Source organism: Candidatus Avelusimicrobium sp. (assembly GCF_050873505.1).
GTDB lineage: Bacteria > Elusimicrobiota > Elusimicrobia > Elusimicrobiales > Elusimicrobiaceae > Avelusimicrobium.
Genome location: NZ_JBNMIY010000002.1, coordinates 1 through 217,423, shown reverse-complemented (window position 1 = coordinate 217,423; position 217,423 = coordinate 1). Strand labels below are relative to the sequence as shown.

Here is a 217,423-nt window from a genome sequence, read left to right as displayed (position 1 = left end):
GTATAAAGGGGTTGTTTCGTTTTTTTTTTTTTTTAAAATTTTGATAAATCGCGATTGGTGTACCCGGATGTATCTACTGTATAAAAACGCGTATAAAAGGCTATTTTGCTCAAATATAAAGGCCTTAACAAGGAGAAAAAATGAAAGGATTTACCTCTATTTTGTCATTGTTGTTGCCGTCATCCCCGAGGAATTTAGTCGGGGATCTGTCGTTTTGTAAGAGGGCGACAACAACTAACAGCAGATTCCCGACTACGACCTTCGGGAATGACAACACACACAACAGCAAATGTAACTACAACAACAGCACCCATAACCCAGCGGGCCGCACCCTAGCGGGCCGCCAAACACTACGGGATGACGACTTAACAACAAGTGTCCGCACATCCAATATTTCTTGCACGGCTACCGCGGGTTTTACCCTTATAGAATTATTGGTAGTCGTCCTCATTATCGGCATTTTGGCGGCGTATGCCGTGCTGGAGTACCGGGTGGCGGTGGGTGTAAGCCGTATGGCCGCAATGTATGGCATTGTGCGCGGGGTGGACGAGGCGCAAAAGGTCAAACAAATGCAAACTGGGCATTTTGGCAATTTCAAAAATTTATCCGTTTCTTTGCCGCCGGATTTTAGGGTTTCGGCCAACGGGGCTGAAAACGGCAAAATTTCGTGCGGGATTATTAATTATAAAGGCTCTATTGCTATTCGGTGTAATGACCTTATCCGCAATTTAAGTTTGGAGAAATACCACAATTCCGCCTGTTACCGCTGTTGGACTAATACAGATGATAAACTGGGGCACCGCATTTGCGAAAGTTTTTCGGGGTTGGAAACATATAATACTTATAATGCTGGGCATACTCAGGAAGGGTACGATTTTAACTGCGCCCAGTAATTAAATTACCCCATAAAAAAACCCGGCTTTCGGCCGGGTTTTTTGCGTAAAACAAGTTTATTTGCCCGTAGCGGCTAATAACTTTTCCACCGCTTCGGACAAGTTCCAGCGGACGGCTTCTTTATCGGTGCGTTTTTTATATTCGCATTGACCGTCCTTCACTGTGCGGCTGCTGACCACCAAGCGGTGCGGCAGGCCGATGAGGTCCATATCTTTAAACTTAATGCCCGCGCGTTCATCGCGGTCGTCCAACAGGACGTCTAACCCTTTGGCTTCCAAGGCGGCGCAAATTTCGTCTGCGTGCTTTTTAACTTCGGGGTTGGAGTGGTAATCAATGGCTACCAAGGCAACGTCAAACGGAGCCAAGGGCGCGGGCCAAATAATGCCGTTGTCGTCGTGAGACTGCTCAATGGCGGCGGCCACCACGCGGCCTACGCCAATGCCGTAGCAACCCATAATCATCGGCTGGGCCTTTTGGGTTTCGTCCAAGAAAGTGGCGTTCATCGCCTTGGAGTATTTGGTCCCCAGTTTGAAAACGTGGCCTACTTCAATGCCGCGCGTAAACGTAAAGGGTTTGCCGCAATGGGGGCAAATATCGCCCGCAGAGGCAATCTTTAAATCGCAATACGCATCCACCTTGATATCGCGCAAGGGGGTTACGTTCTTCATATGCACATCCTTTTCGTTCCCGCCGGACACGCCGTTAATCACACCCTTTACATAGTTATCGGCGTAAATGGGCAGTTCGGGGTGTTTTTCCTTTAAGCCCTGCGCGCCCGCAAAGCCCACAAAGGAACCCGTAACCTTGGTATAGGTTTCCTCGTCGGCCTTTACGAGTTCCGTGCATTTTAAGAACGCGCGGAATTTGGGCTCGTTGAGCTCGTGGTCGCCGCGCATTAAGGCTACCACGGGTTTGCCGTCGGCCATAAACAAAAGGAGTTTAATCAGTTTGGAGGTCGGCACATTGAGCATAGTGGCCACGTCCTCAATCGTGTAAGCCTTGGGGGTGGCGACCTTTTCCATAGGCAGGAGTTCGGCCTCGTTTACGGGCGGAAATTCCGGGCATTTGACGGCGGCTTTTTCCGTATTGGCGGCGTAACCGCAGTCGGAATCCGCGATAGCGTCCTCGCCGTTTTCGGCCAGCACCATAAACTCGTGGGAGAAGTTCCCGCCGATAGCCCCGGTGTCGGCTTCTACGGCTTTAAATTTAAAGCCACAGCGCGTAAAAATGCGCTGGTAGGCGTTGTACATCCGCTGATACCAATCGTCGGCCTGCGCGTCGGTGGCGGCGAAGGAATAGGCGTCCTTCATATAAAACTCGCGGGAGCGCATTACGCCAAAGCGGGGGCGGATTTCGTCGCGGAATTTCGTCCCAAATTGGTACAGACAGACCGGGAGTTGCTTGTAAGAAGACAAATCCTTGCGCACGAGGTCGGTTACTTCTTCCTCGGCGGTGGGGGAAACGCAGAAGCCCGCGCCCTTGCGGTCTTCCAGTTTTAAGAGTTGGTCGCCAAAGTGCGCCCAGCGGCCGCTTTCTTCCCAGAGTTCCTTGGGCTGGATAATGGGCATCCAAATTTCGTTGGCGCCCGCGCGGTTCATTTCCTCGCGGATGATTTGCTCTACTTTTTTAAGCACTTTAAAGCCGAGCGGCAACCACTCGTAGAGGCCACTGCCCAACTTGCGCACGAGCCCGGCGCGAATCATTAATTTGGCGGAAAGGTTATCCGCATCCTTGGGGGCTTCCTTTAACGTAGGAATATAATAGTTTGATAATTTCATTTTGTGTCCTTTGTGTTTAATTAAATTGTAGGTACAGGCAATCCTATTTTTTCTAATGGTAGATACTCAAAATAGTAAAAGCAATGTACTGAGTGTATATAATCTAAAACATCTCTGTATTCAGGTTTACGAAACCAATCACTCAAAATATAAATATATTCCACATCAATATTAAGTTGAGCTAATAATTTCTGGTACTGTTTACGTTTAAAATCACAAGTTTGCAACTTTTCATCCACAGAACCTGCGACTTGCTGAAATTTTACCTCAATGATATAGAGAGTATTTTTGATAATTACAAAAATAGAATCATCAGGTAAAAGACGTTTAGATATAATTTTCTTCCAATCAATATTGTTTTCTTCCAAGAATTTATAAAAAGCAAATTTTTTATAAGTTCTTGCAACTTCTTGTCCCTTAAATTTAATGAGATTTCCATCCACGGAATAATCTTTTTGTTTGGACAAAAAGGTTAAAATATCTGTCTTTCCTTCAAAAGCTAATCCTGTTTTAGTATTAGCGCCACCAATTCCACCTGTTTTCATATTTTATTTCCTGTTTTTTAATTCTTGGAATCGTTTTATGGATAGGTCAAGGTATTTTTCCTCTATGTCAATTCCAATAAATTTTCGTTTATAAAAGAAAGCCGCCAACCCAGTAGTAGAACTCCCTGTGAAGGGATCTAAAATAGTGTCGCCTAGATTTGTGCTTGCCAGAACAATACGTCTAAGTAAATCAAAGGGCTTTTGTGTCGGGTGCTTTCCAAAAGTTTTTTCGGTTGCTTTTGGCGTGTTAATTGCCCATACAGAACGCATCTGCAAATTAGGCTTTTTTAGAAAATCTTCGGACCATTGCCCATTTTTCATAGACTCATAATTAAATGTGTGTTTTGCTTTTTTATCTTTTCTAGCCCATATTAAAGTTTCGTGGCTTGCTGTAAAAAAACGACAACTTAAATTAGGGGCAGCATTAGGTTTGAACCACGCAATATCATTTAAAATATGGTATCCGTTGAGTTGCAAAGCAAAACCACATTGATATATAGAGTGATAAGTCCCACTTATCCAAATAGTACCGCTTGGTTTTAAAATGCGCTTACAAGCCGCAATCCAATCATTTTGAAATTTGAAATCCTCATTGAATCCGTTACTCTTATCCCACTCCCCTTTGTTTACACACACTCTTTTGCCAGATTGTATTGAAAATCCTCCATTAGAAAGCATATAGGGTGGATCGGCAAAAATCATATCAATGGAGTTGTCTGGAATTTGCATTAATATATCCAAACAGTTTCCGTGATATAAAATAAAATTTGGATCATTAAAAAACGGATTCATTTATTTCTTCCAGGTGTTGATTTTGTCAATGAGGAAATCAACCCATTTTTCTTGCGGGAGTTTGAACATCGTCTGCCCGTGTTCAAAATATAACCCTTCGCCTTTTCCGCCCGCAATGCCGAAATCCGCATCGCGCGCTTCGCCCGGGCCGTTTACAATACAGCCCATTACGGCAATTTTAAGCCCGGTAGCCTTTTTGAGCAAGTCCTTATTGGAATAGATTTTCTCTTCCAAGGCGTGTACCGTGCCCGTTACGTCCACTTGCGTGCGTCCGCAGGTAGGGCAGGAAATCAGGTTCGGACCGTATTCGCGCAGACCGAGCGCCTTTAAAATTTCGTACGCGGTGCGTACCTGCATACGCGGGTCCTCGGTTAAGGAAACGCGAATCGTCGCGCCGATTCCCTTTTGTAAAAGCGTTCCCAAAGCCACCGCGCTTTTGACGGTGCCACTTAAAAAACTGCCCGCTTCGGTAAGCCCGATGTGCAGGGGGATATCGCTTTGCTTGGCAAAAAGTTCGTTGGCAAGTACCGTGCGTTTGAAACTGTCGGACTTTAACGAAACGACTACATTTTTAAAGTTTAACTGTTCCAAAATGTTGGCCTGTTCCAGGGCTTCGTTTACCATTACTTCGGCCCACTTTTCGTCGGTCAGGTCCATTTTGCCCTGAACGGTTTTTAAATATTTTACGCTTCCCGCGTTTACCCCGATGCGCATTGCCACGCCGTGGTCCAGGGCGGCTTTTACCACCTCTTTGGTGTTTTCCACCGCGCCGATGTTGCCGGGGTTAATGCGCACTTTATCTACGCCTTGTTTAATGGCTTCCAAGGCCAGTTTATAATCAAAGTGAATATCCGCCACGAGGGGGGAGTGAATACGCTTTTTGATTTCGCCAATCGCCTGCGCCGCCTGCATATCGGGCACGGCCACGCGGTTGATTTCGCATCCGGCATCCTCCAACGCGCAGATTTGCGCCGCTGTTTTGACGGCGTCGCGCGTGTCTGTATTGCACATACTTTGTACGCGCACGGGGTGGCCGGTTCCCAAAATATACGGGCCGACTTTTACTTCTCTACTCTTGTACATTTTCCGCCTCCGCGGGTGCTTTTTCGGGCGCGGCCTGCGCCGCCACGGCGGCTTTGGGCTTAAAGAAGATACGTTTCGCGTCCGAATAGGTGGCATAAACCACGAGCAAAATTAACAAATACATACCGATATTTACCGCAATATTAAGCGTTTTTTCGGTCGGTAGTTTTTTGGTGAGCCCTTCCCACAAATAGACAAGGGCATATCCGCCGTCCAATATCGGGATAGGGAATAAGTTAAACATCCCAACCGCTACGGACAGCATAGCAATTAAAAATACAAAATCCAGTAAACTGCGGTGTACCGCTTGGTGGATAATATTTACAATGCCCACCGGGCCCGCCAGTTCCGGCGCTTTCTTTTTAAGGAAACTCTGCGTTAAAGAGGAAAGCGAAAATTTGGTCCAGTAGTAGCATTGGTAAAAGCCAAGCCCCGCGGCCTTCCACCACGGCACAGGGTTGTACAGCGCTTCCACGGTTACGCCCAGCACGGTGGGAGCATCCTTTTTAAAGGTGTCTGCCTTGGCGGTGGCGGTTAAGGTGTTTTCGCCGCGCGCATAAGTAAGCGTTAAGTCGCCGGTGCGCTTGCCGATTTCCTCCACCACTTGGAGCCAGTTGTCCGTTTGTACGCCGTTTACAGTCAAAATTTTGTCTCCGGCTTTCAGGTCTAGTTGCGCCGCCGGATAACCCTCGGCCACGGCCCCGATAACGGCGGGCATTTTGGTTGCGTCGGTTTCCGGCATCCCTTTAATGTAGATAAGCACCCCAAAGATAAGCGCGGCCAGCAAATAGTTAAACAGCGCGCCATTTACCACCATAAAGAACTTGGCATACCATTTTTTAGCCGCAAACTCGTACGGTTGGGGCGGTTCGGGGGCGTCCTCGGGGTGGAACATCGGCCCGGCGGGCTCTACAAAGCCGCCAAAGGGGATAGCGCGGACCTGATAGTCCGTATCGCCCACTTTTTTGTGCCACAAGATTTTGCCAAACCCAAAGGCAAATTCCTTTACGCGGATGCCGGTTAAACGGCAGGCCAAATAGTGCCCGAACTCGTGCACGATGACAATCGGGCTTAACGCAACAATAACGGCAATAATGGATAGCAGCATTTATTCTCCTAAATAGCGGCCTTTTTATAGGTTTTGTCCGTCAAGCAAGCCTGCGCGGTTTCGCGCGCCCAAGCGTCAGCGTCCAAGGCCTGGTTGAGGGTTGCGTCGCCGGAGGTTTGCGGGGCGCCTTTAAGCACGGTGTAAATCAGTTTGGCAATATCGGTAAACTTGATTTGCTCCTTTAAAAACGCCTCTACGGCCACTTCGTCCGCCGCGCTTAATACGGCGGGCATAATGCCGCCTTGGCGGTAGGCGGATAAGGCCAACGCCAAGCACGGGAAACGCTCAAAATCCGGCTCAAAAAATTCCAGTTTGGCGGCTTCAAATAAATTTAATTTTTTGACCGGGCCCGGGGCGCGGTGCGGGTAGGTAATGGCATACTGAATCGGTACGCGCATATCCGGCTCACCCATTTGCGCCAAAATGGCCCCGTCGTTAAATTCCACCGCCGAGTGGACGATAGATTGCGGGTGAATAACAATTTGCACCTTTTCCTCGGGCAAATTAAAAAGGTTCATAATCTCAATAGATTCAAAGCCCTTGTTCATAAGAGTAGCCGAATCTATGGTGATTTTTTTGCCCATATGCCAGCGCGGGTGGTTTAAGGCCTCGGCGGGCGTAACGGTGGAAAGGGCGGCCTTGCGCTTAGCGAAGGGGCCGCCGGACGCCGTTAAAAAGATACGGGAAATATCCTTTTCGTGCCGGTGGTAGGAGTGCTCATCGGCCAGTCCTGCCAAACATTGGAAAATGGCCGAGGGCTCGCTGTCCACGGGCAAAATAGCCGCTTCCCAGCGTTCGCACTCCTTCATTAAGGTCTTGCCCGCCATTACCATAGGTTCCTTGTTGGCCAGGGCTACCGTTTTTCCGGCTTTGATAGCGCTTACCAAGGGTTGAAAGCCTACGGCTCCGACTACGCCATTAATCACTAAATCGGCGGAAGGCAACGAAGCCATAAACATTAAACTTTCAATTTCGGGCGGCAAGAGGCGCGTTTCGGCGGGGACCTGGTCTTTGATTTTTTCGTAACTGGCCGGGTTCAGCACCGCCGCAAAGCGCGGCTTAAAGGTGTGCAACTGTTTTAGAAATAAATCGGTATTGTTATTGGCCGACAACGCTATTACACGGTATTCTCCACCCAGGCGTGCAATTACGTCCAAGGAAGAGGTGCCGATAGAGCCGGTGGAGCCTAAAATTACGATATTCTTCATAATTTAATGGTGTAAAGAACCACGTAATAAAAAAGCGGCGCCAAGAGCAAATAAGAGTCAAAGCGGTCCAAAAAGCCGCCGTGGCCGGGGAGTAAATTGGAGGAATCCTTCACGCCCGTGGAGCGTTTTATCACGGATTCGGCCAAATCGGATACTTGGCCCACTACGGCAATTAACAGGCCCAAAATAATGGCGGTTTTAACCGTGAGTACATTGGATAAGAATAAGTGCGCCATAAGCACCGCCGCGCCGACGGCAAGCAGGGTGCCGCCGATAGAGCCTTCCCAGGTTTTCTTGGGGCTGACTTCCACATTTAATTTGTGGCGGCCCAACAGGCGGCCGCAGAAATACGCGCCGGTATCGCTCACCCACACGGTAATAATCATAAAAAGGGTTAAATATTCGCCGTATTGCGGGATATCGCGCAGGTTAATCAAGTGCGCCAACGCCCACGGCATAAAGAAGACGCCCGTAAAGGTGTTGCAAACGCGGTCCCACGAGCGTTTGGGGGTTAATACTTCAAACAACAGTACGCCGAAGGTTACTACGCTGATAGCAAAGGGGTACAAATTGTCCGGCAGTTCGGATACGCACGGCATCCGCCCGACGATTGCCACTGCGGCCATTAACAGGCCGAAGAGGACCAAAGCCGTCATATGGACGGGCTTTTTCCCGGCGGTAAGCACGAGGCCGTATTCATACAAACAGAACAGAATTACACAGCCGACAAAGGCCATATAAATCGCGCCGCCAAAGTGGATAGCGGCCAAAACAACAGGAATCCCAATCAGGGCAGTAATGATTCTCGGTAATAGCATACCTTTATTTTACCATATTGGGGCGTACTAGCAGAGAGAAAAACAGATTTTATTTTCGTTTGGCTACCATTGCCTTGGTTTTGGGTAAGTTTAACTCCCACAGCGCGTTAGTGGCTACCCAGCGGGCAGAACGGTTATCGGGGTACAAATCCAAAATTTCGTTGGCGCACGCCACCGCGCGCGGCGTTAGGCGCGGGTTTTTCTTGCCGATATTGCGCAGGGCCCAGTTGACGGCTTTATGCACCATAGGGCGCGGGTCGCACGAGTGGTTTTTGATAAGAGGCAAGAGTTTAATGAGGGCTTCGTCCGTGGTTTTGGCGCGCGGCGCGGAGAGGGAGCAGATAATTGCAAAGCCCGCGCGGCGGACAAATTCGTCCTCTTTTTTTATCCAGCGCTCGGCCAGTTTTAAGGGGTCCTTGACCTTGGAAAACAGGTTTCCGCAACAAGCGTCGCAAATATCCCAGGAATTAAGTTCACTTGCCCAGCCGTCCAGTTTGTCGCGCGACATTTGCGCCGGGTCCGCCAGCATAGAGGCCATAATGCGCGCTTCGTGGATGCCGCTATCCCATAACGCTTCGGCAAGGTCCTGGTCCGGACGCGGCAGGCCTTTTACCAAGGCGCGCAGGGTGGTAACGGTCGTACCGACGGCCTTATCCGTGCAAATGCCAAATTTTTCGTGCATTTGCTTTTTGGTAGCGGCGGAAGAAAAGCGTTTAATGCGTGCGAGCATCTCCTCGGCGCGGGAACGGGTAATAGGGGAAATCATACTCCTCCAAAACGGCGCGTGCGGTGGGAATATTCGGCGAGGGCTTTGTTAAATTCTGCCTCGTCAAAATCCGGCCACAGGGTCGGCGTAAAATAAAACTCGCTATATGCGGCTTGCCATAATAAAAAGTTGGACAGCCGTTCTTCGCCCGACGTGCGGATAATTAACTCCGGGTCCGGCAGGGCGGGCTGGTAGAGTGCGGCGGAAATATCAGCCATTGTAATGGTGGTTTTGCCTTGCTTTAAAAGGGTGTTTACGGCGTGCGTGATTTCCTGCCGGGCGCCGTAATTAAGCGCCAGGTTAAGGGTTAAAGCGGTGTTATTGGCGGTGGAGAAAATGGCGCTGTCAATTTTCTCTAAAATAGCGGGGGGGAGTTTTTCCCGGCTGCCGCTAATTAGCAGTTTTACGCCGTGCTTGGCCGCATCCTTGGCGTAGCGGTCCAAGGTTTGTTCCAAGAGTTTAAAAAGGCCGTCTATTTCGTCCTGCGGGCGCGACCAGTTTTCCGTGGAAAAGGCGTATAAGGTCAAAAATTCCACTCCGGCCTTTTTGGCGGCCTGTATGGTGCGCTCCACGGCGTTAGCCCCGGCGCGGTGCCCGGCCAAGCGCGGAAAGTGGCGCTCTTTGGCCCAGCGGCCGTTGCCGTCCATAATAATAGCGACGTGGCGCGGCGTAGCGTTTTTGGTTTCTTGGGACATATTTATATTTTACTTTATTTGGGTGCTCAGCGGGGCAAAGGGCCGCCAATTCCTCGGGAATGACGACAACGGCCACAACAGATCCTGGACTACGACTTTCCAGGATGACGACAACCAACTACCCAATCGGTAGATTCTGAAACGAGTTCAGAATGACCCCTATTTTTATAACGGCCTTGTTTTATTATTGTCATTTCGTTTGTTTGCGACATTGCAAACATAGAGTGGCCCCCTAATCAAATGAGCGCGGACAATCTGCCGCCTGCAAGGTGTCGTCATCCCATAGAGTCTTTATACGGGATCTGTCGTTTTGTAAGAGAACAGCAACAGCAAAGACAGATTCCCGACTACAACCTTCGGGAATGACAAGGGAAAAAGACCACTTATTACACAAGAGGTCACCCTGAATTTATTTCAGGGGCCAGCCGAAGATTGACTCTCTTACGCTGGATATTGAAACAAGTTCAGTATGACGACTAAAAAATGTTGTTTTTGTCGTTGCTTTTCCGTCGTTCTCTGTAAAGGGGTTGTTTCGTTTTTTTTTTTTGTTAAAATTTTGATAAATCGTGCTTTCCATACCCGGATGTATCCGCTGTATAAAAACGCGTATAAAAGGCTGTTTTGCTCAAATATAAAGGCCTTAACAAGGAGAAAAAATGAAAGGATTTATTTCTATTTTGTCATTCCCGAGTGCCGTAGTCGGGAATCTGTCGTTATTTAAAAAAGACAACGGCAACAACGGATCCCCGACTAAATTCCTCGGGGATGACGGCAATAACATCGCTATGGGTATCCGCACGATAAATACCGCTTTGTTGTTGTCGTCATCCTGGAAAGTCGTAGTCCAGGATCTGTTGTTATTAAAAAAGTGGAAAACGACAGATACTGGAACGCTCCGCGCCGGCAAACCTTCCAGTATGACGCTTAATTTTATAAACAACAGATCCCGTATAAGGACACTACGGGATGACGGCTTTATGAAAAAAGAAGGTCATCCTGAATTTATTTCAGGATCTACCGCTTGGGTTGTTAGCCGTGGCTTTACCTTGATAGAACTTCTCGTTGTCGTCCTCATCATTGGCATTTTGGCCGCCTATGCGGTGCCATCTTACCGGGTGGCTGTGGGCACGAGCCGCGCGGCTACAATGTATGCGTTAATGCATACGATAGACGAAGCACAACAACTTTATTTAATGAGAACTAACCACTATTCCGCCAATTTAAATTCTTTGGTTGTTGCTATGCCTGCCGGATTTAGAAAGGTAAATGCCAGTGAAATTTCTACCGATAATATGCGGTGTACCATTGTCAGTTATAATGAAAATACACACTCCTCTATCAGGTGTTGGGACTTGCAAACAGGCGTATCGTTGGAAAAATACCACGACTCCACTGGGTGGCTATGTTGGGCGCTCCAAACCAACGCATTGGGAAACCGTATTTGCCAAAATGTTTCAGGTAGGGATGAACCTAATTCCTCGGGCGGAAATAATGAATACCGTTACAATTATCAATAACAATCTGCGACCACAAAAAACCCCGGGCTAACAAGTCCGGGGTTTTTACGTATATCAAATCAGCCAAAAAACTAAATCTTCATAATTTCGGCTTCTTTATTTTTGATGATTTGCTCAATTTTGGCAATGTGCGCATCCGTCGCTTTTTGCACGTCGGTTTCGTAGCGTTTCAAATCATCTTCCGTAATTTCAGCCGCTTTTTGGGCTTTCTTCAATTTTTCCAGTACGTCGCGGCGTTCGTTGCGCACGGCTACTTTAAAATCTTCGCTCATTTTGGAAATATTTTTAGCCAACTGTTTGCGGCGGTCTTCCGTCATAGAAGGCAAGGTGATGCGGATGACTTTGCCGTCGTTTACCGGGCTGGCGCCGAGGTCGGCCTTTTGCAAGGCGCGGTCAATATCGTTTAAGGAAGAAATATCCCACGGTTGGATTTCCAAGGTTTTGGCATCCAAAATATTGATAACGGCCATTTGTTTAATCGGGGTCGGCGTACCATAGTAGTCCACGCGGATGTTTTCCAACAGCCCCGCGCTGGCGCGGCCCGTGCGGATAGTGGCCAAGTCGCGCTCCAAGCGCACGACGTGTTCGCCCATATTGTTTTTGGTTTTGTTTAACAGATTGGTAATCCCTTCCATATAAAAATCCTCTTAATAGTGAAATGTTACTTTATTATAGCAATTCCGTACCGATATGTCAGTCGGCATTAGTAAATAATGGTGCCTACATCCTCGCCGCACAAGGCTCTTTTGATGTTGCCCTTTTTGTGCAAGTTAAATACCTGTACGGGCACTTTGTTTTCCAGGCACAGCGCAAGGGCCGCCGTATCCATAAACTGCAACTGGCGGGCGATGGCGTCCTTGTACGTGATTTTGTGGATGAGTTTGGCGTCGGGATTTTTGCGCGGGTCGCTGTCGTACACGCCGTCCACCTGCGTGGCCTTTAACAAGACGTCTGCATTAATTTCACTCGCGCGCAGGGCGGCCGCACTATCGGTAGTGAAGAACGGGTTGCCCGTGCCACCCGCAAAAATAACGATGCGGCCCTTTTCCAAGTGGCGCAAGGCCTTACGGCGAACAAAAGGTTCAGCCAACTGATAAATGTTAATAGACGTAAGCACGCGGGTGGGAACCCCGGCTTCTTCCAACGCGGACTGCAACGCCAAGGCGTTAATTACGGTGGCGAGCATACCCATATTATCGGAGTTTACGCGGTCAATTACGCCGCCTCCGTCGCGCACGCCGCGCCAAATATTGCCGCCGCCCAGCACAATGGTCAGTTCGCAATTACCGCAGCGGTACGCATCGGCAATCTCTTCGGCAATTTCCTTTAAGGCTTGCGGGTTAATCCCGCGGTGGCCTTCGTTAATCAAGGCTTCGCCGGATAATTTTAATAACACTCTTTTTTTGTGTTGGGGTTTGCAGCAGCACGTTTCCATACAAATTCTCCTCGCTTATTAGCGGACATTTTTATTATTCTACCACAAAACGGCGCCTAAATACTGCGGGCGGGTGGGCTTTTCTTTGTGCCGCGGGGGAAAACGCACGCCACGACATAAAAAAAAGCCCCTCGCAAGAGGGGCTTAAAAACTAGAAGCGTACAAAGCGTACAACTTTCAGTTCGCAACCAAGAGCCTTGGATTCTTCGTCCAAATAGGTGGCAACAGTTTTCTTGTTGTCTTTAATGGTCGGCTGTTCCAAGAGGCAGTTTTCTTTGGCAAACTTTTTAACTTTGCCGGGCAACATTTTTTCAATGGTGGCGGCAGGTTTGCCTTCGTTAATGGCTTGTGTTTTGTAGATGTCTAATTCGCGGTCAATTACTTCCTGCGGAATATCTTTGGCATCTACCCAACCCGTCTGCATACCTACGGTGTGCATCGCCAAGCCGCGGGCAATTTCTTGCACTTTGGCCAAGTCGCTGCAAGCGCCGGTAACGGACATTTCCAGCAAGGAGGCTTTTTTGTTGTCGGAGTGGACGTAGTAAGCCATCACATTGCCTTCGGCCGGGGCCCAGTTGTAACCGCCCTTAAAGGTGGTGTTTTCGCCAAATTTGGGGGCTTGTTCCAAAATCATATTTTTGATGTTTTCGTCTTTGGAATAGTCCAAACCGGGGTGTTCCAATACATATTGGGCGAGGTCATCGGCCAATTTGATGAAGGCATCGGTCTTGGCTACGAAGTCGGTCTCGCAACCCAAGTAAATCATCGCAAAGTTTTTGCCGTTGGTTTTAACGGACACTCTGCCTTCTTTGGTCTCGCGGTCAGAGCGTTTGGCCATATCCGCCAAACCTTTTTTGCGCAAGAAGACAATGGCTTGTTCCATATCGTCTTTGCATTCAATTAACGCTTTTTTGCAGTCCATCAAACCGGCGCCGGTTTTTTCTCTTAAAATCTTAATATCTGCGGCTAAAGACATTTTGTTCTCCTGTATATAAGATAAATCGGATAGAAAGTTCCCGGACGGGCCGGGAACTTTCAAGATTATTTGGCTTCTTCCGCGGGAGCCGCTTCCGTTTCGGCTTTGGCCTTTACGGTTTTTTTGGCTTTCGGGGCGGATTTTTTAGCAGCCGTTTTCTTTTTGGCAGCGGGTTTCTTTTCCGCTTTTTCTTCGGCGGCTTCTTCGGCCACTACTTCTTCGGCTTTTTTGTCAAGCGCTTCGTCGGCTTTGACAACTTCCTTCACCGCTTCTTTTTCCACGGCGGCGGGTTCGGCGTTTTCGGCGGCTAACATAGCAGATTCAAACGCTTGGGCCATTACCGGGTTTTCGGCGGGTTTGTTTTCAGCGGCTTTGACGGCTTCCAGTTCGGCTTTGCCTTCCAAGATAGCGTCGGCAATCGCGCCGCAGAACAATTTGATAGAGCGGGCCGCGTCGTCGTTACCGGGCACGGGTACGCTGATCATATCGGGGTCGGCGTTGGTGTCGCAAACGGCTACCACCGGGATACCCAAAGCGTGGGATTCGCGCACGGCACCGGCGGTGTCCACCGGGTCAATGACGAAGACCACATCCGGCAATACTTTCATATCGCGGATGCCGCCCAAAAGTTTTTGCAAGCGCAGCATTTCTTTGGTCAAGCGGCTGGCTTCTTTTTTGGAAATGGCTTTAAACACGCCGGAAGCTTCCCATTTTTCCAATTCGTTCAAGCGTTCAACAGATTTCTTGACGGTTTGGAAGTTGGTGAGCGTACCGCCGAGCCATTTTTCGTGGATGCAGTAAGCACCGCAGCGAGCGGCTTCGGCTTGGATGGCTTCTTGGGCTTGTTTTTTGGTACCGACGAACAAAAATTTAGCACCTTTTTTGCTTTCTTCTTTGATGAAAGCGCAGGCTTTTTTAAGTTCTTTGGCGGTTTTTTGCAAGTCTAAAATGTGTACGCCGTTTCTTTCACCGAAGATAAAGCGTCCCATTTTGGGGTTCCAGCGGGAAGTTTGGTGGCCAAAGTGGACGCCGGCTTCCAGCATAGCCTTCATAGATACATTGCTCATTATTATTCTCCTGTGGCCGCTGCCTAAATTAGGGAAGGGCTCCCCGGTGGCATTGGCCTGGGTGTCGTCGGGACAGGCTTTGATTTACGAACTTTTTTCGCTCTCCCGCTCAAATTACACCTATGGCTATTATAGCATATAATAGGAACCCGCGCCTAGCGGGCCTTGGCTTTGGCGGCCACAAAACTGACCGACAGCCCCGCACACCCCATAATAAAAAACGCCACGCGCATATTGGTAGCCTGCGAGATAAAGCCAATTAAAGGCGGGGTAAACAAAAAGCCAAAGAAACCGATGGTGGAAACTGTCGCCACGGCCATACTGGGCGGCATACGGGTTGTCTTTCCGGCCAAACTGTAACACAGCGGCACAATGGACGAAAACCCAAGCCCCACCAAAAAGAACCCGATACACGCCGTATAAAAGGAGGGGAAAAGCACCGCCAGCACAAAGCCTGTAAACAGGATAACGCCGCTACCCTTAATAACTTGCGTAGAGCCAAAGCGGGTGGCAAAGAAATCGGCCGAAAAGCGGCCTATCGTCATAGCCGTCATACAGGCAATATATCCGGCGCGAATTAAATTATCCGCCGGGTGGACTACCTGCATAAAATATACGCTACTCCAATCGTACATAGTGCCTTCGCAGGACATAGAGCAGAAGGCCATCGCGCCCAACAGCGCAATATATAAGGAGGGCATTACAAAGGCCTTTTGGCGTACTTCACCCACCTTTATTTTGCGGTCGCGCGGAAGCATAGAAGAATACATTGAAAGTAAAATGGCCATACACACAAAGAACGTCATCACAAAGTGTTCCTGCGTAGAAATATTATGCGCGGCCATCCACGCCCCCAAAATGCCGCCCACGACCCCGGCCAGGCTCCACATCCCGTGGAACGAGGCCATAATACTGCGGTTGTAGAGTTTTTCCACGCCTACGCCTTGCGTATTAACGGAAATGTTGGACAGGTTGGACGTTATCCCAAAGATAAACAGCGCGGCCATTAACTGCAATTTGGTGGTTACAAACCCCAGTAATACCAAGGCCAAGGGGTAAATGACGGAAGCAATCGTCAGCATTTTGCGGCTGCCAAAACGGTTGACGAGCCAGCCGGAGAGCATCATTGCGGATAGTTGCCCGGCAGGGATTAAAAACAGTACGCCGCCCAACTGCGCATCGGACAAGGATAAGGCGGATTTAACATCGGGGATGCGGCTTGCCCAACTGGAAAAGACAATCCCGTGGATAAAGAAAAAAGACGAGGCCGCCAAGCGGTAAAAACGCTGGGTGCGGCGCGGAAGAGATACGGATGACATATATAAAATTATATTTTTTTTAAAGCGTTTTAAAAAGAAAAACCGCGGACAATATTTGCCCGCGGTTTACTAAAAACAACAATTAGAAGCGGCCGTTTACAATAACCATTACCGGTAAATAACCGTTGCCCGCAATGTTTACCAAACCAACCTGCAACCCTTTAATGGTGTTGACCTTGTTGACGAAGCCCAACTGTACGCCGTGCAATTCTTCGGCACTGTTGAAGAAACCGAACTGCGCACCGGTTACATAACCGTCGGAAAGGTTGATGGCGTTGAATTGTACGCCGGTTACGTGGTTGGCTTTACCCAACAACGCACTTTGCACACCTTTGAGTTCATTGGCTTTGGAGAAGACCAAATCCAACTGAACGCCCTTGACGGAGCGGGCGGCGGAACCGATACCGAAATCAATACCCGTAATTACCTGCGTATTGTGCGGTACGGCGATAGCCTTGGTGCCCCAAAGGGACAGTTTTAAGACGCCGGATTCACCCGCAAATACCGGGGCGGCGCACAACAAGGCGGCCAACAATACTGCTAACTTTTTCATTTATTTTTCTCCTTTAACAGGCTTTTCCTGCCGGAAAAAGCCAAATTAAAATCTACCGTTTACTAACACCATAGCCGGAAACCAGCCGTTTTCGGCTATGTTAATAATCCCGAGTTGTAAACCTTTTAAAATGGTTGCTTTATTAACAACCCCTATCTGTAACCCAGTTATTTCATTGGCTCTATTGATAAAGCCAACTTGCATACCTGCTGCATACCGATGTGATACATTAACAAAGTTTGCTTGGATACCTGCTAATTGGTTCGCTTTTCCCAAAAAGGCTGCTTGAACACCTCTCACTTGTTCTGCTTTGGAAAAGAGAATATCAGCCTGCAAACCATTTAGGGTGGTTGTATTAGACCCCATACCCAAAGATAAACCAGATACTTTATTTGTATTGTAAGGGAAAGAAACTGATATTTTGCCCCACCAAGATAATTTAAGAACATTTTGTTCTGCATAACTGGGTAAGGAAAACATCAAAATTCCCCATAACAGAAAAAGATATTTCATATGTTTAAAATCTACCGTTTACTAACACCATAGCCGGGAACCAGCCGTTTTCGGCTATATTCAAAATACCTACCTGTAAACCTTCAATCGTGCGCGCGTAGTTTACAAAACCCACCTGCGCGCCGTGGACGTATTCGGCCTGGTTAAAGAGGCCAAACTGCACGCCGGAAATCGCCCGGTTGGAAATATTTACAAAGCCCAACTGCGCACCCGTGGAATTTTCGGCCTTGGACAGAAGCCCAAACTGCGCGCCATATACTTCGTTTGCCAGGTTGATAATCCAAGCGAAACTGGCGCCTTTGAGTTCATATTCCGTCTGCGCAAAAATCAGGTCCATTTGCACCCCGGTTACGGTTTCGGTTTTGGAACCGATACCAAAATCAATCCCTGTAATGTCGTGCGTGTTGCGCGGGGTGGCGATAGCCGTTTTGTCCCAAAGGGACAATTTAAAAATGCCCGGCTCGGCGGCCGCGGGCAGGGTGGACAGTAAAGCCACCGCTAAAATTAAAAGTTTCTTCATTTATTACTCCTTATTAAAAGTGTCCGTCAATTTAATTATTGTAGCAATTTCTAGCCTTGTTTTTAAGTTTAAATTTTAGGCAAAAATTGTACAATATTTTAAGAGGTGCTTTTATTATGCAGATAAATTTGGCTTCCTTTAACCCGTTAGCGGCGGACCTTGCCGCCAATGCCCAAGCAATTATAGATTTGCTCCGCGCTCCCGCCCCCAAGGCGGATTTGCTCGTCCTGCCGGAAGCCGCCCTGTGCGGCTGTCCGCTCTTTGATTTGTTTGACGATAAGCGTTTGCTGGCGCAAACGGCCCCGGCGCTTAAAAATATCGCCAAAGAAACCAAAGATACCGCTGTTGTGCTGGGCATAGCGGACCGCGTGAATAAAGAAGCCGCCACCGCGCTGGCTTTTATATATAAAGGTAAAATTACCAAAATTTACGATTGCGAAACGGTAGCATTTAAAGGCCTTAACCTGCAATTTGTGTTAGGCGCACCTACGGACGATACCTTTTCGCCGGACCCGGATGCGGATATCGTACTGTTTTTAATGGCCCGACCTTATTTAAAGGGGAACCTTGTCCCGCGTTTGGACGCGCTTAAAAAATATTCCAAAAAGCACGCCCAGCCGTGCCTGATGTGCAATTTGTTAGGCGGTGGGGACGGGATGATTTTTGACGGCGTAACCGCCGCTACCGATAAAAAAGGCAACCTCGTTTTGCTGGGTGAACCCTTTAAAGAGCAGGTGCTTACCTACGATACCGAGGCCGCTTATAAGCCCGTATCTTATGAAACCGCTTGGCAGGCCGAACTCATTAACGCGCTTGTATTTGGCTTGCGTGATTATGTGCATAAAAGCGGTATGGATAAGGTGGTTTTTGGCCTTAGCGGCGGGATTGATTCCGCCTTTACGGCCGCGCTGGCGGCCAAGGCTTTGGGCGGGGAAAGTGTATATTGCGTTTCTCTGCCGTCCTACTGCACGAGTGATTTAAGCAAAAGTTTGGCGGGCCAGTTGGCGCGTTCACTCGGCGTAAATTTGGAAGAAATCGGCGTAATGCCCGGCTTAAATGCGCTGAAAGAATCGTTTGCGCATATCGTTTCTCACCCCAAGGATGCGACGGAACAGGAACTCCAATCCCGTTTGCGCACGACCATTTTGTGCGCGCTGGCCACCGAATATAATGCAATGCTCCTATCCACGGACGATAAAAGCGAATCCGCGGTAGGCTCGTTTGTGCTGTACGGCGATGCGGGCGGTGCACTCCGGCCGATTGGGGATTTGTACAAGAGCGAAATTTACGAACTGGCCGCCTATTTGAACCAAACCCAACCGCTGATTCCGCAGGGAATTATAGAGCGTGCGCCGACATCCGAATTGCGCCCCAACCAAAAGGATGAGGACCAACTCCCGCCCTATGCGGCGTTGGATAAAATTCTGCGCCTGTATTTTGAGGACCAACTGACGGCGGCGGAAATTGCCAAAAAGTGCCATATTAAATTGGAAACCGCCGAGGATGTTTTAACGCGTATTAATGCGGCGGATTTAAAACGCAGTCAAACGGCGCCCGCCTTGGAAGTGAGCGCACACCCCATTAGCGGCGTGCGTTGGCCCGTGATTAAGAAAATTAACCTATAATATGAAACGCTTTTTTTTACTTTTGGCTTTATTAGTTTTATCCGTATCCGCAACGGCGGACCCGATGCTGTTGGGCCCGACCAACTTGCGCATTAGCGACGACGGGGAATTTTCCGCCGCGCCCAAAGAGCAAAAGCCCGAAGACCCCTTTGATAATTTTTGGGCGTACCGCTTGTATCCGCCCCATAAAATTTTGACGGGTAAGGGCGTAAAAGTAGCGGTGGCGGACAGCGGGATAGTTTCGCACCCGGAATTTAACGGCAAGCATATTATGGGCCAGGATTTTACAATGTCCGGCTCGTTTACCGATATCAAGAACCACGGCACGGGCGTAGCCGGCATTATCGGCGCGCGCGGCGTGGAGTTTACGGGCATTGCCCCGCAGGCTTCGCTGGTGGTGTATAAGATTGACGACGGCAGCCGCTTAATCGGTCCGCAGGCGGTAACCTCTGCCGTAAATACCTTGCTTTCTTATAATAAGGAAAATCCTGAGGATAAAATTACCGTTTTAAATTTAAGTTACGGCGTTTCCGCGGGCGGTTCTATCCCGCTGACTAACGCCATTAACCAAGCGCACGATTCCGGCGTAACCATTGTGTGCCCGGCGGGGAATTATCCGTTCCCCGGCGTGTTTTATCCGGGGAAATTATCTACGGTCATTGCGGTAAGTGCGCTGTCTTCGGACGGCAAAACCATTTATCACCAATCGTCCTACGGCCCCGAGGTGGATTTTATCGCGCCCGGCGACAAGGTGTTTACGGCGGCGGCTGACGGCGATTATACGCTGATGAGCGGCACCTCCGCCGCGGCCGGATTTGTCAGCGGGGCGGCCGCCTTGGCAGTAGAAGGCCTTAAAAAGAAACTGGGCCGCTATCCAACCGCCGACGAGGTAAAGGACTCCTTAAAAAAGGCCGCCGTCAAAATCCCCGGCCTGCCCGATGTCGCCCAAGGCAACGGGATGATTGATATCAGTAAGTTGGAAAAACAATTTAGTGTAACCAAATGACGCAAACCAAAACCAAAAGACCCCGCAAAATAGTCCGCAAGCAACTGTTTAATTTGGCCAGTCCTATTTTTATTGAAACGCTCCTGATTATGTTCACGGGCGCAACGGACGTTTTTATGCTCAGCCGCTACTCGGACGAAACCGTGGCCGCCGGGGGCGTGGTCAACCAACTCTTAAACCTCGTGTTTATTTTGTACGGCATTACCACCTTGGGAACCTCCGTGCTGTGCTCGCAATATTTGGGGGCCAAACAAAAGAAAAACGTCGCACAAGTGATTGGCGTTTCCCTGCTGGTGAACCTGATTATGGGGGGACTCGTCAGCGCGGGGCTGTGGGTGTTCGCCGCGCCGTCCTTAAAGTTAATGGGGCTGGATGATAATTTGGTGGGGTATGGCGTATCTTATATGACGCTTGTCGGCGGGTTTTCGTTTTTGCAGTCGCTGGCGATGACGCTCTCCGCCATTTTGCGCAGCCACAACAAAGCCTATTACCCGATGTTTGTTACGTTCCTTATCAATATTATTAACGTGGTGGGTAACTACTTTTTGATTTTCGGTAATTGCGGCGCGCCGCGCTTGGGGATTACCGGGGCGGGGATTTCCACCGTTATCAGCCGCTCGGTAGCCGTTATTTTGCTGACGTATTTGCTCTTCCGCAAGGTGGCTCCTGTACCGCCCTTGAAATATTTTAAACCGTTCCCGTGGGATAAAATTAAAAACCTGCTTTTGGTGGGGTTGCCTGCGGCGGGGGAACAGGTGTCCTACAATTTATCCCAAGTGGTGATTACGTATTTATCCGTAATGATGGGTAACGCCGCCCTGACGGCCAGAACGTATGCAATGAGTATAGTGATGTTTTCGTATGTGTTTTCCATTGCTATCGGCAACGGTGCGGCGATTGCTATCGGGCACTTGGTGGGGGCGGATAAAGGCAATGCGGCCTTCTCTCTTGAAAAATATTCTATTCGCCTAGCCCTGTGGGTTACGGTGTGCGTGTCCATTTTAACGGCCTTGGTGGGCACGGATATCTTTAAATTGCTTTCCAACAACCCGGAGGTTATTCATTTGGGCGCAATGGTTTTGTATATTGATGTGGTGCTGGAAATCGGCCGTGCGGTCAATATTACCTCGGTAGATTCCCTGATAGCCGCGGGCGACGTGATGTACCCGTTCATTACGGGCATTATTGTAATGTGGCTGGTAGCGACTTTACTATCCTATGTGCTTGGCATTTGGTGGGGCTGGGGGCTCAACGGGATATGGCTTGCGATGGCGCTTGATGAAAATATCCGCGCCGTGGTATTTGAGCGCCGCTGGAAGAGCCGCAAGTGGATGAGCAAAGGCTTTACGCGGTAGGCGCGCTTTTTGCTAAAATATATATATGAGCGAAAATTCCTTTTATCAAGAATATGATGTTCCGCAGGACTTGCAGTTTAAAACTGCCGATATTTTGCGTATGGGCGGGTTAGACTGCACCGCACAGTTAAGCACAAAATATTTTGAAGATGTATTTTCCGCTCCCAATAAAATTACCAAAGTAGCGGTGGCGCTTTCGTTCTCGGTGGCCTCCAAGGAAATCTTGGTACGGGGCACCGTGAAGGGGGAAAGACTTATCCAATGCGCACGCTGTTTGAAAATGAGCACGCAGCCGTTTGCCGAAGAATTTATAGAAACATATAGCACCAAGCAAGAAATAATTGATATAATATCAGTTGTACGGCAAACGCTGGCGTTGACGGAAGATATCCGTTTCCTGTGCAAGCCCGATTGTAAAGGCCTGTGCCCGACGTGCGGACACGATTTGAACGACGGTCCGTGCGGCTGTAAACCAGCAAATTTGTCTCCTTTCGCAGCATTGAAAGGAAAATTTAAGTAACAATTCTTTTTGAATTTTACTATTAAGTAACAGGAGTATTACCAATGCCCAATCCAAAGAAAAAACACACTCGTTCCCGCCGGGATATGAGAAGATCCCACAATTCCGGAGTAGAATTGCCGCAGTTAGTGGCCTGCCCGAATTGCAAATCTCCCCGGCTGCCGCACAATGTCTGCCCGACTTGCGGGTTCTATAAGGACAGAGTGGTAGTGGCCCAAAAAACCAAAGCCGAAGAGCCCGAAGCCAAATAACGGTCCGTTATGAAAATAGCCCTGGACGCATTAGGCGGAGATTACGGCGCAAAGCCCAACGTGTTGGGCGCTTTGAAAGCCGCCAAGAAACTGGATGTTGAGGTTATCTTGGTGGGAGACGAAGCCGTCTTGCGCCGTGAACTCAAAGCGTTAGGTTATTCGGACGTTCCGAACAACATCTCTATCGTCCACGCGCCTAACACTATTGATATGGGCGCGGAACCGGCCAAAGAGTGCCGCCAGAAGAAAGACGCCAGCATTGTCGTTTGTGCCAACTTGGTTCACAAGGGGGCTGCTGACGCTTTTGTTTCTGCCGGGCACTCCGGCGCGGCGATGGTTGCGGCCCTGTTCGGTATGGGGCGCATTAAGGGTGTGCAGCGCCCGGCGATTGCTACCCCGATGCCTACCTACAAGGGCGTAAGCCTGCTCTTGGACGGCGGCGCCAATGCCGACTGCAAGCCGATTCATTTACTGCAATTTGCGGTAATGGGTTCGGCCTATATGCAAAAAGTGTTTGATATTCCGGCTCCGTCCGTGGGCGTGTTGTCCATCGGCGAAGAGGAAACCAAAGGCAACTTTTTGGTTAAACACACGATTCCGCATATGCGCGAAATCGGCGTGAACTTTAAAGGAACCGTGGAAGGCCGCGACGTAAACACCGGCGATACGGACGTTATCGTCTGCGACGGCTTTGTGGGAAACATTGTTTTAAAAATGGCCGAAGGCTTGGCTAAAACAATGATTAATATGATTAAACGCGAAGTCAAAAAGCGTCCGCTTGCTTTGTTGGGCGCGCTTTTGTCAAAGGGTGCGTTTAAGGCAGTGAAGGACCACACCAACCCCGATTGCTACGGCGGTGCGCCGCTGGTGGGGGTAAACGGCGTGGCGATTATTTCCCACGGAAAATCCAACGATTTTGCTATTTTTAACGCCATTAAAACGGCAAAACGCTTGGTGGAAAAAGATTTTATCGGCGACATCGCAGCCAAAATGAGCGCGCTGAAACCGACTTTTGATGAAATTGAAAAAGAAATTCATCAGGAGGAAAAATAATGGCGGATTTTAAAGGTAAAAACGTAATGATTACCGGCGCCACGCGCGGCATCGGATTCGCCTTGGCGGAGGAATTTGCCAAAGCGGGGGCCAATTTAGCCGTGTGCGGCACGCGCGAAGAAGCCTTGGCCGAGGCCGCCCAAAAATTGGGGGCTTACGGCGTAAAAGTCTATACGCAAAAGGTAAATGTGGCGGATGCAAAGAATTGTGAGTCCTTTGTGGAAAACGCCGTAAAAACCTTGGTCGGTTTAGACGTGCTGGTAAACAATGCGGGCATTACCAAAGATAACCTGACCGTACGTATGAGCGAGCAGGATTGGGACGACGTAATCGCCGTCAATTTGAAAGGGACGTTTTTAATGTCCAAGGCCGCTTTGAAGGTAATGTTCAAAAAAAGAAGCGGCAACATTGTAAACATTTCTTCCGTAGTGGGGGAAATGGGCAATCCCGGCCAGGCCAACTATGTGGCCAGCAAGGCGGGCATTATCGGTTTGACGAAGACGTTGGCAAAGGAATTCGGTTCCCGCCACGTCCGTGTAAATGCGGTAGCCCCCGGGTTTGTTCAAACGGCTATGACGGACGCTTTGCCCGAAGAGGTAAAAAATAAAGCGTTGGAAGCCGTACCGCTCAAAAGATTTGCTACGACGCAAGATATCGCCAAAGCAGTAATGTTTTTGGCCAGCGAAGACGCCTCGTATATTACGGGGCACGTTCTCGCCGTCAATGGCGGGCTTTATATTTAATTAATTAGTACAAGGGGAAGCCCCTTTTTTAAAAAACCGGAGGACTAAAATGTCTGTAGAAAATGTGCAAGAAAGAGTAAAAAATATCATCGTGGAACAGTTGGGCGTAGAAGCCGACCAGGTGAAACCGGAAGCGCAGTTTGTAAACGACTTGGGCGCCGATTCCTTGGATACTGTTGAACTTATTATGGCTTTGGAAGAAGAATTTGATATTGAAATTCCCGATGAAAAAGCCGAAAAAATCAAAACGGTTGGCGAAGCGATTGACTATATTCAGCAGAACGCCAATAAATAATCGTGTACACGGACATAGAGCATATCATTGGATATTGCTTTAAAGATAAGGCCGTTTTAAAGGAAGCACTCACTCATAAGTCTTACGCCGGGGAGCACCGTAGCGTTAAACACAACGAACGCTTGGAGTTCCTGGGGGACAGTATCTTGGGCGCCATTGTTGCAGATTACATCTACAACCAATGTCCGCACGTAGAAGAGGGGGTGCTTTCTAAAATTAAGTCTAACTTAGTTTCCAGACGCAACCTTTATCTTTGGGGCAAACAACTGGACCTGGGCCGCTATATGAGCCTGGGCCGCGGTGAATTGGCTACCGGCGGCAGAGAGCGCGACAGCATCATCTCCAACGCGGTGGAAGCCGTTTTAGGCGCTGTTTATATTGATGGCGGCTATCCGGCCGCGGAGTCGGTTATCTTGCCGTGGGTAAAAACGCAGGAACTCACGCAGGACGAAAAAGATTTCAAAAGTTTGTTGCAAGAATACTTGCAAAAATCCGGGCCTCATACGCCCGAGTACGAAGTTATCCAAACTGTCGGCCCCGAGCATAACAAGGTGTTTACCGTGCGCGTGAGCCTGGACGGAAAAGCCCTGGGGGTGGGCAAAGGCCATAACAAAAAACTGGCCGAACAAGCCGCCGCGCAGGATGCTTTTTCTCATCTGAAAAAATAAACGGAGAAGAGGATGTTCCCGGGTAAAAAGAAGAACACGACCATCGTTTCCGCCCCGACGGAGCGGAAGGTGCCGCAGGCGTTGTCTCGCGCAGCCGGTAAGCCTTGGCTTGTTTTGGCAATCATAGCGGGATTGCCCCTCGTGCTTCTTTTAGCCTTTACCTTTAAAAGCGGTTATACACCCTCTTCCAAAAATGGAAAGTTTGATAAAATCGTTTCCGTTCAGACCGATACCGAAGTGGCAGACGATGCCACCGAGGCGCTGCAAAAAAACGATTATCAAACTTTTTCCGATCTGCTACAAAATAAAATCAAAAACGATGTAAATATCGTCAACAGCAAGGGCGATCCGCTTATCGTAATGGCGGCCACCTTTGGCAATTTGCAGGCGGTGCAGGATTTGGTGCTGGCTGGCGCGGATGTGAATAAGGCCAATTCCTTTTCCAAGGATACGGCACTTTTGCGCAGTTTGTATGGCAACTTCCCGGAGATTACACGCTTTTTGGTCTATTCCGGCGCGGATATCAACGCGAAAAATAACTATAACCACTCTCCTATGTATTTGGCGTTGGAAAAACGCCAAGGCGAGTTTATTGACTTGTTCCTTTCCAGCGGTGTAAGTGAGGGGCTAAATAGTGATTATTTGTTCCGCGCTTGTGCCACTAAAAACGCAATGGGCGTGCTGGCAATGCTAAAAGGTGGGGTGGACCCGAACGTAAAAAATGACAAAGGCAATACGCCGCTAATCATTTCAGCCTCGCTGGGTGATTTGCCGAGTGTTCGTTCGTTAATGGCTTATCGCGCTGACGTAAATGCCGCTAATAACGACGGCAACACCGCGCTTATTTACGCAGCCCGCTACAACCACCCGGACACTATCCGCGAACTCTTAAAACCGCAGACAATGCAAACGCCTATTGACGTAAATATGCAGAACAATTTGGGGCAAACCGCGCTTTATTGGGGGGCTTCTAAGGGCTTTGAAGATGTCGTCCGCCGCTTATTAGCCGCCGATGCGGACCCGACCTTGGCCGATAACAATGGGGTGGTTCCTTATATTGCCGCACAGAAGAACGGCCGCGGGCAGATTTTGAAATGGTTCAATAAAGATTTGCGCGAAGTAAAAAACAGCGTGATTGAAGAGGACAACAAGGCCTTAATCGCACAGGCCAAGGCCGAAGGGCGCGAACTGCCGGACCCGAACGCCACCCCGGCGGAAAAACCGCTGACGGATGATGATATTTTTACGGCGGCCGCGCAGGGCGATATGGACTTAGCCAAACGCGTGCTAGATATGAATAAGGCCGTGGTGTTTAACAAGAACAAGGCCGGCTTTACGCCCCTGCATTTGGCGGTGGAAAACGGTCAAATTGAAATGGTGGATTTTTTGATTACCAAGGGTGGCCTGTTGTTTGAAGCCTCGCCCAAAGGGAATATTTTGCACTTGGCGGTTTTGTCTCAAAATGTGGATATGTTAAAGCACCTTGTTGTGCTGGCCCGCCGCGAAGGGCGCTTAGCGATGATGCTTGAATATAAGGCTGTGCCCGCTGGCTATAAGCAGGCGATGACGCCGCTGGCCTTTGCCGCGATTGCCTGCAACCAAGAGATTTACAATTATTTGGTGTCCGTAGGGGCCAAGCCGGGCAATTTGACGACGACGCCCAATATGCTTGGTTATGTAACTCCGGCGGACCTAATGGCGCAGTGCAAGGCCAAAGTTACGCAGGCCAAGCAACTTACGCCCACTCCGCAGGCGAAACAGTCTATCCAAAGAGCGGCACAAACCCAACCCCGCCGCCGCAGATAATTTTTTAGTGGCTGATTTTTATAACTCCCAGGGAACTCTCCCCGGGAGTTTTTTTATGCGCTAGTAGGCGCGGCGTACGGCCCGCAGAGAGTGGGGAGGCGTCATTATAAATTAGGGGTCATTCTGAACTTGTTTCAGAATCTACCTTATGGGATGTTATCTAAAAGGTCATACTGGAAGGTTTCTGTCCAGTATCTGTTGTTTTCCGCTTTTTATAACAACAGATCCTGGAACGCTCCGTGCCGGCTAACTTCCCAGGATGACGACAACAACAATGAAAACGACCAACAACCCAAAAGGTAGATCCTGAACTAAATTCAGGATGACCTCAAATTTTTATAACGGCAAAAGATGTATTTTTTATTATTGCTGTTTTATTTGTCCGATACATTGCCAAAACAGTGTGGCTCCATTAATCAAAAGAGTGCGGAAAATCTGCGGCCTGCAAGGTGCGGCCCACAGGGAGTGGGGAGGCGTCATCCCGTAGTGTCTTTATACGGGATCTCATTGTTGTCATTCCCGAGTGTTGTAGTCGGGAATCTGTTTTTGCCGTGGTTGGTCTCTTTTGAAACGACAGATCCCCGACAGAAACCCTCGGGGATGACGACTAAACAATGTAGTTTTTACTATTGCTTTTTGGCAGTTGTTCATAAAGGGCTTGTATCGTTTTTTTTTTGCTAAAATTTTGATATTGCTCGTCGGATATACCCGGATGTATCCGCTGTATAAAAATGCGTATAAAAGGCCGTTTTGCCCAAATATAAAGGCCTTAAAAGGAGAAAAAATGAAAGGATTTATTTTGTCATTCCCGAGTGCCGTAGTCGGGAATCTGTCGTTATTTAAAAAAGACAACGACAACAACGGATCCCCGACTAAATTCCTCGGGGATGACGGCAATAACATTGCTATGGGTGGCCGCACATTTAATACTTCTATTTTGTCATTTCCGAACCCTGCGGGCCGCCAAACACTACGGGATGACGACAAAAAATGTATTGTTTCTTGTTGCCGTTTCGGTGAATTGCGACATTACAAAAACAGTGTGGCTCCATTAATCAAAAGAGCGCGGACAATCTGCCGCCTGCAAGGCCGTGGTTTTACTTTAATTGAACTGTTGGTTGTTGTTCTCATTATCGGTATTTTGGCTGGGGTGGCCGTTCCTCAATACACTAAGGCTGTCCTTAAAGCCCGTTATACAGAATTGCAAACTACTATTTTTGCCTTTAAAAATGCTTCTGAGGTTTATTATATGGCTAATGGCGATTATCCTCATAGTTGGGAGGATACGGACTTAGATTTACCCGCAGGGTGTAGTCTTAATACTGGAACGGATAGAGGTTGGATGTATTGTAAAAAAAATCAGTTAAGTTTTGATTTTTTTGATGCCAATAATCAAAATTTAGTGGGGTTTTATTCCGTAAATGGTATTTTAAAAGTAGGGTACATACAATGGTTGGATAATTCGCCTTATCCTGCTCAACGCGAGTGTTGGGCCCGCACGCAAGATGAAGAGGGGGCTAGTTTTTGTAAGAGTTTAGGGGGAGTTGTCGGCCCAACTGTTTCACATTTTTCTTGTACTACTAATGGTGGTTGTACTCGCTATATTTTACCTTAATTCAGTAAGATAAAAAGCACCCCGCAGAAAATAAATTCCGCGGGGTGCGCTTATATCTAGTAACGGTTAAGGATGAATTTTATCCATCATACGCGGGAACGGAATCGTTTCGCGCACGTGCTGTAATCCGCATACCCAGCGGACCATACGTTCAATACCCATACCAAAGCCGGAGTGCGGCACGCTGCCATATTTGCGCAGGTCCAAATACCACTCGTAGCCTTTGGGGTCCAAACCTTGTTCTTTAATGCGTTGCAACAAGGCATCATAATCGGCTTCTCTTTCGCTGCCGCCGATGATTTCGCCCGCGCCTTCGGGGCCGATGACGTCCACCGCCAAAACCGTTTTGGGGTTCTTGGGGTCGCGCTTCATATAGAAGGCCTTAATTTCGGTGGGATAGTGGTGAATCATAATCGGGGTGTCGTAATCCTCGCCGAGCAAGGTTTCCTCATCGCCGCCGATGTCTCCGCCCCAAGGCGTGTTGTTGCCCTTTTTGTGCAGAACTTCAATCGCGTCTGTGTAGTCAATACGCGGGAATTTCTTTTCCACGGTGGCTTGCAGTTTGGACGTATCGCGGCCGAGCGTTTTCAAATCGTCGGCGCGGTTCTTTAACACTTGGGCCACAATGTATTTGATAAAGTCTTCGGCCAAGTCCATATTGTCGTCCAAATCGTTGTAGGCCACTTCGGGTTCCACCATCCAAAATTCGGTCAAATGGCGGCGGGTTTTGCTTTTTTCGGCGCGGAAGGTCGGGCCGAAGCAGTAGGTGCGGCCCAAGGCCATCGCCGAGGCTTCGCCGTACAACTGCCCGCTCTGGGATAAGAACGCCTTTTCGCCAAAGTAGTCGGTTTCAAAAAGCGTACTGGTGCCCTCGCAGGCGGCGGGGGTCAAAATCGGGGAGTCGGACAAGATAAAACCATTTTTGTGGAAATATTCGCGGATAGAAAAAATGATTTCGTCTCGGATGCGTAAAATAGCCGTTTGGCGCGCGGAACGCAGCCACAAGTGGCGGTAGTGCATCAAAAATTCCGGGCCGTGCTCTTTGGGGGAAATGGGGTAATCCTTTGCCATTTGCACAACTTCCAAATTCTTTACGCCCAGTTCGTAGCCCAGCGGAGAGCGTTTGTCCTCGCGCACGGTGCCGGTAACGATAATGGAAGATTCCTGGGTAACTTTGTCGCCCAGTTCAAAAAGTTCGGGGGACACTTCGCCCTTGAACATTACGCATTGGATAATGCCGCTGCCGTCGCGCAGTTGCAAAAAGTGCAGTTTGCCGCTGGAACGCTTGTTATACAGCCAGCCTTTTAAAGTGATTTCTTGGCCGAGATATTGGCCGACATCTTTAACACGAATTTTACTAGACATATATTCCTCTGTAATAAAGAAATAGGGTACTTACATATTTTATCTTTTTTAGCGGGGAAAAGCGACGGGAAAAGAAATAGGTGTTTGCCTCTTTTTTAGTAACAACAGATCCTGTACCCCTGCGGGCCGCACACTAGCGGGCCACCAAACACTCGGGGCTGACGGCAAAAAGCCCACAACTCAAATGGTAGATCCTGAAACCCTGGCGGGCCGCCCGTTCAGGATGATCTCCTATGATTTCGCGGGTCTTGGCCCGATTATAAAAGGCGTATAAGGCGGAGAAGTATTTTTACTTGTTTGAGCCTGTTAAGGCGAGTTGTAAAAATACCCGCCGTTACTGCCTTTTATGGGCACCGACCCGCTGGTCTTTTTGGTTCTTTTTCTCCCACGAGAAAAAGAAAGGAAAAGTTTTTGTCGGTACAAAAAGTATGAATAATATAAATTATTGTATATTTAAAAACCTCACTTTCGTGAGGTTTTTAAATGGTGGACGTGCGGGGATAAAACTCGGCAGGACCTTCTCGGCTCACTTCGGAAGCGAACCGCGCCTCTTTGTATAGTGTGGGGGGCACATCCCCAAATAAAAAACCACGCTTGCGCGTGGTTTTAAATGGTGGACGTGGGGGGGGGATGAAACTCGGCAGGACCTTCTCGGCTCACCTCGGAAGCGAACCGCGCCTCTTTGTATAAAGAGTAGGGCTCTTTCCCCCAATAAAAAACCTCACTTTCGTGAGGTTTTTAAATGGTGGACGTGATCGGGATCGAACCGACGACCTCCTCGTTGCGAACGAGGCGCTCTCCCAGCTGAGCTACACGCCCGAAAATCGGCAACTGCTTTACTTTCAACATATTTATTATAGCATATACGGAAACAAAAATAAAAATATTTTTATTTTTTCCCGTCGGGGCCGTAGCCGTTAGCAGCGACACTTGAAAATATTATTTTTTACTACTATACTATATTTATAGCAAATTTGAGCGAAAACGGTCCCCGTGTTTGGCTCAAATCTCTTTTTATTGGAGAGCAAAATGAAGAAATTTTTATTTTTACTTAGTGCCTGTTTGTTTTCCGCCAGCACCGCCGGAGCGTGGGGGCTGATTCCGGAATTTGTTAAAATACAACCCGAGCAATATAAACAAAATAACGGCTACCGCAAATTTTTATTGCACGATATTTACGAGGGCCGCCCGGAATTGCGCGTATGCATAAATCCTTATGACAAGGCAACCGAAGACGAAATGTTTGAAAATATACAGACGGCTTTTTCGTCTATATTTGCCTTTGTCCGGCAAGAAATTGAACAAAGCGGACGTTCTGCGGAATTTGCGGACTTCTTGGCGGTCTGGCCGAAAAACTTTAAATTGCACCGTATGACTTACCCTGCGGGTAAAAACTGCAAGGCCATATCCGGGCAGTTTGACCTTGAAATAAAAGGGCAGAAAACGCGTATCCCCATTGATACGGGTTTTAGCGTTACCTACGGGAAACAAGGCCACGCGTTGCCCGTGCAAGACCCTAAAACTTTTTCGTGGTCCATAATGCTATCCACGGACCACCCACTTAAAGAAGCGCGTGTAGAAATTGCTATGCACGAGGTTTCCCATTTGTTTGGATTGGCTGACCAATATTCCAATTTTTCAGCCGACAAGACCTATTCTTTGCGGGCTTTTGAAGAATTAACAAAAATAGAGTCCATTATGCAGGGCTCTTCTATGGACAAAAGAAGAAATTTGACTTGCGACGATGCGGAAGGGTTTATCAACGCAATGGACTTTATTATGCGTCAGGACGGCAAAACCTCTAACCGCTTACAGCACGGTTGGGCGGACCTCTGCGGGCGCAATTATATTTATATGGACGGCGTTCCCCAGCGCAACGCGGACCCCGCGCAGGCCAAGCAGGAGCACGACTCTTTTGTAAAATGGGCCGCTAACGGCTATAAAGCCGCGGATAAGCCTGCGTTTGCTTCCAAAGCGCTTGAAGTCCAGCGCGATTTGGCAGCCCGCCTTGCAGGTGCTACCAAGAACTTGTCCGCCTTGAAGGATAGAAAAACGGAATTGGATGGGCTGATTACTTCTAAAAAGTATGAAATTCAAAATGCCAAATTTTATAAATGGACGCCCCGCCAAGTAAAGGCTGAACAGGCCAAATTGAAAAAGTTGGAAGCGGAGCGCGATAAAGTAGCGCAGGATATTGCACAACTGGAAAACAATATAGCGACCGGGAAATTCCCGGAACTTGCCAAAAAGGATACTCCGGCGGTGGCCGTTGCAGGCTCGGAGAATAAGGGCAGAACGCAAACGCCGTCCAAATCCACGCCCGTGATTAGCGGTAACTACGTGGGCCCGAAAGGGGCGCAAGTGGTGGCGGCTACGTCTAAACCGCAAACTTCTGCCCCGGCGGCAGTGCCCACGGCGGCGAAACCTGCCCCGGTGGCGACTCCTAAACCGAGTAGTTCCGCACCTGTTGCGGCACCTGTTAGCCAGCCTGTAAAGGTGGATAACAGCCCCAAGGCGGCCTTGGACCGCTATATTGCCGCGCACCCCGGTTTGCGGGATTCTTTATTAGCCGTCCGTACGGGTACTGCTTTGCCCACGCAAGCGCGCGAGGTGCAGGAATATCAAGCCTTGTTTGATGCATACAAAAATGGGGATGCTCCCAAAACGGTAGTGGCTTCCGCTGCCGTAAATACGCCAGCCCCAGCCAAGGCGGAAACGAAAGCCGCCCCCAAGACCGGTAAAAAAGCCGATAATGCGGCTAAACGCAAGGAATTGGAAGATAAATATAAGGCACAATGTACCTTGTCCAGTTTTGAGCAAAAGTACGAAAAGGAACTTACTCCGATCCGCAAACGCCTGAATAAAGGGCAGAAATTGAACCAGCGGCAGGCCTCGTTGTGGAACGCATACAGCCAGCGTTTAAAACAGGTGCAAAGCACTCCTTGGTGCCAAAACTTGTCTGCCCAACTAAAAGCGCTTTAATAAAAAGCCCCGGGAACCCGGGGTTTTTTGGTGGAAACTAAAACGTCCTTGAAAACTCCACCCATAAGGGCTATACTATAAATATAGTTATCCGCAATAAAAGTGCTTTTTAAAGCAGGTTTTAGAGCGGAAATTCTTATATTTGGATAATAATATATGAAAAAACTTCTTTTATTTTTTGCTTGTTTGGTATTTGCTTCCTCTGCAAGCGCGTGGGGGATATTACAGTCTTTGGTTTCCCATAACGGGAACCCCTATATCTACAAAAACAGTTTTTTGTATTATGTGCTGACTACGCAAAACCCCAAGGTTCGCGTATGCGTCAGTACCGAGGGCACCAGTACCGACCCGGTCCGCCAAAAAATCACGCGGGATTATTTTGTTCGCTCCACACAAGAAGCGCTTGATACTTGGTTAGCCTTTATCCGCACACAACTGGGTGAAGCACAACCGGTCCAAACGGCTCCTACCAAGGGTAAAAAGAAAGCCAAAAAACAGCAGCCTGTCGCACCTGCGTCAGAATTTGCGCGCAAGGCGGAGTTTGCCGATATTTTGGCCGCTCTGCCGCGCCGTATTGAATTGCAAGTAATTAATCCCAATGGCGAGGATTGCGACAAAGCGATGAAAGGCAAGTATGATTTGCGTATTAAATCGTTGGGAAATTTTCAATATGGTTCCATCAAACAGCAATATTTCAAACATCGCGGAACGGCGGGCGGAATAAAAGGCGTGTACGATAAAGACAAAACGATTTGGAAACTTTCTTTGCCGGGCAACGACGATTATTCCGCGAACGAAGTGGCGTCTCGGGAAGCCGAGAAAAATAACCGGATTTTTGCGGGTGGTTATGTTATGGACTATTCTATGAAAGGGGTTACTCTGCACGAATTAGGGCATTTCTTTGGATTAGCGGACCTGTACGCGGATAAACAAAATATGGATAAGGTTCACTCCTTGCTCCGGGTGGAACCGCACGAAATGGTTTTTAAGGGCGTGTCCTCTATTATGGGTAATGATAAAGACATCCTTACTTGCGACGACTTGGAAGGTTTTATCAACGCGGTGGACTTTATTTGGGGTATGGAGGGGAAAAACTCTCCTCGCGTGCAAAACGGCTGGAAGAGCCTTTGTGGTAAACCTTATACCTATTTGCAAGGAATTCCCGCCAAAGATTCCGCCGACTTGGCCAAAGTTCAGGCCTATTTGAAAAGTTGGAAACAAAATGCCGGGGCGGCCGGGCAACTCGTGCAAATTGCCCAAGATTGGAACGCCTATTTGGGCAAAGTAGAACAAGCGCGTGATGCTCGTTGTGAATCCTTGCAATCCAAGCGCGGAGTGGGCGTGAGTTTGGATAACCAAGGGCTGGCCCTGTCTGCCGAGTGCCAATATTTAACGCAAAAGGCGGATAAAATCAGCGAGATTATAAAACAGCAAATAGAGCCTGTTCAAGTAGCCAACAGTAAAGGAAATGCCTCTTCCCAGCAGATAGCCAAACTTGTGCAAGATTTAAACCAGTACAAAGGGCAATATGCCCCCGGTTCTGAAATATTGGATGCCAAAGGCATTTTGACGGCCAAACCTATGGATAGTGATTTTTCGTCTGTTACTTATCCGTGCTTGGTATGTGGAAAACCCGTGGGAAAGGAAAACGGGTATTTGTGCCAAGATGTAAAGGTAAATGGACGTATCCGCCCGTATCATATCCATATGGCTTGTGAAGAGCAAGCACAGGCAAACTGGTCCAAATTGGGCAAGACTTACCAACATAATGCCACCAAACGCGCAGTACCGACATGGGCCCAACTGACGCAACCGCAGGGAAATCATAATCCCTTGTTGGCGCAGTTAGGCACGGAATTTACACCCGCCAGAAAGACGGCACCCGTAGCGCTTGCAAGCCCGGTTGCCACAAAGGGCAGTACGGCTACTCCGCGCAAAACTACTCCTGCGGCTACGCCTGTTAAGCCTGCCGGGGCAACGGCTAAAAAGACTACGCCAGCGGCGGTTTCCCAAAAGCCTGTTTCGGATGGACAAAAAACGGCACCCGTCAAACAGGTTCTCACTGCGGCGAACGTGCCAGCAAAACCTGTTCAAACGGTTGCTACTACGGCACCTAAGGCAAAATGCGTGGTGTGCAAGCAGGAAATGGCGGACGGCTCTTTTTACACCGATTCCGTAGGCCGTACGGTGCATAAGCACTCGTTGTGTGCGTACCGCTTCTTTAAGCGTTTCCACAAAACGGATGAGGACAGTTTAACCCGCTACTCGGACTATTACTTTTTCAGTATGCCCAACGATGTGGTGCAGGCCAAAGCCGATATGCGCAAACTGGATTTGACGTTTGCCGATATCCGCCGCTACCGCGCGCAGGAAGAGGCTTCTGCTGACGAATTTAAAAAATCCTTGGAAGCAGAAAAAGCAGCCAAAGCGCAAGCACAAGCCAAGGCCGAAAAATGCCGCTTGGTAGTGCAGGTAACGCCTGCGGACGTGCAAACATACGAAAAGGAAAATAAAGCCGTGCTCGCCCGTATTGCGCAAAAGGAAGCAGGCGGACGTCCGCTTTCCAAGAAAGAAGCCGCCGTTAAGCGCTATTACAAGCAATTAAAAGACAATTTGGCGTTGACGGAAGCGTGCAAAGGCTAAAACAATCTGTCAAAAGCCCCGGGAAACCGGGGCTTTTTTGGCATATGGCTATTCTTATTTCCCTCTAAAATGCTAAAATTACTTATATGGCTAAACTTGTACGCGGGTTTAGAGATATCTTTGAACCCCAATCTAAAAATTTTACTGAACTGGAAAACTGCGCCCGCGGCGTATTTTCCCTTTATGGGTTTGGCGAATTGCGCCTGCCCACCGTGGAATTAAAGGAACTTTTTATTAAATCCACCGGCGAAACGACCGACATTGTCCAAAAGGAAATGTACGCGTTTGAAGATGCCGGGCACCGCCAGTTGGCTATCCGCCCCGAAGGCACCCCCGGCGTGGTGCGTGCGTATTTGGAAAATAATTTTACGCAAAACGCACCCGTGCAAAAATTTTATTACATTGGCAATATGTTCCGCGCGGAACGCCCGCAGGCGGGCCGCTACCGCGAGTTTGAACAAATCGGCGCGGAATACATCGGCAACGCCGCTCCGGCTGCCGATGCGGAAGTGATTTTGATGTTAAAGGACATCGTGGCTAAATTTGGCGCCAAAAACTATAAAGTAAAAATTAATAGTTTAGGGTGCGACAAATGCCGCCCGCTCTACCGCCAGGAACTCATTGATTTCTTGTCTAAGGAAAAAGACACGCTGTGCGAAAACTGCCAAACGCGTTTGGAAAAGAACCCCTTGCGCGTATTGGACTGCAAAATTGACGGCGCCCGTTTTGCGGGCCGCGTGCCGACTATGCACCTGTGCCCCGAGTGCCAAGCCCACTTTGACGAAGTGCAACGCTTATTAAAGGGTAAAATTGATTTTGAAGTGGACCCGATGCTCGTGCGCGGGCTGGATTACTATTCCCGCACGGTGTTTGAATTTCAGGCGGGCGACGCTTCCCAAAACGCTATTGCCGCAGGCGGACGCTACGATACGCTCATCAAAAATATGGGTGGCCCGGCGACTCCGGCTATCGGCTGGGCAATGGGCGCCGAACGCGTGATTTTATCGCGCGGCGAGGTGGAAAGAGCCAAGGAAAAGAGCGTTTGCGTGGTGTCGCTTGAAAAAGATTGCAACGAAACGGCCTTTAATTTAATGCAGGCCCTGCGCGAAGCGGGCGTGCGCACCGAAGGCGGCCTTTTTGAAAAAAATGTAAAGGGCCAAATGAAGCAGGCCGACCGCTGCGGGGCGTCCTACGCGCTTATTTTAGGCGGGGATGAACTGGCTAAAAAAGTAGCCACTTTGAAAGATTTGCAAACGGGTGAACAAACCCAAATTGCTTTTGACGTTTTAACTGACGAGGTAAAAAAACGGATATGAAAAGAACCAATTACTGCGGGGATGTAACCGCGTCCCTGTTAGGCACCAAACAAACCCTGTGCGGCTGGGTAAACAGTTACCGCAACCACGGGGGGGTGCTGTTTATTGACTTGCGCGACCGCACCGGCGTTTGCCAAGTGGTGGTGGAACCCTCTAAACCCTTTTTCAACGAGGCTTCCGCTGTGCGCAACGAATATGTTTTGCAGGTAACCGGCACCGTACAGCGCCGTATTGAAGGGGCTGTAAACAAAAATATGAAGACCGGGGAAATTGAAGTGTTGGCGGAAGATTTTAAGGTGTTAAACACCTCTATCCCGCTTCCGTTTGATGTGGATAAATCCCGCTCGGTAGCCGAAGAAATCCGCTTGAAATACCGCTATTTGGACTTGCGCAACCCCAAAATGTTTGCCAATTTGCTCCTGCGCCACCGCATTGCGCAGGCTGCCCGCCGCTATTTGGACGCCAACGGATTTTTGGAAGTGGAAACCCCTATTTTAACGCGTTCCACGCCCGAAGGCGCGCGCGATTATTTGGTTCCGTCCCGCGTACACCACGGCGAATTTTACGCTTTGCCGCAGAGCCCCCAGATGTTCAAACAAACCTTAATGGCCAGCGGTATTGACCGCTACTTCCAGTTGGCCCGCTGCTTCCGCGACGAAGATCTCCGCGCCGACCGCCAGCCCGAACATACGCAGATTGATATGGAAATGTCCTTCGTAACGATTGACGATATCCACGAAATTGTAGAAGGGCTGATGAAGGAAATCTTTAAAACGGCGGGCAAAGAATTAAAGACCCCGTTCCCCAAACTTTCCTACCACGACGCTATGGAAAAATACGGCTCCGATAAGCCGGATTTGCGCTATACGTTGGAAATGAAGAACGTAAACGAAATCTTCAAAAATACAGGCTTTAAAGTATTTAAAGATATCTTGGCCGCTAACGGTGCCATCCGCGCCATCCGTGGCGAAAAAGGCGCCGCCTATTCCCGCGGACACTTGGATAAACTGACCGAACTCGTCAAAAAGAACGGTGCCAAGGGCCTCGTGTGGATTAAAGTAAAAGACGGCAAGTTTGAGGGTCCGTCCGCCAAGTTCTTTACCGAAGACGAATTAAAAGCCGTGCAGGCCTCCGTGGCCGCGCAGGAAGGCGACATTATCTTTATCGGTAGCGACGCCAAACTCCACACCTGCCAAACCTTTATGGGCGCTTTACGCAAAGAACTCGTCAAAGAGTTGCCGCAATTAAGCGACTGGGCTTTTGTGTGGATTACCAACTTCCCGCTCTTGGAATACATCCCCGAGGAAAACCGCTGGGATGCGGCGCATAACCCCTTTACCGCCCCGGTGGAAGAGGACTTGCCCAATTTGGAAAAGGACCCCGGTTCTATCCGCTCCTACCAGTTTGACCTCGTGTTAAACGGCAACGAATTGGCTTCCGGCTCCGTGCGCAACTGCCGCCGCGAGGTGCAGGAACGTATTTTGGCCTTGATGAAACACTCCAAGGAAGAAGCCGCCCGCCGCTTCGGTATGCTGTTAAACGCGCTGGAAGCGGGTGCGCCTCCACACGGAGGTATCGGCCTGGGCTTGGACCGCATTACCGCGCTCCTCGCCGGGGAAGAGTCCATCCGCGAGGTAATCGCTTTCCCGAAAACGGCGCAGGCTGTCTGCCCGTTGACGGATTCGCCCAATACGGTGGATGATATCCAACTCAAAGAATTGGGCATCAGCATTACCAAAGAGTAATTTAAAGAGCCCCGCCGCAAAGCGGGGCTTCTTTTTTTGCCGTTTTTGCATTATAATAAGAGTATCACATATCGGCGGGTAATTATGGAAAAAAATAAAAAACTACTCCAACTGGGATTTATTATCATTGTACTCTTGGCGTTAGGCCTGGCGTTTATGAAGACGACGGGGGCGGGTTCCGCTTCCCGCCGGACAGCGGGTACGCGCCAAGCGGCGGTTCCCCGTCAGCCTACCTTGGAGGAACTGAAAAACGAAGAATTTTTGGGCGTGGCCCCGTCCGGGCAAGTCGCCGGGCGGTATCAAAACGCTCCGCAACAAAAAACGCACCGCCAAGGAAATACATATTATCCCGCCTCAAATGCCCCGCAAACGGGTTTAAACCAAGGGGACTATACTTTGCGCGCCCCTACCGTAAATAAGCCTTATTCAGGCTCTTACAGCGGTTCCGGGGCTCCTTATATGGGGCAGACAATGCCCGCCAATTACGGCTCATACCGTGCGGGCGTGCCCGGCAATACCGTTTCCGGGGGGACTAATAATTCCGCTGCGCCGGGTGTTTACCAGCCCACTCGGGAGGAAGCCCTCCGCCGCGAACGCGCCAACGCCTTTGCTCCCTATTTGGCCGGAGCCAATAAGGACAAACAAAAACAGTTAAGCAAACAGTTGGAAACGCTTTCCTCCGGATTGGATAGAGCGATTGCTAAGGCCCTTTTGCCCAAAAGCAAAAAAGACGCCAATATTGAAAAATACCTCCAACGCAATTCTTCTCGCGGCGTTTCCGCCGGGCCCTTTGCCCCGGTGTTGGACCAAGTGGCCGCGCAAAAGGACAGCGTGGTGCAGAGTATGACGCAGGCTTATGGCAAGCAGGCCGGAGCCCAAGCGGGCCGGATGATGGATTCCTTCCAAAAGGAAATGGCTTCCGCCGTCAACGCACCCGGACAAACGCAACAGCAAATTGCTAACAAAGTGCGCGAAGTGGCTAATAAATACCAACAAAAGTTGGAAAAAATGAGCCAAGACAACGGTTTTAGACAATTTGAACAAGAGCGTTTAACCAAGGATAACCAGTTAAAGGAAGCCCTTGCCAAACAGTACGGCTCCCAAATTGCGGGCGAAGCCGCACAAGCCATTGATGCGGCCCGTGCCAAAGATATGCAACTGGCGCGCCAAGGGTTGCCCGCCGAGGAATATTATAAACAGCAACTGGAAAACCAGCGCGTGCGCCGCGGTGAAATTGAAAAGGTCATCCACCAGCACCAAATGCCCTTGGACGGTTTGCGCAAGATTGAAGACGGTATGCAAATGGAAGAAGTTCAAAGACAACTGGCCGACGAAGAGGGGGGAAAAGTCCTTCCGCGCAAGCACAAAATGACGGACGCGCAATTAAACGCCGTCCGCGGAGATTTACAGCAACAGCGCAGCAGTTTGGTAGGCAACGCCCAACAGATTTACGGCGAGGCCGGGGCTAGGGAAATTGACGCCCTCTTGCAAAAATACCAGCAGGATTATATGGAACTGGCGAACAATCAGGAAATTTCCGCCGCGGAATTTGATAAAAAAGCAATGGAACTGCGCTTGAAGGTAAACCAAGACATCCAAGCGCGCCAAGATTCCCCGCAAATGAAGGAAGCCCGCGTAAATAAGCAGGTGGACGCCATTATGCGCGACCCGTCGGTAGCGCAGTTGCCCGCCGAACAAAAACAGGCGTTGCGCTCCCACGCGCACGATGTGCTGGCCGCGACGTTTGAAAAGATTGATAAGATTAACGCTTCCAATCTTTCCAACGCCGAAAAGCAAAAGCAAATCCAGCAGGCGCAGGCCGAGGCACAGCGCCAACTTTCCGGCCAATAAGTTTTTAGAAGTGATGAAAAACAGCCCCCGGGAGATTTTCCTGGGGGTTTTTCATATATATCAGATTATTTATCCGGGGTGTCCGCGTGTGCGGAAATGAAATCCGCCAGCGGAAAATAGTGGTTTAAAATCGTTTTGTAATCCTGCCCCGCATCGGCGCGCCCGGCGGCGCCCGTTTGGCAAAATCCCACGCCGTGCCCCCAACCGCCGCCGTAAAATACAAAGAATTTCAGTTCGCGGTTTTCGTAATTGGGCTCCACAATAAAGTAACTGCTCCTAAGCATCCCCAAACTTAAATTATTGCGGATGACGTTTTCTTTATTTAACGTAACAGTGCCCTTGGTTCCCCGTACAAGCAAGCGGCTTACGTAGCCCGAGCGTCCGCGCCGCAAGGGGATTAAGGCCGTAATGCGGCCGATATCCTTCTTCTGGCGTTTAATCACTTGGCGCAGGTCTTTTTCGTCCACTACGCGCGTCCAGCGGTAGGCCGCCAAACTGACGTTTTTGTCGTAGCGGCTGTACGCATCGTGCGGGTATTGCAACAGTTCCTTAAACTGGTAAGGTTGTAACGTATCAAAATTAAAATCCTTGTAGTCGGACACCGGGTTTAAATAGGGCGTTTCGCTCCACCCTGCTTCCTTGGCGCTTTGCGTAATGCCGCCGCAGTTGGCCGAAAACACACTCTCAATCGGTTTGTTTTTGTATTCCAACACTTCGCCTACGGTGGATTCCACGGCGGCGTTTCCGCGTTCGCTTTCGGCACTTACCCCGCCATAAACCTGGCAGTTTTGCGTGTCGCACAAATCATACCCGTAGGACTTATGTTTGCCCAAGTGTTTTAGGGCGTAAGTACGGGCCAAAACGGCCTGCGCACGCAAGGCGTTCATCGGAAATTTAGTCGGCATTTCGGACGAAATAACGCCCTGCAAATATTCCTCTATGGTTACAATGTTTATCGGCACCAGCGTATTGTTTTTGGTATTGTGCGTAATTTGCAACTTGCCGCGGTATTCTTTATCGTCCACGCTGGCCCAAGTCATCCCAGCGCCGCTCATTACGTTTTTTACGATAATGGTGGCCCCTTCGCCTTGCGTTTTGGAGGTGGGGGTAATCATTACAGAGCCGGAAAACGATATTTTTTTGCCCGCGGGGGAAGATAAATGCGCTTTGCCGTTTTGCAAAAGGGCCACCCAACTTTCCCGCGCGTTGCCTTTACCCAACAGTTTGCCTGTTTTAGCATCGGTAACCGTAAAGGCGTGGGACGGAATAAAATGCAAGGCGTGGCGTTCGGGCGGGCGGCCGTTTTGGCGCATCCCGATACCTATTTTTATTTCGCGCGTTTTTACGCCGTCCGGCAAGGCAAAGGGCTTTACAAAGGTGTGCTTTAAAATTTCCTTTCCGCCCGTAAGTTGTTTTTCTGTGCGGGTAATGCGCGGGCGGAGCCTTTCTAGTGCCTGGTTGACCTCGCTATTGCTTTTGTCGGACGAGTAAATCATACGGTACTGGCGGTAGGCTTCGTTGTAATTGCCCAGTTTTTCAAGCACGGCGGCGTAGTGCTTTTTGGCTTCAATAAATTGGTGGTCATAGGTAGAAGCCTTTTCAAACACTTCGGCGGCTTTTTTATATTCTTTATCTTGTTCGTACAAAGTTCCCAGCAGGTAGTTGGCAAGGGCCGGATGAGTGCCGGCGCGGGCGGCCAGTTGCAGGTTATACTTGGCCAGTTTTTTATCCCCAAGGCCGATTTGCGCGCGGGCTAAATTGATGTATAAAAAGCCGGAGCGGTCCTTGTCCTCAGGCAGTTGGGCGAGCAGTTTTTCGGCAGAGGCGTATTGTCCGTCCGCCAAAAAGGCTTCGGCGGCCATTTCTATTACTTCGCGGTCTTTGGGATAAATTTTATAGGCGGCTTGGGCAATGTCCACGGCTTTTTTGGGCTCGTTCTTTTCCATAGCGATAAAAGCCGCATTTAAAAAGGCTTGGCGGTTTTTGGTATCTTTTGAAAGTTGTATGTATTCGTCAAAGGCGTCATCGGGCTTGTAGGCAAAGTACAACTCGCCCGCCTCTTTTAAGCGTTCGGCCTCGGTTTTGGGGGCTTCGTCCGCCCACGCGGCCGTAAACAGAAAGAGAAAACTAATCAGAAAAATAAAATATTTCACAAAATACCCCAAGGTTACTATTTCTTATATTATATCGTTTTCGGCGGGAAACGCGCCTGTTTTTGTATAATAATTTTTATGACGATTCCGATACCCCAATGGCTCAAAGATTTGGCCGGGCGCAACAAAGCCGCCCTGCGTACTTCGGCCGCGCTCTCGGCGCAGGCTTCTATTGATAAACACGTTTTGCACACCGTTTGCCACGCGGCGCATTGCCCCAATAGGGGGGAGTGCTTTAACTGTGGCGATGCTACCTTTATGGTGCTGGGCGATTTATGCACGCGCGGCTGCCGCTTTTGTGCGGTAACCAAGGCGCGCCCCTTGCCGCCGGACGAAAACGAGCCCCGGCGGGTGGCCGAAGCCGTAAAGGAGTGGGGCATCCGCTATGCGGTGCTGACAATGCCCACACGCGACGATTTACCAGACGGCGGAGCCGCGCATTTTGCGCGCGTGATAAACGCTATCCACCAACTGATGCCCGGGGTGCTGGTGGAACCCTTAATTTCCGATTTAAAGGGGGATAAACAGGCGCTTAAAACCGTTTTGGACGCACGCCCGGCGGTACTGGCGCACAATGTGGAAACAGTGCAAGAATTGTATAGCGCGGTGCGTATCGGTGCTGATTATAAAAGGACGCTTACGCTCTTGGAAAATTCCAAAAAACTGGCGCCTGAAATTTTTACCAAAACGGGCTTTATGGTGGGCCTTGGCGAGACGGAAGAACAGTTAAAAACCTTAATGAAGGATTTGCGCTCCGTGGGAGTTGATTTGCTGACGATTGGGCAGTATTTGGCCCCTTCCGTCGCGCATTACCCGGTGGCGCGCTACCCCGACCCGCAGGAATATAAGGCTTGGGAAGAATACGCGCTATCCTTGGGTTTTAAGGGCGTTGCCAGCGGGCCCTTGGTGCGCAGCAGTTACCGGGCCGGGGCGTTATACCGCCGCGCCTTGGCGGGGCAAAGCGTAAAATAGTATAATAAGATTATGAAGAAGATTGTATTCTCTTTTTTTATTTCTTTCTTTATGGCCGCCTGCGCGGGTAATCCGCCTGCCTGGTGGAACCCGTCCAACGCGTATAATGGGGAGCCCCAAGTGCGTAAAACTGCGCCTAAGACGGTTAAAGTAGTACCCCAAAACGAGGAGCAAACGCTTCCGCCTGCCGAGGAAAATTTAACGCCGCTTCCGGATGAAAGTTACGAGGAAATGATTTTAACGCCCTTACAGGACGAGGAAACCGAGGACCCGGCCAACAAAACGCCCGAGGAACCCCAAAATACAATGGATATTACCCCGTCCGGGAGTGCGGGCAGCGCGCTTCCGCCACCCAGCGTGTTAGAATAATTTAACCACAAAAAAGAGCCCCCCGGTTTACCTAAAACCGAGGGGTTTAATTACTGCTGTTCATTTCAACTCCTTTACTACACTGCTTTCCGCGTTTTACACGCCAACTGCCGGGTCTTACGCCGCTCCGCTTTTCCCGCGGGCCGAAGCAAGTACATCAACCAACGGAAACACTACTCTACTGCTACCGCGCCGCTTCATCCACCGCAACAGCCCCGTCCCATAACACCCCAATCAAACCGCCCTTAACGGACTGCCCAACTGGTCGCCAGATACGTCCTGCTCTGTGCCTACCAGGCACCCGGACAGTTATGTAACCCAACCGTCCTAGCCTTTCCAAGCGCACAGGCCCAACTCCTTCCGGCCTACGGCACCATTGCTTCTGTACCTTTACTACACCGGCGCCTCATCCGCTTTTTGCGGCTCCCGGCTTGGTGGGAATTGCTTCCCGTATGGATAGTATAAGCGGATTGGGCGTTTTGTCAAGGGGTGATTTTTTTCTTATTTTTCCCGTCGGAAATCCACTCAAAAAGACAAAAAAATCCGCACCGGATTTTGCTCCGGCGCGGACTTTTTAGAAAACTAATTTACAGGCTCGTAATGTCGGCTACCGTCTGCGTGAGGTAGCGGCGCACGCGGGCCAAAAGCGCCAAGCGGTTTTGCCGCACGGCGGGGTTTTCGGCGTTTACCATTACATCCTTAAAGAAATTTTCCAACGGTTCTTTAAACGCGCCATAGGTTTTCAGCACGTTTAAATATCCGTCCTTGGTTTTGGCGGTATTTACCGCACAGCCCAAGGTGGAATCCACTTCGTGGATTTTGTCGTATAACGCTTTTTCGGCGGGGAGTTCAAACAGTTTTTCGTCCACCGCTTCGGTTACGTTTCCGGCTTTTTTAAGGATGTTGCACACACGCTTGGCCGATTCCAGCACGGCGGCAAATTCTTCGCCCGTTTTGACGGTTTCCAATGCGCTGACGAGGGCTTCCACCTGCGTGAGGGGGAGTTCGTACCAGTTGGAAACGGCGTTTAACGTAGCGGCATTATGCCCGCGCTGTTCAAGCACCAAGGCTAAACGCTGGAACAAGAAATTCGGCAATTCCTTTAAGCCCTTGTCCGGGGTTCCGGCGGGGTATAAGGAAGCGGATTTTTCCACCAATTCTTTGAGCGAAATTTGCATATCCTTTTCCAAAAGCATACGCACCGCGCCAAAGGCCTGGCGGCGCAAGGCGAAGGGGTCTTCGCTCCCGGTGGGGATTTGGCCGATTAAAAAGTTTCCGACCAAGGTGTCCATTTTCCCGGCGAGGGAAACGATGTTGCCTTCTTCGGTGGACGGCAAGGCGGAAGAGGACGTAAGCGGGAAGTAAAACTCTTCCATCGCTTTGGCGGCGTCCTTGCGGCCTTCCAAGGCGGCGTATTGCCCGCCCATATAGCCCTGCAATTCCGGAAATTCATACACCACGTGGCTGGCTAAATCCGCATACGCGTGAGAAGCCGCATAATCCACGGTGTTTTTTAACTGGGTTTGGCCTAATTTGTCGCACAGCCAATCCGCCAGTTGCTGGGTTCTTGCGGACTTTTCGTACATAGAGCCCAAGCCTTCCAGGAACAGGACATTTTTGAGTTTTTCTTTAAAGGTATTTAAGCCGGCCTTTTTGTCGTTTTCAAAGAAGAATACGGCATCGGACAAGCGCGCGGACATTACTTTTTTAAACCCGTCGCGCACTTCGTTTTGGTTGACGGAAATACCGTCGCGCACGGCGATAAAATACGGTTGCAATTCGCCCTTGTCGTTGGTTACGGGGAACATTTTAATCTGCTTTTTAAGAACGGTAGTAATCAGTTCTTTGGGCAAGGTTAAAAATTTAAGTTCAAAGTCTCCGCCCACGGCCACCGGATGTTCGGTGCACCAGACGGTTTCTTCAATGAGTTCCGGGTCCAAATCCGCGTGATAACCGCGTACGGTGGCTTCGTTGGTAACGGTTTTGATAAGGGCTTCCTTGCGCTCTTCCGGCAATACCAAAATAGGTTGCGGCTGGGCGCGCAGGAGATCAGCATAGTAGGCTTTATCCGCTTGTTCCACTTTAATCGGTTTGCGGCCGAAAGAGGACAGCGGATAGGTGTTGCGGTCCGCCGTAACGCCCGCCACGGTAAATTTGATTACCTTATGCCCATACAGGCCGATAAGGGAGCGGATCGGGCGGCCGTAGCGCAGGCCGGATTCTTCCCAAATCATATTTTTGGCAAATTCAAGTCCGGTTACAATGCGGGTGAAAATTTCGGGCAACAGTTTGACCGTTTTTTCGCCTTTGATTTTAACGATGGCATAAATAAACGGTCCCTTTTCGGTTTCTTTTACGGTTAATTTTTCAGGCAGCAGGCCGTTTTTCTGCGCAAAGCCCGCGCTTTGGGGGGTAAAGTTGCCGTTTGCGTCCTTTAACAGTTTGGCAGGCGGCCCCTTTACTTCTTTTTGTACGTCTAACGATTTTTCGGCCAAATCTTCAATGACCACCACCAAACGGCGGTAAGTGCCGAAGGAGTCAACGGATTTATAGGTCAGTCTTTTTTCGTCCAAAACCTGGGCGGTTAAGGTTTTTAATTGCTTTAAAGCCGGGGCCATAAAGCGGGCAGGCAAATGCTCTACGCCGATTTCCAAAAGCGCGTTCATTTAGCGGCCTCCTCTTCTTGTTTTTCTACACTTTCCACATAGGCTTTGGCGCAGGCCTTGGCTAAATTGCGGATTTTGGTAATGTTGTTGGTGCGGTCGGACACGGAAATCGCCCCGCGCGCTTCCAACATATTAAAGTAATGCGAAAGTTTCATCGCGTCGTCATACGCCGGCAGATAGAGCCCTTTTTTGCACAAGGCAAAGCACTCTTCTTCGCACTCTTGGATATAGCGGCGCAGGTGTTCCACATTGGATTCTTCAAAATAATAATGGGAGAATTGGCGTTCGCCCTCGTGGTGCACGTCGCGGTAGGTAATTTCATCGTTCCAGCGGATATCAAATACATTATCCACCTTTTGGCAGTACATCGCAATACGTTCAAGCCCGTAGGTAATTTCTACCGTAATGGGGTTTAACGCATAGCCGGCCATATTTTGAAAGTAGGTAAACTGCGTAATTTCCATTCCGTCCAGCCAAATTTCCCAGCCGACGCCGGAAGCGCCCAAGGTGGGGGATTGCCAATCGTCCTCAATCCAGCGCACGTCGTGCTGTTTGGGGTCCAAACCAATGGCTTTTAAGGAATTTAAATACATTTCCTGCACATTGGCCGGGGCGGGCTTCATAATTACCTGGTATTGGTAATATTTGCCCAAGCGGTTGGGGTTTTCGCCATAGCGGCCGTCGGCAGGGCGGCGGCAGGGTTCCACATAGGCGCGTTTGACGGGCTTTTTGGTAAGCGAGCCGAAAAAGGTTTCCGGGTTGTACGTTCCGGCGCCTTTTTCCACGTCGTAGGGCTGAACAAGAACGCAGCCTTGTTTAGTCCAGTAATGGTTCAAAGCGGATATCATATCCTGAAAATTCATACCGTATTTCATATGTAAATACATTATATAAAATATAGCCGTGCGGGGGAAAAGGCAAAAACTGGTATAATAAAAATATGATTACCACCGTTATTTTTGATATGGACGGGTTGTTGTTTGACACCGAACTTATCTATTTTGAGTGTTATAAAAAGGCCGCCCAAGAGGACGGAAAGACCTTTCCGTTTGAACTGTTTGAATCGTGCGTAGGCATCAGCCGCGAGGAAGCCGCCCGCTTTATGCGCCAGCATTTCGGCCCGCAGGCGGATATTGCGCGGATTAATTCCCGCACGATGGAAATTGTAGAGGAATATTTGGCGGAGGACGGGGAAATTAACTTCCGCCCCGGCGCCAAGGAAGCGGTGGAATATTTTTACAACCGGGGGCTTAAAATAGGGCTTGCCTCCTCCAACATTAGCAAATGGGCGCGCCACTTTTTGACCCAAAAGGGCATTATTAAATACTTTTCCGCCATTACTACTACCGACGACGTAACCAAGCCCAAGCCGGACCCGGAAGTGTATTTAAAAACGGCCCACAAATTGCACGCGGACGTATCGCAATGTTTGGTGTTTGAGGATTCCGTGGCCGGGGCGACGGCGGCTATTTCGGCGGGGATGCGTACCTGCGTGGTGCCGCAAATCAAACACCCCAATACCTTTGTACGCGAAAACGCCTTTAAGATTTACAAATCCCTGGCGGACATTTACCCGGATATGGACGAGTTGCTGGGATAATAAAAAATCCTTAAAAAATACCCCTTCGGTTTGTCCGAGGGGGTATTTTTTTATCAAATAGTTCTCTTATCGTAAGGGTAAGTTGCGCGAAGGTCCAGCCAATTCTGGTAAAAAGTAAAAATCAGCCGGATCATTAAAAGTGTAACTGATTAATTTTTTGTTAGGCAGAATCACAAACCACAAATTCGCCCCGGGAACATCCAGCCTCAGCAAGATTGCATTTTGGTATTGGGTAGCGGACGAGACGGTAATTTTATTTTGAAACATTTTGATAATCTGATTACGGTCTTGTGCGGAAAGAGTACAAAAATCTCTTAATGGACGGGCCGTCAGTAGATACTCACCTAATACCGGGTTCTGCGCAACGGCTCTTTTAAGCAGCGTGTACTGCATTTTGCAGGCAGAAGCCTTTTTAACGGGTAACGACGCAAAAAAACGGTCCAATTCCTTTTGTTCTTGGTGATGTATTCTAATACGGTCTATGGCTTTGCCAACCTTTACGCCCAATACGGAATAACCGTCTTGCATATTTATTCGGCGGAGCGTGTTTTGCCAAGTAACAGGTTTATTAATCAAAAATGTCTGAGCCTTAGACTCCATCGTTACAGAAAAGAGCGTAATACACAATACAGCAGCAGTAAAAAAAGTCTTAAAATTCATTTTTTCTCCTTAATCATTTAAATCATCCTTCATATTATTTTCCAAAATTACGCCCCCTCCGAACAAGGGTCTTTGGACCTATAAACGCTATGGGCCTTATATACCAAAACCCCTCCCGGGCCGTATAGCCTAGGAGGGGGTATTGTGAGGAGTATTTATTATAAATTACCAAATGATTGGTTATTTGGTTTCGGCGGGTTTGTCGGCCGGGGTTTCAAACAGCGGGCCGCAGTTGCAAGAATCACAGCATCCGCCGCAGGATTCCTTTTTCTCTTCGGTGGCAGGCTTTTCCGCTTGATCAGCCGGAGCCGCTTCGGGCTTATTTTCTTCCGCCGGGGCTTGTGCTTGGGCGGGCTCTTCGGCCTTGGCAGAAGATTCACACGCGCAAGAATCGTGTTCGCCTTCACAGCAGGAGCAGGTTTCGTGCGCTTCTTCCTCGTGGTGGCAGCAGGGGCATTCTTCCACTGCTTCTACCGCGCAGGTTTCCTTTTCGGCACCGTTTTCCACGGTTACAACTACTTCTTCCTGCACCGTTTCAGTTTTGGCTTCTTCGGGGATGTCCTCGCCGATTACGCCGGGCACAAAGTCCGCAGGCGCGGTGTTGGCGCGGGCGGCTTCCAACGCTTTCTCGGTCGGGCGCAGGGTTACTTTGCGCCATTTACCTTCGCCTTCGCTGGCGGTGGTTACAAATTCGTTTCCTTCTACCGCGCGGTGGATGTAGCGGCGCAGTTGCGCGCTCATCGGGCGGAAGCGGAACACACTGTTGCCGCGTTTAATCATATCAATACCTTTTTCAATTTCGGCATTGATTTTGTCTTCGGCCTTTCTCCAATAGTTTTGCGTATCGGTAATGACGGAAATCGGCTTGTCAAAGTGGCGGCTCAACGCCAAGGTGCACAGGTATTGGATGGCTTCCAAGGTTTTGCCCTCTTTGCCAATAACAATAGCCGGGTGATCGCAGTCAAACGTCAGCAAAATACGCTGTTGTTTGTCGTCCCACCAGACGTTCAAATTTTCCACCTTAATACCCATATGGGTAAGCACTTTCTCCAAGTATTCCTTGGCTTCGGCCATAGGGGCTTTCAAATTTTCCGGGATGACGGCGTTGCGGATAGCCTCGCAGGGGAGCATTTGGGGCTCGTTAGCCTTAGGAGCCTTTTCGCGCGGTTCGCGCACGTCTAACACGCGTTCGCTTCTGCGGTTATTGCGGCGGTTGCCGTGGGCTTCCTTGCGGTTGTTGCGCCCGTTGCGGGATTTGGAGGGGCGTTTTTTCGGAACGTCCATATAAATTTGCGCATCCAAATTGGCGGTGGACCAGCGTTTCTGGCGAAGTTCCACTACCGCCGGGCGGGAACCGATGCCCAAGAAACCTTTTTTAGGCGTTTCCAACACGGTTACTTCCACTTGGTCGCGTCTTAATCCTAATTCTTTTAAACCCTTGGCGATAGCCTCGGATACGTCTTTTGCTTGTACTTTAATTTTATTCGGCATAAAAATGACTCCTTAATTTGCTTTCGCAATTTTGCGGTTAATAAGCGTTTGAATCCCGTAAGTGAGCAGGCTGTTGGTCAACCAATAGAGCACCAATCCGGACGGGAAATTCATAAACAGCAAGGTAAAAATAAGCGGCATATACTTGAACATAGCCGCCTGGGACGGGTCCGTCCCAGCGGGGATATTGCCCTTTTGCTGGAAGAACATCACGGCACCCATCAAAATAGGCAACAGGTAGTATGGGTCTTTGGACGACAAGTCCGTAATCCAAAACACGAATTTTGCCCCGTGCAAAGACCACGAGGTGCGAAGCGCGTTAAACAGCGCCAAGAAAATCGGCAACTGGATAAGAAGCGGCAAGCAGCCTGCGAGCGGATTGACATTGTACTTTTTATACAAGTTCAAGGTTTCGCGGTTTAAGGCTTCGGGGTTGCCCTTGTATTTTTCCTGGATGCGTTTCATTTCGGGCTGGACCTTCTTCATTTGGGCGGCCGATTTTAACTGCATAATTGTAAACTTGAACAAAATGGCCTGCAACAATACGGTAAGCATAATAATAGCCACACCGTAGTTGCCCGTCCACCCGTAGAAGGTTTCCAGCACGTTGCGCGCGATTTTGCCCAAGGCGCCAAAGAAACCGAACGCAATGGAGCGGTCCAAATGGTAGGGCAAGGTCAAAAACGCCTTGTAATCCTTGGGGCCAAAGTAAAAATCGGAATTATATTCTACTTTGGATTTGGCTTCTACCGTGGTTCCCGCTACGGCAATAGAAAATTGCGGGCCCTTCAAATCGCCTTCTCCGGCTAAGCCCCACATCCGTTTTTGGGTGCCGATTTTCTCGGAAGAGGCGGTAAAATCGCCGCCTTTCCAGTTCTGCGGAATTAAGACGGAAAGGAAATAGCGGTTTTGGATACCGGCCCACGTCCAAGCCAAGGTGGGCTGTTTGTCCCCTTTGGCGAAGGTTTCCAAGGTCGGCTTTTTCTTACCTTCTTCTTGCACCAAATAAACGGCTTTGGATTCGCGTTCGTTGTCGTTCATCTCGCTTTTTACCGTAGCCAAACCGGGGCCAAAGTTCCAACTCCACGGGGCGACGGCTAAATTTTGCGAGGTTTTGTTTTCAAACGTAACATTAACGTTATTAATTCCGTTTTCGTTAAAGCGGAACGTTTTATAGACGCTAAACCCGGGGACAATGTCGCCCACAAAGGTAATGGAATCCTGCGTGCGGGCAAATTCGGCAAAGTCCACCTGCGGCATCGTGGAGAAATACCCTTCTCCTTTATATGGAGTCAGGTCCACGTCGCCGATGACGTCTTTAAACAAATAGGTTTTGATACCCGCCCCTTTGGACGAAAACGTAACGTCCGCCTGCGGCAAATTAAGCGTGATTAATTCCTCGGGCTTGGGAGCGGATTTTTTTTCTTTGGATACGGAAATAGGAGCCGCCAGCACGGTTTGGGCACCGTTTGCTTGCTGGGCCTCCTGTACGGATTTTTTCAGTTGCGCCTCGGCGGCTTCCTTAGCCGCGCGGGCTTTGGGGAGGGCGACAAACTGGTTGTAGCCGGTAATTACCAGTAAAAACAGCATTACGGTAATTAAGAACTGTCTGTTATTCATAAAACTCCTCTTGTGGCAAAACCGCCCGGCGCGCCGGACGGCCGGATAAGAGGAAGCGTGATAGGTAGAAAACCGCGTTTAAGGAATCGGGTCGTAGCCGCCCGGATGCAAGGGATGGCATTTGAGCACCCGTTTGAGTGCTAAATAGCCACCTTTAAACGCGCCATATTTCACAATCGCCTGCTTTGCGTATTGGCTGCAAGTGGGTGTGAAACGGCACACCCCGCGCGGACCCAAAAAAGGCCGCACCAGCAACATAAACAAATTGAGCAGTAAAAGTAAAAATTTTTTACACACGAGCGAAAACTGATTCATATGTCCCTCAATAGGATTACGGCAAATTATCTGAAGAGGACAAAAGTAAAGCGGCCTTGCCGCATAGTAACGTGAGCGCGTCTTGCGCTGCTTGTACAGTTGGTAATTTTTCGCTGTTGCGGGGGCTGACGACAATATCCGTCCCCGGCTTGATGTCTTTTCTACTCAGTCTGAACGCTTCTCTTAACAGTCTTTTGGTACGGTTGCGCACAACCGCAGGCCCCAATTTACGGGATACCACTACCGCAAAACGGGCCGGCCGGGTATTCTCCGGGCCGGACCGCCACCACAGTACCAATCCTGGGTACTGCAATTTTGCGCCGCCTTGGATAACAGCCTTAAAATCTCTTTTAAGGTGCAGGCGGCTACTTCGCGGCAGACCGTAAGGCGTCATAGCGCTTAGGCGGCTCTGATTAATTCGTGGCGGCCTTTGGCTCTGCGGGCGCTTAATACTTTTCTACCACCGGCGGTAGCCATTCTGGCGCGGAATCCGATGTGTTTGGCACGTCTTCTTTTATTAGGTCTGTATGTCGGTAACATTTTTATCTTATACGTTAATTCTGGCCCGGAAACCGAACTGGAAAAAACGTATCTCCTGTTATTAATTTAAAATCGTTTCTGTATGAAACTTACAGATATTATATCTTTTATTGCAAAATTTTTCCAACCGTTTATAAAATTTTCCGGCCGGACCTTTTATATTATCCCATATCCTAGGGCTGTATGCAACCCCTAAAAAAATGCTATGCTGTACATAATGATATTTACCGACTCGGGCATTATTCTCTTCCGCCAGGAATTTAGGGAAGCGGACCGCATTGTTTCGCTCTATACCCGCGAACACGGGCGTCTAAACGCGCGCCTGCCCGGGGTTTTGCGTGCAACGGGCAAATTAAAGGCCATTAGCGAACCCTTTGCCTGTGCCGACTACCGCTTTTATGTACGCCGTGGCGGGACGATTGGCACGGTTACGGGCGGTAAAATCAACTCTATTTTCCCGCATATCCGCCAAGATTTAAAGCGCACTACGCTTGCAATGCACTTTTGCGAACTGATGCAGCGTTTAACCCCCTTGCACCAGCCGAGTGAAGATAAGTATGAACTCTTACTTTCCGCCCTGACCGAGTTGGAATATGGCGAGGTCAATTCCGCCTTTGCGGCGGCGTTTACCTTGCGCTTAATGACCTTGGCGGGCTTTGGGTTGGAAAGACCTGTGCTTAAAATTTCGGCCGAATTTTGGCGGCGTATGCACGAGGACGAACTTTCCTCGCTCGTGTTTTCGGAGCCGGAAGATTTGCTTTCTCTATCCAAGTGCAACAGTGTTTGCCGCCGATTCTTAAACCAATATCTAACCTATCCGCTAAATATGCTAAAAAACTTCGGGCTAAACGAGCCCGCCCCGCTGGCGGACGAGGACCAAGCCGAACTGGAAGAACTCGTTTTGCACCCGGTCCATTAAAACACCTTGCCGTAAAGCATTTCAATTAGTACAATGGATTTTAAGGAGAAAAAAATGAATTATAAGAAAATATCTGCTGTATGCCTGCTGGTTTTATCGCTTTGTATGGCCGGAGTAGCCAATGCCAGCCACGCACCTAAGCGCGTGGCTAAACAACATCTTCATTATATTTCTTGGCAAAATGCCATTTTAAAGGCTCACCAAAATATGAATAGAGCCAACGGCCCGCTGGGGGCTTCCGTTTCTCGCGCTATCGTAAAGGCACGCGCCAACTCTTACGAGGAAAACCGTTTATCGGATTTCTTTTCCAAATTGGCCGCTACGCGCCCCTCTGTCTTTACGCAGGCTTGCCGTACCTCTTATACGGTGCTTACCCGCGCGGCCAGAGAAAATAAAATCTTTCATCACTATAAATTAACCGCGATTGACGTGCGCGATTTTTGCTATATGCCCAAAGACGCCGTGGCGTATTTTATTGAGTTTTTTAAAGGCAAGGCCTATCCATATCAGGCGGCCCAATACAAAAGAGCCATTTTGCTTACCTTAAAAAACCCCAAGGACGAACGCAACCGCACCTTGTCTATTGTGGTAGATACGGAAAGCCAGGTCTTGTTCCTCAATTACAACAAACCTGCTAATTTGCAATACAGCCCGCTGTTGCAAGGGTCTTATGTACCCTTGGCGGTACGGTAAAATTAAATTGGTATTTATGAAACTCCCCGTTAGTGTGAAAATGCTAACGGGGAGTTTTGCAAATAAGACATTTAAGCCCCGATTTTCTCCGTTTTTTCTCTTTAAACAACCAATTTGCCAAAGTTATCCCTCTACACAAAAGACCTATACAAATCCTAGGCCTTGACAATTTCTAGTTTAATTATTACATTATTTAATAATGGATAACGAAAATAAAATTTACCTTTCTAAACTGGCTGATATTTATAGCGGCTATTCTTTGCGGGATGTCTCAAAAGTGGGCACCGCCGGGAAGATTTATTGGGTTCAGCCGCAAAATGTGTGGGTGCAGGACTTTACCGCTTTGCAACGCCTTAACATAAAATTATCCAAAAGTATCACCCTTTTACGGGAACAAGATATTTTGCTGACAAACCGCGTCCATTTTAAGGCCGCCACTTGCGCTGGCCTGCCAACCACACCCTGTTTGGCATCCTCGGCTATATGGATAATCCGTGTAAAATCCAGCCAATTATATGCTCCGTTTTTGACCTTTTGGCTAAACTCATCAGCCGGGCAGCGGGCCTTGCAAGAGCGAACGAACGCCTTTTCCACGCTCAAATCCCTTAAAAAAGAGGATTTAGCCACTCTTGCTATTCCGTTGCCGCCGATTGAGCAACAAAAGCAGTTAGCAAATTTGTACACTTGTTGTATAACGCAGCATAACTTGCAGACAAAAAAATTTAATTTGCAGTTAAAATTATTAGAGGCCTTATCTACCCATTTATAGGAGTTTTTAATGAAATACACGCAACAGGAAATAAACGATAAACTTTGGGCGGCGGCAAATTCGTCGCGCGGTACGGTGGACAGTAGTGTTTTTAAGGATTATATTTTGGCCTTCTTGTTCTATAAATACATCAGCGACTTGCACAAACAAGAGCGCGAAAAACTGATTGCCCGCTATGGCAATGACAAAGAACGCATTGCCCTGAAAATGAAGAACTCCCGCTTTTGTATCCCGGACGGAGCCAGTTTTTACGATATTTACGAGCAACAAAATAAAGATAACATTGGCGAGATTATTAACCAAGCCTTGCACGCCATTGAAACCGCCAACCAAGGCCGTTTGGATAACCTCTTCTTAGCGGATTTCAATTCCCAATCACTGGGCGATTTGACCCAAAAGAATAAAATGCTCCGCCTGCTAATCCAAGATTTTTACACCTTGGATTTAACAGATGTGCAGGATGATATTTTGGGCAACTCTTATATGTTTTTGATTGAGCGCTTTGGCAGTGATGCAGGCAAAAAGGCGGGGGAATTTTTTACCGTGCGCCAAGTGGCTAAATTACTGGCCAAACTGGCCCAGCCCAAGCCCGGCGACCGCATTTGCGACCCGGCAATGGGTTCCGGCTCGCTCTTGCTGCTGGCAGGGGAAGAGGTGGAAGCCCAAGGTTCCAAAGATTACGCCCTTTACGGGCAAGAAAAAACAGGTTCTACCTACAACTTGGCCCGCATCAATATGTATTTGCACGGAAAGGACTCGGCACGCTTGGAGTGGGGCGACACGCTAAATAACCCGCTACTCCTGGAAAATGACCAATTAATGAAGTTTGATGTAGTGGTAGCCAATCCGCCTTTCAGTTTGGATAAATGGGGGGAAAAACACCTGGAAAACGATAAATACAACCGTTTTTTCCGTGGAATGCCGCCCGCCAGCAAGGGCGATTATGCCTTTATCAGCCATATGGTGGAAACCGCTAAGCCCAAATCCGGCCGCGTGGCGGTGATTGTGCCCCACGGAGTTTTGTTCCGAGGCGGGAAAGAGGGCATCATCCGCACCGCACTTATTAAAGAAAACCTGTTAGACGCCGTAATCGGCCTGCCAGCCAATTTGTTTACAACTACCAGTATTCCCGTAGCCATTTTGATTTTTGACCGTAGTCGCGAGCCGGGGGGAAAAAACGAAGCCCGCCGGGATGTGCTGTTTATTGATGCGAGCCGGGAGTTTAAGCCTGCTAAGGCGCAAAACGAACTGACGGATGAAAACATCAGCAAGATTTTTAATACCTATGTAAAACGCCAAGAGATAGAAAAATATTCCCACTTGGCTACCTTAAAAGAGATAGAAGAGAACGACTTTAACCTCAATATTCCGCGCTATGTGGATACCTTTGAAGAAGAGCCACCCGTGGATATTGCCGCAGTGCAAAAGGAAATTGCCCGCATAGACGGCGAACTAAAAACGGTGGAAGCCCAAATGCAAAAGTATTTGAAGGAAATTTTGAAATAATAGGAAAAGAAGAATGTTACAACTCATTTCATATATTGGAACATTGATTATTGGATGTATTATAACCACTATACAAAATAAGTATCGGGGAGAAATTCTCTATCTTTGCCGAACGGAAACTTTAGTCCTGCCTGTTAAAATAGGAATCCAAGATATACAAATTTTGTACAAGAAACAACCGATAAGTACTTTATCTGTTTCTAAATTATTACTAGTAAATAACAGTCAACATATAGTAAAAAAATCTGATATTGCTAAAAATGAATTTTATATATCTATTAGTAAAGGAAATAAAATTTTACGTATAGACTGCATTAATAATACTGATACCAAAAATATATATAATTTATCTATTTCTGAAAATCAAGAAAAGGTCTTTATTAAATTTCATTATTTAAATCCTGGAGACTCTTGGCTTTTTCAAATATTCCATACATCTCAGTATTCACAAGATATTCAGTGTAGTTGTTGTGGTGCCGGAATTACTAATACTAAAAGAATTTCTATTTTGTGCCATCCTTGGTGGGAAATTGCTTTTTTGCTATTTGTACATTTTATGGTTTGTGCTATTCTTATTGTAATTGGATTAGAACTCTGTGAGAAAGCGGGCTTTTTGCAATATTTATGCGTTTTCCCTTGGTTTATGGCTATACTTTTTGTTATAAGTTTTGTAAAGTTGTGTGAATTAGACTATCGCTTTACTGGTTGGTATAAATTTGCTCAAAAAAATGGCTTTTAATATGAATACCAAAACAAATAATATATCTAATGGTTGGCGTTTGTATCCATTAAAGGAGTTTTATTCTGTAGTGGGTAATTTAAGTTTACCACGGGAGTTTTTGACAAAAAAAGAGCAGAATTATGGATATATCCACTATGGGGATATTCATACCCAGATGTTGCCAGAAATAATTAATTCAGATACACCAATATCTTACTTATTAAATACAAAAAAAATTTCTAATATTGAAAATTATTTTTTACAACAGGGCGATATTATTGTAGTGGATGCATCGGAGGACTATGACGGAGTAGCAAAGGCTATTGAAATAAATAGCATTAAAAATAAAAAAATAGTAGCAGGACTGCATACCATAGCCTTACGTCCACTTAATAAAAATAGTATTGTGTCTAAATTTGGCCCTTATCTGTTTAAACACCCAGTAGTTATTAAAAGGTTACGGGCAATATCTCAGGGAACAAAAGTTTTTTCTATTAATTTCCCACTTATCGAAAAAGTAAAGTTCTTTCTTCCGCCGATGGAGGAACAACGGCGGATTGTGGAGGTGTTGGAGTGCTGGGATAAGGGCATAGAGTTGGTAAAAAAATTAATTGAACAAAAAGAACTGCAAAAGAAGTATCTTATGCAGCAACTTTTGTCCGGCAACCGCCGTCTTAAAGGTTTTACTGATAAGTGGATAATAAAAAAATTAGAAAATTTGTTAATACAAATAAATGAGCGCAACCGAGGAGAAAACTGTTACCCAATTTTAAGTGTAACAAATACTCGTGGCATTGTACGAGCCGATGAACATTTTTCAAAACGAGTAGCAGGAAAAGACCTTTCTAATTATAAAATTGTACATAAAGGGAATTTTGCCTACAATCCTTCAAGAATAAATGTAGGGTCAATTGCCTTATTAGATGCTTATATCGCAGGACTTTTGAGTCCGATGTATGTTGTTTTTAAATGTAGTCAAGAAATAGATTTACTTTATTTTAAATTTCTCATCCAAGATACAACATTTCTTACAAAAGTTGCTAACTCTGCCCAAGGCAGTGTTCGTTCTACTGTTGATTTTGAAATTTTATCGAGTATAAAAATAAAATTTCCATCAAGTAAAAGAGAACAACAAGCCATAGCAGCAGTTTTGTCTTCGGCGGATAAGGAAATAGATTTACTCAAACAAAAACAAGCCAAGTTGGAAGCGCAGAAAAAAGGCCTTATGCAGGTGCTTCTAACCGGAAAAATAAGATTAAAATAAGGGGGGAAAAAATAACTATGAACTTTTATCACTTGCCGGACTTGGACGAGGCTAATTCCAGCCAAATACCTGCCCTTATTCAACTGGTGAATATGGGTTATACTTATCTTTCCTGCAATGATGTGCGGGCCCTGCGCCAGCATAATTTGAACCAGTACATCCTTACGGATATTGCCTTTAAGGCTTTGCGTCGCTTGAATAATAACACCATTTCTGACCAGAGCATCTATAAAGCACTAGCGGATTTGGAAAAACCCCGCTTGGATGACGGTGTAATTAAAGCCTCGGAATATATTTACACTACTTTGGTGGCCGGGTGTGGCGTGCAGGAGTTCATCAACGGCAAGACCCAATCCCCGCAACTTAAATTTATTGATTTTGAACACCCGCAAAATAACGCTTTCCACGTGGCGGCCGAGTTTGAAATTACCGAAGGAAGCAACCGCCGCCCGGACATCGTGCTGTTTGTAAACGGAATTCCACTGGCGGTAATAGAAAACAAAAAGCCGTCCGTCCCCGTAAAAGAAGCCGTTGTGCAAATGCTGCGCAACCAACAAGGCAGCCAAGTGCCTAAGTTCTTCCTTTACCCGCAAATCCTCATTGCCACCAACCGGGAGGATTTTAAATATGGCACAATGCTTACCCCGGCGTCGTTTTATTCCGAGTGGAAATTGCGCGGTACGGACGAGCAGGTGCAGGAAGTCCGCAATAATGCCTTTGCCAGCCAAAACCACGCGGTAGATACCGCTACATTGGCTACTATCGGACAAGATTTGCTGCGGAGCCATTTTAAGCAAACGGAAATTCCGCTAAATGCCCAAAACACAGGCCTTTATGCGTTGCTGGAACCAGTTCACCTGTTGGATATTGTCAAAAATTTTATTGTATATGACAACAACATTAAAAAAATCGCACGCTACCAGCAATATTACGCCATAAAAAGTACATTATCGCGCATTAAAACCATACAAGACGGTAAACGCAAGGGCGGGCTGATTTGGCACACACAGGGCTCCGGCAAAAGTTTAACAATGGTAATGCTGGTTAAAAACCTGATTGAAATTATCCAGCACCCGCGCATTATCGTAGTAACGGACCGCACGCAATTAGACGAGCAAATCCGTGATACCTTTGCCGCTTGCAACATCAAAAAAGATGTCGTGCAGGCTTCTTCCGCCGACCATTTAAAGCGGCTAATTAAAGAAAAAAGCCCGCACGTAATTACCACGCTTATCCATAAATTTGCCGAAATGAAAAAGCCCTTGTATGTGGATAATGACCCGGACATTTTTGTTTTGGTGGACGAGGCCCACCGAACCCAAGGCGGTATTGGACGCGAAAAAATGATACAAATGCTACCTAATGCGTGTGTTTTGGGCTTTACGGGTACACCTTTGCTTAAAAAGGACAAACCCACCTCTATCGCCCAATTTGGCGGATTAATTGATGCTTACACTATTTCCGAAGCACAGGCGGACGGCGCCGTTCTGCCGCTTATTTACCAGGGGCTTTTTGTAGAGCAACAGGCCAGTGAAGCAATGGATGCTTTTTTCAACCAAATTGTTGAGCCGCTAACCAAAGAACAAAAGGCCCAACTGGCGCGCAAGTTTGTTAATTCCAAAATCATTGAGGAGACCTCCCAGCGTATTGAAATGATTGCTCTGGATGTGCGTAAGCATTTTATAAAAAATTTCCAAGGAACCGGCCTAAAAGCACAGGCTGTTTTGCCCTCCAAATATGCGGCTATCTGCTTTAAGGAAGCGTTGGATTTGCTCGGCGGCATAAAAAGTGCGGTAATTATTTCCGATACGCCCAACGCCGAGGACGACGACAGTTTGCCCGAACACAAACGGGCAATAGCGCAGTTTTTGGATAAACAAAAACATATGTTTGGCTCTTTGGAGCGCTACGAGCAGACGCAAATTAATTCCTTTAAAAAGGATCCGGACGGGTGTGAACTGTTGATTGTGGTAGATAAACTGCTGACTGGGTTTGATGCCCCGGTAAATACGGCGCTTTATTTGGCTAAACAGTTAAAAGACCATAATTTACTGCAAGCCATTGCGCGCGTAAACCGTATTTACGAAGGCCGCCCGGGTAAGCAAATAAAGGTAAACGGTTTTATTTTTGATTATTCAAAAAATGCAAAAAACCTAAAAAACGCGCTTGAATTGTTTTCCAATTTTGACGAGAAAGATGTGGCCAAAGCACTGCTAAATACCGAGGAAAAAATAGCATATTTGGAACAGGTTTATCAAGCCCTGTTGGATACTTTTAAAACGGTAAAAGATAAGGATAATTACGAGGAGTACATTGCCTTATTAAAAGAAAATGAAGAACGCCGCAAAAAATTTTATGAACAGGTAAATACCTTAATTAACGAATTAAATGTGTGCCGGATGCTACCGGATTTTTATGAAAAATGCCCGAAGCGTCTGGACACAATTACCCAAGACTTAAAGCGGTTTATAGAAATTAAAAAAATAGCCCAAACGGTAATGGCAGAAAAGGTAGATTTTTCTAAATACCAAGACCAAATCCGCAAAATCTTGGATAAGTATGTAGCGGCACAAGAGGTGGAACTCCTTTCAAAGCCCATTAATTTGAGCGACGCAATGGAATTCAACCGCTTTATTGAGGATGATAAGAACGGCCTTTCGGACCGCTCCAAGGCTGAGGCCATTGCCGCACAAACGCAAAAAACAATTTCTGAACGCTGGGACCAGGACCCTATTTTCTACGACAGGTTTAGCCGCCAAGTGCAGGTTTTATTGGCAGATTTACGCACTGCAAAGCAAGAAGACCTGCAAGCCTTGCTGGATAGAACCAAAAACTTACAGGGCGAAGTGGAAAATTATGAGGATAAAGACATTCCGTTATCTATCCAAGAAAGGAAAGAGGTCCATCCTTATTACCGTCTGTTAAAAAAAGAATTAAAGGCGCATTTGGGAGAAGCGGAATTGATACAAATTGCCACGCATTTGGTGGATATTATCAATAAAGAACGCAAAGTGGATTGGAAGGACAGTATTGAGGTAAAACGCACCGTGCGCGACCAAATGGAAGACTATTTCTTTGATGAAATCAAAGGCAAAATGAATGTCCCGCTAACGGTAGAATTTATTGAAAGTTTTATAGAGAATACTTGGAACCTGGCCATTAAAAATGACTAAAACAATTATATCAGGCACCACACAATTTAAGTACGAGGAGTTGGAGGAAGAGCGTAAAAGTTTCGGGCTTACGGTCTTTCCGTCCGGGCAGGTGGTTTTTAAAACCCCTAAAAAGGCTCCAACGGCAGAACGCCAAGCCTTTTTGCTTAAAAAATACCCTTGGGTGCAACGACAACAGCAGTTTTTTAAGCAGTTTAGGCCGAAAAGCCAGTGCTTCACCAGTGGCAGCGATGTGCTTTATTTAGGAAGGAGATACCAACTAATTGTAAACACTGGCAAAGAAGAAAAAATTTCCTTTGCCGGAAGTACGTTAATTATTGGCGGAGAAAAAAATGTTCAAGCCCTTTTAATTGCGTTTATGAAAGCCCGGGCCGAACGGGTTTTTGCGGAACGGTTGCAAGTGTGTTTAAAACTGTTCCCCGATTATGTGGGTGAAAAATTTTCTTTAAAAATACGCCAAATGAAGAAGCGGTGGGGGAGTTATCTAAAAGGGGGAACTATCGCACTAAACATAGACCTAATTAAAGCCCCTAAACGGTGTATTGATTATGTTATTTTGCACGAATTGTGCCACCACCGCCATAAAGCGCATAACAAGGATTTTTTTGCCCTGTTGGAACAGAAATGCCCACATTATAAGGCTCTTAAAATAGAATTGGAACGCAAGGTGTTGGGATGAAAACTTATTAGTTTGATGTTTTGTACGGTTTAGAAAAAGCAAAATAGGTGTTTATGATTTTCTTTTCTAGGGGGGAGTTTACGAAATAAATGTAATCTCTGTCGGCACTATATAAGATTACATAATTTTTATGATAGCGTATGGCTTTTACTTTTTCCCAAGGAGTAAAGGCGATATATTCGTCCTGCGGGGTAAACTCATCGCTCAATTCTTCCTCGCTTTTATCAAGCAAAGTCCACCCAATACCGTGCTCGTCAATAGTTGTTTGCACATCTGCCAGTTGGGTGTACAAACGGCTATATTGGAGCAAAACGGTAACTTTTACGCCCAAGCGAAGTACAAGAAAAAAAGTAATAAAAAGAAGTTTGGCCCGCAACGAACCCGCCGCAGGAAGCAAGCATAATAAACCTACCGTCATTACTAGCGCCCAAAGGGTGTAAGCCGTGGAAATGTTCATATCCAGCGGGTTTAAGCAGGCCGCCCATAAAAAACGTCCGCGGGAAACACCCAAAAGGCGGGTGGAACTGTGCAAAATAGCAAGCGGTGTTACCAGTAATTTTTTATTGGGGGAAAGAGTTTTTAAATCGGTGATGGCCCGGTATATCCCAAAAACTCCCAGCAGAAAAAGGTTGCTCCAAAATAAAATGCCCGCAAATACCGAACGCAAATTCCCAAACTCAATATCTGCTAGCATCGGCATAAGCAGGCAAATTAAGACCATTAGTCCAGAAAAGAAAATTTGCAGGCAGGCTTTTACAAGAATCGCGGGTTTTAGCATCGTTATATTACCAAAAGTGCCCGGCTATTACCGGGCACTAAAAGGACAAAGTTTACCTTTAATTATTTATCCAAGTTACGGGTAAAGTTGCTGTACGTTACAAATTTTTCTTCGTACGCAATAAAGGCTTCCTTCAAAATTTTGATAGCCGTTTGCTTATCAAAAATCTTTTCCACCACTACCGTTTTGTTTTCCAACTTTTTATAATCTTCAAAGAAACTCATCGTTTCCGAAATTAAGTGTTCCGGCAGTTGGGAAATATCGGTATAATGGCTAACGTTCGGATCGCCCTGTGCTACGCCGATGATTTTATCATCCGCCTCGCCGTTATCAAGCATCCGCATTACGCCGATAATGCGCGCCGGTACAATGCACAGCGGAACTACTTCGGCCTGGGATAAAATTAAAATATCCAACGGGTCCTTATCCGCCCCGTACGTGCGCGGGATAAAGCCGTAGTTGGCCGGATAATACACGGACGAATAGAGTACGCGGTCCAAGCGCAAAAGGCCGCTGGCCTTGTCCAGTTCGTATTTGGCGCGGGTGCCTTTCGGAATTTCAATAATTCCGTTTACAACATAAGGTAAAGAATCTTTATCGCCGGGCGAAACGTGGTGCCACGGATTGAAATTTGCAAACATTTTTTCCTCTTTAATCAGTAATTTACTTATCTATTGTAGCAATTTTCACGGACGGATTAAACACGGTATAACGCCTACTTGGTATAATAGAAGAAGGAATTTTTTAAGGAGTTGTACAATATGCCAGAAATCAAGTGCCCGCATTGCGGACAAGTTTTTCAAGTGGACCAGTCCGGCTATGCCGATTTGTTAAGCCAAGTACGCACGGCTGAATTTCATAAAGAGTTGGAAGCGCGCTCCGCGCAACTGGCCAAGGAACAAGCCAGCGAAATTGCCGTTTTAAAGACCCAGGCGCAGGCCGATAAGCAGGAGGCCGCCTCGGCCTACGAGCAGAAAATAACCGCCTTAAAGGCGCAAATTTCCGCCGCGCAAACCGCACAGGAGTTGGCCGTCAACCGTGCGGTGGCGGGGGAAAAGGACCGCTTGAACGATAAGGAAAAAGAACTCTTATCGCTCCGCGCGCAACTGAACGACGCCCAAAACCAAATCCAGTTGCAAACCCAATCCTTAAAGGACAATTACGAAGTGCAACTGAAAGCCAAGGACCAGGAAATTGCGTTCTACAAGGATTTAAAGGCCAAAATGTCAACCAAAATGCTGGGCGAAACGCTGGAAAAACATTGCGAGATTGAGTTCAACCGCCTGCGCGCGACGGGCTTTCAAAATGCGTATTTTGAAAAGGACAACGACGCCCGCACCGGCAGCAAGGGCGACTATATCTTCCGCGAGCAAACCGCCGATGGGGTGGAATTTATCTCCATTATGTTTGAAATGAAGAACGAAATGGACACCACCGCCACTAAGCATAAAAACGAGGATTTTTTCAAGGAATTGGACAAGGACCGCAACGAAAAGGGGTGCGAATATGCGGTGCTGGTTTCGCTGTTGGAGGCCGACAACGAACTGTACAACACGGGCATTGTGGATGTGTCTTACAAATATCCCAAAATGTACGTCATCCGCCCGCAATTTTTTATCCCGATGATTACGCTGCTGCGCAACGCGGCGCTGAACTCGGCGGATTACCGCCGCCAACTGGCCGAAGTAAAGAACCAAAATTTGGATATTTCGCACTTTGAGGACGATATCAACGAGTTCAAGGCCAAATTCGGGCGCAATTACCAGTTAGCCAGCGACAAGTTCAAAAAAGCCATTGAGGAAATTGATAAAACCATTGACCACCTGCAAAAGACCAAAGATGCGCTGTTATCTTCGGAAAATAACCTGCGCTTGGCCAATGACAAGGCGCAAGATTTAACCGTTAAAAAACTGGTAAAAAAGAACCCGACAATGGCGCAAAAGTTCGCGGATTTAGCCGCCGATAAACCCGCTGATACGGGTAACGGCCCGGCCTTAAACTAGCCGCCTTTATGACACCGCCCCGCGCCTTTCCCGCGCGGGGTATTCTATTTACATTGACAAGCAACTCCCGTTTACTTACAATGTTTTATACGGCGCTCCGTGTAAGAAGCGCCGCGTAAAACGATGACAGCCACCATTATTTTTATTTTATTTATCGTTGTTTCCCTGCTTCTTTTGCCTTGGGGGCGGAAGTTTGGGGGGAAACGCTACCGCAACTGGTACTATCCCGTTTGGACGTTTTTATATGCGGGAAGTGTAGTCTATTTAGCCTTTTTGTGCCGCACCCCCAAGCCGGGCTTGGTACTTCGTATGGAAGTGCTGAAAATTTACCGCTTGGCGGCGCATTGCTTGCTAAAAGACGGAACTGTTTCCGCCAATGTGTGCAACAATGTCTTGCAAACGCGGAACAATGTATTTAAAATCTCCCAAAACGCCCCGTTGCAAGATATGGTTTTAAACATCGTTTTCTTCTTGCCTCTTGGGTTTTTACTGCCGTTTTTGTGGAAAAAATGCACTTGGTGGAAAACGCTTATCCTCGGCACGCTGGTTTCCTGCTTAATTGAAGGTTTACAGGCTTATACGCGTTTGGGCGTGTGCGATATAGACGATGTGCTAAATAACGCGCTGGGGGCCCTTTTAGGCTACTTTTTGGCCAAATGGGCCGCGCGGCTTTATAAGGGGGAAACCACCCAATGAAAACTTTTATAGCCGCCGCTTTTAAAGAAATTGTCCGGCTGACGGCGCGAATTTTGCACCTGCCGGAGCAGTTCGTCTGCTTTTTATATGTGGGCACCTTAAATACGGCATTTGCGTACAGCCTGTATGTGCTTTTTGTGTGGATTGGGTTTAACTATATTTTCGCGCCGCTTTGCTCCACCGTTTTGGGGGTGCTGTTCAATTTTAAAACCATTGGCGGAATTGTATTCCAAAGCCACAATAACGCACTGTTAGGTAAGTTTTTTGGCGTGTATGGGGTGGTTTATTTGTGCAATGTGGCGGGGCTTAAAATACTGTCCGCCCTGGGGCTTAACTTATATGTGGCGGGGGCAATTTTGATATTGCCGCTTGCAATGCTTGGCTTTATACTTAATAAAAAGTTGGTGTTTCATAAATGAAGAAGAAAATTTCTATTATTTCCAGCGCGTTTAACGAGCAGGAAAACGTGTGGGAACTCTACAAGCAGGTAAAGGCCGAAATGGCCAAATACGCGGATAAATACGACTACGAGCAGTTGGTGCTGGATAACGCCTCTACCGACGGCACATTGGACGAACTGCGCAAAATTGCCGCGCAGGACCCGCATTTTAAGGTCATTGCCAACGCCCGCAACTTTGGGCACATCCGTTCGCCCTATTACGGCATTTTGCAATGCCACGGGGACGCGGTTATTTATATGGCGTCCGACTTGCAGGACCCGCCCGCGCTCATCGGGCAATTTTTAGCCAAATGGGAAGAGGGGTTTAAAGTAGTGCTGGCGCAGAAAACGCAGAGCAAGGAATCCGTTTTGTTTTTTACGGTGCGGCGTTTTTATTATTGGCTGCTTAATCTGCTTAACGATTCCGGCGCGCAACTGCCCGCCAACTGCACGGGCTTCGGTCTGTACGACAAATGCGTGGTAGAGGAACTGCGCCGCTTAAATGACCCGTACCCGTATTTGCGCGGGCTCGTGTGCGAACTGGGCTATAAGCGCGCATTAGTGCCGTTTGTACAGCCTACCCGCACGCGCGGATTTACCAAAAATAATTTTTACACACTCTATGACAACGCGATGATTGGATTTACCAATCACTCTAAGGTGCCCCTGCGCCTGGCCGCAATGGGCGGTTTTTTATTAGGGGGGATTAGTTTAGCCTTGGCGTTTGTCTATTTGGTGTTAAAACTTTTGTATTGGGACAAATTCCCTATGGGCACGGCTCCTATCTTACTGGGGGTGCTGTTCTTTTCTTCCGTGCAACTCTTTTTTATTGGTATCATCGGCGAGTACATCGGGGCTATTTTAACCCAAGTGTTGAAGCGTCCGCTGGTGATAGAAAAGGAGCGTATTAATTTCAAGTAACCCATTAATAAACGGCTACTAAACTATCACAAAAACGCCCCGGGGTAACTAAATATCCCAGGGTGTTTTATATTGTACAGACTTGTTATTGCGCGGTCGCCGGCTTGTCCAAGTGGAAGTTTTTCAGCGGATTATCCGTGCTATCAACCTGTATGGTTTGCTGGGAAGAGCCCGAAGCAAACGGCTCCGCCTTTTCCGTTTTTACCTGTTGGTTGTGCTTGTTCTTTGCGGGTTCAATATATTTAGTTTCCCACTCGGTATATTTGTTCGTCAATTCTTGATTCAACTTTTCAGCGGCCGCCATTTTTGCATTATTATCCTTGATATCACTCACACTCAAAAAGCGGGGAATAAAGGACTCAAAGAACGCCCGCGCTTCGCCGGATTTGTCCGACAAGCCATATTGAGCAAACTTTATAATCCAATAGGTTTTTTCAGCAGACAAGAGAATTTCATTTCTGGCTTTTTCTTGCCAGGAAAATGCCTCACCTAAGAGTTCCTGTTGACGTTGGACCCGCTCTTCCACTGGGTGAAGGCGTGAGGTAAGCAATTTTGCCGCATCTTCCTGCTGTTTCTGCTTGGTGGCAGACGAAGCATTGCTGCGCAAGGAAGCAATCACCATGTTTAAATACTCGTCATACCAAGCGCCCATTTGTTTCAGTTCGGCCGCGGAAACATACGGTTTATAACTTTCCAAGGTAACGCGTTTTTGCACCGCAACATTCTCGGTTTGCGCCTTAATAATGTTATCAAGGGCCTTTTGGTTCTTTACCTTGTTACCCTCGCCGGATGCACGGTTAAAGTTCACGCTGGCCGCTTGATATTGCAAGCGATTCTGTAAAGAGGCGGGAACATACATACTCTCAGTTACGCCCAAGTTGCCCAATGTTTCGCGCCCGAAGAGATACGCAGACCCCAAAAGCATTCCTTCAGGGGATTCCTTTTCCGCCCCGGTTACCGTTTCGTAGGTGTCCATAGGCTTGGTGTTATAGTCCTGGCCTTCGGCTTTGAGTTTGGCCAAAACTTCTTCTTGGTTTTTCTCGTCCTCTTTGACTTTGGCCGGGTCGTAGGCACCCTCGTATTTGGGTTTAGCCAATTCTGTTTTTACTTCTTGTTCGCCTTTACCCGTAACGTGGCCCATTACGAACGGATAGACTGCATAGTCCGCCAGAGCCCACCAGCCGAAGAATTTAAGATTCTGAGCGAAGGCACTGTTTTTCAGCCAAGCCTTGCCCATAGTCCAAGCAAAGCGCGGGTTGGTAACAAATTCCTGCGCAAAGGCTTTTGTCGGAATAAGGTGAGGCATAAACAAATTTCCTAATTTATTATTATAGGTGGCAACGCTAAAATATTGCTCCCCTACTTGGCGCACCCATTGGCCGTCTTTTAACATTTGCGCCGGGAATTTGACAGCCCCCGGGATAGAAAGCGGGTCAAAGGTAGTCAAGGCGGAAGCACGGCCCATTGCCGGGGCAATTACCACATCGGTACTCGCCAGTTCATTGGCAGGTTTGCCCAATTTGGTAACGTTAAACCACGAAGTTTCCATCGTTACACCCGTGGCACCCGGTTGGCTGGCCAATACCGGCATTTTGTCCGAACCGTACACCGGTATTTTAACATTTACCCAGCCGTCAAACCCGCCTGATTGGGCTACATTTTGGCTTATAGCATACATACGGGAATAGGCCTGTGCTTCGCGCAGTTCTGCAAAGGTCAAAAGCCGCCAAGGATAAATCCCAACAGATTTTTGTGCACCTTGGATACTGTGGTTTATTAAGCGCAACATCTCGTAATTCTTCACGCCGTCCTGCAAGGAGGCCAATCTACCCGTAAAATCCAAAGACCAATTATTTACAACCCCACCAGGTAACACTTGGGAAGCATCTAACCCGATAATTTGGCGGTTGCGGGGCAGCCCCAACCAGCGGTTCGGGTTCCAGAGGGGGTATTTGTTCTGTAAAACACGCATAGACGGCTGTTCCACTTTCTTGACCACCGGGGCAACGCCTTCGCCCATCTTAGCCGGAAGGGTAGTGGTGGGGGCTTTGCCTGTTTCAATATAACGCACGGTTAGCGTAACATTATTACCAGCGGCCTTTGCGGTATAAGAAGCCAAACGCCCGGCTTTGGTCAGTTCCACGCGGAACGCTAAGAGTTTGCGCCCTTTATTGGATTTGGCGGCCACATTAAGGGCTTTCGGCAAGGCCAGCATTGCGCCGCGGGCAAAACTAAATGCTTGGCACGCCGTTTGCAAAATGGCACCGGCATATACCCACAAAAACACATCGCCCACGAATTTAAAGAACGCCGTGGCGTTTTCCTTATCCACTTTGGCCCTATTTAAATTGTTATGTTGGGCAATTTCCACCCAGCGGCCCTTGGAGGTATATACATACCCGTAAATCGTACGGACGGAGCCATCCGGGTTTTGCACCATATTGCCGCTGTTGGCAGGCGCAATGGCGGGAATAGAGGTCTTGGGGTCGTTAGCAATAACGATACCTTTTTCTCCGGGCTCAATAAGCCCTTTCACGCCCGGAATAGCCGTAGTCCCATTATTGGTAATTTCCACCAGTTTTAAGGGTTCCGTAGCAAATTGGTTGTAAATGTTGGACAGTTTGTCGGACAGTGCTTGCATTTGTTTGGAATCCAAGCCATAATCTTTATAGTAGGAACCTTGCAACGGTTCATACAAATCAGCCGCTCTGCGGGCAAAGGTTTGGCGCAAAGCAAATTCGCCTTGGCCCATTTTATCGCCAGCCTGGTTACCCATTAACACGGAAGCCGCTTCCAGAGCAATTACGCGTGTGGACAGGGAGTAAGACTTTGGATCGGAGAAATTTGCGAAAAACTGCATCGCGTTATTCCATTTTTGGGACCCGCGGGCTTCCTGGCGGGCCTCATCTACTACGCCCGCAATAATCTGGTTTACTACTGGGGCATTATCCGCTTTAAAATCGGTATCTTTGGCACTGCTGTCAAATTTTTTGACTAATACAGCCACGGAAAGTGGGTCATTAAGCAAGGTATATTTGGTGGCATAGTCCGCCAATGCCAAAACATCTTGGAATTTTTCGTCGGAGGTTTTCACGCCCAACTTGGCTGCGGCGGTCATTTCGTTAATATATTTGTTTTGAAGAGCCTCAAAATAGTTAGGTGGCAGTACAGACTGGGCATTGGGAGTAGGATAAAAGATGCGCTTTCCGTCCAATTCTGTATATGGCTTGGTAGAGCCTTTGCCGGTGGTGGCCACAGGTTGGTTTTGCTTGGTAAGGAGCGGGTCCTTTATGCCCATAGCCGTAAAATAGTTATGCGTTTTAAGCATAGCAATACGCAAAGACCCCACCGCCATAGTACGCACCATACTATCGTGCGGTTTGGCGGAGAGAGATATTTCGCGGTAGGCCATACGAAGATAAACATCCTTTAAATCTTGGTTGAACTGCGCCAAGGCAGCCCCGTCCATACTGCCGTTTTTTGCCATTTCCTGCATATAATCTAGCGTGTTGCCCAAGGCTTCGGAAGCATAGACGGTATTCATTAAATAGTTATCGTTGGGGTTGCCCATCGGGTCAATAAACTCACCCATATTTTGGAGCGTCAGTTCATCGTTGGCCAACAGTTCCAGAACATCATTTTTGGGGGCTTTTATGGGCAGGGTAACGGGTCTGGGGGCCACATAAGTAGCATCCCGCGCGACCACTCTGCCGGAGCGCAGATCTTGCTGGTAAGCCTCTGCCGCTTGTCTGGCCGCCTCTTGCGCCGCTTTTTTCGCTCTGGCCTCTTCTTGCGTGGCCTGTTGGTCTTTTAAACGGTGTAATTCCACCAACGCGTTTTTGCGTTGCACCCACGTCAACTTTCTGTTTTCGTAACGTTTGGTGGCGTTGTTAATCTTGGTTTGAAGTTGCTTGTCCGCCGCTTGGGAGACCGCCGCCCCTACATTAGTGCGGGAGGATGTACCCGTTTTAGCCTTTTGGGCAGGCGCACGGCGAACCTGCGCCCACGCCGAGGGGGTGGGGAGGATACAATTTAAAGCAAATACTACGGCAAGTACACGGCAGAGAAAAGATTGCATAGGACGCTCCTTATATAATAGACCTAGTTATATTGTACCGCTTTTTGACGTTTTTGCCAGGGAGCAAAAGGCCTATTTTTAAGAGGGCAAAGGGCCTATATTATTATAGGTCCTTTGGGGAACAATCTTGCGCAACCCGCAAAAAAAACACCCCGGGATATTTGGTTACCCCGGGGTGTTTTATCTTATACAGACTTGTTATTGCGCAGTTGCCGGCTTTTCTACTTGGAAGTTTTGGAGTTGGTCGTCATCCGTTGAAAAATCCGGTTCGCCCTTCTCGGTTCTTACCATCTCTTGGCGTTTAGTGGCCTCAGGTTGGAGAAGGCTATTCCACTCCGTGCACTTGTTTTCATATTCGCTAACCAATTTATCAAGAGCCGCGTTTCTGGCGGTTGCATCCTTGATATCATACGCCTTCAAAAAGCGCGGGATAAAGGAATCAAAGAACACTGTTACTTCGGCAGATTTATCTGCCAAGCCATACTGCTCAAAGGCGGTAATCCAGCCCGATTTTTCCGAAGCCAACATCATTTCATCTTGGGCCTTTGCTTGGTCGGTGGCTTCTTCGCCCAAGAGTTCCATTTTCCGCTCTACTTTGTCTTTTACTTCAAACAAACGGGAATTCAGCAAGTTTGCCGCATCTTCCTGCTGTTTCTGCTTGACAGCAGACGGAGCATTGCTGCGCAAGGAAGCAATCACCGTGTTTAAATACTCATCGTACCAAGCGCCCATTTGTTTCAGTTCGGCGGCGGAAACATACGGTTTGTAACTTTCCAAGGTAACGCGTTTTTGCACCGCTATCATCTCAGTTTGCGCCTTAATAATGTTATCAAGGGCTTTTTGGTTCTTTACTTTGTTGCCCTCGCCGGACGCGCGGTTAAAGTTCACGCTGGCCGCCTGATACTGCAAGCGTTTCTTTAAGGGCGTGGTAACATACATATTTTCCATTACGCCCAAGTTGCCTAAGGCTTCGCGCCCGAAGATAATCGGAGACCCCATAAACATACCTTCACGGGACTCCTTTTCCGCTCCGGTTACCGTTTCATAGGTGTCCATTTGCTTGGTGTTATAGTCCTGGCCTTCGGCTTTGAGTTGTGCCAAAACTTCTTCTTGGTTTTTCTCGTCCTCTTTGAGTTTAGCCGGGTCGTAGGCGCCCCCGTATTTGGGTTTAGCCATTTCTGCTTTTACCTCTTGCTCGCCTTTACCCGTAATGTGGCCCATTACTAACGGATAGGTCCCATAGTCCGCTCCGGCTAAGGCGCCGAAGAAGATCAGGTTTCCGGCTACGCCTTGCGTAAAGGAACTGGTTTTCAGCCAAGCCTTGCCCATACTCCACGCAAAGCGCGGGTTGGTCAAAAATTCCGTGGCAAAGGCTTTCGTCGGCACCAGGCGCGGCATAAACGAATCCAAGAATTTATTATTATAGTTGGCAATTCTAAAATATTGCTGGCTGACTTGTTCCGCCCATTGCCCGTTGGCAAGCATTTGCGCCGGGAATTTGACAGCCCCCGGAATAGAAAGCGGGTCAAAGGTGGTCAAGGCAGAAGCACGGCCCATTGCCGGGGCTATTACCACATCTGTTCCGGCCAGTTCGTTGCCCGGCTTGCCCAACTTGGTTAAGTTCCACCACGAATTTTCCATCGTTACGCCCGTGGCACCCGGTTGGCTGGCCAGTACCGGCATTTTGTCCGAACCGTACACCGGCATTTTAACCTCTACCCAGCCGTCAAACGCGCCGGATTTTGCCGCATCTTCGGACATACCCATCATACGGGAATAAGCCCGCGCTTCGCGCAGTTGCGGCACCGACAATTTAAGCCAAGGATACATCCACTCGGATTTTTGCATCCCTTGCACGCCGTGGTTCATTAAGCGCAGCATATCGTAATCCTTCACACCGCCTTGGAGCGAGGCCAATCTGCCCGTAAAGTTTACCGAGCCCGCATTTTGTACGCCACCGGGCAATACCTGGTAAAAATCTACGCCGACAATTTCACGGTTGGGCGTCATACCCACCCAGCGTTTCGGATTCAGGCGGGAGTATTCGTTCTGCAAAAAGCGCATAGAGGAGCGGCCCGGCTGGGCAATTACCTTTGTTTTGACGACAGGGGCAAGCCCTTCGCCCATTTTGGACGGGAGCGTAGTAGCCGGAGCCTTGCCTTTGTCAATATAGCGCACAGCCATAATGACGTTATTATCAACGGCTTTTGCAGTATAAGAGGATAACCGCCCCGCTTTGGTCAGTTCCACGCGGAAGGTCAAAAGAGCACGGCCTTTATTGGATTTGGCGGCCGCGTTAAGGGCTTTCGGCATCGCCAGCATTGCCCCGCGCGCAAAGCGGAAGGCTTGGCAGGCCGTTTCCAAAATAGCGCCGCCATATACCCACAGGACGGCTTCGCCCACAAACCAGAAGAACGCCGTGGCGTTTTCTTTATCCACCTTAGCACGGTTTAAACCGTTGTGTTGGGCAATTTCCACCCAGCGACCTTTGGACGTATATACATACCCGTAAATCGTACGGAGAGAGCCGTCCGGGTTTTCCACCATATAGCCGCTGTTAGCAGGCGCAATAGCCGGAATAGAGGTATTGGGGTCGTTGGCGACAATTAAACCTTTTTCGCCGGGGGAAATGAGTCCTTTAATTCCGGCAACGGGTTCGGACCCGGTATTGATGTATTCCACCAGTTTTAAAGGTTCCGTAGCAAATTGGTTGTAAATACCCGCCAACTTGTCGGACAACGCCTGCATCTGTTTGGAATCCAAGCCGTAATCCTTATAATAGGAACCTTGTAACGGTTCATACAAATCAGCCGCGCGGCGGGCAAGAGTTTTGCGCAAAGCAAATTCGCCCTTGCTCATTTCGTTTCCGGCTTGATTGCCCATTAACACGGACGCCGCTTCCAGCGCGATTACACGCGTGGAAAGAGAGTAAACCTTCGGGTCGGAAAAGTTTTTGAAGAACTGCATCGCATTGTTCCACTTTTGGGACCCGCGGGCTTCCTGGCGGGCATCATCCACTATACCCGCAAGAATTTGGTTTACCACAGGGGCGTTGTCCGCTTTAAAATCGCTGTCTTTGGCGCCGCTGTCAAAAGTTTTTACCAAGACGCCCACCAAAGAGGGATCATTAAGCAAGGTATATTTGGTGGCATAATCCGCCAAGGCCAAAACATCTTGGAATTTTTCATCGTCGGATTTAAGGCCTTTTTTGGCGGCAGCCGCCATTTCGGCAATATATTTGTTTTGCGCCGAAGTAAAATGGTCAGCCGGAAGCACCGAGCCCGATTGTTTTACATATTGGGTAACTTTTTTGGGAACTCTTTTGGTCTTAAAGGACATTTTTCCGTCCGTACCCGGCAGTTTGACCATAACCGTATCATAGGTGGTAATGGTCATTTTTTTACCAGGACCGGGAATTTGCTGTTGCGTTAAAAGCGGGTCCTGTTTTTTTACGGCAACCAAGTAGTTGTGCGCTTTGAGCATAGCAATACGCAACGAACCTACCGCCATTGTGCGAATCATAGAATCGTGCGCCATAGAGGAAAGCATCCCCTCACGGTACGCCATACGCATATAAACGCTTTCCAAGTCGCTGTTAAATTCTTCCAAGGCGGTCGGGTCCGCGTTGCCGCTTTGCACCATTTGCAACATATAATCTACCGTGTTGCCCAAGGCCTCGGAAGCATAGACGGTATTCATCAAATAGTTATCGTTGGGGTTGCCCATCGGGTCAATAAAATCACCCATATTTTGGAGTGTCAGTTCATCTTTGGACAGAAGCACCAAGACATCGTTTTTAGGGGCTTTTATCGGAGTAGCCTGTATTTGCGGAGCCACATAAGTAGCATCCCGCGCTACCACTCTGCCGGAGCGCAGATCTTGCTGGTAGGTCTCTGCCGCTTGTCTGGCCGCCTCTTGCGCCGCTTTTTTCTCTCTGGCCTCTTCTTGCGTGGCCTCTTTCTTTTTTAATTGGTGCAATTTATCCAAATCTTGGTAGCGCTGATAATATGTGCGATTTCTGTCGTCAAAACGTTTTTCCGCCTGATTAATCTGCGTAGGCAGTTGCTTATCAGCCGCTTGGGAGACCGCCGCCCCTACGTTAGGGCGGGAGGACGTACCCGTTTTAGCCTTTTGGGCAGAAGTACGGCGAGCCTGCGCCCACGCCGAGGGGGTGGGGAGGATACAATTTAAAGCAAATACTACGGCAAGTACACGGCAGAGAAAAGATTGCATAGGACGCTCCTTATATAATAGGCCTAGTTATATTGTACCGCTTTTTTGTGTTTTTTCCAGGGGGCAAAGGGCCCACCCGGACGGGGACCAAAGGACCTATATCTTTTATAGGCCCGGTACTCTTTATCTTTTATATTATAATACAAATATAAGGTTTATGGAGGGGCTTTTTGCACAATGCAAAGTCCCGCTGTTATGTGTTATAATAAAAGGGTACTATAAACTCTTGGCGGAGAATAGTCCTATTGAGGGGAACAACCCTCATTTTCTCGTTTATCCAATCTCTCTACCAACTGTTTCATAACGTAGCCCTTTTGAGGGGCTTGTTATAAATTCTTAATTTCGTACAATACACTTACGGGCGTGCCCGTTTAACATTTTTATATAGGAGTTTGCTATGAAAGTTCTTTTGTTGGCAGGTGGCCTTGGTACCAGACTGGGTGAAGAAACCTCTATCCGCCCCAAACCAATGGTAGAAATCGGCGGTTATCCCATTATTTGGCATATTATGAAATTATACACGCACTACGGCCTGACGGATTTTGTCATTTTGTGCGGGTACAAGAGCGAAGTCATCAAAGAATACTTTGTAAATTACTATACTAACAACTCCGATGTTACGATAGACTTTCAAACCAATAAAATTGACGTGCATATGAACCGCTGTGAACCGTGGAAGGTTACCTTGTTATATACGGGGCGCAACGCGCTGACGGGCTCCCGTATTAAGCAGGCGCGCAAGTTTGTGGGCGACGAACCCTTTATGCTGACGTACGGGGACGGAGTGTCCGATGTGGATATTAATAAGTTGTTAGACTGCCATAAAAAATCGGGCAAATTGGTAACCTTAACGGCCGTCCAGCCCACAGGCCGCTTTGGCGCACTTAATATTGAGCCCAGCGGTACCATTTCCCGCTTTCAGGAAAAGCCGGTAGGGGATGGTGCTTGGGTAAACGGCGGCTTCTTTGTCTGTGAGCCCCAGGCGTTTGACTACATCCCGGAAGGGGACAATATTATGTGGGAGCGCGAACCGCTCACGCAACTGGCCAAAGAAAGCCAATTAAACGCCTATAAGCACTACGGCTTTTGGCACCCGATGGACACCCTGCGCGATAAAATTGAACTTAACGAACAATGGACCAACGGAAAGGCTCCGTGGAAGGTGTGGGAGGATTAACTATGTGGAGCGATACCTATAAGGGCAAACGCGTTTTACTCACCGGGCACACGGGCTTTAAGGGTTCGTGGCTTGCCTTGTGGCTTACCCAACTGGGGGCCCAAGTGTGCGGGTATGCCTTAAAACCCAACACCACGCCCTCTATGTTTACGGCGCTGGATATTGAGCATAAAATTGCCAAAAATGTCTTTGGCGATATTTTGGATAGAACCCTTTTGAATAAAACCTTTGAGGAATTTCAGCCGGAAATCGTTTTCCACTTGGCAGCCCAGCCCTTGGTGCGTCTGTCGTACGCGGAGCCGGTGCTTACCTACGAAACAAACGTAATGGGCTCCTTAAACGTATTGGAAGCGGCGCGCAAAACCGCCTCGGTAAAAGCCTTTGTAAACATTACTACCGATAAATGCTACGAGAATAAAGAAGTTGCCCGCGGCTACAAAGAAGACGAACCGATGGGGGGATATGATATGTATTCTTCCTCTAAGGGATGCGTGGAAATTTTATCCTCGTCTTACCGCCGCAGTTTCTTGCAGGACGGCTACGCCTTGGCTACCGCCCGCGCGGGAAACGTAATCGGCGGGGGCGATTGGGCGGCAGACCGTTTACTGCCCGATTGTGTGCGCTCCATAGAAGCGGGAAAGACCATAGAAATACGCAACCCGCACGCCACGCGCCCGTGGCAGCACGTTTTGGAACCGCTTTCCGGTTATTTATTACTGGGGCATTTGCTCTATACCAAGGGGCGTGAATATGCCGAAGGCTTTAACTTTGGCCCGAAGGCGGACAGCGTTTTGACCGTGGCCGAAGTAGCCAAGTTGGCGGTAAAGTATTACGGCAAAGGCGAAGTGGTGGTGCATAAAAAGGATAACTTGCACGAAGCCAACCTGCTGATGCTGGACATTACCAAGGCCAAGGAACGCCTGGGCTGGACGCCCACCTATACGGCGGAAGAAGCCGTGGAAAAGAGCGTGATTTGGTACAAACAATTTTACGAAGGTAAACCGATGTACGATTTTACCTTACACCAGATTAACGAATATATGGAGAAGATGCAATGGAAAAAGAATTAAGAGCAGCCGTCCAAGCGGCGGCGGCCAAGTATTTTGACGAAATTTACGGCGCTAAAAAGGATTTATCTTATATCCCGGCTTCGGGCAAATTGTTGGACAAACAGGACCTGGCCAATATGATTGACGCCACGCTTGATATGTGGCTGACGGCGGGACGCTTTAATGACCAGTTTGAAAAGGATTTTGCCGCCTTTTTAGGCGTAAAATTTGCCTTATCCACCAACTCTGGCTCCTCGGCCAATTTGCTGGCCTTATCCGCCCTTACCTCTTATAAACTGGGTGAAAGACGGCTTAAAAAGGGCGACGAAGTGATTTCCGTGGCCGCAGGCTTTCCGACTACGGTCAACCCGATTATCCAGCAGGGGTTAATCCCCGTGTTTGTGGACTGCGAAATCGGCACCTATAACATTGACGTCAAACAAATTGAAGCGGCCCTTTCGCCCAAAACCAAGGCTATTTTTCTGGCGCACACGTTAGGGAATATGTTTGATATGGACGCCATTATGGATATCTGCAAAAAGCACAATCTGTGGCTGATTGAAGACTCCTGCGATGCCTTGGGCGCCGAGTGGAACGGCAAAAAGGCGGGTACGATTGGGCACATTGGCACATATAGTTTTTACCCGGCCCACCATATGACGATGGGCGAAGGCGGCGCTGTGGTTACCAACGACCCACAACTCTACCGCATTATTTTATCGTTCCGCGACTGGGGCCGCGACTGCTGGTGCAAACCGGGCGTGGATAACACCTGCAAAAACCGCTTTAATATGCAACTGGGGCACTTGCCCTTTGGTTACGACCACAAATATACCTATTCCCATATCGGATTTAACTTAAAAATTACCGACTGGCAGGCCGCTTTGGGTGTAAGCCAACTGAAAAAATTGCCCGGCTACCTGCAAAAACGCACCGAAAACGCCGCCTATTTAATGAACAAACTGGCGGACATTTCCGATGTACTTATTTTGCCCAAGGTGGACGACAAGGTAAAACCCTCTTGGTTCGGTTTCCTGATTTCCGTCAAACCCGAAGCCAAATTCACCAAGCAACAGTTGGTGGAATATTTGGAAAAGAACGGCGTGGGAACCCGCCAATTATTTGCGGGCAATCTCTTGCGCCAGCCCTTAATGGTGGAAAACGATGTAGCCTTGCGTATCGGTGCGGGCGCACTGCAAAACTCGCGCGATTTGACCGAAGCCGACTATAAAAAACTGCCCAATACGGACTTTATTATGAACAATACCTTTTGGGTGGGCGTTTTCCCGCGGTTAGGGAAAAAGGAATTGGATAAGACCTCGCGCTTAATCCACGAATTTGCCGCGCAACATAAATAACGTATGAAGAAACAACTTTTGCTGACCGGCGGAAACGGTTTTATCGGTAAGAACATACGGGAGAGTTTTCTGGCCCAAAAGTATGATATTATCGCCCCGCGCAGCAGCGAACTTAACTTGGCTGATACAGCGGCCGTGGATAATTATTTTAAAACGCACCAATTTGATGCGGTTATCCACGCAGCAGTAAAGCCCGGACACCGCAACGCCAAAGACCCGACGAACCTGCTCTACACCAACTTGCGGATGTTTGAAAATTTGGCCCGCCATACGGACCGGTTTGGCCGCCTGATTAATTTGGGCAGTGGTGCAGTGTATGATGCCGCCGACAACCGCCTAGTAACCGAGGACCAAATCGGCCTGCGGATGGGGAAAGATGACCACAGTTTTTGCAAATATGTGGTGCATAAACAGATTGAAAATATAAAAAACGCAGTGGACTTAAATATTTTCGGCATTTTCGGCAAGTACGAAGACTGGGAAATCCGCTTTATTTCCAATGCTTGTTGCAAAGCCCTTTTTGATTTGCCTATTACGTTGCGCCAAAACAGGCGTTTTAGTTATTTGTACGCGCCGGATTTAATGCCCGTGCTGGATTACTTTATAGAGCACGAACCGAAGTTCAAATGTTATAACGTCGTACCTGATGAAGAAACCGAACTTTTGCAAGCCGCGCAAACGGTTTTGGATGTCAGCGGAAAAAAATTGCCCATACAAGTTGCGCACGAAGGTTACGGCCTTAATTATTCCGGCTCCAATGCCAGATTAAAGGTCCAAATCCCGGGGCTTACGTTTACCCCGATAAAAGAAGCAGTATCAGCCCTGTACGGATATTACCAAACCCAAAAGGCTGAACTCAATCTGGATTTATTACAAACAGATAAATAGGAGTACCCAATGAACAATTTAGAAAAAAAGATGTTGGAAACCTTGCAAGATTTAAAAGCCAATCACCACGTGATCGGCGTTAAGGCTGAGTTTGAGGCCGAGGGTACACGTATGGAAGAAGCCTTACGGTTAAAAGAAGTGGTAACCAAGGCCGGGCTGGATTTAACTATTAAAATAGGCGGTTGTGAAGCCCTAAAAGATATGTACGATGCCCGCACTATTGGCGTAAACGCCATCGTTGCGCCGATGATCGAATCCCCTTACGCAGTAAAAAAATACCTGCAAGCCACGCGGATGGCTTTCCCAGAAGAGGAACGTCAAAACATAAAATTTTTAATTAATATCGAAACGCAGTATGGGTTCCGATATTTAGAGGAAATTTTGAGCGGCGAATCGGCAAAAGATTTGACAGGTATCGTTATGGGCAGAACTGACATGACAGGCTCTTTGGGCATGAGCAAAGATGACATTAACCATGAAGACATTTTAAAACTAGCCCAAGAAATCGCCCGGCTGACGCTTAAATATAAGAAAGAGTTGGTCATCGGCGGTGGGGTGTCTGCCCTATCTTTGCCGTTTTTCAAACGTTTGCCCGAGGGCGCTCTAAACCGTTTTGAAACAAGAAAGGTTATCTTCGACGCGCAAGCCGCGCTACGCGATCCCCACTCCGACAAAGGCATTTTAAAAGCCGTGGGTTTTGAAATTATGTGGATCAAAAACAAACAAAATTTTTACGGAAATATCGCGCTTGAAGACAACCAAAGAATCTTAGTGTTGGAATCTCGGTATAAAAAATCCATTCAAGAGGTGGGCGGATTTGTTGAAGTATAATTGCTTTATTTTTGATTTAGACGGAACCATCTATTTTGGCGATACACTAGCACCGCGAGCTAATGAGGTCATCCGAGGTGTGCGAAAAACAGGCGCGAACCTGTTTTTCGTGACCAACAATTCTGCGAAAACGCGCCACCAACTGTATGAAAAGCTGCTTCATATGGGAGTCGATATCCAGGAAGATGAATTGATAAATTCCGGGTACGCAATCGGCAAATACTTGCAAAAACGCGGTTTTAAGCGGGTGCTTTGTGTCGGAACAGAAGATTTGAAACAGGAAATCGCTAAATTGGGAATAGTCCAATCTTCCGACCACGCGGAGGCAGTTGTGGTGGGATACAATAAGGATTTTAGACTGGACGACTTGACTCCGCTCATCCCTTTAAAAGATGAAAATTGTGAGTTGATTATCGCCAATCTTGAGCATTCTTATCCGATCTCGAACGGCAAGATGGTTCCTGGGGCCGGGCCAATTGTTGCCGCCGTGGAGATGATATTAAATAAAAAGTTTGACCAATGTATTGGAAAGCCCAACCCCTTGATGTTGGAACTTGTTCTGGATGGATTGGGCATATCGCCCGAAATGGTATGTGTGGTGGGGGATAGTTACTCAAGCGACGTGCGACTGGCTAAAAACTACGGGGCGGACGCCGTGCTGATTTCCGACTACTCCCAGCCAGAGCCAGGCGTTTGGGTAATAAAAAAATTGGAAGATTTATTGGAAGGATTTTATGATTAAATTATCGGATTTTATCGCTAAAAGACTAAAAGAAGTTTACCACATCCGGCATTTGTTTATGGTGTCGGGCGGTGGGGCTATGCATTTAAATGACAGTTTTGGGAAATATATCCCGTATATTTGTAATCATCACGAACAAGCCTGTGCAATTGGCGCCGAGGGATACGCCCGGCTACACCAGGAGTTAGCAGTCGTCAATGTAACAACGGGTCCGGGAGGACTTAACTGTTTAAACGGAGTGTTCGGCCAATGGACAGACAGCGTACCCGTATTATATATCTCGGGGCAGGTTAAGCAAACCACCACGCTGGCCAGTTGTCCCAATCTGCCACTTCGACAACTGGGGGACCAGGAAGTGGATATCATTTCGTGCGTCAAACCATTGACGAAATATGCGGTCACTTTGGCTGATGCGCACGATGTGGAATATGTACTAGACAAAGCCGTCTATTTGGCGACGCATGGACGACCCGGCCCTGTGTGGATAGACGTGCCGCTTAATTTACAGGCCGCCCTTATCGATGAAACAGCTCTTCGAAAATATAATTTCAAAGAAGACGAACTCGTACTACCGTCCGATGAGAAAGAATGGTTTGCGTTGACCAACGAGTGGCACCGCGCTCGCCGGCCAGTTATCATTGCTGGACACGGCATTACTTTGGCAAAAGCTAAACGGGAATTTTTAGAATTGGTCAAAAAATTAAATGTTCCCATTGTTACCACTATGAATGGTTTCGATACGGTAGCGCAGGATAATGAAAATTTCGTTGCCCGAATTGGAACAGTAGCGAATCGAGCCGGAAATTTTGCGTTGCAAAACGCGGATTTCGTTTTATCCATTGGGTCGCGCAATAATATCCGACAGGTCAGTTATAATTGGGAAAATTTCGCGAAGAACGCGGTCTTGGCGTCCATTGATATTGATAAGGCCGAATTGGACAAACCTACGGTAAAACCAACAATTAAAATTCACTCAGATGTCAAAACTTTCCTACAAAAGGCACTGACTATTTTGTCTCCCTCTGATTGTCCCAAATGGCGAGCGTTTTGCCGACAGTTGAAAGAAAAATATCCTCCCCTGACGGAAGCTCCTAGGGTTGGGCATCATCCGATAGAACCGTATTATTTTATTAAAAAACTTACCGAACAATTTTCCGAAAATGAAGTGGTCGTCGGTTCCAATGGTACAGCTTTTTTACTTCCGTTCCAGGTGGGAAAGGTAAAAAAGAACCAACGCTATATTTGGAATAGTGGGGATGCTTCTATGGGTTACGGCCTGCCCGCAGCGATAGGAGCTTGTTTTGCCAATGATAAACGACGCACAGTCTGTTTGGAAGGGGACGGCTCAATTATGATGAATGTGCAGGAACTGCAAACGCTTAAACACTACGATTTACCTGTTAAATTGTTCGTGCTGAACAACAACGGCTATATTTCCATCCAGCAAACTCAAAAGAATTTCTTTGACGGCAGAATGACCGCTTGTACCGTGGAAACGGGCGTTTCGTGCCCTGATTACATTAAATTGGGCAATGCGTTCGGGCTTAAAACCGTCAAAATAGACAATCTGAAAAATTTAGAAGAACAAATCCGGAAAGTGCTAGAAACGCCCGGCCCCGTGTTGTGCGAGGTAATGTTAACCCCTGGATATACCTTTGCGCCGAAACTTTCCGCGCGCAAACTGCCTGACGGCACAATGATTAGCCCGTCCCTGGAAGATATGTATCCGTTCCTGGACCGCAAAGAAATGGAAGAAAATACTATTAAATGAAAACCATTATCCTTACCGGTGGAACCGGCTATCTTGGCAGACATTTATCGTCCGCTTTGGAGACGAAGGGATACCACGTTTTATGCTTGCGCCGCGCCTTTTCAGACGAACAAGCCGAAGCGTTATTTACCCAGCAACCCGTATTTGCCGTTATCCATTTGGACACCTGTTATGGAAGAAATGGGGAGAGTATGGCTGAACTAACGGAGGGGAACTTGCTCTTTCCGTTAAAGGTTCTCCACCTTGCCATAAAACATAAAGTAAAAGCCTTCCTAAATACGGATACGATTTTAACGCGTTTTCTTAATCCGTACGCGCTGTCTAAGGCGCAATTTGCGGAGTGGCTAAAACTATCAGCCGATAACATTACGGCGGTAAATATCCGGCTGGACCATTTTTATGGGCCGTTTGATACTCCTAATAAGTTTATTGCGTTTCTATTTAAAAGTTTTCGCGAAAATGTGCCCGAATTAAACCTAACGGAAGGCGCACAAACGCGTGATTTTACCTATATTGACGATGTGGTAAACGCATATTTGTGTATTTTAAAACACACGGACGAATTTCCGCGCGGAAAGGTAACCGCCTTTGAGGTGGGCACCAACCGCAAAACAAGCATAAAAGATTTAGTCTTACTGGTTCAGCAAGCCTGCGGCAACACCACTACGCGCCTAAACTTTGGCGCTGTGCCTTACCGCAAGAACGAGCAACTGGACTACGAAGTGGATACAGCCGCGTTGAAAGCCTTGGGCTGGCAAGCGCGCGTATCCCTGCAAGACGGTTTAAACAAAATAGCACAAGAGGAGAAAAAATGAAATATTTAATTACAGGCGGTTGCGGTTTTTTGGGTTCTAATATTGCTTCGGCGTTACTGGCCGAAAAGCAGGACGTATATATTATTGATAATTTATCCCGTGTGGGTTCGGATAAAAATTTAGCGTGGCTCCAAGAGCAGGGCTCTTTCCGCTTTGCCAAGTTAAACACTTGGGATTTTCAGGCCGTAAGCAATTTTATTAAAGAGGTCCAGCCGGACATTATTTTCCACCTGGCCGGGCAAGTGGCTATGACTACGTCTATCGCTAATCCGCGCCTGGACTTTGAAACCAACACCTTGGGCACCTTTAACGTATTGGAAAGCGTCCGCCAGTTTGCGCCGCATTGCGGAGTTATTTATTCCTCCACTAATAAAGTGTACGGAGATTTGGAGCAATATACTTATATTGAAAAGGAAACCCGCTATATTTGCGAGCAATACCCGAACGGTTTTGACGAAAAAATCACCTTGGATTTTCACTCCCCGTATGGTTGCTCTAAGGGGGCGGCCGACCAGTATATGCTGGACTATTCCCGCATTTTCGGCTTAAAAACCGCGGTCTTCCGCCACTCGTCTATGTACGGCAGCCGCCAGTTTGGCACCTTTGACCAAGGGTGGATTAGTTGGTTCTGCCAACAGGCCGTTAATACGGTAAAAGACCCCGCCACGCGCTTCACTATCTCCGGCAACGGCAAGCAGGTGCGCGATGTGTTGCACGCCGACGATATGGTCGCGCTGTATCTTTCCGCGGCAAAACATATTAACGAAATTAAAGGCCAGGCCTTTAACATTGGCGGCGGGATGCAAAACAGTTTATCTCTGCTGGAACTTTTTGCCTTTTTGGAAAAAGAACTTAACATCAAATTACACTATACGCAACTGCCCCCGCGCGAAAGCGACCAAAAGATTTTTGTGGCCGATATTGCCAAAGCCTCGCGCCTGTTAAACTGGACCCCGAAAGTAGATAAAGAGTCCGGCATCCGCCGTATGTTAGAGTGGGTAAAAAACTCCTAAAAGGGTTTTAATATGGAATTAGAAAAACAGTTACAAATCGTACTGATTACCTTTAACCGCAAGGCGGAGTTGGAACGCACCTTAAAAACCCTGCTGGCGGACAACAGTCCCGTTAAAGAGTGTGATATCACGGTGCTGGATAACCGCTCCACAGACGGTTCGGATAAGGTAATTGAGGCCTTTGCCGCGCTTCACTCCAACCTGCACAACCGTTGCAACAAATACAATATTGGCCTAGGCGGGAACCTGATAAAGGCAATGGAACTGGCGGATAAAAAGTATCTGTGGATTTTGTGCGACGATGATTTTTTTGACTGGACCCACTGGTCCGAAATTGAACAGGCCATTAACAATGAATATGACCTGATTATGACCAGTTGGGCGGAAAAGGTGCAAAATCCGTCTATCCCGTATATTCTAAATAACTTAGGGTTTGTGCCCTCCGGCATTTACCACACCAAGCATATCACGGACCTGACAATGCAAAACGCCTACGCAATGGCTTATAATTTATTCCCTTTCCACGCTATGGGGATTAAAATTATCAACGAAAAAGGCCGTATTTTTATACCGCACGGGAAAATAGTCATCCAGTCCGAAGCGCCCAAAAGCCATAAGGTTAAAAAATTGCGCCCGGGATTGTTCTACCAATGGAACAAATTTAATTTGTTGTGGGGATATGTGGATTCCTATAATTTAATTGAGGATAAACAACTCCGCCACGCCTGCTGTAATGCACTGGTATTGGATAAATCTTTCCTCTATTCTATGCGTAATTTCTTGTCCACAAAGCCCTTTTGCTGGCACCACTTTTGGGATATTTTTTGCACGGTTTCTTTAAAGCAAAAATTTATTTTGTTATGGGCGTTATTGTGGCCCGTTTATTTTTACAGAACAGAGCGCGGAATTAATATTAAGTTTTTCTTTCTAAAAACGAAGGTATTTCCGTTGCCGGAGCAAAAACAATGAACCTAGCCGAACGGTTGGAAATCATTATTCCGACGTATAACCGCAAAGAATATTTGCGCAGTACGCTTGCGGCCTTGACAGCCGAGGCCAGTCCTGTCAAAAATTGTTCCATTACCGTACTAGACAACGCTTCTACGGACGGCACGAGCGAACTGCTGGCGAAGTTTGCCCGCCAATTTCCCAATATTAAACCCTTGCGCAACACCCGCAATATCGGCGGAAATGCAAACATTGCACGCTGTTTTGAACTGGCTGCAAAAGAATACTTTTGGGTTCTCGCGGATGATGACGAGTACGACTGGAACGGTTGGGCCGAAGTGGAACAGGCTATGCAAGATAAGCAGGCGCTTATTATTGTAAACCACGAGATTTTGCCGCAAAACGCACAGCCTATACCCGCTAATTTAATGCGCCTTTTAACCTTTGTGCCGTCCGCCATCCACCGTGCCGATACGATTACGCCCGAAGCCCTGATTAACATTTATTACAATATTCCTACTTGGTTCCCGCAACTGGCCGCAGTAGCCGAAGTGTTTAACAAAAATTTGCCCTACCGTATGGTATCCCAAAATATCGTTTTGTGCGGAAAAAACACGAACCACCAAGGGCTTGAATACCACCGCCGGACCGAAGAATTAGACGACCCGTTCCGCTTGGCATATTTTGAGGTAAACTACCTAAAAGCCTTGGGCGTGTTAAAGGATAAAAAAATGCGCGCGGCGGCCTGTGAGCAATTTTTAGGCCGCAAAAAATCCTTCTTTTTAGCCGTGCAGGAAGCGTTTAAGCAAAATATGATTGAGTACGACCATTATTTGGGCAATTATACGGCCCCGCTTGCCGTGCTTTCCAACTGGCAGCGCGTGCGTTTTGTATTGGCGATTTTGTGCAATTATCTACTGTTCTTTTTGCTCTATCCCAAATACGCCCGCAAGCGCAAACGCTTTTTAAAACGTCTGCAAGATTTCCAAAACGGTGAAAAAGTATGAACGAAGAAGAAGCCCGTCTGCTTGCCTTGGAAACGCAAAACGCTAAAAAGCCTGCGGAAAAGGTGCGCCTTTTCCGGGCGGTTCGTAAGGCGGTAAAATACGCTTTTGCTCAGCCTAAAAGCGCCTTAAAAACGTGCCTAAATAAACCGGGGGAAAATACCGCGGCCTTATGTGCAAACGGCGGGTTGGGCGATTTACTGCGTGCAAATGCAATGCTGGCCCAATTTTATAAGGAGTTTCCGCAGTATTCTTTTGATGTATATGTGCATAACCCGGCGTTGGGCCGCTTTCTGTTCGGGACGCTACCCAATGTCCGTACGGTGCATTACGAGCAATTCTTCTACCTCTTTTACCGCCGCTATGCGTTTGCCCTCCACACAATGCAACTAACCCGCATATGGGGGGATAAACTACCCCGGGAATTGGCTGAAAACCGCTTGAAAGTAAAACCGTTTATTGACGATTACGAAGCACACGGAGAACACGTTTGGCACCGCATTTCCCGCTTATCAGCCGCCCAAAATTTAGACTTTATGGACCTTTTGTGCGCCACGGCCGGACTAAAAAAAGCGGGCGATAAAACCGCGCTGTTAAAATTTAGCCAACAAAACCCGCTGAAAGGGAAAAATTACTTTACTTTTTCCACCTCGTCCAATATCCGAGACGGCGTACATACCGCGGCCACCAAATGTTGGCCGCAAGAGCATTGGCGGGAATTAATTGCGCTTATGGCCCAAGCCTATCCCGGTATGCAGGCCGTACAACTGGGCGAACGCAACGCCACGCCTATTCCGGGGGCGGACAGCAACTATTTGGGGCATACCGATTTACAAACAGCCTGCGTTATTTTGCAAGGAGCCAAACTGCATATAGATTGCGACTGCGGACTAATCCACTTTGCGCGGGCCGTACATACCCCGTGTGTGGCGTTATTCGGCCCCACTCCTGCGGACTTTGTGGGCTACCAAACAAACTGCAATTTATCGGCCCCCTATTGCGGCAACTGCTGGCACGTTACGGATGATTGGCACAAAAAGTGCCCACTTGGGTTTGCCTGCGCCAAATGTATGTATTCACTTACCCCAAAACAAGTATTTGAGGCAGTGGAAGCATTACTTAAAAGGGAGCCGTAAACTAGGTATGTGGGCGCAGATTAGGGAGTTTTGGCTAAAAGAAATTACGCCGGGAACACGGGTGAAACGCTTTTGCGGGGTGTTGCTCGCCGGGATGGGGCTTGCCCTCGCGGTCAGCGCGGTAAACCTGCTTTTGCACCGCGCGTATTACCCGTATGTTACTTTCCTGTTTGACCCGCGCTACCGCTTTAATGATTTTTACGACACCTTGCAAATCGCCCTCGGCGAGCAGAACGGCAATTATTTTCCGTTCTTTGTATGGGCCTTACAGGGGCTCAAATTTCTGCCGGAAAAAGTATCGCTCTATACAATGTTAGCGGGGGGAACCGTCCTGTATTTTTCCCTTGCCTGCCGGGCGTTTTCGTTCCTCAAACAAAAATGGTCCGCCGCCGCTATTTTTACCCTGTGCTCCTTTCCGCTCCTCTTTGCGCTGGACCGCGCCAATACGGAAATTATTTTGTTTGCCGTCTGCGCCGCTTTTCTGCTGTGCTACCGGGCCAAACGCTTTTGGTGGGCGGCCCTGCTGTTAGCCCTAGCCATCAATATGAAACTTTATCCCGCCGTCTTCCTCGTGCTTTTTATGGCAGATAAACGCTCCAAGGCACTGGCCGGGACGGTGCTGTTTAGCGGAGTTTTGCTGGCGGTGGGGAAATTAAGCGGATTTGGGTTTGACTCCTCCGGGTTTGCCGGGTTCAACCTCTGGCACCAATTAATGCCTTTGGGGTTGCAGTTTTCCCACTCGTTTTTTAATCTAATCTGCCTTCCCGTTTTTCTGCTGACACAAGTCCAAGGTTCGCCCGAAAGTTGGGAAGCCTTGCTGTGGTTTTCCCGCCAAACGATGCCCTATTATGCGGTGTTTGCCCTGGGCTTTTTTGCGTTTGCCAGCGCCTATACGCTGTTTATAAACCACCGTTTGGCGCGCGCCGCCCTGCTGCTAACGCTTGGCGAAGTGTTTTTGCCGTTTGTATCGTATGATTATACCCTTATCCAACTGGCTCTGCCCGCACTGCTCCTTTTAAAAGACCCGCAGGAAAAAGCCGATAATTTAACGGTTTTCTTGCTTGCTCTTTTGTTCGTGCCGATGAACCTGATTAGCCATTGTTTCTTATATTCGTACTTTGATTTTGTGATGAATTTGGGCTCCTTTTTGCGGCCTGTAATCAGCCTGGTGCTACTGGTGCATTTAATGCGGGATTTTTCCTTTGCTAGCCTAATACAAGGCATAAAAAAGTATTATGGGCCCAAGGCGAAATAGGCCCTTTGGCCCTTGTTAGCGCCGGACACAAGTGTTAGAATATAAGTATGAAAAAATATACCTTTTTAACTTTTGCTTTTTTACTGACTGTGTTAGTGCCCGCTTCGGCGGAGGCACAGGTACCGGCGGTTAGCCGCGGGGCCCGCGCCGCAACCCAAGTGTCTAAGGCCTCGGCAAAAGCCGTCAGCCGCTTGCCTTCCGCCGCCTTGCCGACTAATGTAAAAATTCCCTCGGCGGTTACTTTCCCTACGGTCCCGGTTGTACCGTCCACCCCGGCTTTGCCCCGCGTCGCGCCGACGGTCCCGGCTAATGTTTCCGGGGTTTCCAGCAAGTCCCAATTACAAGAAGCCCTTTCCAAACTCCAACAGTTACAGCAGGAAAACCTGCGCCTTAAAAATATTCTGGCTACCGAAGTTATCCCGAAAGACGCCTATATCTTTCAGGCGGTAGAATCGGAAAAGGCGGCTACCAGTTTGAACGGTACGAACATTTTTTCCGGCACCGTGGTTTCTATCCCCTATAACGGCAAGAACGAAGTTTATGGCGTCATTGCCACGCACGCGATTGCCACCTCGTCCGGCGAAAAAGATGCCTTGCATAAAACCTTTACCGCCATTGTTTATAAAAACGGCTTGCCGCACGAGGCTACCGTAGAAGTGGTGGCCTATTCGCCCAAAAGTATGCTGGATATGGCGTTAGTCAAATTCCCGGCGGATATTGAGCCCCTTTTGGCTCCTTATTCCATTAGTGCGGGAGCGCCCTATTTGCAGGATAATCTGCTATCCAAAGGCTTTACGCACTCTTCCGCGGCCGCTATCCCGGAACGCCAAGTGGTGGGGGTAACGCCGATTTCTATCCGCACGACGATTTCTATGCCGGCTGAAAAACGCCCCGGCCTGTGCGGCAGTGCGGTGTTAAACGATAAGGGGGAACTGGTAGGCATCCACACGGGAAGCGTCCATAATGCCGAAGACCCCGGCAAGGATGTTGCCTACGCCACGCACGCGCATTATCTTTATAAATTGGTGGAAGCCTATCACAACAACGGCGTAGCCAAAATTCCCTTTTATTTTGACGATAAGCCCATTTTTGATATGGATATTGACGAATATCTGACGGCTGGCTCCTTGCTGGACGAAAACAAAAAAGCCATTAAAAACCTGACGTTTGAAAGCAAATTTTCATACAGCAAAATCAAAAAAGCGATTGCGGATAAGCCCGAAGGCCGCTATTTGCAATTAACCACGCGCCGCGCGCTGTGGGACAAAGATGGGCAGGCTCTTATTGAAGGGCGCACCAGTTCCGACCACAGCATTAAAACGACGTATGTTTACGATTTGCAGGAACATAAATTAATTAAAAAACGGCAAGCGGTATATAATCCCGCTACCAGAAGAGTTGATAAAATTGATGTGCCGCTTGACTAACCCTATTTAACAGGGTACACGAACGGCTCAAAAAATAGTAAAATATTTACAGAAGTAAAAAATCTATGGAGGGTGTAAACAGTATGATTAAAGTTGGTATTAACGGTTTTGGCCGCATCGGTCGCTTCGTATTCCGCGCGGCGCAAGAACGCAAAGATATTGAAATCGTAGGCATCAACGACTTGTGCCCGGTTGACTATTTGGCTTATATGCTCAAATACGATACGATGCACGGCAAATTTAACGGTACCGTGGAAGCGGACGTTGAAAAATCCGAACTCATCGTCAACGGCAAAAGAATTCGCGTAACCGCTTGCAAAAACCCCGAAGAATTGGCTTGGGATAAAGTGGGCGCCGAATATGTAGTAGAATCCACCGGTTTGTTCCTTACCCAGGAAAAAGCGCAGGCCCACATTAAAGCCGGCGCCAAATATGTGGTAATGTCTGCTCCGTCCAAAGACGCTACCCCGATGTTCGTAGTCGGCGTAAACGAAAAAACCTACAAAAAAGGCACCCAATTCGTTTCCAACGCTTCCTGCACCACGAACTGCTTGGCCCCTATCGCCAAAGTTTTGAACGACAAGTTCGGTATTAAAGAAGGTTTGATGACCACCGTACACTCCACCACCGCCACCCAGAAAACGGTTGACGGTCCTTCTATGAAGGATTGGAGAGGCGGTCGTGCCGCTTCCGGCAACATCATCCCGTCTTCCACCGGCGCTGCCAAAGCCGTAGGTAAAGTAATTCCTGAACTGAACGGCAAATTGACCGGTATGTCTATGCGCGTGCCGACCTTGGACGTGTCCGTGGTTGACCTCACCGTAAACTTGGCTAAACCGGCCACCTACGAAGAAATCTGCAAAGCGATGAAGGAAGCCTCCGAAGGCGAACTCAAAGGTATTTTGGGTTACACCGACGAATCCGTCGTGTCTTCCGACTTCTTGGGCTGCCCGCTTACGTCTATCTTTGACGCCAAAGCCGGTATCGCTTTGACCGACACATTTGTGAAAGTCGTATCTTGGTACGATAACGAAATCGGCTACTCCAACAAAGTGCTTGATTTGATCGCCCATATGGCTTCCGTGAACAAATAATCTTATTTGTTACAAGAGAGGGTTCCCGTAAGGGGGCCCTCTTTTTTATGTAAAACACCGCTTGTACGGTTAGGTAATAATTTATGCTAAAAAAAATGTTGATGTGTGCTGTACTCGCTTTAACGGCTTTTGCCTGCACCCAAGCGCCCGCCATTGAGGGAACTTGGGTCCAGCCTATTCCCGGCTTATCCTCGGGCGAAATGCAAGGCATAACGCTTGAAAAAGGGGGGAAAGCCTCGTCCGTAAATATGGCTACCCTAACGTACGAAACGTGGAGCCAAAACGGGAATACGCTCGTTCTTACGGGCAAAAGTTTAGGCAACGGCCAAACGATTGAGGTAAATTTGCAGTATAATATTAAAGAGTTGACGGATGATACCTTGGTACTGTCTGCCGACGGAGAAGAGACGCAAATTTTCACGCGGCAAAAATAAAGTTGCGAGAAAAAATAAAAAATTGTTGCAATTTTTTTAAAAATAATATACACTATCTGTATCTATGAAAAGCAAAAACCTTTGGACTATGATTTCTATTTCCAATCCCGCTTCTGAAAAGAAGACGGCCGTTTTTGCTTCCGGTCTATTTAATCTATTTTCTATGATGTCTCTATGCTCCATTATTAAAAATAGATATTTGAGTCCGGAACCAGTAGTATTGTAATTATATTTTTATTTTTTCAAACCCCGGACTATTTAAAAAGTCCGGGGTTTTATTTTTTAGAAAATTTACTCAACATAAAAGGATAAAACAAAATGAAATACATAAACATACTTCTCGCTACGCTCCTCTGTGCGGCTACCGCGCCTTATGTACAGGCGCAGAGGCTTCCTGTAAAGCCTACGAAAATAAAGGTCTTAAAATTGCCTGTGGGTACCATCCCCAAAGGGGCTGTACCGGGCATTAAAGTAAAAGTGCCTTATACCAATCCGCAATTTAAGGCCAAGGTAATCCAACTGCCCGTTGCGCAGTTAAGAGTTGCCGTGGATAAAAAAGCGCGCGATATCCAGCACCAATTAGCCTTGCAACGCGCCGCCGGGATTACCCCGCAACAGGTTTGGATTAATGACGTTGAAACGCACCGCGCCGCCATTTTGGCTTCTTACCATTTGCCGCAGAACTATATTGAAGGCTTTTATATGCGCCGCATTGACCCGTACAGAAGCAGACCGGAGCAAATTTATCATCCGGATAAAAATTCCGACAAAGTGCTTTACCGTGGGATGATTATCACGCCGGAAGAATTGACGGCTATTTTAAAGAAAGGTTTTTCGCCCAAGGATTCCACTTGGAATACGGGAACCGATGAAAGGGGGGCGGCGGTTAGTTTGTCCTCTTCGTACAACGAAGCCAGCCACTATATCTTTCAAAGCGGATATAAAAAAGATGGAATTGGTGTGGTGTTTGTTGTCAAACGCAAACCGACAATGGAACTTGGCAAAGATCCCGAGTTGAACTCCACCAAGACCATTTATTATTCGTACGAAGATATCCCGGCATCGGACATTTTGGATGTCTATATCCACGGGGAATACGGCCCGGAATCGCTGAGCCAAATCGTGGAGAAAATAAACGCCGGAACCACCCGTCCGCATACCAGTTGGACCAACCAATTTGACAGAGGCGGCTTTCTCCGCTAATGACAAGAGATATATAAAAAGCCCCGGCTAATAACCGGGGTTTTTTATGGGTAAACTTACCATTTACTTGGCTTCTTTAAAAATGTGGCTAAATGATAACGACACACCTACATAAATATTTTCGCCACGGGTGCCAAAGTATTTGGCCTGCGCCGTGTAGTAACTGATAAACGGCGCCAAATATAAGTTTTTGTAGAGTTCCACTTCCAAGCGCGCATCAGCCGTAAATTCGTAATCTAAGTCTGTCGGGCGCTTTTCCGATTCGCTTAAATAATCGCGGAACAGGGCGGAATATTTGGCCGTTACGCCCTCGCGCACGGGCTGCTCAATTTTAAAACCCGCTTCCCAAGCCAATTTGGTGGAATTGGGGCTGTAAGTAAAATCGCGCTCGCCCACCACCGCGGCAAACAAACTCTTTAAGTATCTGCCTTCAAACATTTTTACGCCGGCCGTGCCGCGCAAAATGCGGGTGCGGGGGGCATTGTCGGGCTTGGTAAATTCGGTTTCGTAGCCCAAGTTAGCAAACGGGCCCGCTTCAAAACCGCCCAAAAAGTTTTCCACCTTCCACAAGCGTTGGGTGTAGCCCGTGGTGAACAAAATTTTGTCGGCGTTTTCGTTGGTTAAGGTTTCGCCTTCCACGGGGCGGATTTTCGTGCGGCCGTAGTCCATTAACAGTTCGTTGGTCCACAAGTAATGCTCGGCGTGGTAGTCGGAAATAGCGTCCAAATTGCCGCGCACGGCGGTTTGGGAGTCGCCGTTTAAGCGCGCGTCGGAAAAGTCTTTATATTCTTGGGCGTGTTTTACTTCGGTGGAAGTTACGTCAAGGGCGATTTTTTTTAGTTCAATCTGCCAGCCCCGTTTGCCGTCCTGCGCGTGCAAAACGCCGCAAAAGGACACCAAGGCAACCAGCAGTAATGCTTTTTGCAAAAGTTTCATAATTCTCCTGGGGATTAATCTTCTAGTTTGTAGCGGATACGCAATTTGCCGTCTTGGTACGACCAACTGACTATTTTAAAATGCCCAATCTCGCGGGTGTTGGTAACGTGCTTGCCAATGCAGGGGCACACGTCATACCCGCCCACGCGCACCAACCGCACGGTGTTCCCGGCTTCGGGCGGCAAGCGGGATAAATCCACGCTTTTTTCCGCCACCTCGCGGGGGAGTTCCTCGGCGGTTACGGGCAGTTGCCCGGCAATCACGTCGTTTACCATATCTTCCACCTCGCGCAACTGTTCCTCCGTCGGGGCCGACGGCAAGAAATAATCACACTTGGATTTATTCTTTTCAATATGGTTGGTTAAACTCCGCTCGCAGCCGAACAGGCGGACCATCGTCTGGTTCAAGATATGTTCGGCGGTGTGCATAGGGGGAAAATAATCTTTTTTAGGCTGCAAAGACGTATCCATACGGTATATTTTAGCGAATTTAAAGGGCGTTTTCAATTTTCTAGTACAATAAACCTATGACAACACGCTCCAAAAATAATAAAATAATAACAGAAGGGGATTTGCCCCTCTCATATAGTTAGATAGAGGAAATAAAATTAAGATTATGCCGAAAAATACTGACTTTTGCAAAATCGTCGCGACCATCGGTCCCGACACCAGCGATGAAAAATCCATTGAAGCCTTGGTAAAAGCCGGCGTTTCCGTGTTCCGCTGCAATTGCAGCCACGGTTCGTTGCCTGAATACCAGGAAAGAGTAACCAACATCCGCAAGATGGAAAAGAAATACAACTGCACTTTGGGTATCTTGTTTGACTTGCAAGGCCCGAAACTCCGCGTTGGCACGTTTAAAGATTACCGCATCCACTTGAAGGAAGGCGACAAATTCCGCTTGGATATGAACCCGGAACCCGGAGACCAGACCCGTGTTTGCCTGCCCCACAAAGAAATTTTTGCCGCTATGAAAGACGGCCTGGAACTTTTGCTTAACGACGGCGTAGTCCGCTTGCGTGTGGATGCCCACACCGCTGATACCGCCGACTGCACCGTTATTGCGGGTGGCGAACTTTCCAACAAAAAAGGCGTAAACGTACCCGGCGTAAAATTGCCGCTTTCCGCGTTGACCGCCAAAGATAAAGAAGATTTGAAAATCGCCGAAATGTTGGGCGCCGATTTCATCGGTTTGTCCTTCGTGCAGGAACCGGAAGACTTGATTGAACTGCGCAGTTTAATGAAATCCAAAGCGCACATCATTTCCAAAATTGAAAAGCCCTCCGCCATTGAACACTTGCGCGAAATCATTGACTTGACCGACGTTGTAATGGTTGCCCGCGGCGACCTGGGTGTTGAAACCAGCCCCGAACTCGTCCCGGTCTTGCAGAAGAAGATTGTTTCCGGCTGCCGCAAAGCGGGCAAACCGGTCATCATTGCTACGCAGATGTTAGAATCTATGATTCACAACGTAATGCCCACCCGCGCCGAAGCCTCCGACGTGGCTACCGCCGTTTACGACGGTGTGGACGCTGTAATGCTTTCTGCCGAAACCGCCCAAGGCGATCACCCAGTGGAAGCCGTTACCACGATGCGCCGCATTATTGAAACCGTAGAAAAAGACCACCGCTACCGCAAAGGCCTTTCCTTGTTGGAACGCAAAAACGATTCCACCAAAGAAGGCGCCATCACCACGGGTGCCGGCATTGTGGCCACCAACTTGGATACGGCCAACGTAATCGTTACGTTCACCGATTCAGGTTCCACCACCTTGCGTGCTTCCCAACAACGTGCCGGCGGCTTGCCGATTTTGGCCCTTACGCCGAACGTAACCACCGCCCGCCAGTTGGCTGTGGTATGGGGTGTAACGCCGATTGTCATTGACAATTTGAAGAACTTTGACGATATGACGCGCGAAGCCAAAAAAGCCGTCATCGCCCAAGGTTTAGCCAAAGAAGGCGACAACGTAGTAGTAACTGCCGGTATTCCGTTTGGTAAAGCCGGTACGACCAATATGCTCTACGTTATGAACATCTAATTAACCATTAGTTGCTTGATACGCCGTCCGCTACCGGGCGGCGTATTTTTTTGCCTAAAAATCTCGTCTGAATAGTAATATCGTTAGGGAAATTAAATGTTATAAGCCCGTCCGCCGCCAAATAGCCGTAAGTGGTATCTTTTATAGATAGCGACTTAAATACCACGCTAATGGGCATTTTTACGCAAAGGAAGGCTATCCTTTATAAAGTAGGCTCTTGTTTTAAGCGGAGCGCCTTTTTTAGTGGCCAAGAAACCCTTTTAGATAAGCAATAGAAAGCACGCTTAAACGCAAAAACCCCCGGGGTTAGTCCCGGGGGTTTTACTAGAAATAACAGTAAATGTTATTTATTGTGTTCAGCGGCCATAGAGGCGGCTTCCTTCTTCCACGTGGTAGAAATGAAGCCCATTGCGATGATACACGCAATAATGCAGGAGAAGTACACGCCTTTCCAGCCGAAACTCTTGCTGATGTATGCGGCCCCGGTGCTGGACAACATAGCACCGAAGTAGCCGAACATACCCGTAAAGCCGCACGCGGCGGAAACGGATTCCTGTACGGTTACGCGGGACGCCTGTACACCACCAGCGAGGTTCTGCGGACCGTCCACAAAGAAGCCGATGAACGAAGCGAGCAAGGACGTCCAGAAGAAATGGTCCGTACCGGCCACGCAATAAAAGCCCCAGCAGCTGGCGGCCAAAATGACCAAGTAAATAATGTTCATTTGGGTGCAGCGGCCCTGGAAGAATTTATCAGCCAAGTACCCGGCTACGATACCGCCCGGCATACCCAAGAAGGGCATCCATTTCATAGCGGACACAGCGCCGTCGGGCGTAAAGCCGCGTTCCTGGGTCAAGAACATCGTACCCCAGTCCAACGTAGCGAAGCGCACATAGTAAATGAAGATGTACGAAATAGCCAACGCCCAGAGGAACGGGTTTTTAAGCACGTGTTTTTTGAGGATTTCCCAGTGGGAAAGAGAACTCTTTTCCTTCACGGGCATCACGTCGTTTCTATATACTTCAATAGGAGGCAAGCCCACGGTGGTGGGTTTATCGGTCAAGAAGAACATCAGGAAAATGCTGTAACAAATACCCATAAAAGCAGGCACGATGAAAGCCATTTTCCACATATCCAATTTGAGCAGGTAAGAAATCAACACGCCTACAAAGAACGCGCCGAACGTGTGGGAAGAAGACCACAGCGTCCATTTGGTCGCTCTTTCAGAGGGGGAGAACCAGTACACCAAGCCTTTGGCTACCGGAGGGAACCCCATAGACTGAGCCACACCGTTCAAGCCCCAAGCAAACGAGGCCAACGCCACGAGCGGCAAGGTGATGCCCATATTGCCCAAGAAGGCTTGGAATTGCGGCAAGAAGGGGAACGCCAAGTTAATAAGGGAAGATACAAACAGCCCTAAGGCCATTACGCCGCGGATATTGCAGCGGTCTGCCAGCACACCACTTAAAAATTTACCGATACCATAGGTAAGATAAATCGTCGTGCCGATATACCCCAACTGAATTACGTCCAAGCCAAAGTTTTGGCTCAGCGCAGGTTTTACATAATCCAAATTTTTGCGGGTGAAATAAAACAAGGCATAACCAAAGTACATGCCGAAGAACATCTTAATACGCCAGTTACGGTACAAACGCTTAATCTGTGCCTCGTCGGAAATAGGTGTTCCGTCCGGCAAAGGTTTAAGCCAACCAACTAATTTTGCGAACATTCTTGTCTCCTATTTATAATTTAACGTGCAAAAGCCGCACGTCAACACTCTCCGGCGCTGGCTTCCCGCCGGGGCGCTCCCTCGATTAGAAAGTGGACGAGCAGTAATGCAGAAGTTTAAGCAAATCATTTGCTTACATATCAATTATAACATATATAGGGTGTATAAAATCAAGTGTTTTTTCGTCGGGGAAAAAGATTTTTTCCGCGCGTTTTTTTTAGTTTTTTCGGACGCCCTTTTTTGAGCCTTTCCCCCGCGTCTTTTTTGCAAAAAAACCCCGGGCTTTTGGGGCCCGGGGTTTTTTACTTAAAACTTACTTAATGATCCGCAACCGGCATATCCGGATAGCCTTTTAAGACGTCGCGCAACTGTAAAATATCAGCCGCGGTGGTCGGTCCGGCGTTTTCCTGCAACAGGTTGTGGTGTTTATCCAACGTTTTGAGCGCACTGCAAATGCGGTTCAAGCGTTGGGTTTGTTCCAATACGCGGGGGGAATCGGCCGGGTTGAGTTCGGCGTACTGCTGCAACGCGCGTTTGGCTTCGTTCTGGTACTGGATGAACAGTCTGTATGTGCCAGCGGTGGTCGTGCCGTTTTTAATATTGGAGGCCAACTGGTCAATTTCATTGATCAGAACGAACACATCTTCAAAGCGGGCCTTGTCCATCGCTTTAACTTTCTTTTTGGGCATCAATCTGGCATACCACGGTTTGGCGGCTTCGGACACCGCAGGCCCATTATACACGCCTTCCGGCACGTAGGCCAGTTTGGCATCTTTGGCCTTCGTATCAATACCCATTAAGGATTCGGAAAGTTGGGTATATTCGCGGTTAAGCATTACGGACAGGTGGTTTTTCTCCAAAATCACCCCGTAAGACTTTACGATACCCTGCAATTTCTCCAACGAACCCATTACAGTAGAGGCACCTTCCACTTCGCCGATGGCCACCAAGCGGTTGTAAGACTGGGTCATTTGTTTGAGCATATCCGTCATTTTGTGCTCGGAACTCACGCCGTAGTCCACCATTTGTTTTTCCAGTTTGGAAAGCGTACCGTTCACTTCGGACAGGCGTCTGTAAGCGTTCTTTTTGCTGATACCGAACGATTCGGCACTCACTTTGCCCGCTTCAATCGTGTCCGTCGTAATCTTCGGCTTGCGGAACAGGCCCAAGAAGTCCTTGGTCAATCCCCAGTTGCGCGCGGCCAAAATGCTCGCCACTACCGCAGAGTAACCCAAGATAATGCGGTTCATACCCAAGGTAAACGATTCACCCGCGTTACCCGTCAAGGCAGAGATTTGGTTCACCAAATCAAGCGCCCATTGCGGGCCCATATCGGCAAAGCCGAAGGCAATCGCGGAGGCGGTCAAAATACCAATCAAACCGTGGGAGTTAAAGACGGAGTAATCTTTACCCGCCAAACTACCCCAAGTTTTTTCGCGGCGTTCAATGCGTTTTAACTGGGCTTCTTTTTCCGCTTCCGTCAAGGACGCGTTTTCGCGGATAGCCACTTTTTCCTTCTGCATAGCCGCAGAAACCATATTCTGCAAGCGGACGGAGTCCAACTGGCCGGGCACAGCCGTAGCCATATAGTGCAACACGCCAAACCCGGCGGTAGCCAACGCCAACGGGCCCGAGTACGGCATAAGGGCAATCGCACCCGCCGTAGCGGCCAACAGCGGCAGAGAAGCACCCGTCAACTGGTCGTCCGTCATCTTCTTGCTGGAAACCTGTTTAGAGGCAAACTTACGGGTCATAGCCGTGGCGAACATAAAACCGGCCACCAACCATTGACCAACGTCGTTACCCAACACGGCGTTTGCGTCCTGGGAAAGCATCATCAAACTGGCTGCATAACTGGCGTACACCAATTTCACACGGCTGGCGATATCTTTCACGTCGCGCGTATTTCTAAAATTCTGTTTATACAAGGCTTTATCTTCGGCTTCTTCCTTAGCCAGTTGTTCTTTGGAAACTTCCGGCACCTTGGCGGCGGCCTTTTCAGCCGCTTTGCCCGTCGCCTTTACGCCTTTACCCATTTTGTAAATAGGCGTATTGAGGAAGAGCATTTCAGACGCGGCCAACAGCGTAAGGCCGATAGGAACCACAATCGTAAAGTTCAAACCGACCGAGGCCAACAAGCCCGTAGCCGCCGTTAAAGCCAAGCGGGACCATTGTTTATTTTCAGAGAAGTCCAAGTGCGCCGCCGTGCGGGCAACCGGGTTCTTATAGTAGTTAAGTAAGGTCTGAATAGACGTATTAGCCAGACTCGCGCCTAACACCAAGGCCACCGTCGGCAAAGCCAAAGCAGGCAAGGACAGCGTCTTTACATCAATCGTACCATACATTCCAAGGTACACTAAGGCGAAGGTCAAAGCCGCGGCGGCACCGCCGTAAATGGCCTGAATCGTGTTTTTATGGCCGATTTTCGTCATAAGCGGCATCAGTTTAGCAGCCACTAACGGGGTCAAATACCCGATACCGCTGACCAAGTTGGACATCAAGCCAGAGAGTCCAGGCAAGGATTTCAAGGCCGATTTAAACGGACCCGTCAAAGAGGCACCCGCATCGTTACCCACAAACAAAGCGTGCAGGGTCAAGAACTGCTTTAAGGAGTGCGGTTCGTTGAGTTTCAGTTCCAAGTTAAGGCCCGGGTTCTTTTCCAACATATTGGCCATAGCCAACATATCGGTAGAGTTATACGGCGTATCAAGCGGCACCTGTACAGAACCGTTGGCCTGGATTTCTTCCAAAAGTTTGGCAGAGCGTTTGTTCGCGCGTACCGCGGCCAAGTTGCCGGACGGCATTACATATTTCCATTGGCCGGATTCGTCCAAGGCGAGCACGAAACCTTTGGGAATTACCAAGCCCGCTTTTTCGGACAAGCCGAATTTGGACAAAAAGCGACTGTACCAAGAAGCGTGCGGCTGGGACAAAATACCCACCGGGGCACTGCTGAGTTTGCCGGACGCGGAGCGGTAGTAGAACGGAATATTGTTAGAGTAGAAGACGCCTTTTTTGGTTTCCTTACCCGTAGTTCTGTTCTTCGCCACAAAGCCCGTGGGGCGGCAAGAGGAAACGATTAACTTTTCGTTGATATCGGGCATAGAGGGCACGATACCCGCAAAACTTTCGGTTTCCAAGGGCAAAACCGTTACATTATCCCACGCACTGCGAACCTTCTTTTCCCAGTTCGGGTCAGAAGTAATCGTTTCCAATTCTCTTTCAAAGGAGGATTGGGCCGTAGCGTCGGACACCGCGGCAATCGCCGTGTTTAACGATTGGGAAGCGTACAAGTGATACAACGCTTTACCCAATTCTTCGGGGTTTTCTTTCTTAGATTCAATCCAGCGTTGCGTTTCCGCAGGCATTTTGCTGATGGCTTCGTTAAATTTACCTTGGTTGTACAAGGAAACCAACGCCTGTTCTTTATATTTTTGAGAGGCTGCGCTTTCCAAAATGGTGCGCAACTGGGTAGCCAAGGGGTATTCCTTGGATAAAATGTTTAAAGCCGTACTGTTGGCCACGCTTTCGGCGTCGTGCGTAAACCACCCGCGCACGCGGCTGGCGGTTTTGCTCAACCATTTGGGGCTGACGGGGACAACACTGCTATATACCGTGCCGGAATTGGCGGAAGCGGCGGGCGTTTCGGCCACGGCGGCTTCACCTTCCGCGGCGGCAGGCGTGTAAGCCACGTGCAAACCGTCCGGCAAGGTAATGTCGCCCAGTTTTACATCTACTTTCGGAGTAGCGGCACCCGCAGGTTTAGCGGTCGTTTCGGCTACCGGGTCCGCCACAATTTGGCCTTTTTTACCGTTTAAGGCTACCCAATCCGCCGTACCTTTGGCGGAAGCATCCAAGTGGCGCGCGTTTAATTTGCTCCAATAAGTAAGCGCCTTATCCACATTGGGCACCACCTTGGCCGCGTTCATTTCCGCCGCCGTTACGGGCGGGAGCGTTACGGGCAGATTGTTAGCCGTAACATATTGGCTGACGCCGGCCCAGAAATTGCCGTACAGTTTACCGTTAATAGTGGAAAGTTGGGCCAATTTTTCAAGCCCCTCATACGCCTGCAACGTAAGGAGCGAGCGGCCGATGACCACCTCGCTGAATGTTTTTAAGGCTTGGGGGGTTTTGTTATAAGCATCTAATAAAAGGGAGGCGTCCTTGGCGGAACCGTAAAAGCCCAAATCCGCCGCGGCGGCCATTGCCTGGCCCCAATCGGACAAGTCTTTAAGCCCATCGGATTTAGCGGGCAGACGGCCGATATCCGCCATTGTTACGTCTCTGTTTAAAGCGGAAGAAGAACGGTAGTCGCGCAGTACGCGCACATATGTTTCTTTGGCAAGAGTGGCCTGTTTTTGCGTAGTGGCAAAGCCCTTTTCCACCGTTACGCGCGTATAAGCGTTTAACATCAGTTGGTCGTGGGCGGAAGCGGTGCGCTGTACATTAAAAATTTGTTTAAATACGTCGCCCGCATCCTTGGAGGAAAATTCCTTTCCGTCCAACAGGGTGTTGACTTCTTTTAAAGTTTTAGAGGGAACGTCCGCCGCGGCGGCTTTGGCGGCTTCAATGGTTCTGTCCAAGGATACAGATACCTGCGGATTTACGCCGACAGTAGGCACGGCAATTCCGCTGGGAGTAACGGAACCCGGCACCGTAGGCACGGTAACAGTAGGAACAGCAGTTCTAACGGTGGAAGCAGGGGCCTTGACCTTTACCCGGGCACCGGCTCCGGCGCGGGCAGCAGCCGCTTTGCCGGCTTGTTTTCCGGCGGCTTCGGCGGCCTTTTCGGCAGATTTCACCGCTTTGCCGCCATTTTTAGGCACTTTATACAACTGGGCAAAGGAGGGGGTAAAACTCCCGAAGATTAGCGTAAAACTTAAAACTAACGAGATTAATTTATTCATATACTTGTCTCCCAAGAAGTACACTTCTGCTTATATCTTCATACTATCACAAAACCCGACGGATAACAAGGGCCAAAGGTCCCATTTTATATATGGGTCCTTGGGCCTATCTCCGTCGGTAGTGGTGTTCAATTATTATTGTAACACAAATTTTCTGCCGTGTCAGCCCCCGAGAAAGCAAAAACCCCGCCTTTGGGGCGGGGTTTTTCAGTTGCTGAAATAAAAACACTAGGCCAAGGCCGTTTGTTTGTTCTCTACCAATCAGCGTCCTTGCCCATTGCCGAAACAGGGAGTTCACTCCCAAAGGTAAAGGTACGCGGCAGTTCGTGTACGGTCAGCCGCTGGACCAAATAGTTGCGGATGATCCCCAAATGTTCGGGCGTGTAGCCGTCGTTCAGCACGATAAACGCCTTTAACCGCTCTCCCTCTTCGGGGCGCATTAAACGCACGCGGCAAGCCTTTACCGCCGGATGCGCGGCAAGGACCTCTTCCACCCGCTTGGGAAAAACATTTATCCCGGCCACCTGCACGCACGCGTCGCTGCGTTTTAAGGGAATTAAAAAGCGCCCCTGGGTAGTCTCTACTTCGTCTGGCAAGGTAAGCCACATATTTTGACTTTTGCGCTTAATTTGCGGCTGTTCATCCGTAAAAGACATCTCCCAAAACGGGAATAATTCAAAGGCATCCATACTGTGGTGGCGGCGGGCAATGGCGCCCGTTTCGCTTGCGCCGTAAATTTCGGTAAATTGTGAAGCCCCCAGGCTATATAAAGCGTCTATAATTTCCTTTTTGCAAGGCGCGGTGGAGGACATTGCGTGTACGCCCCGGGGGAACGGATTTTCCAAGCGGACCCAATAGTTCCAAAACAGGGGGAACCCGGCTATCAAATCACCCTCTTGCAAAAGTTCGCTCCACGGCTGGGTAGGCAAGGCGGGTAACACCAAAACGGGCACATTTAAGGCGTGCGGGAGCGTAACGGTAAAGGTAAACCCGTACATATGGTTAGACGGCACCAGCGACACCACGCGCTTCACGCCCTTAAAGTCCGGCGCAACGCCGTAGGCTTCTTCTTCAATCATCGCAAGTGTGTGAATACAGCGTTTGGGCGTACCCGTACTGCCCGAGGTCAAAAAGGTGAGTTGCCGCCCGTGTAAAAAAGCGGCGTAGGCGTAGTCCGTCATCAAATCCAAGGATGAAAACACGCGCGGTTCGTAGCCGAAAAAGATAGCAGCCTTATCGGACACGGTTTTTAAAATATCCTGCGGCAACCGTTCAAAAAAATCTGCGCTCTTGTTCTCGTCAAACACGGCCAAGGCATCCGCCTTTTTGCGGGCCAATTCCGTGCGAAACATATCCGTCAGTATGCGTTTTACGTCATTTAACAGTAACATAAGGCTCCGCCTCCAAAATCATTTCCGCCCCGGCAAAGTTATCCCGCAGAGAAAAGGCTTTTCCCTGGGATAATAAGCGCGCCGTTTCCACCGCATTATACGCGGCGGACGAATACGCGGTTTGCGCGGGGGCTATTTTATTATCCGTGCGGGTAAATTCAAATTTGGTAACAGTAAATAATGTTTGCGCCGTTGGTTTTAAAGACACCGCAAACGCGGCCGCGGCGCGTGTAAAAGCGCCGGGACGCACCACTGGCGCAAAAAGCGCGGGATATTTAGGCGTAATTTCGGCGGCTACGGGGTTAATGTCCTCTGCCACCGCCACCAACACGTCCGGGCACAATCCGCGCTCCATAAATTGCTGGGCCGTCAGTAAGGCCCCGGCAAAGGAAAAATCAAACTGCCCCGTGGTAACGCTGGGGCCCGACAAATGCAAGAAAACGGACAAGGTATGCGCCGTAGAATTATGCACGGAACCCGCAAAGGCGGTGGGGGAAGAAAGTTCATCCCCGTCTGCAATAATGGTGTCCATAAATTTGCAGGTGCTTTCCAAAGAGCCCGCCCCGACAGCCACGCTAAGCCCGGTTTCCTTGGGATTAGCCGGGTCTATCCCCGCCTGTTCAAATGCGCGGAACGAACACAACAGCGCATTTTTAGCAATGGCTTCCATACGGCGCAGTTGGCGCGGTTGGGCAAAGGGCGCAAAATCTTCCGCCGTCGCGTCGCCCAGTAAATAAGAAAAACCGTTAATAAAAACTTTACCCATTGTAATCCTCCGCGCCCAAGACAAGGGCCGCATTACACCCGCCAAAGGCCAAAGAATCGCTAAGAGCCGCTTTTTTGGAAAGGGGTTCTTTGGAAACGGTTGGAATAAGTCGCAGGGCTTCGTCCGGCGTTGTAAAACCTGCCGTAGGGGGAAGCAAACGGCGGTTTAAGGCAGTTAAAGTTAGTACGGCTTCCAACGCTCCCGCCGCGCCCAAGGTGTGGCCTGTAACGCCCTTGGAACCCCATACGGGCACGCCCGGCAATACCGCGCGGAAGGCGGTGGCTTCGGCGGAGTCATTGGCTTGGCTTGCCGTACCGTGCGCGTTTACAAAGGCCAACTCGGCGGCGGAAAGTTCCGCTTCCTTTAAAGCAAAGTTTATCGCCTTTTTAAGGCCTTTTCCTTCGGGGTCCGGCGCGGTGGGGTGGAACGCGTCGCACGCATTGCCGTAGCCTAATATAAAACCTTTTGGCGTAAGGGAAAATTGTTCTTTTAGTTGCGGGCTGACAAGCAGCAGAGCCGCCGCCCCTTCGCCAATGTTAATGCCGTTACGGTTCTTATCAAAGGGTTTGCACTTATCCTTGGAAGCCACCAATAAGCGGATAAAACCGTCATAGGGAATTAAATTTATTTCGTCCGTTCCGCCGCAAAGCACCGCATCGCACAGGCCGCTTTCCAGCCAACCTTTTCCAAGGCCTACGGCGTCGGTGCCGCTTGCGCAGGCGGTTACCACCGTTTGAAAGGGCCCGGTAAAGCCAAAATAGCGGCTGACGGCTTGCGCGGTAGAGGAAGCAAAATAATGGGCCAATTTGGCGAGGTCTTGTTCGTCCACCTTTCCGGCGCGCCAATGTTCATATACATTAAAACAATGGAAGGACGCATCCACCGAAGTGCCGATAATCACACCCACGCGGTACGGGCGCAACTCCTTAGGCGTTAGACCCGCCTGCAAAAAGGCCTCGCGCGCGGCCTTTAAAAAGAAGAATAAACTAATGCTTTGGTCTTGCGGCTTATCCGCCAACGCTTCATCCGGCGCCATAAAAACAGGGTACGAAGACGCATAAGCGCTCTGTACGCGGGCCGTTGGCAACGCAAAGTGCGCACGCCCCAAAAGAGCCTGCCCAAACGCTTCATCCGCCGACTGTCCGCAGGCGCAAACGCACCCGGTTCCGGCTACCGCAACACCCTTATAAGTCATTATTTCTTCCGGTTCTTTTCCACATATTCGGCCAAGGTGCCCAAATCTTTAAAAATGGCACGGCCTTGCTGCATATTTTCAATCGTAATGCCGTATTTCTTTTGCAAGAGCATAATCAGTTCCACGGCGTCCAAACTGTCCAGTCCCAGGCCTTGTTCGCCGAAAATCGGGTCGCTTGCGCCGAATTTGGACAAATCCGCTCCGCCCAAATCAATGCCTGTGGCAATCATCTCTTTAATTTCATCAATCGTTTTCTGCATAGTTACTCCACAAGTTAAAATAATTGAAAAACTGATATGGATATTTTATACAAAATTTTTCCAACTCGTCCACGAATTGTTGCGCATACGGAACGTAATTTTCCTTTTTAGGCCCCAATTCGGGGATGCGTAACACTTTTACTGTCTGCGTGGCAAACCGCCCGCGCTTTTCCCACGGGAAGAACTGCACCACCACCGGGGCCCCCGTGGCCGCCGCCAAGCGGTAAAAACTATACGGCACTTGTATTTTTCCGCCTAAAAAGTTCACACTTACCGCGTTCTTTTCCGCCCCGAACACGCGGTCCGCCATTGCGCATAATACTTCGCCCTTTTGCAGGGCGACCATCATTTCCGGCACTCCGCCAAGCGGCCCCGCCGGATTAATCTGGTTCAAACTTGCAAAACGGTGCCCGTGCTGGGCGACGGTTTTGTCGTTATCCTTGGGGTTGCGGTAATACACCACATTTAAGGGGGCGTTAATAAAAGTGGCCAAATTGACGGCCATTTGCCAGCACCCGGCGTGCGCGGTCAGCAAAATTAGGCCCTTGCCCCCGGCTAATAACCGGCGGCACAGGTTGCGCTCCTCGTCGGTAGAGGACACGCCCGTTTGCCCCAAAATGCCCAAGGCGGCCCTATCAATAAGCGTGCGCCCAAAGGTTAAATTTAACAGGTAAGTATGCTTAAAAAATTGCCACTTGGAGCGGGGGGAAAAGCGGCGCACTATATACGCCCGTGAACGCGCCGACACCGACGGCATAAGCGAATACACAAAAACCACCATATACAAAAACGCATACGCCAACGCACGCCCGCCCACAAAAATAAGCGCGTACATAAATTGGTGCTTTAATTTAGAGGCCAAACTGCGCCCGGTTTCATTTTTCCCTTGCACACAGCCCCCTGTTTACCAAATATCCAATGCTCCACACCACTAAAAAAGCGCACAGCGCAAGCAGGGGCGCCACAATACACGACCCCAGCACCCACTCCCACACGCGCTGCCAAAATTGGCGGCCCAAGGTGGTTAGGTTAAATTCCGTTAAAAACCGCCCGTAACGCAAGAAAAAGCCCACCTCTATACACAGCGCAGGCACAATGGGCCCAATGCAGAACTTTTCAAACGAAATCGTCAAAATACGGTTTAAATTCCACCACCCGGCCCCGCCAAACAGCATTAGTTGGCGAATCCCCGGCAAGGCAATCGCCCCGCAAAAAATACCCCACGCGGCAGAGAGGGCATTTTTGGTAATGTTGCCCGGGGTTTTTAAATTTAAAACGAGGGCTTCCCAATACCCGCGCTTCTCCACCTGTCCCGCAGGGTCCACATAATACTGGCGGTGGGGAATAGGCAGCATAGAGCGGACGGTCAAATGCGTATTGAGTACCGTTAGGCGCAGGTTGTCTTTTAGTTTGCTAAAATGCGACACACGCGTTTCGGGGTACGCTACCGACACGGGCACCTCCGCCAGCGGAAACCCGGCCCACAGCGCGCGCACGGCAATTTCCACCTCAAAGGCGTAGCGTTTGGAAAAACATTTAATATGGTTTAAAATTTCTACGGGATAGCAACGGTATCCGCTTTGGATGTCGTTTACGGTTTTGCCCGTTTGCAAATGAACCCAAAAACCGCCGAATTTGCGGCCAAACTGTGAGAATTTGGGAACGTCCGGGCCAAACTTTCTCACCCCGATAATAAGCGCGTGCGGGTTTTCCTCGGCGGCCTTGGCAAACTGCGGGTATTCCGCCGGGTCTAATTGTCCGTCTGCATCTATGCTGACGATATGGCTAAACCCGCGCTCCGCAGCCCATTTGGCGGCCTCTTGCAAAATAGCGCCCTTGCCCCGGTTTTTTTCAAAGTGGACCAAGGTAACGGGGAGCCCCTTCAAAACGGCTTCGGGCGAGACATCGCTTCCGTCGTCAAACACCGCCACATTTGGATTTTGGGCCAAGCACCGCCGGACCACACTTTTTAAGGTGGTTAAGTGGTTGTAGTGCGGGATGACGATAAGCAGTTTCATTTAGTTTCTTTCCAGCGGGCCAAGAAATCGCGCGTAAAGGCGGGCCACTCAAAAAACAAATTAAAGTCTTTATCCACCATTAATTGCACCGTGCATCCGCGGGCCATTATCTTTTGGTTCTTATCCAATACTGTAAAATCGTAATTTAGGCGCGCGGCCTCGGTGTAAAAAAGCCGGGCCTTAATTTCGTACGTTTCGCCGTATTGCAGGGGGGCCAAGTAGTCGGTTTCCAAGCGGCGCACGGGAATCATTACCCCGTGGTTATAAAAATCTTGGTAGCCAATGCCCAAACTGTCGCCCAGTGCCACGCGGGCATCTTCAAAAAATCCCGCGTAATGCCCGTGCCACATAATGCCCATCGGGTCAATTTCGTTAAAGCGCACCTTGCGGAAGACGGACTTTTCAAGCGGTTTTGGGGAGCCGGGCTCGGTGGTAAAATAGGATATTTTTTTCATAAAACCTCTTTAAAGGAGCAAATTAATTGGCTGAATTTCTTGCCCGTTTCGTCCGTGAGTTCGGCCAAATATTGGCCGTCCGGGCGGGGGATAAACTCTAAATTTACCCGGCAATTTGGCAAAATGGGACGCATAAATTTAGCGCGCGAAACGCCGGAAATTTCCTGCTTTTTACCGCTTTGGCGGCTAAACGCATCGGCGCACAAGCCCATTTGACACACCGCAGGCAACAGCGGGTTGCCCGGGAAATGGCCTTCAAACGCCGGGAAATCCGCCGGAATCTGATACAAAAAACGGCCGTCCTTTTGCGCTACAAAGCAAGCGGACAAGGCTTCATTTAATAGCATAATAAATCTCCTTGGGTTTTAATGTGCAGGGCCCCGCGGCTGGGAGCGTCCTTATACACAAACTCCTTTTGCGGGCAAGGGGTTATTAACTGTGCCCGCGCCATACGCCCAAACCCGCCCACCAACCGCGCCGGGAGTTGCGGCATTTTGGAATAAACAACTATTTCCGTTGGCGTAACGAACAAATCGGCCAGTTTACCGCCCATTACGGACAATACCACCAGGCGTACGCCGCCCTCTTTGGGTTCGGCTAGTGCGGTAAAATCAAGCCCATACGGCTGATACACGCCCGACAAACGCACCGCTTGGCGGGTGTTCACCTGCTCCGCCGGAGCGGGCTTATACACTAGGCCCGAAGAGCACGCACTTAAAAAAAGGCTCATTATTAAAAGCGGTAAAAATTTCATTTTTGCTCCAAAAACGCAGGCAGAATAAACAGCGCCGCCAACATCGCGCCGCCAACACCCAAAAAGGACGACAGCCCCATTATAAACAATACCCCGTGCTTAGCGCCAATCAGCACGCCAAAACCCGCCAAGGTGGATAACCCGGCCGCCAGCAGGGCAGACGGAGAATACGCGGAGGCCTTGCCCGTTTGGGTTTTCATCACTTGAAAGATACCGTAATCTATCCCGAGGCCCATTAAAAGCGGCAAAAATACCAGAATAAACAAATTTACCCGCACCTGCAACAGCCAAAAACACCCAAAGGTAAAGCCCGCCGACAACACCACCGGGATAAAGGTTAAAAGGGCGGTTTTTAACTTTTTAAACGTCAGCCAAACGGCAACCAAGTTAAAAAGAAACGCCAAAAGCACTATTTTGAGGGCTTCTCGCCCGACGGCCCCGATTAAATCGCTTTTCAGTTCGTCCGCCGCAACAAATACCGCGCCTGCCTGTCGGGCCGCTTCCCGGTAGCGCGGTTCATTGGGCACAATATTTACCACGGCAAAACGCCCGTCCGGCAGGGAAACTAGCGGATTATAAAGAGCCGTAAAATCAAACGCGTCCAAAGCGGGGGCGTTTAAAATACTTTCAAAAAAGGGGGAAAATCCGGCTGGTTTTAAGCCAAGTTTTTGCGCTTCTTCCGACACTAAAAGCCGCGCATAATTCGCGCGCGAAGCGCTCCAAAAACTGCGCCAACGCGCCGCATTTTCAGCACGCAATTTCTCCGACGGCAACACCCCGGTTACAGCCAGCGGCAAGGGGAAGGATTCGTTCTTTTCAAGCGCGCTTTCTTTACTATCCCCAAACACAAATAAAAGCGCGTTATTTTGCGCGGTTTTAGCAAATACAGAATCAAAAACCGCCTTATCTTTTTTAAAAGCGGGCGTGGAAGCGTTTAAATCCTCCACATTTCCGCTAAATTGCACGCGCCACACGCCAAGTGCGCCAAATACGATAAGCCCCACACTTACCCACACCGCCGCCCGGCGGGACAAGGGGGGCACACTAAACGCATAAGCAGGCTTTTTCATTTCGCCCAACCGGGCCCAATAATGGGGGAAAACATACAGCGCAAGCGCCAAGGAAAGCGTCAGCCCCGCCACCGAGAACACGGCAATTTGCCTAAATAACTCCACGGATGAGCAAAAAAGCGCTAAAAAGCACAGCGAGGACGTCATAAAATTGCACAAAAGGTGCTTCTTCATATGGGCGACTGTTTCATAAACCGGGGTATTTTCCGCGCCGCGCAAGGCAAAAAACACATATACGGAGTAATCCACCGACAGCCCCGCCACCACGCTCCCAAAGCCTAGCGTAATGCCCGACAAATGCCCAAACACCGCGTATGTTATCAGCGCGGCGGGCGGCAAAATAAACACCGGGAGCAGGTAAATTAAAAGTGCGCTTTTGTGGCGGAAGAAGAAGATAAAAACAGCCGCCAAGGCGAGCAGGGCCAACACGGAAATTTTAATGAGGTCCGTTTGAATCATACGGACATTTTCCACCGTGTAGCGCAGGGCCCCCAAATAAAACGCGTGGACGGACGGCCCCAATTTTTGGGCCGCCTGTTGAAAAACGTCCGAAAAGCGTTGGGCTGCCTTAAAATCTGCGGTTTGGCCTGGGAAATCATACGGGCCGATAAGCGTTTTGCCGTCCTTGGAGGATAAAAAGCCGTCTTGGTATTCTAGCGCCGTACCTGCGCCGAAAGCGGCCAGTTTTTGCGCCATTAATTCCGTAAAATTTAAGGGGTCTAATGAAATAAAATCTTTTAGTAAAAAGCCCTGAAAGGACAGTAAATTTTCGTAATTGGTTACCATACGCTTTTTTACAAATTCCGGCGTAAGGCGTAATAACAGCGTTTGCGCGTCATCCGCCGAAAAGCGGTACGGGAGCGCACGGTAGAGCGTTTGGGCGTAATCCGCGCCGGGAGTGGGAGGCAAGGATAATAAACCCGCCTGCGCCAGTTCGGCGCGTAAAGTATCAGCCGCCAAAGAAGCCTCTTCGGCAGACGGGGCGGAAACCCCGATAAAAACTTTTTTGTTAAGCGGGGAATATTCAAACAGTTCCACCCGCTCCCGCACGGAAGTGGGAATCATTGCGTGGATATTTTCGTCCGGTTTTAGGCGCGTTAAACCCCACGCGCACACAAGCACTGCAAGGCCCAACAGGGCGGCAACGGGCTTTTTGTACCGGGCAAAAAAGTTCCACACGCTCATTTAAACGTGCCCTCCGCAAGCGGCTTATTAATTTGCGTTTCGGTAAACGACAAAACGGTATAATCGCCGCCGGGCTCCGTCATTTGGATTTTAGATAAGGCCTGTGGGTTATCCGCGGCGAACCAAACGGAAATTTCTTCCAGCATTTTGTTTTTGCCCGAAAGAGGCTTTAAGCGTACGCCGCCCTCAAATACCGTAATTGCGTACGTCTTGGAAAGCGTTTGCAAATCAAACGACAGCCACACCAGCATTTGCGCGGCAATATTGCGCGCCATAACGCCCTTTACGGGTGTTTTTTTACCCTCTTCCAAGCGGTAGGCGGAAGAGCCGTCTAAGATAAACCCGTTTTTAAATGGCTTTTGATATTCCCAGCGGATACGCGCCGGGGATTTTTCAAACGAAAAGACACCCTCGCTGACGACGGGCTCGGTTAAAAGGGCCATATGCTTTTCCTGCGTAAAGCGGCTGTGAATTGTTTGGACGGCGGAAAAGCGCGCGGCAATTTGCGCTAGGTCATCAGCCTTTTGCGCGACATTTTGCACGGGGGGAACTTCGCCCGCGCACTCGGCCTTTTGGGCAGGCTCCGCCCACGCAAGCGGGGTTAAAAACATCGCTAAAACAAGCAATAAAATTTTCATTTCATCTCCGGCGGGATATTGCCTTCCCACATAAAAATATATACGGTACCTTCGGCCAGTTTGTCATTTCCGCGAAACACCGCCCCCGATACGATACGCGTCCCCATAAAGTCGTCCTGTTGGGTTACTTCGGTGGTTAATTCTTCTCCCGCGCGCGCGTAAGAAAAAACGCGGAAATTGCGCACGCTGACCAAATACCCGCCACCCTCGGTGGACAGCCCGGCAAACTTGCGGCGTTGGGCCTCGCCGGCGGCGAAACTTTGCGCCATAATTTCGCAGAACGCTTCGGGCGCAAGCGTACTGTCCGCGCGCAGGAAAAGATGATTTCTATGAATCACGCTCTTCACGCGGCAGACGGCGTTATCTACGCTTAAAATTTCGTCCACCAGCCGCATCGGCGGCTTATGGGGCACCAAGGTTTCAACAGGGGAAAAGGTGGTCATTATTTACCCGTTATGGCCGCGCGGTAAATGGCCAAATCCAAGTTGCGCACCCACTTGTTGTATTGGGGATGGATTTTATTCTTTTTGGCGTTATAGCGCATATTGTCGCTTCCGGCGTACTCAATAGAATAGGTGTTTTGCGTATAGGGGATATATACTTCCACCGTATGCCCGCGCGCCACTAAAACACCCTTCATCAGGTCCGGGCGGACAACACTCATTGTCCAGCGTTTAGCCGAGCCACCCTTCAAAATAGCCTGCTGCATAGTGGTCCCAGCGGACAAAACAACGGTTTTGTTCTCCACATTATACACCGGGGCCAACGAACGGCACCCCGCCGCCATAAGCCCGGCCATTAAAACCAGCAGTAAAGTTTTCTTCATAGGGTCTCCTTTTCAAGTTCCTGCATAATTTGCTTTTTGACCGTTTGCGCCATTTCCAAATGCGCAAGCGGCCCCGTAAACGCCCCCGGCATTAACGCCGGAAGGGATTTCAAAACGATTTTGGCGGGGTGTAATTTAATTGTCCCCGCGGGCAACATTTTGCCCGTACCGCCAATCGCCACGGGCACTACGGGCAGTTTTAAAAGTTCCGCCAAATAAAAGGCTCCGCTTTTAAAACGCGCCTGCGGATTTTTGCGCGACCCTTGCGGAAACAGCACAATGTCGCACCCGTTTTCCACCGCGGTTTTACAGCGCGCGAGCATTTCTTTCGGCGAGGTCTTTTCCGCGTCCATATACCCGGCGGCCTGCATTACCGGGCGGAAAAACGGCAGTTTAAATACCCACCCTTTGGTAATATAGACTACATTAGTAAACCCCAGCGCGGCCACCGTGTATAAGTCTAACGCCGAGGCGTGGTTGGCCGCCACGATGCACGGGCCTTGCGGGCGCGGGGCACACTCCTCTTTCCAGCCGCTGGAACATAAACGCATACAAAACAAAATGCCCTTAGACTGGATAAACACAAATTTCCGCACATTTTTGCCCGATTTTCCGGGAAATAGCCACAAAAACGGCCCCGCCACTAAGCCGGAAAGAAAAAGCCATAATATAGCCGAAGTGCCTATTATGGCTGTGTTAAAAAGGGTGCGCAGGGCGTACATACTATTTGGCTTCGTGTTCGCGGGCCAATTTTTCAATAAAATCGTACAAATCGCCCAACGTAACGATAGAGCGGATATCGTAGCCTTGGCGCAAGGTCATACCGAACTTTTGCTCCAATACTACCACCATATCCACCGCATCCAAACTGTCCAAGCCCAAATCGGTCTGCATATGGGAGGCAGGCTTTAACTGTTCGTCGGTCAGTTCAAATTCTTTTTTAAGCGCTTCGTTGGTTTTGTTGATAATTTCTTCTCTCGTAATCACAGGGGTCTCCTTAATACGGCGGTGCAGTTGTTCCCGCCGATAGCAAAACTGTTTTTAACAATAATATTTACCGGGCGTTGTTCTTGGGTACGCACATAGGAAAGGGGCGCGCAACGCTCGTCTAATTTTTCCAAATTTTGGGTGGGAAGCAAAACGCCTTCTTCCAGCATTTTAAGGCAGGCTATCGTTTCCAGCCCGCCGCTGGCCCCCATACTGTGCCCCAAGTGGCCCTTTAAACTGTTTATTTTTACGCCTGAGCCAAACACCGCCTGCGCGGCTTGGCTTTCGGCAATATCGCCGATAATGGTGCCCGTGGCGTGCGCGTTTAATAAGTCCACGGATTGCGGCTCTATGTGTGCGTCCGCCAGCGCGTTTTGCATACACTCGCGCAAGGTTTGGGCGGACGGATAGGCCATATTTTCCGTCTCTGTATTGGAGGAAAAGCCGATAATTTCAGCCAAAATTTTGGCTCCGCGCGCCTTGGCGCTTTCCTCACTTTCCACAAATAAAAGCCCGCACCCTTCCGAGGCTACCAGCCCCGTGCGGTTTGCGTCAAACGGGCGGCAGGCTTCGTTGGGTTTATCGTTAAAATTGTAACTGGTGGCCTGCATAATATCAAAACAGGCGCTAAACATCGGGTGATATTCCTCGGTTCCGCCGCAAAGGGCTTGTTTTACAAAGCCCGCCTTTACCGCCAAATACGCAAGGCCGATATTCATTAGCCCCGTGGCGCAAGCATCGCTTGCCCCTACGCACGGACCGTTTATTTTTAACGCCTGCGAGACCGTGGCCAGCGGCGAGTGGTTCATAATTTGCAAAAAATCGGAAGTTTTAACCAGTTCCAAATGGTTCCCGTGGCAGTAGCCCGTGATTTCCATCCATTTGGAAATGCTGTTAAGTGTGGAGCCCATAAAAAAGCCCAAGCCTTGCGGGGCTTTTTCATAGCCGGCCTGCAAAAGGGCTTCCTTGGCCGCCGCATAGGCGTACAAGGCCATACGGCTCATAGAACGGCGGTCCCGGCGGGGAATATAGGAATAATCCATATCCGGCACGGTGGCGGCTACCTTGGTTTTAACCATTGGCAAAGATTGCAAGGCCTCTACCGGGTGCATACAGCCGCGGCCCGCTTTAAGCCCTTCCCATAGCGCCGTTACGCCCGCCCCGTAAGGGGACGTTGCGCCTGCGCCGGTAATGACAACTTTGGTAGGAATATTCATAAGGATATTATACTATTTATCCGCGCGCGGTTAGGCTTACATACACACGCCGCCGTTTACCTGAAAAGCCTGCCCTGTAATATAGGAGGCTTTGTCCGAACACAAGAAGGAAACCATATCGGCCACTTCCTGCGGGCGGCCCAAGCGGCGCAGGGGGATTAAGGGCAAAATCTTATCCATCGGCAGGCCCGTGAGCATTTCCGTTTCAATAAAGCCCGGGGAAACCGCGTTTACCAAAATATTGCGCTTGGCCACCTCTAACGCCAAACTGCGCGTAGCCCCCACAATGCCCGCCTTGGCGGCGGAATAGTTGGTTTGGCCGGGCACGGGTGCGTGCGCGGCGGCGGAAGCGATATTGACAATGCGCCCCTGTTTGGCGTGAATCATCGCGGCCAGCACAGTTTTGGTTACATTGTGGAACCCGCCCAAAACGGTGTTAATTACTTGGCGCCACTCGTCATCCTGCATCCAAATAAGCAAATTATCCTTGCGGATACCCGCGTTGTTTACCAGCGCATAGGGCGTTTGCTTTTCTAAAAGCGGGTTTAAGGCGGAGCGCACGGCGGTAGCGTCGGCTACGTCAAAAGGGAGTAAGGTGCAAGACGCGCCCTGTGCTTCCACTTGTTCCTTGGCCTTTTGGGCGGCCGCGTGGTTAGAGTGGTAATTCAGCCAAATATCAAAGCCGTCCTTGGCTAACTGTACGGCTATGGCCAGGCCAATACCGCGGCTGGCGCCTGTAACTAATGCAATTTTGCGGGGGGTGTGGTTCATTGTAAACTCGTTCCAAATTAATTAAAATAGAAATATAGATATGATAACTAATAATAACACAAAAAACAATCAGCCCTACCGCCGGGCCCGCAAAAACACCCGCACAATGGCGGATATTGCGTTTGACGCGCAGAAAATCGCTTTTGCGCCTATCAGTTTTCAGGCCGCGCTCGCCCTGCGCGATTTGGGCATTTTGGAATTTTTAAATAATACGCCCGCGGACGATAAAACCATCGCCAAAAAATTAAAATTATCCCTTTACGCCGTGCAAACCCTGCTGGAAGTGGGGCTTGGGTTGGATTTAGTTACCTTGCAAAACGGCGTGTACAACATCAGCAAAACGGGCTGGTTTATTTTGTGCGACCCGATGACCCGCGTGAATATGGACTTTGTAAACGATGTTTGCTACCAAGGGATGTACACCTTAAAGGACTCTTTAATAAAGGGCAAACCTACGGGTTTAAAGGTTTTCGGCAAGTGGAAGACGGTTTATGAGGGTCTTTCCAAACTGCCCAAAAAGAACCGCACCAGTTGGTTTGCGTTTGACCATTTTTATTCCGACATTGCCTTCCCGGCTATTTTGCCCTTGGTATTTGAACTCAACCCGCACACCATTTTTGATATCGGCGGCAACACCGGCAAATGGGCAAAAAAATGCCTGGACCACAACCCGCAGGTACAGGTGGGCATTGTGGACCTGCCCGGCCAACTGGCCGTAGCCAAAAAGAATTTAAAGAAATACAAAAACCGCGTTTCCTTCCACGCCGTCAACCTCTTGGACGGCAAATCGGTTATCCCCGGAGGAGCGGATGCTTATCTGATGAGCCAATTTTTGGATTGCTTTTCCAAGGACGAGATTGTCTCTATCCTTAAAAAAGTAAAAAAAGCGGCTGATAAGAACGCCCGCATCTACATTTTGGAACCCTTATGGGACCGCCAAGAATACGCCGCCAGTACATTTTGTTTAAACCACACCTCGCTTTATTTTACGAATATCGCCAACGGCAACAGCAAAATGTATTCGCTGGGGGAAATGGAGGAGTGCATCAAAAAGGCAGGGCTGAAAACCGAAAAAGTGTTTGACGGGGTGGGCCGCTTTGCCTATACGTTAATCCGCTGCACAAAATAACGCTTATGAAACTGAAAACGCCGCACATTGCCTACAAATGGCTGATTTTTTCCGTAACGGCCATTGGGGTTTTTATGTCCACGCTGGACGGGGGAATTATCAACGTGGCCCTGCCTGTAATGGCAAAGGATTTAAACGCCAGTTTGGAAAGAATCCAATGGGTAGTCAGCATTTACCTGCTTACGACTACCTGTTTTTTGCCCGTATTCGGCAAACTATCCGATATGTACAGCCGCAAATACCTGTATTTGGCGGGCTTTTTGCTCTTTGGTATCGGTTCCTTTTCGGCGACGTTTTCGCAAAGTTTAAGTTGGATGATTTTCTCGCGCGCCCTGCAAGGTTTGGGCGCCAGCGCGATGATTTCCAACTGTCAGGCCATTATTGCCAAGGCCTTTAAAGGCAAGGACCGCGGCCGCGCGTTGGGCGGCATTGGGGCAATGGTGGCGGCGGGCTTTTTGGCAGGTCCTGCGGTAGGCGGATTTTTAATCCAGCATTGGGGTTGGCAATCGGTATTTTGGATAAACGTACCCATCAGTATGCTGGGCATTTGGCGCGGAATACAAATTATTCCGCACTTTAAGCCCGTAGAGCAAGTGAAACTGGACTGGAAGGGAGCGGTTTGTTTTATTTTATTCTGCTTTTGCTTCCTCTATGCCCTGGACGAAGGGGAAAACCAAAAATGGACGTCTTTCCTTATTATCGGCTCGTTTGCGGCCGCGCTTATCTTTTTTGCGGGGTTCTATTGGCGCGAAAGAACCAGCAAAACACCCTTTATCGGGCTGTCTCTCTTTAAAATACAGGCGATTTCATACGGCTGTATCGTCTCTTTGCTGGGGTTTATTGCGTTAAACTGCAACGGTATTTTGTTTCCGTTCTATATGGCTAACGTAATGCACTTAAACCCGGTACATATGAGTTTGCTGTTAATGCCGTTCCCGGTGGCCCTCGCTATTTCGTCGCCGTTTTCGGGCTGGCTTTCCGAGCGGTACTCGGCGCGCTTGATTACCACCGTAGGCTTTGGGTTTATTATCATCGGGGCCGCTATGTTTGTGGGCATTGGCAAAAATCCCTCTTATACCTATATTGTAATTGCGCAACTGATTATGGGTTGTGGGTCGGGCACGTTTCAGGCCCCCAACAATAACACCATTGTCAGCGCCGCACCCGCCGACCGCTTGGGTATGGTGGTAAGTTTAAGCGCGCTCGCGCGCAATATGGGGGCGGTAATGGGGATTGCGCTATCGGTACTTATTTTTTCCACCATACGCCGCCATTATGTAAATATCGGGGCGGACTACGAGACCTCTTTTATGAACGCTTACCAATATTCAATGATTTTCTGCATTTTGGTTTCGCTGGCGGCAGCGTATTTCTCGGCCGCGCGTGAAAAACGCAAGAAACGCAAGGCACAGCCGCGGGGGTTCTATGAAACGACGACCGCTTAACCTCTCGCGCAAGTGGCTTATTTTTACCGTTACCGCCACCGGGACCTTTATGGGTACGCTGGACGGCGGAATTGTAAACATTGCGCTTCCCTCTATGGCGGGAGAATTTAACGCCGATATTGAAAGCATCCAATCCGTCGTAAGCGTGTATTTGCTGGCGGTAACTTGCTTTTTGCCCGTATTTGGCAAACTTTCCGATATGTTTAGCCGCAAAAAGATGTATTTAAGCGGTTTTTTACTATTTGGTATCGGTTCGCTGTTGTGCTCCCTGGCGGGCAATTTGCCACTGATGATTTTATCCCGTGCCGTACAAGGGTTGGGAGCAAGCGCGATGATGGCCAACGCGCAGGCAATTATTGCCAAAGCCTTTGTGGGCAAGGACCGCGGTCGCGCGCTGGGCGGCGTGGGGGCGGTAGTGGCATTGGGCTCCTTGGCAGGCCCGGCTGTCGGGGGCTTTTTAATTCAGCATTGGGGCTGGCAATCGGTCTTTTGGGTGAATATTCCCATCAGTTTAATTGGCATTTGGCGCGGCATACAACTTATTCCGCGCTTTAACCCAAAAACCAAAATCCGTATGGACATCAGCGGAGCGGTCTTTTTTATCCTATCCAGTTTAAGTTTCCTCTACGCGATGAACGAGGGCCCCAACAAAGCCTGGACCTCGCCCGTTATCTTGGGCGCGTTTGCGGCGGCGGTGGTGTTTTTCCTACTGTTTTACTACCGCGAACGTACCAGCCAAACGCCCTTTATTGGCCTGGACATCTTTAAAATTCCGGCCATTTCCTACGGCTATGTGGTAGCGGTGCTGGGCTTTATGTCTATTTTTACCAATGCGGTGTTATTTCCGTTTTATGCGGCGGATATTTTGCACATTGACCCGGTACAAACGGGCCTTTTGGTCTTGCCGTTCCCGGTGGCGCTCGCCATTTCGTCCACGATTAGCGGCGTCCTGTCGGAGCGGTACTCGGCCCGGATTATTACCACCGTGGGGCTTGGCTTTGCCTTTACGGGGGCTATGCTTTTTGCCTTTGTCGGCGATAAGCCATCCTTTGCCTATATTGTGCTGGCACAGGTGATTTTTGGCTGTGGGTCGGGCACGTTTCAAATTCCTAACAATAATACGGTTATCAGCGCGGCCCCCAAAAATAAACTGGGCATTGTATCCAGCGTAAACGCCCTGGCCCGCAACGCCGGGATGATTATGGGTATTGCCTGCTCCGTGGCCATTTATGCGGCGGTACAAGGCCATTTTGAGCACGCGGGCTCAGATAGTGAAACCGCCTTTCTGCGTGGCTATCAGGCGGCAATGTTTTTAGGCGCGGCTTTAGCGGCGGTGGGGGGAGTCATATCGGCCAAGCGCGACTAATAACCACTTTTCCTACACGAAAAAACCCGCTCCAAGGAGCGGGTTTTTTATCAGTTTCAAACGGAAATTAGAAGTTTTCCGGGTGAATCATAAAGTAAGACTGCGGGTGAGCGCACACGGGGCACACTTCGGGGGCTTTTTCGCCGATGTGGACGTGGCCGCAGTTGGCGCATTCCCACATTACGATACCGGCTTTTTTGAAGACTTCGTTGGTTTCCACATTGTGCAGAAGTTTGCGGTAGCGTTCTTCGTGCATTTTTTCAATCTTGCCGACGGCTTCAAACAAGAAGGCGAGTTTGGTAAAGCCTTCTTCTTTGGCTTCTTTGGCAAAGGTGGCATACATATCGGTCCACTCGTAATGTTCGCCGTTGGCGGCATCTACCAAGTTTTCAGCCGTGGTGGGAATATTGTTATCGTGCAAGGCTTTAAACCAAAGTTTAGCGTGTTCTTTTTCGTTATTGGCGGTTTCTTCAAAAATTTTAGAAATCTGCACAAAGCCTTCTTTTTTAGCCTTGGAGGCGTAATACGTATATTTGTTTCTGGCTTGCGATTCGCCCGCAAAAGCCGTCATTAAGTTCTTTTCCGTCTTGCTTCCTTTCAATTCCATATGGTCTCCTATATATCCTATTTGTTGCCGCGGCACTTGTTGCATAGCCCGCGCACTTGCAAATTAATCTGTTTTATTTCGCCCCACTCGTGTACGCCCGACGGCAGGGATAAGTTTTCGCCGTCCTTTAAAAATACGTCATACACTTCCCCGCAGTTTAAGCATACAAAGTGGCAATGGGGACGCAAATCCCCGTCAAAGCGGGCCTTGGACGAAAGCCCAACCCGCATAAGCAAATCCATTTCTTCCAGCGACGATAACGTGCGGTACACGGTATCCAACGATACATTAGGCATCGTCTTGCGCACCGCCAAAAACACTTTTTCCGCGCTCGGGTGTTCGCACGAGGCCGCCACCGCGCGGAAGATTTCCCGCCGCTGGTTGGTTACTCTTAACCCTCTTGCGCGGCATTGGTCCTCAAAAAAGGCCAAGCGTTTTTGCAATTCGTCGTTTTGTGTGTTGGTTTGCATAGTTTTTAAACTATTAATAATAATTCCTATTAAGAGTATAGCATATTTGAAAATAAAATCAAATTTTTTCTTTTTGTATAATATAGAAAACCTATATATATGAACTACAACGAACTTAAAAATACCGTTTTTCACACCGCTATTATTGGCGCAGGCGCCGGCGGACTTTTTTGCGCGGGCAGTTTTTCAAGAAGCCCCAAAGTATTAATAGAACACAACACCCACCCGGGCCGCAAAATAAGCGTTTCGGGCGGAGGAAAATGCAACTTTTCCAACCGTTTTGCGCGCGCTACGGACTACGCCTGTGCAAATAAGCACTTTGTCAAAAATGCCTTAGCCGCATTAAAACCACAAGATTTTGTTTCCCTGCTGGACGAAGCGGGCCTAAAATGGGAAGAGCGGAAAGACGGGCAACTCTTTGCTATGGACGCGCGGGACATTGTGCGCTTTCTCATCCGCCGCGCCCGCGAGGCAAATACCCAAATTTTAACGGACACGCAGGCCCTGGATATAAAGCAGGAAAACGGCCTGTTTGTGGTCAATACCTCGGCCGGGCCTATCCGCGCCCAGCGCGTGGTGCTGGCTACTGGGGGATTATCCTTCCCGGCCTTAGGCGCAAGCAATTTTGGTATCAAAATAGCGCGCCAATTTGGCCTGAACATTATTCCGCAGCGCCCGGCGCTTGTAGGGCTTACCTTTGAAAAAAACTTGCGGGAGCAACTTTTTAAACTGGCTGGAAATACATTGAGTGCCCGTGTATCGTGCGGGGAACACGATTTTGAGGGTTCCTTACTCTTTACGCACGAGGGCATTAGCGGGCCTGTGGTACTGTCCGCCTCGCTATTTTGGAAGGAAGGGGAAAAAGTAACCGTAGATTTCCTGCCGGGAGAGGACGCGCACGCGCTGTTCACCGCGCAAAAAAATACCGTGCACACTTTTTCCGCCGCCTTGCACGGCAAAATAAGCGCGAAAATTGTAAAAGCCCTGCTTGGGGAACTGGACGATAAACTGCCCAACGCTTCCCGCGCGGAAATAGAAAAGGCTGCCCAACTGGTCAACCGTTTTACCTTTGTACCCACGGGGACGGGCGGATTTTCCAAGGCCGAGGTAACGGCAGGCGGCATTGACGTACGCGAAATCAATCCGTCCACCTTTGAGGCACGGCGCATCCCCGGCTTATACGCTATCGGCGAATTATTGGACGTAACGGGCCGCCTGGGTGGGTTCAACCTACAATGGGCTTGGAGCAGTGGATTTTCCGCCGCGAAGGCCTTAGAAAAGTTATTTTGATTTTCTACGCAACGCGCGCGCGTTTTGCTATAATGTTTGTGTACTCTAATAAGGAGCGGTGAAATGGACCTCCGCGAACAACAAAATATCTTTACTCTCTTTTTTAACAGTTTCCGCTTAACTAACCGGGCCGGGGGAGCCATCTTTTCCCTCATTTTTTTGGGAATTTTGCTATATGGCCTATTATTTGGCTTAGTTTGGCTAGGGCTGCCCGTTTGGATGATTAAAATCCTTATTTTTCCCTTTACGCTTTTTTGCGTTGCGGTGTTTTTGCGCCAATTAGGCATCAAAGCACAAAATGACGGGGAATCCTTTTCCAACTCCTGCGCCAACGCCGCCCTGCCGACTATCTATTTAGTTATTTACGCCTTATTAACAATCGCAGTAGCAGTTATTTTGGGTATCCTGATGGCGGCCTCCCGCTCTATCCCTGTAATTATCATCGGTTATTTGTTGCTTCTTTTCTTGCAATTCCGCACGCTTTTTGTGCCCGCTGCGGTGGTATTGCGGGAGCAGGGACCGATTTCTTCCATTATTTACAGTTGGCAATTAACCGGCCACCGCTGGGGGATGACACTAGCGATGTGCCTGATTTCCTTTTTAGCCCCGATGTTGGTGTCTTCGGCTATCAGTTACGCCCTGTATGTAGGGATTCCGCTCTTCTTTGCGGACAGTTTTCATTTAGCCAATCTCACAACCCCGTGGCTAATTGCCGGCGGAGTATTATTGGTTTTCTGGTTTATCTTTTGGGTGTCGCTTGTAGGCTTTTACATTTTGGTATTTTTAAACCTGGACTACGGCGAAAATCGCGGTTCTTATACACCTACACCCGAAGTAAAACTGACGGACGAGCCCACCCAAGTTTTTGGGGCGGGTAATAACGTCCTTCCGCCTGGCCTTGGCAAACCGGTTACCGAGCAAGACCTGCACAATCAGGTAGGCCTCCAAGTAACGCGCGCCTCTTTGCAATCTGCCGAGCCGGAAGCGATTAACCAACACTTAGATAAAGTTTACCAACCGCCCAAGAGCGAAGATATCGTTCAGTACGCGGATGAAGACCGTATGCCCACTATTTTGTTTGACGACGAAATGGCCAAACAAATTGAAGCCAACCAGCAAATGTGGGCCAAACAAACCAAGCACGAAAAAACGGATAAACCGGATGACAATCAACCTTCCATTAAAATGTCCAAGTAACGCTTGCGTTTCTTTATCTATCCCCGCCGTACTTGCGGCGGGCCTGTGTATTTTTGTTACGGAAGGAGCCGACTAAACGGCTCTTTCTTTTTATATGAATTAAGGAGAACTCCCACAAATGTCAACCTTGCTTGAAATTTTAAACTTACTCGGCGGCCTGGCCGTGTTCTTATTCGGTATGAAGATAATGAGCGACGGCCTGCAAAAGGCCTCCGGCGAAAGGATGCGCCAACTGCTGGGCATCGCCACCACCAACCGCTTTGCGGCTACCGCCTGCGGCGCGCTGGTAACCAGCATTATCCAGTCGTCCAGCGCCACGACGGTAATGGTCGTCGGCTTTGCGAGCGCGGGCCTTCTGAACCTGTACCAATCCTTGGGCGTTATCTTCGGGGCCAACATCGGTACGACGATGACGGCGTGGATTGTCAGTTTGTTCGGCTTTAAAATGCAAATTTCGCTCTTTGCTTTGCCTGTCATCGCCATTGGCTTCTTTGCGCAGTTTATCCCCAGATTTGCCATTATCCGCCGCATTGGGGAAACCTTGGTCGGCTTCGGGCTCCTCTTTTTGGGCTTGGACATAATGAAAAACGCCATCCCGGCCGATTTTGCACAAAACCCGCAAGTAGTGGCCTGGATTTCCCGCTTCCGCCCGGACAATTTATTTAATTTGCTTACCCTTATTTTCAGCGGTACTATTTTAACCGTTATTCTCCAATCTTCCAGCGCCGTTATGGCGATGACGCTCACCTGCGCCGCCGCCGGGATTATTGACTTCCCGACCTCGTGCGCGCTTGTATTGGGGGAAAACATCGGCACCACCATTACCGCCAACTTGGCCGCTATCGGCGCGAGCAAAACCGCCAAGCGCGCCGCCCTCGGGCACTTTTTGTTTAACATTATCGGCGTCTTTTGGGTGGTGTGCATTTTCAAACACTTTGTACACTTTGTGGACTGGATTGTGCCCGGCTCGCCCTACACGCAGGATCCGGAGCAACTAACGGCTGTCCTTCCGTACCATATTTCCGCGTTCCACACCGTGTTTAACGTGATTAACACGATGTTAATGCTGCCGCTTTTAAAACAACTGGCGCACTTGACCTATTTTATTATTCCCAAATCCAAACGCGAGGACAAAAAGGAACACGAACTTATCTTTTTATCCACCCGCTTTACGAGTACGCCGGAACTGGCGTTAATTGCGGTACGCAAAGAGGTGGAACGTATGATGAGTTTTGTAACCAAAATGACGGATAAACTCATCCACGCCGTAAAAGTTGACGACGACAAAATGTTCACCCGCCTGATTGAGGACGTAAAAGCCGCCGAAAAAACCACCGACGTTTTGGAACATAAAATTAATATTTACTTAACCGCCCTTACGCACGGGAACCTTTCCCGCCAGGCGGTGGCGCAGGCGTTCTCGCTCTTTGACGTATTAAACAGCATTGAGCATATGGGCGACTGCGGCGAAAAAATCGCCCGCATTTTGGAAAAATTCCACGATAAACAACCGTTTACCGCGGCCGATATTGAGGACTTGGAAGAAATCGCCAAACTGACCAAAAACATTACCAAGCGCACCCGCCGCATTTTGGTAGATATCCAACAGCCCACCCGCCAATGGCACTTGCAAGCGGAAAAAACCTTTGACGAAGCGCTCAAAGACGAGGAACAATTAAACACCCTGCGCAAACGCTTTCTGCACGATTTGCGCGAACGCATTAACGCGGGGCAAAGTTCCACGCCGGATTCCATTACCGCCTACGCCGATATTTTAAATAACTTTGAAAGAATCGGCGACTATGCCCTGCGCGTAAACGAAAACATCTTGGGTATGCGCGCTGAGGAACGGGCGATGCACGACGCGCCTGCCGCGCAAAAATAACAGGGGGAAAAATGAAATTTAACCCCTTGGCGGTATTTAAAGATTTTGCCAGTTTCTTCCCAATGGTGTGGGCCATTTTGCGCGGCAAATACAAAATGCCGTGGGCCACACTCTTTTGGGCGGTGCTGTGCCTGGTGTATGTTATTTCGCCCATTGACCTGTTGCCCGATGTACTGCCCGTTTTGGGCATTACGGACGACGGGGCCTTTGCCCTATTAGTATTAGCAATGCTTCATAAGGATTTGGAAGCCTTCCGCCGCTCCCGCACCAAGCCGGAAGACGTGATAGAGGCTGAAATCGTCTCCGACGATGCACACCCGCAAAAATAACCCTTTTGCGCGCTTGCCGGGCGAAAAATAAAAGAAATACAATATAGATATGAAAAAATTATTCAAACTACTTGTAAAAATTGCGGTCGTATGCGTAATTTTGCTGGCGGCGGGGTTAATTGCCCTGCGGATTATGTTCCCGCCAGAAAAATTAAAGGCTATGGCCGTAGATTATGCAAAAACCAATTTGCAACGGGAAATTTCTTTTGACAAAATTTCCTTTAACGTTATTGGGGTAACGCTGGATAACTTTGCTTTGTCCGAAAATACCACCTTTAAAAATGGTACCTTTGTTAAGGCCGATAAATTGGTGGTGAAACTGGCCCTAATGCCGCTACTTAAAAAACGGGTGGAAATTTCTACCGTATCGGTGGATGGGCTGGACGTAAACGTCATTAAAAACAAAGACGGCTCCTTTAATTTTGACACGCTTATTCCATCTTCTGACGAGGACAACACTCCTGCCGAAACCACCCAAGAGGACAATTCCGGCGTTGCTTTTGTTCTGCTGGCTGATAGAATTGTGCTTAACAACTGCAACTTTACCTATAAAGATTTGCAAACAGGTATGGACGCTTCCGTCAACAAATTGCATGTGGAAATCCGTGAGTTTGATTTGGATAATCCGTTTGACGTAAAAATCAAATTCACCACCGAATATTCCGCCGCTGGGCTCAACATGACGGTTCCCGTCAGCATTTCCCTGCGTACGTTTTTGGCTAATTTAAATATGCCCGAAGCATATGTAACGGTTAATGATATTTCCGCCTCTTACAAGACGGTAAAACTCCAATTAAAGGGCGGCGTAAAGAACTTTGAAGCCCCGCAAGCCGAACTGACGGGCACGTTAAGCGGCATTAGCAACACGACGGTAGCCGAAATTCTGCCGGACTTGCCGCAATTCTCGCTCCCGGTTATCAATATGGCGGTAAAGGCTTCGGCGGATTTGGAAAAATCCACCGCGGTTATTTCGCTTGCCAAACTCTCGGTAATGGACAGCGCCTTATCCGCTTCCGGCGTAGCGGGCTGGGCAAGTGCCACTCCTACTTATTCCGTCAAGGCGGACTTATCCACCGACTTGGGCCAAATCGTCCAAATGACCGACACCGTGGCCGATTTCCAACCCGGCGGCCTGATTACGGGCTCGTTTAAAGCCACGGATAAGAACGACGGACAAGATGTAAGCGGTCAAGTAACCTTAAAAAACGTAAGCGCGATGTATGCGCCGTTTACGGTTAAGGATTTAAACGGCACGGTCAAAATTGCTTCTATTAACGATATTTCCTGCCCGGCTCTTACTGGCCTTTTAAACGGTGAAAAATTTGCGTCCTCTTTCTCGTACAAAAACATTAAGGATGTAATGAATATCGTCTTTAACGCGGAACTGGACAAATTTACCTTAAAGGAATTTCCGTCTTATGCCTCGGCCGAAACGGAAGAGGGAGAAACTGCTTCCGCTGCGCAAAAAACCGCAGGCCCGGAACTTTTAATGAACATTAAAAGCAATATTAAAGTAGGCCCTATCAGCGTGCCGTATTTCCGCGCGGACGGGTTTACCTTAAACGCCAACTTAACCGGCGTAAGCGAAACGATGAAGAAGGCCAACGGCCAGGTTTCCTTTGTCTTGCAGCCCGGCGCCATTACGGATATTGATTCCTTTGTTAAGGGGAATAAATACGTCAAAATTCTGCTCTTGCCTATTACGCTTGTGCGCAAGGTGGCGGGCAAGTTAAATGTAGATATCTTTCCAGCCGAAGCCAACGCGCAAAAGGGCGAAATCGCTTTTACCAACGGCGAGGGCGTATATACCTTTACCAGCGGCGTAATGAAGGTGGATAAGACGACCTTTGCTTCCAAACTGACCAACATTAACGGAAGCGGGAACATCAATTTCCACACGCAAGCCTTGGATATGAAGGTATCCGCCACGGTGCTTACGTCGCAAACGCCTGTCATTATCAAAATTGGTGGTACGATGGATAACCCGTCGGGCAAGTTGGACGTGCTAAATACGGTAGGCTCGGTACTGGGCGGTATTTTAAATTATAAAACGCCTGGTAAGGTTGCCACCAGCACAGCCAATACCGCCGGGAACGTCGCCACCGGGGCCGTCAAAACCACGGGCCAAGTGGCGCAAACCGGGGTTGATACCGCCAAAAATGTGATAAAGGGTATCGGCGGGCTCTTTAAAAAGAAAAGCGCAGACGATACCGCCACCACCGAAACAGAAACCAACTAATGCTTTCCAAAGCCCCGGCTCACCCCGGGGCTTTTTTATTTCCCCAGTAGCCGACGGACGGACAAATATCATATAATAAGATATATATGGGAAGAGTCCTTTTATTTTTGACTAACCTCATTTTTCCTTTGGCCGCTTTGGGCGTGCTGCTGGGCTTTTTGTGCTCGCCGCGGCGCGGCCTTTTAAAGCACCTGTACCAAGAGTTAAAGGAACGCTTCGGGCTTGAAAAAGAGGGGGAAATCCCCCAAGGGGCCTTGTGGCTCCATTGTGCAAGCGTGGGGGAAGTGATGTCTATGAAAGAGGTCATTTCCCGCCTAAAAGCGTTTTACAAAAAAGACGTTATCGTAACCACCACTACCGAGGCCGGCAAGGAAACCGCCCTCAAAAACCCCAACATTACCAAAGCCTTTTTGGCTCCGTTAGATTTTTACCCGTCTTGCAAACGCTTTATCCGTTTGGCTAAACCGTACCGCCTGTTTGTGGTGGAGCGGGAAATTTGGCCCAATATGCTGGCCGCCGCGCACCAAGCGGGCGTTCCGGCGGCGGTTATCAACGGGCGCATTTCTGCCAAATCGGCCCGCGCCTATGGGCTTATCAAACCGCTTTTTAAAGAAACCTTTAACACGCTGTCCTTTGCCGCCCTGCAAACGCAAGAGGCCGCCCAACATTACGAAAAATTGGGTATGGATAAAAATAAAATCTTTGTTTGCGGCAACGTAAAGTACGACACCTTAAACGATAATCCCGCCAAGGTAGGCGAAGTGGAAAAAATGCTGACCGCCCTCGGCTGGAACGGGCGCAAAATTTTGGTACTGGGCAGCACGCACCCGGCGGAAGAAACAATGCTTTTGCGGGCGGCGGCAGACATTATCAAAACAGGCGCCAAGATTATTTTTGCCCCGCGCCATTTGGAGCGCAAGCCGGAAATTGAAACCGCCCTGCGCCAAAGCGGGCTACATTATGCGTTTGTCAGCCAAGGCCAATTTGATAAAAATACCGATATTCTCTGCGCTGATGTAATGGGGCTTTTGCAATCGCTCTATGCCTGCGCTTTCCTTACATTTGTGGGGGGCTCGGTCGTACCACGTGGCGCACACAATTTGTTGGAACCGGCTATTTTATCCAAAACCGTTTTGTTCGGCCGCTATTTTTATAACGCGCCCTTAACCGCCCAAGCCTTGTTGGAAAATGGCGGGGGAGTTTTGGTAAACGAAACCAATTTTAAAGAAACGGTGCTGCGGTTGCTGGCTGACCCGGCACAACTGGAAAATATGTCCGAAAAAGCGCGCAAAACAGCGCTAAGTTTTAAAGGAGCAACCAACCGTATAATGGAAGTGGTAAACAACTATGAACGAAAATAACCCTAATATTTTGGTCGTGCGTCTTTCTTCGCTGGGGGATATTGTTTTGTCCTCCCCGGTATATAAGAATATCAAGGCCCAATGGCCCAACGCGCGCATTACGCTTATGGTAAAGCCGCAGTTTGCCCAAGTGCTCGCCGGGCACCCGGATATTGACGAAATTATGGTCGCCAAAAAGGGCCTGTGGGCCAACATCCGCCAAATCCGTGCGGGACACTTTACGCACTATTTGGACTTGCACGCCACCTTAAAAAGTATCTTAATGGGCTTTTTCAGCCATATTCCGCACCGCGTCCGCTACGACAAAAACTCCGTAGCGCGCCGGATGTTTGTAAAATTTCACAAAACTTCCCCGGTGCTTGAAAAACACACCTTGGAAAAATATTTGGAAGCCCTTAAACCGTGGGGCATTGAAATTAAGTACAAAGAGCCGAAATTGGGCGACTGGGCCTATGAAGATGCCAATTTGGCCGGTAAAAAGGTAAACAAAATCGGTATCTTCCAAACCTCGTTCATTGGCGACAGCGTATTAACTACGCCGCTCATCCAAAAGACGGCTAAACTCTTCCCCGAGGCCAAAATCGTCGTTATTACCCGCCCGCAGACGGAAGATATTTTTAAACCGATGAAGGAAGTTTCTGAAATTATCCTAAACGACAAACGCGGCTGGAATAAAATCGTCGGCGTGTGGAAAACGGCTAAGGCTATTAAAGAGTCCCACATTGACATTTTGCTCGTGCCGCACCGCAGTTTTAGAAGCGCGCTTATCGCTTGGCTTTCCCGCGTGCCCGTGCGCATTGGGTTTACTTCCAGCGAGGGCTGGTTCTTATACACCAAAACGGTGCCGTTCTCTTGGATGATTCACGATGCCGAGCGCAACCTTTCGCTTTTGCAGGGTATTGTAAAGGAAAAATTCAAGGCCGAAAAACTCAATATGCGCTATGCGCCGTCCGCCGAGGAAAACGTCGCACGCTTAATGAAGGATTTTAACTTGGAAGGCAAAACGCTCGTCGGTATTCACGCCGGAAGCGCGTGGCCGACCAAATGCTGGCCGATGGAGTATTTCGTCCAACTTATCAGCCGCCTGCAAACCGAACTGGGCGTACAAGCCGTACTCGTGGGTGGGGGGCATAAAGACGCCGACTTGGGCGAAAAAATCTGCCAACTTTCCCAAGGCCACGCCGCCAACTTATGCGGCAAAACCAGCCTGGCCGATTTAATGGCGTTAATGAAGCACTTTAAACTCTTTATCACCAACGACTCCGGGCCTATGCACATTGCTACCGCCTTTGACGTGCCGACCTTGGCTATCTTTGGGCCGACGACGCGCGAACTGGGTTTCTTCCCGTATGGGGAAGGGCACAGAGTGGTTGAAGTAAAGGACTTGCCGTGCCGCCCGTGTGCGTTGCACGGGGGGAAGAAATGCCCCTTGGGCCATTTTAAATGTATGCGGGATATTTTGCCCGACCGCGTTTTTGAAAACGCCAAGGAAATGCTGGCAGAACACCATAACTTGCCCACCCCGCACGAAGAATTGCACAAATAAGGATGTAAAAAGCCCCGCTCAAACGAGCGGGGCTTTTTTATGTAGCAGAGAAACGGCTTAAAAATCATCCTCGGGCTTTTCGTCAAGCGCCTGGCGGGTGGCCGCAAACAGTTTTTTTATTTCCGGCAATTTTTCCAAGGGCAGCCAAATGCCTTTTTTGGTAAAGCCGACATCTTCCTGCCATTGGCGCAAATCCAAGTCGCGGCGGCCTTTAAAGGTGCCCACAGAAGCCACAATGCAAATACCCGGGCGCTTGGCGAACTTGCCAATCGTGCCGTCCTTTACGGCCTTAATATCATCCGGCAAGGCAGACAACAGCGGCTCCAAGGCGCGCAGGATTTCCGGCGTCATCGTTACGCCGTCGCGCGTGGCCCCGCTGAAAGAGTCCGTCAATAAATACCGCCGCACCGACACATAGCGGAACCCGCGGTACGCATCAATACTAAAACGGACCTCTTCGTTATTTTCAAGCGGCAATGCGCCAATATCCCTAAGTAACGTGAAACTGCTTTCGCTCATATAAAACACCCCCGTAAAAAGACTATAACTATTCCCGTAAAATATGATAAGATTAACTATAACTATATTCTATTGCTTGGTTATCATAAAATCAAGCAATTTTTGCATCATCATTTAAAGATTTTTATATTTGGGTTGTAAAGGAACATATGAACAATACTCCCTCGTTGGTTGGAAAAGAAATTTCCGGTTGCGAAATTTTAAACAAAGTCGCCGAAGGCGGTATGGGCGCGGTATATAAAGCGCGCCACAAAGCCTTAAACCGTATCGTCTGCGTAAAGATTTTAAGCCCCGCCTTGGCTAACGATAAAAAAGCGGTGGAACTCTTTTTAACCGAAGCCCGCGCTATTGCGGAATTGGACCACCCCAACATTGTAAACGTGTATAACGTCGGCAAGGAAAAGGGCTATTATTTTATCGTAATGTCCTACATTGAGGGGCAAACCCTTTCAATGATGTTAAAGCGCAACAAAGTCCTGCCGATTGGGCTGATTTTGGACTTGTTTGAAGGCGTTTTGCAGGGTTTGTCCGCCGCACACGAAAAGGGAATTATCCACCGGGATATTAAACCTTCCAACATTTTGATTAACCCGCAAATGCAACCCAAAGTGGTGGACTTCGGTATCGCCAAAAAGGTGGATAAAAGCAAAGGCTCCACCAAAACCACCGAACTGGCCGGGACCGCATATTTTATCGCGCCGGAACAGGCCTTGGGCAAGGATTTGGATACCCGCGCGGATTTGTATTCCGTCGGGGCCAGTATGTACTATGTGCTGACGGGGCAATTCCCGTACAACGGTAAAAACACCATTGATATCATCCAAAAGCACATCAACGACCCGGTGCCCAATCCGGCCAAAATCCGCAAGGATATGCCGGGCTGGCTTGCGCTTGCGGTACAAAAACTGATGAGCAAAAACCCGGATGACCGCTTCCAAACCGCCAAAGAAACGTATCAGTATTTCCAAAAAATGCGCGCGGAAGACCAACTGCGCGTAAAAATGGGCAATTCCGGCCGTGCGATTGATTTGGGCGAGGAAGGCCCGTTAAAAATTGCCAAAGAGGAATTACCCACCACGCAAAGCATTACAAAGGCACGCGCACAGGAAGCGGCGGCCCGTCCGAAAACCACGTCTTCGGCCCGTTTGCCCTCGCTTATGCCCAGCATAAATGCGGCGGCGGATATTCCCGATACGCCCAAGGCTCCTAAAAAAGAGCCGGAACCGCAAATGTTGGCGGCGCAAGATGTAAAGCCCGTCAATGTGTTTGTGCCCTCCAAACAGGTGCGCAAACCGCGCGGGAACAGTAGCGCGCCCGTTATTAAAGCGGCCGCCACGGATATAGTTAAATTTATCCTTTTTGTACCGCTCTTTATGGCGTTTGCCGCCGGGATTATTTATGTTTTCTACACGTTCGGCAAAATCTGCTCCGTTCATACGGACCTGACGGCGGGCTTTTTCTCCAACCTGATTAGCCCGTTCTTTGCGGCCCAATACGAGCCCAACCAGGCACTTATGACGGGTGCGGCAGTCATTACCCTAATGCTTATTTTTGCCTCTTCCACCATAAGGGCCTTTTCGCGCACCACCACGCTTCTTTTGGCGTTGGCGGCAGTGTCGTATATGACGGGGTTATTCACGCCCGAAGCGGCCTTTATGGAATTATCCCAAGTGGGGCAATACCTCTTTACGCCGGAATATTACCTGTGCTATTTGGTACTGGCCGCCGCGTGGGGGCTTTCGCTGTGCTGGCGCGTCAACCGCTCTATTGCGCAAGGCGTGTTAGGCACCGCACTCCTTATCTTTTCTATGGTAACCGCGTTTTTGGCGGCGCACTTGTCTATTCCGCCGGCCAGCCAAGACGTTACCGTACAAGTAATCTTTTACGCGGCTCTCTTCTGTGGGTTCTTATCGGCCTATTACCTGCTCGTCAAGCGGGAAAACAGTATTCTCTTCCCGTTCGTGCTGATGGTACTCGGCATTGGCGGGATGTGGGTATATGCCGTGTCCGGCCTGACGGACACCACCAATAAGACCTTAACGGCTTTAACCGACCACATTAAAGTAGCCGCTACCCACGACGTAGAATCTAACGCCCGTATGGAAAAACTCGTAGGCATTAAAAGCCAGCGCCAGACCTTTGCGGAAATTGATAAAACCAACGAACTGACCGGGAAGAACGAAGAAGAAACCTACGCGTTCTTGGAAACCCGCATTAACCGCGTGGCCCCGGGCGTGTTTGACGAGCAGACAATGCCGCTGTTCATCCATTTCTTACAACAATATTACCACGGCGGGGAAAACAAAATGCACCTCTCCGTGTGGGATTATGCGGTCAGTTTGCCGCTTTATAACTTCAACCGCTACGCGCAGGATAACAACGCCTACGGCTTCTTAATCGTAATGCTCTACCTGTTTGGCGTTTGCTCGTGCGCAGGCACTATTTTGTTTAAAGAGGAGGAGTTATGAGCAGTTTTGACATTGAATTTGCAGCCGTAACCGACATTGGCAAAATCCGTGAAAAAAACGAAGATAACGTGCTCATCTCTTCCGACTTGGGCCTTGGCGTAGTGGCCGACGGTATGGGGGGGCACAGCGCGGGCGAAATTGCCAGCAACATTGCCGTGTCCGTCCTGGCGGAAACCATACGCAAGGTAAATACCCACCAACTCAAAATCCCGGAGAATTTCTTGCCCAAACTGGACCCGGCCGAACGCAAACTGTTAATGGCTGCCAATTTGGCCAACGCCGCTATTTATTCCACGGCGCAATCCTCCGACATTTACCGTATGATGGGCACCACCTTAACGGGCGTACTCTTTGACGGGGATTTTGCCACCGCCGTACACGTGGGAGACTCCCGCCTGTACTTATTTAGGGATAAAAAGATTGTCCAAATCACTACGGACCACTCGTTGGCTATGGAACACGTCCGCCGCGGCCTTTTAACCCGTGCCGAGGCCGACCACTCCAAAATCCAAAACGTTCTCACCCGCGCAATGGGTATCAAAAAGAATATTGAATTTGACCTGTTAAAATTCCCGGTCAAAATCGGCGATACCCTGCTCTTGTGCTCGGACGGCCTTTATAAGGGTCTATCCGAAAACGATATGGGCGATATTCTGCGCGAGGGAAGCCAGTTGCCCATTGTTAAACTGTGCAAACAACTGGTACGCGTGTCTAACGATAAAGACGGACAAGATAATATTTCCGCCGTCCTTATCAAAATTCTTCCGGCCAAAAAACTTACCTTTAAGCAACGCTTAAAAACGTTCTTTTCCAGAAGGTAATTTCCGTCTGAAAAAACCGTATTTTAACAACCCCTTTATTAGCACTCTAATAAGGGGGTTGACAATTTTAAACAGAAATGCTAAATTAGCATTAAGCCAAAGTGAGTGCTAACAACCTCACAGGCGTTATATTTACAATATCTTCATAAGGAGTGAGTGAAAATGGCAGAAGTAAAAATTAAACCGTTGGGCGACCGTGTAATCGTAAAGCCCATTGAAAGAGAAACGATGAAAGGGGGAATCATCATTCCTGACACCGCCAAAGAAAAACCGATGGAAGGCGAAGTGTTGGCCGTCGGTGCCGGCAAATTGAACGAAAAAGGCGAACGCGCGCCGATGGACGTTAAAAAAGGCGACCGCGTGTTGTACGGCAAATACTCCGGAACCGAAGTAAAACTGGACGACGAAACGTATTTAATCATCCACCAAGACGAAATCTTAGGTATTTTAGGGTAATAGGGGGAAATAATCAGTATGGCTAAACAAATTATGTACGGCGACGATGCCCGCGCCAAAATGAAATCGGGTATTGAAAAAGTTGCAAACGCTGTAAAAGTTACGCTCGGGCCCAAGGGCAGAAGCGTAGTGTTGGAAAAGAAATTTGGCTCTCCTCTTATTATTGATGACGGCGTAACCATCGCCAAAGATATTGAACTGGAAGACAAGTTTGAAAATATGGGCGCGCAGTTAATCCGCGAAGTCGCCTCCAAAACCAACGACGTCGCCGGCGACGGTACCACCACCGCCACGGTGCTCGCCAACGCAATGCTGACCGAAGGGATTAAAAACATTACCGCCGGTGCCAACCCGACCCTCGTCAAAAAGGGTATTGAAATGGCCGTAGAAGCCACCAAGGCTGAACTGGCCAAAATGCACAAACCCGTAAAGACCAAAGAAGAAAAAGCCCAAATTGCTACTATTTCTTCCAACGACCGCGAAATCGGTAATATGATTGCCGAAGCGATTGAAAAGGTCGGCGCGGAAGGCGTCATCACCGTAGAAGAAGGCAAAACCGCTACCACCCAACTTGATATTGTGGAAGGTATGCAGTTTGACCGCGGTTACATTTCTCCTTACTTTGTAACCGATTCCGAACGTATGGAGTGCGTGTTGGAAAACCCGTACATCATCATTACGGATAAGAAGATTTCCTCTATGAACGACCTCTTGCCGGTTTTGGAAAAAATCGTACAAAGCGGCAAACAGTTCCTCATCATTGCCGAAGACGTGGACGGCGAAGCCTTGGCTACCTTGGTAGTGAACAAACTCCGCGGTACCTTGAAGGGCTGTGCGGTAAAGGCCCCGGGCTTTGGCGACAGACGCAAAGAAATGTTGGAAGATATCGCCATTTTGACGGGCGGCGAAGTGCTTAGCGAAGAACGCGGCATCAAGTTGGACAAAGCCGAACTTGCTATGCTCGGCCAATGCGCCCGCGTAGTGGTAGATAAAGAAAATACCACTATCGTCAGCGGTAAAGGCAGCAAGGAAGCCATCGCGGCCCGCGCCGAACAAATCCGCAAACAGATTGAAAACTCCAAGAGCGAATACGATAAAGAAAAACTCCAAGAACGCTTGGCTAAACTTTCCGGCGGTGTGGCCGTTATCAGCGTAGGTGCTGCTACGGAAACCGAACTGAAAGCCAAAAAAGCCAAAGTGGAAGACGCCAAAAACGCTACCAAAGCCGGTGTGGAAGAAGGCCTCGTGCCCGGCGGTGGTGTGGCGTTAGCCCGCAGCCAAAAGGCCTTGGAAGCCTTGAAAGCCGACAACGACGATATCCGCACGGGTATCAACATCGTTAAGAAAGCCTTGACGGCCCCCTTGAAACAAATCGCCGCCAACGCGGGCTTAGACGGTGCGGTAGTGGTGGATAAGGTGCTTAGTATGAAAGGCGCCGCCGACGGCTACGATGCCGAAAACAACACTTACTGCGACCTCTTGAAGGCAGGCGTAGTGGACCCGGCCAAAGTGGTCCGCACCGCGCTTGAAAATGCGGCCTCTATCACCGGCACGGTACTCCTTACCGAAGCCTTGGTAGCCGACGCCCCCGAAAAAGAAGGCGCTCACGCCCCCGCAATGCCCGGTATGGGCGGAATGGGCGGTATGATGTAATTTAACAGCCTGTACAAAAACCGGGGCACTGTAAAAGTGTCCCGGTTTTTTGTGGTGGGAAAAGCAAACTTATCGTTCAGCGTAGCACTTTTATAGGTCCTTTGGCCCCGGTGGGAGTAGGCCTTTTGGGAACTAGAAAAAAGTTAAATAGTTGTATAAAATATATAGAGAAAACAAAACAGGAGGATGTATGAAGAAACTTTTAGCCGTTGCCTTAACACTCGGCGTATTAACCGCCACAGCCAATATCCAACCAATTTTTGCTGAAAGCACCATTGCTACCAAACTTATTCAGCAAGATAAAAAAGCCCGCCCTGTCCATAGAGAAGCCAATAAAGGGGCCAGCGACGAAAATCTCCGTGTAGATTTTAATATTAGCGAAAACTTTTATGACCATAATATGGAACAAGAAAACGGACCCTTTAAGGCGGATATCGCCTGCAAAGCCTATGCCTTGGATTCCCATTGGTTGCTTTTAGCCGGAACTTGTATGGACTATTCTACCGAAGATATCCGCACCCCTGGGGACCACGTCTATATGGAACGCCACGACCGTAAAATTCTAAAAGCCTCTGCTGGCAAGATTGCCCTTAACGCAAAACACTACACCCTCAACGAACGGATTATGCTTATTTGGAGCAATAACGCCAGTTTTACCGGGCCGTATGTAAATGTCTTAGGTACCACTTCACCTTCCAAATTGTTTGAATTAAGCGCTAACCATACGGTTAAGATTCACACCGCCCGGCTGGGAATAGACTCCTTGCGGGAAAGAGACTTTAAGTCCAATTCCATTAAAGGAAATACCTTTAAACTTAAAGAAAAATTTACGGATTTATCAGGCACGGCCACGGACCCCTTGTTCTTGTTTTCCAAACAAGGAAACGAATTTTTAGCGGCCTATAATAAAGGCGAAATATCTTATGCGTTGCAAATGACGGTTGATGATTTCACCCACACCTATGACGGGAAAACATCGGCTACCTGGTATTCGCTTACCAAGGAAGATTTGTTTTTCATCAAAGATACAGTAAATAAGATTCGTCCACAAGATTGGAACCGCATAAAAGGGCGTTTATTCTTTAACGGCACATCCGTTCCTTTCTTCAAATAGTTTTTACCACCCGCCCCGTAAGGCGGGTGTTTTTTTTGGTCCCACACGGGGCCTAGGCCCTTTGGCCCTGGAAATTCCAGGTAAAAAATCATATGATTATAGAGAAGGATATTTTCTAATACGAGGAAACCTATGAAAAAATTGTTAGTTTTGATGTTAGCCTTGTGCAGTTGCGCCGTAGCCGTGAACGCACAAACGCCGACTGCGTCCCAAAGACTTAACACTGCACTTAAAAAGAAATTGGCGGCGTCCTCTTCCACCAATGCGCACGAAAAGGGCGTTATTAAAATTAAAATGACGGTGCAAGCCCGCTTTACCGATGTGCACGCCAACAACGACCCCATTGTAAAGGAATGCCCCGCCGTGCGCATTGCTCCCAATACGCTTTTAGCCTCCCGCGTGTGTATGGATTTAAGCGGTAAGGGCGAGCATATTAAATATATGGGCGCAGGAGACCCGCCGGAAGTTACCACCCAAAATGTACAACGTTGGATTTCCGACATCAGCGTAGCCGGGGTAACCATTAGCCCGAACGATTTCCGCCAACAGGATAAATTGGTGCTTATCGCCATTGACGGAACCAACGCCAAATTGAAGAAAGCGATTGAAAAATTGCCGATTACGGATTTGTTCGTAGCCAAAAATGCGACAAAACTGCAAACGGCCTTCCCGGAAATGATTCTCAACCGCGACGATATGATTAGCGGCCGTGTGTGCGCAGATGTGGACATTGTAAATGTCTGCACGGGTACGCAATGCTTCCAAGTCTGCTGGAAATTTATTGACGGCGACACCGGGGACCCGGTCTTTGGCAGAAACCCCGACAAAAGCAATTTAGACTTTTTGTTGGGCTTTAACAACACCAACCCCAAAAAAGCCAAACGCCAATCCGGCCGTGTGTATCATTTTTTGACCCAGAAGTCCTTGAACTTTATGCAAGAGAACTTGGTCCCGGCGGAGTGGAATTATATCCGCACGCACGTCAGAAACGAAAACATCTACAAATAATTGCTGTTCATCCGATTTACACCCGCCCCAAAGGCGGGTGTTTTTTTACTATTTTGGACCGAATTTTTATAAAATAAAAGTATCTTACCAAAAGGGGGAAAATTATGGCAAATAATCCTATGTTTAACGAAGCCGCGTTTGAACGCGCGCAAGAATCCGCCCGTGCCGTACAGCCGATGACGCTGCAAGGCACCATTAACAAAACCTTCTGCCTGCTGTTTTTATGTGTGGTAGGGGCAATGTTCACTTGGACGAACCCGCAACTATCCGGGATTGCAATGGGCCTATCCGCCATCGGCGCATTTGCACTGGCGATGGTTACGGCCTTTAAACCGTCCGTGTCTGCATTTACCGCGCCCATTTACGCGCTGTTGGAAGGGGCTTTATTAGGCGCCATTTCGGCCCAATACAACGCCCAATTTAAAGGCATTGTGTTTAACGCGGTGGCGATTACGTTCCTCGTGTTTTTTGCGATGCTTTTTATCTACCGCACGAAAATTATCAAGGTTTCGCGCGGGCTCGTGATTGGGATTTTCTCGGCCACGCTTGCTATTTGTGTGTTATATTTCGGGTCGTTTATTTTATCGCTCTTTGGCCTAAGCACGGCCTATTTAACGTCCAACTCGCCGCTGTCTATCGGCATTAGCGTAGTGGTGTGCATTGTGGCGGCGTTAAACTTTTTGTTGGACTTTAACTTTATTGACGAAATGACCTCCCGCTTTGCCGCGCCCAAGTATATGGAGTGGTACGCCGCGTTTAGTTTAATGGTTACGCTTATTTGGCTGTATATTGAAATTTTGCAACTGTTAGCCAAATCGCAGAAACGCTAATCGTGCCGGAGACGTCCAAATTTTGTAAAATTAAAGAGTAAAGAAACCCCGCTTTCAGGGCGGGGGGAATTATAAAAGGAGCCAAAAGAAACTATGAATTTTGATAGCATCAAAAAAATTCAGGATATGGACCTGAAAAACAAAAAAGTATTGGTGCGCGTAGATTACAACGTACCTTTGAAAGACGGTAAAGTAGATAACAACAAACGTATCGTCGCTACCGAAAAAACCATTAAATACCTGCTTGAAAACAACTGCCGCATCGTGTTAATCGCCCACTTGGGCCGCCCGAAAGGCAAAGTAGTGCCGGAATTTAGTTTGGCTCCCGTGGCCGCCGAAGTGGAAAAATTGTTCGGCGTACCGGTGCATTTCGCCAAAGATTGCGTAGGCGCTGAGGCCGATAAAGTAGTAGCCGAAACCAAAAACGGCGAAATTGCCCTCTTGGAAAACCTCCGCTACCACCCCGAAGAAGAAAAGAACGATGCCGAATTTGCCAAACAGTTGGCTAAACACGGCGAAATCTTTGTGCAGGAAGCCTTTGGTACGGTTCACCGCGCCCACGCTTCCACCAGCGCCATTGCGGACTTTTTGCCCGGCTGCGCGGGTTTCCTCGTGCAAAAGGAAGTGGAATTTTTGGGTAAAGCCCTTGAAAACCCGGCCCGCCCGTTTGCGGCTGTGGTCGGCGGCGCCAAAGTGTCCGACAAAATTATGTTGCTCAACAATTTGATGGACAAGGTAAACGTCCTCGTCATCGGCGGCGGTATGGCTTATACGTTCCTCAAAGTACAGGGCCACGAAATCGGCAAGTCCTTGTTTGATGCCGAAAAAGAAAACGAAGCCAAAGCCGTTTTGGCCAAAGCCCAGGAAAAAGGCGTTAAAATCTTGTTGCCCGTGGACCACGTTTGCGGTAAAGAATTTGCCGAAACCACCGAACCCGTGGCCGTGGAAGACATCAACATCCCGGCAGATTTAATGGGCTTGGATATTGGTCCTAAAACGGTTGCCGCGTTCCGCGAAGAACTGCTCAAATGCAAAACGATTTTCTGGAACGGCCCGATGGGCGTATTTGAGTTCCCGAACTTTGCCAAAGGCAGTTTTGCCATTGCCCAAGCGATGATTGATGCCACCAAAGCCGGCGCGACCACCATTATCGGCGGCGGCGACAGCGTCAACGTGCTCAAAAAAGGCAAATTCAACCAAAAGGAACTTTCCCACGTTTCTACCGGCGGTGGTGCCAGTATGGAATTTGTGGAAGGGAAGGAACTTCCTGGACTTGTTGCTTTGGCTAAATAGCCTGCTGACACAAACAAAATCCTCCGCTCTGCGGGGGATTTTGTTATTTAGTCCAGAAGGAATTGCCGGGCTTGGTCGCGTTAGCGAAATAAGCCGGGTAAGACTTTTTACCAACAGATAAGAATCTGACGCAAACCGGGCCTGCTGTTTAGGCCCGGTTTATTGATATAACTTAAAAAAACCGGACGTTCGCCCGTTTTTCAGCAAAAATATAAGGGCCTCAGCCACAAGTCGCCTCGTTGACCCTCGGCGCTCGCGGCCCCGCCCGTCCTGCTCGCCTTTCGGCTTTCAGTCTCAAACTCGTATAAGGCTCTGGCTTTCTCGTCCCTACGCTTTTGGCGGCCCCGCAGGGGCAGTTGGTGCGCTCTCTTGCTCAATATTTAAATAAAAAACCCAGACATTAAGTCTGGGTTTTTTATTTAAATATGCGCAGAGAGGGACTCGAACCCTCAAGCCTTGCGGCATGCGCCCCTCAAACGCACGCGTATACCAATTCCGCCACCTGCGCGAAAATCTTAACTACTGAGGGTTTTAAAGAACATCTTTGCGACTACATATATATTTTACTAAAAAACAATGCGCCGCGCAACTAAATCACCGCTTTTTTAGGCGGAAACTTAATTATTTGCTGGGTACAGCCGGGGCCGTAGCGGCCGGAACTTTTACCGAGTCCAACACCGAGACGGACGATTTTTTGTTGGAAGCAATCGTCAGCACGACAGAGGTGCACATCAAAATAAGTGCCAAAATAGCGGTAAATTTGTTAATAGCATTAAAGGCGGTAGGGCTGGCAAACAAGTTATCCGCGCCCGACGCACCGAAAATTCCGGCGGCAGAGCCTTTGCCGCTCTGTAAAAGCACGAGCAAAATCAACAAAATACAAACAATAAAGTGCAAAACCAAGGTTAAGGTGTACATTTGCAAATCTCCTATAAAAATAACACTCTTATTATACAAATTTTTTTTACTTTTGGCAGAACTTCTTGCCCTTGTCAAAAAGGGATATTTCTATTACAATATTCATAGCAGGATTAGAGGAGGACCTTATGAAAAAGGGTTTACATTAATTGAGTTGTTGGTCGTCGTATTAATTATCGGTATTTTGGCTTCGGTAGCGTTGCCTCAATACCAAAAGGCGGTAATGAAAGCACGCCTGATGAAATGGATTCCTGTGGTGCGCAACATTGCCGATAATGTGGCCGTGTGCAAACTGGCTACGGGAAACTCCTTGTGTACCTTGGACGAAATGGGTATTGAAATAAAAGATAAAAACGGTAATATCATTACCACTGGTGGCAATGATACAATGTTGGATGATTTCTTTTATTTCAAGCGCGAAGGTGATGCTTGGTATGCAGTAGGCACTTATCCCTATGCGGGGGAATATATGATTCAACTACTGGCAAGAGCAAACGGGGATTTTAGGGTTCGCGCAAATTCCAGCCATCCTAAGGGATATAAGTTAGTTAGAAGTATGTGGAGTGATTGCGAAAGCGCAGACGGCTGGGTCTATTGCCGCTAATGCCTAATATGTTTTAGAAAACCCCCGGGGTATTTTTTATAGCCCGGGGGTTTTTACATATTCTTACGGCAATTCGTACATACGGTAACCCCAATTTGTTGCCACATAACGCCCCTGCATTACGCGCTCGCAAAAATCACCGGGCTTGCCTGTATAACTCGTGCCTGTCCACTCCCAGCAATACATTTTGTCCTCACTTATCCCGGTGGCTACCGTATTCGGGTGAACATACGTAAACCCGCCGCATTTGTAAGGGCCCTTTAAAAACATAGAAGAGGACAAAAAATGCTTAGCGCCCCAGTTATTATTTACAATCAGTTCATAATTATCACTTCCGCGGCTGTCCTGCGTGGTTAAACCGCATAAGGAATTTCTCCCGTGATTGGGTAAGTTAATATCCAAATCCAATTCGTCAAACCGATGCGGATAATCATTATTCGCCAAATAAAAGGCTTCCTGCGCCGTAGCCAACGTGCGCGTATTCGTCCGTAGTTCGGCCGCCCTACTCTTCCAAACGGCCTTTTCGTATTGCGGCACAGCCACCGCCGCCAATATGCCAATAATCAGAACCACCACCAATAACTCAATGAGCGTAAAGCCGTCTAATCGGCCCGTAAACAAGTTTTTCACACGACACCTCATTTTTGATAAATTTTACTACATCTTAAAATTTATCAAAAAAAAAACGATACAACCCCCTTTAAAAAACGGCAGCCAACAAAGCCATACTCCGCCCGTCAAAATGGTATAATATAGCATCTTAATTACCGTCGGAGTTTTACAAAAATGAAACCTTTACTAGCCGCCTGGGTCTGCTGGGCCATTGTGGGCCTGTCGCCCGTAGCGGGCAAATATGCCGTTGGCGTGATTAGCCCCGCCTTACTCGTGTTTTTGGGCACGCTTATCGGCGTACTGTATTTTACGCCGTGGATTACCAAAAACCACAAGTGGGGGGAACTCTTAGCCAAGGAAACCCTATGGAAGTTCCTCTTTATCGGCACCTTTGGCACCGCTTTGCCGTTTACTATTTCGCTTATCGCGCTCCACTACACCACGCCGGGCAACGCGGCCATTTTACAGCAGAGCGAACTTTTTTATTCCCTGTTATTTGCGTGTATTTTCCTGCGCGAATTTCCAAGCCGCCAGCAACTGGCCGGAAGCGCGCTAATCGTGCTGGGCGTGCTCATCATCCTTGTCAAAGAGCAATACACCCCGCGCTGGACGGGCGATTTGCTCATCGTCGGCAGTACCTGGATGTTGCAGGCGGGCTCCACCTTAGCCAAAAAACTCCCCAAAAACTTGGACCACCGCGTAATCGGTATGGCGCGCAACTTGTTTGCCCTGCCTGCACTCGTGGTGATTTTAGCCGTAATGTGGGCAATGAAGGAAACCTTTGTTTTAAAGCCCAATGTGCAAATGTTCTCTGTTTTGGCCTATACGGGTATTTTGAAATACGGTCTTGCAATGGTGGTGTGGTACAAGGCTATCCGCGCGCTGGATTTAAGCAAGGTAACCGCCATTTACCTTTCTTACCCGGTTCTCGCGCTCCTGATTTCCGCCTTGGTCGGGTTTGAAAGCATTACCTTACACCAAGTAATCGGCCTTGCCGTAACGTGCGCGGGGGCGTATTGGGTCAGCGTTACTGTTAAAAAAGAGGGCCATTAACCCTACAAATTAGGTAAAATATAATATATGTTTAAGGTATCCCCGGTAGCCGCCATTTGGCTGGCTTGGTTTTTTGTAGCGTCCAACGTCGTGGTAACTAAATTTGCCACGCCCTATGCGGCTTCCGCGCTGTATATGCTTGTCAGTTGTGTGGTTGCCACGGTGCTTTTTACGCCGTACCTGCTTAAAACGGGCGGACATAAGGTGCTATTTAAAAAGGGCGTCTGGCTGCAATGCTTGCTGATGGCCACCTTTGGCACCGCCTTGCCGATGACAATTTTTATGTTGGCCCTTAATTACACCACGCCGACAAACGCCGCCGTTTTGAACCAGTTTGAAATGGTCTATTCCCTCATTATGGCTTATTTTTTACTGGGGGAAAAACCGACTGGGAAACAACTCTTCGGCTCGGCTCTCATTATTTTGGGTGTAGGCGTTTTGCTGTGGCAGACGGGGATGTCTGTACAGTTAAAGGGCGATTTGATGATTTTGGGCAGTCTGTGGATGTTCCAATTAAGCCACATTTTTGCTAAAAAACTGCCCGCCGATATGCCGCCTGCATTAATTGCGGCGGCGCGCGCTATTTTTGCTATCCCGGTACTGGCTGTTTTGACGGGTGCGCTGTGGGCTATTCAAGGCCCGCAGTTGTTTGTTACGTCCTCGGGTATTTTGTGGGGGACCTTGGCTTTTAGCGCGGTGTGCAATTATTTTATCGGCAACACGTTTTGGTACACGGCTATCCGTAATATGCACTTGGGCAAGGCAACGGCTATTATTTTGTCTTACCCGGTGTTGACGTTTGTTTTGTCCGTTCTGCTTAAACAGGACACAGTTACGATTCACAAAGTGCTGGGTATGGCGCTTGCTATGGCGGGCGCGTATATCGTTACCGGCATTATCAAAGGAGAAAAGAAATGAAAAAACTCGTTTTATTTGACTTGGACGGCACGCTCGTAAACGCGGGCGGCGCGGGACGCACGTCTTTGCGCAAAGCCATTAAGGAACTCTACGGCGTGGAGCCGGAGTTTGACCACAGTTTAATTTCGGGCCGGACGGATTTAGATAATTTCTCCATTGTCTATTCCCTTATCAAAAAAGGCAAAAAACCCACCGCCGCCGAAATGAAGAAAATGAAAGCCAAATATTTGGAAATTTTGCCTACCGAAGTGCACGCCGTCGTCCGCTGCAAAAAGTACGATTTGGTGCCCGGCGTGGAAAAATTCTTAAAAATGCTATCCAAGGATAAAGACGTTATCTTGGGTTTAGGAACCGGCAACTTGGAAGAGGGCGCCAAAATTAAATTGGAACCCAGCAAACTGGGCTCTTACTTTACCGTCGGCGGTTACGGCGAAGACGGACACACCCGCGAGGAAATGCTCCAAGCGGCCGTAAAACGCGCAGAAAAGAAATTTAAAACTAAATTGGAGCCCGACCAAGTCTATGTCATCGGCGACACCCACCGCGATATTTGCGCCGCCAAGAACTGCGGCTTCCACAGCGCGGTACTGACTAACGGCTTTGGCGATGCGCAAAAAATCCAGCGCGCCGCCGCCGAACTGGAAACCAAGGATTTCAACGATATTACCACCTTCTGCGTGTGGCTCGGTTTAAAAACGGACCCCAAGGGCGTAAAACGCGGCAGTTACATTATGCCCGCAAGCGCGATTGAGCACGTTTTTTTCAGCCGCACCGGCATTGACGAGGACCGCCTCAAAATGCTGCGCATTAAAAAATATTCCGACCTTGAATCCGGAACCATTATGTAAGGCGGACAGTATGGAATGGTACACCGCCGCGGATAGATTTGCAGAAGCGTTAGCCTCCTCGGACCCGACACCGGGCGGGGGGGCTGCCGCCGCTATGGCGGGGGCAATGGGCTGTGCGCTGGCGATGATGGCCGTAGGCACTACGCTTAAACGCAAGGCCACGCCCGAGGATATCCGCCCCAAACTGACCCAAAGTTTAAAGCGTTTGGCCGCCTTTAAAACGGAACTCAAATCCTATATTCAAAAAGACGGCGACGCTTACGCAGCTTATTTAACCGCCAAAAAATTGCCCAAAGAGGCCCCGGAAAGAGAGCAAGCCGTGCAAGATGCGCTCTTGTTTGCGGCCCGCGTGCCGGCCGATGCGGCCAGCGCGGCGCTACATTGTTTAAAGGAAGTGGAAGCCATTAAGGGCGATATCGCCGAAATTATTATGTCGGACGTTGCCTGCGCGCGCCACCTGTTGCAAGCCTGCATTAAATGCTCGGTGGAAAGCATACGCGCCAACCTGGCGTTTATCAAAAACGAAGACCGGGTAAACGAATTAAATAAGCAGATTTCCACCTTTTTAAAAGCCTGCTGAAAGGATACGTTATGAGCGAAAAAGCCAACAAAAGAAGCGGTATGCTGGGCACCATTTATAATATGCTCCCCGGCATTGACGACGACTACGCCGCAAAACTCGTCTATACGCTGGAAAACAAAAAATCTCTGCCGCGCTTGCAGCAGGACATTGCCGACATCGCCGCCCAGTTAAGTTCCGACTCGCCGATGACGGACACGATTATTGCCAAAATTTTGTTGGACGAAATCACTATCCCGGCGGCCTTGCGCCAACTGCGCATTTACAACAACGCTACCTCTATGACCGAACTTTGCGCCGCGCTGGAAACACCCGCCAAGGATACGGCCAAACTGTTAGAGGTATATTCCTCTTTTTCCTCGCGCAAATATTTTGACGAGGAATTTGCCGCGGCTTTAAAGGACGTGCAAGACTCCGACTTAAAGGATGAAGAAAAGGCCCAGCACGCCGTAAATAAACTGTTGGAGCAGGCCAACACGATTTTGCAAAACTCGCCCAAAACCATCCGCCAAAACAGAAAAGATATTTTTAAAATAGCGGACAAATACCATTTAACCGTTAAATTAACCGCCGAGTTGCAACTCTTATACACTCAGCCCGCCAGCATTTTGTTTAAGCCGGAATTTGACCGTCTGCACAAAGAACTCTTATCGCTCAATCCGGACGAACACCTCTGCGCTTCCTTAGCCGCGCACGCAATGCTCTGCAAAATTACACCCAAGGACGCGCAGGACGTCGCCACGTTATCTAAACTGTTAAACGGGCAGTTATTGGAAGAGGATTTGCTGATTATCGCCTGCCGCTATTTAAAGGTAAAATCCCCGCGCGATATTGCGGCCACCTTTGAGGCCGTGCTTAAAAAGTTGCCGCACGTTTCCGGCCCCGAAGAAAACCTCGGCCTTGCCGTGCGCGTACTATTAGACGGCACCGCCGACAGTTTTGACAACGCCTGCCGCCAAGCCTCGCTCGTGCGGGAAAGAGAGATTTTGCGCCAAAACCTGTCCAAAAAGGACTTATACAGCGGTTACGAATACGACCTAGCGGACCGCTTTGGCGGCAAAAAAACCTTTGTACAGTTGGAGCACGAAATGGCGGACCTGTTAAAGGCCTTGCCGCATTGCTCCGACGAAAAAGACAATAAAGAACTCGCCTGCAAGGTGCTTTTGGGCACGATGAGCCAAGAGGAAGCCGCCAAGCAGGCCCAGTACCTGCGCGACATTAAGGCCAAAACCATTACGCAAGGCCTCGCGCCCGAACTGATGAAGAGTTACCTGGGAACAAAACCCGCGGAAGAATTGCTCCAATTCTTTGACCGCTCGCTCGCGCCGTTTACGTTTTGGAAGTCTGACCGGGAAAAACATATGTTCGCCCTGCGTACCTTGGTGGGGGAACTAAACGGCACTTACAACCGCCGCATTTCGCAGTTTGTGTTGGAAATGTTGGAAAACGGCTCGTCGGTGGAACTCTTAACCGATATGTTAAGCAACATCCAACAGCGCAAAACCAGCCGGGCAGAATTAGAGGAACTGTTGGAAAGTTACAAACAGGCCCGGGCCGCTTCAAAATAAAAAGGTAAAAAAATACTGTTAAATTACGCGATAATTTGCTATATTTTTATCGTACCGTGTTATATTTATTTTATATAGGGTGAATACACAATGAGATATTGGGTCTATATCAATGATAAAGTAGAAGGTCCTTACGAAGAGAACAAACTGGTAACGCTTAACGGCTTTACCCCGGATACGCTGATTTGCTCGGAAAATTCCGCTTCCGGCGGAAACCAAGAGTGGGTAAAGGCATCCAGCGTGTTTGAATTTGACGCCGTCCCCGAGCAACAACCGGCCGCCGAACCTGCACAAACGCAAACGGCTGCCCCTGTTGCGGACGCCACGGATAATGCGGCGGCTACGGCTTCGGCCACGCCTGCCGACGGTAAACTCTCGCTTTTGTTAGAAAAGTTGGAACAATTAACCAGCCAAATTACGGGCTTGCAGTCCAAACTGGACAATATGCAATCCAAGTTGGACGAGGCTATCGCCACGCAAAACGCCCATAATATGGAAACCAGCGACCACCCGGCCTATATTCCGCCGCAAGACGACGGTCGCGCCAACACCATCACCCTTACGCGCAAACCGCTTGAAGAAGAACCGTTGGAATCGGACACCATTGAAAACACGGAAAATTTGGTTTCCCAGGCGGAAGATATTGTCGCCGCGGCCAATAAAGAGGAAAAACCGCTTGATATGTTGGGCCCCGTGGACTTGGGCGACAACAAACACGACACGCCGACCGAAGTAACCTTGGGCTCCAAGGCCGAAGAAGCCGTGGTGCTCCGCTCCGCGCTTGATTCCTTATACGGCCAAAAACCGATTCAGACCCAGGAAGAAAAAGAAAGCACCTTCCAAGATTTGCTTACGCCCCAACAGGCCAAAGTGTTAGCCGCCCAGGCCGACGCAAACAAAAAAGCCCAAGAGGAAAAAGCAAAAGAAGTTTCCGGTCTTACCGCCGAAACCGTGGAAGCGGCCCCCAAAGCCGACGAAGCCGCCAAGGAGGCGTTCCTGTCCGAAATCGGCGCCGCCCCCAAAGAAGATGTTTTAGACCAAGTAATTAAAGAAAAAGAAGAAGAAAAGAAGGAAGCCACCTTTAAAATGGCCGCCGCGGCCGCAGTTGGCGCAGTAGCCGGTTTGGCCGCCGCCGAAGGGCTCAAACAAAAGGAAGAACAGCCCGCGCAAGGCTTTGAAACGGTAGAACAAGCCGCCGCCGAGCCTTTGCCCGAAAATAAAACCTTAGATTTTACCAACGAAGCGCCTGCGCTCTCCATTGCGGCGGATAAAGAAGAACCCGCCAAGGAAGAGCCCGTGCTCCCGGCCAACCAGTTGCCTGCGGATATGCCCGCGGACGCGTCGGCCCAGCAACCGAAGGAACAACCGGCCCCTGCCGCGGCTCCGGCCTTTAACGGCGATTTGCCGTCCTTGGATGAAGCAGGCGCAAAGCCTGCCGCACAGGCCACCGAAACCGACGAGAAGGAAGAAACAATGCAAGAACTCGTCCCCGGCGCCAAGGCCGAAAAACCCGAGGGCGTGCTGATTACCGACGAGGATTTGAACGAAGCGTTCACCGAGCGCGACAACCAGCCGGAAGAATCCGTGGAACAAATGTTTGGCATTGGCAACCAAGCCCAAGCCGAAACGCCCGCGGCGCAAGAAACCCCGGCCCCTGAAACCGCGCAAGAGGTCCCGCAATTTAGCGACCAGACGGCGGATAAGCCGCTCCCGGTGGGCAACCCCAACGATTTGACCGAAATTGAACTCAAAGAGGGTTCCACCTATTTAATTTCGGACTTTGTTCCTCCGGCTCAGGCTTCTAACGAACTGCCCAAGGAACTGACGAACTTAAACGCCAAACAGCAAAGCGTTGAACCGAACGAGGGCAAAACCGAATTGCAGGAAATGGTAGCCCCGCTCAAACAAACCGAAAAAGAGGCCGAACCTGCCGCAGACGCGCCAAAAGACGTTACGGTTTCCCAAGTGATTTTGGAAAACACCATTAAAACCAAACGCGGTGCGAAACTGGACATCAAAACGGTGCCTATGGTACCGGAACCGGCCCAAACGGAACGCTTGCATTTTGAAGGTTTGGACGACGACATCAACACCCAGCACGATGTAAAGAGTGCCGATATAAAACCTTCCGGCAGTATGACAAAGGCCATTGTGGGCGCAGTGGTTGCCGTAGTATTGGCCGCGCTTATCTATGTAATGCTGGCGTTTATGAACTTAATCCCGGCGCAGTTTAACCTGCTGGCAGATAAGCAGCCTGCCCAAACGGTAACGCAGAGCGCCGAAATGGACGAAATGTTGGGGAACCAGCCCCAGCAGGCCGCCCCAGTTAATGTGGCGCAACCCGCCGCCAATCCGCTTGATACGGTGTTAAGCGACGTGAAGAACTATCCGCTTATGAACGGTTACACGTTACAGCAGTTTATTGAAGCCAAGCACCCGGCCGCCAAAAATTTAATTACCTGGGATATTTCCACCGCCGTGGACCCGGACAATTATTCCATTTTGGTAAAGGTTCCGCCGGAGAATCCGCAGAGTTTCAAAATTTCTTACCGTTTTAACTACAACGCGGTAAGCAAAGTGTTGGACCCGACCATTTCCGACGCTAAAAACCTGTTAGATTCCGCCAACCAAGGTGCGATGCCCGCCCAACAAGCGGCCCAGCCGTACCAAGGCCAATAAGCCTTTTGAAAATAAAAAGTACCCCTGCTAAGGCGGGGGTATTTTTTTATGTACTTTTTATGGTTTTCGGCAGATTAAAAGGGGGGATTTTCTCCATCAAAAAGCCCCAAGGAAAATCCCCGGGGCTAAAACAATCAAAAGGACTACCACTTATTTGGCGGCATCCTTAATCACGCTTTCCAACACGTGGAAGGCCTTTTCCGCCCAATTCATACTCACCCACTCATATGGGCCGTGCGGATTTTCGTACCCCGCAAAAATGTTGGGCGTAGGCAACCCGCGCAAGGAAAGTTGGGAGCCGTCCGTACCGCCGCGCGCCTGCGTCAAGCGGTAGGGGACCTCATTTTCCTTTAAGGCTTTTTCCAACAAATCCATAGATTGCGGATTTTTCTTTAAAATCTCGCGCATATTGCGGTATTGTTCCTTGAACTCCACCTCAATTTTGGCCGCCGGATATTTCTTTCTCTTTTCTTCTACGAGGGCAGTCAAATCCTTTTTAAACTGCTCAAATTTCGCCAAATCGTGCTCGCGGACGATACCTTGCACGCAAGCGGTATCCAAGGCCCCGGTAATGTCTTTAAACAGCACAAAGCCGTCCTCGCCGTCCGTAGTTTCCGGCAGTTTGTCCTCCGGCCAAGAGGAAATAATATCAGCCGCAATACGCACCGGGTTCGCCATAAAGCCCTTGGCAGAACCGGGGTGGCAGGATTTGCCCGTAATGTTAATGGTTACGGTGTCGGCGTTAAAATTGCCGCAGTCAATATCGCCCAACGTCGCACCGTCAATGGTGTAGGCGAAATCGGCCGCAAATTTCTTTACATCAAAATAGGCAATGCCCGTACCCGTTTCCTCGTCAATGGTAAACGCGGCCTTTACCGGGCCGTGTTTAATTTCGGGGTGCTTCAATAAATACTCGCCCAAAGACATAATAACGGCAATGCCCATTTTATCGTCGCCGCCAAGCAAAGAATTACCGTCCGCGGTAATGATAGTGTCGCCCTTGCAAAGTTTCAAATTAGGGGCGGTTTCGGGCGATAAAAACATCTTTTTATCCGCGTTGATGGTCAGCGTACCGCCGTCATAATTTTCGTGGATTTGCGGGCGGATATTGGCACCGTTGTAATCGCAAACGGTGTCCATATGGGCAAAAAGGCCGATAGTGGGGGCCTTTTTATCGGTATTAGCCGGGATAAGCCCGGTTACAAAGCCGTATTCGTCCACCTCTACTTCGGCAAAGCCGATTTTGCGCATTTCGTCAGCCAATTTATGTGCAAAGGAAATCTGGCTGGAAGTAGTGGGGGTTACGCTGCTGGCGGGGTCGCTGGTGGTTTCCACCGCCACATAGCGGGCAAAGCGGTTATAGATAGTTTGTTGCAAAGAATTCATAAATTTCTCCATAAAAGGGTTAATTTATTATACAATTTATTATCTTGTAATTTGGGAGGATTTAGGTGAAGAAACTCTTTTTATTCATTTTTTGTGCGGTAATGCTTACCGCGTGCGCGTCCGTGAAAGAAGCGCAAAACGTAGCCAACTGCCAGTTTGCCTTAAAGAGTGTGGAACTGACGGATTACAATTTAACCTCGTTTGGCTTTGATGTGGTGGTGGCCATTACCAACCCCAATAAAACCGAAGCCGCCACGGTGAAACGCTTTGAAGGCGTGTTAACCGCTAACGACGACAAAATGGCCGATGTTACCTTAAAGGATGTGCGCATTGAACCGCGCGCGACCAAAAACGCCAAGGCCAAAATTACGGTGCCGATGTCCGCCTTTAACAGCAAATTATTGGGGCTTATCAGTATGGGCAGCGGCACGCTGGATTACCATTTGACGGGTACGATGTATTTTGACGGCCCGCTGGGAACGGAAATCCCCGTGCCGGTGGATATCGGCCGTTACGGCAGTTATAATATTACGGATTAAGAGGATTTTGTAAGAAGGACCCGGGGAGGAATATCCCCGGTAAAAATTTATCTGTTTTTGGAACCGTATGCAGAATACGGAGAGCCGTTTGTACAAGCGGCATTCTTGCAGTCCAAAAACAGTCGTTTTAGGCACAAAATAAACGGACTAATTACCCGGTTGTTTTGTGCCGAGTGTTTGCCGCCCGAAAGGGTGGCAAACCACGGCTGTTATGTTTTGGGTTACTGCAAGAAGCTCAAATATAGCAGCCGTTTTTTTGCATATATTTTCCAAAACAGCCAATCAAGGAGAACTTATGCAAACAAACAAGAGGGGGTTTACCCTGATAGAATTATTAGTCGTGGTGCTGATTATCGGCATTTTGTCCGCCGTCGCTCTGCCCCAGTACGAAAAAGCCGTAGAAAAGTCCCGCGCCACGCAGGCCTTTGTTTTGGGGAAACACTTGGCACAAGCAGAAGAACTGTTCTATTTGGCTAATGGACGTTACACAAGGGATTGGGAAGAACTGGGGGAAGAAGAACCCAACCTAAAAGATTGGGATATCAGGCTTGATCCTTCTACCTATAATATTCTCATCATATCCAAACGCAATCCAATTCTTAATTTTCGTTTTTTTATGATTAATATTCCCGCACATATGGATTATTCCGGCAAATACCTGTGTATTGCCTACACTAATGACACAGTTGGACAACAGGTTTGCCAGTCTATTAGCGGAAGAACTGGAACTACTTATCCTTTTGTGCCCAATCAAATGCAATTTGAACTCAACTGATTAACTACCCCCCGGCTATGCCGGTGGTTTTTTGTACCAACGTAAAACACCCCCGGTAAAAAATATTTACCGGGGGTGTCTTTTAATCCGCGTAAGCGTTTTTACATCAAAATCAAGCGCAATACCCACGAGGATAAAAACGCCAGGGAAAGCGTCAGCGCAATTACCCTAAACGTATCCTTCCACCCGCTTTCGCGCAACATTACAAAGAACGTCGCCACGCACGGCAGGTACATCGCCATAAACACACACGCCACCACCAACTCGGCAGGCGGCAGATTAAACGGCTGTAACAGCGCGATAGATACGTCCTTGCGCAAGCAGCCCAAAATCAGCAAAGGCGTTGTGTCCGCGGGCAAACCTAAAATGTGTTCCACCGGGTAGCGCGCAATTTTGGCAATCCAGTTGGTCAGACCGGAAAGTTGCATCAAATCCACAAACAGCACGCCCACCAAAATAAGCGGCAGAGCATCGCCCAAGTATTCCTTCATACGGATCCACAACTTGCGCAGCAAAGGCCGCCATTGCGGAATTTGCCACGAGGGGATTTCCATAAACAGTTCAGGCGTTTCGCCCTTCATCAGTTTATTTAAAATCGTCCCCGCCAAAATACCGTTTACAAACAGGGCGAAAAATACAATCAGCATATATTTTAAGCCGTAGGGGGACAAAATGGAAATAATCATTGCGGTTTGGGAAATACACGGCGCCAGCACCAAAATAAGCGCCAGGGCAATAATGCGCTCGCGGCGGGTTTCCAATACGCGGATACCCATTACCGCCGGCACCTTGCACCCAAAGCCCAACATAATGGGCAGAGAGCCGTACCCGTGCAAGCCGACCTTGTGGAGCAAACTATCCAAAAGTACGGCTAGGCGCGGCAAGTAGCCCAAATCGCCCAAGAAGCCCAAGAGCGCATAGAACGCCAACACATAGGACATTACGTCAATAAGCGCAATATGCAAGCCGTCGGTCAACACGCCGAAATAGTTTTCGCCGCCGTCGCCCAGCAGGAGCATCCCAAACGCGTTGTCTTTAATCGCGCTGAAAATATGCTCCAAGAACGGGACGTAATAATTTTCATACAGCGGGTCCAACAAGTCAATAATATTTTCGCCCACAAAGCGGACCAAAAAAAACGACAGCACGAGCACACACAGCGCAATCGGCAGGCCCGTTGCTGGCGTCGTCGCCCAGCCTTGCAAATGTTCCAAAAAGGAAGCGTGTTTGTGCTTAATGGTTTGCACCTTTTGGATAATGCGGCCAATCACGTGCCATTTTTCTTCCGGGTCGGACGGGATAACCAAACTGCTCAAAACTGCTTGGTGCGAGGCAATCCGCGCCGCTTGGTAGGAAAGTTCCTTTAAGCCCTCGCCCGTCGTAGCGACCGTGGGGATGACCGGGATGCCCAGTTGCTTTTCCAGTTCCTTTACATTAATTTGAATCCCTTTGCGCACGGCTTCGTCGTACTTGTTTAACAGGAGGATGACGGGCTTTTTAAGTTGCATAATTTCCAACAGGAAATATAAGTTGCGCTCCAAGTGCGAAGCATCCGCCACACATACGATAAAATCGTACTCCAATTCTTTAAACAGGTTATGTTTTTTGCCTTCCAATACCCACTCTTCTTCCAAGCGGTAAAGACCAGGAATATCAATGATATCGTAGGACTCGCCGTCAAACACGGTTTGCCCATAGTTTAGGCCAACCGTCGTACCCGGGAAGTTGGAGGATATAATGCCGATACCCGTCAAGCGCGAGAAGATAAGGCTCTTGCCCACGTTGGGGTTTCCGGCCAACAGAAAGGTATTCTTTTTAGCGGTTACGATAATTTTTTTGGCGGTTTCGCGCCCGATAGCAACCTCGGTGCCCGAAACGCTGACAACCACCGGGCTGGACCCGGGTTTGCGGGTAATAAATTGTCCGCGGACAAGCCCCATAGCCGCTAGTTTTTCGGTCATTTTGGCGTCCGTTTGTATGTCTTTAATCTGGGCGGTATTGCCCGGTTTTAAAGAGTGTAAAGTGCGGGAAGTTTCTTTTTCCATAAAAGTTAGTTTTTCCTTACTTTTATATTTTACCAAAACCGCCCTATGAATACAAGGCCGCGGCCCCGACGGGCGGGGGAACCCCATACCCGCCGCCAAACAATTTTGGTATAATTTATATACAAACTTAACCTAATAGGAGACTTATTTTATGGCTTATAAAGTAAATCCGGATGTTTGCATTAACTGCGGTGCTTGCGAATCTTCTTGCCCCGTAGCCGCCATCAGCGAAGTGGACGGCAAAAGAAACATTGATGCTTCCAAATGCATTGAATGCGGTTCTTGCGCCGGCACCTGCCCGGTGAGCGCCATCGCTCTGTAAGAGCAGCGCGAACAGGGCAGATTTGCTCCCGCCGTCCGCAGGACCCCGGTGAGTGCGATTGCTCTGTAAGAGCGCGCGTCATCCGCAAATTGTTTTAAAAACCCGTACTTTTATGAGTACGGGTTTTTATATTAAGGAATTTCCTTTTAAGAGTTGTTTTGCGGGTCTTGGCCCGCTTATAAAAGGCGTATAAGGCGGAGGAGTATTTTTACTTGTTTGAGCCTGATAAGGCGAGTTGTAAAAATACCCGCCGTTACTGCCTTTTATGGGCACCGACCCGCCACTCTTTTTCGTTCTTTTTCTTGTGCAAGAAAAAGAACAAGAACTTTTTACTTGGTTTTTCTGTTCAGAAAACCAAAAATAAAGAGCCGGGGGATGTGCCCGGCCCTTTTGTTCAGAACCGTTCGGGGGGTAAATCGAAAGGTTCTGGGGGATAAATCCGTCGGCCTTTACTGGCCTTTATACTAACTATAATACAACCTAGTACAAAAAAAAGCAAGTCCTATGTTAAAAATTTAGCATTATTTAGGTATAATTCTTTCAGATTACCAAAAACAGCATTTTTACAAAAAAATTTAAAACTTTTCCCTCTGCATTGGTTATAATATAATAGTTGGAGGGAGATTATATATATGAAAAAACTAGGACTCATTTTTGTCTTCACACTAGCCGTCAGTCCGCTTGTGGCACAAAACGCCGACAGCCAAGACGACTATTACACAGGGTATGAAGGCGTGGTCTTGGGCGAACGCACCCCGCGTTCCGCCACCGACGCTATCGCCCAGCAAGCCACGCAAGTCCCCGGCGATATTTACCGCGGAACCTTGTTTGGCGCCGAACAAAAGAAATACGAAGGCGACACCTTGGGCAACCGCCCGCGCGCCAAGACTAAATACGTCTATGATACGTCCTTGGTCCGCGCCGTCAAAATCAGCGATGTGGACCGCGTGCGCACGCTGATGTACGCTAACGTAAACGTGAACGAAAAGAACTACGCGGGGATTACGCCGCTTACCATTGCCGCCGAAAAGGGCAATATGGAAATTATCAAAATGCTCGTGGAAGACGGCAAAGCCGTTGTAAACGATGCTTCCAGTTATGGCGTAACGCCGATTATTTCCGCCGCGGCCGCGGGCAATACCGAAGTGGTGGCCTACCTCGTCAAGCACGGTGCTGATGTAACCGCCAAGGACGACTTGGGCAAAACCGCTCTTATTTATGCTGCCGGCACGGACAATGCCAAATTAATTTCTAACTTAATTGCGCTTGATAACACGGCTGTAAATCTGCCCGACAACGCAGGTAACACGCCCCTTATTTATGCGGCGCAAAAAGGATTAAATAATAATATAAAGGTCCTTTTGGCTCACGGGGCTATGGTAAACTACCGCAACCCGGCCACGGGGCTTTCCGCCCTTTCCGCCGCGGCGGCCGAAGGCCATAGCGACACCGTCCGCCTGCTCGTTCGCACCGGTAAGGCCGATGTAAATATTGCGGACCTTTCCGGTCGCACGCCGATTTTCTACGCCGTAGAACAAGGGCAAACCGATACGCTTCGTAATTTACTTTCCTTGGGTGCTGACGTAAACGCCAAGGACAACAACGGCGTAACCGCGTTAATGCGTGCCTCTTCTAAAAACCAGCAAGAGTGCTTAAACATTTTGCTCAAACAAAAAGGCATTAACCCCAACGAAAAGGATTTTCAAGACCGCACCGCTATCGTTTATAGTGCTTACGCTACGGACGTGGCCCCCGCGCAGGCGCTGTTAAAGGCGGGTGCGGATATCAACTCGCGCGACCGCGAAAACAACACGCCGCTTTTGTCGGCTATCAAGGCTAAAAACGACAAGGTAGCCCTCTTCTTCATCCAGCAAGGGGCCGAAGTCAGCGCCGCCAACAATAATGGCGAAAACGCTTTTACGCTTACGGACCAATATTTGCCGAACTCTTTAACGGCTAATGTATTGGGCGTTAAAAAGGCCGAGGTTGTTCAGCAAGCCTTGCAAATCCAGGCGCAAAAGCAAGCCGAAGTGCAAGAATTGGAAAACCAACTTGCGCAAGACGAAGCCCGCGTACAGCAGATAAAAGAGGAAGAATTGGCTCAAGCCAAGGCCGCGGCCGAAGCCAAAGCCGCCGAAGTCCGCGCGCAAGTGGAACAGGAATACCAAAACGACCCGGAATTGGAACGCTTGCAAAAACAGTTGGAAGAAGCCAGAGCGCAAAAGGAAGCGGCTATGGAAGAAGAAATTAACCGTCGCTTAACGGCTACCGATACGCAAGTAACCGAAGCCGCCGCCGAAGTGAAAGCGCAGAGCGAAGAAGCCGCGCAAAAAGTTCAGGCTACCACAACTGCCGCCCAAACCAAGGCCAAAGCGCAGGCTGTAAAAGCCAAGGCTACGGCAAACAAGGCTAAAACCAATGCCACCGCCAAAAGAAACACGGCAAAACGCCGCGCTACGCAGGCCCGCAGAAAAGCGACCGCCCGCAAAACGGCTGTAAAAACTTCCGCCGCCAAGACTCAGGCAGCCGCCAAAGCCACAGTAAAGGCCGCCACAGTAAAACCGCAGGAAGTAAATATGGCGGACGTACTGTAAATAAGTTTTAGACGCACAAAAAAGCCCCGCTTCTGCGGGGCTTTTTTATCTATGGCTAATTAACTATATACACTTGGCTGGAATACTTGGTGCCGCCCAACGATTTGCAAAGCGTTTCGCCCTCAGGCCCGTAAAACTTACAGTAAAAATTATCCCTATTTGGCAAAGCAAAAATAATATATTTGGTTGCCAAAGGAAAACGATTTCCCAAGGCTACTACACTTCCAACCCCGACAACATTGGCAGAAGCCGCAAATGAAAAAAGGCTGCTTTCTTTGCGGGGAACGCTGTTGTAATTCCCGTCCTTTCCGGGGATTTGAATATCCAAATCGTTTAAGTCGTTGGAGTAAGAACCGTTTGCCATAAAATAGGCCTCGTTGGCTACCTTTATAGCCCGGACTACATTTATGGCTTCCGCCGCACGGCTTTTTTCAACCGCCTTGTTGTATTCCGGCAAGGCTACCGAGGCCAAAATGCCAATGATAAGGACAACGACTAATAGTTCTATAAGCGTAAAGCCACTACTAACAACCCACGCGGTAGATCCTGAAACCCTGCGGGCCGCCCGTTCAGGACGACCTTCTTTTTTCATAAAGTCGTTATCCCCGAGTGTTTGGTGGCCCGCTAGGGTGCGACCCGCCAGGGTGCGGCCCGCAGGGGTACGAAATCTGTTGTTATAATTGCTGTTGTTTTTGTTGTCATTCCCGAGTGTCGTAGTCGGGAATATGTCGTTTTCCTTTTTTGATAACAACGGATCCCCGAACGCTCCGCGCCGGCAGACAATCGGGGATGACGGCAACGACAATGACAAAACAGAAGTAAATTCTTTCATTTTTTCTCCTTTTTAAGGCCTTTATATTTGAGCAAAACGGCCTTCTATACGCATTTTTATACACCAGGCACATCCGGGTACGATCACTACGATTTATCAAAATTTTAACAAAAAAAAAAAACGAAACAACCCCTTTATAAACACACAGCCAACAAAGAATATAAAAACAAAAACCCCGCCTAAAAAAGCGGGGGAAAATTAGTAAACAGCCAACCGCAAAATTAACGGGGTTGCGCTTTGCACCAAGTTAAAAAGGCTTGCCATTTTTGGTGCAAGGCACGGGCCTCCGCGGGCGTCATTTTTGGCGAAAAAGTGCGCGGAATATCCGCCGGGGGCTCTTGCAACGGCTCGCCCATATAATCAGCCGCCAAGCGCGCCGCGCCCAAGGCCGTGCTTTCGGGCTCGTCGCTTAACGTCAGCGGAACTTGCAACAAATCCGCCTGAAATTGCATTAAATAGGTGAGGCGCGTAAGCCCGCCCGATACCGCCACCGGACCGCTAACAGCCACCTGATTGGCCCGCAAATAGGCCGCAATGTCGGCCAGCAAAAACGCAATGCCGCGCACCGCTCCGGCCACCCAATCGGCCTTTTGGGTAAGGGGGGACAAGCCCGCCGCCACGGGAGACAAGGAAAAATCCCAATATGGCGCGCCCAAGCCGCCCAAGGCCGGCAAAAGCCACACCGGGGCCGCGGACGAGGTGCACAAAGCGTCTATCTTTTTATCATCCAGGGAAAGCCCCTGCGCCTTTAACCATTGGAGCGCGCTCCCCGCCGCATTAACGGGGGCTTCCAATAAATAATCACTTTGGCAAGCCGCACAAGAAGCGGCCAAGGAGGTCAGCACGCCCGGCAAAACGGCCCGTTCTTCGTGTCCCACATTATGGAGCAAAAACGCGCCCGTACCGTAATTGATAAGCGTTTGCCCGGCCTTTAAACGGCCCCACGCGGCGGCCTGCTGGTCGCCCGCACACACGCAAAGGGGAATTTTTACCTGCTCAAATTCGTACGCGCCGTAATCTGCCGCACTCGGGCGGAGTTGGGGCAAGGCTTCAAGCGGCACGCCAAAGGCCTTGCACAGGTCCGCGCTCCAAGTTTTCGTGCGGATATCCAAAAGCAGCATCCGCTGGGCAAGCGTAGCATCCGTGGCAAAGGTTTTGCCACCCGTTAAATGATAAATGAAATACGAGGGAACCGGGCCAATCAGCAAATTGTTTTCAGATAGTGCCTGCTTAACCGCCGGGCAATTTTTAAGGCACCAGGCAATTTTGGGCGCGGAAAAATACGGCGTTTTATACAGGCCTGTTACCGCGTGGATTTCCGGCTGGCTGACGGGAGCGTTTTCCGCTTCTGCCGCCGCCCGCCCGTCCTCCCACGTGAGCACCGGGGCCAAGGCTTCGCCCGTTTGCTTGTGCCACAAAACCACCGTGGAACGCTGTCCGGCCACCGAAATACTGCGGACGTTTTGCGGCCCGACTTGCATTAAAAGAGAATTTAAAACATTTTTTTGCGCGCGCAGGAGTTCGGCCCCGTCATAATAAGAAAGGCCGTTTTGGGGGCGTTTTGGCGCAAGAGCAAGGCTTTTGTGCGCCACGGTCTGCCCCGCTTGGTTAAAGGCCAAGGCACGGCAAGAGGACGTGCCCAAATCCAATGCAACAAAGAGTTTCCCGCTCATTGGTTGGCCTCATCCGTTTGCGGCTTATACCAGCGGTTTTCTTTGAGTAATGTATAGGCGGCCTTGTCCAAGGAAAGCAAGGTTTCTTCGGCCTTTTCGGTATCCATACCGGGCGTGGCGGACAAAATCTTTCCGCCGCTGTGGCGCATTTCGCCGTCCGCGGTAATGAGCCCGATATTCACACCCTCGGACACGAACGCCGCGCGGTCAAAGGACGTATCAAACATATCCCGCCCAAAGGCCGTATAAGCGGGCGTAAGGCCCGTCAAACGGTAAAGTGTGGGGATTAAATCTAATTGCGAAACGATTTGCTTGGCTTCCTGCCCTTTAAAAAGTTTCGGCGCATAAATAACCAGCGGAATACGGAAATGGTTTTTTAGGGAATCGTCCGCCGGGCCGCCCGAAGTGTGGTCCGCCACGAAGACAAAAATGGTATTATCAAACCAGCCGTCCTCTTTGGCGCGCTTTAAAAACTCGCCGATAGACCAATCGGCAAACGACAGCGTATTTAAGAATCCGTGCTCCCACGAGTCGTACGGGTATTTGTCAAACTGCGGCAAGGTGGAAGCAAACGGTTCGTGCGTAATGCCAGTAAACACCATACCCATAAAATTCTTTTCGTGGCGATTTTTAATTTTATCCGCCGCGAACATTAAGGCGTCATAATCGTAGCCGAAGGGGGCGCGGTCCTTGTATTTTAACAATTCTGGGATGTCCTCCCAGCCGTAACTGTCTTTTACGCCCAAATACGAAGCGAGCGCGCAGAGGCGGTACGAATCGCGGTGCGAGGTCTGCGCAAAAAAGGTGTAATAGCCCGCCTGGGCAAAGTGCTTGGGCATAGGGGAAAACGAGGTTAATTCCAGCCCGTAGCCAAACATCGGCAGACCGGGCACCAACGGCACGCCCGCAAACACGGCCGCAAAGCCAAAAATACTGCGCAGGCCCGCCGCATAGGCGTTCGTAAAGTTCACGCCGTTTTTTAAAATATCGTCAAATACCGGGGTAGCGCCAAAGTTTTGGCCGGATAAACCGTCCACATAATACGGGTGCCAACCTTCCAAAAGCACAATCATCACGTTGTAACCTTTTGCAAGCGGTTTATCGTCCGGCTGGGCTTGGCGCATTAAGGGATAATTTTCATCCGGCACGGTTTCGTCCGCGGCTACAAAGCGTTTTTGTGTGAGTTCCAAGGCCTTATCCGCCGGGAACGCATTGGAAATTTCCATAGCGCCCTTTCTGCCCACCTGATAGGCCGTAAACGCGCCGTTTAGCGTAAGGGAGGCGGCGGCGGGGGATGAGGCATAATTATACACATCAGCCACGCCCAAGGATTTGCCGCGCCCAATGTGCCCGCGGATGCCTAAAAAGGTAAGGAGCACAATTAAAAACAAAATTTCGCCCGTGCGGATTTTGCTGAAACGGTTAGCCTGAAAATGTTTATCCGTATAGCGGCACACCGCGCGCACCGCCCACGCAAAGCCGCCCAACAGCATAATAAGCGGCAGCCAAACCTGCGTAAGCATATACTTTAACACATAGCCCCAGTCGTTGGCCACCTGCACGATTTCCTCGGCAATGTGGCGGTTTACCTTGGGGAAATAAATCAAATCGCCGATTAAAAAGCCCGCCGCAAAAATCAGTTCGGCCAGTAATACGCCCATCCAAAACTTCACCCAGCCGCGCCCACGCACGGGCAAATTGAGCAACAACAACACCGGCCCCATAAAAAGGGCTATCACGGAAAAATCAAAGCGGAGCCCATTTAAAAAGGCGGAAAAAATCTCCGCCCCGGATAACGCGCTGAAAAAATCGCGGTTTAATAAAAAAAGCGCCGCGCGGGCCACGGTAAACAGTAGGGCCGCCACCAGCACAATAAAAAAAGACCACTTCAAGCGAAAATCCGTTTTTTGTATCATACTATTCCGCCTTGGTTAAATTTAAGTTGATGTCCTCTTCTTTTTTAGCAAATGCCTGCAATTTGGCCTTGGCTTCCGCCGGGACGGACGCATCTGTTAGTAACCCAGCGACCGTGCTTTGCGTAGGAACCAAGGTCTTGGCTAACAATTTAAGCGTGCGCAAAAGTTCCACCACTTTTTCTTTATCGGTAAATTCCAACTTTTCCACGCGGGAAAGTTCGGCCTTGTATTGTTTGCCGAAGTGGCGTTCAAAATTATTTTTGCGCATTAGCGAAATAATTTCCTTTTGCAAGGCCTTTGCTTCGTCCAATAGCGCCCCGCAACGGTCAATTTTTTCGCTCAAAATTTCTTGCTCGCTCTTGGGTTGTTCGGCGGGGGCCGGTGTTACTTTGCGCGCCGCAAAGCCCGTCGGCCCGGTGTATTCCTTACCCGTAAACACGGGGCAAATATTGCGGTAATCGCACCAGCGGCACTGGTTTTCGCCGGGAGTGGGGGCAAAATTGCCCGCGCGGATGTTGTCCGCCACCTTTAAAACGCCTTGCCAAAATTCAAAAATTTCCTTGTCCTCGGCGCGTTCAAACGTCATTTCGTGCAAAGTGGGCAAATGGTAAAAACTCAGTTGCGCCACGCGGATTTCCTTTACCCCCGGGTCCTTCTGCTCCACCAGCGCGCGGATGGCGGGGGAGTTTTCGGCCACTTTTTGGTACATATACAGTTGGTCTGGCTCGCGCTGGACGGTTTTGCCCGTTTTATAGTCCAAAATTTTGATTTTCCCGTCGCCCAAATAATCCATACGGTCCAAAATGCTAATCAGGCTCAGCCCGTCAATATCCAGGGTGCTCTTCATTTCCACGGACAGCGGATGCGCAAAGGTGGCCGCGTTTTTGGCGTAATAGGATTCAATAATCCGCCGCCCCTCGGCATATCCGGCCAGTTCCTTTTCAAGCGACGCATAGCCCTTTTGCTCGTAGGTGGTTTTGTTCCAATGGTTTTCAAAAAATACCAACGCTTCCGCCAAGGTGGGGAAAACCGGGTTCGCCGGGTTATAAATATACTCCATTACCTCGTGCAACGCGGAGCCGAACGCAAAGTAATACTTGGGTTGCTCGGGCAACATATGGACGTAGCGGAATTTGTACTTCTGCGGGCATTCTTTATACATACCCATTTTAGAATAAGAAAACGATAAATTTCTGGCCATAAAATACTCCCCAAATGCAGTTAGTTTATTTTAGCATTTTACAGAGCCAAACGCCGATAAAAAACGCTTTTCAAATAAATCTATTCCACCCCACAAAAAAGCCCCGCATTAAGCGGGGCTAACAGCATATAACGGCATTAAATTTATTTTTTGTTTAATCCCCAAATAGTTAGAGCCATAGCCGTTAAACTGCGTTGTCGTGTCTCTATACAATGCTCATCCCAAGTAGTAAAGGGCACAATATTATAACTTTGCAAACAATTTGCAAAGGGCTTTCCATAACAGTCCAAATTCTTAACTAAACATTTAGTAAGCAACAAATCCTCATTTTCATAATAAGGCACCTTTACAGAAAATTCTCCATTGCTGGCTTGTATATTCAATTTTTTATTCAGCAATGTTAGATTGCCCAACTTTTGCATACAAGCGGCATAATCCTCGGGAGACAAATTACACGCTTGTTTAACTGCTTCATTCGGTTCTTGGGGCCAAATGTGTTCAATTTCCTTATATTTTTTCATTACATCTTTTAATGATCTAAATTCACCGCGTTTTTGTTCTAAAAACTGGGCCAATTTTCCTAAAATGTATTTTTGCTTGTACTTTACCAGTCCCTGTTGGGATAATTGGTTAAAACGTTCTTCAAATATTTTTTTGTTTTTATATAATTCAGGTAAAAATTTTTCATTTAAAAATTTCTCATATTTTTCCTTGGAATCTATGTATTGTATATCCTCGTGGCTCCAACGACAAAACAATGATTCATATTGCTTTGTTAATACGCCAGAGACCATATAGACAAACAATAAATTTTCTATTTTGGAAGAAAAATCCTCAAAAACATCGTCTGGCATTTTTTCTGTATCTAAAAGGAGTAATACTTGTTGCTCTACTTTTAGTGCTTGCATATTTAATAACCCCTGAATTTCCTTACCGTCAGAGGTCCTTTTTCCATAAGCCCGAATATTCACATACAATTTCGCTTTTTCCAAAATATCATCAAAGGCTTCTATTGGATTTTGTCTTATATTTAAAATATCTTTTTTATCTGCAATTTCATTAAAGACATTGCCTTTTTGAATATCAGAACGTCCAGTTTTGACCATTATATAATGGCGCAAAAAACGGTCTGGTGTAATATTCATATTTTTGCTTTTCTCAATGGTCTTAACAAATTCACGCCATTTAAGAGAAAGATTTTTCTCATTTTCAGCCAAAGTATTTTCCTTTAAGTGTTGGAATAACAAATTTTTTAATAAATCTGTTTTTGTTAAAGAGACCCCTCTATCGTTCATATTTTGAAATAATATGAGCGCATCCTGTGTATTTTCGGTATAAATGACAGAAAAAATAACGTGCTGTTGGAAATAACTTATATATTCATACATAGACGCCCAATCCAATATGTTATTTTTAGTAAATTGCTCTTTTAGCAATTTGCTGAAATGACGGTACGCCTCCAACATTCTATATTCGGATTGAGAACAAGACCCCATTTTATAGACTTTGCTAATAAAAAGTAAGGAATCCTCCAAGGTTTCTTGTCTTATAAATTCATCCATTAATTTTTGTGTTTGTTCGTATAGGAAAGTTACCTTATATTGCAAGCCTTTTGATGTTGGATTACATAAAGAGAGTTTAATATAAAATTGTTCGTTTTCAGTACCATATTCTTTAGAGAAATCCAAAAATAATTTAAGTAAAATATAACTGGTTGTTAAACGTTGTTGTCCGTCTATAACAAAGTACGACGCACTATTCTCTGGGTGCCGCGCCAACAAAAGGCTACCCATAAAATAATCTTTATTTGCATTACTATTAAAACTCTCTAAAATGTCATTAAAAAAAGCCTCGATATTTTCTTCTTTCCAAACATAATCGCGTTGATACGCAGGAATAGAGAAAAATTTAGAAAAGATTTCACTAATAGATTTTGCTTCTGCACTTACTTGCATCGTCGGCATAAGGATTCTCCATAAAGGCTATAATATGATCTTATTATAGCAAAAACCTAAGTTTATAAAATACAAAAATTAGCACACAAAAAAGCCCCGCATTAAGCGGGGCTTTTTATAAATACAGTTTTTTAGTTGCCAAAACCGATTCTGCGGCGAGGAGCCTCTTCCTTAACCGTAGAGGGCAAGCGCACTTTGCCGCGCAGGTATTTTACAAAGTCCGTTTTAACGGGGTAGGTATCCAATTTAACGGCTACCAACGTCAAAGCGTCTTTGTACAAGGACGGATAAAGGTTCATCAAGTCCACCAAATCCGCCGCGGCCTGAGCGGCTTGTTTGGAAAGTTTCGCCAGTTCGCGGTCCGCCTTTTTTACTTGGTTGCGGTAGAAGCGTTTTTCCATTTCCGTTTCGCTCATTGCAATCTTTTTGTTGGCGGCCAGTTTGACATCTTTTAACTGGGTAATGGTTTGCTCCATAAAACCCAATTTTTTACCCAAGGCCACTGCAAGCATATTTACCTCTTCGGGCAATTCTTCATACTCGGGCACCAAGGCGACCACCTCGCGGAAGAAGGCCGGAGACATATCGGGATATTCCGTCGGCTTGGCCGATTCGGAGAGCATACCCGGGATGTTGGGATCTTTTTTAGGAAAGAAATTCGGATTGCGTTCCACTAACAAGCGTTCGCCCCATTGGGCTTGCGCCTTCATCGCGCGTTCGTTCAGGCTGGCCGTTAATTCAGCCGTTTCGGCGTCCAGTTTTTCCAATACCGCCAAGCGTTCTTTCGCGGCGAGAGAAGCGTCCGTCAGCACTTGGGCCACTTGCTGGCTATGCACTTGTTGGGCAATCGCCAAAGAGCGGCTGACCAAGGCATATTGCTGTTTAAGCACTTTGCTGGATACGCGCGGAGCCGCAGGTACACGGACTTTAAACGCGGTAGCAACTTTCTTTACTTGTTTTGCAGCAACGACAGGAGCTTTACCGGCTTGGGCAGAACCAGGAACTGCCAAACCCAGTAACAGCAGGGCTAATACGAGTTGTTTCATTTTAGGTACTCCTTTTCTTGTTGTCGGTTTAATTCGGGTACACTTTCACTATATCAAGTTATACCCCAAAAATCTACTGTTTTTTAGCAAAAAAGCCTAAATATTTTTAATAGGGTTGTTGTTTTTTTATGCAAAAAACAGGGCCAAAAGGCCTAATGGCGCATAGGTCTTTGGACCTATATGAAAAGGTGGAGGGAAAATTGCCAGCAGATAATAGGAAATATAATTTCGCCCAAACTACACAAGATATTAACTTAGATGGTTGTGGGGCAAATAAAAGAGAGATAGCAATGCGGACATTTATGCTGACAATTTGCTGACAACGCTACTGCTTCACAGGTCCGCTATTTCTGCTTATTGCAAGCACGGTTTTACGACGATAAAAAAGGGCTTTTTAGCAATTTATGCGACTTTGCGGGTAAATAAAAAACCCGCTTCCGCGGGTTCTATATTTACCTTTAAGGTCATCGGCCACAAGTCGCCTCGTTGACCCTCGGCGCTCGCGGCCCCGCCTCGCCATACTCGCCTTTCGGCCTCCGGCCTCAAACTCGTATAAGGCTCCGGCTTTCGCTTCCTACCGCCACATAAAGCAGTTTATGTGGCTTTGCGGGTAAATAAAAAACCCGCTTCCGCGGGTTCTATATTTACCCCCAATAGGAATCGAACCTATATCCCCTGCTTAGAAGGCAGATGCTCTATCCATTGAGCTATGGGGGCGCAAATCTTTTTATATATGTTATTTTACAAAAAATTCACGCAAGTTTCAAAAGTTTCTTACAAACTAGGGCAAACGGTATTGCGTACTGCTGCCGCTGACTAACGTGCCGCCCATACTTTTGCAAACACGGTGCGCCACAGAGGAGGAAGCATTTGCCACCAAACAATGCCTTTCCCCGGCATAATTGGGACTATGCTCCAAATACTGTAAATAGAAAATCGTCTGCACCCCATTTAAATAAATTTTCCCGTCAATGCGGTCTTGTCCGTTTGTATGCCAGCCGCCAGCACTTCCAGCATTGTAATCGTATTCAATGTTGCCACAATACACACGCCCCTCGCCGCCAGTTCTGCACCCGTTCACGTCCGAAATATCCAGTAGCGTAATGTCGTCCGGCGCGTAGGCGCCATTGGCCAAATAATACACCTCTGCCGCGTTAGCAATCGTTTTGACGGTAGCCATAGTGCTGGACAGACGGCTTTTTAACACGGCCACCTGATACTCCGGCAGAGCCACCGCCGCCAAAATACCAATAATGAGAACGACGACTAATAATTCAATTAAAGTAAAACCTGATGTTGCAACACGGAAAGTATTAGCCGTGCGGCCACTTATGCTAGTGTCGTCATTCTGGAAAGTTGTAGTCCAGAATCTGTTGTTGCGAAACGACGAGATTCCGTACAGAAACCTTACGGAATGACGTCTGTTTGGGGTGGCCGCACGGCTAACATCACTAAATCCTTTCATTTTTTCTCCTTGTTAAGGCCTTTATATTTGAGCAAAACGGCCTTTTATACGCGTTTTTATACACCGGATACATCCGGGTACACCCACCGCAATTTATTAAAATTTTAACAAAAAAAAAAAACGAAACAACCCCTTTAAAAATAAGTCCTGCGGACGGCTTACCTTTTTCCCTCTTTTGACTAATGAAGCCACACTGTTTTTGCAAGGTCGCAAACAAACAAAACAACAGATCCCGGATAAAAACACTCCGGGATGACAAACAAAAGAGGAAAAGCCGTCATTCCCGAAGGTTGTAGTCGGGAATCTGTTTTTGCTGTTGTTGTTCTCTTACGAAACGACAGATCCCCGACTAAATTCCTCGGGGATGACGACAACTCCACGACGACCCATAAGGTAGATTCTGAAAACCCTGCGGGCCGCCAGTTCAGAATGACCGCTCATATGAATAACATTAGGACACCACCACGCAAAAACGCCCTCTAAAAAGAGGGCGTTTTAGACTTAAACAACTAAATTATTTCTTGTCTTCGGTTCGGGCCGGAGCGTCCGTATTTACGGGCATCGGCACAAAGCCGGACGGCGTACCGTAAGGCGCACCCGCTTGGGGGGTAAGCCAATTATAGGTCTGCCCGAAAGCCTGCCCATAGGAGCCGAATAAACCTTTCGTTAAGCCGAAAGCACCCGTCGGAATCTGTTTGGGGAGCAGCCCAATGCTGGGCGCGGCCAAACTCATACTAAGCCCGATAGAGGTAAGCGGCATCCACAGCGAGGTTCTGGGCACATCCTTGCGGTCCTCAATACCCGCCTTAATGTGTCCGTCCGTGTAGTGGCTGACCATTAGCGGCACAGCGGCCAACCCCGTTTGGGACAGCGAGAAAACCGTCATTGCCGTAGTAGAGGCTTTATCACGCACCACAGCGGCTTCGGCGGCGGCAAGACCTTTGGTGCGGGCCGCCACATATCCACCGCGCACGACGTTCATATTCGCCAATTTCTGCAAGGACTGCGTTACGTTAGCCGTACCCATACCGACAAGGGCAATACCCAAGAACCCGGGGCTTGTAAAACCGTCAAAGCCGAAGGTCATCATCGTGGCGCCGCCCGCGATGTTCATCCCGTAGGAAAGTTTCAGCATCCGCTGGTATTCCAAGCCGGGGCGGAGCGGGTCCTTCAACGCGCCCAAGAGCGATTTAGCGCGCAAGCGCACCAAAAGCGGGAACGCCACCACCGTACCGCTGGTAACCAAGGCAATCCAGTTTTTGCGGTTATCCTTGTGGATGTTATTGTTAATCCAATCAAACTCCGTTACAGACGGACGGATTAACTGGTTGGCCGCCTTGTTAAAGGTGGCGGCTTCAAAGCCCGTAAAGGTAAAGGCGGCAGCCGTCAGCGGCAGGAGTTCCTTGCTGGCCAAAATCCGCAGGGAGCCCCACGTTTCGCCCCAACCGTCGCGCATTATGGTACGGGTATTCTGCCACGCATTAGACATAGCCGGATACAGTCCGCCGCGCAAGGCCAAGGGTTTTAACTTCATAAACCCGGCAACCTTGCCGATGTTAGGGTCAATGCGGGAGAAATACAAACTGCCCAAGGACAGCGCGGAAATCGTGCCCAGCACCGGGAAGGCGAGCGAAAAGTCCGTCTTGCCAGGGAAAAAGGCGTTGGCTACAACAGGGGGCAACAACATTGCCATAGAACCCATATTTTTAAACGCCATACTGGTAAGCAGCGAACCGCCGCCGCCAATGCGGTCAATTAACAGGTTGAGCCCGGAGCGGTTTAACGCGGAGGACAAGCCAATCGCCGCGCCGGATACGAACAGCGGCCAAATGGGGGGCAATTTATCCTCATTTACCTTACCGCCAAAGCCGGACATCCCCGCAAACACCAAGCCGCCAAAGGCCGTACCCAAGGCCATTTTAACGGTCTTTAAGGCGCCGATTTTCATCACCAACGGCGAGAAAACCGGGGTCAGCAAAGAGGGAATATACGGCAGGGCGAGGGAGATCATCGTCTTGTCCGTTTCGGTAATTTGGTCGCCGTAAATGTTTTCCAGCGGCGCGATTAAACTGGACGAAGCGGAACTCAAACTAAGCCCGGTGGCGATATAGAGCGGCACCAATTTGCTGGGCGTACTCTTTACCGTCAAATCAAAGCGCATCCCCGCAGGGGCTTGGCGCACAATGTCCAAGAACGGTTTTAACTGCGTTTTGCGCACGCCGTACGAGAACGGGGCCACGTTGCTAAGCAACTGTCCACCGCGGTAGAAATTGACCGAGCCGGACGGGCCCAACACCATTTGCGCATCTTTTAAGCCCAAGTAGGTGTCGGCCTTCAAGGTAAGCGGCACGGAAACCAATTCGCCCGCTTCCGTTTGGCGGAAGACCGGGATATCGTGCGCGTACATATTTTCTTTACTGCGGGTTAAAATGTTTTTAAACGACCACTTGCCCGTTTCGGCCTTTTGCGCCTGGAACAAATTCCAGCGGTTGGCAAAGGAACTGCGCAGGGAACCAAAGAAACCGGGCTGGCTAATAGCCGTCAGTTTCAGTTCAAAGGGCTTTGCCAAGTCCGCCCGTTCGGCAGCCGCCGCAAAGGCAGGGATCTGGGAATCCGACAACGTAAGTTTAAAATTGGTGGGCTGTTTAACACCCGCTAAATCCGTACCGAAGCCAAACTTCACACCGGATTTGCCTTGCGTAAATACGGCGCGCTGGTAGCCCGCCTTTTTCAGGCCGCCAAAGCCGGAAACCGCATATACGTTAAGCGGCAATTCCGTCGCCGTCGCGCCATCGCCCGTTAATACGGCCGAGCCCAAGGGGGTAACCTTTTGCTTTTTGGCCGGGGCAGATTTTTCCGCCGCAATACCCGCCAAAGAGGCGGGGGCTTTAACGGAAGCGTCCCCATTAAGCGCGTGCATAAGGGCTTGGCCGATTTTGCCATAGGCCTCGTCGGTTAAAAAGCGTTTATCTGCGTCCATAGCCTGCGCCAAATTGCTCATAAAGGCCTTTTTATAGGACCCGCGCGAGAACGTCCGCTTGAACCAACTTCTTGCGGCATATTGTGCGTTCGTTTTCTGGATTGTTTGTTCCAGCAGGGTGGTGGCGTAAGCGGTTTGCTCCGCCGTCGGGGCCACGCCTAAGGTAGCAGACAACAAACTGTTTACAGCCGCGCCGTCAGGCTTGCCGTTGGAAAGGAGCGGGCGGCGTTCAAAAGTGGCGATATTTTCGGGTACTTTTACCGTTTTTAAATTGCGTACTTCCGCCGCCAACGAGGCCGTTTCGCCCGGTTTATAGCCCGGCAAGGAGCCTAATTGGGAAATTTCCTTGGCCAACATTTGGCGGTAGGCGCCGTCCGCGCTGAAAGTGGTTAATTTGGCCATTGTGCCGCGGTTGGCAAAAGCGGTATTGGCCCGCTGGGTGGCCGCCGCCAAAGAGGTATTAAGGCTGGCTACTTCACCCTCGTTTAACACCGTCGGATGCATCGCCGCCGGCGCGCCGACGGACAATACACCCGCTTCGGCAGAAAACTTCAAATTGGAAGCCACCATTTTGCTGGCCGCCGGGATAAATCCGCCCGGCACCTTTAAGAGTTCCGCCGTGGTGGGCACGGTGGCAAACTGCGGCAACTGCGCGAGGACGGCCGGCTCTAACCCTTTGCGCAAACGCACCGGGATATTGCGCATTGTGCGCAGGGGTTTAACCACATTTAAGCGGCGCAACATCATTGCGCGCTGGGTTACCGTCGCGCCCGAGCGGGCCATATTCATTGCCTTGTACATCGCCCGGCCCAAGTTGGCGCCCTTCAAAGCGAGTTTGGAAATATCCACCAAACACCATACCAAAATAGCAATATCGGCATATTGCGCGGCCTTTAACCACCAGTTGGTGCGGTCCTGGCGGACGCGCTTGGCGTTATAAGCGGCGCTTCCGCGTCCGTAAGCGGAAATGGCGTAACCCGGCTTCGGCGCGTGCTTTTTGGCGGAAGCGGCATATACCTTATATAGTTTTTGGTCCAAAAGCAATTCGCTTTCCGCGCTTAAATCGCCCATACTTTGGTTAAACAGGTAGCGCGCAATGGCGGCAGAAGCGGAAAGCCCTGTCATTGTAAGATATTGATTAAAAAGGTCCCGGCGGGAGGCTTGTTTCTGACGGTTTTGGGCGGCCTGTTGGGGGGTAATACGCACACTGCGGCCAAAGGAATCCAGGTACGCGCCCGGCTGTAAATAATTTCCTTGCGGGTTGTAATTTTCGGCCCCGCTCTTGCCGCTGTGCAAGGCACCCGCCAAGAACGGCACAATACCCGTGCAAGTCATTTTGTATTCGTTTTTAAGCGTTACACTTTTGGAAACATACACGCCGCAGCGGTCCACGCCGAACTCTTTAAGCATTGCCAAACTTTCTTTGCTTCCCTCGGCGGCCAAGAGCAAGGCCAAATCTTCCCACGCGTTGCCAAAAGCGGCGGTATTGGACGTATTCTTGGTAAGCGGATAGACGGCGTATTTGGAAACTTCGCCCAAATACTGCCCGTTAATATTTTTAAGCACATCCACGGCTGTGGTTACGCTCAGTAAATCCAAATTGGAAATATCGCGCTCTTTATCGGTGGCGGAATAAATAAACCCGCGCAGTACGCTGTACTGCTTCATCGCCAAAAGTGCGCTCGCGCCCGTGAGCAAGGCCGGCACGGAATAGGCACCCGTGCGCGTTTTTTCCATAAAGTTTTCCACTAATTGGGCGTCTTGCGCGGACGACCCCACCATACCGAGCCCCACTACCGCCGTCAGCGGCAAGGAACACTCCGTTTCGCACTTGGCGGTTTTTAAAGTATTGCTGTACATCTGGCGCAAGGCTTGCTTTTGCTGGGGGGTAAAAAAGGATTTTCCGTCCCGCGTGCGCAAGGGCAGAACGCGCACGGCGAGGGTCATTAATTTGCGTTTGGCAAAGGGGGCCTTATCCTTTAAAATAAATAAGTCCTTTACGGCTTGGAAAATTTGCTTTTCCGCCTGCGCCAAGGATTCCGCCTGCGCCTGGTTAAAAATTACTTTGGCTTGGGCGTTGCGCTTTTTGCTCCAAGCGTTTAACTGGGCCAACGAATCCTTCTGCCATTGGTTAATCAACGCTTCGTTTTCGGCGAGCCACGCTTCCACCTTGGCGGCATCATACTTACCGGAATCGGTCATTTGCTTGGCCTGGGCTTTTAAATTGGCCTTTGCCCGGGCGGCGCGGTCGTTTACTTGGGCAATTTGCTGTTTCTTTTGGGCGGCGGTGTCTTTGGTGAGTTCCGCTTTAAATACGGCAAAAGCGTTCTTGGTTTCTTTTACGGAAAAAGCATTGTTCGGATTTAATAAAGCGTCAATCTGAGTTAAGCGGGCTTTGTTTTTATCCGTCAGGCGGCCTTGGTCAATTTTAAAGAGTTGCTGTTGTACACGTTTTTCTTGTTCAATACGGGGGAGGGCGGTGCTTTCGCGGGTGGAAACGGCTTCAAAATACTTGTGGTTTAGAGAACTTTCCAAATCTTCCTTCTGCTTTTTGCTTAACTTAAAGCCCGTCTTTGCCGTTTGGGCCATTGCCGGAGAAGCAATATTAATAAAAAAACTAAATGCAACAAACAAACAAGTCAAGCGTTTTAACAAATCAGCCAAAGCAGATAGATTATTCATAGTTAGAAGTGTCCCTTTATTATAAAGTAAAAAACTCTACATCCTTATTATATTTTCCTACAAAACATCTTTTTGCGCAAGGGTCAAAGGACCCAAAATAGGGATAGTCATTTTATATTATTTGATTTTTCCCAATACACCCCGGGGGAATTTTGTATAATAAAGGTAAAGATTTTATCTTAACAGGAGAAGAGTAATGCCTACTAAACATACCGCTAAAAGCGTTTGTTCTCATCTTCAAAAGCACCGCTGCAAATACCAGCCCGTGCTTCCCAACATCCTTAAAAAAGGCCCCGCGGCCGTAAAACCCAAATTGGGCAAAGCGACCAAAAGCGTAGCCGACCAAGCCGCCGTAAAACGGATTTTCCCCAATACCTACGGCTTGCCTGAAATTACCTTTGTAAAAGGCTCCAACGCCGCCGCCTGCAAAAAGGCCGTGCGCGTGGGCGTGGTGCTCTCCGGCGGACAGGCCCCGGGCGGCCACAACGTAATCGGCGGTCTGTTGGACGGGCTTAAAAAAGCCAACGCCAAGAATAAACTTTTCGGTTTCTTGGGCGGGCCCAGCGGCATCGTAGAAAACAAATTTATTGAAATCACCCCGGCCTTAATGAAGGACTACCGCAACACCGGCGGTTTTGACCTTATCCAATCCGGCCGCACCAAAATTGAAACGGACGAACAATTAAAAGCCGCCAAAGATAACCTCTTGGCCAACAAAATGGACGCGCTCGTAGTAGTAGGGGGCGACGACTCCAACACCAACGCCTGCGTAATTGCCGAATATTTAAAACAGCAGGGTGTGGACATCTCCGTTATCGGCGTGCCGAAGACGATTGACGGCGACCTGAAAAACAAACAAATTGAAACCTCCTTTGGTTTTGATACCGCTACCAAAATTTACGCCGAACTCGTGGGCAATATTGAACGCGACGTCAATTCCGCGCGCAAATATTGGCACTTTGTCCGCCTGATGGGCAGAAGCGCCTCCCACATTACCTTGGAAGTAGCGTTTAAAACGCACCCCAACGCCGTGCTCATTGGCGAAGAAGTATTAGCCAAAAAGATGACGCTCGGCCAAATTGTGGACGATTTGGCTAAACTCATTGCCAAACGCGCCAAAGCGGGCAAAAACTACGGTGTAGTGTTGGTGCCGGAAGGCTTAATTGAATTTATCCCGGAAATGAAGGAACTCATCAGTGCGCTTAACGACTCGCTGGCCGAAAACGAAGCCGCCTTGTCCAAGATGAACACCGTGGCCGAAAAGAAAGAGTTTATTATCTCCAAACTCCCGGCCAAACTCGCTGACCTGATGAAATCCTTGCCGGCCGGTATCGCCAGCCAGTTGATGTTGGACCGCGACCCGCACGGCAACGTACAGGTTTCCTTGATTGAAACCGAAAAGTTGCTGGTGGAAATGCTCCGCACGAAACTGGCCGAAATGAAGAAGGAAGGCAAATACGACGGTAAATTCTCCGCTATTACGCACTTCTTCGGTTACGAAGGCCGCTGCGGTATTCCGTCCACCTTTGACGCGAACTATACCTATGCCTTGGGTTACAACGCCGCCGTTTTGGCGCTTAACAAATGCTCGGGCTACCTCTCTTCCGTGCGCAAACTGACCAAAAAGGCGCAGGACTGGGAATGCGGCGGTATTCCGTTGACGATGATGATGAACATTGAACGCCGCAAAGGTAAAGAAAAACCGGTCATCAAAAAGGCCCTCGTGGAACTCAAAGGCGAACCCTTTAAGCACTTGCTTAAAAACCGCGCCGATTGGGCGGAGTTGGACCTTTACACCTTCCCCGGCCCGATTCAGTTCTTCGGCCCGGACGAGGTAACGAATATGACCACGTTCACCTTGCTCTTGGAACAGGGCAAAAAGGTCAAATAAGCATTTTAATATGCACCAAGGCGGGCTAATGTAAAAGGCCCGCCTTCTTATTTTTATATTCTGTGCTAAAATAAAGTAACGGAATTTTTATATATGGCTTCGCGCACACTTGCAAAACTGATACGCCTTTGCCGCCGGGAAAATTTCTCATTAGGCGGCTTATATGATGCCTTGGCACACCAATTAGCGGGGGATAAAGCCCCGGCGTGGGGTGAATTTCTGCCTAAAAAGCCCCTCGTGCCGCCCGCCATTGCGCGCGAATTAAAGCAAACGGACGTGAAACCCGAAGATTTAGGTTTTTTACAGGCCCTGCTCCAAGCGGACGGGCGCGAAAAAGGCGTTTTTTATACGCCGGATACGGTGGCACAGCACCTGGCCGGGCAAACGCTCTTTTACGCTTTATGCCGCCAAGCCTCTTTGCCACCCGAAGAGGCCCGCGCTCTATTAAAGGGCACCCAGACGGCGGACTTAAAAACGCTTACATTTTTAAAAAATCTCACCGTGTGCGACCCGGCCTGCGGAACGGGCAATTTGCTAATCCCTTTCGCGCAAAAACTGGCGGATATCCTCCAACGGGCCGAGCCCCAAACACCCTATGGGCAAATTTTAGCGCAAATCGTCCGCCAAAATCTTTATGCGGGGGATATTTCGCCGCAAGCAATTAGCACCTTTAAGTTGCGCCTGGCGCTTTTGCCGGGGGTGGAAAATCCCTTTAATTTCCCTAATTTGCGGGTATTGGACGCACTTTCGGCCCACAACGGGCAGACCTGTTGGCAGGCGGAATTTCCCGCCGTATTTATCAAAAAAGGCGGGTTTGATGTGGTGCTTTCCAATCCGCCGTACGTTGGGCAAAAAAACCACCGGGAAATTTTTGAACCTCTGCGCAAAAACCCGCTCTGGCAAGATAAAATTACACCCAAAAGCGATTTGCTCTACCTGTTTTTTTATTTGGCGCTTAAAATTTTGTGCACGTCCGGCACCGCGGGCTTTTTGACTACGCCTTACTTTGCCACCGCCCAAGGGGCCGCCCTCTTGCGACAGGATTTAAGACAAAATGCCGCTCTCTTATATTTGCAGGACTTTGGCGAACAGCGGCTCTTTGCCGAGGCGGACGGGCACCACAGTTTAATAAGCATTTTTGAAAAAGGCCGTAGCGAAACACCCTGCGCCGTAAACGGCACGCCCGTTGCACAAGGAACACTTTTTAACGGGGAAAACGCTTATTTACTTATCCAAACCGGGGGAAATTTACAGGCGGTACTTGCTAAAATGGCAAGCGTTCCGCGCACGTTAAAGGACGTCGCCACCGTAACCAACGGGCTAATGACGGGGTGCGATAAAATTTCCGCCGCCCATTTGAAGAAATTTGCGCTCCCCGGCGTGGAAAAAGGCAACGGGGTGTTTGTGCTGTCATCGCGCGAAAAAAACGCGTTAAACCTCTCCGCAACCGAACAAGACAGATTAAAGCCGTTTTTTAAAAATTCCGATATTTTCCCTTACGCCGCGCGCCAAATTCCAAGCCGTTGGCTGATTGATTTCTTCTACCCCGGGGATAAAGATACCGATTTTTCCCAATACCCCGCCTTGCGAGCACACCTAAAAAAATTCGCCCCGGTTTTGCTCGCCCGCAAGCAAAACAACAACGGCATAGACAAAGCCTTAAAGCGGGGGGAATATTGGTTCGGCTCCGTGCGGCGGAAAATGGATTTTGACGCGCCCAAATTGGCCGTGCCCCAGCGTGCTATAAAAAATATGTTCGCCTATACGCCCGGCCCGTGGTACGCCAGTTCAGACGTATATTTTATATCGGCCCCGAAAGGCGTTTCCCTGTGGTATTTGCTGGCCCTGTTTAATTCCGCGCCGTATTACGCGTGGCTTTTTTACAAGGGCAAACGTAAGGGCAATTTGCTGGAACTTTACTCCGCCCCGCTAAACGATTTACCCGTACCCGCGGCCGCGCCGCACGAGGAAACCGCGCTGGAAGCATTAGCCAAGCAAATTTACGCCTTAAAGACGCAACCCCCGCAGGCAGACACGGCACCGCTGGAAGCACAAATAAACCGCCTGGTGGGTAAGGTTTTGGCCCTGACCGAGGACGAAACGGCACAATGCGTATCGTTTTTACACCGTCAGCCGGCCCCAAAAAAAGATATAATTTAACAAACCCCTACAAGGACTTTTTATGAAGATTAGAAACCTCTCTCTTTTTGCGCTTATTAACTGGCTTTTGTGGTGTATTTTATCTCTTTTTTACTTTAAAACAGGCGGTTTTGCGGGCGACTTTTACGGCAACCTCTTTACCACATTTTTTATCCCGGGGCATATTTTGCTTTTTGCCTTGGGGCTTTTTATATTATCGCTCCCGTGGCGCCTGATTGGCCCGCGCGCCCTGCAAGCGGCGGCTACCGTGTGGGGGGGCGTTTTCTCGCTGTTTTTTGTGCTGGACATTATCGTCTATTCCCAATACCGCTTCCACATTAGCCCGGCGATGCTGGAACTCTTCTTTGGCCCGGCCGGGCGGGAAATTTTTATGTTCCCGGCGGCTACTTGGGTGATGGCCTTTACGGGCCTAGCGGCTTTGTTTGCGGCCGAGTGGGGGCTGACCGTCCTCGGCAAAAAATTGACGCTTTCCAACAAGTTCCTTATTTGGACGGGCGTATTTTTTGTGCTTATTTCGCTTGGGTACAACGGTTTATTTGCGTGGGCTAAATTTATGATGGTTCCGTCCATTACCGCCCAGCGCGACAGGCTTCCGTTTTCAAATCCTCTTTCCGTCAACCGCCGCCTGCGCAAAATGGGTTTTGAGCCCAAGCGCGAACCGTACGCGCTTCCTGCCCGCGGGGATTTAAATTATCCCTTGCATACGCTTTCCTGCGCACCGGACAAAAAGCCCAATGTACTTATTATTTTGGTGGAATCGTGGCGCTCGGACAGTTTTACGCCCGAAGTGATGCCCCGCTTAACCCAATGGAGCCGGCACGCAGGCGCACATTACTTTGCCAACCATTTAAGCGGCGGGAACGCCACCGAAGCGGGGGTTTTTTCGCTTTTTTATGCTATGCCCTATGCGTATTGGAACGATTTTACGAGCCGCCACTTGCCGCCCGTTTTGGTGAGCGAGGCACAAGCCCTGGGCTATGCGCCTGCTGTGTATAGCAGCGGCAAGTTAAACAGCCCCGCCTTCCACCAAAATGTGTTTGCCGCTATCCCCAATTTGCGCCTGGAATCCAAGGGCCAAACCAAATGGGAGCGGGATATAGACGCCGTGCAAGATTTTGAAGCGTTTTTAGATAAGCACAACCCCAAGGAGCCGTTCTTTGGCTTTGTGTTTTTGGACGCTCCGCACGGGAGCGATTCGCCCAAGGAAGACCAAATTTTTAAACCCGCAGGCGAAGCGATGAATTACCTGCTTTTAACCAAAAATACGGACCCGACCCCCTATATGAACCGCTACAAAAATTCCCTGCATTTTACCGATAAAATGATAGACCGCCTGCTGACGGATTTGCAAAAGCGCGGACTCTTAAAAAATACCTGGGTCGTTTTGACCGGGGACCACGGGCAGGAAATTAACGACACGCGCCACAATTTTTGGGGACACAACAGCAATTTTGCCAAGTACCAAACGCACGTTCCGCTTTTTGTGTGGAGCCCGTCCAATGCGTCCGCCCAAACGCTTACCTACCGCACGAACCATTACGACGTTGCGCCCACTATCTTAACGCACGTTTACAACTGCACGAACGCCCCTGCGGATTACTCTATCGGCACCGATTTATTTGACGATACCCCGCGCCCGTTCAGCCTTATTTCCAGTTATACCAAAAAGGCCGTGCGCACCGGAGATAAAATAACGGTAATGGACGCTTACGGTAATTTGGAATTTTACGACGAAAACTTTACCCCAATTTCGGACGGCGCCGACGCGGCCCAAGTAGGGGAAGCATTTAAGACGTTTGCCAAGTTTTACAAATAACTTGAAACACGGCTAAAATTTGTGCTATAAATTAAGTAGTTGTTAAAGGAGAAAGTATGAACGTAATTAACATGTATTTTTTGGATGTTTTTAAAAAGCACTATGTAGATTTTAAGGGCCGCGCCACCCGCAAACAATACTGGATGTATGTATTGTTTACCGTGGTTGCGTTATTAATTTTGGCCGTAGTGCTTAGTTTCTTTGGCAAAGTAGGCCAAATTGTTTTCAACTTGTGCCAGTTGGCTATTTTGTTGCCGTCTTTGGCTATTTTGGCCCGCCGCTTGCACGATACCAACAAAAGCGCTTGGTGGATTCTTTTGAACCTCGTGCCGTTTATCGGTGGAATTGTGCTTTTCGTCTTTGCCGTGCTTCCCAGCAACGAAGGCGAAAACCGCTTCGGTCCCGCCAACAACTAATTTGTAAAAATACCGCTCCCGCAGTGGGGGCGGTATTTTTTTGTCTGCGTTACTATGAGAACTTACCGCCTGATTTTAGCGCTTGTTTTGCTGGTTCTGGTTTCGGCCGGGGCATACACGGCCTTTATGTATGTATATACCGAGCAAAAATTCATCTTGCCGCAACTCTTAACCGAGCCGTCTGATTTCGCCCTCGCCGAGCCCGCTAAACAGATTTTGTTTTTGCACCAAGTAAACACTCCGCGCCGCGCCCAGAAAAAAGAGGACAAATACCCCGGTTTTGAACTGGATTTAACCGCCGTAACCGAAGAAAACGGCGAGCGGCTGTATGTAGCGCACGACGAAAAACAACTCAAAAACCGCGTAAAACTGGCCGATATTTTTTCTGCGCTGCGTGCCCCGGCGGAAAAATACTGGTGGTTTGACATCAAAACGGACCTCACGCAGGCGGATATAGACTATATTTTAAATACATCCAAGGCCTTCCATATTCCGCAGGACCATTTGTATTTGGAAGCCAACCCCGGCCCCACGGCTAGGCTAATAAAAAAGAATAACCTAAATTTACTTTTGCAACTGATAGACGGCTTTGAAGAGGACGGACAAAACGCAAACACCCGCACCGCCATCAACGAAGCGGCCCTAAAAGAGTGGCAGGAATACAAGCCCGCCGCCGTATCGGCCAGTTTCGGCAAATATACCTATTTAAAGGCGTATTTTCCGCACCTGCCCAAGGCCATTTATTACACGGCTACCGTGCGCCCGAGCCTTAAAAAAACCTTTTTAAAACGCCATATGGCCGGGGATCCCTCGGTACAGATTTTTATGGTAGATGAATATACTTTCTAGGAGTTTTTTACAATTATGCACACACATATTACGCGCGAACAAGCGCTAAACTTGCTTAAAAAATACAACCAAGAGCCCTTCCACCTCTTGCACGCGCTTACGGTAGAAGCCGTAATGCGCCAACTGGCCGGGCAACTAGGCTACGAAGCCGACGCCGATTTTTGGGGCTTGTGCGGGCTATTGCACGATATAGACTTTGAAAAATTCCCGCAGGAGCATTGCAAAAAGGCCCCTGAACTCTTGGGCGAAATTAACGCGGAGCCCGAACTGGTGCACGCGGTTTGCAGCCACGGCTACGGCATTACCGTGGACGTCAAGCCGGAGCACGAAATGGAAAAGGTGCTCTTTGCGGTGGACGAACTGACCGGGCTTATCGGTGCGGCGGCCAAAATGCGCCCATCCAAAAGTACGCAAGATATGGAAGTTTCCAGCCTGAAAAAGAAATTTAAGGATAAAAAGTTTGCCGCCGGCTGCTCGCGCGACATTATCAAACAAGGCGCCGAAATGCTGGGCTGGCCGTTAGAAGAATTATTTGAAAAAACGTTGTCCGCTATGCGCGCAACGGAAAAGGCCGTCCAAACCGAAGCGGAGGAACTTGCCAAATGAAATATTTAATTAACCCGTTAAAACGACTGTTTGACTTTACGGGCCGCGCCAACCGCAAGGAATTTTGGCTCTTTATGTGTTGGTATATTGCGCTGATGATTGCTGCGTGGTTTATCGTAATGTTTCTTTGTATGGCCGTTGGCGCTATGTTGTATAGCGACCCGGGAAGCCAGCAAGGCGTAGGCTGGATTGGCGCAATCATTTGTATTGTCGGTTCCTATTTAGGTGCATTGCTTTTGCCGCTTTCCTTGCGCACGCGCCGTTTGCACGATATCGGGATGAGTGGCTGGTGGCAACTTTTGTTTCTTGTGCCCTACTTTGGTGGGGTTGCGTTGTTTATTTGTATGTTACTCCCCGGCAACGAGGGGGAAAACCGCTTTGGGGAACAACCCCGCTAAAAAAGGGCGGCTTACAAGCCGCCTTTTTTAATGTTTTATAAACGTAAAAATAATCGTTCCTAATAGTAAAGCGGTAAGCGTAGTCCACACATACCGCCAATAATGGTAAGACAACCAAACTAATCCCGCCACCCCTGCACCCGCCAAAACAAAAGCCACTACGGCGGCCCACGGAAAGGCACTTGGGCCGGTTTCGGAATTCAGCGCACCCGCTAACAAAAACACCAAACCAACTAACAGGCCTGCCACGATACCGCTCCCCAAAGCGGAAATCTTAAAAGGGACCTGCCAATAATGTAGCCCCCTAAAAAATCCGCACAGAGCCAAGACTCCGACCAAAAGCCCAATCCAAGGGAATTCTTCCAACCATTCCAAAAAATCATCAAATTTTGTCATAACTTCATTTCCTTTTCTAACTCCGTAAAAAATTCGGTGGCCTTCATCGGGTAGTACAAATCCGTAATGCTTCCGGTAAAGGCGGAGGCCTGCGGGTTTACCTCTATAATCTGCGCGCCAAATTGCTTGGCCGTGAGCGGCAGACTGCAAGCGGGCATCACCTGCCCCGCCGTGCCCACAATTACCATTACATCGGCATTTTGGGCCATTTCCAAGGAGTTTTGGTAAGCCTTAACAGGGATACCCTCTCCGTAAAACACGAAATCGGGTTTTAATACCCCACCGCAAAAGCACAGCGGGGGGACATCGTCCAAATTCACGTCCTCCAACTGGTATTTGCGCCCACAGGACAGGCAAGAAAGCGTTTTAATTGTACCGTGGAACTCCTGCACATTTTTGGAGCCCGCCTTTTGGTGCAGGCCGTCTATATTCTGCGTAATCACACCCTTTAAAAGGCCCTTTTGCTCCAATTTAGCCAGCACCTTGTGCGCCGCGTTGGGGTCGGCTTCGTCCATATCGGTAAAAAAGATTTTCTTCATTTCTTGCCAGGACTCTTTGGGGTGATGTTCAAAAAAATTGATTTCAATAAATTTCGGGTCGTATTGGTTCCACAAGCCCCCAGCCCCCGTAAAGGGCGCAATGCCGCTCTCTACGCTAATACCCGCCCCGGTAAAGGCTACCGCGTAACGGGCGTTTTTCAATAGTTTTGCCGCTTCTTTGATAGTTGCCATAGAAATATTGTACTTATTTATCTACGGAAAGGGGGGATTTTTCGGCGGTTTTCATTTCGGTAAAATACTTAGCCGCCTGCGCGGGCTTCACCGGGACCACGCGCACTTGGGCCACGCGGCCCGAAGCGTTATACTGCACTTGCGCGGCCTTGTACTTTTTGCCTTGGCGCGCCACAATCAGCCAAGAGCCTTGCCGGACGCCACCGGGCAGAACGGACCCGCGGGAATAAACTTCGTCCGCCGCGCCCAAAGACGCCGCCGCGGTGAGGGCGTCGTCGTCCAAGGCTTCCGCCTGGTGGACGCTTTCGTAAAGCATTGCCTTGGTCGTGGGGGAAGCGGGCGTAAGGCTCCACCGCTCCAACACGCCCGGGCGTACACGCAATTTGGTGGGAGTATTTTTTGCCACCTTTTGCACGCCGGACACAAAAGTTACGCCGTACCCGCAAAAACTGGCAAAGGTACGCGCGGTGTGTGTATAGCGGTCTAGCAGGGTAATCATCCCGTCCACCTCACTGCACCCCAAGGGATCGTAAAGGCGCTTCATTATGCCGGGAACGGGTGCGGCAGTTTTGTACAAGGGGTCCGCACAGAGCCCCGTGTATTCGTCCGCCAAGCCAAAGGCGTGGCCCATTTCGTGCGTAACCGTTGCCAAGTAGGTCGGTCCGTCATACGAATACAAGCGGTTTAACAGCCACAGGCGGTGCTGGTCGTCCGATGAGTAATCGGGCGAGGTGGTGCGGGAAAGCACTTTTTTGGCATTAGTCAAAACATCCTTTTGCTCGTCTGAAAGCCCGGTTTGAGACAAGTTTTCCTTATCGCTTGGGATACTGGCGTAGCGGGTTTGCAGACAGATAAAGGGTTTAGCCGGGGACATTTGCTCGGTGTAAAAAGAGGAAGTCCTATGAAAATGCCCCTCGCAATAGGCCGAAGAGGCCAAGACCGTAATATCGGCCTCTTGCGCGTTTTTGCGCGCGAGAAAGAACGCCCCGGCCGCGGGGTGCTTGGATAAATCGCATACCACTTCGGTAAATTGAGCCCCTTTTAAGAGGGGAAGCAAATCGGCAAATTCCTTACTGCGTCCCGCCGCCTCTATATGCAGGGCGACGCCGCGGGTCCACTCATTAAGGGCGGCCTGGGTTTGGAGCGTAAGGTCCGCAAGCGGTGCGGTAACGGTTTCAAAATCGCCCCTTTGCACACAATACGTAATCGGCTGTTTTTTTGCTAATTTGTCCGCCAAAAACACGGCGGGTTGGGTGGACACATTTTCCAAATGTCCAAACGGCGCCGCCGCGGCAACCGCGGAGAAAAACAAAAAGGGGAGCGCAAAAAGGGATTTCATAAATATAGTATATCCGTCTATGCGCTCCCCCGCAAGGGCCCAAAGGCCTAATTTTGTTTAGGCCCTGTTATTGGAAAACCCACTCGCCGTCTACATTTTTTATGGCTCCGGCCTGCTGACAGGGCTCGTCCTCATTATGCTCCTGATGACAAAAGAAAATACCCGGCTTATCGTCGTTTCCTCCGCCGACATAGCCACTGCCTACCACACGGACGGAATAGTTTTTCCCAATTCTATCGGCGTAAAAATCAGTAGAAACACCTCCACGGGTAGAGGCTATGCACTCATCCCCGTAAAATTCAAAATTTTTGGTTACTATATGCGTTCTGCCCGAAACTTTTTTTATTGTTCCGGGTAAAGTGATATCTAAATCCTCTAAATTCCAAGTACCGCAGGGCTCGCCCGTGGCTAACACATACGCATCTTCCGCATCCAAGAGGGCCTTTAACAGCACTTTTGCCTCGCTAACGAGTGCCTTTTCCACCGCGCGGGTATATTGCGGCACCGCCACCGCGGCCAGTATGCCAATAATGAGAACGACTACTAATAATTCTATAAGGGTAAAACCTGCGGTTGCCTTGCGAAAAGTATTCGCCGTGCGGCCACTTGTTGTTAAGCCGTCATCCCGTAGTGTTTTTATACGGGATCTGTCGTTATAATTGCTGTTGTTTTTGTTGTTATTCCCGAGTATGAGACGGCCCGCAGGGTTACGGGATCTGTTGTTATGGTTGTTGTCATTCCCGAGTGTCGTAGTCGGGAATCTGTCGTTTTCCTTTTTTAATAAAAACGGATCCCCGACAGAAACCTTCGGGGATGACGGCAACAACAATGACAAAATAGAAGTATTTACCGTGCGGCCTCCCCAAACAGACGTCATTCCGTAAGGTTTTTGTACGGAATCTCGCCGTTTCGCAACAACAGATTCTGGACTACAACTTTCCAGAATGACGCCACTAGCACAAGTGGCCGCACGGCAAATATTCATAAACTCTTTCATTTTTCTCTCCTTGTTTAGGCCTTTATATTTGAGCAAAACAGCCTTTTATACGCATTTTTATACGGTGGATACATCCGGGTACACCCACCGCGATTTATCAAAATTTTAACAAAAAAAAAAAACGAAACAACCCCTTTAAAATAAGTCCTGCGGACGGCTTCCCCTTTTCCCCTCTTTTGATTAATGGCGCCACACTGTTTTTGTAATGTCGCCACCGACGAAACGACGGATCCCCGACTAAATTCCTCGGGGATGACAACATACGACAAAGGCTGTTATTCATTAGGTCATTCTGAACTGGCGGCCCGCTAGGGTGCGGCCCGCAGGGTTTTCAGAATCTACATCTTGGGTCGCTAGTCGTTGTCGTCATCCTGGAAAGTTTGCCGGCGCGGAGCGTTCCAGGATCTGTTGTTATAAAACAAGGAATAGATTCTGGACAGAAACCTTCCAGAATGACTTTGTTAAATAACGACAACCACAAAATAGGCCGGGCGTATGGAAATACACCCGGCCTATAATAAGCAATACCCTTAACTATGTGCGGCTAAATACTGACAAGTCCCCGCGCAAATACATATACCGCCGTCAGGGCAAAAAGCACCAACAGCGTGCAAACTGCCTTTTCGCCACGCGTAAAAATATTGCCGTCGTCTTGCTGTTGGCACCGCGCCCAAATAAACACGGGAATCCCCAGCGCAAGGAAAATCACCGCAAGGAACAAATATTTTAGCCCCGCCGCATAAACGAGCCACAAGCCGTAAACCGTCCCCAAGGTGGACGTAAACACCGCCGCCGCGCGGCCCGTTTTGCTGATTTGGGCATACTCGCCGTCCTCGGTCATCTTCCACAGATAGGCCGTACTCGCCAAATATGCGGGCAGAACCATTACGCTAGTGATAGAAAGCATTGTGTTCCAAGCGTTACTGGCAAAATACACCAGCAAAATCGCCACCTGCATTAAAGCGCTTGTAACCCATAGCGACACGGACGGCGCCCCGTTCTTATTCTGCCGGGCAAACTGCTTTGGAAACGTGCCGTTCTCCGCCGCCGCGGCCGGGATTTCGGCGCAAATCATCGTCCAGGCCAGCCAACTGGAAAGCACAGCCAAGAGCAGCCCGATGTTCATCATCCACGCGCCCCACGGGCCGACCACCTTTTCCAGTACGCCCGCCGTAGAGGGGTTGGCAATCGTCGCCAGTTCCTCTTGCGATAAAAAACCGAACGGAAGCACCGAAAGCCCTATGTAAATAACCAAGCACCCCAAAAAGCCTAAAAAGGTAGCCTTGCTGACTGCCGCCTGACTTTTGGCCCGCCCGGAAAGAACAACCGCGCCCTCTATACCGATAAACGCCCACAGCGTTACGAGCATTGTGCTTTTTAACTGCGTGCCCAAAGAACCCAAGGTTTTGCCGTTTTCCGCCATATGGCCCCAAAAGTTAAAATCAAATTTATCCAAATGGAACGCAAAAAGCATTATCAGGCAAAACAGCAGTATCGGCACCAATTTGCCCACCGTACCGATGACGTTTAAAATGGCGGCTTGGCGCACCCCGCGCAGGACCACGCAGTTAAACACCCATATCAGCACGGAGCCGCACACAATGGAAAGCAAATTATTTCCGCCCGCAAAATACGGGGGGAAAAAGTAATTTAGCGCGTCCATTGTAATCACGGCAAAGCCCACATTGCCGAAGATTTGGCACAGCCAATAGCCCCAACCAATCGTAAAGCCCACATACCGCCCGAACCCTTCCCGGGCGTACATATACACGCCGGAGGTCAAATCCGGCTTTACGCGCGACAAAATGCTAAACGTATTGGCGATAAAGTACATCCCTACGCCCGTTATCAGCCACGCAATCAGCACCGCGCCCGCACTGGCCCCGGCGGCCATATTTTGGGGGAGGGAAAAAACGCCTCCCCCGACCATTGAACTGATGACAATACAAGCCAGCCCGATAACCCCCAACTTGCCGGCGGTTTGTTTGTTTTCTCCCATATATCCCCCAAAACAGATACCCGTTTATTTCACGTTTACAGGTTCTGCAAACTTAAAGTTCAAAAAACCCATTACCGTTAAGCAATACGCAAACGGCTGGGTGATGTTCACAAAGTTGTGCCAAATTTGGAATTCGCTGTGCTTTTCCACGCCGCGGATTTCCAACTCGTGGCGCAAGGATTTATTAAGCCACATATGCGCGTGGCCCTCGGCAATTTCGTTATCAATGGGTGTATCAAAATATTCCACATATTCAGCCGCCCAGCCGCCAATCAAATTGCCCTTTTTGTCCTTACCCCAGCACACGCCTACGCCCGTGGCAATGGCCTTATGGTCCTCTATGCGCGCACCGTTGCCGGCCATAATCACTTCCAGCACCGCCCCGTGCTTAAAGTTTTTTGCCACCTTATCCACCGGCAAAATATTGCCGTAGAGTTCCTTAGGCAAAACCGATGTATAAGGCACTACGTTAAAGTTTTCTATTTTGGCCTGCAACAGGGCCGAATCGTAGCAAAAAGTTTCAAACGGCTGGGGCGGAATACCGTCCGCCGCCTGCCCGGCCCCGCCGGAAATAAACGCCAAGGTTGGATAGCGCGTCCCCAATACTAAATTATTTTCCATATATTTCTCCTGTATTTTTAATTTACCCCACTACAACATTATGGTTGTACGCAACCCGGCCACCGTTACAAACTCCTTGTCCGGGTTGGAAGCGGCCCGCGGATAAAACTGCACATCCGGCGTAACCGTTATAAATTTGCCAATGCCCCATACCCATTGGGCTTCCAAAACCACCTCGCCCGAGCGCATATAGGGGGGATAACCCATCCCTTTTTTGCTCAGGCGGTTATATGCGGCGCCAATGATAATAGCGTCCTGCTCGTTGCGCTCCAACGGGTTGAGCCACGCGGCCCCCGTAGCGTACGAGAGTTTAACAGGCGTGGCCCCACCTGACGAACCGTTAGCCCGCCCGAAGAACGCTAATTTTTCGCCCATATTCTGTTGCATATTGACGGACCAGCCGTTTACGTTTTCTTCTTGCCCCGCCACGGACGGCTGATAATAATACATCAAGCCGTACTGGCCGGGATTGCCCGCAAACTCCGGCGCCCATTGCACCGAGCCAAAGCCCGTATAAGCCCCGCGGAAGGCGTCCTTTACGCGCAGTTGCGCGCCGGAAATATTGGTAGCGTCCTGATACCCCGCGCTAACCGTCCACGCGCCCCGTTGCGCCTGCACATACGCGCCCAGCGAAGCCGACGGATACGCAGACGACGCATTTTGCGCCAAGGAATAGTTCATCAGCGCGGTTTGCTGGTTGGAAATATATTCCGTGCCGTCAAAGTTGTACAGCGGGAATTGCCCCACGGTAACCGACAGCCAATCCAGTTCCCCGGGTAAGGTGTGCGTATAAGTAAGTTGCGAGAAGATTTCCTGATTGGCCGCATAATCGTTAAACGCTACCGCGGTCTTCACCCGGTTTTGCACCGTAGCGGCCGAAGTGCCCCAATAGCGGATAAGATTATAGTTAAAGTCCACTTGGCCCGAGCCCAAAGAAGTATCTTTAAACAAGGTCCAAGTAAGGTACGGGTAATAGATACCCTGTATGGCGGTTTGCTTGCCGGACGGCGCGCCGCGCTGCAAGGTGTAGGAAATATCGGCCCCTACTTGCAGGCCGAGTTTGTCTTGCAGCATTTGTTTTAGTTTAACGTGTTCCCGCCAACAGTCGGACGACAAGTCCTGCGCCAACTTCTGCCGGGAAGCAAGCCGCTGTTCGTGCTTGGCAGAAAGCGGCGTATTTTCTTGCGCGTAGGCGGCGGTTGCCATCAAAAGCACCCCGGCCGCCAGTACGGTTTTGATACAGTTCATTGTTTACCCCCGTAAACTATTCTGAACAAATTTAACGGATATATCCGTCCCTGTTACCTTACTAATACGGGGGGACTTTCTCAACGCTAAAAACGGATTAGTTTTTAGCGGTTCCGTCGGGCGGAAGGGGAAGAACTAACCCTTTTTGCGCGGGTAGAAAAATTTTTTTGCCAAGGCGGCCCCGTTTTGGGGTACAATATATTTTTAAGGAAAGTTATATGCAACGGTTTTTTGATTTTATTGACCCAATGAGAAAGGGCCCTCTCTTCCACCGCTACGGCTGGAAAGGAATTTTATTTATCCTCGTGGTAACCGCCCTATGCTATGCGTGGTTTACGGGACCGCGCCATTGCCCGCTGGCGGGCGTGTTCTGGTTCTTTACCATTGGTATACACGAGGCCGGGCACCCTATTTTCAGGTTTCTTTCGGGCGGGAACTTTATGTGGACGATTTGGGGCGGCACGCTGACCGAAGTGGGCGTACCGTTGCTGGCGTATTTTTGCTTTTTGCGGCAGGGAAAGGAAATCCAGGCCGACGGGTGTTTGCTGTTGCTGGCGATAGCGTTTTACAGCGTGGGGCATTACACGGGGTGCAGTTTGGACCCGGTTATCTCCCTGTTAAACGCGGGGCCGGAAACTCTGCCGGACTGGGACTATATGCACAAATGGCTGGGGACCGAAGGGTACGAATACCAAATGCGCCAAGCCTTCTATCTGTTAAGCGCGTTTACCACCGCGCTGGGCTCCTACTTATTGTGCGCGCACTTTTGGGAATGGAACAACCCCGACAAGCATAATTTTAACGACGATAACGACGGCTTGGACCGCTTTTTTATCACCCGGTAAAGTTACTTTTGGGGCTCTTGCGGGGCGGATTTTTCCCCGGTGTAGGTATATCCCATAGATTTAATTAATTTTGCATTTTTGGCGGTAAGCGGCACGCCGTACAAGTCCACAATGCGCTGGGCCACGGGCAAAAAGGCCCCGTTGTCGCCGTCTATATGAGCGCGGGCGATACGCACCTTGTCCGCCGCTTGGTTTACCGCCACTTCGGCCTTGGCGAAATTGACCAAAAACTCGTTAAATTTTTCCACCAACTTCAAAATATCCTCTTTAAAGCCTTCCATATAGGTATGTTGGCGGTCAATATCCCATAATTTGGACACCAATTTCAGCGTACTCATCAGCGACGTAGCCGACACGAGCGCAATATTGTGTTTCCACGCCTCGTCCAAAATCTCGGGCGCGGCCTCTACGGCTGTTAAAAGCGCGCTTTCCGGGCAGACGAACATCAGGGTATAGTCCGGCTGGATTTGCTCGCTTTGCGCCTGTTGCAAGGCGGGGTATTTTTTACTGCTTAAATTGGCAATCGTACTTTTTATATCTTTGACGTGTTCCGCCAGCAAGGCGGCCTTTTCCTTGGGGTCCTGCGCATTAAAATAGGCCGCGTAATGGTTAAAGATAGTCTTGGCGTCCAGCATTAGCCACCGCCCGCCCGGCAGGGCTATTTTGTAGTCCACGCGCTTATTTGTATTGCTATCCGCCGCCTGCGGGAAATAATCCACCCCGGCCTTTAACCCGGCAACCTCTAATAAACGTTTGACGGCTTCCTCGCCCCACGCCCCGCGCATAATAGCCTCACCCTTAATGGCGTTCGTCAAATGGACGGCGCTTTGGTCAATTTTTTCGGTGGATTTAATTACATCGGTTAGCCCCTTTTCCAGGCGGGCCTGCGCCGCGGTGGTTTGGTGCTCCATATCGGCCACCTTTTTGACAAAATCGTCCAAATGCTGGGATAACGGGCGTAAAAGTTCGGTATTTTTGCTTTCAAGCCCCTTGGCTTTATCGTCCAAAATTTTGGAGGCCAGTTCGGCAAATTGGGCCTTATACGTGGCCGCCAAGGATTTAAAATGCTCCTCTACTAATTCTTTTTCCCGGCGGACGGAATTTTTTTCTTCCGTCAGTTTGGTGTTTTCCACCCGCAAATCGGCATTTTCGGCGCGTAACTTGGCTAGTACGCCGTTATTCCGGGCCGCAAAAAATAACCCGGCCAGCAAAACTCCCGCCACAAAACCCAATACAATATACATAGTAAAATCTCCTTTTGTGTTTGATTTATTGTATCAATTTTAAACGGAACACTTGCGCGGGCGGGGGGAAAGTTTTATAAAATATAAGAAACAATTAGTAAGGAGTATGCAATGAAAAAAACTATTTTACTCGCTTTTGTAGCCGCGGTATTGGCTGTGGGTTGCGCCTCCACGGGCACCAGCACTTCCACCACCGCCACCAAAACGATGACGTTGGACGAAGCCTTGCAAAAATCGGCTGAAACCCGCCAAAAACTGTTGGAAGCCAAACAATCCTACCAAAACGCCAAAACGGCGGCCGAAGTAGCCAGCGGTTCCAAAACCGCGGCGGATGTGGCCAAGGAAAAATTACAGCAAAAGGCTGACGAAACCAAAAAGCAACTCCAAGCCGAAAAAGACGCTTGGGCCGAACTGCTCAAATAGTTTAGGCTTTGGTTTATTTTTACCCCAGGGATATATGAATTTCCCTGGGGTTTTGTTTTAAGTGGCAATGTAGGGTTACGGCAACAACACTAACAACGAGATCCCGTATAAAGACACTACGGGATGACGACAAGCAGCAATACAACAAAGCCGTTATAAAAATTGGGGGTCATTCTGAACTTGTTTCAGAATCTACCTTTTGGGTTGTGGTTGTTGCCGTCATCCTGGAAAGCCGTAGTCCAGGATCTGTCGTTATTAGAAAAGAGGAAAACAACAGATACTGGACAGAAACTTTCCAGTATGACTTTTTAGATAACAACCACTATACAATCAGTAAATTCTGAAACCTATTAATAGACCCCGTACAGCAACACTACGGGATGACGGCAATAAAGCACCCCCGGGGATTTCTTATATAGTGCCCCGGGGGTGTTGTGTTAGTATTGCACAAATTTTATTAAAACTTAGAAGCCGTACAACTGGCCGTATATACCAGGCCTTGACACATTGTTACCATACTGGATGAACCCGGTGTCCCGCTAGTGCAGGCAATACGGTTACTGTGCTGTTCCCGTACCACGCAGGATTTTCCTCTCGTAGCCGTCGGGCAATCAGACAAATAATCCACCACATAGCGGTCCGCCCCACAAGTAGAAGATACCATAATCTCAACTTGGCTTAAACCGTTATCTAATAATTGGCAATAGGTGGATTCTTTTATTTGACAGCCTATCAATTTGCCCTTACTCCAAATACAAGATTCATTTCCGCTTCCGTTGTCTCCGGTGGAACTGCCGTTCCCGCAGTTTGCCAAGGCCAAGAGTTTCACCTTTTGGTTATCGCTCGTTACGCGGTCTTCCCATTTTAAAGTACAGTTGCTTAAAGCAGAGCCCGTATTGACGTGCGAAGAAGTCGGTTGCGGGATATCGTTCCCCGCCAAGGTAAACCCGTCCGTCGTCGCGCCGTCGTAAAGGCTTGCGTCCTCGGAACCACTGACAGATAATTTATTGGCGCGCAAAGTACCCGCTTTTTGTTTAAGTCTATTCACGGCGTCCAAGGTGGAAACATAAGAATCATTTTTAACTGTGGTCGTACCGCCGTTTACATAGACGTTATTCAAGAGTGCACTAGGCGTACCTGTATTTACGGCCTGATAGTTATTATAAGTATTGGCCGCGTTCCCGTGGATAGCCGTGTTTGGCATATCCAAGGTGGAGCCCGAAGCGCCCACCACGGCGGGAACGTCATAATTTAAATTGGGCGAACTCGCCGTAACGGTGCCGCCGGAGCGGACTGTCATTGTATTACTTTCAATACCACCCTTTAAATTGGCCTTATCGGCTACCTTTAAATAGACGTAATCGCCCATACGCGACGGGTTATAAGACACCGCCGAAATCACTTCCGCACTCGCGGGAAGCGTTAAAAAAAGTACCCCTGCCAAAAGTAAGTTTTTCATCATACAAAACCCCTTTTACATAGACTTATGATAGTATATTGTACAAACTCCTAAAAATCAAGCCAAATTTCCACCAAAAAGCCCCAGGCAAAATGCACCCGGGGCTATCATAGTTACGCTTGTAAATCGGGTTGCGGGCCCATAGCGTGCTTGCGCGGATAGCGCAACCAAATGGCAAGTAACGCCCCAATCCCAAGCAAATACGGATAATACAGATATTTCATAATGCTAACCGGGGAAACACCCGTCAAACTGGCCGCCATCAGCAGTTGCGCCCCATAGGGAATAATACCCTGCACAAAGCAGGAAAAAATATCCAATAAACTCGCCGCGCGGTTGGGGGCAATGTTAAAGCGCCCCGCAATTTCCTTAGCAATCGGCCCCGCCATAATAAGGGCAATCGTATTGTTAGCGGTGCAGAGGTTTGCAAAACTAATCACGCCCGCAATGCTCACTTCCGCCCCGCGGCGGGTGTGGAGTTTAGCGGTCATTTTTTGGATAATCCAAGCCAAACCGCCATTATAGCGAATCATTTCCAGCATACCGCCCGCCAAAATGGTAACAATAATCAGTTCGCCCATACCCGTAATGCCGTTGCCCATAGCGGTCGTCCAGCCCCAAATATTAAAGGAGCCCGTCAAAATTCCGATAAGCCCGCACAAAACCGTACCGCCCAACAGCACCACCATTACGTTTACGCCCATTATCGCCGCCGCCAATACTATAAAATACGGCAATACCTTTACCCACGAAATTTCACCGGGCGTAAAGGCGTTCTGCACGCCGCTGCCCATTAAAATATAGATGACCGTCGTCAAAATAGCAAAGGGCATTACAATAGCAAAATTGGTGCGGAATTTGTCGGCCATTTTGCACCCCTGCGTGCGGGTGGCTACAATGGTAGTGTCGGAAATAAAGGATAAGTTATCGCCAAACATCGCGCCGCCCACTACCACCGCCGCCATAAGGGAGAGCGGCAACCCCGTTTGGGCGGATAACCCCGCCGCCACGGGCGTAAGGGCTACAATCGTGCCGACCGAGGTTCCCACGGAAACGGAAATCACGCAAGCCGCCAGAAAAATCCCAGCCGCCAGCACATTGCCGGGCAAAATGGAAAGCGTCAAATTTACCGTAGCGTCCACCGCGCCCATTGCCTTGGCGGTTTGGGCAAAGGCTCCCGCCAAAATAAAAATCATTACCATTAGCATAATGTTGGCATTGGCCGCGCCCTTGCAGAACAGTTCAATGCGGTTATGCAACGTGCCGCCCTTGCTCATCCAAACGGCTACAATAGAGGACAATACAAACGCCACGGTAATCGGCATTTTGTAAAAATCGCCCGCCACCACGGAGACGGCCAAATAAGCGATTAAAAATACGCCCAAGGGTACTAACGCCCAGGCATTAGGGATAATGGTGTTTTTTTCGGTTTTCATAAGTATCTTGCGGTAAGCCCGCAATTATATATTGTATAAAATATGGGCCCTCTGTATCTTTTCGGCCGAAAATCATACAATAAAGTTATGAAAGCCGCTATTATTACCATTGGGGACGAGATTCTTCTCGGCCAGATTTTAGACACCAATTCCCGCTATTTGGCGCGGGGCTTGGCCGAAATCGGCGCGGAAACAGTTAAAATGCTGTCCGTGGCCGACGAACGCACCGAAATTTTACGCGCGGTAGAGGAAGGTTTTTCCTGCGCGGACATCGTGCTGGTAACGGGGGGGTTAGGACCGACCAAGGACGATTTAACCAAAAAGGTGCTGGCGGAATACTTTGGCACGACGCTTGAATTTAACCAACAGGCCTATGCGTGGCTGGAAGAAATGTTTGCCGTCCGCCCCGGACGGATGAACGAATACAACAAATCCCAAGCGGTTTTGCCCAAAAGTTGTACGCCGCTACGCAATTTAAAGGGTACGGCCAGCGGGATGTGGTTTGAAAAGGGGGACAAAGTGTTAGTCTCTCTGCCCGGTGTGCCGTTTGAAACGGAATATCTGTTTCCGGCGGAGGTTTTGCCGCGCTTAAAGGCCAAATTTAAGGACGGTTTACTGCGCTACCGTATGGTAACGGTATTTAATATCCCGGAATCGGACCTGGCGATGAAATTAGCCGCTTACGAGGATACTTTACCCGCGGGAATTGGGCTAGCCTATTTACCCTCTACGGGGTTTATCCGCCTGCGCGTAACCGCCAAGGGCCAAGCGGTAGAAAAGTTGGACGATTTTTTTGAAGCGCTTTTAAAGTCGCTTAACGGCCTTACCTTTACGGTGGCGGATAACAGTTCTGCCGAGGAAGACTTTGCCCGCCGCCTGCGCCAAAGCGGCGTTACAGTGGCGTGTGCGGAAAGTTGCACGGGGGGGAACATCGCCCATTTGATTACGGCAGTTCCCGGCTCGTCGGCCTATTTTTTAGGCGGGGTGGTATCATACGCTAACGAGGTAAAAAACCACGTTTTAGGCGTAAGCGCGGATGATTTGCAAAAATACGGGGCCGTCAGCGAGCCCGTCGCCCTGCAAATGGCCCAAGGCGTGCGGAAAATAACCGGGGCAGATTATGCCGTTTCCACCACGGGTATAGCCGGGCCGGACGGCGGAACCAAGGAAAAGCCTGTCGGCACGGTGTGGATTGGCGTGGCCGGGCCCAAAGGGGCGCACGCGCATAAGTTTTTATTTGCACACACGCGCGAGCGCAACATCGGCAAAGCCTCTGTAAAGGCCCTGCAACTTTTGTTGGAAGAAATTGAAAAGAAGTAAACTAAAAACCGGGTTCTTACAGGAACCCGGTTTTTTCTTATAAAAGTGCGTTTAACTGCTCTTTCAGTTCGCCCTCGCTGTATTCGCCCGCCAAACTTTCCGCCACCTTGCCGTTTTTTACAAACAGGAAAGTAGGCACGCCCGAAATGCTAAATTTCCGGCTGGCCAGCGGTGCTTGGTCCACATCCACCGTCAAAATGCTGATTTTGCCCGCGTATTCTTGGGCAAGTTTTGCCACCACGGGCTCCATTTTTTTGCAATGCGGGCACCAAGTGGCAAAAAATTCCACCATTTCGGCCTTGTTGTGCGCTTCGTACGCTTGGTCAAACGTCTGGTCTGTTAGTATCGTCATATATCCCCCTATAAGGGGAGTATAGTTTGTTTGGGGATAATTGTCGCGCGCAGAAAAGGGTTAGTTGCAAAGTTTTTCAAGCAAAGCCACCACGTGCGGGGCCGCCAGCGCAGTAAGAAGCGCCATAATAATAAGCGCCAATGTGCTTAAAACCATTTGCTTTTCCTTATGTTTTTCGGCGCATTTGCTGGTGCCCAAAACGTGGCTTGTAGCACCAATGGAAACGCCAATAGCGGCGTGGCTGCGGATGTGGAGAAATTTAAAAAGCCCGTGCGCGGTAAGCCCGCCCAAAAGGCCCGTTAAAACCACCAGGCAAGCGGTCAGTTCGGGGATGCCGCCCAAGTCCTTGGAAATTTCCACCGCCGCCGGTGTGGTAACGGATTTGGGAAGCATTGAAAAAATAACCGGGTTTTCGGCGTGGAAGAACCGCCCCAGCAAATAAGTAAGCCCTATGGTGCACAGGCAGGAAAACAAAAGCCCGCCATATACCGCGCGTTTGTTGCGCTTTAAAACAGAAAGGTTTTGGCTCAGCGGCCACGCAAAGGCCACCGTCGCCGGGCCCAAAATCCAGGTAATCCAGCACGCGGATTCGTTGTAACTTTCGTACGAGGTGTGGCACACCAGAATAAACGCAATTAAAATCCCGGCGGCAAGCAAAATAACCGGCACTTTACTCAGCCACCGCTTTTGCGTGATTTTTTTGCACCCGATATACACGGCTACCGTTAATAAAAAGCCCCACATATTATTTGGTCCTCTTTAAACGGCGCCATTTAATCAGTTTTATGGTGTTTTCTATGAGTAGAGCCGTCAAAACCATACTGATAAATGTGCCCAAAAACACCGCCGCCAAAATAGGCGTTAAATTTTGGGAAATCGCTCTGCCATAAACCATAATCCCCACCGTAAGCGGGATAAAAAAGAGCGTCATATGTTTTAGCAACAGTTCGCAAATGTCCTGCACCAAGGCGGGCGGGCAAATTTTGGCTTTGAGCAGTAAGCACAGCACCACCACCCCCAAAAGCGGCGGGGGAAAATGGAGCCCAGTCAGGCGGATAAACCAAGAGGAAAATTCAAACACGAGAACGAGCACAGCCGTTCCCAAAAGCAAGCGCAAAACGCGGGTACGAATATTCATATAATATATATATTTTAGCAAAATAAGAGGATGCACAGAATTGATAAAAAACCCCGGGAGTGGTTTCCCGGGGAGTTTTCCTTTTGATAAGTTATTTGGCTTCGGGAGGCGGAGGAGGTAATTGCCCTTTCTCGCCGCCTTCGGGTGCGCCTTTCGGCCCTTTCATCGGGCGGTCTTTGGGTGCAGGCCCCATTTCGCGTTCGTCAAACAGCGCGTCCAAATCGCCGTCGTCTTCAATCAAGGCGTTGGTCTTCTGTTCCACCCACGCTTGTTTGTCTTCGTCCGATTTTTGGCGGGCAAGCCCTTCTTCCATACGGGCCAAGCGGTCCTTGAATTTAGCCAACTGTTCTTCTTTAAATTTCAGTTGTTCCTCGCGGATAGAGGCTACAAAGGCGGCAATTTCGGCTTTTTTGGCGTCTTTCTTTTTGCCAGCCTTTAATTTTTTGTACTCTTCCACCAGTTTTTCGGCTTTTTCTTCGGTGGCGCGCATTTTGGCCTTGTGTTCCTTGCGGGCCTTTTTAAACTCGTCCTTGCGCGCATCTTTGCCCTCGTGGCGCGGGCCCGGTTTCACACGGGCTTCCTTGGCCGCCTTGCAACGGCAATTTTCGGCGCCGTCTTGGCACGGGCAGGAGGCACCCTCGGCAAAGGCCGGAGCGCACAACGCCGCTAAAAGAGAAACTAACAGCAATTTCTTCATATTCCTTCCTCCCATTTAAAAGTCCTCTTCAAACAATTCCAAATCGCTTGAAAAGTTTTGGTAGTCTTCGTCCAAATGCTCGCTCATATACGCTACAACTTCCGTAGTGTCAAAGGCGGCTCTGTCCGGGTGCAGGGCGGCCAGTAAGAATACAATTCCTACCCCCAATACAGCCGTCCCCGCCAAGGCCGTCTTCCACACGGCCCAAAAGGGTGCTTTTTTGCGCGTTGTTTTGGCAAACAAATTATCCACCAGCGCACCGGGAGCGGCGGGGGGATTTAATGCCTCCTGCGTTTTGTTTAACAGGGCAACTTCCGCGCGGCAGGAAGCACACGTGTTAAGGTGCGTTTCAAAAGCGGCCTTTTCGTCCGCGGGTAACTCCCCGGCGGCGTACAAAACAGCCTTTTCGCAAATATCGTTCATAAATTCACCTCTTCCGTATGTTCTGCCAGCAACTGCTGTAATTTTTTTACCGCCCGGTGGCAATCGGCCAGTACCGTGCCCAAGGGACGGCCCAACAGTTGCGAAATTTCTTTAAAAGACATATATTGCCTTAAATACACCATTTCCCGCTGACGGGGCGGAAGCATTAGCGTAGCCCGGCGGATTTGTTCCAGCGTTTCCTGCCCGGCAAGTCCGTCTAATAACGGGCGTTCGCCGTCCGGCAGGGTATCGTGCAAGAAGGCGTTTCCTTCCTCATCTGTTTGGTCCAGCGAGGTTAATTTGTCGCTGTCCCTAAAAAAGTTCAGCACTTTGTTACGCGCCGTTAAAAACAGCCAAGACTTAAACTTCCCGCGCGCCTCGTATTTATCCGCGTGCTTAAAAAACGAGATAAACACCTCTTGGAACAAATCGCCCGCCGCGCCCTCGTCCTGCACCATACCCATAATGTATTGGTAAAGCGGGTTTTTATAGCGCAAGACCAAGGTTTCAAACGCCGCGCCCGAGCCCGCCTGAAACAGGCTGACGAGTTCATCATCCGTGCGCTGCGCTAAATTGGCTTCCATATTACTATAACCCCCAAGGCTTGTTTTTTATTGCACTAATATTACTACTGTACAAAAAAAGGTGTTCTTTTAGGAATAGAAAAAAGGATTATAAAAAAATGTTGCACAAATTTTTAAAAAATTGCTAAAATAAAAAGGTCGTTTTTTTAAAGGATAAAAAAGTAATGATTTTTAACTCTTGCTCCACTATGTCTATTAATAAACCGTCCGTGCTAAACCACATTAGCGCGGAAATGTTTATTATGCGTAAGAGATGGAGCGGAGTTTGTGTAAAATAGTATATTTTTATTTTTTATTACAAACCCGCACTTTTAAAAAGAGCGGGTTTTTTTATTTATAAAAAAAGAGGAAAAAGAAAGACAATGAAAAAAGTTATCGCATCGCTGCTTAGTATCACCTTAATCGCCTTAAACACGGTATCGGCCTATGCGCAAGTACCCTTAAAGGGGGCCAAAGGCTTCCGTACTGCCGCAAAAGTAAAAGTAACGGTACCGGCGTCCTCTTTTTCCGTAAAGGTTCCCTCCGCCGCGGTCGTGAACTCCGCCAAACTGGGCTCCACGCTTACCCGTTTAAATACGCAAGCCCGCTTGGCCCAAACTTTAACCGCCCCGCAAATCCGCCAGCGCGTGCAGGCCGGATACTTACAGGATCTGCCTACCCGCATTTTGGCCTATCCGCAAGCGGCCGAACGCGCCGCCTTACTGCGGACAGAATTTGTAGAAACCGCCCTGGGCTTTCCAACTTCCAAAGAGCAAATGGCGCAAGCGGTTGAATTTTGGCGCGCCGATTTAGGCAAATTTTCCGCTGATGCCGCACAAGACGCTCTTTCGGATGCGGCGGCCCTTGGGGTGTTCGGCACCCAAAAAGACGCGGGCCTTTTAACCTCTTTTTACCGCCGTGCCGCTAACACCCCGGCAGAGCCGTTAGCGGCTAGTGTCGTGGCCAAAGCCTTACTTAAATTAAAAGCCTATGACGCTTTTGCTACCTTTATAAAAGAGGTAAAAACCGCGCAAGCCGTTGCAGGTGCGGTGGAATACGCCCAAGAACTTGGTTTATCCGTTCCGGCGGTAAGCGCGCAAGCGGGAAACGACACTTACGAACTTAAAAACGCGGGGAAAATCACCCTTTTAGCGGCTAATCCCGCCAAACAGGCAGTAGCCGATTATGTGGCCTTAACGCCCAAAACGGCCCAAACACTCGCCGACCAAGCCCAATATGTTGCGCCTGCTTTCCACCCGGTGGACTTGCCCGCGCTGGACCTCCAAACGCCGGCAATTGCCGTTGCCCAAGCGGACGCACCGGTTCAAGCCGCACAAACGCCCGGTTTGACCGCTTTTCAGCGCGGGGCCAAAAAAGCCTTACAGGCCCGCCGCGAAGCCGCCCAACAAACCGCCTCTGTCAGTTTTTTAGGCCGCAGCCAAAACACGGATAATCAAAATGCCCTGTATAGCGGGCTTCCTGTTCCCGCGCTGTGGAAAACCGCCCAAAAACTGGTGGGCGGCGTAAAAAACCTTTTTGCTAAAAAAGCCGCGGCTCCCGCCGCGCTCCCCACGCAGCCGCAAACGTCCACCTTTGTCCAGCGGGCCAGTTTGTATATGTCCTCCTTTGTGGTGGGGCTGGAAGTTGCCACCCCGGTTATTGCGAACTTCGGCACCAGTTTCGGGCTGTCGTTAGAGGATAACATTTTGGTATCAGTAGCCACTTACTTGCCGTATTCCGTGGGGGCGATTTTCTCCAACTGGTTAAAGGAAAAAATCGGCAGAAAGGCCTCTTTAAATGTGGGGCTCGGACTCTTGGGCGCGGGTTTCACCGCCGGGGTCTCCCTGCTGGGGCTTAACGGGAGTTTCGTGCCGTGGCAGGATGCAATGGCGCACTTTTATTCCATTTTGGGCTGTATTATGGCGGCCAGCACGGGCGGCGTGTTTGTGCACAACGCTATCGGCCCGATGATGACGGAAATCAGCGCGGGTGAAAGCGAACTCATCCGCCAAAAAAGAAGCGCAAACACCGAACTGGGCCGCGCTATGGGTATGGCCGCGTCGTTTGCGTTCCCGTTCATTGCCACCAAACTTTTGGGGATGGATTGGAGTTTTACGTTTGCGATGCCGATTCCCTTGGTGGCGGCCGCGGCGCTGGGGCTTAATTTTGCCAAAATCCCCAACACCAAGCCGCAGGTAGCCGCGCCCGAAGTGAAAACCGGGGAAAAAGTGGGCAAATTGGCCGCCCTTAAAAATAACGCCTATGTGCGCTTGTTTAAAGAGGAAAAAGGCGTGGCCGCGCTGCTGGCCGGGTTATTTACGATGAACGCCGTGGAAACTTGTTTTAGTAACGGATTTTTGTTCCTCTTGCCGGGGCTGACGGATGACCCGTCCTCACAGTATCTCTTTGGCCTTGCGCAGTTTGCCGCACCGTTTTTGCTGGGGCGCTATTTGGCCGGGAACTTTTTAAAATGGTTCCCCAAACACAATATGAGCATTGCCACTCTGTTATCGGCGGTGGGGGGAATTGCGGCGCTTCCGCTGGCAAACGATGCCTACGCGCTGACGGCGGCCTTGTTTGCGGCCGAGACGGGTATTTCCACCGCGTTTACGCTGGCCTTTGCCCGCACGGCTAAAAATACGCACACGCAGGACCGCGTGATTTCGCTCATCGTGGCGAGTGCTGTTTCTTGCGCCTTGGGCCCGGTGCTTTTCAGCAATTTGGCGCAAAACTTAATGGATGCGGGGATTTTCTCCACCGCAGGGGCCACGACGGCGGCTTTAATCGGCGTACCGTCCGTATTAGCGTTACTGTCGGCGGGGCTCTTCCATAAATTGGAAAGAAACCAAGCCAAAGCAGGCGTTAATGTTGGAAAAAGGACCGCGCCGAATTGGCTCAAAAAAATAGCAAACTATTTCAAAAAATAGGCAAGTAAAAACCCCCTTGGAAATTTCCAAGGGGGTTTTTAACGGAAGAAGTTACAGTTTGTAAAAACTTACACTACCCACCACGCTACCACCCCAACCGTAGCTGGCACTTGGATAGGTTTTGCATATTTGGGTTGCCTTTGTGCCACCCGCTACACAGGCAAGCGCGGGAATATTATTCGTAGAAACACCCGTTACAACTCCGGCCCCTATTCTTTCCGTTTGGGTGGTGGCTGTAAGGCCCGTTCCCGGAGAATAAATTACCCCGACAAGAGGAGTTGTACTATAAGCAACTAAATAATTGCCAATGCGGCAAGAGCCCGAAGAGTTACAGTTCTTATCTCCAAAATCCACTATATCCGCAAATTCGGACGAAGTGGGATAACGCCCATTAGACAAATGGAACATTGTAAGATTTTCTTTAATACTCTTGGCTATGGGGATAGCCGCGGACATACGGGATTTCATAACCGCCTTGTCGTACTGCGGCAACGCCACCGCTGACAAGATGCCTATAATTAACACCACAACCAACAACTCAATAAGCGTAAAACCTTTATTCATAAGACCTCCTAAAAGACTACTGTTAAAGTATAATACAACTTTATCCAAATAGCAACCCTGTGGGCCGCACGCTGGCGCGCCGCACCCTAGCGGGCCGCCACTTATGCACTAGGAAACGATTAATGGGGCGACACTGTTTCTGCTATGTCGCGCGCTTTTGATTAGAGGAACACTCTTTTTGCAATAAAACGGCAACGACAGATCCCGTATAAAAACACTACGGGATGACGGCACCCTGCGGGCCGCAACCTTAGCAGGCCGCCACTTATGCACTAGGAAACGATTAATTGAGCAACACTATTTCTGCTATGTCGCGCACTTCTGATTAGAGGCGCTCTCTTTTTGCAATAAAACGGCAACGACAAAACTCTTTTTGTAATGTTGTCAACTAACGAAACGGCAACGACAGATCCTGGACTACGACTTTCCAGGATGACGACACGGCCCAACAAAGAGATCCCGTATAAAAACCTTACGGGATGACGGCACCCTAGCGGGCGGCACCTTGCAGGCCGCCACTCTATGCGCTAGGGAACGATTAATTGAGCAACACTATTTCTGCTATGTCGCGCACTTCTGATTAGGAAACACGCTCTTTTTGCAATAAAACGGCAACGACGGATCCCGTATAAAAACACTACGGGATGACGGCACCCTGCGGGCGGCACCTTGCAGGCCGCCACTCTATGCGCTAGGGGACGATTAATTGAGCAACACTATTTCTGCTATGTCGCGCACTTCTGATTAGGAAACACGCTCTTTTTGCAATAAAACGGCAACGACAGATCCCGTATAAAAACACTACGGGATGACGACACAGAAATAAGGAAGGTTTCCGCTTATATTGTTGCCGTTCGCCGTTGCCGTTACGCCGTTGCCGTTACGCCGTTGCCGTTACGCCGTTGCCGTTACGCCGTTGCCGTTACGCCGTTGCCGTTACGCCGTTGTCGTTACGCTGTTTGCTGTTAAGGCCGCCCGTGCGTTGCCCATAAAAAACGGCTTGAACGGGAAAATATTTTGATTTGTTTGAGCCCGTTAGGGGCGAGTTATCAAAATATCCGTTCAAGCCTGTTTTTTATAACGCTTTGGGCGGCGAGTTTTTTGTTACTTTTTGTCGGTACAAAAAGTAAGGTATTTACTCATAGCGCAGCGCATCAATCGGCGTAAGTTTAGAGGCCTTATAGGCGGGGTAAAACCCAAAGAAAACGCCCGTCGCCGCGGAAAAGCCTACGGCCAAAAGCACCGCAGAAAGGTTCAGGTCCGCCGGGATAGACGAGTTCGCCGCCACGAGTAGCGTTATTCCAACGCCAACGATAATGCCTATCAGCCCGCCAATGCAAGAAAGCGTAACCGATTCCACCAAAAATTGCATACAAATATCCCAACTGGTGGCGCCAATCGCCATACGGATACCGATTTCGCGCGTGCGCTCGGTAACGGACACCAGCATAATGTTCATTACGCCAATACCGCCCACAATCAGGGACACCGCGCCAATCGCCCCCAAGAGCAAACTCATTGTTTTACCCATTGTTTTGGCTTGCTCAATAAACGAGGCGAAATCGTCCAACTGGAAATCGTCCTTTCCAAGCGGATGAATACGGTGTGTGTTGCGCACGGCGTTTTGGATGTCCACCTTGGTATTTTCAATGGTGTTAAAATCGGCCACTTTAATAACCACACGGTCCAAGGCGCGGCGGTTGGAACTGTTCCACCCGGCGTTCATTTTTACCTTGCCCGTAGTATAGGGGATGAGGGCGCCTTCGTCCATATCAAAGCCCATCCCGCTTTGGCCCGTTTTCTGCACCACGCCAACTACCTTAAAGGGGATGTTATCCAACACCACTACTTTATTTAACGGGTCCACATCGCTGAAAATCGTCTTGGCGGCGGACGCGCCGATAACCATTACCTGCGCATATTCCGAAATTTCCTTTTCGGTAAACTGGCGGCCCGATTCTATCGGCCAATCGTATGTTTTAAAGATATCGGTGTCCGTAGCCAGCACGTCCAAGGACACGCTGGTATTGCGGTATTTTACGTCAAAGCCCGTGCTGATGTAGGGGGCGGCGGCGGCCACGCCGGGTACTTCGCGGATAGCGAGTACATCGTCCATTGTTACATCCTTGGGGGAAGAAATGCTCTCGTCCAAATCCCAAGGTTGGCGCAAAAACAAAATATTGGTGCCGAAGCGGGAAACACTGTCCGACACGCTCTTTTGCGCCCCGGAGCCGACGGCCAACATCGTAATAACCGCCGACACGCCGATAACAATACCCAAACTCGTCAGCGCGGCGCGCATTTTATTGGCAAAAATCGCTTTGAGCGAAATCTTAAAAATAGAGTAGAAGGAATCCCACATATTATTTTTGAACCTCGTCGCTTATTTTTTCGCCGTCTTTAAATTTAATCAGGCGCGAGGCAAACTCGGCAATGTCCGGCTCGTGCGTGATTAAAATAATGGTTTTGCCCATTTCTTTATTAAGGCGCGTAAATAAATCCATTACCTCAATACTCATTTTGGTATCCAGGTTCCCCGTCGGCTCGTCGGCAAAGATAATCGGCGCATCGCACACTAAACTACGAGCAATCGCCACGCGCTGCTGCTGGCCGCCCGAAAGTTGGTTCGGCAGGTGGAACGCACGCTTTTCAAGCCCTACGGCCTTTAAAGCCGCCAAGGCCTTTTCGCGCCGCAAGTGGGCGGGCGTATGGTTGTAAATCATCGGCAATTCCACATTTTCCACGGCGGTGGTACGCTTAATTAGGTTAAAGCCCTGAAACACAAAGCCAATCTTATGGTTGCGCACCCCGGCGAGTTTGGATAAATCCGTAGCCGTTACGTCTATGCCGTCCAAAATATACTTACCGCTCGTCGGCTTATCCAAGCAACCCAAAATATTCATAAAGGTTGACTTGCCCGAGCCGGACGGGCCCATTACGGCCACAAACTCGCCTTTTTCTATGGACACGCTCACGCCGTTAAGCGCGCGGACTTCCACATCGCCCAGTTTGTAAATTTTGTACAAATTCTGCGTATCAATCAGCGGCATAAGCGGCTCCTAGCGGCGTCTGCCGGGGCGGGGCGGGCGCATACTATCCGTAGAACCGGAAGCCTTCAAATCATTTTCGCCCACGACCACGAGGTCGCCCTCTTTAATATCGCCCTCGGTAATTTCGGTATTTTTAGTGGCAATAATACCGATTTTCACGTCCACGCGTTCCAACTCTTTCCCGGGTTCCATTTTCCACACGCCCGTATTTTCGTACGTTTGCGTGTTCGTGGAGGGGGAGAAACGCAAGGCTTCGTTCGGCACAATCAACACGCCCTTTTTATCCGTCGTGCGGATAGTGAGGGTAGCCGTCATACCGGGTTTTAAGCGCAAATCGCTGTTGTCCACATCAATGACCACCGTATAGGTGGTGCTGGATGAGGAAGACGACGAAGAAGAACTGGAACTATCCACATAGTTGGTACGCACTTGGCGGACCGTACCGTGGAAGGTTTCGCCCATATAGCCGTCCAGCGTAAAATCAGCCGTTTGCCCGGGCTGGATTTTTACGATATCGGCCTCGGACACCTTGGCTTCAATCTGCATTTTGGTTAAATCCTGCGCCACTACAAACAGTTCCGGCGTGGAGAACCCGGCAGTAATGGTCTGCCCCTCACTTACCTTGCGCGTAAGGACCATACCGTCAATGGGGGAGACGATTTTCGTATTAGACAAATCCTTTTCCGCCGTTTCCAGGTTGGACTGCGCCTGCACCACCTGCGCCTGCGCGGAGTTTAAATTGCTTTTAGCGTTTACAAAGGCCAGTTCGTATTCCTCTAAATTTACCTTGGAAACATAGTCCTTTTTATACAAGGCGGAATAACGCTCGTAGTTCTTTTTAGCCAAGCGGTAGGAAACTTCGGCCGACGCCAAACTTTCCTTGGCGGACGACAGGCGCGCCTTGGCCTCGGCCAGCGAAGCCAAAATTTGGGTCTGGTCAATTACGGCCATTAAATCGCCTTTCTTTACTTGGCTGTTGTAATCCACATAAATCTTTAAGATTTCGCCGGAAACCAACGCGCCGACTTCCGTCGTGTTCACGGGGTTAATCGGGCCGGAGGCTTCCACAATATCCACAATGTCGCCCTTTTTCACTTCCGCCGTTCTAAACAGCGGGGCAGGCGGCGCGGCAAAGAAATACGCCTTTACCGCCCACACGGCGGCAATAATCACCGCCAAAATAAGGAGTTTTTTCCACCACGAAAGGTGCCAAAACCCTTTTATCATCCGTTTAAAAATATTTTCTTTTTTCATAAATCAGTTCGTCCCCATTGCTTGGTTTAAATCCGCCACCGCAGACGCATAATCGTAGCGGGAGGTCAGCAGGCTCAGTTCTGCATCCGTATAAGCCACCTCGGCATCTTTGAGTTCAATCACATCGCCAATGCCTTCGTTATAGCGGCCTTGGGCAAGGTCCAGGTTTTCCTTGGCCTTTTCCACATTTAACTCCGCTATCGGGATACTTTCCGCCGCTTCCTGCATTTTGATATACGCACTTTGCACTTCCAAAAATACGTTATTAAGCAAACTGCGGTTATCGTTTAACGTATTTTCCAGCGAAATTTTGGCCTGTTTCACGCCGTTATACGTCTTAAAGGCGTTGAAAATGGGCCACTCCACCGCGGCCAAGAGTTTGGTATCCTCGTTATCCAAATAAAAATCGTCGCCGCTTTTGGTATAGCCCGCCGAAAAGGAGAAGGTGGGGAAGAAGCCCGCTTTGGCTTGGTTTAGTTTAATCTGGCTGATACGCACGTCCGTGCGGGCGGATTCCACATCCGGGCGGTTAGCGTAGGCCGTTTGGACGGCTTCGTCAAACGTCTTGGTAAACTTATCAAAGGAAGAAATATCCGCCACCTTTAATACGTCCGGCACCGTAATACCGAGCGAGTTCGCCAAATCGGCCGAGGCGGTTTTGACCAGGTTCTTCGCGCGGATTAAACTTAATTCCTCGTTATTTAAATTTACTTCCGCAGTCGTAACATCCACCTTGGGGCGCAAGCCCAATTTGTAATAGGCTTCGGCGCGTTCGTACTGGTCCTTATACAAATCGCGCGATTTAGTGCGGATTTCTACCGCGCGCGAAGCAGAGAGGAGCGCATAATAATTCTTTTTAACGGTGCGGATTAAATCGTTTTTTACGCTTTCCAAGTTGAGTTTTCCCTGTTCCACCACTAACTTTTGCGTTTTAATGTTACGGGCGATGTCCGTAACCCCGCTGATAGACAAACTGGCCTGCGCATATACATTGGTGTCGCCGTGGTCCGTGCGGGGGGAAGACCCCACCTTTTGCACATTGTAGCCTTGGCTCGCGCCGACGGAAGCCGTGGGCAAAAATTCGGCCTTGGCCAAATTCAAATCCACTTCGGCATTTTGCAACTGCAACTGCGCCGCCACGGCCTTGGGGCTGTTGGCAAGCGCCAGTTGGATACAGTCATCCAGCGTAAGTTCCCGGGTAATATCCGGCAGGGGCTTTCCGTCCGCCCCGCGCGGCGTGATAGCCGGGGTGGTATTTTTGACAGGGTCCTGCGTCGCCGGGCCGGCGGAATTTTCCACGGGCGTAATAACGGCCCCGTGCGCCAAGGCGCCACCCATAAAGCAGGCAAAAAGAAGCAAATAACGAGAATATTTCATACTTATATTATATAAATTCCCTTGTATAGTTAGGCGGCAAACTCCCCGCCGCTATTTGTAAAACACCAAAAGGCCACATTTTATTGCATTTATTTTCGGTCCCCCAAAATAAACCCTTTTATGATAATATATATAAGGTATATGTGGAAACCTATTCTTTTGCTTTGCGCCTCCAACCTGTTTATGACAATGGCTTGGTACGGACATTTAAAATTTAAAAACAAAGCCCTTTGGCTGGTTATTTTAGCCAGTTGGGGAATTGCGTTTTTTGAATACTGCCTGCAAGTGCCGGCAAACCGCATCGGCAGCAATTACTTTTCGGTTACCCAATTAAAGGTAATGCAAGAGGTCATCACGCTGGCCGTGTTTGCGGGGTTTTCGGCGGTGTACTTTAAAGAAAGTTTTAAGTGGAACCACCTCGTTGGCTTTTTGTGCTTGGTGGCGGCGGTATTTTTTGTATTTAAAAAATGGTAAGATAGCCCTATGAAAAACAAACACCGGCTGTTTATTAAAATGGCGGAACTGGTGGCCGATCAGTCCACCTGCTGCCGTTTGCAGGTAGGCGCGGTATTGGTAAAAGATAACCGCGTAATCAGTATGGGGTTTAACGGTACTCCCACCGGGCAGCGGCATTGCGAGGAAAACTTCCGCGCCGTTTACGAAGCCCATTACCGGGACAAATTCCCTACTTTTATTGATTTTGTTGCCAGCCGCACCTTCTACGATTTGCACGGCAAATGGTCCATTGAAAACGAACTCCACGCCGAGCAAAACGCCATTTCTTTTGCCGCTAAAAACGGCATTGCCACGCAGGGCTCCTCGGTATATGTTACTTGGTCCCCGTGTGTGCATTGTGCCAAGGTAATTGTCAGCGCAGGCATTAAAAAGGTGTTCTACAAAAACCAGTACGACCGCAGCCAGGAAGGCATTTATTTCCTGTCGCGCAACGGCATTGAGTGCCGCCAACTTACAGAGGAGGATATCGCCGCCAACCCGTAGGCTTTCGGTTCCGGCCCGATATTTACTATAATAAAGATATGACTAAAAAAATTACTGCTCCGGTTGAAGAAAAAGATTTTATTTTGTCGTCGCTTATTTCCGCCCTGGATTTTTTAAAACAAAACAAAAAGGGCGTTTTGACGGCCATCGGTATTTTGGTGTTGGCCGCCGTTATCGGTTATGCGTACAGCACGCACGTTAAAAACGTAACTGAAAAATCTTGGGCGGCGTATTATACCGCACAAGTACAGGTGCTGGGCGGAAACCAAGAGGAAGGCTTTAAACAGATTGACGTGCTCAATGCGGATTTTCCGGGTTCGGACGCCGCCGAGTATGCCCAACTTTTTAAAGGCGATGTGCTCTACGCCAGCGAAAACTTTGCCCAAGCGGCCGATGTATATAAACCGCTGACGGGTTCCACCAACGAAACCATTTACACGGTGGCTTCGCTCTCGTTGGCTTCCAGCCTGCAAGCCGCCAAAGATTACAAGGCCTCCGCCGAAGAAATGACGAAATTTATCAAGCAAAACCCGAAGAGTTTCGCCTTGCCGCAAGCCTATTTTACCTTGGCCCTTAGCCAAGAACTGGCCGGCAACAAAACCGAAGCGTTAGAGGCTTATAAACACTTGGTGGAAAACTACGCCAAAACCTATTTTGGCAGCGTAGCCAAGGATAAAATTAAAGAATTGCAGAAATAGTTTTGCCGCATACCCCGCCGATACTATCCGGCGGGGTTTTTTTGTGTAACTCGGGGAAACCCGTAAAACAAGGAGATGTATGTTAAAAAAGTTATCAGCCGTACTGATGTTATCCGTCCTGCTGGCCGATTTTTCTTACGGAGCCGGATTTGGTTTGTATGAATACAGCGCACGCAGTACCGCAATGGGCGGCGCCACGGTAGCCAACAAGGCAGAGCCTGCCTCTTTGGCGGTGAACCCCGCGCTCATCACCGAACTGGACGGCACCCAAGCCCAACTGGGGCTTACCGTCGTAACCGCTAATGCAAAAACCACCGTGGCCGGGCAAGAACGTGGCCTGAAAAGAGATATTTGGTATTTGCCCAATTTTTACATTACCCAAAAATGGAGCGACCAAGTGTCCGTCGGTTTAGGCGGATTCTCCCGCTATGGTTTGGGTGGGGAATATGATGACCCCGTTGAAACGTGGCTGGGAAGCAACTTGGCCTATAAAGTAAAATTGGAAACCTTTTCCTTCACGCCGACGATTGCCGTAAAAGCCAATGACGAATTTTCCGTGGCTATGGGCTTGGAAGCAATGGTAATCGGTTTTACCCAAAACTCCTATTTTAACTTGGGGGCCCTGTACGGAAGCACCAATTCCCAATACGAAATCAGCGGTTCGGGCGTAAGTTGGGGGGGAAACTTCTCCTTTATCTACCGCCCCGAGTGGGCCGAAAAGTGGTCCTTGGGCGCTATGTACCGCACCAAAGTAAAACAAAAACTTAACGGCCGCATTGATGCTAACGGTAACACCATTAATGCTATTAACATCCACGGCGCAGATGCCGAAGGGGCTATTACCTTGCCCGATAGTTTAACGGCGGGTGTTTCATTCCGCCCGACGGAAGATTTGATTTTGGAAGCCGGTATCGTGGGCACCTTTTGGAGCGCATACGACCAAATTCTTATCCAATATAAAGACAGCGAATCCAGCCCGGTTATCCGCAACCAGAAAAAATACCAAGATACATACCGCTTAAATTTTGGGGCAGAATATAATTTGAACCCAAATTGGGCCGTCCGCGCAGGTTATGTATTTGATAAATCGCCTATTAACAAGCACGAAATGGATACCCTCGTGCCGGTGGATGACCGCCACATCGCCAGCGTGGGTGCGGGCTATCATAATGATACTTGGAGCGTGGACTTGTCCTACTCGCACGTTTTTGCCCGCAGTTTGAGTGGCAGATCGGAACAACTGCAAAGTTTACCGATGAAATACACCGACGGCAGAAGCGATATGTACGGCTTAACCGTTGGCTATAAATTCTAGCAGTATTGTTGTACCCGTTAAAAAACCCGCCCTCTTCGGGCGGGTTTGTTGTTTATAAGAGGCGGATTACGGCATTATATACCACCCGTTAGAGGAAGACATCTCGTGTATAGCCACCGTGGTTTGCTCTCCACCCAAACTTTTAATTAATTTATAGTTAGGAGCATAAATACTGCTTGCCCAACAAACCGTTTTCCCCGGAAGTTTGGGGGAGTGTTCCAGGTTAATAATGCACCGCAGGTTCAAATTTTTTTCATTTACTTCAATATCGTCGTACCCCTTGGAAGCATAGGGCCGCCCACCATTATAATCAATAGAAAAGCCGTCGCATTTCTGTTGGTCGTTCCCCTTGGGGGAACACCCCGCAATATCTATATCCACCCCGTCCAAGGTATCGGGCGGGTATTCCCCATTAGCCAAATAATAGGCTTCCAAGGCCGTCTTTAATGGGCGTAACGTCATCATTATTTTTTGATACCGGGCCTTTCCAACTGCCACTTTATATTGCGGCACAGCCACCGAGGCCAATATACCAATGATTAGCACAACAACCAACAGTTCTATTAAAGTAAAACCGCGGGCAGTAGTGTAAAAAACATTAGGCGTGCAGGAGTGCGTAGTTAAGCCGTCATCCCGTAGTGTCTTTATACGGGATCCGTTGTTGTCGTTGTCATCCCAGGCGTGGACCTGGGATCCAGTCTGTTTATTAGAGAAACTCTTTGTTTTATTTCTGGATTCCGGGTTCCCGCTCGTATGCGGGCCCCGGAATGACAACAAAGATAACACCAGTTCCCCAAACGCTCCGCACCAGCAGTTCCTCGGGGATGACAAAGTATTCCACCCTCTTAATAAGTGGCCTAATCGGCTCGTATTCGCGTTTTTCATTATACCCACCATTTTTGATAAATTTTGCTACAACTCAAAATTTATCAAAAAAAAAAACGAGTCAAGCCCTTTTAAAGTAGGCAAGCCAACAAACAGGATTTTTTCAACAAAAATTACAACAGGCCGGCTTTTTCCAGCAGTTTTTGTACCAAGCGGGACACCGCGTATTTTTTTACGTCTATCACAGGCACGCGGATAAATTCGGCAGGCACGGAGAAAGAGGGGGGAAGCGTAACCTTCCGCAAATCCGCATAAATCACACGGTGGGAAAGAATGTGCTTGACGGGCGACGCCAACAGCACGGGCTTTTTGAGCCAAGCGGTCTTGGGTAGCGGGTCCGCCTTGGCGGCGGTTTCCAGCAGAGGGGGCTCGTACAAATTTTGCCAAATGTCGCCCGCCCCGCGCTTATGCAGCCAAGTATCTTCGCCCTGCACTACATATATATAGTGGAAATACCGCGCGGAAATTTTGGTCTTTTGCTGTTTTACGGGGAATTTTTCCACCTGTCCGTGCAAGTGGGCCTGACATTGCTCCGCCAGCGGGCAAAGCAGGCATTGGGGGGAGGCGGGCGTGCAAACTGTCGCGCCGAAGTCCATTATGGCCTGGTTGTAATCGTCCGGGTGGGTTTTATCAAGCAACTTTTGGGCCAGCGCGGAAAACTCCTTCTTGCCAGCGAGGGAATCTATCGGCGTTTTGATTTCAAACACGCGCGAAAGCACGCGATAGACATTTCCGTCCAGCACCGCATAAGGCATTTTGTAGGCAAACGAACAAATCGCGGCGGCGGTATAATCGCCCACGCCTTTCAGGGCGCGAACGCCCTCATAAGTGGTGGGGAAAACACCGTGCATACTTTTGGCGGCCGCGTGCAAATTCCGCGCGCGGGAATAGTAACCCAAGCCCTGCCAATATTTCAGCACTTCGTCCTCGTCGGCTTCGGCCAGCGCGGCGGGGTTTGGAAAGCGCTCCGCAAAGCGCATATAATAGGAAAGGCCCTGCGCCACGCGGGTTTGCTGCAAGATGATTTCGGAAAGCCAAATCAAATACGGGTTCCGCGTGTGCCGCCAAGGCAAATCACGCTTGTTTTGCTGATACCAGGTTAGCAAAAGTGCGGAGAAAGTGCTCATATATAGATTGTAGAATTTTAAGAGGGGGCGCGCGCGAATATTTGCGGGGGATTTAGGGCCGCCGGGGTTTGATAGTGGTAGGCTGGCAGTGCTGGCTGAAACGCCCGGTTATTTGGGGGCCGCCCAGTGAGGGGGGGCTATATATAAAAGGAAACGCGGGGTTGGATAAAATATCCGATTATTTGGGTTAGCCCAGGAATGGGGAAAATTGCATAAAAGCAATACCGCTCCGTTTTATTTCCGCGCAGGAAACCTGTTACTTCCATTTCAAAGGAATATTCTTCCGCATACCATTTTTTCATATTATTTTGTTTTTGCAAATTTGATACCAATTTTGCATTTTTATATTTTTTAAATTTACTGGCAATTTTGCAAAATCCGCTTTTTTGTCTATTTGTTTTTATATTTTTAAAAGCACAATTTTCAGTCTGTTTTTGCCAGATTTTTTAAAACGGCATTTTCGTTGTTGAAAGTGAACGCAGCGCAAATTTTTATGTGATTTTGATTTTTAAAAAGTGATTTTTTGTCTTTTTACCCAAGCAAACGAGGGGATTATTTTACAAAAAAGAGGAGCAGAATACCTGCTGTTTTTAATTCACCTGTTTATAAAAAAGTTAAGTCCAAGACATATATTAGATTTTTTAGATTTTAAAAAGACAAAATATAGGATATTTTTGGGGGAAACAAAGGCAAAATCAGGCTTTTAAATGTGTATTTTTACCTGTTTTCTCGTCGTATAATAGGGGTTATACACAAGATTTGTCATATAATTGACATAAAAATAAAACTCTTGACATATGTCAATAAATTATTTATTATATGTCATATCCAGAGGATAACTCCGGTGGATAACTTTATGGCAGGGTGGGGACAACTATGACGGACGAATCCGAAAAAAACTTAAAAATACGCTTCCGCTTTCCGGGTGGAGAGGAGTTTGAAGCCGAGGGAAGCCGGGAATTTATAGAGCAGCAGCGCAATTATTTCCTAGCCTTAATAGGAAAGGGGGCTACTGCGCCAGTTTCCGATAGGCCCGCCCCCCGCAAACGCCCAACCTATCCGCTTTCCGATGAGGTGCGTTCTGCCCCAATCCAGCCCCGACCAGTACCTAGCACCAAGCCCACCTTGGCTTTTACGGAACCCCAGACACCACAACCGGCGCCGATTCCGCCCCTATCTGCGATCCCGCCCGCTCTGCGCAGCAGTAATACCACCCCAAATATGCCACAAAATAGAGGAAACGCGGAAATAACGGCCCCAGTACGGCTGTGGGAGCAATTACTGAAAGAGGAAGGGGAAATAGTGGTTTTGCGCCGCAAAATGCGTTTAAATGCCGCGGAGGCGGCGTCTCTGCTGGTGGCGGGGGCGCGTGTTTTATTAAAAAAGCCTACCTATTCCGCCTTGAACTTGTCCCAATCTATGCGGAAATCCGGCTTTGATGAAGGCCGTCTTGACCGTATTTTAACCCCGGAAATCCGCAACGGACACTTGGAAAGCGAGGGGGCGAAACGTTCCCGCACCTACCGTTTAACTAATGAGGGGTTTGCAAAAGCCTTTGTTTTGGCTGAAAAACTAGCCCGGGAATTATTGTAAAAACGAACACAATTTTGCTTTTTATATATTTTATAAGGAATAACCGCCTTTATTTTCTCTAAACCTAGGGGAAAATAAAGGCTTTTTTATAAGTGTTTTCAGAATCATCCTTTTCGCGTTGTTACGCAATTTTACTCTTATTTTTGCTAATAAAAATTATCGTAATTTTAAAAATACTTATATTTTAAGTATTTTTTATTTTTGATACTTTTTCTTACTCATTTTTTAATATTCTTACGCTCAAACCTGCATAAAATCAAAATTCTAGTAAATATTATCAGATTTTTCACACTTACTTTGCTTGCAAACGCTTCTTATTTATTCACATCTGACGCGGCAAAATTGTGGATAAACAATTCCAAAAACTTGGCATAAAACCAGGCCACCTTTTTGCTTTTGGGGGGCTATTTGTCCGGTCCACATAACTAACGATAATTTTTATTATGTTAATTAAAACCTAGAAAAATTCCAAAAATAAATACCTATACTTTTTATTAAATCATATTGATTTATTCTTTTATTTTAAATGTTTTTCATAGTAAACTAATGTTTATTTTAGATATTGTTTTCTAGCAGAAAACCCGTCAGATTCGCGGTAAAAAATCTGCTATATTTTTGCTTACAGAAAGCCCATTTTGAACGTTTATTTTGAATCTTAAAAACAGTCTCACTTGCGCGCTTTTTGGCAAGTAAAAATTTATGAAAAAAGCATTTTTGGCCCCTTTTCCCCACCTCTTTTTAAAACAGTAAAAAATAGATGTTTTTTGTTGATTTTATATTTTTTAACTTTTAGGCAATTTTTGACCTATTTTTGAAAAATGCCCTAAAACGATTTTGGGGTACCTGGGATATGGGGTAAAAGCAAAACTGCAGGGGCTGGTTTAATACGCTGCAAGCATTTTTTGATATAAAATAAAAAATGCTTAAATTTTAAGTATTTTTAAAAATACGCTCTATTTCGTTTTTAGGGGTATCTATATATCCCCATTTTTGAAATAGAGCGTTTTAGCGCATTTTAAAATTTCAAATAAATGAACATCACAGAAAAGAGAAGTAGGCTGGGCTGGGCTGGGCTGGGC

At 49.0% G+C, this 217,423-nt stretch carries 186 protein-coding genes, 3 tRNA genes and 2 pseudogenes; 97 read left to right on the top strand and 94 right to left on the bottom strand.

The window, feature by feature from the left end; all coding sequences use genetic code 11:
• Positions 1–140: 140 nt before the first annotated feature.
• Positions 141–893: a pilin gene (locus ACR0QV_RS01970; RefSeq protein ID WP_432634320.1), complete on the top strand. Its 753-nt coding sequence runs from the start codon at positions 141–143 to the stop codon at positions 891–893.
• A 57-nt stretch (positions 894–950) separates the two neighbouring features.
• Here the strand turns inward: ACR0QV_RS01970 and ACR0QV_RS01965 are convergent, their stop codons facing one another.
• From ACR0QV_RS01965 to ACR0QV_RS01925, 9 genes are read right to left on the bottom strand one after another with little or no spacing between them, the layout of a single operon-like run.
• Positions 951–2,672, bottom strand: coding sequence for a proline--tRNA ligase (locus ACR0QV_RS01965; protein WP_432634319.1), 1,722 nt, complete (start codon positions 2,670–2,672; stop codon positions 951–953).
• A 20-nt stretch (positions 2,673–2,692) separates the two neighbouring features.
• Positions 2,693–3,217 (bottom strand): hypothetical protein, encoded by a 525-nt coding sequence (locus ACR0QV_RS01960; protein WP_432634318.1) that lies wholly within the window; start codon positions 3,215–3,217, stop codon positions 2,693–2,695.
• Positions 3,218–3,220: 3 nt separating this feature from the next.
• Positions 3,221–4,009: a DNA-methyltransferase gene (locus ACR0QV_RS01955; protein ID WP_432634317.1), complete on the bottom strand. Its 789-nt coding sequence runs from the start codon at positions 4,007–4,009 to the stop codon at positions 3,221–3,223.
• Positions 4,010–5,092: a flavodoxin-dependent (E)-4-hydroxy-3-methylbut-2-enyl-diphosphate synthase gene (gene ispG, locus ACR0QV_RS01950; protein ID WP_432634316.1), complete on the bottom strand. Its 1,083-nt coding sequence runs from the start codon at positions 5,090–5,092 to the stop codon at positions 4,010–4,012. It abuts the gene before it with no gap.
• Positions 5,079–6,200 (bottom strand): M50 family metallopeptidase, encoded by a 1,122-nt coding sequence (locus ACR0QV_RS01945; RefSeq protein WP_432634315.1) that lies wholly within the window; start codon positions 6,198–6,200, stop codon positions 5,079–5,081. The genes ispG and ACR0QV_RS01945 overlap by 14 nt, the downstream gene beginning before the upstream one ends.
• 8 nt (positions 6,201–6,208) lie before the next feature.
• Complete coding sequence (locus ACR0QV_RS01940; protein WP_432634314.1) at positions 6,209–7,408, bottom strand: 1-deoxy-D-xylulose-5-phosphate reductoisomerase; 1,200 nt, start codon at positions 7,406–7,408, stop codon at positions 6,209–6,211.
• On the bottom strand, positions 7,405–8,226 hold the full coding sequence (locus tag ACR0QV_RS01935) for a phosphatidate cytidylyltransferase (protein WP_432634313.1): 822 nt from the start codon (positions 8,224–8,226) through the stop codon (positions 7,405–7,407). The genes ACR0QV_RS01940 and ACR0QV_RS01935 overlap by 4 nt, the downstream gene beginning before the upstream one ends.
• Positions 8,227–8,275: 49 nt before the next feature.
• On the bottom strand, positions 8,276–8,992 hold the full coding sequence (locus tag ACR0QV_RS01930) for a DNA alkylation repair protein (protein WP_432634312.1): 717 nt from the start codon (positions 8,990–8,992) through the stop codon (positions 8,276–8,278).
• Positions 8,989–9,687: an isoprenyl transferase gene (locus tag ACR0QV_RS01925; protein WP_432634311.1), complete on the bottom strand. Its 699-nt coding sequence runs from the start codon at positions 9,685–9,687 to the stop codon at positions 8,989–8,991. Before ACR0QV_RS01925 ends, ACR0QV_RS01930 begins: the two co-directional genes overlap by 4 nt.
• A gap of 656 nt (positions 9,688–10,343) precedes the next feature.
• Between ACR0QV_RS01925 and ACR0QV_RS01920 the strand changes: the two genes are divergently transcribed.
• A complete protein-coding gene (locus tag ACR0QV_RS01920; protein WP_432634310.1) occupies positions 10,344–11,204 on the top strand; it encodes a type IV pilin protein in 861 nt (286 codons plus the stop codon).
• Positions 11,205–11,275: 71 nt separating this feature from the next.
• Here the strand turns inward: ACR0QV_RS01920 and frr are convergent, their stop codons facing one another.
• The 8 genes and pseudogenes from frr to ACR0QV_RS01880 form a co-directional block, all read right to left on the bottom strand.
• On the bottom strand, positions 11,276–11,839 hold the full coding sequence (frr, locus tag ACR0QV_RS01915) for a ribosome recycling factor (RefSeq protein ID WP_428052436.1): 564 nt from the start codon (positions 11,837–11,839) through the stop codon (positions 11,276–11,278).
• Between the two features lie 68 nt (positions 11,840–11,907).
• Positions 11,908–12,639 (bottom strand): UMP kinase, encoded by a 732-nt coding sequence (gene pyrH / locus ACR0QV_RS01910; protein WP_428052434.1) that lies wholly within the window; start codon positions 12,637–12,639, stop codon positions 11,908–11,910.
• A gap of 151 nt (positions 12,640–12,790) precedes the next feature.
• On the bottom strand, positions 12,791–13,615 hold the full coding sequence (gene tsf / locus ACR0QV_RS01905; protein WP_432634309.1) for a translation elongation factor Ts: 825 nt from the start codon (positions 13,613–13,615) through the stop codon (positions 12,791–12,793).
• Between the two features lie 362 nt (positions 13,616–13,977).
• Positions 13,978–14,682, bottom strand: a pseudogene (rpsB, locus tag ACR0QV_RS01900) (30S ribosomal protein S2); the annotation flags it as partial.
• A 155-nt stretch (positions 14,683–14,837) separates the two neighbouring features.
• Entirely contained in the window at positions 14,838–16,001 is a 1,164-nt protein-coding gene (locus tag ACR0QV_RS01895) for an MFS transporter (protein WP_432634308.1), read from the bottom strand.
• A gap of 82 nt (positions 16,002–16,083) precedes the next feature.
• On the bottom strand, positions 16,084–16,554 hold the full coding sequence (locus ACR0QV_RS01890) for an LA_2272 family surface repeat-containing protein (RefSeq protein WP_432634307.1): 471 nt from the start codon (positions 16,552–16,554) through the stop codon (positions 16,084–16,086).
• Positions 16,555–16,599: 45 nt separating this feature from the next.
• On the bottom strand, positions 16,600–17,067 hold the full coding sequence (locus ACR0QV_RS01885; protein ID WP_432634306.1) for an LA_2272 family surface repeat-containing protein: 468 nt from the start codon (positions 17,065–17,067) through the stop codon (positions 16,600–16,602).
• A 4-nt stretch (positions 17,068–17,071) separates the two neighbouring features.
• Positions 17,072–17,587: an LA_2272 family surface repeat-containing protein gene (locus ACR0QV_RS01880; RefSeq protein ID WP_432634305.1), complete on the bottom strand. Its 516-nt coding sequence runs from the start codon at positions 17,585–17,587 to the stop codon at positions 17,072–17,074.
• A 116-nt stretch (positions 17,588–17,703) separates the two neighbouring features.
• On the opposite strand from ACR0QV_RS01880, the gene nadE reads away from it, so the two are divergent.
• From nadE to ACR0QV_RS01825, 11 genes are all read left to right on the top strand, one after another.
• On the top strand, positions 17,704–19,212 hold the full coding sequence (gene nadE, locus ACR0QV_RS01875; RefSeq protein WP_432634304.1) for an NAD(+) synthase: 1,509 nt from the start codon (positions 17,704–17,706) through the stop codon (positions 19,210–19,212).
• 1 nt (position 19,213) lies between these two features.
• On the top strand, positions 19,214–20,218 hold the full coding sequence (locus ACR0QV_RS01870) for a S8 family peptidase (protein ID WP_432634303.1): 1,005 nt from the start codon (positions 19,214–19,216) through the stop codon (positions 20,216–20,218).
• Positions 20,215–21,573: an MATE family efflux transporter gene (locus ACR0QV_RS01865; RefSeq protein ID WP_432634302.1), complete on the top strand. Its 1,359-nt coding sequence runs from the start codon at positions 20,215–20,217 to the stop codon at positions 21,571–21,573. Before ACR0QV_RS01870 ends, ACR0QV_RS01865 begins: the two co-directional genes overlap by 4 nt.
• A 25-nt stretch (positions 21,574–21,598) precedes the next feature.
• Positions 21,599–22,093 (top strand): YceD family protein, encoded by a 495-nt coding sequence (locus ACR0QV_RS01860; RefSeq protein WP_432634301.1) that lies wholly within the window; start codon positions 21,599–21,601, stop codon positions 22,091–22,093.
• Positions 22,094–22,137: 44 nt separating this feature from the next.
• The gene (rpmF, locus tag ACR0QV_RS01855) at positions 22,138–22,344 is read left to right on the top strand and encodes a 50S ribosomal protein L32 (protein ID WP_177747091.1); all 207 of its coding nucleotides are present in this window, start codon (positions 22,138–22,140) and stop codon (positions 22,342–22,344) included.
• 9 nt (positions 22,345–22,353) lie between these two features.
• Positions 22,354–23,397: a phosphate acyltransferase PlsX gene (gene plsX, locus ACR0QV_RS01850; RefSeq protein ID WP_432634300.1), complete on the top strand. Its 1,044-nt coding sequence runs from the start codon at positions 22,354–22,356 to the stop codon at positions 23,395–23,397.
• Complete coding sequence (gene fabG, locus ACR0QV_RS01845) at positions 23,397–24,140, top strand: 3-oxoacyl-[acyl-carrier-protein] reductase (RefSeq protein WP_432634299.1); 744 nt, start codon at positions 23,397–23,399, stop codon at positions 24,138–24,140. Before plsX ends, fabG (ACR0QV_RS01845) begins: the two co-directional genes overlap by 1 nt.
• Before the next feature lie 49 nt (positions 24,141–24,189).
• Positions 24,190–24,435 (top strand): acyl carrier protein, encoded by a 246-nt coding sequence (acpP, locus tag ACR0QV_RS01840; RefSeq protein WP_428038147.1) that lies wholly within the window; start codon positions 24,190–24,192, stop codon positions 24,433–24,435.
• Between the two features lie 2 nt (positions 24,436–24,437).
• Positions 24,438–25,103, top strand: coding sequence for a ribonuclease III (rnc, locus tag ACR0QV_RS01835; RefSeq protein WP_428052413.1), 666 nt, complete (start codon positions 24,438–24,440; stop codon positions 25,101–25,103).
• Between the two features lie 12 nt (positions 25,104–25,115).
• Positions 25,116–26,909: an ankyrin repeat domain-containing protein gene (locus tag ACR0QV_RS01830; RefSeq protein ID WP_432634298.1), complete on the top strand. Its 1,794-nt coding sequence runs from the start codon at positions 25,116–25,118 to the stop codon at positions 26,907–26,909.
• A 784-nt stretch (positions 26,910–27,693) separates the two neighbouring features.
• Entirely contained in the window at positions 27,694–28,524 is an 831-nt protein-coding gene (locus ACR0QV_RS01825; protein ID WP_432634297.1) for a type IV pilin protein, read from the top strand.
• A 66-nt stretch (positions 28,525–28,590) separates the two neighbouring features.
• Here the strand turns inward: ACR0QV_RS01825 and asnS are convergent, their stop codons facing one another.
• Both asnS and ACR0QV_RS01815 read right to left on the bottom strand, forming a co-directional pair.
• Positions 28,591–29,889, bottom strand: a complete 1,299-nt coding sequence (gene asnS, locus ACR0QV_RS01820; RefSeq protein WP_432634296.1) for an asparagine--tRNA ligase — start codon at positions 29,887–29,889, stop codon at positions 28,591–28,593.
• Positions 29,890–30,632: 743 nt separating this feature from the next.
• A tRNA-Ala gene (locus tag ACR0QV_RS01815) sits at positions 30,633–30,708 on the bottom strand.
• Positions 30,709–30,918: 210 nt separating this feature from the next.
• Here ACR0QV_RS01815 and ACR0QV_RS01810 point away from each other — a divergent pair.
• The 5 genes from ACR0QV_RS01810 to ACR0QV_RS01790 all read left to right on the top strand — a co-directional run bounded on the left by ACR0QV_RS01810 (position 30,919) and on the right by ACR0QV_RS01790 (position 40,426).
• Entirely contained in the window at positions 30,919–32,871 is a 1,953-nt protein-coding gene (locus ACR0QV_RS01810) for a hypothetical protein (RefSeq protein WP_432634295.1), read from the top strand.
• Positions 32,872–33,027: 156 nt separating this feature from the next.
• Positions 33,028–35,514, top strand: a complete 2,487-nt coding sequence (locus ACR0QV_RS01805) for a hypothetical protein (RefSeq protein ID WP_432634294.1) — start codon at positions 33,028–33,030, stop codon at positions 35,512–35,514.
• A gap of 86 nt (positions 35,515–35,600) precedes the next feature.
• Positions 35,601–36,830 (top strand): histidine--tRNA ligase, encoded by a 1,230-nt coding sequence (gene hisS / locus ACR0QV_RS01800; protein ID WP_432634293.1) that lies wholly within the window; start codon positions 35,601–35,603, stop codon positions 36,828–36,830.
• On the top strand, positions 36,827–38,575 hold the full coding sequence (aspS, locus tag ACR0QV_RS01795; protein WP_432634292.1) for an aspartate--tRNA ligase: 1,749 nt from the start codon (positions 36,827–36,829) through the stop codon (positions 38,573–38,575). Before hisS ends, aspS begins: the two co-directional genes overlap by 4 nt.
• Positions 38,576–38,659: 84 nt before the next feature.
• Complete coding sequence (locus ACR0QV_RS01790) at positions 38,660–40,426, top strand: hypothetical protein (RefSeq protein ID WP_432634291.1); 1,767 nt, start codon at positions 38,660–38,662, stop codon at positions 40,424–40,426.
• Positions 40,427–40,491: 65 nt separating this feature from the next.
• On the opposite strand, the gene ACR0QV_RS01785 is transcribed toward ACR0QV_RS01790, so the two are convergent.
• Complete coding sequence (locus tag ACR0QV_RS01785; protein WP_432634290.1) at positions 40,492–42,579, bottom strand: SpoIID/LytB domain-containing protein; 2,088 nt, start codon at positions 42,577–42,579, stop codon at positions 40,492–40,494.
• A gap of 84 nt (positions 42,580–42,663) precedes the next feature.
• On the opposite strand from ACR0QV_RS01785, the gene lipA reads away from it, so the two are divergent.
• Together lipA and ACR0QV_RS01775 are read left to right on the top strand one after the other, a co-directional pair.
• The gene (gene lipA, locus ACR0QV_RS01780; RefSeq protein ID WP_432634322.1) at positions 42,664–43,551 is read left to right on the top strand and encodes a lipoyl synthase; all 888 of its coding nucleotides are present in this window, start codon (positions 42,664–42,666) and stop codon (positions 43,549–43,551) included.
• Positions 43,552–43,563: 12 nt separating this feature from the next.
• Positions 43,564–43,920 (top strand): hypothetical protein, encoded by a 357-nt coding sequence (locus tag ACR0QV_RS01775; protein ID WP_432634289.1) that lies wholly within the window; start codon positions 43,564–43,566, stop codon positions 43,918–43,920.
• 587 nt (positions 43,921–44,507) lie between these two features.
• Here ACR0QV_RS01775 and glyS read toward each other — a convergent pair.
• Both glyS and ACR0QV_RS01765 read right to left on the bottom strand, forming a co-directional pair.
• On the bottom strand, positions 44,508–46,586 hold the full coding sequence (gene glyS, locus ACR0QV_RS01770) for a glycine--tRNA ligase subunit beta (protein WP_432634288.1): 2,079 nt from the start codon (positions 46,584–46,586) through the stop codon (positions 44,508–44,510).
• On the bottom strand, positions 46,583–47,449 hold the full coding sequence (locus ACR0QV_RS01765; protein ID WP_428061500.1) for a glycine--tRNA ligase subunit alpha: 867 nt from the start codon (positions 47,447–47,449) through the stop codon (positions 46,583–46,585). Before ACR0QV_RS01765 ends, glyS begins: the two co-directional genes overlap by 4 nt.
• Positions 47,450–47,526: 77 nt before the next feature.
• Here ACR0QV_RS01765 and ACR0QV_RS01760 point away from each other — a divergent pair, with 77 nt between their 5' ends.
• On the top strand, positions 47,527–48,186 hold the full coding sequence (locus tag ACR0QV_RS01760) for an HAD family hydrolase (RefSeq protein ID WP_432634287.1): 660 nt from the start codon (positions 47,527–47,529) through the stop codon (positions 48,184–48,186).
• A gap of 66 nt (positions 48,187–48,252) precedes the next feature.
• On the opposite strand, the gene ACR0QV_RS01755 is transcribed toward ACR0QV_RS01760, so the two are convergent.
• The 6 genes from ACR0QV_RS01755 to rpmH form a co-directional block, all read right to left on the bottom strand.
• Positions 48,253–48,846 carry a hypothetical protein gene (locus ACR0QV_RS01755; protein WP_432634286.1) on the bottom strand — a complete coding sequence of 198 codons (594 nt, stop codon included), beginning with the start codon at positions 48,844–48,846 and terminating at the stop codon, positions 48,253–48,255.
• A 180-nt stretch (positions 48,847–49,026) separates the two neighbouring features.
• The gene (gene jag, locus ACR0QV_RS01750) at positions 49,027–50,337 is read right to left on the bottom strand and encodes an RNA-binding cell elongation regulator Jag/EloR (protein ID WP_432634285.1); all 1,311 of its coding nucleotides are present in this window, start codon (positions 50,335–50,337) and stop codon (positions 49,027–49,029) included.
• Between the two features lie 12 nt (positions 50,338–50,349).
• Entirely contained in the window at positions 50,350–51,957 is a 1,608-nt protein-coding gene (gene yidC, locus ACR0QV_RS01745; protein WP_432634284.1) for a membrane protein insertase YidC, read from the bottom strand.
• 78 nt (positions 51,958–52,035) lie between these two features.
• The gene (gene yidD / locus ACR0QV_RS01740; protein WP_432634321.1) at positions 52,036–52,254 is read right to left on the bottom strand and encodes a membrane protein insertion efficiency factor YidD; all 219 of its coding nucleotides are present in this window, start codon (positions 52,252–52,254) and stop codon (positions 52,036–52,038) included.
• A gap of 34 nt (positions 52,255–52,288) precedes the next feature.
• Complete coding sequence (gene rnpA, locus ACR0QV_RS01735) at positions 52,289–52,666, bottom strand: ribonuclease P protein component (RefSeq protein ID WP_432634283.1); 378 nt, start codon at positions 52,664–52,666, stop codon at positions 52,289–52,291.
• Positions 52,667–52,671: 5 nt separating this feature from the next.
• Complete coding sequence (gene rpmH / locus ACR0QV_RS01730) at positions 52,672–52,812, bottom strand: 50S ribosomal protein L34 (RefSeq protein WP_177747011.1); 141 nt, start codon at positions 52,810–52,812, stop codon at positions 52,672–52,674.
• Positions 52,813–53,029: 217 nt separating this feature from the next.
• Between rpmH and recO the strand changes: the two genes are divergently transcribed.
• The 8 genes from recO (at position 53,030) to ACR0QV_RS01690 (ending at position 62,536) form a co-directional block, all read left to right on the top strand.
• Positions 53,030–53,731 (top strand): DNA repair protein RecO, encoded by a 702-nt coding sequence (recO, locus tag ACR0QV_RS01725; RefSeq protein ID WP_432634282.1) that lies wholly within the window; start codon positions 53,030–53,032, stop codon positions 53,729–53,731.
• A gap of 54 nt (positions 53,732–53,785) precedes the next feature.
• Complete coding sequence (locus ACR0QV_RS01720; protein WP_432634281.1) at positions 53,786–54,424, top strand: hypothetical protein; 639 nt, start codon at positions 53,786–53,788, stop codon at positions 54,422–54,424.
• Between the two features lie 199 nt (positions 54,425–54,623).
• Positions 54,624–55,193 (top strand): restriction endonuclease subunit S, encoded by a 570-nt coding sequence (locus tag ACR0QV_RS01715; protein ID WP_432634280.1) that lies wholly within the window; start codon positions 54,624–54,626, stop codon positions 55,191–55,193.
• A 9-nt stretch (positions 55,194–55,202) separates the two neighbouring features.
• Positions 55,203–56,699 carry a type I restriction-modification system subunit M gene (locus ACR0QV_RS01710; RefSeq protein ID WP_432634279.1) on the top strand — a complete coding sequence of 499 codons (1,497 nt, stop codon included), beginning with the start codon at positions 55,203–55,205 and terminating at the stop codon, positions 56,697–56,699.
• A gap of 13 nt (positions 56,700–56,712) precedes the next feature.
• Positions 56,713–57,438 carry a hypothetical protein gene (locus tag ACR0QV_RS01705; protein WP_432634278.1) on the top strand — a complete coding sequence of 242 codons (726 nt, stop codon included), beginning with the start codon at positions 56,713–56,715 and terminating at the stop codon, positions 57,436–57,438.
• A complete protein-coding gene (locus ACR0QV_RS01700) occupies positions 57,428–58,684 on the top strand; it encodes a restriction endonuclease subunit S (protein WP_432634277.1) in 1,257 nt (418 codons plus the stop codon). Before ACR0QV_RS01705 ends, ACR0QV_RS01700 begins: the two co-directional genes overlap by 11 nt.
• Positions 58,685–58,701: 17 nt before the next feature.
• Positions 58,702–61,857, top strand: coding sequence for a type I restriction endonuclease subunit R (locus ACR0QV_RS01695; protein ID WP_432634276.1), 3,156 nt, complete (start codon positions 58,702–58,704; stop codon positions 61,855–61,857).
• A complete protein-coding gene (locus tag ACR0QV_RS01690; RefSeq protein ID WP_432634275.1) occupies positions 61,850–62,536 on the top strand; it encodes a M48 family metallopeptidase in 687 nt (228 codons plus the stop codon). Before ACR0QV_RS01695 ends, ACR0QV_RS01690 begins: the two co-directional genes overlap by 8 nt.
• 7 nt (positions 62,537–62,543) lie before the next feature.
• Here ACR0QV_RS01690 and ACR0QV_RS01685 read toward each other — a convergent pair whose 3' ends face one another.
• Positions 62,544–63,257, bottom strand: coding sequence for a hypothetical protein (locus ACR0QV_RS01685; protein ID WP_432634274.1), 714 nt, complete (start codon positions 63,255–63,257; stop codon positions 62,544–62,546).
• A 119-nt stretch (positions 63,258–63,376) separates the two neighbouring features.
• A complete protein-coding gene (locus ACR0QV_RS01680) occupies positions 63,377–63,955 on the bottom strand; it encodes an inorganic diphosphatase (RefSeq protein WP_428052364.1) in 579 nt (192 codons plus the stop codon).
• A 120-nt stretch (positions 63,956–64,075) separates the two neighbouring features.
• Here ACR0QV_RS01680 and ACR0QV_RS01675 point away from each other — a divergent pair, with 120 nt between their 5' ends.
• The 4 genes from ACR0QV_RS01675 (at position 64,076) to ACR0QV_RS01660 (ending at position 67,373) form a co-directional block, all read left to right on the top strand.
• Positions 64,076–65,317 carry a DUF2130 domain-containing protein gene (locus ACR0QV_RS01675; RefSeq protein WP_432634273.1) on the top strand — a complete coding sequence of 414 codons (1,242 nt, stop codon included), beginning with the start codon at positions 64,076–64,078 and terminating at the stop codon, positions 65,315–65,317.
• Between the two features lie 123 nt (positions 65,318–65,440).
• Positions 65,441–66,013, top strand: coding sequence for a VanZ family protein (locus tag ACR0QV_RS01670; protein ID WP_432634272.1), 573 nt, complete (start codon positions 65,441–65,443; stop codon positions 66,011–66,013).
• Positions 66,010–66,432, top strand: a complete 423-nt coding sequence (locus ACR0QV_RS01665; protein WP_432634271.1) for a GtrA family protein — start codon at positions 66,010–66,012, stop codon at positions 66,430–66,432. The genes ACR0QV_RS01670 and ACR0QV_RS01665 overlap by 4 nt, the downstream gene beginning before the upstream one ends.
• Positions 66,429–67,373: a glycosyltransferase gene (locus ACR0QV_RS01660; RefSeq protein ID WP_432634270.1), complete on the top strand. Its 945-nt coding sequence runs from the start codon at positions 66,429–66,431 to the stop codon at positions 67,371–67,373. Before ACR0QV_RS01665 ends, ACR0QV_RS01660 begins: the two co-directional genes overlap by 4 nt.
• A gap of 85 nt (positions 67,374–67,458) precedes the next feature.
• On the opposite strand, the gene ACR0QV_RS01655 is transcribed toward ACR0QV_RS01660, so the two are convergent.
• Both ACR0QV_RS01655 and ACR0QV_RS01650 read right to left on the bottom strand, forming a co-directional pair.
• Positions 67,459–71,451, bottom strand: coding sequence for a hypothetical protein (locus ACR0QV_RS01655; protein ID WP_432634269.1), 3,993 nt, complete (start codon positions 71,449–71,451; stop codon positions 67,459–67,461).
• Between the two features lie 198 nt (positions 71,452–71,649).
• Entirely contained in the window at positions 71,650–75,684 is a 4,035-nt protein-coding gene (locus tag ACR0QV_RS01650) for a hypothetical protein (RefSeq protein WP_432634268.1), read from the bottom strand.
• A 397-nt stretch (positions 75,685–76,081) separates the two neighbouring features.
• Here ACR0QV_RS01650 and rfbF point away from each other — a divergent pair, with 397 nt between their 5' ends.
• From rfbF to ACR0QV_RS01565, 17 genes are all read left to right on the top strand, one after another.
• The gene (rfbF, locus tag ACR0QV_RS01645) at positions 76,082–76,861 is read left to right on the top strand and encodes a glucose-1-phosphate cytidylyltransferase (RefSeq protein ID WP_432634267.1); all 780 of its coding nucleotides are present in this window, start codon (positions 76,082–76,084) and stop codon (positions 76,859–76,861) included.
• A complete protein-coding gene (gene rfbG / locus ACR0QV_RS01640; protein ID WP_432634266.1) occupies positions 76,819–77,931 on the top strand; it encodes a CDP-glucose 4,6-dehydratase in 1,113 nt (370 codons plus the stop codon). The genes rfbF and rfbG overlap by 43 nt, the downstream gene beginning before the upstream one ends.
• A complete protein-coding gene (rfbH, locus tag ACR0QV_RS01635; RefSeq protein ID WP_432634265.1) occupies positions 77,916–79,268 on the top strand; it encodes a lipopolysaccharide biosynthesis protein RfbH in 1,353 nt (450 codons plus the stop codon). The genes rfbG and rfbH overlap by 16 nt, the downstream gene beginning before the upstream one ends.
• A gap of 3 nt (positions 79,269–79,271) precedes the next feature.
• Positions 79,272–80,156: an NAD-dependent epimerase/dehydratase family protein gene (locus ACR0QV_RS01630; RefSeq protein WP_432634264.1), complete on the top strand. Its 885-nt coding sequence runs from the start codon at positions 79,272–79,274 to the stop codon at positions 80,154–80,156.
• Between the two features lie 9 nt (positions 80,157–80,165).
• Positions 80,166–80,987, top strand: coding sequence for an aldolase/citrate lyase family protein (locus tag ACR0QV_RS01625; RefSeq protein ID WP_428049493.1), 822 nt, complete (start codon positions 80,166–80,168; stop codon positions 80,985–80,987).
• A complete protein-coding gene (locus ACR0QV_RS01620) occupies positions 80,974–81,729 on the top strand; it encodes an HAD-IIA family hydrolase (protein WP_432634263.1) in 756 nt (251 codons plus the stop codon). The genes ACR0QV_RS01625 and ACR0QV_RS01620 overlap by 14 nt, the downstream gene beginning before the upstream one ends.
• Positions 81,722–83,500, top strand: a complete 1,779-nt coding sequence (locus ACR0QV_RS01615) for a thiamine pyrophosphate-binding protein (protein ID WP_432634262.1) — start codon at positions 81,722–81,724, stop codon at positions 83,498–83,500. The genes ACR0QV_RS01620 and ACR0QV_RS01615 overlap by 8 nt, the downstream gene beginning before the upstream one ends.
• Positions 83,497–84,315, top strand: a complete 819-nt coding sequence (locus ACR0QV_RS01610) for an NAD-dependent epimerase/dehydratase family protein (protein ID WP_432634261.1) — start codon at positions 83,497–83,499, stop codon at positions 84,313–84,315. The genes ACR0QV_RS01615 and ACR0QV_RS01610 overlap by 4 nt, the downstream gene beginning before the upstream one ends.
• Entirely contained in the window at positions 84,312–85,328 is a 1,017-nt protein-coding gene (locus ACR0QV_RS01605) for a GDP-mannose 4,6-dehydratase (protein WP_432634260.1), read from the top strand. Before ACR0QV_RS01610 ends, ACR0QV_RS01605 begins: the two co-directional genes overlap by 4 nt.
• A 12-nt stretch (positions 85,329–85,340) precedes the next feature.
• Positions 85,341–86,297 carry a glycosyltransferase family 2 protein gene (locus tag ACR0QV_RS01600; RefSeq protein WP_432634259.1) on the top strand — a complete coding sequence of 319 codons (957 nt, stop codon included), beginning with the start codon at positions 85,341–85,343 and terminating at the stop codon, positions 86,295–86,297.
• Complete coding sequence (locus ACR0QV_RS01595) at positions 86,294–87,283, top strand: glycosyltransferase family 2 protein (RefSeq protein ID WP_432634258.1); 990 nt, start codon at positions 86,294–86,296, stop codon at positions 87,281–87,283. Before ACR0QV_RS01600 ends, ACR0QV_RS01595 begins: the two co-directional genes overlap by 4 nt.
• Entirely contained in the window at positions 87,280–88,416 is a 1,137-nt protein-coding gene (locus ACR0QV_RS01590) for a glycosyltransferase family 9 protein (RefSeq protein WP_432634257.1), read from the top strand. Before ACR0QV_RS01595 ends, ACR0QV_RS01590 begins: the two co-directional genes overlap by 4 nt.
• Positions 88,417–88,423: 7 nt before the next feature.
• Positions 88,424–89,671 carry a glycosyltransferase family 87 protein gene (locus tag ACR0QV_RS01585; protein ID WP_432634256.1) on the top strand — a complete coding sequence of 416 codons (1,248 nt, stop codon included), beginning with the start codon at positions 88,424–88,426 and terminating at the stop codon, positions 89,669–89,671.
• A gap of 47 nt (positions 89,672–89,718) precedes the next feature.
• Positions 89,719–91,098 (top strand): hypothetical protein, encoded by a 1,380-nt coding sequence (locus ACR0QV_RS01580; RefSeq protein ID WP_432634255.1) that lies wholly within the window; start codon positions 89,719–89,721, stop codon positions 91,096–91,098.
• An 83-nt stretch (positions 91,099–91,181) separates the two neighbouring features.
• Positions 91,182–92,192 (top strand): type I glyceraldehyde-3-phosphate dehydrogenase, encoded by a 1,011-nt coding sequence (gene gap / locus ACR0QV_RS01575; protein WP_432634254.1) that lies wholly within the window; start codon positions 91,182–91,184, stop codon positions 92,190–92,192.
• Positions 92,193–92,275: 83 nt separating this feature from the next.
• Positions 92,276–92,626, top strand: coding sequence for a lipocalin family protein (locus tag ACR0QV_RS01570; RefSeq protein WP_432634253.1), 351 nt, complete (start codon positions 92,276–92,278; stop codon positions 92,624–92,626).
• Between the two features lie 318 nt (positions 92,627–92,944).
• Positions 92,945–93,829, top strand: coding sequence for a hypothetical protein (locus ACR0QV_RS01565; protein WP_432634252.1), 885 nt, complete (start codon positions 92,945–92,947; stop codon positions 93,827–93,829).
• A 63-nt stretch (positions 93,830–93,892) separates the two neighbouring features.
• Here the strand turns inward: ACR0QV_RS01565 and ACR0QV_RS01560 are convergent, their stop codons facing one another.
• Positions 93,893–94,765 (bottom strand): hypothetical protein, encoded by an 873-nt coding sequence (locus ACR0QV_RS01560; RefSeq protein WP_432634251.1) that lies wholly within the window; start codon positions 94,763–94,765, stop codon positions 93,893–93,895.
• 14 nt (positions 94,766–94,779) lie between these two features.
• A complete protein-coding gene (locus ACR0QV_RS01555; RefSeq protein ID WP_432634250.1) occupies positions 94,780–95,235 on the bottom strand; it encodes a hypothetical protein in 456 nt (151 codons plus the stop codon).
• Positions 95,236–95,380: 145 nt separating this feature from the next.
• On the opposite strand from ACR0QV_RS01555, the gene pyk reads away from it, so the two are divergent.
• A complete protein-coding gene (gene pyk, locus ACR0QV_RS01550; RefSeq protein ID WP_432634249.1) occupies positions 95,381–96,802 on the top strand; it encodes a pyruvate kinase in 1,422 nt (473 codons plus the stop codon).
• Between the two features lie 343 nt (positions 96,803–97,145).
• Here pyk and ACR0QV_RS01545 read toward each other — a convergent pair whose 3' ends face one another.
• From ACR0QV_RS01545 to fabG (ACR0QV_RS01455), 19 genes are all read right to left on the bottom strand, one after another.
• Positions 97,146–98,531 carry an MFS transporter gene (locus ACR0QV_RS01545; RefSeq protein ID WP_432634248.1) on the bottom strand — a complete coding sequence of 462 codons (1,386 nt, stop codon included), beginning with the start codon at positions 98,529–98,531 and terminating at the stop codon, positions 97,146–97,148.
• 317 nt (positions 98,532–98,848) lie between these two features.
• The gene (locus tag ACR0QV_RS01540) at positions 98,849–103,438 is read right to left on the bottom strand and encodes a hypothetical protein (RefSeq protein ID WP_432634247.1); all 4,590 of its coding nucleotides are present in this window, start codon (positions 103,436–103,438) and stop codon (positions 98,849–98,851) included.
• 254 nt (positions 103,439–103,692) lie between these two features.
• Positions 103,693–104,829 (bottom strand): AMP-binding protein, encoded by a 1,137-nt coding sequence (locus ACR0QV_RS01535; protein WP_432634246.1) that lies wholly within the window; start codon positions 104,827–104,829, stop codon positions 103,693–103,695.
• Entirely contained in the window at positions 104,813–105,595 is a 783-nt protein-coding gene (locus ACR0QV_RS01530) for a beta-ketoacyl synthase N-terminal-like domain-containing protein (protein ID WP_432634245.1), read from the bottom strand. The genes ACR0QV_RS01535 and ACR0QV_RS01530 overlap by 17 nt, the downstream gene beginning before the upstream one ends.
• Positions 105,588–106,790, bottom strand: a complete 1,203-nt coding sequence (locus ACR0QV_RS01525; RefSeq protein WP_432634244.1) for a beta-ketoacyl-[acyl-carrier-protein] synthase family protein — start codon at positions 106,788–106,790, stop codon at positions 105,588–105,590. The genes ACR0QV_RS01530 and ACR0QV_RS01525 overlap by 8 nt, the downstream gene beginning before the upstream one ends.
• Positions 106,790–107,050 carry a phosphopantetheine-binding protein gene (locus ACR0QV_RS01520; RefSeq protein ID WP_428053553.1) on the bottom strand — a complete coding sequence of 87 codons (261 nt, stop codon included), beginning with the start codon at positions 107,048–107,050 and terminating at the stop codon, positions 106,790–106,792. Before ACR0QV_RS01520 ends, ACR0QV_RS01525 begins: the two co-directional genes overlap by 1 nt.
• Complete coding sequence (locus ACR0QV_RS01515; protein ID WP_432634243.1) at positions 107,034–107,942, bottom strand: lysophospholipid acyltransferase family protein; 909 nt, start codon at positions 107,940–107,942, stop codon at positions 107,034–107,036. The genes ACR0QV_RS01520 and ACR0QV_RS01515 overlap by 17 nt, the downstream gene beginning before the upstream one ends.
• Entirely contained in the window at positions 107,926–109,068 is a 1,143-nt protein-coding gene (locus tag ACR0QV_RS01510; RefSeq protein WP_432634242.1) for a glycosyltransferase family 2 protein, read from the bottom strand. Before ACR0QV_RS01510 ends, ACR0QV_RS01515 begins: the two co-directional genes overlap by 17 nt.
• On the bottom strand, positions 109,065–109,523 hold the full coding sequence (locus ACR0QV_RS01505; protein WP_432634241.1) for an acyl-CoA thioesterase: 459 nt from the start codon (positions 109,521–109,523) through the stop codon (positions 109,065–109,067). Before ACR0QV_RS01505 ends, ACR0QV_RS01510 begins: the two co-directional genes overlap by 4 nt.
• Complete coding sequence (locus ACR0QV_RS01500; protein ID WP_432634240.1) at positions 109,520–109,870, bottom strand: hypothetical protein; 351 nt, start codon at positions 109,868–109,870, stop codon at positions 109,520–109,522. The genes ACR0QV_RS01505 and ACR0QV_RS01500 overlap by 4 nt, the downstream gene beginning before the upstream one ends.
• Positions 109,861–110,277 (bottom strand): hypothetical protein, encoded by a 417-nt coding sequence (locus ACR0QV_RS01495; RefSeq protein ID WP_432634239.1) that lies wholly within the window; start codon positions 110,275–110,277, stop codon positions 109,861–109,863. Before ACR0QV_RS01495 ends, ACR0QV_RS01500 begins: the two co-directional genes overlap by 10 nt.
• Complete coding sequence (locus tag ACR0QV_RS01490; RefSeq protein WP_432634238.1) at positions 110,274–112,532, bottom strand: MMPL family transporter; 2,259 nt, start codon at positions 112,530–112,532, stop codon at positions 110,274–110,276. The genes ACR0QV_RS01495 and ACR0QV_RS01490 overlap by 4 nt, the downstream gene beginning before the upstream one ends.
• Entirely contained in the window at positions 112,529–113,170 is a 642-nt protein-coding gene (locus tag ACR0QV_RS01485; RefSeq protein ID WP_432634237.1) for a LolA family protein, read from the bottom strand. Before ACR0QV_RS01485 ends, ACR0QV_RS01490 begins: the two co-directional genes overlap by 4 nt.
• Entirely contained in the window at positions 113,167–113,613 is a 447-nt protein-coding gene (locus ACR0QV_RS01480; protein WP_432634236.1) for a hypothetical protein, read from the bottom strand. The genes ACR0QV_RS01485 and ACR0QV_RS01480 overlap by 4 nt, the downstream gene beginning before the upstream one ends.
• Entirely contained in the window at positions 113,613–113,996 is a 384-nt protein-coding gene (locus tag ACR0QV_RS01475; RefSeq protein WP_432634235.1) for a hypothetical protein, read from the bottom strand. The genes ACR0QV_RS01480 and ACR0QV_RS01475 overlap by 1 nt, the downstream gene beginning before the upstream one ends.
• Complete coding sequence (locus ACR0QV_RS01470) at positions 113,993–114,547, bottom strand: lysophospholipid acyltransferase family protein (RefSeq protein ID WP_432634234.1); 555 nt, start codon at positions 114,545–114,547, stop codon at positions 113,993–113,995. The genes ACR0QV_RS01475 and ACR0QV_RS01470 overlap by 4 nt, the downstream gene beginning before the upstream one ends.
• 172 nt (positions 114,548–114,719) lie before the next feature.
• On the bottom strand, positions 114,720–114,983 hold the full coding sequence (locus tag ACR0QV_RS01465; protein WP_428061429.1) for a phosphopantetheine-binding protein: 264 nt from the start codon (positions 114,981–114,983) through the stop codon (positions 114,720–114,722).
• On the bottom strand, positions 114,980–116,200 hold the full coding sequence (locus ACR0QV_RS01460) for a beta-ketoacyl-[acyl-carrier-protein] synthase family protein (protein ID WP_432634233.1): 1,221 nt from the start codon (positions 116,198–116,200) through the stop codon (positions 114,980–114,982). Before ACR0QV_RS01460 ends, ACR0QV_RS01465 begins: the two co-directional genes overlap by 4 nt.
• A 36-nt stretch (positions 116,201–116,236) precedes the next feature.
• Positions 116,237–116,971: a 3-oxoacyl-ACP reductase FabG gene (fabG, locus tag ACR0QV_RS01455; RefSeq protein ID WP_432634232.1), complete on the bottom strand. Its 735-nt coding sequence runs from the start codon at positions 116,969–116,971 to the stop codon at positions 116,237–116,239.
• A 40-nt stretch (positions 116,972–117,011) separates the two neighbouring features.
• Here fabG (ACR0QV_RS01455) and ACR0QV_RS01450 point away from each other — a divergent pair, with 40 nt between their 5' ends.
• Genes ACR0QV_RS01450 through ACR0QV_RS01440 form a run of 3 tightly spaced genes read left to right on the top strand, consistent with a single transcriptional unit; the run spans position 117,012 to position 120,911 of the window.
• Entirely contained in the window at positions 117,012–118,100 is a 1,089-nt protein-coding gene (locus ACR0QV_RS01450) for a methyltransferase (RefSeq protein ID WP_432634231.1), read from the top strand.
• Positions 118,101–118,105: 5 nt separating this feature from the next.
• A complete protein-coding gene (locus ACR0QV_RS01445) occupies positions 118,106–119,545 on the top strand; it encodes an MFS transporter (protein WP_432634230.1) in 1,440 nt (479 codons plus the stop codon).
• Positions 119,526–120,911: an MFS transporter gene (locus ACR0QV_RS01440; RefSeq protein ID WP_432634229.1), complete on the top strand. Its 1,386-nt coding sequence runs from the start codon at positions 119,526–119,528 to the stop codon at positions 120,909–120,911. The genes ACR0QV_RS01445 and ACR0QV_RS01440 overlap by 20 nt, the downstream gene beginning before the upstream one ends.
• A gap of 67 nt (positions 120,912–120,978) precedes the next feature.
• Here ACR0QV_RS01440 and rbr read toward each other — a convergent pair whose 3' ends face one another.
• Positions 120,979–121,518: a rubrerythrin gene (rbr, locus tag ACR0QV_RS01435; RefSeq protein ID WP_432634228.1), complete on the bottom strand. Its 540-nt coding sequence runs from the start codon at positions 121,516–121,518 to the stop codon at positions 120,979–120,981.
• Positions 121,519–121,535: 17 nt separating this feature from the next.
• A complete protein-coding gene (locus ACR0QV_RS01430) occupies positions 121,536–121,988 on the bottom strand; it encodes a Fur family transcriptional regulator (RefSeq protein ID WP_432634227.1) in 453 nt (150 codons plus the stop codon).
• 99 nt (positions 121,989–122,087) lie between these two features.
• Between ACR0QV_RS01430 and ACR0QV_RS01425 the strand changes: the two genes are divergently transcribed.
• From ACR0QV_RS01425 to waaF, 7 genes are all read left to right on the top strand, one after another.
• On the top strand, positions 122,088–123,278 hold the full coding sequence (locus ACR0QV_RS01425) for an NAD(P)/FAD-dependent oxidoreductase (RefSeq protein WP_432634226.1): 1,191 nt from the start codon (positions 122,088–122,090) through the stop codon (positions 123,276–123,278).
• Between the two features lie 219 nt (positions 123,279–123,497).
• Complete coding sequence (locus ACR0QV_RS01420) at positions 123,498–124,475, top strand: hypothetical protein (protein WP_432634225.1); 978 nt, start codon at positions 123,498–123,500, stop codon at positions 124,473–124,475.
• Positions 124,476–124,593: 118 nt separating this feature from the next.
• Entirely contained in the window at positions 124,594–126,360 is a 1,767-nt protein-coding gene (locus tag ACR0QV_RS01415; RefSeq protein ID WP_432634224.1) for a Na/Pi cotransporter family protein, read from the top strand.
• An 11-nt stretch (positions 126,361–126,371) separates the two neighbouring features.
• Positions 126,372–126,689, top strand: coding sequence for a YkvA family protein (locus tag ACR0QV_RS01410; protein WP_432634223.1), 318 nt, complete (start codon positions 126,372–126,374; stop codon positions 126,687–126,689).
• Positions 126,690–126,738: 49 nt separating this feature from the next.
• Positions 126,739–128,928 (top strand): AsmA family protein, encoded by a 2,190-nt coding sequence (locus ACR0QV_RS01405; RefSeq protein ID WP_432634222.1) that lies wholly within the window; start codon positions 126,739–126,741, stop codon positions 128,926–128,928.
• Between the two features lie 107 nt (positions 128,929–129,035).
• Entirely contained in the window at positions 129,036–130,289 is a 1,254-nt protein-coding gene (locus ACR0QV_RS01400; RefSeq protein ID WP_432634221.1) for a 3-deoxy-D-manno-octulosonic acid transferase, read from the top strand.
• The gene (gene waaF, locus ACR0QV_RS01395; protein ID WP_432634220.1) at positions 130,276–131,835 is read left to right on the top strand and encodes a lipopolysaccharide heptosyltransferase II; all 1,560 of its coding nucleotides are present in this window, start codon (positions 130,276–130,278) and stop codon (positions 131,833–131,835) included. The genes ACR0QV_RS01400 and waaF overlap by 14 nt, the downstream gene beginning before the upstream one ends.
• Positions 131,836–131,892: 57 nt before the next feature.
• On the opposite strand, the gene ACR0QV_RS01390 is transcribed toward waaF, so the two are convergent.
• The gene (locus ACR0QV_RS01390; protein WP_432634219.1) at positions 131,893–132,354 is read right to left on the bottom strand and encodes a transcriptional coactivator p15/PC4 family protein; all 462 of its coding nucleotides are present in this window, start codon (positions 132,352–132,354) and stop codon (positions 131,893–131,895) included.
• Between the two features lie 149 nt (positions 132,355–132,503).
• On the opposite strand from ACR0QV_RS01390, the gene ACR0QV_RS01385 reads away from it, so the two are divergent.
• The 8 genes from ACR0QV_RS01385 (at position 132,504) to ACR0QV_RS01350 (ending at position 141,997) form a co-directional block, all read left to right on the top strand.
• Complete coding sequence (locus ACR0QV_RS01385) at positions 132,504–134,822, top strand: serine/threonine protein kinase (protein ID WP_432634218.1); 2,319 nt, start codon at positions 132,504–132,506, stop codon at positions 134,820–134,822.
• The gene (locus tag ACR0QV_RS01380; protein ID WP_432634217.1) at positions 134,819–135,643 is read left to right on the top strand and encodes a PP2C family protein-serine/threonine phosphatase; all 825 of its coding nucleotides are present in this window, start codon (positions 134,819–134,821) and stop codon (positions 135,641–135,643) included. The genes ACR0QV_RS01385 and ACR0QV_RS01380 overlap by 4 nt, the downstream gene beginning before the upstream one ends.
• Positions 135,644–135,805: 162 nt before the next feature.
• A complete protein-coding gene (locus tag ACR0QV_RS01375) occupies positions 135,806–136,099 on the top strand; it encodes a co-chaperone GroES (RefSeq protein WP_428061458.1) in 294 nt (97 codons plus the stop codon).
• Between the two features lie 18 nt (positions 136,100–136,117).
• The gene (groL, locus tag ACR0QV_RS01370) at positions 136,118–137,752 is read left to right on the top strand and encodes a chaperonin GroEL (protein WP_428061460.1); all 1,635 of its coding nucleotides are present in this window, start codon (positions 136,118–136,120) and stop codon (positions 137,750–137,752) included.
• A gap of 190 nt (positions 137,753–137,942) precedes the next feature.
• Entirely contained in the window at positions 137,943–138,866 is a 924-nt protein-coding gene (locus ACR0QV_RS01365) for a hypothetical protein (protein ID WP_432634216.1), read from the top strand.
• A gap of 132 nt (positions 138,867–138,998) precedes the next feature.
• Positions 138,999–139,874, top strand: coding sequence for a hypothetical protein (locus tag ACR0QV_RS01360; RefSeq protein ID WP_432634215.1), 876 nt, complete (start codon positions 138,999–139,001; stop codon positions 139,872–139,874).
• A 104-nt stretch (positions 139,875–139,978) separates the two neighbouring features.
• Positions 139,979–140,704 (top strand): Bax inhibitor-1/YccA family protein, encoded by a 726-nt coding sequence (locus ACR0QV_RS01355; RefSeq protein WP_432634214.1) that lies wholly within the window; start codon positions 139,979–139,981, stop codon positions 140,702–140,704.
• Between the two features lie 93 nt (positions 140,705–140,797).
• Positions 140,798–141,997, top strand: a complete 1,200-nt coding sequence (locus tag ACR0QV_RS01350; RefSeq protein ID WP_432634213.1) for a phosphoglycerate kinase — start codon at positions 140,798–140,800, stop codon at positions 141,995–141,997.
• 426 nt (positions 141,998–142,423) lie between these two features.
• Here the strand turns inward: ACR0QV_RS01350 and ACR0QV_RS01345 are convergent.
• Together ACR0QV_RS01345 and secG are read right to left on the bottom strand one after the other, a co-directional pair.
• Positions 142,424–142,505: transfer RNA gene (locus ACR0QV_RS01345), tRNA-Leu, on the bottom strand.
• Between the two features lie 113 nt (positions 142,506–142,618).
• Entirely contained in the window at positions 142,619–142,915 is a 297-nt protein-coding gene (gene secG, locus ACR0QV_RS01340; protein WP_432634212.1) for a preprotein translocase subunit SecG, read from the bottom strand.
• Between the two features lie 52 nt (positions 142,916–142,967).
• Here secG and ACR0QV_RS01335 point away from each other — a divergent pair, with 52 nt between their 5' ends.
• Entirely contained in the window at positions 142,968–143,519 is a 552-nt protein-coding gene (locus ACR0QV_RS01335; RefSeq protein WP_432634211.1) for a pilin, read from the top strand.
• A 63-nt stretch (positions 143,520–143,582) separates the two neighbouring features.
• Here ACR0QV_RS01335 and ACR0QV_RS01330 read toward each other — a convergent pair whose 3' ends face one another.
• Positions 143,583–144,149 carry a type IV pilin protein gene (locus ACR0QV_RS01330; protein WP_432634210.1) on the bottom strand — a complete coding sequence of 189 codons (567 nt, stop codon included), beginning with the start codon at positions 144,147–144,149 and terminating at the stop codon, positions 143,583–143,585.
• Positions 144,150–144,305: 156 nt separating this feature from the next.
• Here ACR0QV_RS01330 and ACR0QV_RS01325 point away from each other — a divergent pair, with 156 nt between their 5' ends.
• The 6 genes from ACR0QV_RS01325 (at position 144,306) to ACR0QV_RS01300 (ending at position 151,777) form a co-directional block, all read left to right on the top strand.
• Positions 144,306–145,184 carry a DMT family transporter gene (locus ACR0QV_RS01325; protein ID WP_432634209.1) on the top strand — a complete coding sequence of 293 codons (879 nt, stop codon included), beginning with the start codon at positions 144,306–144,308 and terminating at the stop codon, positions 145,182–145,184.
• A gap of 27 nt (positions 145,185–145,211) precedes the next feature.
• Positions 145,212–146,102: a DMT family transporter gene (locus ACR0QV_RS01320; RefSeq protein ID WP_432634208.1), complete on the top strand. Its 891-nt coding sequence runs from the start codon at positions 145,212–145,214 to the stop codon at positions 146,100–146,102.
• On the top strand, positions 146,099–146,950 hold the full coding sequence (locus ACR0QV_RS01315; RefSeq protein ID WP_432634207.1) for an HAD family hydrolase: 852 nt from the start codon (positions 146,099–146,101) through the stop codon (positions 146,948–146,950). The genes ACR0QV_RS01320 and ACR0QV_RS01315 overlap by 4 nt, the downstream gene beginning before the upstream one ends.
• A 10-nt stretch (positions 146,951–146,960) precedes the next feature.
• Complete coding sequence (locus tag ACR0QV_RS01310; protein ID WP_432634206.1) at positions 146,961–147,530, top strand: cyclodeaminase/cyclohydrolase family protein; 570 nt, start codon at positions 146,961–146,963, stop codon at positions 147,528–147,530.
• A gap of 11 nt (positions 147,531–147,541) precedes the next feature.
• Positions 147,542–149,098, top strand: coding sequence for a hypothetical protein (locus tag ACR0QV_RS01305; protein WP_432634205.1), 1,557 nt, complete (start codon positions 147,542–147,544; stop codon positions 149,096–149,098).
• A gap of 90 nt (positions 149,099–149,188) precedes the next feature.
• A complete protein-coding gene (locus ACR0QV_RS01300; protein WP_432634204.1) occupies positions 149,189–151,777 on the top strand; it encodes a hypothetical protein in 2,589 nt (862 codons plus the stop codon).
• Positions 151,778–151,927: 150 nt separating this feature from the next.
• Here the strand turns inward: ACR0QV_RS01300 and pepT are convergent, their stop codons facing one another.
• Entirely contained in the window at positions 151,928–153,163 is a 1,236-nt protein-coding gene (gene pepT / locus ACR0QV_RS01295; RefSeq protein ID WP_432634203.1) for a peptidase T, read from the bottom strand.
• A 65-nt stretch (positions 153,164–153,228) separates the two neighbouring features.
• On the opposite strand from pepT, the gene ACR0QV_RS01290 reads away from it, so the two are divergent.
• A complete protein-coding gene (locus tag ACR0QV_RS01290) occupies positions 153,229–153,702 on the top strand; it encodes an LEA type 2 family protein (RefSeq protein ID WP_432634202.1) in 474 nt (157 codons plus the stop codon).
• 295 nt (positions 153,703–153,997) lie between these two features.
• On the top strand, positions 153,998–154,477 hold the full coding sequence (locus tag ACR0QV_RS01285) for a type IV pilin protein (RefSeq protein WP_432634201.1): 480 nt from the start codon (positions 153,998–154,000) through the stop codon (positions 154,475–154,477).
• A gap of 101 nt (positions 154,478–154,578) precedes the next feature.
• Here the strand turns inward: ACR0QV_RS01285 and ACR0QV_RS01280 are convergent, their stop codons facing one another.
• Positions 154,579–156,522 carry a FeoB small GTPase domain-containing protein gene (locus ACR0QV_RS01280; protein ID WP_432634200.1) on the bottom strand — a complete coding sequence of 648 codons (1,944 nt, stop codon included), beginning with the start codon at positions 156,520–156,522 and terminating at the stop codon, positions 154,579–154,581.
• 151 nt (positions 156,523–156,673) lie between these two features.
• Between ACR0QV_RS01280 and ACR0QV_RS01275 the strand changes: the two genes are divergently transcribed.
• Together ACR0QV_RS01275 and ACR0QV_RS01270 are read left to right on the top strand one after the other, a co-directional pair.
• Positions 156,674–156,844 carry an indolepyruvate ferredoxin oxidoreductase subunit alpha gene (locus tag ACR0QV_RS01275; RefSeq protein WP_432634199.1) on the top strand — a complete coding sequence of 57 codons (171 nt, stop codon included), beginning with the start codon at positions 156,674–156,676 and terminating at the stop codon, positions 156,842–156,844.
• Positions 156,845–157,476: 632 nt separating this feature from the next.
• Positions 157,477–159,438, top strand: a complete 1,962-nt coding sequence (locus ACR0QV_RS01270) for an ankyrin repeat domain-containing protein (protein ID WP_432634198.1) — start codon at positions 157,477–157,479, stop codon at positions 159,436–159,438.
• A gap of 55 nt (positions 159,439–159,493) precedes the next feature.
• On the opposite strand, the gene ACR0QV_RS01265 is transcribed toward ACR0QV_RS01270, so the two are convergent.
• The 8 genes from ACR0QV_RS01265 to ACR0QV_RS01230 form a co-directional block, all read right to left on the bottom strand.
• A complete protein-coding gene (locus tag ACR0QV_RS01265; protein ID WP_432634197.1) occupies positions 159,494–160,270 on the bottom strand; it encodes a type IV pilin protein in 777 nt (258 codons plus the stop codon).
• A gap of 221 nt (positions 160,271–160,491) precedes the next feature.
• Positions 160,492–161,943 carry an FGGY family carbohydrate kinase gene (locus ACR0QV_RS01260; protein ID WP_432634196.1) on the bottom strand — a complete coding sequence of 484 codons (1,452 nt, stop codon included), beginning with the start codon at positions 161,941–161,943 and terminating at the stop codon, positions 160,492–160,494.
• Positions 161,940–163,859 carry an LTA synthase family protein gene (locus ACR0QV_RS01255; protein ID WP_432634195.1) on the bottom strand — a complete coding sequence of 640 codons (1,920 nt, stop codon included), beginning with the start codon at positions 163,857–163,859 and terminating at the stop codon, positions 161,940–161,942. The genes ACR0QV_RS01260 and ACR0QV_RS01255 overlap by 4 nt, the downstream gene beginning before the upstream one ends.
• A gap of 1 nt (position 163,860) precedes the next feature.
• Entirely contained in the window at positions 163,861–165,060 is a 1,200-nt protein-coding gene (locus tag ACR0QV_RS01250) for a RecB family exonuclease (protein WP_432634194.1), read from the bottom strand.
• A gap of 143 nt (positions 165,061–165,203) precedes the next feature.
• Entirely contained in the window at positions 165,204–167,024 is a 1,821-nt protein-coding gene (locus ACR0QV_RS01245) for a DUF262 domain-containing protein (RefSeq protein ID WP_432634193.1), read from the bottom strand.
• 122 nt (positions 167,025–167,146) lie between these two features.
• Positions 167,147–168,061 (bottom strand): hypothetical protein, encoded by a 915-nt coding sequence (locus ACR0QV_RS01240; protein WP_432634192.1) that lies wholly within the window; start codon positions 168,059–168,061, stop codon positions 167,147–167,149.
• A gap of 645 nt (positions 168,062–168,706) precedes the next feature.
• A tRNA-Arg gene (locus tag ACR0QV_RS01235) sits at positions 168,707–168,778 on the bottom strand.
• Positions 168,779–168,842: 64 nt separating this feature from the next.
• Positions 168,843–169,526 carry a type IV pilin protein gene (locus ACR0QV_RS01230; protein WP_432634191.1) on the bottom strand — a complete coding sequence of 228 codons (684 nt, stop codon included), beginning with the start codon at positions 169,524–169,526 and terminating at the stop codon, positions 168,843–168,845.
• Between the two features lie 252 nt (positions 169,527–169,778).
• Here ACR0QV_RS01230 and ACR0QV_RS01225 point away from each other — a divergent pair, with 252 nt between their 5' ends.
• The gene (locus tag ACR0QV_RS01225) at positions 169,779–170,009 is read left to right on the top strand and encodes a hypothetical protein (protein WP_432634190.1); all 231 of its coding nucleotides are present in this window, start codon (positions 169,779–169,781) and stop codon (positions 170,007–170,009) included.
• A gap of 31 nt (positions 170,010–170,040) precedes the next feature.
• On the opposite strand, the gene ACR0QV_RS01220 is transcribed toward ACR0QV_RS01225, so the two are convergent.
• Positions 170,041–175,188 (bottom strand): hypothetical protein, encoded by a 5,148-nt coding sequence (locus tag ACR0QV_RS01220; RefSeq protein WP_432634189.1) that lies wholly within the window; start codon positions 175,186–175,188, stop codon positions 170,041–170,043.
• A 196-nt stretch (positions 175,189–175,384) separates the two neighbouring features.
• On the opposite strand from ACR0QV_RS01220, the gene ACR0QV_RS01215 reads away from it, so the two are divergent.
• From ACR0QV_RS01215 to ACR0QV_RS01185, 7 genes are all read left to right on the top strand, one after another.
• Positions 175,385–177,079 carry a diphosphate--fructose-6-phosphate 1-phosphotransferase gene (locus ACR0QV_RS01215; RefSeq protein WP_432634188.1) on the top strand — a complete coding sequence of 565 codons (1,695 nt, stop codon included), beginning with the start codon at positions 175,385–175,387 and terminating at the stop codon, positions 177,077–177,079.
• Between the two features lie 93 nt (positions 177,080–177,172).
• Positions 177,173–179,239 (top strand): Eco57I restriction-modification methylase domain-containing protein, encoded by a 2,067-nt coding sequence (locus ACR0QV_RS01210; RefSeq protein WP_432634187.1) that lies wholly within the window; start codon positions 177,173–177,175, stop codon positions 179,237–179,239.
• Between the two features lie 22 nt (positions 179,240–179,261).
• A complete protein-coding gene (locus tag ACR0QV_RS01205) occupies positions 179,262–181,055 on the top strand; it encodes a sulfatase-like hydrolase/transferase (protein ID WP_432634186.1) in 1,794 nt (597 codons plus the stop codon).
• A gap of 56 nt (positions 181,056–181,111) precedes the next feature.
• Positions 181,112–181,471: a DUF805 domain-containing protein gene (locus ACR0QV_RS01200; RefSeq protein ID WP_432634185.1), complete on the top strand. Its 360-nt coding sequence runs from the start codon at positions 181,112–181,114 to the stop codon at positions 181,469–181,471.
• A gap of 54 nt (positions 181,472–181,525) precedes the next feature.
• The gene (locus ACR0QV_RS01195; protein WP_432634184.1) at positions 181,526–182,320 is read left to right on the top strand and encodes a hypothetical protein; all 795 of its coding nucleotides are present in this window, start codon (positions 181,526–181,528) and stop codon (positions 182,318–182,320) included.
• A gap of 15 nt (positions 182,321–182,335) precedes the next feature.
• Positions 182,336–182,926, top strand: coding sequence for an HDIG domain-containing metalloprotein (locus tag ACR0QV_RS01190; RefSeq protein ID WP_432634183.1), 591 nt, complete (start codon positions 182,336–182,338; stop codon positions 182,924–182,926).
• Positions 182,923–183,324, top strand: coding sequence for a DUF805 domain-containing protein (locus tag ACR0QV_RS01185; RefSeq protein WP_432634182.1), 402 nt, complete (start codon positions 182,923–182,925; stop codon positions 183,322–183,324). Before ACR0QV_RS01190 ends, ACR0QV_RS01185 begins: the two co-directional genes overlap by 4 nt.
• A 27-nt stretch (positions 183,325–183,351) precedes the next feature.
• On the opposite strand, the gene ACR0QV_RS01180 is transcribed toward ACR0QV_RS01185, so the two are convergent.
• The 7 genes from ACR0QV_RS01180 to ACR0QV_RS01150 all read right to left on the bottom strand — a co-directional run bounded on the left by ACR0QV_RS01180 (position 183,352) and on the right by ACR0QV_RS01150 (position 190,655).
• Complete coding sequence (locus ACR0QV_RS01180) at positions 183,352–183,720, bottom strand: hypothetical protein (RefSeq protein WP_432634181.1); 369 nt, start codon at positions 183,718–183,720, stop codon at positions 183,352–183,354.
• A complete protein-coding gene (locus ACR0QV_RS01175) occupies positions 183,717–184,451 on the bottom strand; it encodes an SIR2 family NAD-dependent protein deacylase (protein WP_432634180.1) in 735 nt (244 codons plus the stop codon). Before ACR0QV_RS01175 ends, ACR0QV_RS01180 begins: the two co-directional genes overlap by 4 nt.
• A 13-nt stretch (positions 184,452–184,464) precedes the next feature.
• Entirely contained in the window at positions 184,465–185,790 is a 1,326-nt protein-coding gene (locus ACR0QV_RS01170) for a hypothetical protein (RefSeq protein ID WP_432634179.1), read from the bottom strand.
• Between the two features lie 67 nt (positions 185,791–185,857).
• Entirely contained in the window at positions 185,858–186,787 is a 930-nt protein-coding gene (locus tag ACR0QV_RS01165; RefSeq protein ID WP_432634178.1) for a type IV pilin protein, read from the bottom strand.
• 544 nt (positions 186,788–187,331) lie between these two features.
• Positions 187,332–188,786 (bottom strand): amino acid permease, encoded by a 1,455-nt coding sequence (locus tag ACR0QV_RS01160; protein ID WP_432634177.1) that lies wholly within the window; start codon positions 188,784–188,786, stop codon positions 187,332–187,334.
• A gap of 24 nt (positions 188,787–188,810) precedes the next feature.
• Entirely contained in the window at positions 188,811–189,407 is a 597-nt protein-coding gene (locus ACR0QV_RS01155) for a pyruvoyl-dependent arginine decarboxylase (protein WP_432634176.1), read from the bottom strand.
• Between the two features lie 30 nt (positions 189,408–189,437).
• A complete protein-coding gene (locus tag ACR0QV_RS01150) occupies positions 189,438–190,655 on the bottom strand; it encodes a carbohydrate porin (protein ID WP_432634175.1) in 1,218 nt (405 codons plus the stop codon).
• A 218-nt stretch (positions 190,656–190,873) separates the two neighbouring features.
• Here ACR0QV_RS01150 and ACR0QV_RS01145 point away from each other — a divergent pair, with 218 nt between their 5' ends.
• Positions 190,874–191,500 (top strand): hypothetical protein, encoded by a 627-nt coding sequence (locus ACR0QV_RS01145; RefSeq protein ID WP_432634174.1) that lies wholly within the window; start codon positions 190,874–190,876, stop codon positions 191,498–191,500.
• Between the two features lie 2 nt (positions 191,501–191,502).
• On the opposite strand, the gene rmuC is transcribed toward ACR0QV_RS01145, so the two are convergent.
• Complete coding sequence (rmuC, locus tag ACR0QV_RS01140; RefSeq protein WP_432634173.1) at positions 191,503–192,744, bottom strand: DNA recombination protein RmuC; 1,242 nt, start codon at positions 192,742–192,744, stop codon at positions 191,503–191,505.
• A gap of 111 nt (positions 192,745–192,855) precedes the next feature.
• Here rmuC and ACR0QV_RS01135 point away from each other — a divergent pair, with 111 nt between their 5' ends.
• The gene (locus ACR0QV_RS01135) at positions 192,856–193,167 is read left to right on the top strand and encodes a hypothetical protein (protein WP_432634172.1); all 312 of its coding nucleotides are present in this window, start codon (positions 192,856–192,858) and stop codon (positions 193,165–193,167) included.
• 457 nt (positions 193,168–193,624) lie between these two features.
• Here the strand turns inward: ACR0QV_RS01135 and ACR0QV_RS01130 are convergent, their stop codons facing one another.
• Both ACR0QV_RS01130 and ACR0QV_RS01125 read right to left on the bottom strand, forming a co-directional pair.
• Positions 193,625–194,629 (bottom strand): hypothetical protein, encoded by a 1,005-nt coding sequence (locus ACR0QV_RS01130; RefSeq protein WP_432634171.1) that lies wholly within the window; start codon positions 194,627–194,629, stop codon positions 193,625–193,627.
• 110 nt (positions 194,630–194,739) lie between these two features.
• A complete protein-coding gene (locus ACR0QV_RS01125) occupies positions 194,740–196,062 on the bottom strand; it encodes a Na+/H+ antiporter NhaC family protein (RefSeq protein ID WP_432634170.1) in 1,323 nt (440 codons plus the stop codon).
• An 87-nt stretch (positions 196,063–196,149) separates the two neighbouring features.
• Between ACR0QV_RS01125 and ACR0QV_RS01120 the strand changes: the two genes are divergently transcribed.
• Positions 196,150–197,382 (top strand): competence/damage-inducible protein A, encoded by a 1,233-nt coding sequence (locus ACR0QV_RS01120; RefSeq protein WP_432634169.1) that lies wholly within the window; start codon positions 196,150–196,152, stop codon positions 197,380–197,382.
• Between the two features lie 37 nt (positions 197,383–197,419).
• On the opposite strand, the gene ACR0QV_RS01115 is transcribed toward ACR0QV_RS01120, so the two are convergent.
• The 6 genes from ACR0QV_RS01115 to ACR0QV_RS01090 all read right to left on the bottom strand — a co-directional run bounded on the left by ACR0QV_RS01115 (position 197,420) and on the right by ACR0QV_RS01090 (position 200,576).
• The gene (locus ACR0QV_RS01115) at positions 197,420–197,734 is read right to left on the bottom strand and encodes a thioredoxin family protein (RefSeq protein WP_432634168.1); all 315 of its coding nucleotides are present in this window, start codon (positions 197,732–197,734) and stop codon (positions 197,420–197,422) included.
• 60 nt (positions 197,735–197,794) lie between these two features.
• Complete coding sequence (locus tag ACR0QV_RS01110) at positions 197,795–198,478, bottom strand: LrgB family protein (protein WP_432634167.1); 684 nt, start codon at positions 198,476–198,478, stop codon at positions 197,795–197,797.
• Position 198,479: 1 nt separating this feature from the next.
• Positions 198,480–198,872, bottom strand: a complete 393-nt coding sequence (locus tag ACR0QV_RS01105; RefSeq protein ID WP_432634166.1) for a CidA/LrgA family protein — start codon at positions 198,870–198,872, stop codon at positions 198,480–198,482.
• Between the two features lie 91 nt (positions 198,873–198,963).
• Positions 198,964–199,569 carry a hypothetical protein gene (locus ACR0QV_RS01100; protein ID WP_432634165.1) on the bottom strand — a complete coding sequence of 202 codons (606 nt, stop codon included), beginning with the start codon at positions 199,567–199,569 and terminating at the stop codon, positions 198,964–198,966.
• Positions 199,570–199,584: 15 nt separating this feature from the next.
• The gene (locus ACR0QV_RS01095) at positions 199,585–199,992 is read right to left on the bottom strand and encodes an anti-sigma factor family protein (RefSeq protein ID WP_432634164.1); all 408 of its coding nucleotides are present in this window, start codon (positions 199,990–199,992) and stop codon (positions 199,585–199,587) included.
• Entirely contained in the window at positions 199,989–200,576 is a 588-nt protein-coding gene (locus ACR0QV_RS01090) for an RNA polymerase sigma factor (RefSeq protein ID WP_432634163.1), read from the bottom strand. The genes ACR0QV_RS01095 and ACR0QV_RS01090 overlap by 4 nt, the downstream gene beginning before the upstream one ends.
• 362 nt (positions 200,577–200,938) lie before the next feature.
• Between ACR0QV_RS01090 and ACR0QV_RS01085 the strand changes: the two genes are divergently transcribed.
• Positions 200,939–203,482 (top strand): MFS transporter, encoded by a 2,544-nt coding sequence (locus tag ACR0QV_RS01085; RefSeq protein WP_432634162.1) that lies wholly within the window; start codon positions 200,939–200,941, stop codon positions 203,480–203,482.
• Between the two features lie 51 nt (positions 203,483–203,533).
• On the opposite strand, the gene ACR0QV_RS01080 is transcribed toward ACR0QV_RS01085, so the two are convergent.
• From ACR0QV_RS01080 to ACR0QV_RS01060, 5 genes are all read right to left on the bottom strand, one after another.
• Positions 203,534–204,046, bottom strand: coding sequence for a type IV pilin protein (locus tag ACR0QV_RS01080; protein WP_432634161.1), 513 nt, complete (start codon positions 204,044–204,046; stop codon positions 203,534–203,536).
• Between the two features lie 1,135 nt (positions 204,047–205,181).
• Entirely contained in the window at positions 205,182–206,408 is a 1,227-nt protein-coding gene (locus tag ACR0QV_RS01075) for an ABC transporter permease (protein ID WP_432634160.1), read from the bottom strand.
• A 1-nt stretch (position 206,409) separates the two neighbouring features.
• On the bottom strand, positions 206,410–207,096 hold the full coding sequence (locus ACR0QV_RS01070; protein ID WP_432634159.1) for an ABC transporter ATP-binding protein: 687 nt from the start codon (positions 207,094–207,096) through the stop codon (positions 206,410–206,412).
• Between the two features lie 9 nt (positions 207,097–207,105).
• Positions 207,106–208,350, bottom strand: coding sequence for an efflux RND transporter periplasmic adaptor subunit (locus ACR0QV_RS01065; protein WP_432634158.1), 1,245 nt, complete (start codon positions 208,348–208,350; stop codon positions 207,106–207,108).
• A 3-nt stretch (positions 208,351–208,353) separates the two neighbouring features.
• The gene (locus ACR0QV_RS01060; protein WP_432634157.1) at positions 208,354–209,727 is read right to left on the bottom strand and encodes a TolC family protein; all 1,374 of its coding nucleotides are present in this window, start codon (positions 209,725–209,727) and stop codon (positions 208,354–208,356) included.
• A 141-nt stretch (positions 209,728–209,868) separates the two neighbouring features.
• Between ACR0QV_RS01060 and ACR0QV_RS01055 the strand changes: the two genes are divergently transcribed.
• The 4 genes from ACR0QV_RS01055 to ACR0QV_RS01040 all read left to right on the top strand — a co-directional run bounded on the left by ACR0QV_RS01055 (position 209,869) and on the right by ACR0QV_RS01040 (position 212,739).
• Positions 209,869–210,201: a DMT family protein gene (locus ACR0QV_RS01055; RefSeq protein WP_428053365.1), complete on the top strand. Its 333-nt coding sequence runs from the start codon at positions 209,869–209,871 to the stop codon at positions 210,199–210,201.
• A 9-nt stretch (positions 210,202–210,210) separates the two neighbouring features.
• On the top strand, positions 210,211–210,726 hold the full coding sequence (locus ACR0QV_RS01050) for a deoxycytidylate deaminase (RefSeq protein WP_428060666.1): 516 nt from the start codon (positions 210,211–210,213) through the stop codon (positions 210,724–210,726).
• Positions 210,727–210,764: 38 nt separating this feature from the next.
• Positions 210,765–211,424: a tetratricopeptide repeat protein gene (locus ACR0QV_RS01045; protein ID WP_432634156.1), complete on the top strand. Its 660-nt coding sequence runs from the start codon at positions 210,765–210,767 to the stop codon at positions 211,422–211,424.
• 79 nt (positions 211,425–211,503) lie between these two features.
• Positions 211,504–212,739 carry an OmpP1/FadL family transporter gene (locus ACR0QV_RS01040; RefSeq protein ID WP_432634155.1) on the top strand — a complete coding sequence of 412 codons (1,236 nt, stop codon included), beginning with the start codon at positions 211,504–211,506 and terminating at the stop codon, positions 212,737–212,739.
• 66 nt (positions 212,740–212,805) lie between these two features.
• On the opposite strand, the gene ACR0QV_RS01035 is transcribed toward ACR0QV_RS01040, so the two are convergent.
• The 3 genes and pseudogenes from ACR0QV_RS01035 to ACR0QV_RS01025 form a co-directional block, all read right to left on the bottom strand.
• The gene (locus ACR0QV_RS01035; RefSeq protein ID WP_432634154.1) at positions 212,806–213,624 is read right to left on the bottom strand and encodes a type IV pilin protein; all 819 of its coding nucleotides are present in this window, start codon (positions 213,622–213,624) and stop codon (positions 212,806–212,808) included.
• Positions 213,625–213,737: 113 nt separating this feature from the next.
• Positions 213,738–214,751 (bottom strand): A/G-specific adenine glycosylase, encoded by a 1,014-nt coding sequence (gene mutY, locus ACR0QV_RS01030; protein WP_432634153.1) that lies wholly within the window; start codon positions 214,749–214,751, stop codon positions 213,738–213,740.
• A gap of 218 nt (positions 214,752–214,969) precedes the next feature.
• Positions 214,970–215,053 (bottom strand): annotated as a pseudogene (locus tag ACR0QV_RS01025) (TIGR04076 family protein); the annotation flags it as partial.
• Between the two features lie 574 nt (positions 215,054–215,627).
• Between ACR0QV_RS01025 and ACR0QV_RS01020 the strand changes: the two are divergent.
• The gene (locus ACR0QV_RS01020) at positions 215,628–216,344 is read left to right on the top strand and encodes a hypothetical protein (protein ID WP_432634152.1); all 717 of its coding nucleotides are present in this window, start codon (positions 215,628–215,630) and stop codon (positions 216,342–216,344) included.
• Positions 216,345–217,423 lie beyond the last annotated feature (1,079 nt).

Excerpts from the sequence above, each read along its gene's own strand:
- ACR0QV_RS01530 (WP_432634245.1), bottom strand. The coding sequence starts at position 105,595 with ATGGGTAAAGTTTTTATTAACGGTTTTTCTTATTTACTGGGCGACGCG.
- ACR0QV_RS01960 (WP_432634318.1), bottom strand. The coding sequence starts at position 3,217 with ATGAAAACAGGTGGAATTGGTGGCGCTAATACTAAAACAGGATTAGCT.
- ACR0QV_RS01535 (WP_432634246.1), bottom strand. The coding sequence starts at position 104,829 with ATGTTACTGTTAAATGACGTAAAACGCATACTGACGGATATGTTTCGC.
- ACR0QV_RS01350 (WP_432634213.1), top strand. The coding sequence starts at position 140,798 with ATGAATTTTGATAGCATCAAAAAAATTCAGGATATGGACCTGAAAAAC.
- ACR0QV_RS01570 (WP_432634253.1), top strand. The coding sequence starts at position 92,276 with ATGCTAAAAAAAATGTTGATGTGTGCTGTACTCGCTTTAACGGCTTTT.
- ACR0QV_RS01775 (WP_432634289.1), top strand. The coding sequence starts at position 43,564 with ATGAAGAAGATTGTATTCTCTTTTTTTATTTCTTTCTTTATGGCCGCC.
- groL (WP_428061460.1), top strand. The coding sequence starts at position 136,118 with ATGGCTAAACAAATTATGTACGGCGACGATGCCCGCGCCAAAATGAAA.
- ACR0QV_RS01940 (WP_432634314.1), bottom strand. The coding sequence starts at position 7,408 with ATGAAGAATATCGTAATTTTAGGCTCCACCGGCTCTATCGGCACCTCT.
- ACR0QV_RS01305 (WP_432634205.1), top strand. The coding sequence starts at position 147,542 with ATGAGCGAAAAAGCCAACAAAAGAAGCGGTATGCTGGGCACCATTTAT.
- ACR0QV_RS01690 (WP_432634275.1), top strand. The coding sequence starts at position 61,850 with ATGACTAAAACAATTATATCAGGCACCACACAATTTAAGTACGAGGAG.
- ACR0QV_RS01500 (WP_432634240.1), bottom strand. The coding sequence starts at position 109,870 with ATGCTATTAAATGAAGCCTTGTCCGCTTGCTTTGTAGCGCAAAAGGAC.
- jag (WP_432634285.1), bottom strand. The coding sequence starts at position 50,337 with ATGCCGAATAAAATTAAAGTACAAGCAAAAGACGTATCCGAGGCTATC.
- ACR0QV_RS01685 (WP_432634274.1), bottom strand. The coding sequence starts at position 63,257 with ATGGTCTTAATTTGCCTGCTTATGCCGATGCTAGCAGATATTGAGTTT.
- ACR0QV_RS01935 (WP_432634313.1), bottom strand. The coding sequence starts at position 8,226 with ATGCTATTACCGAGAATCATTACTGCCCTGATTGGGATTCCTGTTGTT.
- ACR0QV_RS01675 (WP_432634273.1), top strand. The coding sequence starts at position 64,076 with ATGCCAGAAATCAAGTGCCCGCATTGCGGACAAGTTTTTCAAGTGGAC.
- ACR0QV_RS01210 (WP_432634187.1), top strand. The coding sequence starts at position 177,173 with ATGGCTTCGCGCACACTTGCAAAACTGATACGCCTTTGCCGCCGGGAA.
- ACR0QV_RS01415 (WP_432634224.1), top strand. The coding sequence starts at position 124,594 with ATGTCAACCTTGCTTGAAATTTTAAACTTACTCGGCGGCCTGGCCGTG.
- ACR0QV_RS01115 (WP_432634168.1), bottom strand. The coding sequence starts at position 197,734 with ATGACGATACTAACAGACCAGACGTTTGACCAAGCGTACGAAGCGCAC.
- ACR0QV_RS01655 (WP_432634269.1), bottom strand. The coding sequence starts at position 71,451 with ATGCAATCTTTTCTCTGCCGTGTACTTGCCGTAGTATTTGCTTTAAAT.
- ACR0QV_RS01090 (WP_432634163.1), bottom strand. The coding sequence starts at position 200,576 with ATGGAAGCCAATTTAGCGCAGCGCACGGATGATGAACTCGTCAGCCTG.
- ACR0QV_RS01490 (WP_432634238.1), bottom strand. The coding sequence starts at position 112,532 with ATGAGCGTGTGGAACTTTTTTGCCCGGTACAAAAAGCCCGTTGCCGCC.
- frr (WP_428052436.1), bottom strand. The coding sequence starts at position 11,839 with ATGGAAGGGATTACCAATCTGTTAAACAAAACCAAAAACAATATGGGC.
- ACR0QV_RS01080 (WP_432634161.1), bottom strand. The coding sequence starts at position 204,046 with ATGAATAAAGGTTTTACGCTTATTGAGTTGTTGGTTGTGGTGTTAATT.
- ACR0QV_RS01125 (WP_432634170.1), bottom strand. The coding sequence starts at position 196,062 with ATGAAAACCGAAAAAAACACCATTATCCCTAATGCCTGGGCGTTAGTA.
- ACR0QV_RS01665 (WP_432634271.1), top strand. The coding sequence starts at position 66,010 with ATGAAAACTTTTATAGCCGCCGCTTTTAAAGAAATTGTCCGGCTGACG.
- ACR0QV_RS01280 (WP_432634200.1), bottom strand. The coding sequence starts at position 156,522 with ATGGAAAAAGAAACTTCCCGCACTTTACACTCTTTAAAACCGGGCAAT.
- ACR0QV_RS01240 (WP_432634192.1), bottom strand. The coding sequence starts at position 168,061 with ATGAAACAACTCGTATTAGCCCTGCTGTTACTGGGTTTGGCAGTTCCT.
- ACR0QV_RS01430 (WP_432634227.1), bottom strand. The coding sequence starts at position 121,988 with ATGCAAACCAACACACAAAACGACGAATTGCAAAAACGCTTGGCCTTT.
- ACR0QV_RS01565 (WP_432634252.1), top strand. The coding sequence starts at position 92,945 with ATGAAATACATAAACATACTTCTCGCTACGCTCCTCTGTGCGGCTACC.
- ACR0QV_RS01890 (WP_432634307.1), bottom strand. The coding sequence starts at position 16,554 with ATGAAAAAGTTAGCAGTATTGTTGGCCGCCTTGTTGTGCGCCGCCCCG.
- ACR0QV_RS01425 (WP_432634226.1), top strand. The coding sequence starts at position 122,088 with ATGAACTACAACGAACTTAAAAATACCGTTTTTCACACCGCTATTATT.
- rfbH (WP_432634265.1), top strand. The coding sequence starts at position 77,916 with ATGGAAAAAGAATTAAGAGCAGCCGTCCAAGCGGCGGCGGCCAAGTAT.
- ACR0QV_RS01215 (WP_432634188.1), top strand. The coding sequence starts at position 175,385 with ATGCCTACTAAACATACCGCTAAAAGCGTTTGTTCTCATCTTCAAAAG.
- ACR0QV_RS01285 (WP_432634201.1), top strand. The coding sequence starts at position 153,998 with ATGCAAACAAACAAGAGGGGGTTTACCCTGATAGAATTATTAGTCGTG.
- ACR0QV_RS01585 (WP_432634256.1), top strand. The coding sequence starts at position 88,424 with ATGTGGGCGCAGATTAGGGAGTTTTGGCTAAAAGAAATTACGCCGGGA.
- ACR0QV_RS01485 (WP_432634237.1), bottom strand. The coding sequence starts at position 113,170 with ATGAAAATTTTATTGCTTGTTTTAGCGATGTTTTTAACCCCGCTTGCG.
- ACR0QV_RS01510 (WP_432634242.1), bottom strand. The coding sequence starts at position 109,068 with ATGAAACTGCTTATCGTCATCCCGCACTACAACCACTTAACCACCTTA.
- secG (WP_432634212.1), bottom strand. The coding sequence starts at position 142,915 with ATGTACACCTTAACCTTGGTTTTGCACTTTATTGTTTGTATTTTGTTG.
- ACR0QV_RS01610 (WP_432634261.1), top strand. The coding sequence starts at position 83,497 with ATGAAAACCATTATCCTTACCGGTGGAACCGGCTATCTTGGCAGACAT.
- ACR0QV_RS01810 (WP_432634295.1), top strand. The coding sequence starts at position 30,919 with ATGAAGAAATTTTTATTTTTACTTAGTGCCTGTTTGTTTTCCGCCAGC.
- asnS (WP_432634296.1), bottom strand. The coding sequence starts at position 29,889 with ATGTCTAGTAAAATTCGTGTTAAAGATGTCGGCCAATATCTCGGCCAA.
- ACR0QV_RS01790 (WP_432634291.1), top strand. The coding sequence starts at position 38,660 with ATGGAAAAAAATAAAAAACTACTCCAACTGGGATTTATTATCATTGTA.
- ACR0QV_RS01605 (WP_432634260.1), top strand. The coding sequence starts at position 84,312 with ATGAAATATTTAATTACAGGCGGTTGCGGTTTTTTGGGTTCTAATATT.
- ACR0QV_RS01070 (WP_432634159.1), bottom strand. The coding sequence starts at position 207,096 with ATGCCGCTGATTGATACGCAGAATTTGTACAAAATTTACAAACTGGGC.
- ACR0QV_RS01390 (WP_432634219.1), bottom strand. The coding sequence starts at position 132,354 with ATGAGCGAAAGCAGTTTCACGTTACTTAGGGATATTGGCGCATTGCCG.
- ACR0QV_RS01475 (WP_432634235.1), bottom strand. The coding sequence starts at position 113,996 with ATGAAGAAAACTTTACTGCTGGTTTTAATGGCCGGGCTTATGGCGGCG.
- ACR0QV_RS01190 (WP_432634183.1), top strand. The coding sequence starts at position 182,336 with ATGCACACACATATTACGCGCGAACAAGCGCTAAACTTGCTTAAAAAA.
- rfbF (WP_432634267.1), top strand. The coding sequence starts at position 76,082 with ATGAAAGTTCTTTTGTTGGCAGGTGGCCTTGGTACCAGACTGGGTGAA.
- ACR0QV_RS01195 (WP_432634184.1), top strand. The coding sequence starts at position 181,526 with ATGAGAACTTACCGCCTGATTTTAGCGCTTGTTTTGCTGGTTCTGGTT.
- ACR0QV_RS01715 (WP_432634280.1), top strand. The coding sequence starts at position 54,624 with ATGGATAACGAAAATAAAATTTACCTTTCTAAACTGGCTGATATTTAT.
- hisS (WP_432634293.1), top strand. The coding sequence starts at position 35,601 with ATGGCTAAACTTGTACGCGGGTTTAGAGATATCTTTGAACCCCAATCT.
- ACR0QV_RS01130 (WP_432634171.1), bottom strand. The coding sequence starts at position 194,629 with ATGATGAAAAACTTACTTTTGGCAGGGGTACTTTTTTTAACGCTTCCC.
- ACR0QV_RS01615 (WP_432634262.1), top strand. The coding sequence starts at position 81,722 with ATGATTAAATTATCGGATTTTATCGCTAAAAGACTAAAAGAAGTTTAC.
- ACR0QV_RS01065 (WP_432634158.1), bottom strand. The coding sequence starts at position 208,350 with ATGAAAAAAGAAAATATTTTTAAACGGATGATAAAAGGGTTTTGGCAC.
- ACR0QV_RS01170 (WP_432634179.1), bottom strand. The coding sequence starts at position 185,790 with ATGAAATCCCTTTTTGCGCTCCCCTTTTTGTTTTTCTCCGCGGTTGCC.
- ACR0QV_RS01095 (WP_432634164.1), bottom strand. The coding sequence starts at position 199,992 with ATGAACGATATTTGCGAAAAGGCTGTTTTGTACGCCGCCGGGGAGTTA.
- ACR0QV_RS01055 (WP_428053365.1), top strand. The coding sequence starts at position 209,869 with ATGTGGAAACCTATTCTTTTGCTTTGCGCCTCCAACCTGTTTATGACA.
- rfbG (WP_432634266.1), top strand. The coding sequence starts at position 76,819 with ATGGACCAACGGAAAGGCTCCGTGGAAGGTGTGGGAGGATTAACTATG.
- ACR0QV_RS01230 (WP_432634191.1), bottom strand. The coding sequence starts at position 169,526 with ATGAAAGGATTTAGTGATGTTAGCCGTGCGGCCACCCCAAACAGACGT.
- ACR0QV_RS01175 (WP_432634180.1), bottom strand. The coding sequence starts at position 184,451 with ATGGCAACTATCAAAGAAGCGGCAAAACTATTGAAAAACGCCCGTTAC.
- ACR0QV_RS01505 (WP_432634241.1), bottom strand. The coding sequence starts at position 109,523 with ATGAAAAAAATATCCTATTTTACCACCGAGCCCGGCTCCCCAAAACCG.
- fabG (WP_432634232.1), bottom strand. The coding sequence starts at position 116,971 with ATGAACCACACCCCCCGCAAAATTGCATTAGTTACAGGCGCCAGCCGC.
- ACR0QV_RS01410 (WP_432634223.1), top strand. The coding sequence starts at position 126,372 with ATGAAATTTAACCCCTTGGCGGTATTTAAAGATTTTGCCAGTTTCTTC.
- aspS (WP_432634292.1), top strand. The coding sequence starts at position 36,827 with ATGAAAAGAACCAATTACTGCGGGGATGTAACCGCGTCCCTGTTAGGC.
- ACR0QV_RS01220 (WP_432634189.1), bottom strand. The coding sequence starts at position 175,188 with ATGAATAATCTATCTGCTTTGGCTGATTTGTTAAAACGCTTGACTTGT.
- ACR0QV_RS01385 (WP_432634218.1), top strand. The coding sequence starts at position 132,504 with ATGAACAATACTCCCTCGTTGGTTGGAAAAGAAATTTCCGGTTGCGAA.
- ACR0QV_RS01580 (WP_432634255.1), top strand. The coding sequence starts at position 89,719 with ATGAAAAAATATACCTTTTTAACTTTTGCTTTTTTACTGACTGTGTTA.
- ACR0QV_RS01650 (WP_432634268.1), bottom strand. The coding sequence starts at position 75,684 with ATGCAATCTTTTCTCTGCCGTGTACTTGCCGTAGTATTTGCTTTAAAT.
- ACR0QV_RS01945 (WP_432634315.1), bottom strand. The coding sequence starts at position 6,200 with ATGCTGCTATCCATTATTGCCGTTATTGTTGCGTTAAGCCCGATTGTC.
- tsf (WP_432634309.1), bottom strand. The coding sequence starts at position 13,615 with ATGTCTTTAGCCGCAGATATTAAGATTTTAAGAGAAAAAACCGGCGCC.
- ACR0QV_RS01700 (WP_432634277.1), top strand. The coding sequence starts at position 57,428 with ATGGCTTTTAATATGAATACCAAAACAAATAATATATCTAATGGTTGG.
- ACR0QV_RS01440 (WP_432634229.1), top strand. The coding sequence starts at position 119,526 with ATGAAACGACGACCGCTTAACCTCTCGCGCAAGTGGCTTATTTTTACC.
- ACR0QV_RS01325 (WP_432634209.1), top strand. The coding sequence starts at position 144,306 with ATGAAACCTTTACTAGCCGCCTGGGTCTGCTGGGCCATTGTGGGCCTG.
- ACR0QV_RS01470 (WP_432634234.1), bottom strand. The coding sequence starts at position 114,547 with ATGCGTTTATGTTCCAGCGGCTGGAAAGAGGAGTGTGCCCCGCGCCCG.
- ACR0QV_RS01045 (WP_432634156.1), top strand. The coding sequence starts at position 210,765 with ATGACTAAAAAAATTACTGCTCCGGTTGAAGAAAAAGATTTTATTTTG.
- glyS (WP_432634288.1), bottom strand. The coding sequence starts at position 46,586 with ATGAACGCGCTTTTGGAAATCGGCGTAGAGCATTTGCCTGCCCGCTTT.
- gap (WP_432634254.1), top strand. The coding sequence starts at position 91,182 with ATGATTAAAGTTGGTATTAACGGTTTTGGCCGCATCGGTCGCTTCGTA.
- ACR0QV_RS01105 (WP_432634166.1), bottom strand. The coding sequence starts at position 198,872 with ATGAATATTCGTACCCGCGTTTTGCGCTTGCTTTTGGGAACGGCTGTG.
- ACR0QV_RS01880 (WP_432634305.1), bottom strand. The coding sequence starts at position 17,587 with ATGAAGAAACTTTTAATTTTAGCGGTGGCTTTACTGTCCACCCTGCCC.
- ACR0QV_RS01830 (WP_432634298.1), top strand. The coding sequence starts at position 25,116 with ATGTTCCCGGGTAAAAAGAAGAACACGACCATCGTTTCCGCCCCGACG.
- ACR0QV_RS01180 (WP_432634181.1), bottom strand. The coding sequence starts at position 183,720 with ATGACAAAATTTGATGATTTTTTGGAATGGTTGGAAGAATTCCCTTGG.
- ACR0QV_RS01695 (WP_432634276.1), top strand. The coding sequence starts at position 58,702 with ATGAACTTTTATCACTTGCCGGACTTGGACGAGGCTAATTCCAGCCAA.
- ispG (WP_432634316.1), bottom strand. The coding sequence starts at position 5,092 with ATGTACAAGAGTAGAGAAGTAAAAGTCGGCCCGTATATTTTGGGAACC.
- ACR0QV_RS01145 (WP_432634174.1), top strand. The coding sequence starts at position 190,874 with ATGCAACGGTTTTTTGATTTTATTGACCCAATGAGAAAGGGCCCTCTC.
- ACR0QV_RS01765 (WP_428061500.1), bottom strand. The coding sequence starts at position 47,449 with ATGAATTTTCAGGATATGATATCCGCTTTGAACCATTACTGGACTAAA.
- rpmH (WP_177747011.1), bottom strand. The coding sequence starts at position 52,812 with ATGTTACCGACATACAGACCTAATAAAAGAAGACGTGCCAAACACATC.
- ACR0QV_RS01970 (WP_432634320.1), top strand. The coding sequence starts at position 141 with ATGAAAGGATTTACCTCTATTTTGTCATTGTTGTTGCCGTCATCCCCG.
- ACR0QV_RS01260 (WP_432634196.1), bottom strand. The coding sequence starts at position 161,943 with ATGAGCGGGAAACTCTTTGTTGCATTGGATTTGGGCACGTCCTCTTGC.
- ACR0QV_RS01560 (WP_432634251.1), bottom strand. The coding sequence starts at position 94,765 with ATGAAACTTTTGCAAAAAGCATTACTGCTGGTTGCCTTGGTGTCCTTT.
- ACR0QV_RS01265 (WP_432634197.1), bottom strand. The coding sequence starts at position 160,270 with ATGAAAGAATTTACTTCTGTTTTGTCATTGTCGTTGCCGTCATCCCCG.
- ACR0QV_RS01040 (WP_432634155.1), top strand. The coding sequence starts at position 211,504 with ATGTTAAAAAAGTTATCAGCCGTACTGATGTTATCCGTCCTGCTGGCC.
- ACR0QV_RS01930 (WP_432634312.1), bottom strand. The coding sequence starts at position 8,992 with ATGATTTCCCCTATTACCCGTTCCCGCGCCGAGGAGATGCTCGCACGC.
- ACR0QV_RS01270 (WP_432634198.1), top strand. The coding sequence starts at position 157,477 with ATGAAAAAACTAGGACTCATTTTTGTCTTCACACTAGCCGTCAGTCCG.
- ACR0QV_RS01155 (WP_432634176.1), bottom strand. The coding sequence starts at position 189,407 with ATGGAAAATAATTTAGTATTGGGGACGCGCTATCCAACCTTGGCGTTT.
- ACR0QV_RS01185 (WP_432634182.1), top strand. The coding sequence starts at position 182,923 with ATGAAATATTTAATTAACCCGTTAAAACGACTGTTTGACTTTACGGGC.
- ACR0QV_RS01895 (WP_432634308.1), bottom strand. The coding sequence starts at position 16,001 with ATGTCATCCGTATCTCTTCCGCGCCGCACCCAGCGTTTTTACCGCTTG.
- ACR0QV_RS01825 (WP_432634297.1), top strand. The coding sequence starts at position 27,694 with ATGAAAGGATTTATTTTGTCATTCCCGAGTGCCGTAGTCGGGAATCTG.
- ACR0QV_RS01450 (WP_432634231.1), top strand. The coding sequence starts at position 117,012 with ATGATAACTAATAATAACACAAAAAACAATCAGCCCTACCGCCGGGCC.
- waaF (WP_432634220.1), top strand. The coding sequence starts at position 130,276 with ATGAACGAAAATAACCCTAATATTTTGGTCGTGCGTCTTTCTTCGCTG.
- acpP (WP_428038147.1), top strand. The coding sequence starts at position 24,190 with ATGTCTGTAGAAAATGTGCAAGAAAGAGTAAAAAATATCATCGTGGAA.
- ACR0QV_RS01225 (WP_432634190.1), top strand. The coding sequence starts at position 169,779 with ATGACAAACAAAAGAGGAAAAGCCGTCATTCCCGAAGGTTGTAGTCGG.
- ACR0QV_RS01630 (WP_432634264.1), top strand. The coding sequence starts at position 79,272 with ATGAAGAAACAACTTTTGCTGACCGGCGGAAACGGTTTTATCGGTAAG.
- ACR0QV_RS01250 (WP_432634194.1), bottom strand. The coding sequence starts at position 165,060 with ATGGCCAGAAATTTATCGTTTTCTTATTCTAAAATGGGTATGTATAAA.
- yidC (WP_432634284.1), bottom strand. The coding sequence starts at position 51,957 with ATGAATAACAGACAGTTCTTAATTACCGTAATGCTGTTTTTACTGGTA.
- ACR0QV_RS01205 (WP_432634186.1), top strand. The coding sequence starts at position 179,262 with ATGAAGATTAGAAACCTCTCTCTTTTTGCGCTTATTAACTGGCTTTTG.
- ACR0QV_RS01200 (WP_432634185.1), top strand. The coding sequence starts at position 181,112 with ATGAACGTAATTAACATGTATTTTTTGGATGTTTTTAAAAAGCACTAT.
- ACR0QV_RS01540 (WP_432634247.1), bottom strand. The coding sequence starts at position 103,438 with ATGAATAAATTAATCTCGTTAGTTTTAAGTTTTACGCTAATCTTCGGG.
- ACR0QV_RS01420 (WP_432634225.1), top strand. The coding sequence starts at position 123,498 with ATGATTAAAATCCTTATTTTTCCCTTTACGCTTTTTTGCGTTGCGGTG.
- ACR0QV_RS01310 (WP_432634206.1), top strand. The coding sequence starts at position 146,961 with ATGGAATGGTACACCGCCGCGGATAGATTTGCAGAAGCGTTAGCCTCC.
- ACR0QV_RS01710 (WP_432634279.1), top strand. The coding sequence starts at position 55,203 with ATGAAATACACGCAACAGGAAATAAACGATAAACTTTGGGCGGCGGCA.
- ACR0QV_RS01480 (WP_432634236.1), bottom strand. The coding sequence starts at position 113,613 with ATGACCACCTTTTCCCCTGTTGAAACCTTGGTGCCCCATAAGCCGCCG.
- ACR0QV_RS01075 (WP_432634160.1), bottom strand. The coding sequence starts at position 206,408 with ATGTGGGATTCCTTCTACTCTATTTTTAAGATTTCGCTCAAAGCGATT.
- ACR0QV_RS01755 (WP_432634286.1), bottom strand. The coding sequence starts at position 48,846 with ATGAATTTTAAGACTTTTTTTACTGCTGCTGTATTGTGTATTACGCTC.
- ACR0QV_RS01525 (WP_432634244.1), bottom strand. The coding sequence starts at position 106,790 with ATGACTTATAAGGGTGTTGCGGTAGCCGGAACCGGGTGCGTTTGCGCC.
- ACR0QV_RS01245 (WP_432634193.1), bottom strand. The coding sequence starts at position 167,024 with ATGCCGACGATGCAAGTAAGTGCAGAAGCAAAATCTATTAGTGAAATC.
- ACR0QV_RS01300 (WP_432634204.1), top strand. The coding sequence starts at position 149,189 with ATGAGATATTGGGTCTATATCAATGATAAAGTAGAAGGTCCTTACGAA.
- ACR0QV_RS01670 (WP_432634272.1), top strand. The coding sequence starts at position 65,441 with ATGACAGCCACCATTATTTTTATTTTATTTATCGTTGTTTCCCTGCTT.
- ACR0QV_RS01870 (WP_432634303.1), top strand. The coding sequence starts at position 19,214 with ATGAAACGCTTTTTTTTACTTTTGGCTTTATTAGTTTTATCCGTATCC.
- ACR0QV_RS01035 (WP_432634154.1), bottom strand. The coding sequence starts at position 213,624 with ATGAAAAACGCGAATACGAGCCGATTAGGCCACTTATTAAGAGGGTGG.
- ACR0QV_RS01885 (WP_432634306.1), bottom strand. The coding sequence starts at position 17,067 with ATGAAATATCTTTTTCTGTTATGGGGAATTTTGATGTTTTCCTTACCC.
- ACR0QV_RS01120 (WP_432634169.1), top strand. The coding sequence starts at position 196,150 with ATGAAAGCCGCTATTATTACCATTGGGGACGAGATTCTTCTCGGCCAG.
- ACR0QV_RS01495 (WP_432634239.1), bottom strand. The coding sequence starts at position 110,277 with ATGAAATTTTTACCGCTTTTAATAATGAGCCTTTTTTTAAGTGCGTGC.
- ACR0QV_RS01520 (WP_428053553.1), bottom strand. The coding sequence starts at position 107,050 with ATGCAGAAAACGATTGATGAAATTAAAGAGATGATTGCCACAGGCATT.
- ACR0QV_RS01600 (WP_432634259.1), top strand. The coding sequence starts at position 85,341 with ATGGAATTAGAAAAACAGTTACAAATCGTACTGATTACCTTTAACCGC.
- recO (WP_432634282.1), top strand. The coding sequence starts at position 53,030 with ATGATATTTACCGACTCGGGCATTATTCTCTTCCGCCAGGAATTTAGG.
- ACR0QV_RS01060 (WP_432634157.1), bottom strand. The coding sequence starts at position 209,727 with ATGAAATATTCTCGTTATTTGCTTCTTTTTGCCTGCTTTATGGGTGGC.
- ACR0QV_RS01085 (WP_432634162.1), top strand. The coding sequence starts at position 200,939 with ATGAAAAAAGTTATCGCATCGCTGCTTAGTATCACCTTAATCGCCTTA.
- ACR0QV_RS01360 (WP_432634215.1), top strand. The coding sequence starts at position 138,999 with ATGAAAAAATTGTTAGTTTTGATGTTAGCCTTGTGCAGTTGCGCCGTA.
- plsX (WP_432634300.1), top strand. The coding sequence starts at position 22,354 with ATGAAAATAGCCCTGGACGCATTAGGCGGAGATTACGGCGCAAAGCCC.
- pyk (WP_432634249.1), top strand. The coding sequence starts at position 95,381 with ATGCCGAAAAATACTGACTTTTGCAAAATCGTCGCGACCATCGGTCCC.
- ACR0QV_RS01315 (WP_432634207.1), top strand. The coding sequence starts at position 146,099 with ATGAAAAAACTCGTTTTATTTGACTTGGACGGCACGCTCGTAAACGCG.
- ACR0QV_RS01545 (WP_432634248.1), bottom strand. The coding sequence starts at position 98,531 with ATGTTCGCAAAATTAGTTGGTTGGCTTAAACCTTTGCCGGACGGAACA.
- ACR0QV_RS01255 (WP_432634195.1), bottom strand. The coding sequence starts at position 163,859 with ATGATACAAAAAACGGATTTTCGCTTGAAGTGGTCTTTTTTTATTGTG.
- ACR0QV_RS01920 (WP_432634310.1), top strand. The coding sequence starts at position 10,344 with ATGAAAGGATTTATTTCTATTTTGTCATTCCCGAGTGCCGTAGTCGGG.
- ACR0QV_RS01445 (WP_432634230.1), top strand. The coding sequence starts at position 118,106 with ATGAAACTGAAAACGCCGCACATTGCCTACAAATGGCTGATTTTTTCC.
- nadE (WP_432634304.1), top strand. The coding sequence starts at position 17,704 with ATGCAGATAAATTTGGCTTCCTTTAACCCGTTAGCGGCGGACCTTGCC.
- ACR0QV_RS01595 (WP_432634258.1), top strand. The coding sequence starts at position 86,294 with ATGAACCTAGCCGAACGGTTGGAAATCATTATTCCGACGTATAACCGC.
- mutY (WP_432634153.1), bottom strand. The coding sequence starts at position 214,751 with ATGAGCACTTTCTCCGCACTTTTGCTAACCTGGTATCAGCAAAACAAG.
- ACR0QV_RS01375 (WP_428061458.1), top strand. The coding sequence starts at position 135,806 with ATGGCAGAAGTAAAAATTAAACCGTTGGGCGACCGTGTAATCGTAAAG.
- ACR0QV_RS01150 (WP_432634175.1), bottom strand. The coding sequence starts at position 190,655 with ATGAACTGTATCAAAACCGTACTGGCGGCCGGGGTGCTTTTGATGGCA.
- ACR0QV_RS01860 (WP_432634301.1), top strand. The coding sequence starts at position 21,599 with ATGAGCGAAAATTCCTTTTATCAAGAATATGATGTTCCGCAGGACTTG.
- ACR0QV_RS01020 (WP_432634152.1), top strand. The coding sequence starts at position 215,628 with ATGACGGACGAATCCGAAAAAAACTTAAAAATACGCTTCCGCTTTCCG.
- pepT (WP_432634203.1), bottom strand. The coding sequence starts at position 153,163 with ATGAATTCTTTGCAACAAACTATCTATAACCGCTTTGCCCGCTATGTG.
- ACR0QV_RS01160 (WP_432634177.1), bottom strand. The coding sequence starts at position 188,786 with ATGGGAGAAAACAAACAAACCGCCGGCAAGTTGGGGGTTATCGGGCTG.
- ACR0QV_RS01680 (WP_428052364.1), bottom strand. The coding sequence starts at position 63,955 with ATGTTTGCAAATTTCAATCCGTGGCACCACGTTTCGCCCGGCGATAAA.
- ACR0QV_RS01760 (WP_432634287.1), top strand. The coding sequence starts at position 47,527 with ATGATTACCACCGTTATTTTTGATATGGACGGGTTGTTGTTTGACACC.
- rbr (WP_432634228.1), bottom strand. The coding sequence starts at position 121,518 with ATGGAATTGAAAGGAAGCAAGACGGAAAAGAACTTAATGACGGCTTTT.
- ACR0QV_RS01320 (WP_432634208.1), top strand. The coding sequence starts at position 145,212 with ATGTTTAAGGTATCCCCGGTAGCCGCCATTTGGCTGGCTTGGTTTTTT.
- ACR0QV_RS01625 (WP_428049493.1), top strand. The coding sequence starts at position 80,166 with ATGAACAATTTAGAAAAAAAGATGTTGGAAACCTTGCAAGATTTAAAA.
- rmuC (WP_432634173.1), bottom strand. The coding sequence starts at position 192,744 with ATGTATATTGTATTGGGTTTTGTGGCGGGAGTTTTGCTGGCCGGGTTA.
- ACR0QV_RS01110 (WP_432634167.1), bottom strand. The coding sequence starts at position 198,478 with ATGTGGGGCTTTTTATTAACGGTAGCCGTGTATATCGGGTGCAAAAAA.
- ACR0QV_RS01355 (WP_432634214.1), top strand. The coding sequence starts at position 139,979 with ATGGCAAATAATCCTATGTTTAACGAAGCCGCGTTTGAACGCGCGCAA.
- ACR0QV_RS01705 (WP_432634278.1), top strand. The coding sequence starts at position 56,713 with ATGTTACAACTCATTTCATATATTGGAACATTGATTATTGGATGTATT.
- fabG (WP_432634299.1), top strand. The coding sequence starts at position 23,397 with ATGGCGGATTTTAAAGGTAAAAACGTAATGATTACCGGCGCCACGCGC.
- ACR0QV_RS01660 (WP_432634270.1), top strand. The coding sequence starts at position 66,429 with ATGAAGAAGAAAATTTCTATTATTTCCAGCGCGTTTAACGAGCAGGAA.
- ACR0QV_RS01965 (WP_432634319.1), bottom strand. The coding sequence starts at position 2,672 with ATGAAATTATCAAACTATTATATTCCTACGTTAAAGGAAGCCCCCAAG.
- ACR0QV_RS01555 (WP_432634250.1), bottom strand. The coding sequence starts at position 95,235 with ATGGATACGTCTTTGCAGCCTAAAAAAGATTATTTTCCCCCTATGCAC.
- ACR0QV_RS01805 (WP_432634294.1), top strand. The coding sequence starts at position 33,028 with ATGAAAAAACTTCTTTTATTTTTTGCTTGTTTGGTATTTGCTTCCTCT.
- ACR0QV_RS01925 (WP_432634311.1), bottom strand. The coding sequence starts at position 9,687 with ATGTCCCAAGAAACCAAAAACGCTACGCCGCGCCACGTCGCTATTATT.
- ACR0QV_RS01955 (WP_432634317.1), bottom strand. The coding sequence starts at position 4,009 with ATGAATCCGTTTTTTAATGATCCAAATTTTATTTTATATCACGGAAAC.
- ACR0QV_RS01135 (WP_432634172.1), top strand. The coding sequence starts at position 192,856 with ATGAAAAAAACTATTTTACTCGCTTTTGTAGCCGCGGTATTGGCTGTG.
- ACR0QV_RS01275 (WP_432634199.1), top strand. The coding sequence starts at position 156,674 with ATGGCTTATAAAGTAAATCCGGATGTTTGCATTAACTGCGGTGCTTGC.
- ACR0QV_RS01405 (WP_432634222.1), top strand. The coding sequence starts at position 126,739 with ATGAAAAAATTATTCAAACTACTTGTAAAAATTGCGGTCGTATGCGTA.
- ACR0QV_RS01460 (WP_432634233.1), bottom strand. The coding sequence starts at position 116,200 with ATGAATATTCCTACCAAAGTTGTCATTACCGGCGCAGGCGCAACGTCC.
- ACR0QV_RS01380 (WP_432634217.1), top strand. The coding sequence starts at position 134,819 with ATGAGCAGTTTTGACATTGAATTTGCAGCCGTAACCGACATTGGCAAA.
- ACR0QV_RS01165 (WP_432634178.1), bottom strand. The coding sequence starts at position 186,787 with ATGAAAGAGTTTATGAATATTTGCCGTGCGGCCACTTGTGCTAGTGGC.
- ACR0QV_RS01100 (WP_432634165.1), bottom strand. The coding sequence starts at position 199,569 with ATGAAGAAATTGCTGTTAGTTTCTCTTTTAGCGGCGTTGTGCGCTCCG.
- ACR0QV_RS01590 (WP_432634257.1), top strand. The coding sequence starts at position 87,280 with ATGAACGAAGAAGAAGCCCGTCTGCTTGCCTTGGAAACGCAAAACGCT.
- rpmF (WP_177747091.1), top strand. The coding sequence starts at position 22,138 with ATGCCCAATCCAAAGAAAAAACACACTCGTTCCCGCCGGGATATGAGA.
- pyrH (WP_428052434.1), bottom strand. The coding sequence starts at position 12,639 with ATGGAAACGTGCTGCTGCAAACCCCAACACAAAAAAAGAGTGTTATTA.
- rnpA (WP_432634283.1), bottom strand. The coding sequence starts at position 52,666 with ATGACGCCTTACGGTCTGCCGCGAAGTAGCCGCCTGCACCTTAAAAGA.
- ACR0QV_RS01050 (WP_428060666.1), top strand. The coding sequence starts at position 210,211 with ATGAAAAACAAACACCGGCTGTTTATTAAAATGGCGGAACTGGTGGCC.
- ACR0QV_RS01720 (WP_432634281.1), top strand. The coding sequence starts at position 53,786 with ATGAATTATAAGAAAATATCTGCTGTATGCCTGCTGGTTTTATCGCTT.
- ACR0QV_RS01365 (WP_432634216.1), top strand. The coding sequence starts at position 137,943 with ATGAAGAAACTTTTAGCCGTTGCCTTAACACTCGGCGTATTAACCGCC.
- ACR0QV_RS01865 (WP_432634302.1), top strand. The coding sequence starts at position 20,215 with ATGACGCAAACCAAAACCAAAAGACCCCGCAAAATAGTCCGCAAGCAA.